Below are 227,781 nucleotides of genomic sequence, written 5' to 3'. Positions count from 1 at the left end.
GACGGCGAGGGGCCGGACCGCGGCGGCGGGATCGAGGAGCAGGCAGACCGCGGCGTGCTGGACGACGGCCTGGCGCAGGGCGGCGAGCCCGGGCTCGTCGGTGGGCCGGTGACGCGACAGGGCGGGGAGGCAGTCCGCGCCGGTCGCGAGCAGGCGTTGTGTGCCGGCCTCGACCGTCCACAGTGCACCCAACGCCGCGACGACGGGGGCGAGGGTGCCACGGTCGCCCAGGGCGCGGGCGAGGTGCAGCACGTGCAGCAGGTTCTCCTGCTCGGCCCGGATCCGCTCGAGCGCCGGCTGCGGCTCCGCCCCGAACACCCGCGCGTGCACGGCGAGCGAGGTGCGCCTCCCCCACTCCAGGACCCGTCCGGTGACGAGGACCTCCTCGCCCGCCTCGGCTCGCCGGGCCGCGCAGAACTCGCGGACGGTCTCCAGCATCCGGAACCGGCCCGCCGCGTCCGGCGGGCGCAGCAGCGACTGGTCGACGAGCGTCTCCAGCAGGTCGATCCGGTCCCCGCCGAGCAGCCCGGCCGCCGTCTCCTCGGTGAAGCCGCCGGGCAGCGCCGACAGCGTGCGCAGCGCCGCGCGGGCCTCGTCGTCGAGCAGGTTCCAGCTCCAGCCGACGACCGCCTCCAGGGTGCGGTGCCGCTCCGGGCGGTCCCGGCCGGCGCCGCGCAGCAGCGCGAACCGGTCGCCGAGCCGGCGAAGGATCTCCCCGACCGGCAGGACCCGGACCCGCGCCGCCGCCAGCTCCACGGCGAGCGGGAGCCCGTCCAGCCGGGCACACAGGGCCTCGACCTCCGCCTCCGGGAGGACGACGTCGGGCCGGGCCGCCCGCGCCCGCTCGGCGAACAGCGCCACCGTGACCGCCGGGTCCAGCTGCGGCAACGGGTACACCGACTCGGAGGAGAGGTTCAACGGCGCCCTGCTGGTCACCAGCACCCGCAGGTCACGGGCCCGGGCGACCACGGCGTGCACCAGGTCCGCGGCGGCGTCGAGGACGTGCTCGCAGTTGTCGAGGACCAGCAGGGCCGGACCGGATCCCAACGCCTCCGCCACCGCGCTCGCCGGGTCCGGCGCCGCCCCCGCCAGCGGGCCGTCCGGCCGGACGGCGGCGGCCACCTCCGCGGCGACGTCGACGCCCGACCTGATCCCGGCCAGCGACACCACCTGGACGGTCCGCGCGTCGGCCCGGGCCGCCACGGCGTGCGCGAGCCGGGTCTTGCCGAGCCCGCCGGGACCCGACACCGTCACCACGCGGGCGGCGCGCAGGAGGGCGAGCACCGCCGCGACGTCGGCGTCCCGCCCGAGCAGCGCGTTCGGCTCGGCGACGACCCCGCGGCGGCGGACCGGCGCGGACTCCGCCAGCAGCACCGCCTGCTGCGCCCGCAACGCGGCCCCGGGGTCCGTGCCGAGCTCCTCCGCCAGAGCCCGCCGATGGTCCTCGTACCGGGACAGCGCCACGGCCGGACCGCGCACCGCGGCCTCGCTGCGCAACAGCTCGAGCAGCAGCTCCTCGTCCCTCGGGGCGGCGGCCGCCTGCTCCTCCAGCGGCCCGAGGGCCTCGGTGGCCCGGCCGAGTCTCGACAACGCCAGCGCCCGCCGTCGTCGCAGCTCGGCGACGGTCCCGCGGCGCGCCGCACGCAGCGCCCCGAGCGGGCCGCGCTCCGCCGGGTCGCCGGCGCCCGACCACAGGGCCAGGCCCGCGTCCGCGGCAGCCAGCACCGCCGCCGCGTCCGTGGCCCGGGCGGCGGCCGCGTACCGGAGAAGCGCCGCCGCGTCGACGTCCGCGGCGTCGAGCGCGAGGCGGTAGCCCGTCGGGGTCGTCGCGATCAGCTCCGGCCCGATGCGGGCCCGGACCCGGGAGACGACGACCTGCAGCGCCTTGGCCGGATCCGCGGGCGGGTCGTCCGGCCAGAGCTCGGCGACCAGCCGCCCCGTCGAGCAGCCCGCCGGCAGGTCCGCGGCCAGCGCGGCGAGCAGCGCGGCCGGCCGGTCCCCGGGGACCGCGACACCGTCCACGGCGACCCGCGGGAGCAGGGTCAGCCGGGGCACCGGCCCACCGTAGCGAGCGGGGTCGCAGCGACGGGCGAGGTGGCCGGAGCGGCCGAGTCGTCCCGGGTCGGCTCAGCTCGTCCCCGCGTGCGCGATGAGGGCGAAGGCCTCCGCGAGCTGATGATCCGCCGCGCCCGCCACTCCCCGAGGGTGGCGACGGGCGCCGGGGCGACCACCAGTCCGCGGAAGGGTGAGGGCCGGATCGCCTCAGCCGCCCCGGTGCCAGTCGTTCGCGACGTCGAGGTCGTGCAGCAACCGGGCGAGGGTCTCGTCGTCGAACGGGCCCGTCGCCGGCGGCCGCCCAGCGGTCGCGGACGCCTCGCTCACGGGGGCGACGGGCTCCTGCGGCTGGGTCATCCGATGCTCCTCTCCGATCGCGTCGTCAGCCCGGGGTGGGGACGATGTTGTTGTTCAGCTGGAAGAAGTTGTCCGGGTCGAGGGCCGCCTTGATCCGGCCGAGGCGGCGCAGGTTGCGGCCGTAGGCGGTGTCCGTGCCGGCCTGCAGGGGCTCGTCCTGCCGGCCGGTGAAGTTCAGGAACACCCGGCCGTTGCCGTACTTGGTCATCTCCTCCCAGGCGGAGCGGCCCCAGGCGATCGCGGCCTCGTCCTGGGCCGGGTCGGTCCACATGGTGTCGAACGAGACCATGAACGGCGAGGTCCGCTCGGCGAACGCCGTCGCCTCCGGATCCACCGCGTTCACGGCGCCGCCGAGGTGGAAGGTGTTCACCAGGGTCAGCGGAGCGGGTCGGTCCAGGGCCCGGCCGACGAGGGCGTCGATCGCGTCGTCGGTGAGCTCGTCGAGGTACTGGGACTTCCAGTAGGCCCGCAGCCCGCCGCGGGGGAAGAACGGGTCGAACGAGGTCTGGACGGCCGCGTACGGCATCGGCTGGGACAGGTCGAACAGCGGGGTGCCCAGCTCGCGCAACGGCTGCAGCACCCGCATCCCCTCGTCCGGGTCGGGCCCGCAGTGCACCGCGGCGACGATCGCGACGGGCCGGTCGTGGATGACCTCGGGCATGCCGGGCGCAGCCGGGAACGTCATCGTCACGATCAAGGTGGTGACCTCGTCCGGCGCCCCGGTGGCGTACTCCCGCCAGCCGCGCTCGATCGCGCCCAGGTCCTCCAGCGGGTACAACGCGCCGGCGAAGCCGACCACCGGCCCGACCGGGTGGAGCCGGAAGGTGAAGGAGGTGACGACGCCGAAGTTCCCGCCCCCGCCCCGGATCGCCCAGAACAGGTCCGGGTCGTCGGTCTCCGACGCGGTCCGGACGCTGCCGTCGGCGCACACGACCTGGGCCTCCACGAGGTTGTCGCAGGACAGCCCGTACTTCGTGTTCAGGTGCCCGTAGCCGCCGCCCAGCGTCAGCCCGGCGACCCCGGTCTCCGACACGCGGCCCAGCGGGGTCGCCAGGCCGAACGCCTGGGTCTCCCGGTCCACGTCGCCGAGCACGGCCCCGCCCTGCACCCGGGCCAGCCGGCGCTCCGGGTCGACCAGGACGCCGCGCATCGCCGAGAGATCGATCAGAAGGCCGTCGGGGATGCTCGACAGGCCGGCGACGGAGTGGCCGCCGCCGCGGACGCCGACCAGCAGCCCCTGCGAGCGGGCGAACCGCACCGCCTCGACGACGTCGGCCGTCCCGGTGCACCGCGCCGTCAGCGCCGCCCGGTCGCCGTACATCGCGTTCCACTCCTGCCGCGGCTCGGGCTCGCCGGCGGGGCCGCCGGGCACCAGGGACCCGCGCAGGGCGGCGTCGAACTCGCCGAGGACCTCGTCGGACAGTCGTTCGCGGGAACCGTCGACCCGGGTCAGCGTCACGGTCATGGCGCACCTCTCAATACGGCCGCCGCGGTGGGCGGCCGTGTGGCGTGCCGATCGCGGTCGCGATCGGGTTGTGAGCAGGCACGGCCGTGAGCGGGCCAGCGTACCGGCGCCCGGATCCCCGGCAATCCGCTGATCGGCCCACCACGAGGGTGGTGGACCGGAGCGGAGGACGGCTCGCCCCGTGGGCCCGCGCGTCCTATTTCCGAACACTTCACCCCGGCCGAGCCGGGTTACCGTCGCCGCGAGCGTGGGCATCGAGGCTTGCGCCCGACGAGAGAGGTCCCGATGACGGGGATCGAACCGGCCACGCCGGGCGGCGAGCTGCGGCAGGCGTTCAGGAGCCTCCCCGAGGGGACGGCCGGCGACCTCGTCCGCCCCGACCCCGCCGAGCAGCGGGTCCGCGACGCCCTCGCGGCACTGGCCGCCGGTGACCCCGTGGTCGTCGTCGACGACGCCGACCGGGAGAACGAGGGCGACCTGATCTTCGCGGCGACGCTCGCCACGCCCGCGCTCGTGGCCTTCACCGTCCGGCACACCTCGGGGTTCGTGTGCGTGGCCCTGCCCGGCGAGGACTGCGACCGGCTCGGGCTGTCCCCGATGCACCGTGCGAACCAGGACCGCTACCGCACCGCCTACCAGGTGACCGTGGACCTGGCGGGCACCGGTACCGGGATCTCCGCCTCCGCCCGCGCCGCCACGATCGCCGCCCTCGGCTCGGCGGGCTCGTCCGCCGCGGACTTCGTCCGGCCCGGACACGTCGTCCCGCTCCGGGCCCGGCCCGGCGGCGTGCTGACCCGGCCCGGGCACACCGAGGCCGCCGTCGACCTGGCCCGGCTCGCGGGCCTGCCGCCCGCCGGCGCGTTGTGCGAGATCGTGTCCCGCGACCGGCCCGGCGAGATGGCCCGCGCCGCGGAGCTCGAGCGCTTTGCGACGGAGCACGACCTCGTGCTGATCTCCGTGGCCGACCTCATCCGCTACCGGCGGCGCACCGAGCCGCAGGTCCGGCGGGTCGTCGAGACGTCGTTGCCCACGGACCACGGGCGGTTCCGGGCGGTCGGGTACGCGAGCACCCACGACGACGCCGAGCACGTCGCGCTGATCGCCGGTCCGGTGGACGACACCGTCCCCGTGCACGTGCACACCGAATGCCTCACCGGCGACGTGCTGCGCTCCACCGTCTGCTCCTGCCGGCGGGGGCTCGACGCGGCCATGGCCCGCTTCGCCGCCGAGGGCCGCGGGATCGTCGTCTACCTCCGCCCCGCCGGCCGCGCCCGCGCCTGCGACCTGTTCGACCCACCCGGGATCGACCTCGCCGGCGGGACCGCGGCGGTGTGGATCCTCAGCGACCTCGGCGTCCGGGCGCTCCCCGGCACCGGCATTCCGGAGCCCGGCACGCGGGGAGCAGCTGCCTGATGTCCGCGCCGGCTCTGTATCGTGTTCGTCCATGACGTCCCGACCGCCGAGGGGGCCGCAGGCGCGCGTGACGGTGTCGCGTCGCGGCCACGGCGGGCAGGAGGCCGTCGTCGTCCGGATCGCGGGCGAGATCGCGGGCGAGACCAGCGGTCAGGTCCGGGCCGCCTACGCCGACGCGTTCGCCGCGGGTCTCCCGACGGTCGTCGTCGACCTGACCGAGGTCACCCTGCTCGCCTCCTACGGCATCGCGGACCTGCTGCTGGCCCGGCGCACGGCCACCGCCACCGGCACCGCGCTGCGCGTCGTCGTCGGCGAGAACACGCGGGTGCGGCGCCCGCTCCAGCTCACCGGCGTCGCCGACCACCTCGGTCTCTGCCGGGACCTCGACGAGGCCGTCACCGGCGACCCCGCGACCCGCGCGAGCTGACGCACCGCGCCCCGTCGGATTGGGGCGCGGCTCAGCGGGAACCTGCGGCTCTCGACCGGACGACCGGGAGGTGTCGCAATGTCGATCGGGATCGCCGTCCTGCGGGCCGTGATCGGGCTGCTGTTCCTGGGGCACGGGCTCCAGAAGCTGACCGGGAGGTTCGGCGGGCACGGGCTCGCGCAGACCGCCGCGGGCTTCGAGAGCATGGGGCTGCGGCCCGGGAAGCAGAACGCGCTGGCCGCGGGCGTGTCGGAGGCGGCGGGCGGCGCGCTGCACGCCGCCGGGCTCGCCACCCCGCTCGCCGCGAGCGTGATCACGGGGACGATGGGCTCCGCCGTGTACCACGTCCACGGGTCGAAGGGGCCCTGGGCGACGCAGGGCGGGTGGGAGTACAACGCGGTGGTCATGGCCGCGGTCTTCGGGATCGCCGCGACCGGGCCCGGCGTGTTCTCGCTCGACCATGCGCTGGGCATCGAGCGCAAGGGCGCCGGCGTCGCCGCCGCCCAGCTCGCGGCGGGGCTGCTCGGCTCGGCGGTCGTCGCGGCCCGCGCCACCACCCCCGCCCCGGAGCCCGGCACGCAGCCCGGCACCGAGATGCCGGCCGCGGAGCGGGCCGACACCTGAGCACCCAGCGGAACGGGCTCGACGTCCCCCGTGAGCGAACGTCGACGGCTCGACGCCTGTCGGGCGGCAGGATCGGGGTCGTGACGGCGTACTGGGTCAACACGTTCACCGCGATCCACGACGAGGAGCGGCTCCGGCGCTACGCCGAGCTCGCGGGCCCGGCCATGCGGGCGGCGGGCGGCCGGTTCCTCGCCCGGGGCAACCCCGTCGACCTGTTGGAGGGCGACTCGGCCCTCCGCACGACGATCATCGAGTTCCCGGACCCGGCGGCCGCCCGGGCCGCCTACGAGTCCGAGGCCTACCAGGAGGCGCTGCGGGTGCTCGGCGACTCCGCCACCCGGAGGATCACGGTCCTGCAGGGCGTCGAGGACGACTGAGGCGGCCGTCAGCTCCCGGCAGGGTCCGGTGCGGTGACCGTGAGCAGGCGGGTGCCGGAGAGGTCGAGCCGGATCCGCCCGCCGCCCGTGCCGAAGCGCAGCACGACGGCCGTGCAGGAGGGGCACCGCACCACGAGCGCCGGGGCGTCGGGGTAGAGGTCGTGGGCGTGCAGCTCCGTGCGCTCCCCGCACCCGCCGCAGGTGAGGACGGCGCCGGTGAGGTCGAGCGCGAACAGGTCGCGCAGGTCGTCGAGCGTGGTCGCCATTCGTCGTCTCCGCCTCAGTCCCCGGCGTAGCGCTGCTCGCGCCACGGGTCGCCGTAGTTGTGGTAGCCGAAGGTCTCCCAGAACCCGGGCTCGTCGAAGGAGGTGAGCGCCAGCCCGCGCACCCACTTCGCCGACTTCCAGAAGTACAGGTGCGGCACGAGCAGCCGGGCCGGCCCGCCGTGCTCCGGCGCGAGCGGCTCGTCCTCGTACGTGTCGACCACCCAGGCCTGCCCGCCGGTGAGGTCCTCGAGCGGGAGGTTCGTGGTGTACCCGCCGTCCGAGAAGGCGACGACGTACTCCGCCGCCGTCTCCACGTCCTCGAGCAGGGTGTCGATCGGGACCCCGGACCAGCGGGTGTCGAACTTCGACCAGCTGGTCACGCAGTGGATGTCGACGGTGACCGGCTCGTGGGGCAGGGCCCCGAACTCCTCCCACGTCCACCGGTGCAGCCCGTCGACCTGCCCCTGCACCACGAAGTCCCACTCGTCGAGCGGGGTGTGCGGCGTCGGCCCGGCGGTGAGCACCGGGAAGCCGTCGCCGATGTCCCGCTGCCCGGGGGGCAGCCGCTCGTCGCGCCGCCCGCGCCCGTGGAACCCCCGCGAGACCGCAGCCATGGCCCACCCCTCCCGTCCGGAGCCCCCGAGCATGCCGGGTGCGCGGGTCCGGCCACATCACGCGTTCGGACCATGCCGCTGCGACGGCCGGGTCCGCCGACGGCGGGAGGCGTGGATCGGGGCGGCCGGGTACAGGCGGGCCGTCGCACCGTGACCTGCGGCGCACCCACGGGCGCGACGTGCCGTGCGGCCCGTGCCGCCGGTCCGCTCCCCGAGAGGATGGGTCCGCCATGCCGCGCCCTCCGCGCCCTCCGCGCCTCCCGCGCGCGCTGCTCCGGCTCGTGCCCGCGGTCCTGCTCGCCGCCCTGGCCGGCACGGCCTGTGCCGCCCCGGGCTCCGCCCCCTCCGGCGACTCCGGGGGCGACGGTCGGACCGTCTCGATCGGGGTGGCCGACGCGAGCGAGAACTACTGGAACGTCTACAAGGCGAAGGCCGCCGCCCAGGGCATCACCGTCGACCTGGTGAACTTCACCGACTACAACCAGCCCAACCCGGCGCTGTCGCAGGGCCAGCTGCAGCTCAACGAGTTCCAGCACCTGCTGTACCTGGCCAACTACAACGTCAGGAACGACGACACGCTCGTGCCGATCGGCGCCACGGCCGTCTACCCGCTGCCCCTGTACTCGACCACCCACGCCTCGGTGGACGAGATCCCGCAGGGCGGCAAGGTCGCGATCCCGAACGACCCCACCAACCAGGCCCGGGCGCTGCTGGTGCTGCAGGCGGCGAAGCTGGTCTCGCTCAAGGGCGGCGGGAACTCGCTGTCCACCCCGAACGACGTCGACACCGCGGCCTCGAAGGTCACCGTGCTGCCCGTCGACGCCGCGCAGACCGCGGCGAACATCGACGGCGTCGACGCCGCCGTCGTGAACAACAACTACGCGAACGCCGCGAACCTGGGCGACGACCGGATCCTCTTCGCCGAGGACCCGAACAGCGAGGCGGCCAAGCCCTACATCAACGCCTTCGTCGCAAGGGCCGCCGACAAGGACGACCCGACCTACCTGAAGCTCGCGCAGCTCTACCACGACCCCGAGGTCATCGACGCGGCCCGCAAGGACCTCGGCACCGCCGGCGTCTTCAAGACCAACGACGCCGCGGACCTGCAGGCCACCACGGTGCAGATCGAGGACACCATCCGGAAGGCGGGCGGCTGACCCGTGACCCCGGTGATCTCCTTCCGCGGGGCCACCCGGACCTTCACCGGCCCGCGGGGCGGCGAGGTCCGGGCCGTCGACGGCGTCGACCTCGACGTCCGGGCCGGGGAGATCCTCGGCGTGATCGGCTACTCCGGGGCCGGCAAGAGCACGTTGGTGCGCATGGTCAACGCGCTCGAGCTGCCCACCGCCGGCACCGTGACGGTGGCCGGGCGGGAGACCGGCACGCTCGGCGAACGCGGGCTGCGCGCGCTCCGCGCGGACGTCGGGATGATCTTCCAGCAGTTCAGCCTGTTCTCCTCGCGCACCGTCGCCGGCAACGTCGGCTACCCCCTGCGGATCGCCGGCTGGTCGCGGGAGCGGCGCCGCGCCCGGGTGGCCGAGCTGCTGGAGTTCGTCGGGATCGCCGACAAGGCCCGCCAGTTCCCGGCGCAGCTGTCCGGCGGGCAGAAACAACGTGTCGGGATCGCCCGCGCGCTGGCCACCTCGCCGGGGATCCTGCTCGCCGACGAAGCCACCAGCGCGTTGGACCCCGAGACCACCCAGGACGTCCTCGCCCTGCTCAGGCGGGTGAACATCGAGCTCGGCACCACCATCGTCGTGATCACCACGAGATGGAGGTGGTCAGCTCGATCTGCCACACCGTGCGGTCATGGAGCAGGGCCGGGTCATCGAGCACGGCCCGGTCTACGACGTGTTCGCCGACCCCCGCGAGCCCGCCACCCGCCGGTTCGTGCACAGCGTCCTGCGCGACCGGCCGTCCGACGAGACGCTGGCCCGGCTGCGCGAACACTTCCCGGGCCGCATCGTGACCGTCCGGGTGCGGGCCGACCCGGGCACCCGCTCCGCACTCTCCGACGTCCTCGCCGCGCACTCCGCCGGCCACGCCGCCGGTCACCCGGTCGGTCACCCGGTCGGTCACGGGGTCCGCAGCACGATCGTCTACGGCGGCATCCGCGAGCTCGCGGACAAGCCCCTCGGCAGCATCACCTTCGAGCTCGCCGGCCCGGACCCCGCCGTCGACGCCCTGATCGCCGACCTGCGTCGGCACACCCTGGTGGAGGAGGCCGGCGACCCGACCGACCGGTTCACCGAGGAGGCCGGATGACCGACTGGGGCACGCTCGCGCCGATCCTGTGGCTGTCCTTCCAGCAGACCGTCTACATGGTCTTCTGGACCATGCTGGTGGCCGGGCTGCTCGGGCTCCTGCTCGGCGTGGCCCTCCACACCACCCGCCGCGGCGTGCTGCTGCAGAACGCGCCCGTCTTCCACCTGCTCAACGTGCTGGTCAACATCATCCGGCCGATCCCGTTCATCATCTTCATCACCGCCATCGGCCCGCTGACGCTGCTCGTGATGGGGACGACCATCGGCACCCGGTCCGTGCTGTTCCCGATGGCCGCCATGGCGACCTTCGTCATCGGCCGGATCGTCGAGCAGAACCTCGTCGCCGTGGACCCCGGGGTGGTCGAGGCCGCCCGCGTCATGGGCGCGGGCCGCTTCCGGATCATCTGGAGCGTCCTCGTCCCGGAGGCGCTCGCGCCGCTGATCCTCGGCTACACGTTCATCTTCGTCGCGGTCGTCGACATGTCCGCGATGGCCGGCTACGTCGGCGGCGGCGGGCTGGGCGACTTCGCCATCAGCTACGGCTACCAGCAGTTCGACTGGACCGTCACCCTCGTGACCGTCCTCATCATCATCGTGATCGTGCAGGCCGCGCAGCTGCTCGGGAACCGGTTGGCGCGCCTGGTCCTGCGGCGCTGAAGTGCGTCCGATACTGAGGTGTGGACGGCGTACCAGGGAGCGACGGCGTTCTGGTCGCCGACGGCGGCCTGGCAACGGCGCTGGAGGCGCGCGGCCACGACCTGGCGGACCCGCTGTGGTCGGCCCGGCTGCTGCTCGAGGCGCCCGGGGAGATCCTCGCCGTGCATCACGCCTTCTTCCGCGCCGGCGCGGACCTGGCGACGACCGCGACCGACGACCGCGACCTATCAGGCCTCCTTCGAGGGGTTCGCCGCCCGCGGGCTGGACCGTTCCGAGGCCGTCCGGCTGCTGCGGCTCGGGGTGCACCTGGCCCGGCAAGCGGCTGACGCGGTGCTGGAGGGCATGGACGGCGGGCTGGTGGCGGCGTCGGTCGGGCCGTACGGGGCGGCGCTGGCCGACGGGTCGGAGTACCGCGGGCGGTACGGGCTGTCCGTGCCGGCGCTGCGGGACTGGCACCGCCCGCGGCTGGAGGTCCTGGCCGACGCCTGCCCGGACCTGCTGGCGCTGGAGACGGTGCCCGACGCCGACGAGGGCGAGGCGCTCGCCGGCGCCGTCGCCGGGCTCGGCGTCCCGGCCTGGTTGAGCTACACCGTCGCCGGCGACCGCACCCGGGCCGGGCAGCCGCTGGCCGAGGCGTTCGCCGTGGCCGCGGCGGTCGACGAGATCGTGGCGGTCGGGGTGAACTGCTGCGCGCCGGAGGACGTCGGCCCGGCGGTGGCGCTTGCCCGCGAGGTCACCGGCAAGCCCGCGGTCGCGTATCCCAACAGCGGTGAGGGCTGGGACGGGCGGGGCTGGACCGGCGGCTCGCGGTTCCGGCCCGTCGACGCGGCCGGCTGGATCGCCGCCGGCGCCGGGATCGTCGCCGGCTGCTGCCGGGTGAGCCCGGCCGACATCGCCGCCCTCTCCCGCGCGATCCGCGGCTGACCGGCGCTGTCGGATCGCACAAAGCTCCGCGGCGAGGGCCCGGTGCGTTCGTGCTCGCGGTGCCTGTCGGACGCGGGACCGGCGACCGAAGGTATGAGCCGTCCCACACCACCCCCTGCGAGGTGCCCGTGCGCGCTACCGCCCGATCCCGTCCGCGCAGTCCCGGCCGCAGGCCGCACCCGGTCGACGAGGTGCTGCCCGCCGGCAAGCTGGCCGTCTACGGCGTCCAGCACGTGCTCGCCTTCTACGCCGGCGCGGTCATCGTGCCGATCCTGCTGGCCGGCGCGATCGGCCTGTCGGAGCGCGAGCTCATCCACCTGATCAACGCCGACCTGTTCACCTGCGGCATCGCGTCGATCATCCAGTCCGTCGGGTTCTGGAAGATCGGCGTGCGGCTGCCGCTGCTGCAGGGCGTCACGTTCACCGCGGTGTCGCCGATGATCGCCATCGGCCTCGCGGCGGGCGGCGGCACCGAGGGCCTGCTGGTGATCTACGGCGCCGTGATCGTCGCCGGCCTGTTCACCTTCCTCATCGCCCCCTGGTTCAGCAAGCTGATCCGCTTCTTCCCGCCGGTCGTCACCGGCACCGTGATCACGATCATCGGCCTCGCGCTGCTGCCGGTCGCCGCCCAGGACGCCGTCGGCGGCGGCTCCGCCCCCGACCCCACCAGCGCCCGGAACCTCGCGTACGCCCTCGGCACCCTCGCCGTCATCGTCGTCATCCAGCGCGTGTTCCGCGGGTTCACCGCCACGGTCGCCGTGCTGATCGGGCTGGTCCTGGGCACGGGCGTCGCCTGGCTGCTGGGCGACGCGACCTTCGCGGCCGTCGGCGAGTCCTCCTGGTTCGGCGTCACCACGCCCTTCTACTTCGGCTGGCCCAAGTTCGCCGGTGCCGCGATCGTCTCGATGATCGTCGTCATGCTGATCACCGCGGTCGAGACCACCGGCGACGTCTTCGCCACCGGCGAGATCGTGGACAAGCGGGTCGGCCGCGAGGACATCGCGCGGGCCCTGCGGGCCGACGGCCTGGCCACCACCATCGGCGGCGTCCTCAACTCCTTCCCCTACACCTGCTTCGCCGAGAACGTCGGGCTGGTCCGGCTGACCCGGGTGCAGAGCCGGTACGTCGTCGCCGCGGCGGGCGTGTTCATGATCCTGATCGGGCTGGTGCCCAAGGCCGGCGCGGTCGTCGCGGGCATCCCGCACCCGGTGCTCGGCGGCGCGGCCCTGGCGATGTTCGCGACCGTGGCCGTCGTCGGGATCCAGACGCTGGCCCGGGTCGACTTCCACGACCACCGCAACGTCGTGATCGTCGGGACGAGCCTGGGGCTGGCGATGTTCGTGACCGCGCAGCCCGACGTCGCCAAGGCCCTGCCGGGCTGGGCGCAGATCGTGTTCGGCTCCGGCATCACGCTCGGCAGCATCACCGCGATCGTGCTCAACCTGGTGTTCCACCACGTCGGCCGCGGGCCCGCGATCGCCGGCGCGCCCGGCACCCCCACCATCCGGCTCGGCGAGGTGAACCGGATGAGCCGGGAGGAGTTCGTCGCGGCCTTCGGCCGGCTGTTCCAGGGCCCGACGGACGTCGTCGGCCGGGCCTACGACCGCAAGCCGTTCGCCGACACGGCGGCCCTGCGCACCGCCTTCCAGGAGGCGCTGTTCGCGGCGCCGCGCGAGGAGCAGCGCGCGCTGATGGCCGCCTACCCGGACCTCGGCGGCGACCGCGTGGCCGACGGCGAGGAGGGCGACGACTCCCGCGAGGACCAGGCCTCGGCCGGTCTCACCCGGCTCTCGGACGACGACCGCGCCGAGTTCGCCGAGCTCGCCGCCGCCTACCGCGAGCGCTTCGGGATCCCGCTGATCGTCTGCGTGCGCGAGCACCCGGACCGCGCGGCGATCCTGCGGGAGGGCCGGCGCCGCCTGGGCAACTCCCCCGCCCAGGAGCACGCGGCCGCGCTAATCGAGATCGCCAAGGTGGCCAACCGCCGCTTCGAGGACCTCGTCGCCGAGGCCAACCCGATCGCGACCGCGCGGGCCGGGGCCTTCGGATCGGGCGCCCGATGACGGCCCTCGAGCCCCTGACGGTCCACGGCTTCGACGCCCTGCCCGCCCGCCGTGCCGAGGAGCTGCTCCGCGAGGTCTGCTCCGCCCCGCGGTGGGCGCGGCAGGTCGCCGCCGGGCGGCCCTACGGCGACCTCGCGGCGCTGCAGGCCGCGGCCGCGGCGGCGCTCACCGGGGACGACCTCGACGCCGCCCTGGCCGGGCACCCGCGCATCGGCGACCGCGCCGCGCGGGGCACGGCCCGGCGCGAGCAGGGCGCGGTCGCCGCGGCGCCGGCGCAGGTCCTGGACGCGCTGGCCGAGGGCAACCGGGCCTACGAGGAACGCTTCGGGCACGTCTACCTGGTGTGCGCCAGCGGACGCGACGCCGAGGACCTGCTCGCCACGCTGCGGTCCCGGCTGGGCAACGACCCGGCGACCGAGCGCCGCGTCGCCCTCGCGGAGCTGACCGCGATCAACCGGCTGCGGCTGGAGCGGGTGTTCGGGGCATGACGCTCTCCACCCACGTCCTCGACGCGGCGACGGGCGCACCCGCCGCCGGGATGACCGTCGTGCTGCGCACGGAGGGCCGCGAGCGCGACCGGCTGACCACGGACGCGGACGGCCGGGGCCGGTTCACCGAGCCCGGCCCCGGCGTCCACACCCTGACCTTCGCCACGGGCGACCGGTCGGACTTCTATCCCGAGGTCACCGTGACCTTCACCGTGACCGACCCGGGGCGGCACCATCACGTTCCGCTGCTGCTGTCCCCGTTCGCCTACTCGACCTACCGCGGGAGCTAGACATGGGAATCAGGCTGGGCGCCAACGACTACGGCAAGGCCGAGAACCGCGTGGTGCGGATCTACCGGGACTCGCCGCGGCACGAGATCCGCGACGTCACCGTGACGACCTCGCTGCGCGGCGACTTCGCCGCGGCGCACCTGGCGGGCGACCAGTCCCGGGTGCTGCCGACCGACACGCAGAAGAACACCTGCTACGCCTACGCCAAGGAGAAGGGCCTGCGCGAGATCGAGGACTACGCGCTCACGCTGGCCCGGCACTTCGTCGCGGACGTCGAGCCGGTCGAGGGGGCGCGGATCGCGGTCGACGAGCACACCTGGGAGCGGGTGCCGGTCGACGGGCGCGGGCACGACCACACCTGGGTGCGCCGCGAGTCGGAGATCCGGACGACGGTCGTGGAGGCATCCGCGGAGGGCGAGCGGGTCGTGTCGGGCCTGCGGGACCTCGTGCTGCTCAAGTCCACCGGCTCGGAGTTCGCCGGCTTCCTCACCGACCGCTACACGACCCTCGAGGAGACCCACGACCGGATCATGTCGACCTCGCTCGTCGCGGAGTGGGCCTACTCGGGAACCGAGGTGGACTGGGACAAGGCCTGGGCCGACGTCCGGCGCATCCTCCTGGAGCGCTTCGCCACGGTGCACTCCCTCGCCCTGCAGCAGACGTTGTGGGAGATGGGGAAGGCGGTGCTGGAGTCCCACCCGGAGATCACCGAGATCTCCCTCTCCGCGCCCAACAAGCACCACTTCGTCGTGGACCTGGCCCCGTTCGGGCTGTCCAACGACAACGAGGTGTTCTACGCCGCCGACCGCCCGTACGGCCTCATCCAGGCGACGGTCACCCGCGACTGACGCAAGTGGCAGATCTGCGTACTGGTCACCGGCCCGGGCGAGGACGAGGCTCCCCGCACCGGGCCGTGACGACGCGGAGGTGCCCCATGCCCGAGACGATGCGCGTGGCCCGTTTCCACGGGGCCGACCGTCCCCTCGGCCCGGAGCGGCTGCCACGGCCGGTGCCGAACGCCGGCGAGGTCCTCGTGCAGGTCCGGGCCGCAGGGGTCTGCGGCTCGGACGTGCACTTCGCGATCGAGGGCAGCCCGGTCGGGTTCCTCCCGATCACCCTGGGGCACGAGATCGCGGGCACGGTCGCGGAGCTCGGCCCGGAGGTCGACGGACCCGCCGTGGGCGAGCGGGTGGTCGTCAACGGGCTGCTCCCGGACGGCACCTGTCCGCAGTGCCTGGCCGGGCGCGCGTCGATCTGCGCGAACCGCAGCCTCGTCGGGGTCCACCGGGACGGCGGGCTGGCCGAGTTCGTCGCGGTCCCGGCGGGCGCCCTGCTGCCCCTGCCCGACGACGTCCCGTTCGACGTCGGCGCCATCGTCACGGACGCCGTCGCCACCCCGTTCCACGCGCTGACCGACGTCGCCCGGGTCCGGGCCGGCGAGGCCGTCGCGATCGTCGGGGCCGGTGGACTCGGCCTGCACGCGGTGCAGATCGCCCGGTTGCAGGGGGCGTCGCCGGTGATCGCCGTCGACCCGCGGGCGTCGCAGCGCACCCGGGCCGCCGAGGCCGGAGCGGACCTCGTGCTGGAGCCCGGGCCCGAGGCCACCGAGGCCGTGCTGGCGGCGACCGGCGGGGCCGGGGTGGACGTCGCCGCCGAGTTCGTGGGCCGGCAGGACAGCATCGCCGCGGCCGCGGAACTGCTCCGACCGGGCGGCCGCCTCGTGGTCTGCGGGATCGGACCGGAGTCGATCGTCCTGCCGCCGCCGACCGTGTTCGTCCGCCGTGAGCTGCAGGTGCTCGGCAGCTACGCGTTCACGACGGCGTCGATCCGGGCGGTACTCGGCCTGATCACCGCGGGGCGGCTCGACCTGAGCCGCTCGATCACCCACCGCTTCCCGCTCGAGGAGGCGGACAAGGCGCTGCAGACGTTGCACCAGAAGCTCGGCGAGCCGCAGCGCGTGGTGGTGCTGCCGTAGTCAGCGGGAGCGGAGCGCGAGGAAGAGGTCGACCCGGTCCGGGAAGTCGCCGAGGCTGCGTCCCGTCAGCTCCTCGACCCGCCCGATCCGGTAGCGCACCGTGTTGACGTGCAGGTGGAGCCGTTCCGCGGCGCGGCTCCAGGACCCGGAGCAGTCCAGGAACGCCTCCAGGGTCTCCAGCAGGCCGGCCGCGTTGCGCTCGTCGTAGGCGAGGACCGGGCGCAGCACCCGGTCGGCGAAGGTGCGGCGGACGTCGTCCGGCACCGCGGCGAGCAGGGCGACGTGCGAGGTCACCTCCGCGGCCGTGACGACGGCGACCGCGCCGGGCCGCTGCTGCGCCAGGGTCCGCGCGTGCACGGCCTCCTGCAGGGCCCCGGTCAGCGCGGCGAGCGCGGCGGGCCGGCTCACCCCGACCGCGAGCTTCTCCGCCCCGAACCCGGGTTCGAGGCGGGCCAGCGCGGCGTCGAGCACGGCCGTGTCGCCGGGCACCAGCGCGACGGCCAGCCCCTCGTGGGTCCCGACCACCGGCGGTCCGAGGTGGGCGGCCGCGTCGACCAGCACCGAGCGGGCCGTCTCCACCCGGCCCGGCCCGCTGAACCCCGCCACCGCGACGGCGAGCGGCAGCGACGGGTCGAGCCCCGCCTGCCGCAGCCGAACCGGCAGCTCCGGGCGCTCCCCCGCCCCCTCGGCGACCAGCGCGATCGCGTCGTCGGCGATGTCGCGGGCGAGCCGCAGCCCTTCGCTGCGCCGGGCCCGGTCCAGCGCGGCGATCGCCACCAGCTCCCCGACCGCCTCGACGGTCTCCTGGTCCCAGTCCGGCCGCGCGCCGTCGACCGCCACGAACCAGGACGTGGGCCGCAGCTCCGACGACGGCCCCACCGGGAGCACCGTGCGCGCCGGGCCGGGCGTGACCGCGGGCAGCCGGTCCGCGGTGAGGAAGGTCCGCACCGCGGCGTCGAGCTCGGGTGCGGGCAGCGGCTCCGGCCCTGCCGCGAGCGCCCGCCCGGTCGCGGTGAACACCCGGCAGGTCAGCCCGATCGCGGCCCCCACCTGCGCGGTCAGCTCGTCGAGGCCCAGCCCGCTGGCCACCGCGGCCAGCAGCTGCCGCTGCCGGCCCACCGTGACGGCCAGCCGGTCGCCCCGCGCCGCCGTGACCGAGCCGACGACGTACTCCGTGACCGCCGCGAACGAGATCTCCTCGGGCACCTCGACCAGCGGGACGTCGTGCCGGCGGCAGGCCTCGACGACGTCGTCCGGGATCCCGTGGAACACCGCCGCCCCGGCGGCCAGCGCCGCCACCTTCGCCCGCGCCAGCGCGCCCACGAACCGCTCGGTGTCCGCGCCGCTCGTCCGCCACACCAGCCCGCTGATCACCAGCTCGCCGCCGGACAGGTAGCGCCCGGGATCGGGCAGGTCCGTGGTGTAGACCCAGCGCACGGGGCGTTCGAGGGCCGCCTCGTCGCCGTGCAGCAGCCGCAGCCTCAGGTCGGGACGCCCGACCAGGTCGCGCAGCAGCATTGGAGGAACGTACAACCGCGCCGCCCCGGACCGCCACGGGTTCGTCGCGGCGGCGACTCGTGGCCGTCACGAGTGCGCGCTGTACTTCTCGGCATGGACTTCCTGGCGCCGACCTCCTGGGCGGAGGGCCTCGAGACCAAGGCGGCACACCCCGACGCCCTGCCCCTGGCGGGCGGCACGGACGTCATGGTCGAGCTCAACTTCGACCACCGGCGCCCGGCCGCCCTGCTCGACCTGAACCGGGTCCCCGAGCTGCAGGAGTGGTCGCACGACGACGGCCGGATCCGGCTCGGCGCCGGCGTCACCTACAGCCGGGTGATCACTGAGCTCGGCGGCACGCTGCCCGGGCTGGCGATGGCCGCCCGGACCGTCGGCTCGCCGCAGATCCGCAACCGGGGCACGGTCGGCGGGAACCTCGGCGCGGCCTCGCCCGCCGGGGACTCGCACCCGGCGCTGCTGGCCGCGTTCGCCGAGGTGGAGATCGCCTCCGTGCGTGGCACCCGCCGCGTGCCGGTGGCGGAGTTCTTCACCGGGGTGAAGCGCAGCGTGCTGGAGCCGGACGAGCTCATCGCCGCCGTGCTGATCGCCCCGCCCGCCGGGCCGCAGCAGTTCTGCAAGATCGGTACCCGCAACGCCATGGTGATCGCGGTGTCCGCCTTCGGGTTCGCCCTGCACCCGGACCGCCGGGTCGTCGGCACCGGGGTCGGGTCGGCCGCCCCCACCCCGCGCCCGGCCCCCGGGGCCGCCGCGTTCCTGGCCGGCGAGCTGGAGGCCGCCGGGCTGTGGGACTCCCGCGGCCCGCTGCCCGAGGGGCTCGCAGGAGAGTTCGGCCGCCGCGTCCGGGACGCCGCGGCCCCCATCGACGACGTGCGCGGCAGCGCCGCGTACCGCCTCCACGCCCTGTCCGTCATGGCGCGCCGCGCCGCGACCTGGGCCTGGGACTCCTACCGCGACGAGAACCGGAGCGCCGCATGAGGATCGAACTGACGGTCAACGGCAGCCGCCGCGAGGCCGACGACGTCTGGGAGGGCGAGAGCCTGCTCTACGCGCTGCGCGAGCGGCTCGGCCTGCCCGGGTCCAAGAACGCCTGCGAGCAGGGCGAGTGCGGCTCCTGCACCGTCTACCTCGACGGCACCCCGGTGTGCTCGTGCCTGGTCGCCGCCGGGCAGGCCCAGGGACGCGAGGTGACGACGGTCGAGGGCCTGGCGGGCGAGGAGCTCGATCCCGTGCAGCAGGCGTTCGTGGAGAAGGGCGCCGTGCAGTGCGGCTTCTGCACCCCCGGCTTCCTGATGTCGACGAAGGACCTGCTGGAGCGCAACCCGAACCCGAGCGACCCGGAGATCCGCGAGGCGCTCGCCGGGAATCTCTGCCGGTGCACCGGGTACGAGAAGATCCTGGACGCGGTGCGGGCGGCGGCGCAGCGATGATCATCGAGAACGCCCACGTCGTGCCGGTGACCGGCGCGGAGATCGCCGGCGGGCACGTCGTCGTCGAGGGGAACCGGATCACGGCCGTCGGCGCCGGACCGGCCCCGGACCGCGAGGACCACCAGGTCGTCGACGCCCGGGGCGGCCTGCTCACCCCCGGCTTCGTCAACACGCACAACCACCTCTACCAGTGGGTCACCCGCGGCCTCGCCGTCGACTCCACGCTCTTCGAGTGGCTCACCACGCTGTACCCGGTGTGGGCGGGCATCGACGAGCACGCCGTGCAGACCGGCGCCACCGGCGCGCTGGCCCAGCTGGCGTTGACCGGGTGCACGACGAGCACCGACCACCACTACGTCTTCCCGCGCGAGGGCGGCGACGTGTTCGCCGCCGAGATCCGCGCCGCCGCCGAGGTGGGCCTGCGGTTCCACCCCTGCCGCGGCTCGATGGACCTGGGGCGCAAGGACGGCGGCCTGCCGCCGGACCACGTCGTCGAGGACCGGGACGCCGTGCTGGCCGCGTCCGAGGCGGCGATCGACCGCTGGCACGACCCCTCGCCGGGGTCGATGCTGCAGGTGGCGCTGGCCCCGTGCTCGCCCTTCTCGGTGACCGGGGAGCTGATGCGCGAGTCCGCCGAGCTGGCCCGCCGCCGCGGCGTGCGGCTGCACACCCACCTCGCCGAGACCCTCGACGAGGAGGACTTCTGCCGCGAGCGCTTCGGCTGCTCGCCGCTGGAGTACGTCGAGGGCCTGGGCTGGACCGGCGCGGACGTCTGGTTCGCCCACGCCGTCCACCTCGACGACCCCGCGGTGAAGCGGATCGGCGCGACCCGCACCGGTGTGGCGCACTGCCCGTCGTCGAACGCCCGGCTGGGTGCGGGGATCGCCCGCACCCGGGACCTGCGGGACGCCGGCGCCCGCGTCGGCCTCGGCGTCGACGGCGCCGCGAGCAACGAGGCCGGCAGCCTGCTCGAGGAGGTCCGGCACGCGGTGCTGTTCGCCCGCGCCGTCGGCGGGCCCACCGCGCTGACCGTCCGGGACGCACTGGAGCTGGCCACGATGGGCGGCGCCCGGGTGCTCGGCCGGGAGGCCGAGATCGGCTCGATCGAGGTCGGCAAGCTCGCCGACCTGGCCCTCTGGGGGCTCGACGGGCTCGCGCACGCCGACGTCGCCGACCCGGTCGCCGCGCTCGTCCTCGGCGCCCCGCCGCCGCTGGACCTGCTGCTCGTGCACGGCCGCCCGGTCGTCGAGCACGACCGTGTGGTCACCGTCGACACGGACGCCGTGGCGCGCGAGTGCGCCCGCGTCCACCGCACCCTGCTGGAGAAGGCGTCATGACCTCCACCGAGACCCGCTCCACCGCCACCGGAGCCCCGACGGGAGCCGGCCGGCTCGGCGACTCGCCGCTCCGCCCCGACGGCACGCTCAAGGTCACCGGCGAGTTCGCCTACTCGTCCGACCTGTGGCACGACGACATGGTCTGGGGCGTCACGCTGCGCAGCCCGCACCCGCACGCCCGGATCCGCGCGATCGACGTCACCGAGGCGCTGCGCGTGCCCGGCGTGTCCGCGGTACTCACCGCGGCGGACGTCCCCGGGGAGAACGCCGTGGGCCTCGAGCACCTCGACACCCCCGCGCTGGCCGACGGCGTGGTCCGCTACCAGGGCGAACCCGTCGCGCTCGTCGCCGCGGACCACCCCGAGACCGCGCGCCGGGCGGCGAAGCGGATCGCCGTGGACTACGAGGTGCTGCCGGCCGTGACCGACCCGCGCCGCGCGCTCGACGCCGACGCCCCGCTCGTGCACGCCTCCCGCGAGGACAACCTGGTGCGCGCCATGAAGATCCGGCGCGGCGACCCGGACCCCACGGCCCCCGTCGTGGTGGCGCTGGACTTCGAGGTCGGCATGCAGGACCAGGCCTTCCTCGGCCCGGAGTCCGGGCTCGCGGTGCCGGACGGCGACGGCGGGGTCGACCTCTACGTCGCCACCCAGTGGCTGCACGTCGACCAGGGCCAGGTGTGCCGCGTCCTCGGGCTGCCGCCCGAGCAGGTCCGGCTGACCCTCGCCGGCGTCGGCGGCGCGTTCGGCGGCCGCGAGGACCTGTCCATGCACGTCCACGCCTGCCTGCTCGCGCTGCACACCGGCAAGCCGGTGAAGATGAGCTACGCCCGGGACGAGTCCTTCTTCGGGCACGTCCACCGGCACCCCGCCTGGCTGCGCTACGAGTTCGGCGCCTCCGAGGAGGGCGAGCTGATCTACGCGAAGGCGGACATCCTGTTCGACGGCGGCGCCTACGCGTCGTCGACCGGGGCGGTCGTCGGCAACGGCGGCACCCTCGGCCTGGGCCCGTACCGGATCCCGAGCGTCCGCGTCGACGCGCGCGGCGTCTACACGAACAACCCGCCCTGCGGCGCGATGCGCGGATTCGGGTGCGTGCAGGCCGCGTTCGCGCACGAGGCGCTGATGGACGAGCTCGCCGACCGCGTCGGCGTCGACCGGGTGGAGATCCGGGCGCGCAACGGGATGCGCGAGGGCGACCACAACATCACCGGCCAGGTGATCGACTCCGCGGCGCCCGTGGCCGAGCTGATCCGGACCGTGCGCGACCTGCCGCTCCCGCCGGAGCCCGAGGGCGAGCGCGACATCCGCGAGCTGCCCGGCGGGGTCTCCAACACCACGCACGGCGAGGGGGTCGTGCGCGGGATCGGCTACGCGGTGACCTACAAGAACGTCGGGTTCTCCGAGGGGTTCGACGACTACTCGACCGCCCGCGTGCGGCTCGAGGCGGTCGCCGGCGAGCCCGTCGCCACCGTGCACACCGCCGCCGCCGAGGTCGGGCAGGGCCTGATCACCATCGAGCAGCAGATCTGCCGCACCGAGCTGGGCGTGGAACAGGTCGTGGTGCATCCCAAGGACACCTCGGTCGGCTCCGGCGGCTCGACCTCGGCCTCCCGGCAGACCTACGTGACCGGCGGCGCGGTCAAGGCGGCGTGCGAGGCGGTGCGGACCTCCGTGCTGGCGCGCGCCGCGGAGCTGCTGCAGCGCAGCGACCTGCGGCTCGACGGCGACAAGATCGTCAGCGGGTCCGGGGAGGTCGTCGCCGGGCTGGTCGAGGTGCTCGACGAGCCCGTCGAGGAGACCGTCGAGTGGCGGCACCGCCCGACCTTCCCGATCGACGAGGAGACCGGGCAGGGGAACGCGCACGTCCAGTACGCCTTCTCCGCGCACCGCGCGGTGGTCGACGTCGACACCGAGCTCGGGCTGGTCAAGGTCGTCGCGCTGGACACGGCGCAGGACGTCGGGCGGGCGCTCAACCCGGACGCGGTCGTCGGGCAGATCCACGGCGGCAGTGCGCAGGGCATGGGCCTGGCACTGATGGAGGAGGTCGTCGTGCAGGACGGGCACGTGAAGAACCCGTCGTTCACGGACTACCTGATCCCCACGATCCTGGACATGCCGCCGATGCAGGTGAAGGTCCTGGAGTACGCGGACCCGCACGCGCCCTACGGCGTGCGCGGGGTGGGCGAGCCCCCGACGATCTCGTCCGGCCCGGCCGTGGCCGCGGCCGTCCGCGCCGCCACCGGCAAGGCCCTCCGCCGGGTCCCGATCCGCCCCGAGCACATCACCTTCTGACCCTGTGCGCGGCAACTGCCCTGGAAGGGCGGTTGCCGCTCACGAGAGGAGCCGGCATGCCCCGCATGTTCCTCAACGGCACCGCCATGTCCGGCGGCGCCGACCACCACCTCGTCGGCGACGCGCCCCTGGTCGCCCGCACCAGGACGGCCCCCCGCTACCGCTTCCACGCCGTCGACGGCCGCTACCCGGCCCTCGAGGAGGGCGGCGAGGCCGCCGTCGAGGGCGAGGTCTACGAGATGACGTACGCGCAGCTCCGCGAGGTGCTGCTGCCCGGCGAGCCCGACGGCCTGGAGCTCGGCGTGGTCGAGCTGGCGGACGGCTCCGGGTCCCTCGCCATGGTGCTGCGCGCCGGCCACCCCGCGCCCCGCACCGACATCTCGCGGTTGGCGAGCTGGCGGGCCTACCGGGAGGCGTCGTGAGGACGGTCTTCCGCGCGACCCGCGCGGTCGTCGACGGCGTCGAGCGGCCGGCCGCGGTGCTGGTCGAGGGCGAGCGGATCGCCGCGGTCCTCGACCGGGACGCCGCCGTCGACGCCGCCGAGATCGTCCTGGGCGGAGACGAGGTGCTGATCCCCGGCCTGGTCGACACGCACGTGCACGTCAACGAGCCCGGCCGCACCGAGTGGGAGGGCTTCGCCTCCGCCACCCGGGCGGCCGCGGCGGGCGGCGTCACCACGCTGGTCGACATGCCGCTCAACGCCCTGCCCCCGACCGTCGACGTGCCGTCGCTGGAGGTCAAGCGCAAGGCGGCCGACGGGCGGTGCGCGATCGACGTCGGGTTCTGGGGCGGCGCGATCCCGGGCAACGAGCGCGAGCTGCGCGCCCTGCACGAGGCCGGCGTGTTCGGGGTGAAGTGCTTCCTGCTCGACAGCGGCGTCCCCGAGTTCCCGGCCCTGCCCGACCCGCGCGAGGCGATGCGGGAGCTGGCGGCGTTCGGCGGCCTGCTGCTCGCCCACGCCGAGGACGGCGACCTGGTCGGCGAGGCCCACGGCCGTCGCTACCGGGACTTCCTCGCCTCCCGCCCGCGCGCGGCGGAGGACTCGGCGATCGCCGGGCTGGTCCGGATGGCCCGCGAGACGGGCGCGCGGGTTCACGTGGTGCACCTGTCCTCCGCCGACGCCCTGCCGCTGCTGGCGCAGGCCCGCGCCGAGGGCGTCCGGGTCACCGTGGAGACCTGCCCGCACTACCTCGCGCTGACCGCCGAGGAGGTGCCGGACGGCGACACCCGCTTCAAGTGCTGCCCGCCCGTCCGCGAGGAGGCCAACCGGGACCTGCTGTGGCAGGGCCTCGCGGACGGCGTGATCGACATGGTCGTCAGCGACCACTCCCCCGCCACGCCCGAGCTCAAGGGCACCGGCGACTTCGGCTCGGCGTGGGGCGGCATCGCGTCGCTCCAGATCGGGCTGCCGGTGGTGTGGACCGAGGCGCGCCGGCGCGGCTGGTCCTTCGCCGCCGTCGTCACCCGGATGGCGACGGCCCCGGCGGACCTGGTCGGGCTGCGCCGCAAGGGCCGCATCGCCCCGGGCGCCGACGCCGACCTCGCGGTGGTCGCGCCCGACGAGACCTTCGCGGTGGGCACGCTCGCCCACCGCCACCCCACCACCCCGTACGCCGGCCGCACGTTGCACGGCGTCGTCCGCGGCACCTGGCTGCGCGGCGAGCGGGTGGACCCGGACCGTCCCACGGGCCGGCTGATCTGCAGAGGAGACACCTGATGCACCCGGATCTCGCCCTGCGCACCCTGGGCGGGAGCGTGGTCTCCGCGACCGACGAGTCCTTCGCGGCCAAGGAGAATCTCATCGTCCCCGGCCCGCCGACCTTCGACCCGACCACCTTCGGGCACCGGGGCAAGGTCTACGACGGCTGGGAGACCCGCCGCCGGCGCACCCCCGGGCACGACGAGGCGGTGGTCCGGCTCGGTGCTCCCGGCGTCGTCCGGCGGATCGTGGTCGACACGACCTGGTTCACCGGCAACTTCCCGCCCGAGGCGGCGGTGGACGGGTCGGCCGACGGGAGCACCTGGTTCGCGCTGCTCCCCCTGTCGCCGCTGAAGGGGGACTCGGAGAACGCCTTCGACGTCCGCTGCGACCGTCGCGTCACACACGTCCGGCTGCGGATCGTGCCCGACGGCGGCGTGGCGCGGCTGCGCGTGCACGGCGAGGCCCTGCCGGACCCGGCGCTGCTCGACGCGCTCGGCACGGTGGACCTGGTCGCGATCGAGAACGGCGGACACGTGCGCGACGTGTCCAACCGCTTCTACAGCAGCCCGCACAATCTGCTGCTGCCCGGGCCCGCCCGCTCGATGGGCGAGGGGTGGGAGACCGCCCGCCGCCGCGACGCCGGCAACGACTGGGTCGAGCTCGGGCTCGGCACCGAGGGCCGGATCGCCCTCGCCGAGATCGACACCTCGTACTTCCTGTACAACGCCCCCGGTTCGGCCGTCCTGCGCGGACGCTGTGTCGATGCGAGCAGCGGCGACGGGAGGGGGGGCGACGAGAAGGGGGGCGAGGGTGCCTGGCAGGACCTGCTGGACACCCCGCTGCAGCCCGACACCCGGCACCGGTTCGTGCTCGCCGACCGGCCGGCCGTCAGCGAGGTACGGCTGGACATCTTCCCCGACGGCGGCCTCTCGCGAGTACGCCTGTGGGGCACCCCCACCGAGCGGGGTCGCGAGTCCCTGCAGACCCGCTGGCGGTCCGCCCGGTAGAAGGCGTCATGGCTCCATGACGCTTCCCGACCCGCCCTCGAGTCGCATCGTGCTTCCACAACGCGATTCAGAGGGGTTCGACATCGCATTATGAAAACATAATGCGAACGTCCCGGAGGACTTCTCGTGACGTTCCGTCATGCCCTCAACTGTTCGATCGTCCTTCCCGACCTGCCGCTGCTCGAGCGGCCGGCGGCGGCCGCGGCGGCCGGGTTCGACGCCGTCGAGTTCTGGTGGCCGTTCGACTCCGCCGCCCCGTCCGACCCCGAGGTGGACCGCTTCGCCCGGGCGGTCGAGGAGGCCGGCGTGCAGCTGGTCGGCCTCAACATCGCCGCCGGCGACATGCCCGCCGGCGACCGCGGGCTCGCCTCCTGGCCCGGCCGGGAGCAGGAGTTCCGGGACTCGGTCGCCGTGGCCGTCGGGCTGGGCGAGCGACTCGGCATCGGGATCTTCAACGCCCTGTACGGCAACCGGATCGACGGTGCCACCGGGCAGGACGAGCTCGCCGCCCAGAACCTCGCGCACGCCGCGAATGAGGCCGGGCGGATCGGCGCGACGATCGTCCTCGAACCCCTGAGCGGCGCCGACCGCTACCCGATCCGCACGGCCGCGCAGGCCGTCGCCGTCCTCGACCGGGTCGGCGCGCCCCACCTGGGCCTGCTCGCCGACCTCTACCACCTCGCGGTCAACGGCGAGGACCTCGACGCCGTGATCACCACGTACGCCGACCGCATCGCCCACGTCCAGCTCGCCGACGCGCCCGGGCGTCACGAACCCGGCACCGGCGAACTCGACCTCGCCCACCTGCTCGACGCGCTCGACGAGGCCGGATACACCGGCCGGACCGCGCTCGAATACGTGCCCACGCGACCCGACTTCGCGTGGCTGAAGGAGTCCGCATGACCACGCCCGGAAAGACCACGCCCGACAAGAGCACGCCCGGAGAAACCACATCCGGAAAGAACGGAAGGACGACGGTCGCCTTCATCGGCCTCGGCATCATGGGCGGCCCGATGGCGGCGCATCTCGTGCGGGCCGGCCACGACGTCGTCGGCCACAACCTGTCCCGGCTCGCCGTCGACGTCCTCGTCGAGCGCGGCGGGCGCGCCGCCGTCGACACCGCGGACGCGGTCCGCGAGGCCGACGTCGTGATCACCATGGTCCCGGACAGCCCGGACGTCGAGGGCCTGGTCCTCGGCGAGGACGGCATCCTCGCCCACGCCAAGCCCGGCACCCTGCACATCGACTGCTCCACCATCCGCCCGGACGTCACCCGCCGGATCGCGGACGCCGAGCGCGAGCGCGGGATCCGCCCGGTCGACGCCCCGGTCAGCGGCGGCGAGCCCGCTGCGGTGGACGGAACGCTGTCGATCATGGTCGGCGGGGAGCCCGACGACGTGGCCGCGGCCCGACCGTTCCTCGACGTCGTCGGGAAGACCGTGGTCCACGTCGGCCCGTCCGGTGCGGGCCAGACCGTGAAGGCCGCCAACCAGCTGATCGTCGCCGGCAACATCCAGCTGGTCGCCGAGGCGCTGGTGTTCCTGGAGGCGCACGGCGTCGACACCGAGTCCGCGCTCGCCGTGCTCGGCGGCGGGCTCGCCGGCAGCACCGTGCTCGAGCGGAAGGGCGCCACCATGCGCGCCCGCACCTTCGCCCCCGGCTTCCGGATCGACCTGCACCACAAGGACCTCGGCATCGTCACCGCCTCGGCGCGGGAGGCCGGGGTCGCGATCCCGCTGGGCGCGCACGTCGCCCAGCTCGTCGGGTCGCTGCGGGCGCAGGGGCACGGCGGGCTCGACCACAGCGCGCTGCTGCTGCAGGTCGAGGAGCTGAGCGGGCGGGGCCGGTCATGAGGATGCGCGCCGTCGACGCCGCCGTCGCGATCCTGCGGGCCGAGGGCGTCACGCACCTGTTCGGCCTGCCCGGGGCCGCGATCAACCCCTTCTACGACGCGGTGCGCGAGGACGGGACGCTCACCCACGTCCTCGCGCGGCACGTCGAGGGCGCCTCGCACATGGCCGAGGGCTACACCCGCGCGAAGGCCGGCAACATCGGGGTCTGCGTGGGCACCTCCGGCCCCGCCGGCACCGACATGATCACCGGGTTGTACTCGGCGATGGCCGACTCGATCCCGATCCTCGCGATCACGGGCCAGGCGCCGGTGGCGAAGCTGCACAAGGAGGACTTCCAGGCCGTCGACATCGCGGCGATCGCCGCACCCGTCACCAAGCTGGCGATGACGGTCCGCGAACCCGCACAGGTGCCCGGGGCCCTCGCCCAGGCCTTCCACCTGATGCGGTCCGGGCGGCCGGGGCCGGTGTTGCTGGACCTGCCGATCGACGTCCAGCAGGCCGAGATCGAGTTCGACCCGGACACCTACGCCCCGCTGCCGGTGCACCGGCCCGAGGCGACGCGTGCCCAGGTGGAACGCGTCCTCGACCTGCTCGCGACGGCGGAGCGGCCGGTGATCGTGGCCGGCGGCGGGATCGTCAACGCCGACGCCTGCACCGAGCTCGTCGAGCTCGCCGAGCTGCTCGACGTCCCGGTCATCCCGACGTTGATGGGCTGGGGTTCGATCCCGGACGACCATCCCCTGATGGCCGGCATGGCCGGGCTGCAGACCTCGCACCGCTACGGCAACGCGACGCTGCTCGCCTCGGACCTCGTCCTGGGTATCGGGAACCGGTGGGCGAACCGGCACACCGGCGGGCTGGACGTCTACCGGCGCGGGCGGCGGTTCGTGCACGTGGACGTCGAGCCCACGCAGATCGGGCGGGTCTTCGCCCCCGACTACGGCGTGGTGTCCGACGCCGGCGCCTTCCTGCGCCGCATGCTCGAGGCCGCCCGGAGGCGGGAGCTGCCGGGCCGCGCCGAATGGGTGCGGGAGTGCGTGGAGCGCAAGGGGACCCTGCAGCGCCGGACCCACTTCGACGACGTGCCGATCAAGCCGCACCGGGTCTACGAGGAGATGAACAGGGCGTTCGGCCCGGACACCCGCTACGTCAGCACGATCGGGCTCAGCCAGATCGCCGGCGCCCAGTTCCTGCACGTCCAGCGGCCGCGGCACTGGATCAACTGCGGGCAGGCGGGACCGCTCGGCTGGACCGTCCCGGCGGCACTGGGCGTGCGGGTGGCGGACCCCGACGCGACGGTGGTCGCCCTGTCGGGCGACTACGACTTCCAGTTCATGATCGAGGAGCTGGCGGTCGGGGCGCAGTTCGGCCTGCCGTACGTGCACGTGGTCGTGAACAACTCCTACCTCGGCCTGATCCGGCAGGCACAGCGCGGCTTCGACATGGACTACTGCGTGCAGCTCGGCTTCGACAACATCCACTCGCCGGAGCTGGACAAGTACGGCGTGGACCACGTCAAGGTCGCCGAGGGCCTGGGCTGCAACGCCCTGCGGGTCACCGACCCGGCCGATCTGCCGGGCGCGTTCGCCCGCGCCCGGGAGCTGGCCCGGCTGCACCGGGTGCCGGTGGTGGTCGAGGTCGTGCTGGAACGGGTCACGAACATCGCGATGGGGCAGGACATCGACGCGATCACCGAGTTCGAGGAGCTCGCCACCACCCGGGAGCACGCCCCGACCGCGACGATCCCGCTGCCGTGACCGCGCGCGTGACGGGACACGTGCTGGTCGCACCGGACAAGTTCAAGGGCACGCTCACGGCGGCGGAGGCCGCGGCGCACCTCGCCGCCGGCCTGCGGGCGGCCGGGCGCGAGGCCCGCGAGCTGCCGGTGGCCGACGGCGGCGAGGGCACGCTGGCGGCGGCCCTCGCCGCCGGCTTCACCCGCCTGCCGGTGACCGTGTCCGGGCCGACCGGCAAGCCGGTCGACGCCGCGATCGCGGTGCGGGACGGCGTCGCGGTCGTCGAGCTGGCCGCGGCGTCGGGGCTCGCGCTGCTGCCGGACGGGCCGGACCCGCTGGGCGCGAGCAGCCGCGGGACCGGCGAGCTGGTCGCGGCCGCCCTGGACGCCGGCGCCCGGACCGTCGTGCTCGGGATCGGCGGCAGCGCCTGCACGGACGGCGGGGCGGGTCTGCTCGCCGCCCTCGGTGCCCGGGTCCTCGACGACCGCGGCGGTCCGGTACCCGACGGCGGCGGCGGGCTCGCCCGCGCCGCGCGCGTGGATCTCACCGGGCTGGACCCCCGGCTGCGGTCGACGGACGTCGTGCTGGCCTGCGACGTCGACAACCCGCTCCTGGGCCCGCAGGGCGCCGCCACGGTCTACGGCCCGCAGAAGGGAGCGGGCCCGCGCGAGGTCGCCACGCTGGAGGCCGGGCTCACCCGTTGGGCCCGGCTGCTCGGCGACGAGAACGGCACGCCCGACGTCCCCGGTGCCGGCGCCGCGGGCGGGGTGGGTTCGCCGCGCTCACCACCCTGGGCGCCCGGCGGCGGCCCGGGATCGAGGTCGTGCTGGAGCTCGTGGGGTTCGCCGAGCAGCTCGCCGGCGCCGCACTCGTCGTCACCGGGGAGGGGGCGCTCGACGCGCAGACCCTGCACGGCAAGGCGCCCGCCGGCGTCGCCGCGGCGGCCCGGGCCGCGGGCGTGCCCGTGGTCGCCGTCTGCGGGCGCTGCGAGGTGTCGCGGGCGGAGCTCGCCGCCGCCGGGATCCGGGAGGTCCACGCCCTCGTCGACCTCGACCCGGAGCGGTGCCGCACAAAGGCGGGCGCGCTGCTGCGCCGGATCGGGGCCGGGCTCGGGTGAGATCCGGCCCGGACGGGGAACGCCCCGGACGGGAGGACGCCCGTGCAGAAGATCAGCGACAAGCTCTACAGCTGGGCCTCGATCCTCGAGCCCAGCACGCTCGCGCAGGCCGAGCGGACGGCGTCGATGCCGTTCGTGCAGCCGCACCTGGCCCTGATGCCCGACGCGCACCTCGGCGCCGGCGCCACCGTCGGCTCGGTCATCCCGACCGTCGAGGCGATCATGCCCGCCGCCGTGGGTGTGGACATCGGCTGCGGCATGATCGCCGTCCGCACCCAGTACACCCGCGACGACCTGGCCGGCCGGCCCCTCGCCGAGCTGCGGCGGTCCGTGGAGAAGCGCATCCCCCTCAGCGCGGGCCACTACAACCGGAAGATCAGCGACACCGCGGCCCCGCGCGTCGCGACCCTGGCCGAGGAGGCCGCCGACCGGCTGCCCTTCTACGAGGGGCTCACCCGGGTCGGCTGGGACCTCCAGCTGGGCAGCCTCGGCAGCGGCAACCACTTCATCGAGCTCACCGCGGACGAGGACGGCACGCTCTGGCTCTTCCTGCACTCCGGCTCGCGCGGGATCGGCAACACGATCGCGGGCCACCACATCCGGATCGCCCAGGAGCGGTGCCGCGAGCAGGGCGTCCGGCTACCGGACCGGGACCTCGCGTACCTGACCGAGGGCACGCCGGAGTTCGACGCCTACATCCGCGACCTGGAGTGGGCGCAGCACTTCGCGCTGGCCAACCGCGAGGAGATGATGGACCGCTTCCTCGAGATCCTCGGCCGGTTCCTGGGCGGCGAGGTGGAGGAGCGGGAGCGGATCAACTGCCACCACAACTTCACCGCCCGGGAGCACCACCTCGGCCGGGACGTCTGGCTCTCGCGCAAGGGTGCGATCCGGGCGGACGCGGGCCGGCCGGGGCTGATCCCCGGCTCGATGGGCACCGCGAGCTACGTCGTCGTCGGCAAGGGAGACCCGGACAGCTTCGAGAGCAGCCCGCACGGCGCCGGGCGCGCCTACGCCCGGCGGGCGGCGCGGCGGACCTTCACCCTCGCGGACATGGACCGGGCGATGACCGGGATCGAGTACCGCCGCGACGCCGCGTTCCTCGACGAGATCCCGGCCGCGTACAAGGACATCGACGTCGTGATGGCCGACGCCGCCGACCTCGTCGAGGTCCGGCACACCCTGCGCCAGCTGGTCAACGTGAAGGGCGAGTGACCGGCGGGCCGCCCCCTCCGCGGCCCGCCCGGCACCTCAGGGGACGATCTCGATCCAGCCGCGCACGACGTCCGGGGTGACGGACGGCGCGAGGTCGGGGTGGTCGACCGCCACGTGCTGCAGGACCGTGCTGACGATCTGGTCCTCGCTCTCGGACCGGGTGGAGTAGCCGCACTCGCAGCTGACCTGCTTCATTCCGGTTCCCTCCTCGTCGAGGGCCGGGCCGCTCCGGCCGGCCGTTCCCGAGTATCCGCGCCCGCCTCGCCGCGACCTTGCCGAATTCCTGCCGCCCGGCTGCGCCGGACGGCGCAACCGCCTGCTACCGCAGGATCTCCTCGTGCACCGCGCGGGTCTCCGGGCCGGGGCCGACCCCGAGCTCGTCGAGCAGCATGCGGCGCAGCCGCTCGTAGACCCGCAGCGCCTCGGCCCGGTCGCCGCGCGCGGCCAGGGCCCGCATCAGCAACCGGTGCCCCTTCTCGTCGAGCGGTGCGGCGCGGACCAGCTCGCGGGCGCTGCGCTCGGCGCTCGCCAGCTCGGTCGGCGTGGCCAGCGCCAGGCACGCCTCCGCGTAGGTGGTCAGCGCGCGCCGGTGCAACCGCCCGACCTCCTCGCGGTGCTCGCCGACCCACGGTTCCCGCAGGTCCGGCAGGAACGGCCGCTGGGTCACGAACAAGGTGCTCAACGCGTGCGTCCAGGCCTCCGGCCAGTCCCGCCGGGCGGCCGCGGCGTCCGCCCGGTGCGCCGCCTCGGCCGCGACCGCCGCGTCGACCAGCCCACCCTCGGGCAGCACGAGCTGCACGCTCTGCCGGCCGACGATCTCCACCGGCGCGAGGACCGCGCGGACCTTCGACAGCAGCGCGGTCAGCCCGGCGCCCGACGAGCAGAGCGCCTCCGCCAGCTCGCACCGGTCGACCGCAGCCCGCCGGCAGGCCAGGTACGCCACCAGCGCCCGGCCCCGCCGCCCGGGGAGGAGGTGCTCGACCGACCGGTCCTCGACGACCACCACGAACCGACCGTGCAGCTGGATCCGGACCACACGGACGAGCCTGGCACCACGGCGGTCCCCTGTCAGCGACACCGGATTGCCGGGGAGCCGGTGTGGGTACGCCCGAGAGCGGTTGAGGGACCAGCCGTTGCACTGGCGCGACGTTGGTCGGGAGGGGCCCGCGTCGCGAGACGACGGAGGGCGGACGGATGGCGCACCCGACGGAGACCTTCACCGCGACCGGGACCGTGCGGACCGAACCCCGCACGGTCGGCGTCGAGGAGGAGTTCCTGCTCGTCGACCCGGCGACCGGGCGGGCCCGCGCGGTCGCCACCAGCGTCCTGCGGTCGGCCCCCGACACCGGCGACCTGTGCGCCGAGCTCCAGCGCGAGCAGCTCGAGACCGGCACCGACCCCTGCCGCGACCTCGGCCACCTCGCGGAGGAGATCCGCCGCACGCGCGCCGCCGCGCAGTCGGCGGCCGAGGCGATCGGGGTCGGCGTGGTGCCGTTGGCCACCTACCCGCTCGACGTCGAGCCCACGACGTCACCGAACGAGCGGTACCGGCGGATGGTCGAGCGCTTCGGTCTCGTCGGCCGTGAGCAGCTGACCTGCGGCTGCCACGTGCACGTGGGCGTTGCCGACGACGAGGAGGCCGTCGGCGCGCTCGACCGGATCCGCCCCTGGCTGGCGCCGCTGCTGGCGCTGTCGACGAACTCGCCCTTCTGGGGCGGCGCCGACACCGGGTACGCCGGCTACCGGGCGCAGGTCTGGCCGCGCTGGCCCTCGGCGGGCCCGTACGGCCCCTTCGGCTCGGCGGCCGGGTACCGGGCCCTCGCCGACACCATGCTCGGCACCGGCACCCTGCTCGACCCGGCCATGCTCTACTTCGACGCCCGCGTCTCGACGCATCACCCCACCGTCGAGATCCGCGTGGCGGACGTCTGCCGGGAGCCCGACGACGCCGTGCTGATCGCGGCACTGGCCCGGGCCCTCGTCGAGACCGCGATCCGTGAGTGGCGGGCCGGGATCGACCCGGATCCCGTCCGCACCGAGGTGCTCCGGCTCGCGTCCTGGCGGGCGGCGCGGTCCGGCGTCGCCGCGGACCTCGTCGACCCCCTGACCTGGCGGCCCGCCCCGGCGCGGACGGTGCTCGACCGGCTCGTCACCCACGTCCGGGCGGCCCTCGACGACGCGGGTGACCTCCCGCTCGTCTCCGACCTCGTCGACGCCGTCCTGCGCCGCGGCACGGGCGCCGACCGGCAGCGGGCGGTCTTCCGCGCGACCGGCGACCTGCGGGCGGTCGTGCTCGACGCCCTGCTGGACGGGCCGCCCAGCGCGGCCGCGGGCTGACTACCGGTCGGCCGGTCCGGGACGGTTCCGGAGGCGTTCCTCCAGGCGGTCCAGGTCCGGCTGCTCGCCGGGCACGCGCGGCCGGCCCGCCTCGGTGCGCAGCCGCCGGGCCAGCGCGACGAAGTGGCGGGCCCGCTCGTCCGTGCGCGCGGCCAGCGCCCGGCCCTCGACGACGTACGCGACGGCCCGCGGGTCCCGGGTCGCCACGGCCGCGCGTTCCGCCTGGTCGAGCAGGACGGCCGCCCGGGCCGGCGCCGAGACCCGGGCCAGCGCGGCCGCGGTCAGGGCGACCCCGGCCACCGAGCCCGCGTACCGGTACCAGCCCAGGGCCTGCCGGTGCCCCCGCTCCGCCGCCGCGCGGTCGCCGGCCCGCGCGTCGACCAGCGCGAGGGTGTTGACGGCCCAGGCCAGCAGGGACGGCGACGCGACCCGCCGGGCGAGCGCCGTCGCCTCGGCCAGCCGCTGCCGGCCGCCGGGGTGGTCGCCGAGCAGGTCGGTCACGCTGCCGAGGCGTACCGAGAGATGGCACTGGGCGTGCGGCCAGCCGCCCTGCACGGCCAGCAGCAGCGCGTCGCCGTAGCGGCGCGCCGCGCGGCCGAGGTCGCCCGCCACCTCGTCGAGGTAGCCGAGCAGCTCCAGGGCGCGCATCCGCCCCGCCGCGTCGGGCAGCGACTCGAACACCGCCAGGGCGGCCGATGCCCGGGCCTGCGCCTCGTCCGCACGGCCGGCGGCGAGCCGCACGCGCGCGTGCACGAGGTCGTCGAGCGCGGTGCCCCACGGGTCGCCGACCGCCTCCACCGCGGGCCGCGCGGCCGCGAGCAGGGCCGTCGCCCGGTCGGGCTCGCCACGCTCGGCGTGCCGGTCGGCCAGCACCAGCAGGGCCAGGCCGTCGACCGAGCTCTCGATGCGACCGCCGGCGGCGAGGCGCCCGTCGAGCAGGGTGCGCACCTCGGCGAGCGCCGCGGGCTCGTCCCGGTCGTGTGCGGCGAGCGCCGCCGCCCAGAGCCGTGCGGTCGTCGAGTCGGGACGGTCGTCGAGCAGGTCGAGCAGCAGCCGCCGGCCGCGCCCCCGGTCACCGGCGAGCCACCAGCCCCACGCACAGCGCACGGCGAGGTCCAGGGCGGCCCGGCGGTGCCCGTGCCGGGCGAGCCAGCGGATCATGTCCGGCGGTTGCAGCACGCCCGGCCCGGCCGCCTCCGGCCTGGCCGACGACCGCTCGTCGGCGAGGATCCGGGCCTGCACGGCCCGCAGCTCCGGCGCGGGTTCGAGACCGGCGGCCTCGGCCAGGACCCGACGGGCCCGCTCGTAGCCGGCCAGCGCCTCCGCCCGGCGCCCGTCCCGGTCGAGCGCCTCGACCAGCACCGCCTGGGCGTGCTGGCGCAGCGGGTCCTCGGCGACCAGGGCGGCGGCGAGGTCGACGGCACCGCGGGCGTCGCCGGCCTCGAGGACCGCGCGGGCGTGCACCTCCCGGACCGCGACGAGCAGCTCCCGCAGCCGACCCGCGGCGGGGGCGACCGCGGCGCACGTGGCGGCACCCTCGTACGGCTCGCCGCGGACGAGGGCGAGCCCCTCCTCCAGCGCGGCCACGGCCTCCTTCGGCGCGCCCGCGCCGAGCTGGCCCCGCGCGCGGTCGAGGGCCTCGCGGAGCAGGTCGTCGTCGCCCTCGTCCGGGCCGGTCCGCAGCAGGTAGTGCCCGCCCTCGCGGACGATCCGGTCCGGCCCGACGAGCCGGCGCAGGTGCGAGATCCGGGCCTGCAGGGCGTTCGGGGTCCACCCGCCTTCAGCTCCCCACCCCGCCTCGGCGAGCACGTCGACGGGCACCGTGCGGTTCCGCCGGGCCAGCAGGGCCGCCAGGATCGTCCGGTCGCGCCGGCCGGTGAGCGTCACCGCCCGCCCGTCCACGGTGAGGACCGCGGGCGGGCCGAGGACGAGGAACCGCGGGGTCACCGGAGGGCCACCGGGGCCGCGGCGTCGTCCGTGCAGTGCTCGATCACCGCCCGCGCCTCGCGCCCGCGCGGGGTGACGGGGCCGTGCCCGTCGCCCCGGTACTCGCGCAGCACGGTCGCAGCGTGCCACAGCCGGGCGAGATCGTCGGCCGGTTCCGGCGCGAAGTGGGCGACGGCGTGCACCGCCTCGATCCCCCGCCACAGCTCGCGCTCCCGCGCCGCCCGGTCCATGTGCCACACGTAGATCGGGTGCGCAGCCTGCGGCAAGGGGCCGGACGGGCCGGCGTCAGCGCGACGTCAGCGGGGTCGCCGGCCGTCTGACGCCCGGCTGACGCGCTGGCCGGACGCCGTTGCCCGCGACCGGCCGCTGGTCCTGCCATGGGCAGGTCGGCCCCGCCCGAAGGGAGCTCCCGCCATGCCGGTCCTGCCACCCGGCGACCGCCCGGTCGCGCCGCTCGCCCCGCGCCGCCGAGCCGGGACCATGCTGCGCCGGCGCTGCGCCCAGCACTGGGCCCGGGTCCGGCTGCTCGATCCCACGTGGCTCCCGTGACCGCCGTGGACGTCCGGCCCCCGCAGGTCGGCCACCGGATCACCACGGCGAGCTGGCCGGACGTCGTCGCGGTCGTCGACCTCTGCAGCCCGGAGGCCCTCGCCGCACGGTTCCTCGGGGCCGTCGCGCCACCGCGGGCGGAGGTGCTGGCCCGGCTGGCGCGCACCCTCCGGGAGGGCCGGACCCTCGTGGCGTCGGCGGCGCACCCGGTGGGGCTCTTCGGGGTGCATCCGGACGGCGAGCGGCGGGCCGAGCTGTGCGCGCTCGTCGCGGACGCTCACCAGGCGCGGGGCGTCGGCGCGGCCCTGCTCGCCGCCGTGCTGGGTGCACCCCGCTACCGGGAGTGGACCCTGCACGCCCTGGTCGGGCACGGCAACGTCGCCGCCCACGGGCTCGTCCGCACCGCCGCGCGGCGGGTCCCCGTGACGCGCCACCGGGTCGCGGACGGCGTGGAGTACGTCCTGCACCCGCGGGGGCCGGCATGACCGCACCGCTCGGATTCCTCGGCCTCGGGCTCATGGGCCTGCCGATGGCGGTGCGGCTCGCCCGGGCCGGGCACGAGCTCGTCGTCTGGAACCGGACGCCGGCCCGGGCCGAGCCGGTGGTGGTCGCGGGTGCGCGCCTCGCCGCGACCCCGGCCGAGGTGCTCGCGCAGGCCGACACGGTGCTGGTGATGCTGGCCGACGAGGCCGCCGTCGACGCGGTCCTGGGCCGGGGCACGCCCGCCTTCCCCCGGCTCGTCGGCGGGCGCACGATCGTCCACACCGGAACGGCGTCGGCGGCCTGGTCCGCCGGGCTGGAGGCCGATCTCCGGACCGCCGGCGGCCGCTACGTCGAGGCGCCCGTGTCCGGCTCCCGCACCCCGGCCGAGGAGGGGACGCTCGTCGCGATGCTCGCCGGCGACCCGGCGGACGTCGCGCGGGTCGGCCCGGTGCTGGCGCCGCTCTGCGCGCGCACCGTGGAGTGCGGGCCGGTCCCCTCGGCGCTGCGCCTGAAGTTCGCGGTGAACACCGTGCTGATCACGCTGGTCACCGGGCTCGCGGAGGCCTGGCGGCTGGCCGCCGCGCACGGCCTGGACCCGCGGCTGTTCGCCGAGGTGCTCGACGCCGGCCCGATGGCGTCCGCGGTCTCCCGGGTCAAGCTCGGCAAGCTGCTGACCGGCGACTTCTCCGCCCAGGCCGCGATCGACGACGTCCTGAAGAACTGCCGGCTGGTCCGTGAGTCGGCGCGGGAGGCGGGTGCCGCCACCCCGCTGATGGACGCCTGCCTGCAACTCTTCGCGGCCGCCGTGGACCTCGGCCTCGGCGCCGAGGACATGATCGCCGTCCTGCACGCCCTGGACGGCCGGGACGGTCGGGACGGTGCCCCGTGACCGGGGACCGGTTCCGCTGCCTCCTTCCGGCGCTCGCCCTGCTCGTCCTCGCGGCCGCCGGGCCGGCCGGCACCTGGGCCACGGAACGGGCCGGACGGGATGCCGACCCGCTCGTCGTGCAGGACGCTCCGACCGCGGCGGGGCACCCCTACCCGGACGAGAACGGCTGGTCGATCCACCGGCCCCGACACCGCCGTCGGCGGCTGTCCGCTGTCAGCCGCGGGCCTCGCGGAGCTCGCGGCGCTCGAGCAGCCAGGTCACCCCGAACCCGGCGAGCAGGCCCCAGAAGGCGCTCCCGATGTTCAGCACGGTGACGTCCGAGACGGTCACGACGAAGGTCACCAGCGCCCCGAAGGTGCACCGCGACCCGAAGGCGGTGACGAACGCGGCCTGCAGCACCCGCAGCATCGCGAGCCCGCCGAGGGTGGCCACGAACGCCGGCGGCACGGCCAGCAGCAGCCGGGTGAACAGCGGCGCGAACAGGCCGAAGACCATCGCGAGCAGCCCGCAGGAGATCCCGGCGACGTAGTGCCGGTGCCGCTCGCCCGAGGCGGCGAGCAGCGCGTTGGTGGGTCCGGTGAGACAGGTCGACACGGCCCCGACGCCCGCGGTGAGCAGCGACCAGGCGCCGCACGCGATCGTCGCGACGTTGATCGGCGGCTCGTGCCCGGCGGTCCGCAGCACCGCGACGCCCTGGCCGTTCTGCACCACCAGCACCGTGATCGCCAGCGGCAGGACCAGCTCCAGCATCGCCTGCCAGGACCACTGCGGCGTGACCAGGACGGGCGCCGCCAGCCAGCCGACGGTGTCGCCGGCGGGGTGGAAGCGGCCGGACAGCGCGACCGCGACGACACCGACGACGAGCGCCCCGAGGATCGGCGGTACCTTCCGCCCGGCCGCACCCCAGGCGCTGAGCAGGAGGAACACCGCGACCATGGGGGCAGCGACCAGGACGTCCGCCGCGACGGACCGCACCAGCCCGGTGCCGAAGGTCAGGAAGACGCCCGCGACCATCCCCATCACGATCGGCATCGGCACGGCCGCCATCGCCCGCCGCACCCAGCCGGACAGTCCGAGCAGCAGCATCAGCAGCCCGGTCGCGAAGTAGGCGCCGACGACCTGCGGGAAGGTCAGGTGGCCGAGGGCCGGTCCGACGAGCACCGCGCCCGGGATCGTCCAGAAGAAGGCCAGCGGCTGGCGGTAGAGCCAGCACGCGAGCACGGTGAGGATGCCGTTGAGGAAGAAGACGCCGAACAGCCACGACGCCAGCTCGCGCTCGGAGAGCCCGCCCTGCACGCCCACCGCGAAGATGACCGCGACCGGGCCGGTCGCGGCGAAGATCATCCCCACCAGCCCGTTCGCGAGGTACTGCGGCCCGAGGTCGCGGACGAACCGCCGCGGGGTGGTCGGCGGCCGGGCCGGCCGCTCGAAACGCGGCGGTACGGGCGGGGTCGCCTCGGGCGACGGGTCCGACGACTGATCGGCCGACGCACCGGTCGACGGGTCGCCGGACGGGCCTCGGACGTGCGGCGTGGCCACGGTGCCTCCGTGCGGGTCGTACGGGTCGTGCTCCCCGGCGGGGCCGGCGCCCGGAACTGCGCGTCGGCCCCGCCGGAGCATGTCAGCAGGCGACGGTCTCGAGGGAGCGGTACGCGGCCGGTCCGGACGACACCGTCTCGCGTCGCACGGCGCTCAGCTCACCGCCGGATCGGGCAGGGCGTCGGAGTCGGCCGCACGGGCCGGGGCGGACCGCCGGGCCGCGCTCGGCACGACGACCGTGAGCAGCGTGCCGACGACCGCCAGCGCGGTGAGCACGTAGAAGATCGAGTTCAGGGCGAGGCCGGAGGAGATCAGCAGGCCGCCGATCAGCGGACCGCCGATGCCGCCGAGGCGCCCGAACCCGGCGCACCACGCCACCCCGGCACCCCGCACCGACGTGCGGTAGTAGGTCGCCACGAACCCGTAGATCAGGATCTGCGTGCCGCTGGTGCCCAGGCCGACCACCGCGATGAAGGCCAGCAGCAGGCCGACCGGGAAGCTCACGGTGAGCAGCGCGATGGACACGGCGCCGAGCAGGAAGGCCCCGGCGACGACCGGCTTGGGACCCACCCGGTCGGCCACCCGGGACGCGATCACCGCGCCGATCACCGCGCCGCCGTTGAGCACCAGGAGGAAGGCCAGCGACCCCTTGGTCGAGTAGCCGGCGCGGCCCATGAGCTCGGGCAGCCAGGTGTTGAGCGCGTAGACCAGGAGCAGACCGACGGCGCTGAGCAGCCCGAGCAGGATCGTCGGCACCAGGTAGGAGCGGCTGAGCAGGCCGGCGAAGCCCGCCCGCTCCCGCGCGGGGGCGTCGGCACCGATCGGCGCGGCGGGGGCGGTCTCGTCGAGCACCACCCCGGTCCGCTCGGCCACGGCACGCGCCTCGGCGACCCGGCCGCGGGACAGCAGCCACGCGGGCGACTCGGGCATCTTGACCAGGGCGAGCGGCAGCAGCGTCACCAGTGGCAGGGCGCCGATCAGGAACATCCCGCGCCAGCCGACGGACTCGAGCAGCAGGATGGCCAGGAGCGCGGCGAGCAGGCTGCCGAGCGGGACACCGGAGTAGGTGATCGCGTTGCAGAGGTTCTTGCGGCCCTTCGGCGCGAACTCGGCGACCAGTGCGCCGGTGGTGGCGACCAGGGCTCCCACGCCGATGCCGGTGCCGAAGCGCAGCAGGCCGAACAGCGAGGTCGTCGTGGTGAGGGCGGTCAGGCCCATGCCGACCGAGAACCAGGCGTAGGCGGTGAGCATGACCTTGCGGCGGCCGATGATGTCGCCCACCGAGCCGGCGAGCAGGGCACCGACCAGCACGCCGACGAGGGCGTAGCTGCCGAGCGCGCCGCCCATGGCCGGGGTGACCGCGCCGATCTGGCTCGGGTCGCGGAGGAACTGCGGCAGCACGGTGCCGTAGACGACGAGGTCGTACCCGTCGAAGACCAGGCCGACGGTGGCGAGTGCGACGATCCAGGTGACGGTCCTGCGGCGGAGCACGTCCCGGGGGACGTCCCGCTTCTCCCTGACCGAGGTCATCGTTGTCTCCCGAGGGGGAAGGGCGTGCAGGGGCACCGGCGCCGGTCGACGCCGGTGTCGTGCGGTCGTGCGGGCGCGCAGTCGTGCGGGCGCGCAGACGTGCGGAACGTGCCGTCGTGCGACGTGCGGAGTTCAAGGCGCGAGGTGCGCGAGAGCGGCGGCGGGGGCCGGCCGCCCCGGGAGTGGTCACCGGGGGGCCGGCCGCCGGATCAGCCGCCGGAACGGGCCCGTCGGGACGGGGGCCGCGGCGGGCCGGCCGGGAGGATCGGCCGGGAGGATCGACTCCGAGAAGTCGACCCGAGGGGCGACCTCGAGAAGTCGACCCGGGGTTCGGCCAGGTCAGCCGAGGTGGACGTCCGACGGGTGGCCGGCGAGCGGCGTGACCGTCATCGTCATGTACCGGAAGAGCGGGAGACCCCAGAGGATCTCGTGGAGCTGCGCGTTGCTCTCGACCTCGAAGATCGAGAGGTTGGCGTACTCACCCACGCAGCGCCAGATGTTGCGCCAGTGCCCGGAGCGCTGCCACTCCTGCGAGTAGGCCTTCTCCCGGGCGAGGAGGTCGGCGCGAGCCGCCGGGTCCATGTCCGGCGGCAGCGCGACGTCCATGCGGACGGCGAACAGCTGACGCGGCGCCGATCCGCTCGCGGGCGAGCTCATTCGGCCGGGTCCAGGGCGAAGTCGTAGGTGACCTGGTTGCCCTGGCCGGAGGCGGCCGGGGTCGGGCGCAGGATCAGCTCGGGCTTCACGGCCTGGGCCACGTCGTCGTCGACGTAGTCGCCGCCGTCGAAGTACAGCTGGGTGGTGACCAGCGCCTTGCCCGGGGCCGACACCTTCAGGTGCAGGTGCGCCGGGCGCCACGGGTGCCAGCCGGCGGCCTCGATCAGCTTGCCGCAGGAGCCGTCGGTCGGGATCTGGTACGGGGCGGGCTGGATGGTGTGGAAGGCGAAGTGCCCGTCCGCGCCGGTGCGGATCTGCCCGCGCAGGTTCCACTCCGGGATGCCCGGGGCGAACTGCGAGTAGTAGCCGTCGTCGTCGGCGTGCCACAGCTCCACCAGCGCCCCGTCCAGCGGCGCTCCGTCCAGGTCGGTCACCGTGCCCTGGAACAGCAGCGGGGTGCCCTTCTCGTCCTCCCGCATCGGCAGCGTGGCCTCCGACGCGGACTCCGGGGCGCCCGGGATGTAGTACGGGCCCTCGATGGTGCCCACCGCCCCCTTGCGGTCGGCGTTGGCGACCTCCTCGACCACGTGCTCGATCCACACGTCGAGGAACAGCGGCCACTCCCCGGTCTCGCCCACGCTGATCAGCCACGCCTTCAGCGCGTCGTACTCGGCGTAGCTGACCTGGTGGCGACGGATCACCTCGTGCAGCGCGGCGATGGCGTCGGTCGCGATCGCCGAGACCCGGGCGTGGTCGACCGGGCCCGCGGCCCGCTCCTTCTTGGCGAACGAGGCGGTGGCGTTGCGCCCCGACCCCGCCGCGGTCGGGTTGACCTCGGTGCCGGACTCGGCGCCGGGCTTCTCGGTGGTGGTCATGATGTGTCTCCTGACGCGTCGGTGCGGTTCGGAAAAGGTGTCGGTCAGTTCGTCGATCTTCAGGCTCGGTCGGTGCGGTAGTGCGCGAGCTTGTCCGGGTCGATCTCGATCCCCAGGCCCGGTCCGGGCCGCACGGCCAGCTCCCCGCCGCTGATCTCCAGCGGCTCGGTGAGCAGGTCGTCGCTCATGTCCAGGAAGTTCGACAGCTCCCCGGCCCGCCGCGAGCTGTGCCGGTGCGCGGCCCCGAAGGCGACGGTGCACGCGGTCCCGACCTGCCCGTCGACCTGGTTGCCCATCACCACCTCCGCACCCATCCCCGCGCACTGGTGCAGGATCGCCTGCGAGGTGTGGAACCCGGTCCGCGCGGTCTTGATGCTGATCATCGTCGCGGCGCCGCCGAGCAGCTCCCGGGTCACCTCGCCCGGGGTGGTGGCGCTCTCGTCGGCCACCGTCGGGATGGTGGTCTGCGCGGTCAGCCAGCGCCGGCCCAGCACGTCGTCGGCCGGGCAGAGCTCCTCGGACAGCGTCAGGTCCAGGTCGTCCATCGCGCGCAGCGCGCGGGCCGCCTCCGACGGCGTCCAGCCCCGGTTGCCGTCGACGTACAGCTCCACGTCCGGGCCCAGCGCGGTACGCAGCGCCCGGCAGGCGCCCACGTCCAGCGAGACCGGGCGGCGGCCCACCTTCACCTTGAACACGGTGATCCCGTAGGCCTCCCGGACCCGCTCGGCCTCGGCCACCATCGCCGCGTCCGAGGCGAACCCGACCATGTGCGAGACCCGCATCCGGTCGGTGTACCCGCCCAACATCTGGGTCACCGGCAGGTCCAGGGTCCTGCCCAGCGCGTCCCACACCGCCATGTCCAGGGCGGCCTTGGCGGCGGGGTTGCCGACGGTGCGCCCCAGCCGGGCGTGCATCACCTCGCGCTCGAGCAGCGAGAGCCCCACCACCTCCGGGGCGAAGATCCGGTCGATCACCGCGACGATCGACTGCTGGGTCTCCCCGTAGGTGAACGGGCGCGGCGGCGCCTCCGCCACCCCCACCACACCGTCGTCGGTGTGCACCCGCACCAGCACGTGCTCGGCGGTGTGCACCTCGCCCGAGGCGAAACGCAACGGCTTGCGGTACGGGATCGCGAAGGGGATCGCCTCGACGTGCGCGATCTTCATCGGGCCTCTCCGGGGTGTGCGGGCACGCGGCCGGCGTACGGGACGGCGGTCGGCTCGGGCGGCACGAAGCCGTTGGCCTCCAGCACCTCCACCAGCCGCGCGAGGGCGGGGTTCACCTCGTCGGCCCGCCAGGCGAGCGCGAGGTCGACATGGGGCGCCTCCGGGGCGCCGTGGTCATCGGGGGCACCGTCGGCGAGCGGGACGTACCGCACGCCGTCGACGCGCAGGGCGAGCGCGGACTCGGGCAGCAGCGCGACGCCGAGCCCGGCGGCGACCAGGGTGAGCATGACCGAGGTCTCGGCGACCTCGTGGGTACGCCGCGGCAGGAACCCGGCGCCGAGGCAGGCCTGGGTGACGGCCGCGTCGACGACCGAGTCCCGGGCGCCGTAGACGACGAAGTCCTCGTCCCGCAGCTCGTGCAAGCCGACCGGCTCGTCGCCGGCCAGGCGGTGCCCGGCCGGGACCGCGAGCGTCAACCGCTCGCGGGCGACGGGCCGGGACGCCAGGCCCGCGCGGCGCAGCGGCGGGCGCAGGACCGCGAGGTCGATGCGGTCCTCCGCGAGCGCCTCCTCCTGCGCGGGCGTGAGCAGGTCGGGGACGTACCGCAGGATCAGCCCGGGCAGCTCCCGGGCCGCGATCCGGGCGAGCTGCGGCAGCTGCTTGTAGGCCGCGAGGCCGGTGCAGCCGATGCGGAGCAGGCCGCTGTGCCCGTCGCCGATGCGCTGCACGCGCTCCCGGGCCGCCTCGACCGAGTCGAGGATGCGCAGGGCGTCCCGCAGGAAGGCCTCGCCGGCGGGGGTGAGGTCGACGCGGCGGGTCGTGCGGTTGAACAGGGTGGCGCCGACCTGCGCCTCGAGCTGGCGGATCGCCTGCGAGAGCGGCGACTGGGCCATGTGCAGGCGCTCGGCGGCCTGTCCGAAGTGCCGGGTCTCCGCGACCGTGACGAAGTAGCGCAGCTGACGGATCTCCATGCTGCTCCCTCCGTCGGGTGATCCACCGGGCTCTCCGGTGCCGGGCCTCCACGGTAGGACCCCGAACCTGCACACACAAAGACCTAGTACAGCTTCATTGAGACATCTGGCGTCTGGAAAAATGCTGGGTCAGAACTAGGCAGAGTGCTGACGCGAAGGCGGCCGGTCCGCCGGGATGGTCGGACGGCAGTCGCCCGACTGACCAGCTCGACTCACCGCCGACTCGACCGGGAGGCCCTGCCCATGACCGCCACCGCCGACGTGTCCCCCCGGGTGCGCGCGGTGCTCGACGATGCCGTCGTCGAGGACCGCGAGGCCGGTGTCTACCGCGCCAACCGCCGCATCTTCACCGACGAGGAGATCTTCGAGCTGGAGATGCGGCACATCTTCGAGGGGAACTGGATCTACCTCGCGCACGAGAGCCAGGTCCCGAACCCCGGTGACTACTTCACCACCTACATCGGCCGCCAGCCCGTGGTGATCACGCGCGGCAAGGACGGCGAGCTGCACTGCCTGATCAACGCCTGCGCGCACCGCGGCGCCATGCTCTGCCGCCGCAAGACCGACAACCGGATGACCCTGACCTGCCCGTTCCACGGCTGGACCTTCCGCAACGACGGCAAGCTCCTCAAGGTCAAGGACCCGGACGGCGCCGGCTACCCGGGCACCTTCGACGTCGACGGCTCGCACGACCTGGTCAGGGTCGCCCGCTTCGACTCCTACCGCGGCTTCCTGTTCGGCAGCCTCAACGCCGACGTCCTGCCCCTCGACGAGCACCTCGGCGACACCGTCAAGGTGATCGACATGCTCGTCGACCAGTCCCCGGAGGGCCTGGAGGTGCTGCGCGGCAGCTCCACCTACACCTACGACGGCAACTGGAAGGTCCAGGCGGAGAACGGCGCGGACGGCTACCACGTCTCGGCCACGCACTGGAACTACGCCGCCACCACCTCGCGGCGCAGCACCGGCGAGTCGAAGAACGCCACCAAGGCGCTCGACGCCGGAGGCTGGGGCAAGTCCGGCGGTGGCTACTGGTCCTACCCGAACGGCCACCTGTGCCTGTGGACGTGGGCGGCGAACCCGCAGGACCGCCCGCTGTGGAACCGGATGGAGGAGCTCAAGGAGGAGTTCGGGGCGGCCAAGGGCGAATTCATGGTCAAGGGCAGCCGCAACCTCTGCCTCTACCCGAACGTCTATCTGATGGACCAGTTCTCCACCCAGATCCGGCACTTCCGGCCGATCGCGCCGGACAAGACCGAGGTCACCATCTACTGCATCGCCCCCAAGGGCGAGAGCGCCGAGGCGCGCGCGCACCGGATCCGGCAGTACGAGGACTTCTTCAACGCCTCGGGCATGGCCACCCCGGACGACCTGGAGGAGTTCCGCTCCTGCCAGCTCACCTTCCGCGCCACCGCCGCCCCGTGGAACGACATGAGCCGCGGCGCGGAGCACTGGCTCACCGGCCCGGACGAGGTCGCCGAGTCCCTCGGCATGGACGGCGTGGTCTCCGCGGGCCTGCGCAACGAGGACGAGGGCCTCTACCCCGTCCAGCACGGCTACTGGCGGCAGACCCTGCTCGCCGCCCTCGAGAAGGAGGAGGCGCAGGCATGACCACCACCGAGCAGACCACCGGCCGGACCACCGGGCAGCCGGCGAAGCTGATCACCCAGAACATGATCGAGCAGTTCCTCTACCGCGAGGCGCGCCACCTCGACGACCGCGAGTTCGAGAAGTGGCTCGAGTGCTACGCCGACGACGTCGTCTACTGGATGCCCTCGTGGGGCGACGACGACCGGCTCACCGAGGACCCGCAGCGCGACATCTCGCTCGTCTACTACGACAACAAGGGCGGGCTCGAGGACCGGGTGTTCCGGATCCGCACCGAGCGCTCGAGCGCCACCTCGCTGCCCGAGCCGCGGACCAGCCACAACATCAGCAACGTCGAGGTCATCGAGCGCCGCGGCGACCTGGTGGACGTGCGGTTCAACTGGCACACCATGTACTTCCGGTACAAGACCGTGGACCCGTACTACGGCACGTCCTTCTACACGATCGACTTCTCCGGCGAGTCCCCGCTCATCCGCCGCAAGACCGTGGTGCTGAAGAACGACTACATCCACCACGTGGTCGACGTCTACCACTTCTGAGGAGGGGCACCATGAGTGCTCCCGCGAGCACCCACCGGGTCGCACTGGCCTTCGAGGACGGCGTCACCCGGTTCATCACGTGCGCCGAGGACCAGACCGTCGCCGACGCGTCGTACCGGTCCCGGATCAACATCCCGATGGACTGCCGCGACGGCGTCTGCGGCACCTGCAAGGCCCTCTGCGAGTCCGGCGAGTTCGACGGCGGGAGCTACCTCCCCGACGCCCTGTCGCCGGACGAGGAGGAGCAGGGCTACGTCCTGACCTGCCAGATGAAGCCGCGGTCGGAGGTGGTCCTGCAGATCGCGAGCACGTCCGCGGTCGCCAGGACCAGCGCCGCCACCCACCGCGGCACGGTCACCGGGCTGGAGCGGCTCTCGGCGACCACCGTCGCGCTGACGATCGAGATCACCGACCGGGAGAAGCTCGCCTTCCTCCCCGGCCAGTACGTCAACATCGCGGTGCCGGGAACGGACGAGTCACGCTCGTACTCCTTCAGCAACGCGCCCGACGACGAGGCGCTGACCTTCCTGGTCAAGCTCACGCCGGGCGGGGTCATGTCGACCTGGCTGACCGAGCGCGCGCAGGTCGGCGACGACATCTCGTTCACGGGCCCGCACGGCAGCTTCTTCCTGCGTGACTCCTCCCCTGGCAGCGAGGCCGCCGATCCGCTGCTGTTGCTCGCCGGCGGGACGGGGCTCGCGCCGATCCTGTCGATCCTGCGGACGCTCGAGGCGCTGCGCAGCACCCGGCCCGTGCACCTGCTGTACGGGGCGACCACGGACGACGACGTCGTCGAGCTGGCGACGATCGAGCGGCTGGCCGCGTCGATCGACAAGCTGACCTGGGACTACTGCGTCGCGGACAAGAACACGACGGCGAAGAACCAGGGCTACGTCACGTCGCTGATCGAGCCGGAGCACCTGCACGACGGCGCCACCGCGGTGTACCTGTGCGGGCCACCGGCGATGGTCGACGCCGTGCGCGGGCACTTCTCCGACCGGGGCATCACGCCGGGCGGGTTCTACTACGAGAAGTTCGCCCTCGCGGGCGCCGGGAAGGCCGCCGAGCCGGCGGCTGCCGAGAGCCCGACCGAGGACACCGGGATCACCGAGGAGAGCACCGAGGAGAGCACGGAGCACGCGCCCGTCCCGGTCGTCGCCCCGGTCGGGGACGGCGACGGGCTGCTCGTGCTCGCCGGCGGGGGCCGCGCCGTCGTCGGACAGGAGCTGGCCGGTCCGGCCGAGCTCGGGCCGCTCGCCGCGCGTCCGCAGGTGTCCGCCGACCACGCCCGCGGGATCTGCGGGCAGGAGCTGTTCCCCACCGATCTGCTCACGGGCGAGCCCCGGCCGCTCGACGTGGACGACTCGCTCGTCGTCGCGGGGGCCCGCGGAGTGACCGGCCAGGACGTCTTCCCGGCCGCGGACCTCGCACCCCTGCACGAACCCGCTCCGACTCCCGTTCCGCCCCGCGACCTCGCGCCCGGTGCGGTCGGCGAGGACGGGTACGAGATCGGCGAGGAGCACCCGTCCGTCCACGAGTCCGACGCGATCTTCGACGCCCGCCGCGCCCTCGAGCTGGGTGCGCTCGAGCTCGTCGTCGGGCGGCTGACCTCGCAGCAGGTCACCGGGTACCGGGTGCTCGCCGAGGCGACGGTCCCGTACGTCGAGGGCGACCGGTTCGTCGACGCCGCGGGCTACACCGAGGCCAACGCCGCCTTCCACGACTACCTGTTCACGCTCACCGGCAACGAGCACCTCTCGCAGGCCTACACCGCGCTCGGGGTCGAGGGGCACATGGAGCAGTCGCTGCGCACCGCCACCTGGTGCCACCCGCGCTGCACCCAGGACCACCTCGACATCGTCGACGCGATCGAGGCCGGCGACCGCGAGCGCGCCCGCCGCCTGATCGGCGAGCACGCCGACCGGTCCAAGGAGACGACGCGACGGGCCATGGCCGACAACGCCGCCGCCCGCCGGCCCCGCTTCGTGACGCCGGGCCGCTTCGACCGCAAGGTCGTCGTGGTCACCGGGGCCGCGCAGGGCATCGGGCGGGCGGTCGCCGAACGCGCCGCCGCCGAGGGCGGGCAGCTGGTCCTGCTCGACCGGTCGCCGCTGGTCCACGAGGTCGCCGAGGGCCTGCTCGCCGACGGCGCCAAGGCCCTCGCGATCGAGGCCGACCTGGAGGACTACGGGTCCGCCGAGGCCGCGCTGCGCGAGGCGGCGAGCTGGCAGGGTCAGGTCGACGTGCTGGTGAACAACGTCGGCGGCGCGATCAACTTCAAGCCGTTCACCGAGTTCACCGAGGCCGAGATCGCCGCGGAGATCCGGCGCTCGCTGATGCCGACGCTGTACTGCTGCCGAGCCGTGCTGCCCACGATGGTGCAGCGCGGCGGCGGGGTGATCGTCAACGTCTCGTCGGCGGCCACCCGGGGCATCCACCGCATCCCGTACTCCGCGGCCAAGGGCGGGATCAACGCGCTCACCGCGTCGCTCGCGTTCGAGTACGCGGACAAGGGCGTACGGGTCGTCGCGACGGCCCCGGGCGGCACCGAGGCGCCTCCGCGCCGAATTTCGCGGGGCACCCCGCAGGCCCGGACCGAGCAGGAGAAGGCCTGGTTCCAGGCGCACATCGACCAGACGGTCGGGTCGTCGTTGCTGGGCCGCTACGGCACGCTCGACGAGCAGGCCGCGGCGATCCTGTTCCTGGCGTCGGACGAGGCGTCGTACATCACCGGGTCCGTGCTGCCCGTGGCGGGCGGCGACCTGGGCTGAGGGCAGGGCGGGGAGCGCGCCTCCCCGCCCGGCGCCTTCTACGGTGACGACATGAGCAGGCTCGACGGCGGCGTCGACGGTGCCGGGGGTGCCGGCGGCGACCCCGCGCACGTCGTCGGGCAGGAGGCGGAGTCCGCGCAGCTCGAGGCGGCACTCGCCGGCGCCGCCGCGGGCAGCCCGGCCGTCGTGGTCCTGGAGGGCGTGCCGGGGGTCGGCAAGACCACGCTGCTGCGGCGGTTCCTGGCCCGCCACCCCGACCTCCCGACCGTGCAGGCCGAGGGACTGGCGTGGGAGGCGGGCCGGCCCGGTGCGCTGGTCCGGCGGCTCGACGCGCTGCGGTGCGCCGGACCCGTCGACCCCGGCGCCTGGGGCGAGGCGCTCGCCGCGTGCTGGCGGGCCCGGTCCGCCGAGGAGCCCCTCGCCGTCGTGATCGACGACGCGCACGCCGCCGACCCCGCCTCGCTGCAGGCGATCGCCTCGGCGGTGGCCCGGGCGGCCGACGCGCGCCTGCTGGTCGTGCTCACGGCCCGGACCGGCCCGGACGCCCGCGCCCATCCCGACACCCGGGACGTCCTCGACCGGCTGCCCGCGCACCGGATCCCCCTGGCGCCGCTGACGCCCGAGCAGACCCGGCTGCTGGCCGCCCGGGCCGCGACCATCGACCTGCCGATCCCGGTGGCGCGCCGGCTCCGCGAGCACACCGGCGGCGTCCCCCGCTACCTGCTGGAGATCCTGCGGGACAGCCCGCCGGCGCGGTGGTCGGACTGGCAGACGCGGCTGCCCGCGCCCACCTCGGTGCGGCAGCGGGTCGAGGCCGCCCTCGGCGCCGTCTCACCGGCCGCCCGCGCACTCGTCGAGGCCGCGGCCGTCCTCGGCAACACCCCGATCCTGGCCGAGGCCGCCGAGCTGGGCGGTGTGCCGGACCCCATCGGCGCGCTCGACGAGGCCTTCGCCGCCGGGCTCCTCTCCCCCGCCGCCGGGCACGGGCTGGACACGCTGACCTTTCCCGGGCGGTTCGTGCGCGGGGCCGTGCACGCCACCCTGGCCCCCGGACGCCGGCACGACCTGCACCAGCGCGCCGCCGAGGTCGTCCGCGACGAGACCGAACGGCTCCGGCACCGGGTCGAGGCCACCCCGCTGCCCGACGCCGCGCTGGCCGGCGAGCTGCTCGACCTGGCCCGGCGGAAGGCGGACGAGGGCGCCTGGGCGGTGGTCGCCGGGGCGCTGATCGACGCCAGCCGGATCAGCCCGCGCCGCGCCGACCGGGAGGACCGGCTGCTCCAGGCCGTCGACGCGCTCGCGGGGGCCGGACTGCTCGGGCAGGCGGTCGACGCGCTGCCGGACGTCGAGGCACTCCCGCCCGGCGCCCGGCGCGACGCCGTCCTCGCCTACGTCGCCATCCAGCGCGGACGGCGCGCCGAGGCGACCTCCTACCTCGACGGCGCCTGGCGGGGCCGGGGCGCCGACCGCGGCACCGCGGCCCAGGTCTGCCAGCGGCACGTGCTGCACGCCCTCGCCGACTGGGACGGCGAGCAGCTGGTCCGGTGGGCCGGGCGCGCGATCGAGCACGCCGAGCCCGGCGCCCCGGCGGCGGTGGAGACGCGCGCGATCGTCGGGCTCGGGCACGCCGCGCGCGGTGAGATCGAGGAGGCGTTCACCGCGTACCGGGCCGCGACCCGGGAGAGCCCGTCCGGGCCGCAGCACCAGCGGGCGCGGATGGGGCGGGGCTGGCTGCTGCTGGCGCAGGACGAACCCGAGGCCGCCCGGCGCGAGCTGGAGTACGCGGTGTCCGGGATCCGGCAGGGCGGCTCCAACCGCATCCTGCTGTGGGCGCTGTGCTGGCTGGCCCGAACCCGGTTCGCGCTCGGCGACTGGTCCGGCGCGCTGCAGAACGTCGACCAGGCCCGGCTGCTGCTGGGCGCCACGGACCTCGAGCTCCTCCGGCCGCTGGTGCACTGGACCGGCGCCCAGGTCCACGCACTGCGCGGCGAGCCCGAGGAGGCCGCCCGGCACGTCGAGCTCGGCACGGCCGCCGAGCACGACTACGTGGTCATGACCGTGCCGGCCCTGCTGGCCCGGGCGCACGTGGCCGAGGCGGCCTCGGACTACGACGCCGTCGTCCGGCACCTCGCGCCACTGGCCACCCGGACCCCGCGCGGCGGGCTCGACGAACCCGGCTTCTGGCCCTGGCACGACCTTTACGCCAACGCCCTGGTCGTGACCGACCGGCTCGGCGAGGCCGACGAGTTCCTGCGCCCGCTGGAGGAGATCGTCCGACGGCGGGGACACCGGTCCGCGGCGGCCCGGCTCGGCTACGTCCGGGGCCGGCTGCTCGGCGCGCGGGGCGACACCGCCGCGGCCGAGGCGGAGTTCGTCGCCGCCCGGGCCCGGCTCGAGGGCCTGCCGCTGCCCTACGAGAAGGCGCGCGTCGACTTCGCCCACGGCGTGACCCTGCGCCGGGCCGGCCGGCGGCGGGACGCGAGCGCGGTCCTCACCGCCGCCCGGCAGCGGTTCGCGGCACTCGGCGCGCGGGTCTACGTGGAGCGTTGCGACCGGGAGCTCAAGACCGGCCGGCCGGGATCCCGGCTGCACGACAAGGACCTCGACGCCCTCACCGAGCAGGAACGGACGGTCGCAGGACTGGTCGCGGGCGGCATGACCAACAAGGAGGTCGCCGCCGAGATGCTGCTGTCGGTCAAGACCGTGCAGTTCCACCTCACCCGCACGTACGCCAAGCTCGGGGTGCGGTCGCGCTCCGAGCTCGCCGCGCACTTCCCGCGGGCGACGGGCTGACCGAAGTCGAGGCCGGTCCACCGACCCCGCTCCGCCGTCCGGCCGGCGGGCCCGCTCACGGGTCCCCGCTCCGTCGCCGCGGTCAGCAGCGGCCCGTTCCGGGCTTCGCGGCGCTCCGTCGCCGGGCGCGGCGCTCCGTCGCCGGGCTCCGCGGCGCTCCGTTGCCGGGCTCCGTGGCGCGGCTCTACGGTGCGCGGATGGGGGCGCACGGGCACGGGCACGGCGTGGGCGCCGGCACCGACCGGCGCTGGCTCGGCGCCGCGCTGGGCCTGATCGTCACGTTCATGGTCGGCGAGTTCGTCGTCGGCCTGCTCGCCGGGTCGCTGGCGCTGATCTCGGACTCGGCCCACATGCTCACGGACGCCGCCTCCCTCGTGCTCGCGCTCGTCGCGATCCGGCTCGCGGCCCGTCCGGCCCGCGGCGGCTACACCTACGGGCTGCTGCGCGCGGAGATCCTCTCGGCGCAGGCCAACGGGATCACGTTGCTGCTGCTCGCGGTGTGGTTCGTCTACGAGGGCGTCGAGCGGCTGCTCTCGCCGCCGGAGGTCGCGGGTCTGCCGGTGCTGGTCACGGCGCTCGTCGGGATCGTCGTCAACCTGGCGGCGACCTGGTGCATCAGCCGCGCGGACCGGTCGAGCCTCAACGTCGAGGGCGCCTTCCAGCACATCCTCAACGACCTGTTCGCGTTCGTCGCGACGGCCGTGGCCGGGCTCGCCGTCCTCCTCACCGGGTTCGACCGGGCGGACGCGATCGCGGCGCTGGTCGTGGCCGCGCTGATGGTCAAGGCGGGCTGGGGCCTGGTGCGGGAGTCCGGCCGGATCTTCCTCGAGGCCGCGCCACGGGGCGTCGACCCCGACGCGCTCGGCACCCGCCTGGCCGGCCTCGCGGGCGTCGCCGAGGTGCACGACCTGCACGTCTGGGAGATCACCTCGGGCAGGCCGGCGTTGTCGGCGCACGTCCTCGTCCGCCCGGAGGCGGACTGCCACGAGGTGCAGAAGGCGATCGAGGCGGTGCTGCGCGGGGAGCACGGGCTGGAGCACACGACGCTGCAGGTCGACCACTGCGAGGACGGTGCCGACGGTGCCGCCCGTCCGGCGGACGGGGCCGACCACTGCGTCGACCCGCACGGGCCGGTGCATCTTCCCGGGCCGGTCGAGGAGCAGCGGGCGCCCTGAGGACGGTGTGTGCGGAACCGCTCTTCTCCCCGGGGCGCCGGATCGTTTAACGTTCGTTCGTTCAGGCCGCGAGGAGGACCGCATGCCGGTGGAGATCGACCGCCCGCGGGAGGGCGTCGTCCAGCTCACGCTCAACCGCCCCGACCAGCTCAACGCGCTCGACGCCGACACCGTCGCGAAGCTCACCGCCGTGCTCGCCGACATCGGCACGGACAGCACCTGCCGGGTGGTGATCCTGACCGGGGCGGGCCGAGGCTTCTGCGCCGGCCTCGACCTCAACCACTACGACGACGAGCCGCACCCGCCCGCCCGGCAGCGGCACCCCATCGACGGGCTGACCCGGCAGCGCCAGATCGCGCACCTCGCCGTCGCCCTGCACCAGCTCCCCCAGCCGGTCATCGCCGCGATCAACGGCCCCGCCGCGGGCGGTGGCCTGGCCCTCGCGCTGGCCAGCGACATCCGCATGGCCTCCACCTCGGCACTGTTCGCCGTCGGGTTCATCCGGGCCGGGTTCTCGGCGTGCGACATCGGGCTGTCGTGGCTGCTCCCCCGGATCGTCGGGACCGGGCGCGCCCACGAGCTGATGCTCACAGGCCGCCGCTGCAGCGCCGAGGAGGCCTACCGGATCGGCCTGGTCACGCACCTCGTCGACCCCGGCGAGCTGCTGGAGGCCGCCTACGCCGAGGCCGCCGAGATCATGCTCAACCCGCCCTTCTCGGTCGAGATGACCAAGCAGGGCATGTGGGCGTCGGTCGAGAACCCGAGCTTCGTCAACGCGGTGGAGTTCGAGAACCGCCAGCAGATCCTCACCGCCCTCACCGAGGACCGGGACGAGGCCACCCGCGCCTTCCTGGAGAAGCGGCCGCCGGTGTACCAGCGGCACTGACGGACGAGGTGGGGCGGTACGGCCACCGCGAGGCGTTGCGTCCGGGCGCTGCGACCCGCGCCGGGCCGGGTCGCCTTGGGCGGCGCGGACACCGAGCGCTCGACGCTGCGACGGCGCGGTCCGGTACGTCGACGGCTCGACCCGTTGCGCGGCGGTCGCTCTTCGCCCACCCAGGCCTGGAGCTCGGGCTCGTCGAGCCGGACCAGGTCGACTCCGGGAAGTCCCGGAACACCCGGGATTGTCGGTTGTCGAATGTATGTTCGAGCGGTGCAGCAGACCGAGTGCGTTCCGGGCGGGCTGGCGGACATGCCACCCGGCCCGGAACTCGCTGCTGCGCTGGCTCGGATCGACCTCTCGGCGGTGCCCGCGTCGGAGCGGCTGACGGCGCTGGAGGCGTGGCACCGCCAGGACAGCCACACCCGGGCCCACTTCCTGCGCGCGATGGTCGCCGTGGGGTTCGCCGACCCGGAGCGCCCGCACTCGGCAGCCGAGTTGCCGGACCCGCACCTGGACCGGGCCGACGAGATCCGGGCCGCCCTGGCCTGGACGCGCCGCGCCGCCGAGGGCTGGTCCGACCACGCGGTCGCACTGGTGACCGAGCTGCCGCACGTGTGGTCAGCGTTGGCGCAGGGACTCATCGACGCGCCGAAGGCCTCCGTCTTCCTGCGGCACCCGGTGGGGCTGCCGGCCGCCCCAGATCACCCACCTCTGCGCTCGTCCTGCCGCGCGCACCATGCTGGACCACGACGCAGATCTCCCGCCGGCTGCAGCGGCTGATCATGGAGATCGACCCGGACCACTACGAGCGGCTCTTCCGCCGGGCCCACGCCCGTCGGGCGGTGAGCGCGTACGTCACGGAGGACGGCACCGCCACCATCGCGGCGCCACCGCCGGCCACCGACCTCGACGAGCCGCCGCCGTTCTGAGGAGGGGCGCACGGCCACGGTCCGACGATCCCGCAGGGTCGGCGGGCGAGCCGTGCTGCGCCACCGGCCCCTCCGCCCCAGCCCGACCCCTCCGCCCCACCGGCCCCTCCGCCCCACGGCCCCTTGGACAACAGGCCCCGCCCGGCTCATCCAGCAGAGGTGGCGCGGGATCGCGCGCGGGTGCGGAGGATGCATCCATGAGCGTCCTGCAGCACGCGTCACTGTCCGCCGCGCTCGACCGCTGCCGGCACGAGCCGATCGCGAAACGCATCCGGGCCCGCATCGGCGGCGCGACGATCGTCGACTCCACGCGGGCGGTGTTGGTGTGGGAGCCGCGGAGGGTCGTGCCGAGCTATGCGGTGCCGGAGGAGGACATCGCCGCGCGCCTGACCCCGGCGACGGTGCCCGCCCCCGCGGAGCCCGAGGGCGTCCGCCTGGCGTCGATCTCGGACCGGCCGGTGCTGGACCCGTCCGTGCCCTTCGCGGTGCACACCGCCGAGGGGCAGCCGGTCGACCTCGTGACGGACGGCGAGAAGCGGGCCGCCGCGGGGCTGCGGCCGGTCGATCCCGACCTCGCGGGCCACGTGGTCCTCGACTTCGACGCGTTCGACGCCTGGTTCGAGGAGGACGAGCCCAGCGTGTCGCACCCGCGCGACCCGTTCCACCGCGTGGACGTCCTGGCCTCCTCACGGCACGTCCGCCTGGAGCTGGACGGCGTGCTGCTCGCCGAGTCGCGGCGACCGGTGCTGCTGTTCGAGACCATGCTGCCGACGCGGTACTACCTGCGGCGGGAGGACGTCGTCGCCCCGCTGGAGCCCACGACGACCCGGACCCGCTGCGCCTACAAGGGCGAGGCGTCCTACTGGGCGGTGACCGTGGGCGACCGGCAGGTGCCGGACCTGGCGTGGACGTACCCGGACCCCCTGCACGAGGCCGCCCACGTGCGCGGCCTCGTCGCCTTCTTCGACGAACGGATCGACGTCGTCCTCGACGGCCGGCGACTCGACCGGCCGGTCACGCCGTGGTCGTCGTCCGAGGGGTCGTGATCAGGCGGGGGCGTGCAGGTTCGGCCCGGTGGAGGGGTTGACCAACCGGCCGATCTCCTCGGCCGCCCAGCCGGACCCCAGGACGGCCGCCCAGAGCAGCTCGGGCAGCTGGCGCTCCCGGTCGACCCGCCCGGCCACCCACGACCTGGTGGCGGCCAGACGCTCGGCCTGCACGCACAGCTCCCAGGCCCGCGAGCCGCGGTCGGTGACGTCCATCGAGTACGGCGCGCCGCAGGTGCGGTTGCGGTAGCGGCGCTCGGGGTCGTCGATCGCGTGCACGATCGTCAGCCCGAGCCCGGCGAGCCCGGCGCCGACCACCACGCCTGCGACGAACCACAGCAGCGTGAAGAGCCAGCCGTCGCCGAGCAGGAGCCCGGACGCGCCCCCGACGGCGAGGACGGCCAGCGCCGTGGAGCCCGCGGGCAGCCGGGTCCACACGAGGGTGCCGGAGTCGTCGATCTGGTAGTGGGTGCCGGCGATCAGCGCCGGGTCGAACACGCGATAACCCGATCGGGTGCGGATCAGGGTGGGCAGACGGTCGGCCGGGGCCTGCTTGACGAAGTCGACGCTCGCGTCGCCGGGGAACGTGCTCATTGCCTCTTGCTCTTGCTGGTCGCACCGGGGAGGGAGTGTGCGTGGCCGCGCCGGGTGAGGGGGCCGCCACGCACATCATCGAAACTGACGAGGGGCGCGTTACGACGCTGCAACGTGACCGACCCCTCACCGGAACGTGCGCGTGCTGGATCACAGCGTGAGACGGCCGATCGGCCCGTTAAGGTCAGCCAACCCTTCCCGACCCGAGGAGTTGTGCGTGCGCCGCCTCATGTCCGTCCTGGCCGGGCTCGCCCTGGCCTGCTCGCTCGCCGCATGCGGATCGTCCGACGCCCCGTCGACCGGCTCCTCCGCGGCCCCCGCCACCCGGACCGTCGCCCACGCGATGGGCACCACGGAGGTGCCGGCGAACCCGCAGCGCGTGGTGGTGCTCGACACCGGGGAGCTGGACAGCGTGCTCGCCCTCGGCGTCACGCCGGTCGGGGCGACCTCGCCCGTGGCGAACGGCCCGCTGCCGACCTACCTCGCGGACCGGACCGCCGGTGTGACGAACCTCGGGACCCAGTCCGACCTCAACCTGGAGACCCTCGCGGGGCTGCGCCCCGACCTGATCCTCTCCAACAAGGTCCGGCACGAGGCCCTCTACCCGCAGCTCAGCGCGATCGCCCCGACCGTGTTCGCGGAGCGCGTGGGCGTGGCGTGGCGGGAGAACCTGCAGGTCGCGGGCCGGGCGCTCGGCCGGGAGGCCGAGGCGGAGCGGATCCTGGCCGACTACCGGGCCAAGGCGGCCGAGGTCGGCAAGCGGTTCGCGCCGGGCACCACGATCAGCATGGTCCGCTTCACCGGCGGCTCGGTCCGGCTCTACGGCGAGGGCTCCTTCATCGGCACGATCCTGGCCGACGCCGGCCTGGCACGGCCCGCCAGCCAGCGCGTGCCGACGACCTTCGCCGAGGTCTCCCCCGAGCAGATCGGACTGGCGGACGGCGACCGGCTCTTCTACGCGTCCTACGGCGAGGCCGGCGGCAAGGACAAGGCAGGTGTGCTCGGCGGGCCGCTGTGGCCGGCCATCCCGGCGGTCGCGCAGGGCAGGGCGCACGAGGTGTCCGACGACCTCTGGTACTCCGGCATCGGGCCGATCGCGGCCGATCGGGTGCTCGACGAGCTGGGCACGCACGCCACCGCGTAGCGGCCCGGGGACCGGCGGAGGGATCGGTCCGGGTCAGCCGGCCCGGAGCGGGACGGGCTCGCGGTCGGCCAGCGCGAGCCCGGCCCGCAGGACGCTGGCGGCGTCGACCGTGGCGTTGTGTGCGGCCCGGCTGATCACGGTGCAGCTCGCGTAGCCGTGGATCGGAGCGCCGCTCACGCCCCGAACGTGTAGCGCAGCACCGGCAGCATCGCGTCCGCGTCGGTGCGCGAGGAGTCGTCGGCCACGCACGCGGCCAGCTCGGCCTCGACGGCGGCCGTGTCGATCCCGGCGCCGATCAGCACGAGGCTCGTCCGGCGCGGCTCGCCCGGCCCCCACCGCGTGCGGCGGAACCGGACGTACCGGCCCACCGTGTGCAGCACGTACTTCTGCCGGTGCCCGGGCACGCCGAAGGCCACGAACCCCTTGATCCGGTAGACGCCGGCCGGCCTGCGGTCGAGCAGGTCCCGCAGCCGCTGCGGGTCCATCGGGGCGTCGGAGGTGAAGGAGACGCTGTCGTACGCGGCGTGGAGGTGACCGGAGTGGTCGACGTGATCGCCCACCTGCTCGCCGAGCAGCAGCTGCCGGCCGGGCACCACCTCGATGTCGAAGAGCAGCTGCGGGTCGACGACGCCGCGCTCGGCCGGGACGATCGGCGCCAGCGCGTTGGCCTCGCGCAGCAGCCGCCGGACCCGCCACACCTTCCCCGGGTCCACCCGGTCGACCTTGTTCAGCACGAGCAGGTCCGCCAGCCCGACGTGCGTGTCGACCTGCGGGTGCCGGCGCCGGGTCGCCTCGAACTCCACGGCGTCGATCACCTCGACGAGGCCGCCGAAGACCAGGTGCGGGTTGGCGGCCTCCAGGATCAGCCGGACCAGCGTGCCGGGCTCGGCGATCCCGCTGGCCTCGATCACGATGACGTCGAGCTCGTCCCGCCGGCGGGTCAGCCGGTCGAGCAGCGGGCCGACGCCGTCCTCGCCCACCGCGCAGCAGAGGCAGCCGTTGCCGAGCGAGACCATGGCGTCCGTCCCGCCGACCAGCATGGCGTCGATCCCGATGGCGCCGAAGTCGTTGACCACCACGCCGATCCGGGCGTCGAGCGAGTGCGCCAGCAGGTGGTTGAGCAGGGTGGTCTTGCCCGCGCCGAGGAACCCGGCGACGACCACGACCGGAATCCTCCGCACCCCGAACAGGTACCAGGCGCCCCTGCGGCGCCCGCCCGCGGGTCCGGGGCAGGATGGGCGCATGGCACAGGTGACCGCGACCGCGGAGCGAACCGTCCCCGCCCCCGTCGAGACCGTCCGGGCGGCCGTCGCCGACTACACGGAGACCCGGCCGGCGATCCTGACCGACCAGTTCACCGACTACGCCGTGCTCACCGGCGGCCGGGGCGACGGCACCTCGGCCACCTGGAAGCTGCACGCCACGAAGAAGCGCGTCCGGCACGTGAAGGCCGAGGTCAGCCAGCCGACGCCGGACACGGTGGTGGAGAAGGACGCGAACTCCTCGCTGGTCACGACCTGGCGGGTCGCGCCGGCGGGCGAGGGCGCCAGCCTCGTCACCATCACCACGACGTGGAACGGGGCCGGTGGCATCGGCGGGTTCTTCGAGCGGACCTTCGCCCCGAAGGGCCTGACCCGGATCTACGACGGCGTGCTGGCCAACCTGGCCTCCCGCGTCGGGAGCTGATCGGCGCCCTCCTCTGGCACGCTGTCCGCGTGGCTGACAAGGGTGTGATCGCGGTCGCGGGCGAGGCGCTGGTCGACGTCGTCCCCGCCCCGGCGGAGGGGTACTTCGAGTTCGCGCCGGGCGGCAGCCCCGCGAACGTCGCGGTCGGTCTCGCGCGGCTCGGCGTGCCCGCGCGGATGCTCGCGCGGCTCGGGTCGGACTTCCTCGGCCGCCGGCTGCGCGCGCACCTGGAGGGCAACGGCGTGGACCTGACCCACGTCGTCGACGCGCCCGAGCAGTCCTCCCTGGCCCTGGTGGAGGTCGGGCCGGACGGCGTCGCGGACTACGACTTCCGCATCACCGGCACCGCGGACTGGCAGTGGACGCCGGACGAGCTGGCCGGGGCGCTCGACGGGATCGTCGCGCTGCACTCGGGGTCGCTGGCGTTGACCGTCGAGCCCGGCGCCGCGGTGCTGCGCGAGCTGATGGCCAAGGCCGCGGCGTCGGCCACCGTGAGCTACGACCCGAACTGCCGGCCGCGGCTCATGGGCGATCCCGTCGAGGTGCTGCGCGGCGTGCAGGAGATGCTGGCGATCGCCGACGTCGTGAAGGTCAGCGACGAGGACCTCCGCTGGCTGCTGCCCGACGTCCCGCCCGGCGAGGTGCTCGACGACTGGGCGGCGCGCGGGCCGGCACTGGTCGCCGTGACCCTCGGCGGCGACGGGGTGCTCGCGGCGACGGCGGCGGGGCTCCGGACCTCCATGCCCGGCCGGGCCGTCGAGGTGGTCGACACCGTGGGCGCCGGCGACAGCTTCTCCGCGGCCCTGCTCGCCGCGCTGCACGCCCGGGACCTGCTCGGACCGGCCCGCCGGGCGACCCTGCGCGGGCTGCCCGCGCTCACGCTCGACGAGGTGCTCGAGGAGTGCGTGACCGCGGCCTCGATCACCTGCTCGCGCCGCGGGGCCCAGCCGCCGACGGCCGACGAGCTGCACGCCGCGCTGCACTGAGAGCCCCATCAGGGGACCGGGGTCCAGCGTGGACGGCGGCGAGGGCTCCCCAGCACCGCCGCCGTCCACGAGGCCGCAGGTGGCGGGACGGCCCCAGTTCCTTTCGCCCCGCCACCCACGAGTCAGGGGGTCAGCGACCCCGGGGCCGCTCCGGTTCGTCGGAGCCCGGCTGGTCCTGCTGCTGCGACACGGGCTGCGGGGTGCGGTCGGGGTGCAGGTCCGGCTGGCCCGTGGCAGGCGCGCCCGGCGCCAGCGACAGCTCGGCCGGCTCGCTCTCCGGGAGCGCCCACTGCCTGGCCCAGTCCAGGTGCATCGCGGTGCGGCCGAAGCTGGGTGGGAAGTGGTCGAGCTGCACCGTCATGTTCATCGCGGCGGGCGGGAAGTGGCTCGTCTCCGTGGTGGAGTACCACTCCTTGCCGTCGAGGTAGGCCGTCATCCGCTGCGGCGTCCACTCCAGGGCGTAGGCGCTCCACTCGGTGGCGTCGTGCCGCACCGAGCCGCTCTCCTGGGAGTTGTCGGCGCCGTAGTGCAGGAAGAAGTCCGTGCTCTGCCGGTCGTCCGCGCTGATCTCCATCCAGTCGATCTCGCCGCCGACCGGCCAGTCCTCCTTCACCGGCCAGAGCAGGATCACCGGGTGGTAGCCGCCGGTGCCCGGGTCGGACTTCACGCACACCTCCCAGCGGCCGTAGCGCTGCCCGGGGTGCCAGCTCATCGCCCCGGTGGTGCCCCGCTCGTCACCGGTGACCGTGACCTGGCCGTTCGCGACGGTGATCGCGTCGGGTGTCCGGATGCCCTTCTCGTCGTGGCCGGGCTCCGGGCCGTAGGGGTGCCAGTCCGGCGGCAGCGCGGTGCCGTCGAAGTCCGACTGCCGGGTCGGGGTGCCCCAGCCCAGGGTGTCGGCGGCCGTCCGCGGGCAGAGCGACGAGGGACCCTGCGACGAGAAATCCTGTGACGCGGGAGCCTGCGCCGACGCCCCCGCCGACGGCGTGCCCTGCTGCGGTCCCTGCGGTCCGACCTGCGACGCGTGGGCAGGACACGCGGTCAGCGCGAGCAACACCCCGCCGCTCAGCGCGACGGCCAGGGCCCGCACCAGACCGGACGTCCGCATCGCCAGCACCTCTCGTCACTCCTGCCTCAGAACTGCCCCCATTTCACCGCAGATCGTGAGCGACGCGAGTCCTGTCACCCGGTCGAGTACCCCCCGTTCGTGCACGCACCGCCACCGTCGCGCGACTTCGGTCACGACTCGTGACAAACGATGATCACCAGACGTGACGTGACCCGCGGCGACCGCGAGACTCGGGGTGTGCCGCCTCCCGCCCTCGCCACCGCCCTCGACCTGGCTCCGCACCCCGAGGGCGGCTGGTTCCGCCGCACCTGGACCTCGCCGGTGACCGTCGAGACCGAGCACGGTCCGCGACCGACGGCCACCGCGATCCTCTACCTGCTCGACGGGGAGTCACGGTGGCACCGGGTCCGCTCGAGCGAGCTCTGGCTGTGGCACTCGGGCTCCGCCGTCGACCTCCGGGTCGGGCCCGAACCCGGCGCAGGCGTCTCCCGGACCCTGCGGGCGGGCGATCCGCAACAGCTCGTCCCGGCGCACGCGTGGCAGTCCGCGCGGCTGCTCGGCGACGAGCCGGCGCTCGTCTCCTGCGTGGTCTCCCCCGGCTTCGACTTCGCCGACTTCGAGCTGGCCGACCCGGAGCCGAGCTGAGCGTACCCGGGCGTCAGGCGCGGGCCGCGAGCAGCTCCTCCAGCCCCCAGGTGTTGCGGATCCGCTCGGTCGGCACGCCGCACTGCACGGCGCGTGTGCAGCCGTAGTCCAGCCAGTCGAGCTGCCCCGGGGCGTGCGCGTCCGTGTCGATGGTGAACTCGCAGCCCGCCTCGACCGCCAGCCGCAGCAGCCGCTTCGGCGGGTCCAGCCGCTCGGGCCGCGAGTTGATCTCGACGGCGACGCCGTGCTCGGCGCAGGCCGCGAACACCGCGTCGGCGTCGAACTCGGACTCCGGCCGCTTGCGGTTCCCGGTGACCATCCGGCCGGTGCAGTGCCCCAGGACGTCCACGTGCGGGTTCGCCACCGCCGTGAGCATCCGCTCGGTCATCTCGTCCCGCGGCATCCGGAGCTTCGAGTGCACGCTCGCGACCACGACGTCGAGCCGGTCGAGCAGCTCCTCCTCCTGGTCGAGCGCACCGTCCTCGAGGATGTCGACCTCGATGCCGGTGAGCACGCGGAACCCGGACAGGCCCGCGTTGAGCTCGGCGATCTGGTCCAGCTGGCGCCGCAGCCGCTCCGGGGACAGTCCGTTGGCCACGGTCAGCCGCGGCGAGTGGTCGGTGACGACGAGGTAGTCGTGGCCGAGACCGATCGCCGTCTCGACCATCTCCCACAGCGGGGAGCCGCCGTCCGACTGGTCGGTGTGGCTGTGGCAGTCGCCCCGCAGGGCCTCGCGCAGGTCCGCGGCCGCCGTGTCCAGCTCGACGCCCTCGGTGGCCTCCAACCGGCGCAGGTAGACCGGTACCTCGCCGCGCAGGGACTCGGCGACGCACCGCGCGGTGACGTCGCCGACCCCCTTCAGCGTCCGCAGCTCACCCGAGCGTTCGAGGGCGGCGAGCTGCTCGGGGTCCTTGCCGCGCAGCGCCGCGGCGGCGGTGCGGAACGCACGGACCCGGTAGGTCGACTCGTGCGCACGTTCCAGCAGGAACGCGATCCGCCGGAGGTCGGCCACCGGGTCCCGTGCGTCGCTCACGACCGCGATACTGCCAGCTCGGGGCGGCAGGCTCACCGCTTCCGCAGCTCCGGCAGCTGCTCCTCGATCCGCTCGGCCGCGGCCTGGGCGCGCCCGTAGAGGATCCCGAAGGTGAAGCCGTTCTCGCCGTCGGCGTGCGCCTGGGCGCCCAGCTCGCGCAGCACCTGCCGCCCGACGACGACGTCCTGGTGCTCTCCCAGCGCCTTGGTGATCGCCTTGAGCCGCTTGGCCTGCTGCGGGGTGCCGGCCAGCTCGGTGGCGTAGCGCAGGCGCTTGCCGGCCTTGCGGGCGTCGTGGATCGCGGTGTCGGAGTCGGCGCCCGTGTCCTCGCCGGCCGCCAGGGCGTCGAGCGCGACGGCCACCCGGCGGTCGAAGCGCTTGTCCGCCTTCTTCAGCGCGGCCTTCAGCGCCTTCTTCGACCCGGCCCCCTTCGCCAGCGGCGGATCCTGGAGGAACCGCTCGATCGCGCCACGCAGCGCCGCGTAGCGCTCGCCGTCGAGGGCCGCGATCGCCGCCGCCTTGCCCTCCGCACGCACTCTCGCGAAGTGCCGGGTGATCTGCGCCTGCACCGGCCCCAGGACCAGCTCCGGCGGCAGGGCGCGCACCGCGGCGGTGATCTGTTCCTCCTGGACCTCGCCGTCCCGGGCGGGCGCGAGGGCCCGGCCGAGCCAGCGCAGCTCCTCGATCAGCGCGTCGACGCGGGGGCCGTCGAAGACCGAGGAGAAGGCCTGCAGCGCGCTGCGCATCCGGCGGGCGGCCACGCGCATCTGGTGGACGGCGTCCTCCTCGTCCCGGCGGGCCCGCAGGTCCTCGGCGGCGAGCCGGTCCGCGTGCTCCGCGAGGTAGGCCAGCACACCGGCCCCGGCCGTGCCCTTCTTGCCGGTCCAGCGGGCCGGGGGCGGCGGGGCGGCCTCGCGCAGGAGCCGGTCGAGCTCGGCCTCGGCGGTCGCCTCGGCCGGGGCCGCGCCGGTCGCGGCCAGCCGCTCGGCCAGCACGTCGAGGAGGCCGGTCGGGCCGCCCGACACCGTCACCGCGTCCTCGGTCCAGTTCTCCAGTGTCGTCGCCGACCCGAACGTCGCGAGCTGGACCTCGTCCCGCCGGATCTCGGCGATCTCGCGGCGCCGGCCGTCCCGCAGCGACTGGACGGTGCGGACCCGGCGGATCCGGCCGACGGGGGCGATGTCCGCACCGCGGAGCACGCCCTGCACCAGCTCGCGCAGCTCGGCGGGCACGTCGGGGTCCACACCCTCGACGTCCGGCGGGGCCACCGGGATGCGCAGCTGCTCGCCCTCCACCGCGTCGGGCAGGTCGAGGCGCCAGAACGCCTCGGGGTGCGCCGGGTCGTCCGTGCGGTGGATCGCCAGCACGATCCCGGAGGTCGCCAGGCGCAGGTCCGGCGAGTCGTACCGCTCGAACTCCAGCACGACCGGGTCCCCGGCGACGGTCGACCGCACCCCCTCGACACCCGCCAGGTTCGGCGCCCCCGCGGCGGCCGGGCCGCGGTAGGTCGCCGTCGGGCGATCTGCGTCGGTCATCGGGGTGCTCTTCGTCGTCGGGGTGCCGGTAGCCATGGAACGAGAATGCCCGAACCGGCTGATCACTCAAACGTGTCCGGGGACCACCGTTCGGCCCGTGCTCACAGCAGTTTCTTCTGCACCTTGCCCATGGCGTTGCGCGGCAGCGACTCCACGAACCGGACCTCGCGCGGCCGCTTGTGCGGGGCGAGCAGGGCGGCGACGTGGTCGACGAGCTCGCGCGCCAGCGTCCCCTCCACGGTGGGGGCCTCGCCGACCGGCACCACGTGCGCGACGATCCGCTCCCCCAGGTCCGGGTCCGGCACCCCGACGACGGCGACCTCGGCCACCGCGGGGTGCTCCAGCAGCGCGTTCTCGATCTCTCCTGCGCCGATCTTGTAACCACCGGACTTGATGAGGTCCGTGGCCTGCCGGCCGACCAGGGCGAGCAGCCCGGACTCCGTCCAGCGCCCGATGTCGCCGGTGCGGAACCAGCCGTCGGCCGTCCGGGAGGCGGCCGTCGCCTCCGGCAGGTCGAGGTAGCCGGAGAAGAGCTGCGGGCCGCGGACCTCGACGGCCCCCAACCCCTCATCGGGCTGCTCGCCGTCCATGGCGGGCAGTGGCGCGAGCCGCACCTCGGTGTTCGCGAGCGGCCGCCCGACCGTGCCGACCTCGGGTTCCTCGTCGGCGCGCGCGGCGGTGAGGATGAGCGTCTCGGTGAGCCCGTAGCGCTCCCGGACCGCGAGCCCGGTCGCCTTCTCGATCCGCGCGTGGTCGACGGCGGTGAGCGCGGCCGAGCCGGAGATCAGCAGCCGGGCCCGGCCGACCGTGCGGCCCGCGTCGGGATCGGCCTCGAAGTCCGCGGCGAGCCGGTGGTAGTGCGTCGGGACGCCGAAGACCATGGTGGCGCCCTCGTCGACGGCGGCGGCGAGCCGCTTCCCGTCGATCGTGCCGAGGTGGTGCAGCGAGCCGCCGCGGCGCAGCGGGCCGAGGGTGCCGAGCACGAGACCGTGCACGTGGAAGATCGGCAGCGCGTGGGCGAGCCGGTCCGCCCCGGTCCACGCCCAGGCGTCCGCGAGGGCGTCGAGGTCGGCGGCGACGGCCCCGCGGGACAGCACCGCACCCTTGGGCGGGCCGGTGGTGCCGGAGGTGTAGACGACGAGCCCCGGCGCGTCCGCGGGCGGCTCGGCGGGCAGCGGCTGCGGGTCGGGCCGCGCGGTGACGTCCACGTCGATCCTCGGCAGCCCGGTGATCGCCGCGGGCAGTTCCACGCCGGGGGCGGTCAGCACGACCTCGGGGGCGGAGTTGGCGACGATGTGCGCGAGCTCCCGTTCCCCCGCCTTCGGGTTGACCGGCACCACCGGCACACCGGCGAGCAGCCCGGCCGTGATGCCGGTGGCGGCCGCGAGCGTGGACGTGGCCCAGACGGCGACGCGCGAGCGGCCGGCGACCCGCGCGCCCAGGTCGGAGGCCAGGGCGGCGAGCTCGCGGTAGGTCACCGCGCCGTCCGGGAAGCGCAACGCGGGCGCGTCCGTCGGGTCGGCGAGGGCGGGGAGCAACCGGTTCATGATCTACAGCACCTTGCCGGGGTTGAGGATCCCGTGCGGATCCAGCGCCTTCTTGATCGCCTCCTGCATGGCGAGCGAGCCGGGGTCGAGCTCGCGGCGCATGCCCGCGCGCTTGAGCAGGCCCACGCCGTGCTCGCCGGTCACCGTGCCGCCCAGCGCGATCGCGGCGTCGACGATCTCGTCGAACGCCCGCTGCGCCCGCGCCTTCGCCTCCGGGTCGCCCGGCGGCACCATGATCAGCGGGTGCAGGTTGCCGTCGCCGGCGTGGGCCACGGTCCCGATGAAGGTGTCGTTGCGCGCGGAGATCTCCTCGATCCGCTCCAGCATCGCGGCCAGCCGGTTGCGCGGCAGGCAGACGTCCTCGGTGAGCTGGGCGTCCCCGCGCTGCTCGAAGGCCGGGTAGGCGAGCCGGCGGGCGGCGAAGAGGGCGTCGGCCTCGACGGGGTCGGTGGAGACGAGGGCGTCCCGGGCCCCGTTGGCCTCGAACGCGGCGAGGATGCCCTCGGCCTCGGCCGTGGCGGCCGGCTCGGGGAGATCCGTCTGCGCGAGCAGCAGCGCGGCGGCGTCCTCGGGCAGGCCCATGTGCTTCCAGTCGTTGACCGCCTTGAGGCAGTGCCGGTCGACCAGCTCGAAGATCGCGGGCTGCAGCCCGGCGGCGGTCACCGCGGCCACGGCGGCGCCGCAGTCCGCGAGGGTGTCGAAGAACCCGACGACGGTGCGCGGCGGGGTGGTCCGCACCGGCCGCAGCCGCACGGTGATCTCGGTGATCACGCCGAGGGTGCCCTCGGAGCCCACCAGCAGGCCGGCGAGGTCGTAGCCGGCCACGCCCTTCGCGGTGCGCCGGCCGACCCGCACGATCTCGCCCGCGGCGGTGACGATCTCCAGCGCGAGCACGTAGTCCCGGGTCACCCCGTACTTCACGCAGCACAGCCCGCCGGCGTTGGTCGCGACGTTGCCGCCGATCGTCGACCAGGGCGCGCTGGCCGGGTCCGGCGGGTACCAGAGGCCCTCCTTCGCGGCGGCGGCGCGCAGGTCGTCGTTCACCACCCCGGGCTGGACGACGGCGAGCCGCTCCCCCGCGTCGATCTCCAGGATGTCCCGCATCCGCTCCAGGGACAGGACCAGCCCGCCGTCGACGGCGTTGGCCCCGCCGGACAGGCCCGTGCCGGCCCCGCGCGGGACGACCGGGACGCCGTGCCGGGCCGCGGCCCGCACGGTCTCGGCGACCTCGGCGGTGGACCGCGGCCGGACGACGGCCAGCGGCGCGCCGTAGTCGGCCCACTCCGCCTCGTCGTGCACGTAGGGCCGGGCGGTGTCGGGATCGGTGAGCACCCGGTCCGCGGGCAGGGCCGCGGCGAGCTCGGCGAGCACCGCGCGACCGGCCTCGCCCGGCTCGGCCATCCGAGCCGCGCCGCTGCCCCGGTCCCAGCCGAAGGGCCGTTCGGGGGTCGGGGTCTGCGGCGTCGCGGTCCGGGCCTCGCTCATGCGGGAGACGCTACGTCGTGCCGCGCCGCGATCGCCAACCAGCGCGGCGGCTCCCCTACCGCTGCAGGCGCTTCACGATCTCCCGGCCGAGCAGGGTGCCGGAGCGCCAGGCAGTCTCGATACGGGAGCTGCCCCAGCCGTCGCCGGCGAGCCCGATGCCGTCCTCGCCGAGGTGGAAGGGCTCGGCGCGGTCGAGCTCCGGGGCGGCGAACCGCCAGCGGTGCGCGTCCGTCCACACCGGCTGCTCGGACAGCCCGAGCAGCGCGCGCACCGCCTCGACCACCATCGGGATCGCGCCGACCGGGTCAGCGTCGTGGGCCCGTGCGACCTCGGAGGTGGTGTGCGCCACCAGGACCGGGACGCCGTCGCCGCGCCGGGCGCCGTCGTCGGCGACGAGGGTGAGCACCGGGTGGTCGTTGACGAAGGCGGCCGAGAGCTCCGGCCACTCGCGCGTGGGGAAGCCGGCCGCGACCGTGAGCACCGGCCGCCAGGGCCGGTTCGAGGTGAGGGCGACGGCGCCGAGGCCCGGGGCGAGCACGCGCAGCGCCTGCGGGTCCGGCATGGCCAGGACGACCACGTCGGCGGGTTCGCCGTCGACCCGCGGCCCCTCCTCGACCCGCTTGACCTCGTGGTCCAGCTCGACGTCGAGGTCCTCGGCGAGGGCGGCCACCAGGCTGCGCAGGCCCCGCGGCGCCGCCCAGCGCATCGGGCCCGCCGACCGCGAGCGGTCCCCGTGCGCGAGCACGGCCATCTCGGCCGTCCACGGCCGCGCGAGCCCGGCGCTGCGCCACTCGGCGACGACCTCGGCGAACTCCGGGTCCCGCACGGTGAAGTACGCCGCGCCCATGTCGACCGGGCGTCCGTCGTGCGGGGAGCTGGCCATGCGGCCGCCGACGGTGTGCGCGCGGTCGAGGACCTTCACCGGCAGCCCGGCGCGCGCCACCTCGCGGGCGCACGCCACCCCCGAGAGTCCGGCCCCGACCACGACGACGCTCATGACGCGGTCAGCGTAGAGCGCGGCCGACCGGCCGTCGCCTCGGCTGCGCGGACACGTCCGGGTACGACCCTCCTCACAAGAGCGCGAGCCGCTCGGCGCGGGCCCGCCACCACGCCTCCCGCTCCGGATCGGCCGCGACCTCGCCGCGGCGCACGGGCTCGGGGGCGGTGCGCAGCACCGGCAGCACCCCGTTCCGCGGGATCAGCCGGTCCTCCTCCGCCACGACGTCCGTGGTGAACAGCCGGCCGGTGCCGAGCCCACAGGCGAACTCCAGCTCGGGCAGCGCCGCGGCGAGCGCGATCTCGGCGGCGAGCCCGACGCTCGACTCCAGCGCCGACGACACCACGCACGGCAGCCCGCACGCCTCAGCCACCCGCAGCGCGCGGCGCACCCCGCCGAGCGGCAGGCACTTGAGCACCGCGACGTCCGCAGCCCCGGCCACGGCCACCCGCAGCGGGTCCTCGGCGCGGCGGATCGACTCGTCGGCGGCGATCCGGACGTCGACGCGCCGGCGCACCGCCGCCAGCTCCTCGACGGTCGGGCACGGCTGCTCGACGTACTGCAGCCCGCCCACGGCCGCATCGAGCGCACGGATCTCGCGGACGGCGGTGTCGACGTCCCAGCGCGCGTTGGCGTCGACGCGGACGTGCCCGGCGGGCCCCAGCGCGTCCCGCACCGCGGCGACCCGCTCGAGGTCCTCGCGGGCCGAGTCCGGGTGGTCGGCCACCTTGACCTTGGCCGTGTCGCACCCCGACGCACGCACCATCTCCGCCGCCCGCTCCGGCCCGACGGCCGGGACGATGCAGTTGACCGGCACGGTGTCGCGCACCGGCTCCGGCCAGCCCTCCTCCGCCGCCTCGCGGGCGGCGGCGAACCACGCCGCGGCCTCGGCGTCCGCGTACTCGGGGAAGGCGCAGAACTCGCCCCAGCCGGCCGCCCCGGACAGGAGCATCCCCTCCCGCACCGTGATCCCGCGGAACCGGGTGGTCATCGGGATCGCGTAGACCGCGGCGGGCTCCATGCGGGCGGACGCTACGCGACGAGCTCGTGGTGCCCCGGGTCGAGCTTCCGGGTGCGGCGGCGGAAGTCGAAGGTGTATCCGGGCCACAGGGTGCGGTTGCGGCCGTGCTCGTCGAGGTACCAGCTCGCGCAGCCGCCCCTCGCCCACACGGCCTTCCCCAGCCTCCGCCGGATCTCGGCGTTGAACTCGGCCTGGGACTCGCTGCGGGTGTCGATGGCGACGGCGCGGTGGCGGTCCACGGTCCGCATGGCGTCGAGCACGTAGTTCAGCTGCGACTCGACCATGAACACCATCGAGCTGTGCCCCAGCCCGGTGTTGGGCCCGACGATCGTGAACAGGTTCGGGAAGCCCGCCACCATGGTGCCGAGCAGGGCCTCGGGGCCCTCGGCCCAGGCGTCGGCCAGCTTGACCCCGTCCCGCCCGGTGACGTTCATCCGGGCCAGGCCGTCGGCGACCTTGAAGCCCGTGCCGAAGATGATGGTGTCGACCTCGTGCTCGGTCTCGCGGCCTGCGGCGTCGACGGTCACCACGCCGGTCTCGGTGACGCGGGCGATCCGGTCCGTCTCCACGGCGACGTTCTCCCGGCGCAGGGCCGGGTAGTAGTCGTTGCTCATCAGGATCCGCTTGCAGCCCATCGTGAAGGTCGGCGTGACCTTCTTCCGCAGCTCGGGGTCGCCGGCGAAGACCCTGTGCAGGTAGGCGAGGCCGAGCCGCTGCACCACCTTCATGACCGCCGGGTGCAGGAAGCCGAGCACCAGCGCCTCGTGCCGCCAGTACAGCGAGAGCCGCTGGAGCCGCTGCAGCAGCGGGAACCGGCGGAAGGCGCGGCGGGTGCGCTCCGGAATGGGGCGGTCCGGCTTGGGCAGCACCCACGGCGCGGTGCGCTGGAAGAGCGTGAGGTGCCCGACCTGCGAGGCGATCTCCGGCACGAACTGGATCGCGCTCGCGCCGGTGCCGATCACCGCGACGCGCCTGCCGGTGAGGTCGTGCCCGTGGTCCCACTGCGCGGAGTGGAAGGCGGTGCCGCGGAAGCGGTCCAGGCCCTCGATCTCCGGGACCGCGGGGTCGTGCAGGGCGCCGGTGCCGAAGAGCACGTACCGGGCGCGCAGGGTCCCGCCGTCGTCGGTGCGCACGTCCCAGGCGCTGCCGTCCCACTCCGCGCCGGTGACGTGCACGCCGAACCGGATGCGGTCGCGCAGGCGGTACCGGTCCGCGGTGGCCTCGAGGTACGCGCGGATCTCGGGCTGCCGGGCGAAGGTGCGGGTCCACTCGGGGTTCGGGAAGAACGAGAAGGAGTACAGGTGCGACTCCACGTCGCAGGCGCAGCCCGGGTAGACGTTGTCCCGCCAGGTGCCGCCGACGGTCTCGCCCTTCTCCAGGATCAGGAAGTCCCGGCGACCCGCCTCGTCCAGCTTCACGGCGGCGCCCAGGCCGGCGAAACCGCTGCCGACGATCAGCGTGTCCAGCATCTCCGCTCCCCTCCGGTGGGTGTTACCGCCGGTAACTTACCATGGGTAACTTAGCGGCGGGTAGGGTCTGCGGCATGGAGAGGAGCGCGGCGTCCACGCCTGCCTCGTCCTCCTCCGCACCGTCCCCCCGCAGGCGGGTCGCCCGGGCCGAGCGGGAGCGGCAGATCCTCGACGCCGCGGTCGCGGTCTTCGCCGAGCGCGGCTATGCCAACGCGTCGATGGACGCGGTGGCCGAGCGGGTCGGCGTCACGAAACCGGTGCTGTACACGCACTTCGGGTCGAAGGAGGGCCTGCTGCTGGCGTGCGTCTCGCGGGCCCGCACCGAGCTGCTCGAGGTGACCTCCGAGGCCGCGTTCGCCGCGGAGGGCCCCGAGGACATGCTGCGCCGCGGCACGCTGGCGTTCTTCCGGTTCCTCGACGAGCGCGCCCCGGCCTTCACGCTGCTGTACTCCGAGGCGAGTATCGCGGCGGAGGCGGTCGAGGCCATCCGCGCGCAGCAGACGGACTTCATCGCCGGGCTGCTCGGGGTCGCCGCGCCGGCGGCCGACCCACTGCGGCTGCAGGGCTGGGCGCAGGTGATCGTCGGGGCCTGCGAACGGCTCGCGGTCTGGCGCAAGCGGGATCCGCGGGTCACCGCCGAGCAGGCCACCGAGTACCTGATGGACCTGGCGTGGAGCGGGCTGGCGGGCCGGACCGACCGCAGTAGGGATCCGTAACGCGTCGGCGGCGGGCGGGCGCCCGTGCGCGTTGTGGTTCCATGGTGCGCCGTGACCACGACCGCCCCTCGGCTGCTGCAGGTCAGCCGCAGCACCCGGGTGACCCCGAAGATGATCCGCGTGACCCTGACCGGCGAGGAGCTGGCGGGGTTCCCGGGCGAGGGGCCGGACCGGCGGATCAAGATGTTCTTCCCGGTCGAGGGGCAGGAACGACCGGCCGTGCCGCGGGCGAGCACCGGCGGCCCGGTCTGGCCGGCGGGTGAGCCGCGGCCCACGATCCGGACCTACACCGTGCGCCGGTTCGACCCGGCCGCCGCGGAGCTCGACGTCGACTTCGTGCTGCACGACGGGTACGGCCCGGCCGCGGCGTGGGCGCAGGCCGCCGAGCCGGGCGCCTGGGTCGGGGTGTCGGAGCCGGGCGGGCGCTGGGTCCCGGACCCGGCGTCGGACTTCCACGTGGTGATCGGCGACGAGTCCGCGCTGCCCGCGGTCGCCACCGTGCTGGAGGCCCTCCCCGCCGACGTGCCCGCGCTGGCGGTCCTCGAGATCGCCGACGCCGGCGAGGAGCAGGAGCTGCCGGGCCGCGCCGCGGTCACCTGGGTGCACCGCGGCGCCGCGCCCGCCGGGGAGCCGCTGGTCGCGGCGGTGAAGGCCGCGGCCTTCCCCGCGGGCGAGGGGCAGGCCTGGCTCGCCGGGGAGTCCGCGGCGGTCAAGGAGATCCGCGCGCACCTGCTCGGCGACCGGAAGCTGAACCGCCGCGCCGTCTACGCCACCGGGTACTGGCGAGCCCGCTAGGCGGGGTCCACCTGGATCCGGTCCCCCACCGCCCGCACCCGCACCTCGCGCCCGACGACGGCCGGGCCCGCCGGGTGCACCGGCCCCTCGGGGAACACCGTGAGCGCCCGGGCGCTGGCCGCGTCGCCCTCGGCGGTGCAGCCCGCGAGGCGGCGGCCGTCGGCGGTCCGGGCGACCAGGAACCCCTGCGCGGGGTGGCCGTCCCGGTCGTACTCGACGGTCGCGGCCTCGACCCGCACCGGCTCCTCCGGCACCTCCGCGAGGCGGCACGGCGACGGGCCGGCCTCGGCCGTGTCGTGCGGCTCCGGATCGCCGATGTACCCGTCGACGTGCGGCCCCCGCCCGAGGACGACGGCGTGTTGGCGGGTCAGGTACCCGCCGTTGGCGTGCACGAGCGCGGTGCGCGCCCCGGCCCGGACGCGCTCGGCGCAGGCGGCCAGGGAGTGCAGCGTGTAGGTCGAGAGCGGGCCGCCGAAGGACGAGTGCCCGCCGGTCGCGCCGGCGAGCGCGGTCGGCGGCAGCCCGAGGTAGCGGCTCGCGAGCCGGGGCACCACGGGGAAGCACGAGTAGACGTCGACGACGTCGACCGCGTCGGCGGTGAGCCCGGCCGAGGCGAGCGCGCGGTCCAGCACCGAGCACAGCGCCGGCGACCCGGTCAGCGCGGGCCGGGCGAGGACGTCCGCCGCGTCCTCGGCCCCGGCGCCACCCCAGACGTGCACGAGCCGCTCCTCCGGCACGCCGTGCTCCAGGGCGACCCCGCGCGAGGTGAGCAACAGCGCCGCGGCCTGGTCGACCAGCGGCATCGCGTTGACCGCGAGCGGGTAGGGCTCGCAGATCATCCGGTTGTCCGGCCCGACGCGCAGGATGTCGGCCGGGTCCCTGGCCGTCGGGTTCCACGCGACCGGGTTCTTCGCGGCGACCTCGCTCAACGCGGCGAACACCGCCGCGCCGGAGGCCATCGTCTCCGCCGGCGTCTCGCCGACCGAGTGCCCGAAGGCGGTGTCGACCATCGGGTAGACCCGGGTCGGCAGCACCAGGCCGGCGGCCTGCATCGCCGGGCTGCCCAGGTCGTCCGCCCCGATCGGGGCGAGCCCGCCGGGATCGGTGGTCCAGCCGAGGTCCGTGTCCGGGTCGACGCCGGCGCGCTGCAGTACGCCGAGCGACGCCGAGGCCTCGCCCCCGGCGACCAGCTCGACCCGGGACTCCCCCGCCGCGATCCGCGCGGCCGCCGCGTCGACGAGCAGGGCCGGCCACTGCCCGCCGACGGGGGCCGAGAAGGTGTGCGCCGGGTCCGCCGCGATCCGTTCGGCGAGCCGGGCGGGCAGGTCCGCGTACGCCCAGCTGGCGACGTGCGGGACCGTGATGGCGTCGACCTCGCGGAGCAGGCGGGTGCCGGGGCCGCACGCGTCGGCGGCGGCCGCGTGCACGGCGTCGGCGATCAGCCGCAGGGGCTCGCGGGCCCCGGCCACGGTCCGGTCCCGGTTCGCCAGGACCTGCCCGACGCCGACCAGGACCGGCGATCTCTCCGCGTGCACCGGCGAAAACTAGTACAGGGCGGCTCGGCCGGTCGGGCCGGGACCGCCCCGTGATCGAACCGTGCCCGGGTCAGCCGGTCGTCGCCGCGGCGCCCGGGGTCGGCGCGAGGTCGGCGCAGGCCTGCATCGCCGGCCGCACAGGGAACGCACAGGGAGCGCCCACCGGCGCCACAGCCGCGGGAGCGAGGCTCTCCTACCATGACCGAGGTGACCGAACAGTCCGCACCACTCCGCCGCGCGGACGGCAGCCCCGTCCGTGTCCTCGTGGTCGACGACGAGGCCACCCTTTCCGACCTGCTCTCCATGGCACTGCGCTACGAGGGCTGGGAGGTGCGCAGCGCGGGCGACGGGCTCACCGCGGTCCGGACCGCGCGGGACTTCAAGCCCGACGCCGTCGTCCTCGACATCATGCTGCCGGACCTGGACGGCCTCGAGGTGCTGCGCCGGCTGCGTGCGGACAACCCCGAGGTGCCCGTCCTGTTCCTCACCGCGAAGGACGCCGTCGAGGACCGGGTCGCCGGCCTGACCGCGGGCGGCGACGACTACGTCACGAAGCCGTTCAGCCTGGAGGAACTGGTCGCGCGGCTGCGCGGGCTGCTGCGCCGGGCCGGGATGACGGCGGCGCGGCAGGGCTCCGAGCTCGTCGTCGGCGACCTGGTGCTCGACGAGGACAGCCACGAGGTGCGCCGCGGCGACACCGACGTCGAGCTCACCGCCACCGAGTTCGAGCTGCTGCGCTTCCTCATGCGCAATCCCAGGCGGGTGCTCTCCAAGGCGCAGATCCTCGACCGCGTGTGGCACTACGACTTCGGCGGCCAGTCCAACGTGGTGGAGCTGTACGTCTCCTACCTGCGCAAGAAGATCGATGCCGGACGCGCGCCGATGATCCACACCGTGCGCGGGGCCGGGTACGTGCTCAAGCCCGCCGCGGGGTGAGGATGGGCGCATGGCCGCACGGGTGACCGACCGCGTCGTGGCGCGGAGCCGGACGCTGCGCGCCCGGCTCGTCGTCACCGTGCTGCTGCTGATCGCCCTGGCCTGCGCGGTGATCGGGGTCGCGACGGCGATCGCGCTGCGCAGCTTCCTCTACCACCGGCTCGACGAGGACGTGCTCGGCGCCGCCGGTCGCTTCCAGTTCTCCCGGTCCGAGCCCGCGCCGCCGAACCTCCCGCGGGGCGACTCCTTCCTCGGACCCGCGCAGAAGCCCGGGACCCTGGGCGCGGTCGTCCGCGACGGCGTCGTCCAGGGGGCGGCGGTCACCGACCGGCGGGGCTCGTCCAGCCCCGTGCCGGCGGCGGACGTCACGCTGCTCGCGTCGTCGCTGCGGCCCGGCGACCACCCGCGCACGGTGTCGCTCTCGATCGGCGAGTACCGCGCCGTCGCCGTGCCCGCGCCGGACGGCGCCGTCCTCGTGCTGGGCCAGCCGGCGCAGGAGGTCGCGGACATCGTCGACGGGCTGGTCGTGATCGAGCTGATCGTGATCGGCGCGGCGCTCGGCGGCGCGGCGGTCGCGGCCACGGTGCTGGTCCGGCGCGAGCTGCGGCCGCTGGAGGAGGTCGCGGGCATCGCCGCCAAGGTGTCCGCGATGCCGCTGGACCGCGGCGAGGTCGAGCTGGCCACGCGGGTGCCCGAACCCGACGAGCGGACCGAGGTCGGGCAGGTCGGCGCCGCGCTCAACCGCATGCTGGACAACGTCGAGGGCGCCCTCGGGGCCCGCCAGGACAGCGAGACCCGGCTGCGCCGGTTCGTCGCCGACGCCAGCCACGAGCTGCGCACCCCGCTCGCCGCGATCCGCGGCTACGCCGAGCTGACCCGCCGGGACGGCGCGGCGCTGCCCGAGGGCACCGCCCACGCGCTGACCCGCATCTCGTCGCAGGCCGAGCGGATGTCCACGCTGGTCGAGGACCTGCTGCTGCTCGCCCGCCTCGACGCCGGCCGCCCGCTGGAGCGCGCCCCCGTCGACCTCACCCGGCTGGTGCTCGACGCCGTCTCGGACGCCCACGCCGCCGGCCCCGACCACCGCTGGCAGCTGGACCTGCCCGAGGAGCCGGTCACGGTGCCCGGCGACGTTTCGCGGCTGACCCAGGTCCTCACCAACCTGCTGGCCAACGCCCGCACCCACACCCCGGCGGGCACGCTGGTCACCGTCGGCCTCCGGGTGCGCGACGACGTCGCCGTGCTCAGCGTGGTCGACACCGGCCCGGGCATCCCGGCGGACCTGCAGCCGCACGTGTTCGAGCGGTTCGCCCGCGGCTCCACCGGCCGCGCCCGGGCGGTCAACGACACCGCCAGCACCGGGCTGGGCCTGGCGATCGTCGACGCGGTCGTCGTCGCCCACGGCGGCCGGGTCGGGCTGGAGAGCGCGCCGGGCCGCACGGAGTTCCGGGTCACCCTCCCGCTCGCCCCCGTCCCCGTTCCGGCCGTGGCGCCGGCACGGGTCTGAGGGTTCGCGCGAAGATCGTTCCGAGGGACACACTGCTGCGGCGCGCACAGCCTGGCGTGACGCTCGCGGGGCCGGATGACCGAAGATCGTTCCGAGTGGCACGTGACTGCGGCCGACACCGCGCCCCCGTGACGTTCGCCGTGATCATGAGGGAGGGGGCCGGCTCCGCGCCCGCGGCACCGACCGGCCCGTGATCACGTCGAGGGCGCGCTCACAGGCGGCGCACAGCCGCGGCCACCGAGGCGGTACAGCGGGCCCGACCAGCCTCGGGCAGCGTGACGAGCACCCTGACCGCGCGCCCCGCCGATCCCCCGTGGCCGAGCAGCCGCCACCACGACGCCGGCGGATCCTGGAACGCGCGTCCGTGCTGGTCCCCCCTGGTCGGCACTGGGTTCCTCTACCTGTGGAACCTCTCGGCCGACGGCTGGGCCAACGCCTTCTACTCGGCCGCCGCACAGGCCGGCGGCGCCAGCTGGGAGGCCTGGTTCTTCGGCCCAGCACCCACCAGCCCGCGCTGACCATCATCGCGAGGCCCGCGAGCAGCAGGTCCCGGGTCGAGCGGCACCGGCTGGGGCACGGCGCCCGGGTCGAGCGGCACCGGCGGCACGGGCTTTGGGGGGGTTCGGCGGTATGCGCGGCACAGGCGGCGGCTTCGGCTCCCTCCTCGGCACCACCACCCCGCCCGCGGCGGTGACCACGCTGCTGCAGGAGGACGCGTCGAGCTACACGTGGGTCGCCGCGGCCGCCGGCTCCAACGCCGCCGCGGGGTACCAGCTCGCGGCCGGCGCGCCGGTGATGGCGGTCGGCGGCTTCAACGGCACCGACCCGGCCCCCACGCTCGCCCGATTCCAGCAGTTCGTGGCCGAGGGGAGGGTCCACTGGTTCGTCGGCGGCGCCGGCGACGCCTGGTTCCACACCGGCGACGCCCTGCGGCAGGAGCCCTCCGGCGAGTACTTCTACGTCGACCGGGTCAAGGACTCGATCCGCCGGCGCGGCGAGAACATCTCCTCCTACGAGGTCGAGGTGGAGGTCCAGGCGTACCCGGGCGTCGACGAGGCCGCCGCGATCGCGGTGCCGAGCGAGCTGGGCGAGGACGACGTCATGGTCGTCGTGGTCCCGCGCGCGGGCGCCGAGATCGACCCGGCCGAGCTGCTGGCCTTCCTCGTCGACCGGATGCCGCACTACATGGTGCCGCGGTACGTCCGGGTGGTGGACGCCCTGCCCCGGACGCCCACGATGAAGGTGCAGAAGGCACGCCTGCGGGCCGAGGGCCCGGCCGCCGCCTGGGACCGCGAGGCGGCCGGTATCCGGGTGCGGCGCGAGGCCGTCCGGTAGCGCACACAGCTCGCGCACAGGTCCGGCACACGATCACGACAGCCGGCGGCGCGATCGTCGGGGCCCATGAGGCCTGCTCCCCGCCCCGACCGCGACCGCGTGACGGGCGCGACACCGGATCGGGCACCCTCCACAGCGGAGCCACAGGTCGACCACAATTCCGCGACAGGCCCGGCCCCGATCGTCGTCGACATGAGCCCCGTAGTCGCCGACACCAGGACCGACCACGCGCCCGGGAACGCCGTACGCGGCGGCCGGCGCGACCGAACCGTGCTGGACATCGTCGTCCCCGTCCACAACGAGGAGCGCGACGTCGAGCCGTCGGTCCGGCGGCTGCGCGAGCACCTCCTGCGCAGCTTCCCGTACTCCTTCCGGATCACCGTCGCCGACAACGCCAGCGTCGACGCGACCCCGATGATCGCGGCCCGCCTGGCGGCCGAGCTCCCCGAGGTCCGGCTCGTCCGGCTCGAGCAGAAGGGCCGCGGCCGGGCCCTGCACACCGTGTGGTCGGCGTCGGACGCGGACGTCCTCGCCTACTGCGACGTCGACCTGTCCACCGACCTCGACGCCGTCCTCCCGCTCGTCGCCCCGCTGATCTCGGGGCACTCCGACCTCGCCATCGGCACCCGGCTCGGCCGCGGCTCCCGGGTGGTGCGCGGGGCCAAGCGCGAGTTCATCTCGCGCTGCTACAACCTGATCCTCCGCAGCACCCTGCAGGCCGGGTTCTCCGACGCGCAGTGCGGGTTCAAGGCCATCCGCGGCGACGTCGCGCAGCGACTGCTCCCGCTCGTCCAGGACACCGGGTGGTTCTTCGACACCGAGCTGCTGGTGCTGGCCGAGCGCGCCGGCCTGCGGATCCACGAGGTACCGGTCGACTGGGTGGACGACCCGAACTCCACGGTGGACATCGTCGCCACGGCCACGGCCGACCTCAAGGGCGTCTGGCGGGTCGGCCGCGCGCTGGCCACCGGCGCCCTCCCGATCGCCGAGCTGCGGGCCCAGCTGGGTCGCGCACCCCTGCAGGCGTCCGTCGAGGGCGTGCCGCGCGGGCTGCCGACCCAGCTGGTGCGGTTCGCGGCGATCGGCGTGGCGAGCACGCTCGTGAACCTCGTGCTGTTCCTGCTGTTCCGGACGGTCATGAGCCCGATCTGGGGGAACGTCACGGCGCTGCTGCTCACCACGATCGCCAACACCGCCGCGAACCGGCGGCTGACCTTCGGCGTCCGCGGGCGGCAGGACGCCGCCAAGCACCAGTTCCAGGGTCTGGTCGTGTTCGGCCTCGGGCTCGGCCTGACGACGGGTGCGCTCGCCCTGCTCGGCGCGCTGGTGCCGGGCGCCCACCAGAGCCTCGAGGTGGTGACGATCGTCGTCGCCAACCTCGTCGCGACGGTCCTGCGCTTCGTCCTCTTCCGGGCCTGGGTGTTCCGCAGCCGCACCCGCACCGCGGCCGCCGCGCCGGCCGAGGTGCCCTCCGAGATCGCCGCCTGACCCAGCCGCACGAGACACAGCCGCACGAGACAGCCGCACGAGACACAGCCGCACGAGACAGCCGCACGAGACACAGCCGCACGAGACAGCCGCACGAGACACAGCCGCACGAGAGGCAGCCGTGACCACCACGCTCCACACCGACACCGGAGCCGCCCGTCCCTCCGCGGGCGGCTCCGGCCCCCGGCACACCGCCGCTGCTCCCCGGCGGCGGTGGCACCGCCCGGCCTACGCGCTCCTGCTCGTCGGCACCGCGGTGCTGTACCTGCAGAACATCGCGATCTCGGGCTGGGGGAACTCCTTCTACGCCGCGGCCGTGCAGGCCGGGACCCAGAACTGGACCGCGTTCTTCTTCGGCTCGCTGGACCCCGGCAACGCGATCACGGTGGACAAGCCGCCGGCGTCGCTGTGGATCATGGCGCTGTCCGGGCGGCTGTTCGGGTTCAGCTCATGGAGCATGCTGGCGCCGCAGGCGCTGATGGCGGTCGCGTCCGTCGCGCTGCTGTACGCGGCGGTGAGGCGGGTCGCCGGACCCGGAGCCGGGCTGCTCGCCGGGCTGGTCCTGGCGCTCACGCCCGTCGCGGTGATGATGTTCCGCTTCAACAACCCCGACGCGTTCCTCGTCCTGCTGCTGGTCCTCGCCGGGTACGGCACGATCCGGGCGCTGGAGAAGGCCTCGTGGCGGTGGCTGCTGGTCACCGGCCTGGTGCTCGGGTTCGCCTTCCTGGCGAAGATGCTGCAGGCCTTCCTCGTCGTGCCCGGCTTCGCGGTCGCCTACCTGTGGGCGGCCCCGACGACGGTCGGCAGGCGGATCCGGGACGTCGTGGTGGCCGGGGTCGGAATCGTGGTCGGCGCCGGCTGGTGGCTGCTCGCGGTGGCGCTGTGGCCGGTGGACGCCCGGCCGTACATCGGCGGGTCCACGGACAACACCCCGCTCGAGCTGGCCTTCGGCTACAACGGCCTCGGCCGGATCTTCGGCGGCGAGGGCAACGGCGGGGGCGGCGGCCGCGGGTTCGAGGCGGGCGGGGCCGGGTTCCCCGGGGGCGCCGAGGCGGCAGGCGGCGTCCCCGGGGCACCCGCCGGGGACGTGCCGGGCGGGATGCCCGGCGGCGGGATCTTCGGCGGCGAGACGGGGATCGACCGGCTCTTCGGCACCTCCTTCGGCACGCAGATCTCCTGGCTGCTCCCCGCGGCGCTGATCCTGCTGGTCGCGGCCCTGTGGTTCACCCGGCGGGCGCCGCGGACGGACCGGATGCGCGCGTCGCTGCTGGTGTGGGGCGGCTGGACCGTCGTCACCGGGCTGGTGTTCAGCTTCATGAGCGGGACCATCCACCCGTACTACTCGGTGGCGCTGGCGCCGGGCATCGCGGCGCTGGTGGCGCTGGGCGGGCGCGAGGCCTGGCGGGCCCGCGACACCTGGACCGGCCGGGCGGTGCTGGCCGCGACCTCGGCGGTCACCGCGGCGTGGGCCTTCGTCATGCTGGGCTGGTCGCCGACCTTCCTGCCGTGGCTGCGGTGGGTGATTCTCGTCGTCGGGCTCGTCGCGGCCGTGGCCTTCCTGGTCCCGGCCGGGCGTCGGCGGTGGATCACGGCGGTCGCGGGCGCGGCCGTCCTGGCCGGCATCGCGGCGCCGACCGCGTCCGCGGCGGTCACCGCGGGTACGGCACACACCGGCTCCATCCCGAGCGCGGGTCCCGCGGTGGCGGGCGCCGAGAGCGGCGTCGGCGGGATGCGCGGCGGGTTCGGCCGCGGCCCCGGTGCGGAGTCGGTCGACGCCGAGCTCGTCACGCTGCTGCAGACGGCCGGCACCCGCTGGGCCGCGGCGACCACCGGCTCCCAGGGCGCCGCGTCGATGGAGCTGGCCTCGGGCGCGTCGGTGATGGCCATGGGGGGCTTCGTCGGCTCCGACCCCTACCCCACGCTGCAGCAGTTCCGGCAGTACGTCGCGAACGGCGAGATCCACTACTTCGTCACCGGCGGCACGGGCGGCGGTCCCGGCGGCCGCGGCGGGGTGACGTCGGAGATCGCCACCTGGGTCGAGCAGCACTACACCGCCACGACCGTCGGCGGCCGCACGGTCTACGACCTCACCGCCCCGACCAGCTGATCCGCCTCTCCGCCGCCTGCGCGGTGAGTGGTGCTCCGGCACCACTCACCGCGCCCGGGCAGCGGAGCTGCGGACACGGTTGAATGGCGGCCGTGAGCGACCGCCGGACCTCCACCGCCCTCTCCTCCTCCCTCGGCCCGGCCGCCGCCGGCCTCCGCCACGCGGCCACCACCGCCCTCGGTACGGGCCGGGCGCTCGTCGCGCTGGCCCGCTCCGGCGTCGTCCGGCCGATGCGACCGGACCGGCTCGCCGGGACCCTGGTGGGCCTGGTCCGCTACCGGTTCACCCTCGCCGGCGGGTACGCCGTCGGCGCCGCCCGGCACCCCGACCGGCCCGCGATCGTCGACGAGTCCGGCACGCTCACCTACGCCGAGGTCCACGCCCGCACGGACGGCCTCGCCCGGGCGCTCAAGGACCGCGGCGCCGTCGAACGGACCCGCGTCGGTGTGCTGTGCCGCAACCATCGCGGCGCGATCGAGGCGATGGTGGCGTGCGCGAAGCTGGGCGCGGACGTCGTGCTGCTCAACACCGGCCTGCCGGCCGGGCAGCTCGCGGAGATCGCCGAGGAGCTGCGGCTGCGGATCGTCGTGGTCGACGACGAGTTCCGGGATCGGCTCCCCGGCGGCCTCACGGTCATCGGCGAGGACGAGCTCGACGCCCTCACCGCGACCCCCGGCCCGCCGCCCGGCCGCCCGTCGGAGGAGGGCCGGGTGATCGTGCTGACCTCCGGCACCACCGGTACGCCGAAGGGCGCGCAGCGCCCGCCGATCTCGAACCTCGCCCCGGCGGCGTCGATCCTCTCGGCGATCCCGCTGCGGGCGGGCGAGCCCGTCCTGCTCGCCGCGCCGCTCTTCCACACCTGGGGCAACGCCGGGCTGCTGCTCGCCCTGCTGCACGGCGACACGGTCGTGCTGCGCCGGCGGTTCGACCCCGAGGACCTCCTCGACACCGTCGCGGCCGAGAAGATCCAGGTCGTCATCGCCGTGCCGGTGATGGTGCAGCGGGTGTTCGAGACGGAGCAGCCGTGGCGGGACGGGCACCGGCCGCGGATCGTCGCGGTGTCCGGCTCGGCGCTGCCCACCGGGCTCGCCCAGGACTTCATGGACCGCTACGGCGACTGCCTCTACAACCTCTACGGCTCCACCGAGGTCTCGTGGGTCAGTATCGCCTCGCCCCGGGACCTGCGGGAAGCGCCGGGCACCGCGGGCCGCGCGCCGGTCGGCACGATCCTGCGCATCCTCGACGACGCGGGCCGCTCGGTCCCGCCGGACACGGACAGCCGGGTCTTCGTCGGCAACGACCTGCCCTTCGAGGGCTACACCCGCGAGGGCCAGGACATCGAGCGGCACGACGGGCTGATCGGCACCGGCGACGTCGGGCACCTCGATCATGCCGGCCGGCTCTTCCTCACCGGCCGGGCGGACGACATGATCGTCTCGGGCGGGGAGAACGTCCATCCCGGACCGGTGGAGGACCTCATCGCGGCCGCGGACGGGGTGCGGGAGGTCGCCGTCGTCGGGGTGCCGGACGAGAAGTTCGGCCAGCGGCTCGCCGCCTACGTCGTGCTGCGCGACGGGGCGACCCTCGACGAGGACGGCGTGCGCGATCTGGTGAAGCAGAAGGCCGCGCGGTTCGCCGTTCCCCGTGACGTGGTGTTCCTGGACGAGCTTCCGCGCAACCAGACCGGCAAGGTGGTCACCAGAGAGTTACCGGGCGTGGACTGAACGCGTCGGCCGAGGTCACCCGTGCGATTTAGGGTGACCTAAGGTAGGGTCCCGGAATGGCCGGGAAGACCGACACGCGCTGCTCCACACTCGCGCGTGCGCTCGCCGAGCCGCTCCCCGGGACCGCCCCCGTGGGCGACCGGCTGGTGTGCGTCGAGCACCTCGGCGCGTGGCCGCGGACCGTCGACCGGCACCCCGATCCCGCCGTCGCCGGGCTCGCCGAGCGGGCCCGCGCGGCCGGCCGGAAGCTGCTGCTGATCCGGCGCCCCGGTCGTCGCCCGCCGCCGGACTCGCCGCGCACCGTGCTGCTCGCCGACACCGGCCCCGGCGCCGTCCGCGTCGGACGGCTGGTGGTCGACGGGCCGTCGGAGCTCGCCTCGGTCCCCCTGGACGACGCGCGCGCGGGCGATCCCGTCACGCGCCCGCTGGTGCTGGTGTGCACGCACGGTACCCGCGACCTGTGCTGCGCCGTCGACGGGCTGGCGCTGGCCCGCGGGTTGGCCGAGACCGAGGCCGACGGGGTGTGGGAGTGTTCGCACCTCGGCGGGCACCGATTCGCCCCGACCGCGCTGGTCCTGCCGTCCGGCTACCTCTACGGCCGCCTCGACCTCGCCTCCGCGATCGCGGCGCGCAAGGCCGCCGGGCAGGGCGAGGTGGAGCACGCGCACTGCCGCGGCCGCGCCGCCTGGAAGCCCGCCGGGCAGGTCGCGGAGCTGGCGGTGCGCGCGCGGACCGGCCTGCGGGACGTCGACGCCCTCCTCGTCACCCGGATCGACGGGCCCGAGGTGGGTCCGGACGGTGCGGAGGTGGGCGGCTCGGCGGTGGTCGTCACCGGCCCCGGCGGCGCGGCGTGGGAGGTGCGGGTCGAGCCCACCCCGGGCCCCGCCCGCCCCACCTCCTGCGGCGGCGCGTTGGAACGCATGGCCCCACTGGTCGCCACCGAGGTCCGGGAGCTGGCCCGAGCGCGGTGAGGTGAGCGGGGCGACCGCATCCCGAGCGGTCCTGGTCGTGGCGGGTCTGCGAGGCCCGCTCGCGCTCGGCGTGGTGGGTCTGCGGGCAGCCCGGGCTCGCGCTCGGCGTGGCGCCCCGGTGCTCTGCTCCTCGTCGAGTTCCCGCGGGAGGGAGCGTGGGCCACCGCGCCGAGCAGGTCGGGCAACGCCCGGCCCCGCCGCCGGAACCGCACGCCGCCGGCACACCTGAAGCGACACGACACACCCGCCCTGCAACCGCGGTACACCTCGATGCGGCGCCGCACACCCGGTCGACAGCCTGTGCCGCGACCGAACGGGTGTGTCGGGGCGAGGGGTGCCGGTGAGCTCGAGTCATGATCACGATGCGGGCGGCGGCCTCACTTCTCCGGGGCTGCACCCACCGAAGCGGTACCGACGGCTGTCGGGATCCACGATCGGGCAGCAGAACCCTCGCTCCCGGAACGCCCCGCTTCCCGGACGTGGATCTCGTGGATCTCGACATGGATCCGGCTCTCCCCCGTGGCCGACGACCGCGACACGAGTCCGACCTGAGACGGAGCTGCACACCCCGAGGGGCGCCGCACACGCCGTCGACGGGCTGTGCAGGCGATCTCGCGGGTGTCCACCGAGCCGCAGCGGGTGTGCCGGTGATCCCGTGGGTGTGGCAACCGGGACGCAGCGGGTGTGCGAGCAGTCGGTGTGCCACTGGGCCGCAGCGGTGTGCCGATGATCCGGTCGGTGTTCCACCGAGCCGGACCGGTGTGCCGACGATCCAGTGGGTGTGGCACCGGGCCGCAGCGGGTGTGCGAGCTGTCGGTGTGCCACGCCCTCCCCCACCACCTACCGTTCCGGGCGTGATCGCTCCCGCCCCCGAGCCGGCCGAGGATCCCGTCGAGCGGGCCCGCCGGATCGCCGTCGAGCTGCTCGAACCGCACGCCGCGGCGGCGGACGACCCGGCGCGCGGGGTGCGCCGGGAGCACACCCGGGCGCTGGCGGAGGCCGGTCTGCTGAGCGTGCGGATTCCCGAGGGCGAGGGCGGGCTCGGGGCCGGCGCGGTCACGGACGTCGAGGTCACCGAGGTCCTCGCCGGAGCGTGCGCGGCGACGTGGTTCGTGGTCAACCAGCACCGCACGCCGCAGATGCTCGCCCGCGGCGGCGTGGCCGGACTCGATCCGGCGCACTTCACGCCCGGTGCCGCCGGTCCGGAGCACCGCGCGGCACTGTCCACGGCGGACCAGCAGGCGGGGCTCGCGATCGCCCACCTGCGCCGCCCCGGCCCGCCCGCCGTCCGCGCGGAACCCGACGGCGCGGGCTGGCGCCTGCACGGACGCGCCGACTGGTGCACGGGCTGGGGGCTGATCGACCACGTGATGATCGCCGCCGCCGCACCCGGCGACCGGTACCTGTTCACGCTGGTCCCGGCCCGCGAGACCGCCGGCCTGCGGGCGGGTTCCCCACTGCCGCTGGCCGTGATGGGCGGGACCCGGACCGTCGCGCTGGAGATCGACGGGCTCGCCGTCGGCCCGGACGCCGTGCTCGGGCTCGCCGACGGCGCCTCCTATCGCGAGCTGGACGCCGCCCGCACCGCCAACCCCACCGCCGCGACGACCGGCCTGCTCCGCCGGGTCCTGCGCGCACTGGCCGAGCTCGACCGGCCCGGGGCCGCGGAGCTCGCCGCCACGCTGTCCCGGCGGGCGGAGGAGCTGCGCACCGAGGCGCTCGCACTGCTCACCGAGGTCCCGCTCCGCGAGCGGATCCCGGAACGGCTGGCCCTGCGCGGCGAGCTGGGCGCACTGGCCGTCCGCGCCGCGAACGCCCTGGTCGCGGCCCGCTCGGGCGCGGCCATGCTGCGCACCAGCCCGGAGCAGCGGTGGGCGCGGGAGGCGAGCTTCCACCTCGTCCAGGCGCAGACGCCCCCGGTGCGCGAGGCCCAGCTCGCCGCCCTGGGCCGCCTGCCGGACCGTCAGAGGTAGCGCTCGAGCACGGCGGCGAGGCCGTCCTCCTCCACCGAGCCGGTGACCTCGTCCGCGTCCGCCTTCACCTCGGGCGGCGCCTGCCCCATGGCCACACCGAGTCCGGCCCACCGGAGCATGGCGCGGTCGTTGTCGCCGTCGCCGACCGCGAGGACGTCCGTCCGCGGCACCCCGAGCACGCGTGCGACCTCGGCCAGCGCCGACGCCTTGGACACCCCCTCCGGCACCATCGACACCCACGGCAGCTCGTGGTCCAGGGTCACCTCGGCGCCGGGGACCTCGACACCGGCCATCCGTTCGGCGACGTCGTCCGGCGTGCCGTGCGGCCAGTACGCGACGACCTTCGGCGTCGGCTCGCCGAGCAGCTCGGCCTCGTCGACGAGCCGGACCCGGCCCGCGAGGATGCCGTCCGGGAAGGGCGCGCCGATCCGCTGCCCGACGCCGACCTCCTCGCACCCGAAGACGGCCCCGGGCAGCGCCTCGCGCACCGCCTCGACGACCGGGCCGGGCTCGAACCGGATCGCGTACCGCACCTGCCGCGTCCCGGTGTCGAGCACGACCGCACCGTTCGAGCAGACGGTCGTGTGCTCGACGTCGGTGTACCGGTCGTCCGTCCGCCCACCCAGCCCGAGCTGGTCCAGCACGTGCCCGACGCCCACCACGGTCCGCCCGGTGCACAGCGTGACGACGGCGTGGCGGCCGATCTCCCGGACCGCCGCCAGGACCCGCGGGCTGGGCGGCCGGCGCTCGTGGACGGTGGTGCCGTCGATGTCGAGGGCGATCAGTCGCGGCTGCCATCCCGGGGGTCGCACCCGCCCGACACTACGGGGCGCGCCCGTCACCCGAGGCGCGACGGCGGGCCGCCGGAGGGTCCCGCGACAGGCCGCGGGAGGTTTCGGCAGCATGAACCCATGCAGACCGGGTCCACCGTGCCGACCGCGCTCCCGCTCCGCCCGCCCGCCCACCGGGTGGACCCGCGCGCGCGGAGCTGGTGGCGGCTGCGCGGGCTCGGCGGTGCCGCGACCGTCGCACTCCCCCAGCTCGTGGTGGCGCTCGTGCTCGGCGGACCGGGCTGGCTGTGGGGCACGCTCGTGGCGACGGTCGCGGCGGGGCTGGTCTACGCCGCCGTCGTCCCCGGGATCCTGTTCCGCATCCACCGCTGGGAGGTCACCGAGGAGGCGGTCTACACGCTCTCCGGCTGGCTGGTCCGCGAGTGGCGGATCGCGCCGATCTCGCGCGTGCAGACGGTGGACACCGAGCACGGGCCGCTGCAACAGCTGCTCGGGCTGGCCAGCGTGACCGTGACGACGGCGTCGGCGCGCGGCCCCGTCACCATCCGCGGCCTGGCCACGGCGCACGCCCAGGAGCTCGCCCGCCAGCTCACGGAGACCACCCAGGCGACGCCCGGCGACGCGACATGACGGTCTCGGCGGACCCGGCCGTCGAGGTCCCGTGGCGCCGGCTGGATCCGCGCATGGTCGTGGTCGAGCCGGTCCGGACGCTGGTCAAGCTCCTGCCGGTGCTGATCGTCGTGCTGATCACCGGCAGCAACAACGACCCGGTCCGGCCGTGGGTCACGCTCGGGATCGGCGTGCTGGTCGTGGCCGCGGGGGTGGTCCGCTGGCGCACGACCCGCTACCGCATCACCGCCGAGCGGGTGGAGCTGCACAGCGGCTGGCTGCGCCGGCAGCGCCGGTCCGTGCCGCGGGACCGGATCCGGACCGTCGACCTCACGGCCTCGCCACTGCACCGCGCCTTCCGGCTCAGCGTGGTGGCGGTGCGGGCGGCCGACTCGGGCGGGGAGCACCGGCACGGCGGCCTCACGCTCGACGCCGTCAGCACGGCGGAGGCGGAGACGCTGCGGCGCGAGCTGCTCGACCGCCGGGCGCCACAGCCGGGGGAGGCACCGATCGCCGGGTCGGACGCCGCCCGGGCGACGGAACCCACGACCGGGTCCGGCACCGGGCCCGTCGCCGAGTCCCCCGCGGAGGAGCTGGCCCGGCTGCACTGGTCCTGGCTGCGCTTCGCGCCCCTGACCTTCTCCTCGCTCGCCGGTGTCGGCGCGATCGCCGCGGCCGCGTTCAACGTGCTCAACGAGCTGGGCGTCAGCCCCACCGAGGTCGACGGCGTCGACGCCGCGGCCGAGCGGCTCGCCGCGGCCCCGCTGTGGCTCGCCGTCGGGCTGGTGGGGCTGGCGCTGCTGGTGGTCGCCGTCGTCGGGTCGGTGCTGCTGTTCACCGAGCGCTGGTGGGGCTACCGGCTGACCCGCGAGGCCGACGGCACCCTGCGTGTCCGGCGCGGACTGCTGACCACCCGCTCGCTGTCGGTCGCGGAGGAGCGGCTGCGCGGGGTGGGGGTGCACGAGCCACTGCTGCTGCGCGCCGGCGGAGGTGCCCAGACGCGCGCGCTGTCCACCGGCCTGGGGCGCGAGGCGCAGGGCGGGGTGCTGCAGCCGCCCGCGCCGCGGGCCGAGGCGCACCGGGTGGCGGGAGCGGCCCTGCGACGGCTCCATCCCGGGACCGAGGCGGACCCGACGCGGACCCCGCTGCGCCCCCACCCCCCGGCCGCCCGGCGGCGCCGGTACACCCGTGCCCTCGTCCCGGTACTCGTGCTGGTCGCGGCGGCCGCGCTCGTCGGACGGGTCTGGCCGGGGCTGGCGTGGATCTGGCCCGGCACGCTCGTGCTCGTGCCGCTCGCGGCGCTGCTGGCCGCGGATCGGTACCGGGCGCTCGGGCACGCCCTCACGCCGCGGTACCTGGTCAGCCGGCTCGGCGGGCTCTCCCGCCGGACCGTCGCGCTGCAGCGGTCGGGGGTGATCGGCTGGACGATCCGGCAGAGCCCCTTCCAGCGCCGCGCCGGGCTGGTCACGCTGCAGGCCGTGACGGCCGCGGGCGAGGGCGGCTACCGCGTCCTCGACCTCGGCGCCGCGGACGCCGTCGCCCTGGTCGACGCGACCACGCCCGGACTGCTCCCCCCGACGCGGGACTAGCGCGTCTCCGCCGTCTCCTCGGCCGTGTCCTCCGCGGGGACCCACTCGAGCAGGTCCCCGGGCTGGCAGCCGAGCACCTTGCACATGGCGTCCAGCGTGCTGAACCGCACGGCCTTGGCCCGCCCGTTCTTGAGGACCGCCACGTTCGCCGGGGTGAGCCCGACCTTCTCGGCGAACTCGCCGACGCTCATCTTGCGCCGGGCCAGCTCGACGTCGATACGCACGACGATCGGCATCAGATGACCGCCTCCAGATCGGTCCGCAGGGTGGTGGCCTGCCGCAACAGCGCCCGCATCACCACCATGAGCAGCCCCAGCACGGCGAGGCCGACGACCAGCAGGAACAGCAGCAGCGGCATGCCCGGGTCGTCGGCGTTGAACCCGACGTAGAGGAACACGCCCACCAGCACCACCCAGGCGGCGGCGACGGCCCACACGATCGCGTCCACCCACACGAGGGAGTCCGGCGTGAAGATGCGGTCCCTCCTGACCCGGGTGAGCAGCTTCCAGGTGGCCACGATCACCACCTGGACGCACAGCACCCAGAACACCGACACGGCGGTCAGCGGCCACCGGAGGTAGGCCAGCTCCGGGTTCTCCCGCGCCATGTGGGCGAACTGCCCGGGCAGCGAGAAGGTCTGGAACAGGACCAGCACCCCGAACAGCACCACGAGGAACACCCGGAGCGGGAACACCGCTCGATGCTCAGCAATCATGCATCGAGTATCGAGTGCTACCTATCGAATGTCAATCGATCACCTGCGGCGCGTCCCGAACAACCCACGCGTGATCTCCCGGCCGAGCTGGGTGGCCATGGACCGCATGAAGGACTTCGCGGCCGGCGAGTTGAGGATCTGCGCCACCATGCCCGGCTCCTCCCGCTCCTCCCGGCGCGGCTCGGGGGCGGGTGCGGCGTCGGGTGCGGCCTCGGGCGGCGGGGCGGCCTCGGCGATCCGCGCCGTCAGCTTCTCGTAGGCCGACTCCCGGTCGACGGTCTGGCCGTACTTCTCGAAGAGCGGTGACGCCTTCGCCGCCTCCGTCACGGCCGACCCGCCGATCGCGGCCATCAACGACCGCGGCGCCCGCATGCGCGCCCAGGCCACCGGCGTGGGCGCGCCCCGCTCGGACAGCACAGTGACGACGGCCTCGCCCGTGCCGAGCGTGGTCAGCGCCTCCTCCAGGTCGTAGACCTTCGACACCGGGTAGGTCTTGACGGTCTTCGCCAGCGCCTTCTGGTCCTCGGGGGTGAAGGCCCGCAGCGCGTGCTGGATCCGCGCGCCGAGCTGCGACAGCACGGCGTTGGGCACGTCCGTGGGCAGCTGCGTGCAGAAGAACACGCCGACGCCCTTCGACCGGATCAGCTTCACGGTCTGCTCGATCCGCTCGAGGAAGGCCTTCGACGCGTCCGAGAACAGCAGGTGCGCCTCGTCGAAGAAGAACACCAGCTTGGGTTTGTCGAGGTCGCCCGCCTCGGGCAGCTCCTCGAACAGCTCGGCCAGCAGCCACATCAGGAAGGTGGAGAAGAGCTTCGGGTTCGCGGCCTGCTCGGCGAGCTCGACCAGCGTGACGACGCCCTTCCCGTCGACCTGGCGCAACAGGTCGGCCGGCTCGAACTCGGGCTCGCCGAAGAAGTCCTCGCCGCCCTGGGCCTCGAGGTTCACCAGCGCCCGCAGGATCACGCCCGCCGTGGCGGGCGAGACGCCGCCGATCCCCTTCAGGTCGGCCTTGCCCTCGTCGCTGGTGAGGTGCTGGATGACCGCGCGCAGGTCCTTGGTGTCGAGCAGCGGCAGGTTGCGCTGGTCGGCCCAGTGGAAGATCAGCCCGAGCGTCGATTCCTGCGTGTCGTTGAGGTCGAGGACCTTGGACAGCAGGATGGGGCCGAACTGGGTGAGCGTGGCGCGGATCGGGATCGCCGAGGAGCTGCCGCCCAGGGACAGGAACTCGACGGGGAAGCCGGTGCCCACCCAGTCGTCCCCGGTGTCCTTCGCCCGGGCCTGGATCTTCGGCCCGTCCTCCCCCGGCCGGGCGAGCCCGGAGAGGTCGCCCTTGACGTCCGCCAGGAGCACGGGGACCCCGGCGGCGGAGAGCTGCTCGGCGATCCCCTGCAGGGTCTTGGTCTTGCCGGTGCCGGTGGCCCCCGCGACCAACCCGTGCCGGTTCAGCGTGGCGAACGGGATCCGGACGCGCGCCGACGGGTCCACCTGCCCGTCGACGACGACGGTGCCCAGCTCGAGGGCGGCGCCCTCGGTGGCGTACCCCGCGGCGATCTCCCGGGCGGCGCTCTGCGTGTTCTCCCCCACGTCGGCGGAGCCTAGACCAGCGGTGCGACAACCGGCGGGCCAGCGCATACGCTGCGGGTCATGAACGACCGGTTGGTGTGGATCGACTGCGAGATGACCGGTCTCGACCTGCGGCGCGACGCGCTCATCGAGATCGCCGTGCTGGTCACGGACGGGGACCTGAACGTGCTCGGCGAGGGTGTCGACGTCGTCATCCACGCCGACGACGCCGCCCTGGCGGGGATGCCCGAGGTCGTCCGGGAGATGCACGCGCGGTCCGGGCTGACCGAGGAGGTCCGGGCGTCGAAGACCACCCTGCGGGAGGCGGAGGAGGCGGTGCTCGCCTACATCCGCGCGCACGTGCCCGAGCCCGGCACCGCCCCGCTGGCCGGCAACTCCATCGCCACCGACCGGGGCTACCTGGCCCGGGACATGCCGGAGCTCGACGCCCACCTGCACTACCGGATGATCGACGTCAGCTCGGTCAAGGAGCTGGCCCGCCGCTGGTTCCCGCGGGTGTTCTACGCCAAGCCGGAGAAGGGCCTCGCGCACCGCGCCCTTGCGGACATCAAGGAGTCGATCCGCGAGCTCGAGTACTACCGGCGGACGCTGTTCGTGCAGCCCCCGGGCCCGACGTCGGACGAGGCCAGGGCCGCGGCGGCCGCGCTGGCACCCCCCGCGGTGAACCGGCTCGACACGACCTTGTAGAGTTCACGTCAGAACGCCGGGGCGGCCCGGAGGTTCGATGGTGGGTGTAGCTCAGTTGGTAGAGCACCTGGTTGTGGTCCAGGAAGTCGCGGGTTCAAGTCCCGTCACTCACCCGGGGTCGCGGACCCCCTCGCACGGCCCGGAGGACGCACCTGATAGCGTTTCCCCTGTCGCGCAAGGGACACCGCAGGACCCGGCAGGACAACTGAACACATGCGCCGCTAGCTCAATCGGCAGAGCAGCTGACTCTTAATCAGCGGGTTGGGGGTTCGATTCCCTCGCGGCGCACAGAAGCAGCAGGTCAGAGCGTTGTCGCTCTGACCTGCTTCGCGTTTTCAAGGTCAAACTCGACGTTTACTTACCGCGAACCCCGAGAAGGGAGTCAGCTGTTCACGCGCGGCGACTCGGTCACTGCGTCGAGAACCGCAGCTCAGTGGCCCTCCGCCCCGACATGCCGCCGATCTTCGTGCCCTGCACTCAACCCAGGAGTCAGCTGTTCACCGGTGTTCGGAGACGGCACCGTCAGCCTGACTACCGGCTCGGTCCACCCCATTCGGGTCCAAGGCCGTGTTCCCGTTTTGCTGGGCCGAGGAGCACTCCCTTCGGAGGCGCGCCTAATCCTGCTGTTCCAGCAGCGCACGACGGGTAAGCTCGACCCGCGTGTTGATGCCGAGCTTGGCGAAGACGTGCCGCAGGTGGGTGCCCACCGTGTGGACGGACACGTGCAGCCTCTCCGCGATGGCGCGGTTGGTATGACCTTCCACAACCAGCCCGGCGACCCGTAGCTCGGAGGCCGTGAGGCTGCTCCAGCCGGAGGTCGCCGGATCCGGGGCCGCCGTGGCCGCCGCACCACCCGTGCGCGCGACCTCGATCGCGCGCCGCACCGCTGCCACGATGACCCGCTGGTCCGCGGCGACAAGGGCGATTTCCTCGAGCGCCGCCGCCACCGGCCCGCCGGCTCGCCCCGGGCGGATGAGGCCCGTCCATGCCTTGGGTGGCAGCATCATCATCCGGGCCGGGTTCGCGTGCCGGTCGAGCCAGTCCCATGCCCGGGGCTCGTCTCCCGCCCCCACCCGCACCGCCGCGGCCGCCGTCCAGACGTCGTACGGGCGCGGGCGTAGCCCGGGCATCGCGGTGCCGAGCGCGCGCACCCCCTGCTCAGGACGCCCCCGGTCGGCCTCCACCACCGCGAGCACGGCGCTGCTGAGCTGGCGGGTCCTGGTGATGTCGAGCCGGGCGGCGGCGTCGAGCGCGGTCTCCGCCTCTGCGGCAGCGTCGTCGAGGTCGTCCCGCAGCCATCGTTCGATCGCCCGGATGCTGTGCCAGTACGGCGCCGACCAGCCCAATCCGCGCCGTTCGTAACGTCGCTGGCCGTCCAGCAACAGCTCGGCGGCCTCGTCGAGCCGGTCGGTCGACAACAGCACGGTGGCGAGCCACAGCTCCGGGATGCGCGGAGCGTGCAACGGCCGGGTGGACGAGACCTCCACCCCGGACGCCGCCTGTTCCGCCAGTTCTACAGCCTCGGTGACCCGCGCCCGGCTGAAGGCCAGCTGCGAGGCGAAGACCTCGGCGCTGACTCGGGTGGCCGGGTCGGGGCTGGACCGTGCGGACCGCAGGATCGGCGCGGACACCCGAACGGCTGCGTCGATCTCGCCGAGGTTCACGTGCCCGGCTGCTCGGATCTTGAGCAGCGCGATCTCGACGTGCGGCTCGACGGCGGGCAGCGCCAGCGCCCGGGTGACGTGCTCCATCGCGTCGTGGTCGTCCCCCGCTGCCTGGTGGACGGTGGCGGCGACGAGCCGTAGCCGCGATTCGTCCTGTGTGGACAGTCCGCGGATGTCCACACGGTCCAAGATCGACAGGGCTTCGGCCACCCGGCTGGTCCGGCCGAGATACGAGGCGGCGGTGATCATGAAGTCGACGCGACGGTGGTCCAGCGGGGCGAACAGCTCACCGACGCGTAGCGCGAGCTCGGCCGCGTCCTCGGGCGAGACCGCCGCGAGGCGGCTCACCGCGGCCCGGGCCACGGCGAGATCGTCCGCCGAGAACCCACCTGCAGACTGCGCCAGGTGCCACACCGCCTCGGTCTCCCGGCCGGGCCACTGCATCAGCCGACGGGCCACGTCATGGTGCAGCGCTCGACGCACCGCGTTGGGCAGGGCGTCGAGGAGACCGTCCCTGACCCGCAGGTCCGTGAAGCGCAGCGCCGTCCCGTCATCGACGAGTGCGCCTGCGGTGACGGCCTCGTCGATCTCGTCGAGCAGACCGCCGATGGGCCTGCCGAGCAGGTCCGCTGCTATCTCGGGCTCGAACCGGACCCCGATGACGGCACCGACCTGCATCAGGGCCCGTGGCGTCGGCTGCGACGGCACCTCCGCGGGAGGGGCGACCGCCGCGGACACCGTGATCGTGCCGCTCCCCCGGAGGACGGCCAGCGCCCGCTCGCCGCGGCCCTCGCCGGCGAGGACTCCGACGACCCAGAGCACGGGCAGGTGGCCCAGAACCTCCGGGAGTGTTCGCAACGCCAGCACGGTGGCCGGATCGCTCCAGCTCAGGTCCTCGACGAGGACCACGACCGGCCTGTTTAGGGTCAGTTGTTCGAGCAGTTCGGCCGAGCGCTGAGCGAGGGAGGCCCCGTCCCCTGCGATACCGGCATCTCCCCCGAGGGCGGTCCACAAGCGCGACCCGGCGGCGAAGCGGTCGTGTTCGACCGCGGGCACCGTGACGACCCGGCAGCCCGCCGCTGCCGCCACCTCGGGCAGCTCGCGCAGGAGGGGCGATCGCCTGCTGCCCGGATCCAGCTCGACCAGCAGGGAGGCGGGCGTTCCAGCACAAAGCCGCTCGAGCGCCTCCTCGATCGCGGGATGCACCTGGCCCATGAGTCAAGCATGGTGGCTCAAGGCCCGTCGTCGCCACCGACCGCAGCGGACCTTTCACCCGGGTGAAACAGACGGCTCTCACCCCCTTCGCCCGGACACTTCCGCCATTCCCACACCGGCAACTCCGAAGGACGTTCATGCGCACCGGAAAGCAGTACCTGGAGTCGCTCGACGACGGCCGTCGGGTCTGGGTCGGCGACGAGTTGATCGACAACGTCGCGACCCATCCGAAGACCCGCGCGTTCGCGAAGCTGACCGCGGACTTCTACGACCTTCACCACCGCCCCGAACTCGCAGACGTGATGACGTACGTCGACGAGGACGGCGTCCGCCGCTCGATGATGTGGTTCAAGAACACCGACGAGGCGGGGCTCAAGCGCAAGCGCCGCTACCACGAGACCGTCATCCGGCTGCTCGGCGCCGGATCCGCTCCGCGCTCACCGGACGTCAACAACTCGGTGTTGCGCACCTACGTCGACGACCCGACCCCGTGGAGCGAGCAGTCCATCGGAACTGAGGGTCGCGACCTCACGGTGGGAATCCTCGACTTCGTGGAGCAGGTGAAGGAGGGCGATCTCAACGCTGCGATCGCCTTCGTCGACCCGCAGACCGATCGCTCCCGCGAGTCCGCACAGGCCGAATCCCCGGCACTGCGCGTGGTGTCGAAGAACAACGACGGCATCGTGGTGACCGGGGTGAAGGCGATCGCGACCGGTGCGGTGTTCTGCGACGTCCTCAACGTCGGTGTGTTCTACCGCCCGGGCATCCCGGAGGAGCAGATCATCTTCGCCGGGGTGCCCGCGAATGCACCGGGCGTCACCATGGTCTCCCGGGAGAGCAACGTACGCGACGGCGAGACCGTTGAGCACCCGATGGCTGCCCAGGGCGACGAGCTGGACACCACGGTGATCTTCGAGGAGGTGTTCATCCCCTGGAACCGGGTGTTCCACCTCGGCAACCCGGAGCACGCCTCGTACTACCCGCAGCGGGTCTTCGACTGGGTGCACTACCAAGGACTGGTCCGGGAGATGGTGCGCGCGGAGCTGATGCTCGGGCTCGCGCTGCTGATCACCGAGCACACCGGCGTCGGCGCGCTGCCGCCGGTCACGGCGCGGGTCTCGCAGTTCGCCGGCTTCCACCAGACCCTCAAGGCCCACGTGCTCGCCTGCGAGGCCGAGGGCTTCCTCACCCCCGGCGGCACCTACAAGCCCAACGTGCTCATGTTCGACTTCGGGCGGGCCTACTACCTGGAGAACATCGCGCGGCTCAGCGCCGAGCTCGTCGACCTCGCCGGGCGGGCGGCCCTGGTGTTCCCGACCGAAGGCCAGTGGCAGCAGGAGAGCCTGCGCCCGTGGCTGGAGGCCCTGCACACCGGGCCGGTGGGCCGTCCCTACGACCGGCTGAAGATCAGCCGGGTCATCCGTGATCTGTTCCAGTCCGACTGGGGTGCCCGGATGGCAACGTTCGAGAACTTCAACGGGACGCCGCTGCTGGCGATCCGCACGTTCACGATGCGCCGCGCCGAGCTGTCGGCTTCCGGCCCGATCGCGGACCTGGCGCGGCAGATCTGCGGGATCGAGACCGTCCGCGACGAGGCGACGGGCTCGGCCTACCTCACCCAGGCCGAGTACGCCCGCCGGCAGGACAGTGCTGCAGCGGTCTGACCCGGTACCCGGGTCAGCTGCGCTGCTCGGAGACTCCCGACCGGGCCGCCGTGACGGCGGCGGCCCGGTCGTGGACCCCGAGCTTGCGGAAGATCGAGCGAACCTGGCTCTTGACCGTGTTGTGGGAGACGTAGAGCTCGTCGGCGATCTCACGCAGGGTCAGTGGGCCACACAGCGCACGCAGGACGCGACGCTCGCGGGCCGTGAGCTCCCTGAAGTTGCACGGGCTCGTTCGGTCCCACTCGGCGATCAGCTCGCGCGCCCGGGTGCGAGTTCGGTACTCCACGAGGGTGTCGACGCTGTCGAGCGCTCGAAGGACCTCCCTGACGGCGGCGCGCGCGGCCTCGTTTGCGCCTGCCGACCGATGTACCGTCGCGAGGGCGAGGTGCGCATTGGCCACCACCCACCGGCAGCTCGGCGCGAGCCGGTCGGCCAGACCGATCGCTTCGGCGGCGTAGCGGAACGTCGTGGTGGGATTACCGTCGGAGTCCATCGCGGCCGACAGAGCGAGACCCGCGAGAGTGTGCGCCAGGGCGAGCTGGTCTCCGGACACCCGTGCCGCGACCTCGGCACCGTGGAGGCGCCGCCGAGCAGAGCCCCACTCTCCCGACCAGACCTTGGCCAGCCCGTCCGCGACCTCGCTGATTGCGCCCCACAACCCGGGCGGTACCGCGCCGTCGGGACGGGCGGGCACCGTTCCGGTCGTGATCGACTCCGCGAACCGGCGGGCCGCAGCCAGGGCGGCACTCAGCGACAGCCCGGGCTCGACGTCGCAGTGCTCGGCCGCACCCGGGTGCCTCGCGGCGACCTCCATCCAGCGCTGCCAGATTCGGTGGTCGCCGACGGCGAGATGTGTCATCGCGGTCAGCACGCAGAGCCGCGGGTCCCGGGCAGTCTCCCCGAGCGGCAGGTGGCCCAACGCACGGAGCACCACATCGGGGTCTCCGCCGAGAACCAGGCCCTGCCAGCGGGCGAGCAGGGTGTCCCGAGCGAGGTCCACCCGGCCGAGCCGGACGAATTCGAGGACGGCCCGGTCGAGCGCTCCCCGGTCGGCGAGCCACTCGGCGTGCCGCGTGCGCAGGGCCACCCACGAGGCCCAGTGCTCGGTCGTGAGCTCTTCGCGCAGGCGTCGCAACAAGACCGGATGCAGGGCGAACAGCGGCGCCCCGGACGCTGTGGTGGTCACCGTGGCGAACTGCGTCGTCCCCGCGAACCGGGACAGCAGCCGCCCGGCGGCCGGGATCCCGCTCAAATACGCGGCGAGCTCGGCGCACGCTGCGCCCGGGACCGCCACCGCGTGGAGCAGATGCCGAACCTCGGTGGTGACGCGGTCGGTCACCTCGGTACGGAGGAAGTCGCGGATCGTCTCGACGCCGGCGGCACCCGCCGATGCGGTGAGCCGCACCCCGAGCGCCCAGCCGTCCAGCTCCGGCAACGCACGCCCCGCGAGTGCGTGGACCTCGTCCGCCGTCAGCCGCAGGTCCGCAGCGCCGATGCTCTCCGCGGTGTCGCAGGCGCGCCCCCGAACGAGCCAGCTAGGGCTGCGGTGTCGCGTCGTGACGACCAGCCGCAGGCCTTCGGGACGGTGGTCGAGCAGGTCCTGCAGGAGCAGCTCGGCCTGCGGATCAGTAACGGCCTCGGCGCCGTCTATCACCAAGAACCGGGTGGACCGGGCGACCACCGTGCGAATCGCGCCGATCCAGGTGGGCACGTCATCGGGATCGGATCGGACGGCAGGGACGCCGAGCGCGTCCAGGAGCGTCCTCAGCAGGGGTCCGGCGGCGTCGTGGTGCCGCGTCAGATACACGACCCGCGCATCGGGTTCGTCCAGCAGCCAGGTCTCCACGAGCCTGGTCTTGCCCGCCCCGGCGGGCCCGCTGACCACGACCAACCCCTTGTCGCTGCGCCGGAGGCGATCGAGGAGACGGTGGTGGGCGCCCCCCACCGCTACACGATCCTGCCGAACTCGCCCCGACAGTGGACGAGCGGTCGACCCTCGTCGACGTGCCCGAAGCGGCGTGCGGTGCCGACGAAGATCGTGTGGTCGCCGCCGGGCAGCGCGGCTGCCACGTCGCACACGACGTTCGCGATCGCGGCCCGGAGCATGGGGACTCCGTCCTCCTCGTCCACCTCGACCCCGGCGAATCGATCGCCCTTCGTGGCGAACTGCCGCGCCAGGGCCTGGTGGTCCTCTCCGAGGATGTTGACCCCGAAGCTGCCGTGCTCAGAAATCGCTTTCCGCGTGAACAAATGGTTGGCCACGCAGACCAGCAGCTGGACCGGATCGAGCGAAAGGGCGGTTACCGAGCTCGCCGTCATTCCGATCGGTGCATCCCCCGCTCGGGTCGTGATCACCGAGACCCCGGAGGGGAGCCTCGACATGGTGGTCCGGAAGGCGAGGGCGGAATCGGTCACAGCTGAAGCGGTCACTGGCGGCCTCCGGCAGGTCAGGCGGGTCCGTGCCAGCGGCATCGACCCGTTCGTGCAGCGTGGTGCCAGAGACCATGCCGCGCTCGGTCGGGGCACACATCACGCGTTCACGCGATATTCGACCAGCTCCTCCTTCGCCGATGATCGAGGGAGCAGGAGGAGACGCGCTGGGACAGAGACGCGACATTGCAGCCACGCACGTTCATGATCCTCCGCTGAATGCGCGCGGTGCCGGAGATCGAGAAACGCCGGTGATCGGATCACCGGAACGGGGATTGGAGAATGATGAAGACAGAGTCAGTAGTGACAGCTTCCGAGGAGACCCTCGCTCGGCCGGACGAGCGCCACTCGGGTGCACAAAAGGTCGTGTTCCTCTGCTTCACCGAGCCTGCCGAAGGCACATCCGCGGAGGACATCAGGCCACATCTGGACGAGCACAAGGCCTGGCTGTCCGCCATCGAGGCCTCCGGTGCGCTGATGTTCGCCGGGCCGATGCTCGGTGCGGACTACCGCTACTCCGGATCGGGTCTGCTCGTACTGCGCGCCGACTCGGCCGCAGCCGTCCGTCGGATCGCCGATCGCGATCCCTTCCACGCCAGGGGGCTCCGTGTCTTCCGCCTCGTGCCCTGGCAGATCAACGAGGGCCGGATCGAGGTCCACCTGACGTTGTCCGACTCCTCGGCCACGCTCGCCTGAACGACAGGAGACCACCATGTCGATCGATGTCGGGCTCCTCGTCGTCCGTCTGGCGCTGGGCTTCGTCCTGTTCGTCCACGGCACCCAGAAGCTCTTCGCCTGGTTCCATGGTCCGGGGATGGTCAAGGCGCCGATGATCTTCGAAGGCCTCGGACAGCGACCGGGGCCGGCCATGGCCCGGCTCGCAGCGACCTGCGAGCTGGCCGCCGCGGTCCTGCTCGCCCTCGGTGCGGCTGTCCCGCTCGGGGTCGCGATCGCCGTCGGCACGATGCTGGTCGCAGGCTTCGCAGCCACCCTCAAGGCCGGCCGTGTGTGGGCCGCGGCGGGTGGCGGGGAGCTCCCCTTCGTGCTTGCCGTCATGGCCGCCACCCTCGCCTTCACCGGTCCGGGGGGCTGGTCGCTCGACGCCGCGACGGGCGCCCCGTGGCATCCCGCGGACATCGGGACGGGGATCGCGGCTCTCGTCGTGGCGGTGCTCGCCGCGGCAGGACCGATGGTGCGCACGACACGCGCTCTACGGCCCGCGCGCACCTGACCATGTCCGGGACTGTAAAGGAGACAACGATGGACCACCGCCGTTCCCGCACGTCGGCCACCAGAAGGCTGTTCGAGGAGGAGCGTTCCGCGGAGATCGTCGCGGACAGCTTCGCCGACACCCCGGACCCGCGGCTGCAGCACGTCATGACCTCGCTGACGCAGCACCTCCACGACTTCGTCAAGGATGTCGGGCTGACGGTGGAGGAATGGGAGGCGGCGATCCGCTACCTCACCGCCACCGGCCAGAAGTGCAGCGACACACGTCAGGAGTTCATCCTGCTCTCCGACGTGTTGGGGGTCTCGATGCTGGTCGAGACGATCAACAACCGCTCGGACGGCACGGCCACCGAGGCCACGGTGGAGGGACCCTTCCATGTGGTGGACTCCCGACCTCGCGAGCTCGGTGACACCATCGCCGAGCCCGGGTCGGGCGAGCCGTGCTTGGTCACCGGCCGGGTACTCGACCGTACCGGGACGCCGGTCCCGGGCGCCGTCGTCGACGTGTGGCAGGCGGACGCGGACGGGTACTACGACGTGCAGCACGAGACCCGCCCCGAGTACGACCTGCGCGGGCTGTTCACCACCGACGGGAACGGCACGTTCTGGTTCCGGACGATCATGCCCCGCTACTACCCGATCCCGGACGACGGCCCGGTCGGCGAGCTACTGGAGAAGACCGCTCGGCACCCGAACCGGCCCGCTCACATCCACTTCGAGGTGTCCGCCCCGGGCTTCCGCACACTCACCACGCACGTGTTCGTCGCGGACTCGCCCTACATCGACGACGACACAGTGTTCGGCGTCAAGGCATCCCTCGTGCGGGAGTTCACGCAGGTAGACGATCCGCGACGAGCCGCAGCGGCCGGCCTGGACAACCCCTTCCGGACCGTGGACTTCGAGGTGGTCCTGGGTGCCTGAGAGCAGGACGAACGACTTCCGGCACGTGTCCCTGCCCGGAGTCGTCCGGTTCGGCGCGGGCTCTGTCGCGAGCCTGCCCGCCGAGCTCGACGGACTGGGCCTCTCACAGGTCCTCGTCCTGTGCACACCGGGTCGGGCCGCCGCCGCAGACGCAATCGTGGCGGCGGCCGGGGAGCGGGTCGCGGGCGTGTTCGCCGAGGCCCGCGAGCACGTCCCCGCGGAGCTCGCGGAGCGCGCTGCCACCCGCGCTGTCGAGCTCGGCGCGGACGGGTGCGTGGCTGTCGGCGGCGGCAGCGCCGTGGGGCTGGGCAAGGCCGTCGCGCTGCGGCACGGGCTGCCGGTCGTGGCGGTGCCCACCACCTTCGCGGGCTCCGAGATGACCCCCGTATGGGGGCTCACGGAGGCCGGGCACAAAAGGACCGGACGTGATCCGCGGGTCTTGCCGCGGCTCGTCATCTACGACGTCGACCTCGTGGCCGGGCTGCCGCACGCGACGGCGGTGACGAGTGCACTCAATGCCATGGCCCATGCCGCGGAGGCGCTCTACGCGCCGGACGGCTCGCCCGTCGTCTCGCTGCTGGCGGAGGAAGGGATCCGGTTGCTGGCCGCCGCGCTGGACGCACTCGGCCGGGACGCGGCGGACCTGCCTGCGCGGGAGCTGGCCCTACGCGGTGCATGGCTTTCCGGCTCGTGCCTCGGAGCCACCACGATGTCGTTGCACCACAAGATCTGTCACGTCCTCGGCGGGACGCTGGGGCTGCCGCACGCGGCAGCCCACGCGGCGGTGCTGCCCGCCGTGCTCGCCTTCAACCTGCCCGCCGCTCCGCGGGCGGCAGAGGCCCTCGAACGGGCGCTCGACGACGCCGATCCAGCGCGACGGGTCTGGGAGCTCGGCCGCACCACGACCATCTCTCCCGGACTCGCTGGGCTCGGGATGCGGTGGGAGGACTGCGCCACGGTAGCGGCCGAGGTGTGCGCCGCTCCCTACGCCAATCCACGGCCGGTCGGTCTCGCTGCGGTGACCCGGATCGTCGAGGAGGCCTGGGCGGGATCGCACCAACGGGAGGGCGCCGGCTCGAGGCCGGGCGACACCGCTGACATCGAACGCGGCTCGGGGGCTGCCAGCGGGGATCGGCCCCGATCATCAACCGTGACTTCGCTCGTCGATGTCCGCCAGTATCCACGGCTCGATGTGGCCGCCGCGGACGATGCTGATCTGGCCGCAACGTTCGAGGACGGCGAGGCGGACATCCTCGCGGTCGACGACGCCGGCCAGACGCAGCCGCTGACGGAGGTCGTCGTCGCTGATTCGCGCACGCCGCATCGCGTCGGGCAGAATCCGGCCGTCGCGGAGGAGAACGACAGGCTGCCGGGAGAGAAGTCGACGTCCCACCGCTCGATGTTCCACACCGGACAGGATGTGCCGCAGTAGGAATAGCACAACGAGGGCGATCAGACCCGTCGCGAGGCTGGGTACGGCGAGGAGTGTGGTGCGCCCTGCCACCGCGCCCACCGCGACGACGCAGGCGATGTCTACCGCCGACATCGTCGCGAGGCTGCGCTGACCGCTGATCCGGACGAGGAGGACAACCGTCAGCACGACGCCCACCGTGGCGACGACGACCTCGGCGGCCGTGATCGCGTCCGTGCCCAGATTCGTCACCTCACACGGACTCGACGGCGAGGGCCCGGTAGAAGTCGAGGGACTCCGGATTGCGCAGCGCCTCTCGGCTGACGGCCTGCTCCGGATCGACCCCCGTCAAGATCCGCTTGACCGGGACCTCGCACTTCTTGCCGCTCAGCGTCCGCGGCACCTCGTCGACGGCGATGAACCGGTCGGGGACGTGGCGCGGGGATAAACCGCTCCGAAGATTGGCTCGCAGTGCAGGCTCGAGAGCCTCCAGCTTCGTTCCCGGCGCCAGGACCAGGAAGCAGAGCAACGTGCCGTCCTCCCCCGACCCGAGTTGAGTCGTGTCGATGACCAGCGAGTCCTCGACCTCCTCGAATCGCTCGACCACCGCATAGAAGTCCGCGGTACCCATTCGGACGCCGCCCCGGTTGAGAGTGGAGTCCGACCGGCCGTAGACGACGAAGGCACCGTCGAGCGTCCGACTCGCCCAGTCGCCATGACGCCACAGCCCCGGATAATCCTCGAAGTACGCGGCACGCAACCGAGCACCGTCGTGGTCGGCCCAGAATGCAACTGGCATGGACGGCATCGGCTGAGTCACCACGAGCTCGCCGACCTCGCCATGGAGCTCCTCGCCATCGGGCCCGAGCACACGGGCGTCGACGCCCAACATCGCTGCCGACAGCTCTCCCGCTCGGACGGGCAGCGTAGGGGCAGACCCGAGGAATGCGGTGCAGACGTCCGTCCCGCCCGAGATCGACCTGATCTGGGCAGCCGCGCTGACCTCCCGGGCCAGCCAGCGATAGTCATCGACGGAGAGCGGGGACCCCGTGGAGCCGATCGCACGGAGCCTGGACAGATCGGCCACGTCGCGGGGGTGGACCCCCGCCTTGCGGCAGACCTCGATGAACCCGGCCGAGGTCCCCAGGACGGTGACTCCGAGCCGGCCGGCGAGCTCCCAGAACGAGGTGGTGCCGGGGCGACCGTCGTAGAGGACGACAGTGGCTCCGACCAGCAGGCCGCCGAGGAGCAGGTTCCACATCATCCAGCCGGTTGTTGTGTACCAGAGGAACTTGTCGCCCGGCCCGAGGTCCTGATGTAGCCGAAGCATCTTGAGGTGCTCCAGCACGACCCCGCCGTGGGAGTGCACGATCCCCTTGGGCAAGCCGGTGGTTCCCGAGGAGTAGAGCACCCAGAGCGGATGGTCGAACGGCACCGCTTCGAACTCCAGCGGCCCGACCTCTGCGACGAAGTCCGCCCACGAGACCGTCCCGTCGAGCTGCGCGGCGGGGTCGACGTCGGGCACCAGGACGACGCGGCGCAGCGAGGGGAGCCTGCCGCGGAGCGCATCGACGGTGTCTCGGACGTCGAAGACCTTGCCTCCGTAGCGGTAGCCGTCCACGGCGAGAAGCACGGTGGGCTCGATCTGGGCGAAGCGGTCCTCGACGGCCTGCGCGCCGAAGTCCGGCGAGCACGAGGACCAGATCGCGCCGAGCGACGCCGCCGCCAGGAACAGCGCGGCGGTCTCGACCGTGTTCGACGCCAACGCGACGACCCGGTCATCTCGGCCCACCCCGGCGGCCGCCAGGCCCGCCCTGGCACGGGCGACGAGTTCACGGAGCTCGGCATGGGTGACGTTGCGCCGGAGCCCGTCCTCCCGGACGAACTCCAAGGCGACGTCGTCGTCGAGCCGACCGGGCCCGGGCGTCAGGGCGTGTTCGGCGTAGTTGAGCGTGGCCCCCGGGAACCACTCCGCGCCAGGCATGGCCCGGGAGCCGAGCACAGCACTGGCCGGTTCGCGGAACATCACCCCGAGGTACTCGGCCGCAGCAGCCCAGAAGATCGCCGGGTCCTCGACCGACCACCGGTGCAACTCGGTGTAGTCCGTCTCGGACCGGAGCGGCACACCGCGAGCCTCGCGCAGCCACCGGGCGAACGCCGCGATCGCGGTCGCCTCGGGGTGCGGCGGGCTCCACAACACCTCGTTCACGCGCGGACCTCGCTCAGCGCCTCACGCGCGGCGGTGGCCGCCGCGCGCGCCGCGGAGAGCAGCAATGTCGAATCGGAGTCGACGGCCAGCATCGAGAAGCCTGCCCGTCGCCACTTCTCGACGCCGCTCCCCGCGAAGACAGCGGGCACGATCCCGACGCGGGCGCACGCCGCCGCGATTCGACCCGCAACCTCTAGGGTGGCGTCGGCGTTCGCCCCGTACGGGTCTCCGTCCAACGACAACGCCAGGTCTGCAGGACCGACGAAGATGCCGGTCAAACCCGGGACGGTGGTGATGGCGTCCAGCGCGTCCAGCCCAGCGCGATCCTCGATCATCACGAAACAGTCCGCCGCACCGTCCAGCGCGCCCGGCTCGGGTCGAACCGGAGCGAGCTTGGCTCTAACCGGCCCCCAGCTGCGCTGTCCCGACGGCGGGTAGCGGCAGGCGGCGATCGCGGCACGCGCCTGCTCTGGCGAGGACACCTGCGGAACGATGACGCCGCGAGCGCCGGCGTCGAGTGCCCGGGCGATGTCCTCGTGCCGGTTCGCCCCCACCCGGACGTACCCCGCACACCCCGCCGCGGCGAGTGCCTGCATGCCGGCGAGGAGACCGCCGACGGTGTGCAGGCCGTGCTGCATGTCCAGGCAGCACCAGTCAAAGCCTGCCCGGGCCATGATCTCGACCGTGTAGGTCGAGTCGACGTGGCACCAGCCACCGATGGAGTCACGCACGTGTCGCTCCCCTGCGTTCGACGATCGCGGCCACGGCGAGGGCGACGGCCATCGCACCGGCCTGGACCAGGAGTTGGGTCGCCGGGCCGGCGCCGAAGCTCAGGACGACCTGGCCGAGCTGGGTGAGGAACAGCGCGGCCACCGCGCTCGCAAGGACGCTGCCCTTCCCACCGGCCACGCTGGTGCCGCCGATGACGACCGCCATGACCGTCTGGAACAGGTACGGGTTGCCGAGCGTCGGCGAAGGGTTCTGGGTGTATCCCACCAGCAGGAACGCAGCGAAGGCGAACAGGAGCCCCGCCGCCATGTAAGCCCCGACGACGTACCGCTCGGCCGGGAGGCCGAGCGCGCGGGCCGCGGCCGGGTTGGCTCCGACCGCGACGAAGCGTCGACCGAGGACTGTGCGTCCCGCCACGAAGGCCACCGCCAGCACCACGACGAGGGCGACCCACGCCAGCGTCGAGACCCCGAGTGGGGCCGAGCCCGAGAACCCCTGGAGGCCCGCGGGCGCGGCTGTGGGGACACCGCCGGTGTAGCTGAACATCGCCCCGAGCAGGAGTGCGTTCACCGCAAGGGTGGTGATCAGCGGGGTGACGTGGATGCGGGTGGTGACGAACCCGTTGAGCAACCCGACGAGTGCCCCGATCACGAGGGCAAACAGCAACCCGACGAGGACGGGAGCCGCGCTGCGGTCGAGGAACGTCGTGACCGACATCGCCACGAGCGTGACGGTCCCCGGTACGGAGAGGTCGATCCCGCGCTGCTGGATGACCAGCGTCTGGCCGGCCGCCATGATCGCCAGGACGGCCCACGCCGGCAGCATCGCGCCCAGCGACTGGGCTGTCATCGACTGTGGCACCAGGATGGCGCTCAGCACGAACAGGAGCACTGTCGCGATGAGGATGCCGGCGTACGGACCTGCGGCGAGGCGGGGACGGGCCGGGGCGGCGGCCTCCTGAGCAGCGATCATCGCGAGCCTCCTGCCACTGCGTGCCTGCTGATCGCATACACCGCGACCGCAGCCAGAGTCATGGCGCCGGGCAGGTAGTTGGCCCAGGCCGGTTCGAGGCCGAGGAACGGCACGGCCGCGATGGCCTGCGTGACCAGCAGGGCTCCCGCGACGGTCGCGACGAACGACCCGCGGCCGCCGAAGATGCTGGCTCCACCGATGACGGCCGCGGAGATGCTGATCAGTGTGTACTCGCCACCCGCGGTCGCGTCCCCGGACCCGACCTGCGCCATGAGGAGCACCCCGCCGAGACCGGCCAACAGACTGCAGGCCACGAAGGCGAGCAGCCTAAGTCGTCGCGGGACGAGACCGTTGAGCCCGGCCGCGGACGCATCTGAGCCAGCGGCACGCAGGGCGACTCCGATCCTGCTTCGGCGCAGCGCGAACTGGAGCAGAACCGCGACCAGCACGACGAGGATGAAGCCGAACGGGACGAGCCCGAGTGCCCCGCCGAGAATGTCGGTGACGCGGCTGTCGAAAAGACCGCCGGGCTCCGGGCGGAGCACCAGCGACAGTGCCTGGAGGGCGATGAAGGTGATCAATGTGGCCACGATGGAGTTCATCCGGGCCAGGTCCACCAGGGCCCAGTTGGCCACGCCTACCACCGCTGGCACTGCGATGAGCAGGACGAGCCCGAGGACGCGCGCGCCGCTGCTCGACTCCGCGGTGAGGAAGAAGGACTCCACGACCACCACGAACCCCATGAGCGGTCCGACCGACAGGTCGACCACGCCGACCATCAGAGCGATGGTCTGCCCGAGGGCGACCATCGCCAGGACGGAGATCAGCGCCAGCGTGCCGGTGACGTTCGCGGGGGCGGCGTAGAACGGGTTGACGACGAGCGCGACCACGGCGAGCGCCACGACCGTCACTCCCACGACGGCCAGGGGTGCGGCGTCGCCGGCGAGCCATCGGGTGAACCGGCCGACCGATCGCGCGGGCCCGGTTTCTCGCTCGGAGGTCGAGGTCAGGGCGGCCGCGGTGATGCGGTCCTCCCGGACCGCGTCTCCCTGCAGTTCCTCGACCACGTGTCCGCGGGAGAAGACCAGCACTCGGTCGCAGAGCCCCTCGAGCTCGATCCCGTCGGACGAGACGACGATGACCGTCATACCCCGCTCACGGGCCGCCGCACGCAGCAGCTCGTAGATCTCGGACTTGGCCCCGACGTCCACGCCCTGGGTGGGCTCGTCGACCAGGAGCACCCGAGGCTCACGGCGCAGGACACCGGCGAGCAGCACCTTCTGCTGGTTGCCGCCGGACAGCGAGGTCGTGGGAGTCTCGGCACCCGGCGTCTTGACGCCGAGCTCCTCGACCGCGGACTCGGCGAGCTCCCGTTCCCGTCCGGCGCGCACCACACCGCCCTGCGACACCGCAGGCAGCACGCGCAGCCCGATGGTCTCCCGGACCGAGAGGCCGGGGAACAGTCCCTCCCGGTGCCGGTCCCCACTCAGGTAAGCGATCGTCGACGTCCGAGCGGCGACCCGCGCATCGTCGACCCGGACGTCGCCGGACCGTGAGGATAGACCAGCCAGCGCACGCAGTGCGTCGCGCTGACCATTGCCCTCGATTCCGGCAAAGCCGATGATCTCCCCGGGTCGCGCGGCGAGGGTGAGGTCCGAGAACCCCTCGCCACAGAGGCCGCGCGTCTGCAGGACGGGGTTGCCACCAGACCCGGCATGCTTGGCCGGGAACACCGCGTCCAGCTTGCGACCGACGATGAGCCGGACGATCTCCGCCTCGTCGAGACTCGAGGCCTCGAAGGTGCCGCGGTGGGCACCGTCGCGCAGAACGCTGATTCGGTCGGCGATCCGCTTGACCTCGCGGATGCGGTGGGAGATGTAGACGACCGCGCCGCCCGCCTCGACCCGTCGTCGGACGGCGCGGAACAGCCGCTCGACGTCCTCTCGCGCGAGGTGCTCGGTCGGCTCGTCGAGGACGAGCACGGCAGGCTCCTGGGCGACTGCGCGGACGATGTCGACGATGAACCGGTGTTCGGCGGACAGTTCCTCGACTCGGGCCGCCGGGTCGATCCCCACGTCCGGGCTCCAGTCGGCGAGCAGCCCCGCCGCCCAGGCGATGAGACCTGCCAAGGCGGGCCTGCGGTCCGCCGAGAGCCCGAGGTAGAGGTTCTCGGCGACCGAGAGGTCCGGCAGGAGCGCCGGCTCCTGCCGGACGATGGCGATCCCGCGCTCCCGCGCTGTAGCGGTCGAACCCGCCTGGAGGGATTGGCCGGCGAGCGTGACAGTGCCCGACTCGGGCACGAGGGCCCCGGAGGCCACCGCCATGAGCGTGGACTTGCCGGCACCGTTCTCGCCCACGACACCGTGGACCTCACCTGCTCGAACATCGAGACTGACGTCGTCCAGGGCAGTCACCCCGGGGAACACCTTGGTGACCCCGCGCAGCTCGAGCGCGACGTCGACCTGCTCCTCAGGTCCGACGGCAGCCAGGGCCGCCGCCGGCCCCTCACGTCCCACCGAGCACCGCCTTCAACGCCTCGACCGAGAGGCTCGACGAGAGATCGGCGTCCGGCGTCACGCTCGGGTCGCAGGTCGGTGTCTTCCCGGCGGCGGTGTCCGCGTAGACCATCAGCTCGTAGGGCACCGGTTCCGGGCTGGGCTTCCCGGCGAGGGCCGCGAGGCCGATCCGCAGGGAGGCCGCGGAGAGACGGGTGGTCCCGTCCTGCCCCAGCCACGGGATGTTGTGCTGCTGCACCAGGCACACGAAGGCCTGCGACGAACCGATGTTGAGGAACGCCGGCATGGGTGCCTTCGCGTCGAGGATCGCCTGCACCGCGCCGACGTCCGACGCCCCGTAGTCGCTCACGAAGGCCGCGTAGTCACCGTTCTGGGCGAGCAGACCCGCGACCGCGCGACGCTTCTGCCCGGCGTCCCAGTTGGTGGCGACCCAGGTGTCGGGTACGAGCTGGATCTGCGGTGCCAGCCGACCCAACGCCTCCTTGAAGGCGTCGAAGGTCTTCTGCGTGGACGGAGCGCCCGGCTGCCCGCCGAGGAACGCGACCTTGCCGGTCTTGACGTTCGTCGCTAGCCACTCGGCCTGCTTCTCACCGATGGCCTTGGTGTCCCACACGAGGGACTCGACGTAGTCGACGCCCTTCTGGCCGTTGACGTCGTTCACGGTGGAGACGACCTGGACGCCGGCCTGCATCGCCTTGCGCATGGAAGGCAACTGGGAGTCGCCGAAGTCCGGGCTGATGACCATCACCTTGGCGCCCTGGGCGACGGCAGCGTTGGTCGCGGCGATCGCACCCTGCTGACCGGATGTGCCGTTGTACCAGGACTCTTCGACGGTCGGGCACTTCGCGGCGTCGGCGGCGAACTCGGCGTGCGAAATCGCCTCCCACACGTGCCCGCCCGCGGACTTCACGTACATGACCTTCGTGGGCTCGGCCGGACAGAAGGGCGTGATGTCGCCGGGAGCGGTGTCGGCGACTTCGAGCGCGGCGGATCCCGAGGCACCACCGGCCTGGGGTGCGGCGGGAGCACACCCGGCTGCGGCGAGGATCAGCGCGGTGACACCGCCGAGCACTGCGGCGAGGCGGCGAGTCGTTCTGGGGACGGCAGTCATCGTCGCCCCTCTCTGGGAAGGAGGTACGGGGGAACCGCTCAGGTCGTGCGGAGCGGGCGGAAGAACTCCCGGACGTCCTCGACGAGGGCGTCCGGCTCCTCGGCGGGCGCGAAGTGCCCGCCGGACTTCATGTACGTCAGTCGGCGCAGGTCGTAGTAGCGCTCCATGAACGACCTGGGCATGACCACGAGCTCGTTGGGGAAGACCGCGATCCCGGTCGGGCTCTCCACGACCGGCGTCCGATCGTGCACCGGCTTCCACAGGTCGTGGGCGGCCTCCCAGTAGAAGCGGGCGGTGCCCACGAACCCGCCGACCCAGTAGAGGGTGGCGAGGGTCAGCAGGTCGTCCTTGGTGAAGGACTCCTCGACGTCCCCGGTGTTGTCGCTCCACCAGCGGCGCCGGTCGACCAGCCACGCCAGCAGCGCGACGGGTGAGTCGTGCATGGCGTAGGCGAGGTTCTGCGGATCGGTGCTCTGCACGGCGATGTGGCTCGTCGCGTGCTCCATCCGGCGCTGGGTGTGGTGGTACCAGTGCCGCTCGTCCTCGGCGTACTCGGTCTCGCCGGGGAGCTGGGCCTCGAAGAAGTTCAGCGGCAGCGAGAGGCTGAGGTGGGTGCCGACGAGGTGCTGCGGGTACTTGTGGCCGAGCTGCGAGGTGATCAGCTGGCCCCAGTCGCCGCCCTGCGCACCGAACCGGTCGTAGCCCAGCTCGTCCCGCATCAGCCGGACCCACAGGTCGGCGGTGCGATGGAAGTTGATCCCGGTGCGGCGCAGCGGCGTCGAGAACGCGAATCCCGGCAGCGACGGCACCACCACGTCGAAGGCATCAGCGGGATCGCCACCGAACGCCGCCGGGTCGGCGAGCGGCCGGATGACCTTCTCGAAGTCCCAGAAGGACCACGGCCAGCCGTGCGACAGGATCAGGGGGACAGGCGCCGGGCCGCGGCCGCGCTCGTGGACGAAGTGGATCGGGACCTCGTCGAGGGTCGTGCGGAAGTGCGCGTAGATGTTCATCCGCGCTTCCTGCGCTCGCCAGTCGAACCCGTTGCGCCAGTGCGCGACGAGCTCCTCGAGGTACGCCCGGTTTGCGCCGTAGCGCCAGTCCGCGTTGCCCACGTCGTCCGGCCAGCGCACGTGGCTCAGCCTGTGCTGGAGATCGTCCAGGACCTCGCCGGGAACGGCGACGGTGAACGGTTCGGGGGCCATGACGGCTACTTGGCCAGTGCGCCGCCGTCGACCGGCAGGGTGGTGCCGGTGACGTAGCGCGCCTCGTCGGAGCTGATCCAGCGCACGGCTGCACTGATGTCCTCGGGCTGCACCCAGCCGATGTCGAGCAGGTGCATGTGCTTGGTGACCTCGCGCCAATCCTCGCGCGGCGGGTTATCCAGGTGCGGGGCGAACAGCTTCTTGATCAGCGGGTTCATGAACATCTGGGTGTCGACGTTGGTCGGCGACACGACGTTGGCCCGGATGCCGTAGGGCGCGAGCTCGATCGCCATGACCCGCATAAGCCCGATGAGGCCGAACTTGGTGGAGCAGTAGTGGGCCATGTTGGCCCAGCCCTTGCCGCCCGAGATCGAGCCGATCAGCACCATCGCACCGCCGTTCCCGGCCTCGATCATCGCCGGTGCCGCAGCCTTCGCGGTGTGGAACAGGCCGGTCAGGTTGACGTCGACGGTCTCTCGCCAGCTGAGCTCTCCAAGCTCCCAGAAGGGCTTGAGGTCCCCGGGGGTGATGCCGGCGTTGCCGACCACCACGTCGAGCCTGCCGAATGCCTCGACGCCGGCGGCGACGGTCGCCTGGACGGCGTCGAAGTCCCGGACGTCCCCCTTCAGCGCGACGATCTTGCCGCCGGCCTCCTCGACCAGCCGGATGGTCTCGTCGAGGTCTGCCCGGGTGGAGGAGGGCTGGTTGGACGACTCGATGTCCTCGAGCACGTCGAGCCCGATGATGTTGGCGCCCTCGCGGGCGAAGTCGATCGCGTGGCGCCGGCCCTGGCCGCGCCCGAGCCCGGTGATGAATGCGACCTTGCCGTCGAAGCGGCGCGGCCAGGAGCCGGTCATGGGGGTCAGACCTCCGCTGGGGTTCCGTTGTAGCCGGGCAGGATCAGGTGCCCGGCGTCGATGGGCAGGGCGACGCCGGTGACGTCGGCGGCGTCGTCGGACGCCAGCCACAGCACCGCGTTGCTGATGGACTGCGGGTTGAGGAGTTTGCGTCCCTTGAGCGCGGTCCAGTTCTTGGTCACGTCGAACAGATCAGCGGCCGACGCGCCCGGCCACAGGAGCTGATCGCGCAGGTTCTGCCAGTCGATGATCTTGGTGTTCGTGGCGCCGGGACACACACAGTTCGCGCGGACCCCGTACCCGCCCAGCTCGATCGCGACGTTCTTCATGAGGCTGAACACGCCTGCCTTGGAGGCGTTGTAGTGGGCGTAGCCGGCCTGGGTCTCGAAGGCGTTGATGGAGGCGGTCATGACGATCGACCCGGACTGCTGGGCGATCATCTGCGGGGCGACGGCCTTACAGGCCCGCCAGACCCCGGTGAGGTTGACGTCGAGCATCTCGGTCCAGCGCTGTTCACTCATCTCCCAGAACGGGTCGATGGAGAGCACGCCGTGGTTGGCGACCAGGACGTCGATCCGGCCGAACTCGTCGACGCCCGCGGCGACCGCGTCGTCGAGGGCCTGCTGGGACCTGGCGTCCCCCTCGAACGCCAGCACACGACGGTCGAGCTCCTCGATGCCCTTGACCGTCTCGCGCAGGTCCTCTGCGCTCGCGGTCTCGTACTCGATCGTCTCGATGGCCTTCGGAACGTCGAGCGCGATGATGTCCGCTCCCTCGCGGGCAAGAGTCAACGCGTGTGACCGACCCTGACCACGACCGGCTCCGGTGACCAGAGCGACCTTCCCGCTCATCCGCCCCATGTCAGATCTCCCACGGGGTGGTCACCTGCAGCACGGCCTCCTCGAGACTGTCGCCGCGCAGGTGGAAACCGGACTTGAAGTCCGCGTCGTGGAGCAGCGCGAAAAAGGCCTTGGCGTTCGGGTAGCGCACGATCCACACGGCGTCCCAGGACTGCCCGTCCTCGGCGACCATCACGTGTCCGCCCTTGCCCAGGTACACGAACTCGACACCGAAGCGCGGGCCGTGGACCTTGCAGTGCTTGACGTAGCGCTCGTAGACCTCCTCGCCGCCTTCGGCGAACCGAAGGAGGTTCATGAGGATGATCGGCTCGTTCTCGGGGAGGGTGAGCAGGTGGTCGATCTTGTCCTGGGTGGGGTCGACAGCCATTGTCGTCTCCTTGTCCTCAGATTGTCCGCGCGGTTTCGGTCAGTTCTCGGCGTAGAGCGCTGCAACCCCGGCGGGGTCCTTGTAGAACGAGTCGAGATGGGCGATCCGGCCGTTCTTCACGGTGTAGAGCTCGGTGACCCGCGTCGGCAGCTTTCGACCGGTCGCACGGGATGAGAACGTCAGCGCCATCTTGGTGATGATCACGCCGTCGTCGCCGACGACGTAGTCGCAGCCGTCGACCGTGGCCTCCAGGCGGGATCCCATGGTGGTCAAGAGCTTCTGGAAGCCGTCCGGGCCGTGGTACTTGCCGGAGAACTCCAGCCCGTCCGCCTCGTCGACCAGGGAGTCGGGAGCTAGGTAGCCCAGCGCGGTGTCGATGTCACCCCTCGCGAAAGCATCCACGAAGGCCTTGACGACGTCCTTGTCGGAAGTGCTCATCAAATTCCTTTCGACAGCTCCTGATCGGATGACGGTGATGACGTTACTGACGCTGCTGAACAGTAAGTTGTCCCAATTCTGGGACTCACTTGTTGATGGCACCCGCATCGACGAACATCGTCGAGCCGGTGATGTACCGGCCCTCGTCGGAGGCGAGGAAGGCGATCATGTTGGAGACGTCGCGGGCGTCGACCCACGGCATCGGGAGCATGTGCAGCGTCGTGGTCGCCTCGGCGAACTGCTCCCGGCTGACGTTCCCGTTCAGGTCGGGCCGGAACAGGTCGTAGTGCGTGGGGTGGTGCAGCATGTCGGTGTCGCACTCGGTGGGGTGGATCGTGTTCACCCGGATTCCCCGGGGACCGAGCTCGTTCGCGAGAGTCTTCATGAGTCCCACCACGCCGTGCTTGGCCGCGACGTAGTGGCCGGCGTTGGCGAAGCCCTTGAAGCCGGCGACCGAGCTGGTCAGGGTGATCGAGGCGCCGTCTCGCACGTAGGGCATCGCAGCCTTGACGGTGTGCCAGACCCCGGTAAGGCACACGTCGATCATGTCCTGCCAGGTCTGCTCCGGCATCTCCGCCATCGTGCCGAAGGAGACGATCCCCGCATTGCCCAGCACGATGTCGATCCCGCCGCCCAACTGCGCCGCGCCGTCGGAGGCGGCCGCGGCCAGGGCGTCGAAGTCCCGGACGTCGGCCCGGCGAGCGACGATCCGCCGGTCGAGCGCCTCGACGAGCTTCACCGTCTGGTCCAGATCGGCGGTGGTGGCCATGGCGTAGGGCGCCGTGGCGATGTCGGCGCAGGCGTCCACCGCGATGATGTCCGCACCCTCCTCGGCGAGCCGGACTGCGTGGCTGCGGCCCTGTCCGCGTGCGGCTCCGCTGATGAAGGCGACCTTGCCCTCGAGCTTGCCCATGTCAGACCTGTCCTTCCCGGCTGATCCAGCCGACGATGCGTTCGGGGGTGGCGGGCAGCTCGGTGACGCGGACGTCGAAGTCGCGCAACGCGTCGTCGATCGCCGCGGAGAGCGCGCCCGGCGCCATGAGCCGACCGGCCTCTCCCCCGCCCTTGATGCCGTGCGCGGTCAACGGGGAGGGGGTCTCCTCGTGGCCGATGTTCACCTCCGGCACGTCGAGTGCCGTCGGCATGAGGTAGTCCCAGAACGTCAGTGGCAACGGCATGCCGTGCGCGTCGAAGGACAGCTCCTCCGACAGCGCCGTCGCGACTCCCTGGGCTGTGCCGCCGACGATCTGGCCGTCGTAGGAGCGCGGGTTGACCAGCGTCCCGGAGTCGTGAACGGCGGCGTAGTCGAGGATCTCGACACTGCCGGTCTCCGGGTCGACCTCCACCGCGACCAGATGGCAGGCGTTGCCGACGCACGGGTACCAGACGCCGAGGTCGGACCGGTCGTCCTTGGGCATGGTCAGGTAGGGGTGGTCGTAGACGAAGTTCTCGTCCAGGCCGCTCTCCATGCCCTCCGGCAGCGAGGTCTTGACCAGGTGGGCCGCCAGGGCCAGTTCGGCGACTGTGCGCCTGCGCTCGGGGACGCCGCGGACCTGGTACCCGCCGTCGACCCACTCGAGGTCGTCCTCGTCGACCTCGAGGGTGTTCGCGGTGATCTTGCGCAGCTTGTCCTTGATCTTGCCCGAGGCGCCGCGGATGGCACCGGCGAGCATCACGGTTAGCCGGCTGCCGCCGGGCCCAGCGGCGGGCAGACCGCCCTTGGTCCCGTGATGGACGACGGCGACGTCCGCCGGGTCGACGTCGAACTCCTCGGCGACCAGCATGGACGCGACGGTGTCCGAGCTGTTCCCCCAGAACGGCGTCGAGTACAGGGTCACCGTCAGGTTTCCGGCGGCGTCGACGTTGAGGTTCACGCCCTCGGGCGTGCTGGTGGTCTTCACGGCCACGTCGGCGTTGTCGAACCAGAACCAGAACTCGGTCGCGCCGTAGACGCTGCGCTCGTTGGCCGTGACCACGCCGATGCCGACGTGGCGCCCTTCCGCCCGCATCGCCTCGCGCTTCTCACACCAGCCGGCGTAGTCGAAGCGCTCCAGCGCGTGGTCCAGGACGGCCTGGTAGTTGCCCGAGTCGTAGAGGTTTCCGGCCGGGATCGTGTAGGGGAACGCGTCGGCCGGGATGAGGTTGCGCCGGCGGATCTCGACCCGGTCCATGCCCAGCTCGAGGGCCGCTTTGTCGACGATCCGCTCCAACGCCCAGTTCCCGGCGTCGGCGCCGAACCCGCGGTAGGCGCCTTGTTGGGTCTTGTTCGTCAGGACCGCCTGCACGTGGTACTCGGTGCTGGTGATCGCGTAGGGACCGGTGACCTGGGCGATGGCGTTGCCGTGCGAGCCCAGGCCGAACTGGCAGTAGGCGCCGTAGTCCTCTACGACGTCCAGGCGCAGGCTGCGGAAGGTGCCGTCCCGCATGACGGCGAGCTCCACGTCGTAGTACCGGTCGGAGCCGTGCTGGTCGCCGTTGAGCTGGTGATCCAGCCGGTCCTCGACGTACTTCACCGGCCTGCCGGTCAGCTTCGCCATCATCGCCGCGGTCACGGTGGAGCGCCAGCAGAATTGCTTCGAGCCGAAGCTCCCACCGGCGATGCAGGGCACCAGGTTCAGCCGGTTGCTGGGGATACCCAGCGAGGCGGCGGCGCCGAACGCGGCGGAGGTCGCCGAGATGCTGTTGGTGTGCACCGTCATCTCACCGGTGCCGACGTCGAACTCCGCGACGGCACCCGTCGTGTCCAGGGGGTGGGCGGTCTGTCGCCGGTAACGCAGTCGGTCCCGGACGATCAGGTCGGCCTCGGCGAAGTCCTGCGCGACCGGCCCGAAGGTGAAGGTCCGCTCGTAGACGATGTTGGTGCCCATCGCCTCGTGCACCAGCCCGGGGGGGTTCTGGACGGCCTCGACGGGGTCGACGATCGGGTCGAGCACGTCATAGGTGACCTGGATCAGCTCGCAGGCGTCCTCGGCCTGATAGCGGGTCTCCGCCACGACGACCGCGACGCCCTCTCCGACGAACCGCACCTTATCCGCGGCCAGCACCCGCCAGACGTGCTTGTCGGGCGCTGGCCCGTTGTCGGGTAGCGGTCCGACCAGGTCGGCGGCCTCGGGCCCGGTGACGACGGCGACAACGCCGGGCGCCCGCCGCGCGGCGGACGCGTCGACCGCCACGATCCGCGCGTGCGGATGTGGGCTACGCAGCACCGCCGCGTGCAACATGTCGGGGAGGACGATGTCGTCGATGTAGCGCCCCAGTCCGCGCAGCAGGCGGGCGTCCTCGACGCGGGGGATGGACCGCCCGATCCACTTGAGATCCTTGTGCGGGGCGGTGGGCGTGGGCACGGTCACTGGTCCTGCTCCCCGGAGAGCCGGTCGGCGGCGTCCATGACGGCGTCGACGATGAACTGGTAGCCGGTGCAGCGGCATAGACTGCTGGAGATTCCTTCGCGCACCTCGTCCCTGGTCGGCCGTGGGTTCTGAGCAAGGAACTCCTGGGTCCGCAGCACCATCCCGGGGGTGCAGAAGCCGCACTGCATACCCTGCTGGGCGCGGAACGCCTCCTGGATCGGGTGCAGGGTGTCCGTATCGGGCGCGACGCCCTCGATCGTCGCGACCTCGCGCCCGTCCGCCTGCACGGCGAGCGTCAGGCACGAGCGGACGGTGCGCCCGTCCAGCTGGACGGTGCAGGCTCCGCAGACCCCCTGCTCGCATCCGATGTGGGTGCCGGTGAGCCGCAGGTCCTGGCGCAGGGCGTCGGCGAGTGACTTGCGCGCCTCGCAGGAGATGCGGCGCGACCGACCATTCACGGTGACGACGACCTCGTGGACGGTGCCGGGAGCGGTGTCGAGTTCGGGGTCCAGGAGCTCCGTCTCCGGGGCCCTGCTGTCGAGCTGGGTCATCGGGTTCCTCCTGCACGGGCGAGAGCGGTGGTGAGGGCGCGGCGGACCTGCGAGCGCGCGACCCGGGCCCGGTAGTCGAACCCGGGAACCGGGGCGACCGGGACCGGGAGGATGTGTGCGGCGGGGTCCGCCGCCGGCCGCGGCTCGAGGTCCTCGGTGGCCGCTGCCGCGGCCCTCGTGATCAGTTCGTCGTCCGGTACCGCCCCGAGCAGGATCCGCTCGGCGGACGGGACGCGGACCGGGCGGTCCGCCACACCGGACAGGCCGATGGCCACGGCGGCGACCCGTCCGTGGTGCAGGGTCAGCGAGACGCCTGCGCCCGCCACGGGAAAATTCCCTCGGCGCAGGCTGAACTCCGACCACGCCTGGCCGGTCCCCGGCGCCGCGATCGGCAGCGCGACCTCGGCGACCAGCTCGCCGGGCCCGACCGCGGTGCGAAATGGTCCGAGGAAGAAGTCCCCGGCCGCCACGGTGCGCACACCGTCGGCGCCGAGCACCGTGAACCGTGCGTCGAGCACGAGGGCGACGCACGGCAGCTCGGCGACGGCCGCGGCGTGGGCCATGCTCCCCACCACGGTGCCGCGATGACGGATGGGTGGATGGGCGACGTACCCGACGGCCTCGGCCAACAGCGGTACCGCCGCGGTGAGGGACGAGTACTCGACCTCGCTCTGCGTCGTCGCCGCCCCGATCACGAGGCGGTCGCCTGCGCGGCGCAGGATCCGGAGATCCTCCGCGCGGCCGATGTCGACCAGGTGCGGCGGGTCGGCGAGCCGCAGGTTGAGCATCGGCAGCAGGCTTTGCCCGCCCGCCAGCACCTTGGCCCGCGGGCCGAGGGCGGAGAGCAGCGCGACGGCGTGCTCACCGGAGCCGGCGCGGTGGTAGGAGAACGGTGGGGGCTTCACACCGGTGACGCTAGGAGCACCGTCACACGGCGGGGTTGTCCCAGATTGGGACGCCGCAGGTCAGCGGCCTCGGTCGGCCTCCTCCAGGGTTGCAACCAACCGAGACGTGACACCGCGGAGATGACCGTCGACCGCCGCGCGCAGCGACGCGGTGTCGCCCGCCTCGATGGCGGCGAGGATCACCTCGTGCTCGCGCAGCGACGCCTCGGTGTGGCCGGGGAACTGCCCGGCGTAGGTCATGATCCGCCGAATGTTTCCGCGGAGCCGGTGCAGGTGTCCGATGAGCAGTCGGTTACCGCAGTGGCCGACGAACAGGTCGTGGAAGTCGAAGTCGCCCTCGGTGAACGGCGTGAGATTGCCCTTCCGGATCTCCGCGGCCTGCTCGGTGAGCCGGGCACGCATCGCGGCGACCTCGCCCGCGGGGATGTCGGTGGCGGACTCGGCCGCCGCCGTCTCCAGCGCCCGGCGAACCCCGTAGACGTCCCTGACCAGCTGGACACCGAGCGGAGGCACGCTGAACCCTCGCGGGCCGGACGGTTCCAGCAGCTTCTCGTCCTGCAGCCGCCGGATCGCCTCGCGCAGCGGCGAGCGGCTGATCGCGAAGCGACGAGCCAGGTCGTTCTCGCTGAGCGGGGTGGCCGGGGCAAGGTCACCGGCCACGATCCACTCCCGCAGCGTCTCGTAGGCCTGCTCGGCCAGCGACGGCGCCCGTCTGGGTGCGCGCTCGTCGATGCCCATGACGTCCCACCGGGGCTCGGACACGGTCATCGACCCTCCCACGCCGCACCCTCGGGCGCGATTGACACCGCCAGCAAGCCGAACCTAGCATCCGGTCGACAGACGACCGTCGCCCACTGGCCGGTCTGTCTCCTCTCCCCGGGACACCGCAGGCTCTTACGCACTCTCGTTCCGTGGGACCGACGAATCGAGGACCCGTGCCCACGTCCATGCGCGCCGTCAGCCAGCTCACCCCCGGAGGCCCCGAGGTGCTCCGGCTCGTCGAGACCACCGTCCCCGAGCCGGGCCCGGTCGAGGTCCTCGTCCGCGTCCAGGCGGCAGGGATCAACCCGACCGACTGGAAGACCCGCACCCGCGGTTACTTCTACGGGGACGAGACGCCCCCGTTCATCCTGGGGTTCGACGTGGCGGGGGTCGTCGAGACGGTCGGCCCGGGCGTCACCCTGCACTCCCCCGGCGATCCGGTGATCGGCATGCCGCGCTTCCCCAAGCCTGCGGGCGCCTACGCGGAGTTCGTCACCGGGCCCGCACGCCACTTCGTCCCCGCGCCCGTCGGCGTCGACCCGATCCAGGCGGCGGGCGTTCCGCTCGCAGGCCTCACCGCCTGGCAGGCGCTGGTCGACACCGCCGGACTCCGTGCCGGGCAGCGGGTGCTCGTGCAGGCCGCCGCGGGTGGGGTTGGACACCTCGCCGTGCAGATCGCCAAGGCCCTCGGCGCCCATGTAGTGGGCACCGCGAGCGCGGCGAAGCACGACTTCCTGCGGTCGATCGGGGTCGATGAGCCCGTGGACTACACGATCGGCCCCATCGACGAGCTCGTCGGGGACGTCGACGTCATCCTCGACACCCTCGGGGGTGAGGCGCGCGAGCGGTCGCTGCGCTGCCTACGCCCGGGCGGGACACTCGTGTCGATCATCCCGCCCGTGGGCTTCGACTCGGCCCTGATGCCCCGCCGTGAGGACGTCACGGTGCGCTGGATGCTCGTCGAGCCGGATGCAGGCGGACTCCGCGGGCTGGTCGAGCTCATTGAGAAGGGGGCGCTCGCCGTGCATGTGGACCGCACGTTCCCGCTGGCCGAGGCCGCCGCGGCGCACCGCGTCGGCGAGGCGGGACGCACCACCGGAAAGCTGGTGCTCACGATGTGACACTGAGGGCAGGGACGAGGGGGCAGGGCGAGTGGCCCCTGCCCCCTCTCAGCTGCGCATCCGCATCTCGACCTGACCGGAGTCGGCGAGCCCGTAGCGGTCGATCTTGCGATACAGGCTCGATCGCGAGATCCCGAGCTCCTCGGCGGCGATCGCCTTGTTTCCTGCCGACGCGGCGAGTGCCGCGACGATCGCGTCTCGCTCGGCCTGTTCCATCCGGGTCAGCCGCTTGCGGCCGGCCTCCTGCCGCACGTCGAGGGGCAGGTCCGCCACGCGGATGAGCCCCGAGCTGTTGATCAGTGTCCGGGTCACGACGCTCTCGAGCTCGCGGAGGTTGCCCGCCCAGCGACGACGCGCCAGCGCGTCGAGCGCCTCGCCGCTCCAGCGGGCCGGTCGACCCAGGCGCGCCGTCAGCTCCGCCACCAGGGCCGGTAGCTCAGCGAGCCGTTCCCGCAGCGGCGGGACCGTGACCGTCGCGAGGTCGAACAACTCGAGGAGTTCCGGTGCGACGAGTCCGACATTCCGGGTGGTGGCCACGACCCTGAGCCCGTCGTCCACCGCCCGGCGGATCACCTCGGTCTTGTCGGGCGTCAGCGCATCGAGGTGGGAGACAGCGAGCGTGCCTTCACCCCAGGGCTTCAGCAGCTCTGCCGCCAGCGTCGCCTTGCCGGTGCCCGGCTCGCCGACGAGGAGGACCGGGACACCGGCCGCCACCGCCTCACCGGCCTGCGCGGTGGCCGCCACGTACACCGGGCTCGCGGGCCGGCCTGCCGCCGACCTCCGCAGCGGCGCCCGAGTGCCTCGGCACACTTCGACCAGGACACCGTCCTCGGCGAGCGGGCTGACCCGGACGGGAAGGACGACCCCGTCGGGGAGCTCCAGGTCCACACTCCGCGAGGCACCGGCACCACCGACCTGCTCCCACAGGTCCGCGGCGTCGAGCTCCGGGAAGAGCTGAGCGGCGGCGGGGTCGGCGACCACGATCCGTCTGCTGAGCACCATCGAGGGACGGTCGCTGCGCCCGCGATGGGCCAGGAACTGTTCGAACAGCCGCCGCTCCGCCGCCCCGGAGCGCTCCAGCATCGCCTCGCGGAGTTCCGCCACGGACCACCTGACGAGCGCCGTGAGGGCCGGGTGGACGGTCTGCTCCATCATCGTCACGTTGATGACCGCGGCCGGGCGACGGCTCACCGGGTCCAGGACCGGCGCCGCGACACAGGTCATGTCCAGGTGCAGCTCGCCCCAGTGCTCCGCACCACCGATGATCTTGGGCTGGAGGTCGGCCAGCGCCGTCCCGATCCCGTTGGTGCCGACGTGCTTCTCACTGCAGCTCGCGCCCGGATCGGCCATGATCCGCCGCAAGGAGCCTCGCACCATGGTGTCCGGGATCCAGCTGCGGACCAGCCTGCCCTGTCCGTCCGCCAGGGACAGGGCACAGCCGAGGCCCTCGAGCTCGTCGGCCATCTTGGCGAGGATCGGCTTCGCGAGAGCGTCCAGGGGCGCCCTGACCTCGTGTTCGGGGAGATTCGGCAGGTGCGCCTCGAGCGGGGACACCCCTGCGCGCTGCGAGCGCGACCAGGACGCGGCGATCTCCGGGCGCACCACCGTGCGGAACCGCTCCGCGATCCGGCCGCTGGAGAGGAAGTCGTCACGCGCACTGCGTAGTGCACGAACGTCGGTCGTGGACATCGTTGGCCTCCACAGACGAGTCGAGCGATGCTAGCGGTCAGACGCCGGCGGCGGTCCAGTCCCGAGCGCCGTCTCCGAACGCGCGGTGGCCGTCAGCGGTGACGACGACCGTGTCCTCGAGCTTGATGAAGCCCCGTCGAGGGTGCTGCAGGGTCGTCTCGATCGAGAGGACCATCCCCTCCTCGAGCGGGCGGTCGGCGTCGTCCGCGGGGTAGGGCACCGGCCCCGTGCAGGTCAGCCGGGGCGCCTCGTGGCTGACCAGACCCATGCCGTGGGCGACGAAGAACATCGACCGACCATGAGGGGTGGCGCCCATCGCGGCCTCTGCCGCCGCGTAGACCTCACCCCCGCGGACACCTGGCCGTACCGGGAGGCGAGTCGCCTGCTGGATCTCTTCGATCTCCCCGAGCAGGTCGATCAGCTCGCCGTCCGGCGGACCGAGTACCGCCATACGAGCGAGGTCGCCGATGTAGCCGCCGAGGTTGCCCCCGGAGTCGAGACACAGCACCTCACCCGCTTGCCATGCCTGGTCGGACTCACCGCGGTTGAAGCTCGAGCCCATGCTGACCAGGCAGTACTCGTAGGTGAGGCCGCGGCGCACCTGCTCGGTGCGCAGCGCCGCGACCAGCTCGCGCTTGGTCGCACCCGCGCCGTGGGAGGCGAATACCGCGGTCATCGAGTCGACGATGGCGTCCGACGCCCGCTCGACGATCGCCAGCTCCGCCGGGCTCTTGCGGGCACGCAGCCGCTCCAGCACACCGAACGCCTCGATGAGGGTGACGTCCTGCTCCTGGGAGAGCCGGACGAACGAGTCCGCGGGAAGGAACGACTGCTCAACCCCGACGGTCGCACCGGCAGAGCACACCTTGCGCAGGTGGGCCAATGCGGACTCGACCGCGTCGACCGATCCCCAGCTGGTCAGCTCGACGGTAGGCACCCACAACGGTGCGTTGTCGAGCTGCCAACCCTCGGTCTCGTTGCCGACGTACGCCGCCGCCCCGACGTCTCCCCTGACGTACAGCACGACCGGCAGGTAGCGGCCGACTCCGATGGCGTCCATGTAGTCGAAGAAGAAGTAGCGATGGCCGCCGAGCAGGTACTGCACGTTGTGCTTCGAGGTCGCCAGGATCGCGTCGAGCCCGGCTTCCTCCATCAGCCGGTCCAGCAGACCGGTGTCGAAGGGCGGACTCGTCGCCTCGGTCCGGGTCGGAGCCTCCACGGCACTCTCCTCGATCGTCGTCGATCGCGACACGCCTCGGGCGACGGTCGCCTGTCGACAGAACTTTGCGTCAGCGGCGCGCCACTGTCAACGACGGCTCTTGTCCCAACGTGGGACAACAGCCGCACGTCCCGCCGCCGCGACGATCGACCCGTCCCATCCGTACGGGCCTCGTGCCCCCACCGACCGCGGAGGCTCGATGAAGATCGGGATCGGCGCGTTCCTCACCGACCAGAGCATCCGGCCCGAAGTACTGGCCCGGGCCGTCGAGGAGCGAGGGTTCGAGAGCCTGCTGCTCCCCGAGCACTCGCACATCCCGACGAGCCGGGAGTCGCCCTACCCGGCCGGGGGCGACATGCCGGACTACTACGCCCGCATCGTCTCGCCCTTCCCCTCCCTGGCGGCGGCTGCCGCGGTCACCGACCGGATCACCCTCGGCACCGCCGTGACCCTGCTCCCCCAACGGGACGTGGTCCACACGGCGAAGGAGGTCGCCACGCTGGACCTGCTCGCCGATGGCCGGGCACTCATCGCTGTGGCCCCCGGCTGGAACCGGGAGCAGATGCGTACCCACGGGACGGACCCCCGGACACGGGGCGCGCTCCTGGAGGAACAGATTCGCGCGCTCAAGACGATCTGGACGTCCGACGTCGCCGAGTTCCACGGCGATCACGTCGACTTCCCGCCTCTGTGGTCGTGGCCGAAGCCCGTCCAGTCCCCGCACGTCCCCATCTACGTCGGCGGCTGGGGACCCGCCGCGATCCGACGCGCCCGCACGATCGGGGACGGCTGGATGGCGGGCAACGCCCCCGATCCGGCGGCGGTCAAGGAGCAGATGGCGCTGCTCGACGGGGGGCCCTCTGTGCCGACGACGGTGTTCGGCGTCGGCGGGCACGAGGTCGACGTCCTCGATGCCTACCGGGACAGCGGCGCCGAGCGGGTGGCGCTGCTTCTCGAACCCGTAAGCGAAGCCCGCGCCCTCCAGCTTCTCGACGACTGGGCCCCACTCGTCGCACGGCTGGCCTGATCTTCGGAAGGGAATGTCCCGATGAACAGATACCCTCTCGTCGCCACGTCCTGGACTGTGCTGGGCGACGTGACACCCGTGGACCCGGTGTGGGTGAGCCCGCACTCCCATGCGGACCGCATCGAGATCCTCGCCGAGCTCGGCTGGACGGGGATGGGGTTCACTCAGGATGAGCTTTCCGCGGCGCGAGACGCCGGAACCCTCAAGGACCTTCGCAGACTGCTGGAGGCGGGCGGCATCACCCACGTAGAGGTCGAGTTCCTTACCGACTGGTGGTGCGACGGGGAGGCGGGCGAGGCCTCGCGTCGCACGCTGGACGTCCTGCTCGACGCGGCGGACGAGCTCGGTGCCGCCTTCATCAAGATCGGCACAGCATTCCAGGAGCCGATCCCCGATCTTGCTCCGCTCGTCGAACCCTTGCGCCGGCTCGGCGAGACCACGGCGCAGCGCGGTCACCGGATCGTCCTCGAGCCGGCGGCGGTGTCGATGGTCGAGTCGATCCCGAGGGGATCCGAGCTGGTCACCCGGGCCGACGTCGAGAACGTAGGCCTGCTCGTCGACTTCTGGCACGTCCTGCGAGCCGGGACCTCGACGTCGGAGCTGCTGCGGACGGTGCCGAAGGGCCAGGTCTGGGCGGTGGAGATCACCGACGCCGACGCGGAGCCCACGGGAGGTGACCTGTTCACCGATACCGTCCACAACCGCCGGTACCCAGGCGACGGCGCGGTCGACGTCGCAGGCCTGGTGGAGGCCATGCGGACCCTCGGCTTCGACGGCCCCTGGGGGGTCGAGATACTGTCGGACGAACACCGTCGCCTCCCTCTGCCCGAGGGCATGCGTCGCGCTCGGGACACCACCCTGCCGTTCCTCAGCCGATGAACCTCGACCATGTCGGGCTCACGGTCCCCGACATCGACAGGGCGACTGAGTTCTTCGCGCGGGCCTTCGGCGCCCGGGTCGCCACCGACATCGTCACCGAGCCGCTCGCAGGACCCGAGGTCGAGGCCGGGCTCGGCCTCGCACCCGGAACCGTCGTCCAACGGGTACGGACGCTGAGGCTCGGCGATGGCGCCGCTCTCGAGCTGTTCGAGATGGCTGGCGTCGAGCAGTCCGCGCCACCGAGCCTGGCCGATCTCGGAGTCCACCATCTCGCCATCGCCGTCGAGGACATGTCCGAGGCCCTGCGTCTCGTCGGGCTCGCGGGAGGCCGTCCGCTGGCCGACCCCGCCCCGGTCCCGGGGAGCGAGTCCTCACTCTGGGTCTACTTCTCGCCACCCTGGGGTGGCCTCATTGAGCTGGTCCAGCGAGCCGGCTGACACCGACCGCCGCGCCGACACCCCGGCGCGGCGGTCGGTGTCATCGGGCGAGTGCCCGCCGGATCGCTCCGGCGAACGCCTCCGGGGCCTCGACAGGGACGAAATGACCCACTCCCGGCAGGTCCGACACCTCGGCATCGGCGAACCACTCCCCGGCCCGGTCCGCCCAGGCCCGGGGGAAGAGCGGATCGTGCTCGGGCCAAAGCACCGCCGTCGGCGCCACGATCCGTCGCTCGGGCGCCGTCTCCGCGAGGGAGCGAACGACCGTGGCCGCCCCGGCGCGGTACCACCCGATCGACGCCGTGAACGCGCCCGGTGCCGAGTAGCGGACAGCCAGATGGTCGAGCCGGTCGGCCGAGACCTCGAAGCCCGGTCCCGACCAGTGGTTCCAGAAGTGGCGAAGGTTGGCCCGAACCGCCTCCAGGCGGCCGTCGACCAGCTCGTCGGCGAGTCCGAGCCGGTGGAAGCTCTGATACCAGAACTCCTGAACCGCATCGGGCTCCAGGACCCGCCGTCCGATCCCGGGCAGCGGCGGCGCAAGGACCATGGCGGAAACCCGTTCGGGGTGACGCGTGGCCAGTAGCTGGGCTACACGACTGCCCACGTCGTACCCGCAGAGGACCGCATGCTCGATCTCAAGCTCGTCCAGAAGCCCGAGGACGCTGCGGACCTGCCCATCCGCCGAGTAGTCACCGCCCGTGAGCTTGTGCGACTCACCGAACCCTCGAAGATCGGGGCGGATTAAGTCGCTGCCGTCCGCTCCCATCGCCTTGACAACGTCGTTGAAGTCCGTGCGATCGCCTGGCCATCCATGAAGCAGCACCACGGGCGGGCCGGTGCCCGAGCGGTCGTAGGCAAGGGCGAATCCGTCGATCAGAGCCTCGGTACGCATGAGTGGACGGTAAGACTGACGGATTGGACAGAGTTGACCCGTTCCGACACAACCGCCCGCTCGCACTGACGGACCGGACGAACGATGCCGACCGGATGTCTGATACTGAAGCGGCCGGCCGGGAACTCCGGCCGGCCCGCACTGCAGCCGCAGCGCGACAGCTCGACGCCGTTCAGGTCTCAGACGCGCACTGCCCGGCCGGCCAGCCATGTCCCGAAGTCTGTCGAACCGATCAACGCCTCCCCGACCGGAACCAGAGCTGACTTCTCGAGCACAGCGCCGAAGTAGGTCGTCTCGTCACTGGCTACCACCGGTCGGGGATCGCCCTGGGCGACGAGCACAGGTCGCACGAACTCCGCGAACGAGCCTCGCTCCGGCCCGGCCACGTCTACGCGACCGTTTCGCGGCCCCGCCACCGCGATCTCCGCCAGTCTTGCGGAAACGTCCGCAGCCGCGACAGGCTGCAAGTCGGCCGTCGAAAGCCTGACCACCCCGTCCACCGTCGACCCTGTGGTGATCGGTCCCAGGAACTCGAAGAACTGAGTCGCCCTGACCACGGAGTAGGGCAGTCCTCCAGCGACGACGAGCGCCTCCTGCGCGGCCTTCGCCCGCAGGTACCCGCTGTCCGGCACGCCATCGGTGCCCACGATCGACAGCGCGACGTAGTGCTGGATTTCGGCATGCCGACCAGCGGCCAGGAGCCGCTCGGTCGAGCGGGTGAAGAACTCCATGACCGGCCCGTCCTCGAATGACGGCGAGTTCGTCACGTCGACCAGCACCGACGCGCCTGCGAGCACCTCCGCGAGCCCAGCCCCAGTGACCGTGTCCACACCGGTCGACGGCGACGCCGGTACCGCCTCATGCCCCTGGGCCCGCAATGACTCCACGAGAGCCGTCCCGATCAAGCCTGTCCCACCCGCGACGACGATTCGCATGGCCACTCCTCAACTCGGATATCTTGTGTCCGCGAATCTACTCGGACATAGGATGTCCGAGTCAAGTAGCATCGGGGTGGTGAAGCTGTCCGGTGGAGTCGAGTGGGCCCTGCATTGCTGCGTCGTCCTGAGCGCCGCCACCGAGCCCACCCCGGCCACGAAGCTGGCCGAGTTGCACGACGTCTCTCCCAGCTACCTCGCAAAACACCTACAAAGCCTGTCCGGCGCCGGACTGATCCACTCGACACAGGGCAAGTCGGGCGGCTACCTCCTGACCCGCTCTGCCGCCGATATCACTGTGCTCCAGATCGTCGAGGCGATCGACGGCGCCACACCGGCCTTCCGCTGCACCGAGGTGCGACAGCGTGGCCCCCTCGCGGCCTCGGCCGAGAGCTGCACGATCCCGTGCGGAATTGCACGCGTGATGGGGGACGCCGACCGCGCATGGCGGGAGTCCCTGGGTGCAGTCACCGTCGCGGACTTGGCGGACGAGCTGAGCTCCACTGCCGGCCCCGCAACCCTGCCTCGCGTCAACAGATGGCTACAGACGGGCACTTAAGAGAGTGTTGTGGAACCTCGATGCTTAGTTGTCGAGATCTTCTGCTAGCCGGCGAGCTGCGCCGATGTCAACCGAGCTGGTCGGTGCGGGGAGTGCCTCACCGGCCAGCCGGGCGGCCATCAGCCGGATCATCGCGACCTGGATCATCGCCTCGGCGTGGGCAGTCTTGCGTTCGTAGTCGCGTGCCAACCGTCTGCACCTCGTCAACCAGCCGAAAGTTCTCTCGACCACCCACCGGCGGGGCAGCACCTGGAAGCCTTTCACGTCGGCGTTGCGGGGCACCGCGACGACCTTGATCCCCTCGTGCCGGGCGGCCCAGTCGACCAGGCCGGCATCGACGGAGTTGACGTAACCGCCGTCGACCCGGACCAGCCCCATGCGGGAACCGCTCCCGCACACCGTCGAGCGCGAGTTTCGCCCCGGCCCGGTCCTGCATCGACGCCGAATGCACCACCACCCGCAGCAACAGCCCGAGGGTGTCCACGAGCAGATGCCGTTTGCGGCCGCGGACGCGTTTGCCCGCGTCGTAGCCGATGGCTTCACCGCCTTCGGCGCTCTTGGCCGACTGGGAGTCCAACACCGCCGCCGACGGCTGGTCGCGCCCGTCGGCCAGACGCACCTGCACACGCAGCACGTCGTGGATCCGCGCCCAGGTGCCATCGGCAGTCCAGGCCGCGAACCAGCGGTAGGCCGTACTCCACGGAGCGAGATCCTGCGGGACCAGCCGCCATGCGCACCCGGTGGCCAGCACAGAGCTGATCGTGTCGATCACCAGCCGAAGCGAGTAGACCTTCGGCCGCGCTCCCAGCACCCGCGGCGGGCAGGGTGGCCGCGCCCGCCTGTGCCCGGAGGTCACGGATCTCGAGGTCGGAGGCGCCGAGTTGGCGGTGCAGCGCGGCGAGCTGGCGGGCGTGCGCGGTGGCCTGCTGCTGGGCGGCCGTGGCGAGCGCGGTCCGCTGCTGCTCGAGGGCGGCGCGACGAAGCGCTGATCGCAGCGCGCGCGGAACACGCCGCCGAGCTGGAGTCGCGGTCCTCGATGGGGACCGTGACGATCGGCGCCGGGGCGCACACGACAACCGGTGCATGATCGGATACAGCGGCTACTAGCTGGATCCGACGCCGGCTACGCGCGATCCAGCACGAACGAGTGGCGCAGGGCCTCGCCCTGCTCGTGGGTCTCGTAGCGGGCGACGAGCGATCCCTTCACCCCGAACACCGGATCGTTCTCGAGGTACGGATCGTCCTCCCGGAACAGCATGGTCGTCAGCGTCGAGAACCCGGGGGCCTCGATCCGCACGTGGAGGTGCCCGGGCCGCATCACCGACCGGCCGCTCGCGCGCATCAGGGAGCCCACCGGCCCATCGTCCGGAATGGGATACGGCGCCGGGCTGATCGTGGTGAAGGACGTCCGGCCGTCCGCAGAGGTGTGGAACAGGCCCCGCATCGCCGCACCCTCGAGGCCGACGACGTCGGAGTCGTAGTGCCCCGCGGAGTCGGCGTGCCAAACGTCGACGGCGGCGCCCGGTACCGGTGCGCCGTCGGTGTCCACGACGGTGAGCTGCACGGACAGCGGGGTTCCGGGCAGGCCGCCGGAGATGTCGGCGCCGGCCTCGAAGGAGGGGCGGTGCTCGCGGAAGAACGGTCCGAGGACGCTGTTCTCGGTCGCGGTCGGGCTGCGCCGGTGGGCCACAGCGTCGACCAGCATGGTCACCCCCAGCACGTCGGAGAGCAGGATGAACTCCTGCCGGTCCGGCGTGCAGAGCTGTCCGGTCCGGGTGAGGAACCCGATCGCCGCCGCCCACTCCGCCTCGGTCAGCGAGACCTCGCGGACGAAGTCGTGCAGGTGGCGAACCAGCGCCCCGAGCACCGTGCCCAGCCGCTCGTCGGACCCGTGGGACCCGGCCCGCAGCACAGCCTCGGTGATCGTCTTCTCGTCCAGATCCGGCATGCCGGCGAGCGTAGGGACGGGGCCGTGACCCGCAGGGAAATCGACCGTCACTCGCGATGTCACCCCGGGTGACCTCGGTCGGCTCACCCCGTCGGGCGCGACTCTGCGCAGGTCGGCGCCCCGTCGGGGCGGCGCCGCGGAAGCGAAGGGACAGCCGTGCTGCGCACCGGAAAGCAGTATCTCGAGGCCCTCGATGACGGCCGGGTCATCTGGGTCGGCGACGAGCTGATCGACAACGTCGCGACACACCCGAAGACCCGGGACTACGCCCAGCGCATCGCCGAGTTCTACGATCTGCACCATCGGCCCGACCTCCAGGACGTCATGACGTTCGTCGACGAGGACGGCGAGCGGCGCTCGATGATGTGGTTCCAGCACCGGAGCAAGGATGATCTGCGCCGCAAGCGCCGCTACCTCGAGACGGTGATCCGCGAACTCGACGCCGGGGCGGCGCCGCGGACGCCCGACGTCAACAACTACGTCTTCCTGACCTACATGGACGACCCGACTCCGTGGAGCGAGCAGTCCGTCGGCACGGGCGGGCGGGACCTCACAGCCGGGATCACGGCCTTCTGGGAGCACATCCGCGAGGGCGACCTCAACGCCGCACCGGCGTTCGTCGACCCGCAGACTGACCGCTCCCGCGAGACCGCCCAGGCCGAGTCGCCGGCCCTGCGGGTCGTGGAGACCCGCGACGACGGGATCGTCGTGCGGGGGGTGAAGGCGATCGGCACGGGGACGCCGTTCGCCGACTACATCCACATCGGTGTGTTCTTCCGCCCGGGTATCGTGACCGAGCAGATCATCTACGCGGCCGTGCCGGTCAACGAGCGCGGCGTCACTCTCATCTGCCGTGAGAGCACGGTGAAGGAGGGGCAGGCCGACGAGCATCCGCTGGCGTCGCGCGGCGACGAGCTCGACACGGTGATGCTGTTCGACGACGTGTTCATCCCCTGGGAGCGCGTGTTCCACATCGGCAATCCCGCCCACGCGGCGCTGTACCCGCAGCGGGTCTTCGACTGGCTGCACTACCAGGCGCTGATCCGCCAGGCGGTGCGCGCGGAGCTCATGGTCGGGCTCGGGATGCTGATCACCGAGCACATCGGGACCTACCAGCTGCCGCCGGTGCAGACCAGGCTCGCGCAGCTCGTCGGCTTCCACCAGACGATGCGTGCCCACCTGATCGCCTGCGAGGAGGAGGGGTTCCTCACGCCGGGCGGGCTGTACAAGCCGAACGTGCTGCTGTTCGACTTCGGGCGGGCCCACTACCTCGAGCACGTCCCGCGGATGGTGAACGAGGTCGTGGACCTGGCCGGCCGGTCGGCGCTGATCTTCCCCACGGAGAAGCAGTGGGAGCGGCCCGAGCTGCGCAAGTGGCTGGAGCCCCTCCAGACGGGGCCGGTGGGGCGCCCCCACGACCGGCTCAAGATCAGCCGCGTGATCCGCGACATGTTCCTGTCGGACTGGGGTGACCGAATCAGCGTCTTCGAGAACTTCAACGGCACGCCACTGCTGGCCGTGCGCATGCTGACGATGCACCGCGCGGAGATGGCGCCGTCCGGACCGCTGACCGACCTCGCCCGGAAGGTCTGCGGGATCGCTCCGCCCGAGCCCAGCGGGGACACCGCGTACTCGGAGCAGGCCGCCTACGCGCGGCGCCAGGACGCCCGCGCCGCGGCGAGCTGAACCCCTGTCGTGGGCTCCCGCGTGCCCGGGAGCCCACGACGGCTCAGCTCGCCCCGCGCGCGACCGGCGACGACCGCCGCGTGCCGTTCGTGCACCTGCAGCTTGCGGAACACCGACCGCACGTGGGTCTTCACCGTGTTGTGGGACACGTGCAGCTCGGCGGCGATCTCGCGCAGGCTGAGGGGGCCGGCGAGCGCGCGGAGCACGGCCTGCTCTCGCGGCGAGAGCGGTTCCCCGGCCGCATGCGCCTCGGCCCGGGCGGACACGTGCCCCACGAGCGCGGGAACCCGGTCGGGCTCCTCGCGGACCAGCACGCTGTGCAGCACGGGCTGCAGGGCTGGATGGAACCGGAAACCGTGCGGCGTCCGCCGGAGGAAGAGGGTGGACGCGGCCAGCACGAGGAGTTCCTCGCCGGCGCGGGGTGACCCGGTCAGGTCCCGGGCACGGTCCGGCGTCACCTCATCGAGCACGCTGCAGCGGAGCAGGAGCCGGCGCTGCACCGACGTGACGCGTTCCAGCAGCTCGGCGGAGAAGTACTCCTCCACCTCCGCGAGGGACTCCGGGAGTGGTGCGCACCGCCCGAGGGTCCGCAACGCGGCGCCGGCCAGGCGGATGCCGGTGGCCCAGCCGTCGAACCGGGCGTTGACGTCGTCCACCTCGGACGGGGCCACGGGGAACCCCGCGACGGCGGACAGCAGCGCGGCCGTCTCGGCACGGCCGAAGCGGAGGTCGTCCTCGGTGATCTCGGTGAGCCTGCCGGCCGCCCGCAGCATCGCGACGGGCCCACCCGGCGGTCGCGCCGTGGCGAGGACCACCCGGACGTGCGCCGGGAGCCGCTCGACGAGCTCGTAGAGCGAGTGCCTGGTCAGCGGATCGTTGATGACGTCGAGCCCGTCGAGGACAAGGGTCAGGTCGCGCACCGCGCCGAGCGCGTTCACGACGGCGGGCAGGAGCTCGCCGAACACGACGGACCTGGTCTCGGCCAGGCGGGGATCGGGCTGATCGAGGCCGCAGAAGGGCCGTAGCGCCTCGAGCAGCGCCTGCCACACGCCCGGCGCGGAGTCGTCGTGGCGACTGAAGGTGATCCAGGCCGTGCGGTCCCGACCCGCGGCCCACTGTGCGAGCAGCACGGACTTGCCCGATCCCCGCGGCGACGCGACGAGGGTGACCTGCTCGCCGGCGTCGAGGACATCCAGCAGGCGGGTGCGGCACAGCGTGTGCGGGGGCGCGACCGGCGGGCGCAGGCGGGTGCGGACGACGGCCGGTCGAGGGCTGCCGCTCACGTCGGCGCTCGCTCGCGCCTACAGGACCGACGCCAGCTGCCAGTGGAAGGCCTCGCGGGCGTGCCCGCGAGGGTCGCACAGGCTGCCGAACGTGCTCGCGAAGTAGACCAGCGGGCTCGTTCCGGGACGGAACTCGCAGGTCTTGACGTCGCCGACGACGATCGTGTGGTCACCGCCGGGCAGCGCCGCCCCGACGGAGCAGACGAAGTGCGCGATCGCGTCGGCGAGGACCGGGACATCGTGGTCGGCCCGCAGCGCCACGTCGGCGAACTTGTCGTCGCGGCGCGAGGCGAAGCGCCGCGCGAGCTGCTCCTGGCCCTGACCGAGGACGTTGACCGCGAAGCGCCCCGACTCCTCGATCGCCCGCCGGGTGGCGAGCGTGTTCCCGATGCACACGAGCAGCTGCACCGGATCCAGTGACAGCGACGCCACGGCACTCGCGGTCATCCCGGCCGGACCCTCGGGGGTGAGGGTGGTGATGACCGCGACCCCGGTGCTGAAGTGGGAGATCGCCTGCCGGAAGTGGGGCGCCGACGGACGCGGGTCCAGCGCGTCTGAGGGAAGGGTCATCGCTGCCTCCGTGGGAGCTCGAACGTCGTCCCACGACGGTGCCATCCGGGTCGTTAGCGGTCGGGAAACCAGCCGCTGGACGGTCAGGCGCGCAGCCGGGTGACCAGCCGACGGATCTCGGCCGAGGGCGGGACGGAGAGCTCCCGCATCGCGGCGACGTAACGGCGGTAGAACGCCAGCACCTGGTCGTCCTGGCCGCTGGCCTGGGCCAGCGAGATGCGCAGCATCCATGCCTGCTCGCTGAAGGGGTCCGCGCGCAGCACCGCATCGGTGTTCGCCACGGCCTCGCGGTAGCGGCCCAGCCGGAACGCCACGCGCGCCAGGTCGAGCCGCGCGGCCCGGATCCGTGCGCTGATCTCGGCGCGGCGCGTCTCGGCCCAGCCCCCGGGGAAGCCGTCGAGGTACGGGCCGCGCTCGGCGCGCTCGATCGCCTGCGCCAACGTGGCGAGCCGGGTCTCGCCGTCCTGGTGGTCGGCCTGGGCCAGGGTCGCCAGGGTCGCCGCGGTGGCGCTGGTCACCAGGTCGGGTCCGGCGAGCCGGAAGCGGTCGCCATCGAGCGTCGGGACGACCTCGTCGGGGAGGACCTCGCGCAGGCGGTAGAGCGCCTGGCGGAGGTAGCTGCGGCCGGCGGCCTCGTTGCGGGACTCGAACAGGGCGTCGAGGAGCTCCTTGCGGGTGGCGACCCGCTCGTCGGAGGCCAGGAGGTAGGCGAGCAGCTCCACGCTCTTGCGCAGCCGCGGGATCACCGGGGAGCCGTCGAGGCGCAGCTCCGGGTCGCCGAACTCGTCGAGCACCAGGCGGGGATCGCGGCCGGTGAGGGTGAGGTGGCGGCCCCCGGTGAGGCGCGCGGTGAGGTCGTGCCACCGGGACGTCCGACTCGGCTCGGTGTCGGCGCCGCGGACGGCGACGGCGGGGACGTCGGCGAGCGCCGTGAGCAGCAGGTGCATCGACCCGCGCTCCCCTGCCACGGTGATGGCCAGCTCCGCCGCCGCGTCCGACCCGTCCTCGTCGCCGAGGTGCCAGCGCGCCTCGGCGAGATAGCAGGCCGCCGTCGGGACGTCGAGCATCCGGTCGCTGCGCTGCATGCTCTCCAGGGCCCGGGCCAGCAGCTCCGCGGCTGCGGAGTGCCGCTCCTGGAGCAGGAGCGCGAGCCCGCGCCACAGGTGCGCGAGCTCGCGGGTGAACCCGTGGCGGCCGGCGCCCCGGGCCTCGGCCTCGTCGAGGGCACGGATGGCCGCTTCCGGGTCCTTGTGCAGCCGGAGGCACACCTTCGCCTCCATCAGCAGCACCAGGCTGGCGTAGATCTCCGAACTCGTGGCTGCGGCCAGTTCCCCGCCACGCTGCAGCGCATCCCACGCGTCCGCCCCGCGCCCGAGGTCGAGCATCAGCTCCGTGGCGTCGAGAGCGTGCAGCCACAGCGGCTGCGACTGCTGGCGGTGCGCCTCGTAGACCACCATGGCCTGCTCGATCCGCCCCGTGGCGCGCAGCCCGGCGATCACCCAGGGCGCGCCGAGCACGCTGCGCCACGGCCCGTGCATCCCCGGCGAGTCGAGGCCGTCGAGCCGGCCCCGGATGTACGCGAGCCGCATAAGCAGGCTGTCCAGCGGGCCCGACGGCGTGGTGGCGAATGCCGGGAAGGGGGGCGGCGGCCGATCGAGGCTCAGGGCGAGCACCGTCGCAGCTATGTCGCGGGCCCTGCCCGGCGCGAGATGGTGGGCGACGCGGACGGCGTCGTCGACCCGGCCCGCATGCCAGAGACACCACGTGAGCAGGACCAACGCCTCGTCCCTCGACGGCTGGTCGCACCCGCCCAGCGCCGTCACCCATTCCCAGCCGTGCCGGTCGAGGAGCTCGACCGCGCGGCCGGGCTGTTCCAGCGCGAACGCGACCCGCAGCACGATTGCGGCGATCGCCGGGGTCGGGGGGCGGCTCGACGCTCCGAGCAGATCCAGCCAGCGCGCCGCCGGCCGGAAGTCCATCCGCTCGACCAGCCCCGGGAGCAGCTCCGCCGCCTGGGCCCAGGCCTCGTCGACGGCGCCGATGTGGAGCAGGGCGTGCACCCCCTCCTCCCGCTCACCGCGCTGCACCAGGAGCCGAGCGTGGCGCAGCCGGATCTCGCGGAGCTCGGCGGCCTCCTCGTACGAGAGCATCTCCCGGAGGTGATCGCGCAGCTGTGGGCTCACGATCATGGTGCGGTCCGACGTCCAGGTCACGGGCAGGTGCCGGTCGCGCAGCCGGGCGAGCAGCTGGGCGCAGTCGTCGAGCCCGAGCGCCTGCGCGGCGTCGACCGTGACCTCGTCGAGCAGACTGGTCCGGACGAGGAACCGCCGCTCGTCCGGCGGGAGGTCGGCCAGGACGTGGGCCGTGAGGTAGTTGCGCATGTGGTCGGGGGCGGCCCCAGCGGCGGTGCCCTGGCTGAACAGCACGCCGGCGACCCAGCCCCCGGTGAGCCGGAGGGTGTCCGCGGCGGCGTCCGGCCCCCGCCCGGTCAGCTCCAGCGCCGCGACCACCTCGTCGAGGTCGAAGGCGAGTTCGGCACCGCTCAGCTGGGACACCCGCGCCAGCTCGCTGGTGGACCCGAGGTCCAGGGGCAGCAGGGTCCGTGAGATCAGCACGATGCTCACGTCGGCCGGTGCGTAGCGGGCGAGCGCGGAGAGCACGGCGAGTGCCTCGCCGCTGCCCGCCACCCGCTCGGCGTTGTCGCACACGAGCACCAGCCCGGACCCGTGCAGGCTCTCGGCGAGCAGCCCGGCTGCCTCGCCGGCCGGGATGCGGGCCGCGAGCGCATCGGTGGCTACGCCCTGGGCGTCGGGCGCGTGCGTCTCGACGGCCGCCTCGAGGTAGAGGAGCAGGCGGCCCGCGGCGGCCTCGCTGCCGTCGAGCGAGAGCCACGCGGTCGGCCGGTCCAGGGTCTGCAGGGCGGCGGCCACGGCCGTCGTCTTGCCCGATCCGGCCGCGGCGTAGACGGTGAGCGTGCCGCCGCGGTCGACGAGGTTCGTGATCCGCCGCGACAGCCGGGGCCGGGCGACGAGGTCCCGGGCCAGGGCGGGCGGGGTGATCTTGCGGCGGATGATGGCGCGACGCGGGGCCGGGGCGACGGGATCGTGCTCTGCCACCGGATCTGCACCCCCTGCGGCGCCGCCTCGGCGCGGAGCCGTCCCACAGCTTCGGCGGTGCGCCGGGGACCGTGCAACCCTCGATTTCGCCCCGATTAACAGCCGTCCCGCTGGAGGAGGACGAGCTCGACCTGGCCGCTCAGCCGGTCGTCGACGGTGAGGCAGCCGGCGCCGTCAATCACCGCGCCCGTCGGGCGGTCGTTCGCCATCACCCGGTAGCGCCCGGCGGGCGGCACCACGAGACCGGGATCGACGACCACGGTGCCGCCGGGACCGGCCCGGCCGGTGAGCGTGTGCCGGCGCCCCAGCAGTCGGGTCACCTGCTCGAGGTCGCCCGCCGACAGGGAGGCCCGGATCCGGGTGGACGAGACCACGCCCGCGGCCGACCTCACCAGCGGCGCGATGCGCGTCCGGAACCGGGTGTCGCCGCGCAGGGTGTGCCCCCCGCCCTGACCGCCGGCACCGAACCGGAAATTCGCGCCCACCGAGACGGTGTGGGCGCCGAGCCGGTCCACGAGGAGATCGTCGACGAAGGCCGGCGCGGCCACCGCCGCCCACCGCGAGTCGAACGGCAGGACGACGACCTCGCGGACACCGAGCGCAGCAAGCCTGCGCACCTTCGCCGGCACCGTGGTGAGCAGGGCCGGAGCGGCGCCGGGCCGCAGGACCGCCAACGGGTGCGGGTCGAAGGTCAGCACGGTGTCGCAGTCGGCGATCACCTGCCGGTGTCCGATATGGACGCCGTCGAACACGCCGATGGCGACGGCCCGGGCCCGGCGGCGGACCGCCCCGACGTCGGTGACCTCGACCGTGGGCTGCTCCACGTTCCGCTCCCGTCCTCGCGATCGCGGTGATCCTCGTGGTCCGCCCGTGAACGCCGGGGAAGCCGCCGGGCGGGCCCGCGGGCGTGCTGTGACCCCGGCTGTTAGCCGGCGTTGCCGGGCTCGGCCCTGCCGGATGGAGTGTCCGGGACCCGCGGCACGTGGCCGCCACCCGTGATCGGAGATGACATGAGCACCGGCGCTGACCTGACCGGACGAACCGCGCTCGTCACCGGAGCGAGCCGGGGTATCGGCTTCGCCGTGGCCCGAGCCCTGGGGGAGCAGGGGGCGGGGGTCGTCCTGCTGGCCCGCGACGACGCGTCCGTGAAGGACGCCGCCACGCGCATCCCCGGTGACACCCTCGCGCTTGCGGGCGACGTCACCGACGAGCAGTCCGTGGCCGACGTCGTCGGGGCGGCCCACCGCTGGCGGGGACGGCTCGACATCGTGGTCAACTGCGCCGGTCCCCAGCTGGCGTCGGCGCCGATCGCCGCCCTCGAGGACCAGGCCCTCGGGTCGGCCCTCGACGTGAAGCTGCGCGGCTTCACCCGGGTGGCCAAGGCCGCGCTGCCCCTGATGGAGGACGGCGGAACCGGCGCGATCGTCAACGTCGCCGGCGCGACCGCGCACACCCCGATCGCCGGCGCCGCGATTACCGGCATGACCAACGCCGCCGTCGTCGCGCTGACCGGCTTCCTGGCCGCGGAGGCCGCGGCGCGCCGGGTCCGGGTCAACGCGGTGTCGCCCGGGATGACGGCGACGGAGGGCTGGCTCGCCCGGCATGACGCGATGGCCGAGCAGCAGGGCCGGTCCTCCGACGAGGTCCGGGCCGGGATGGTGGCGGCCCTGGGCATCGCGCTCGGGCGCTGGGCGCGCCCGGAGGAGATCGCGGCGGCCGTCGAGTTCCTGGTGTCGGATCGCGCCTCGTACATCACCGGACAGGTCCTGCGCGTCGACGGCGGCCTGACGAAGCCGGTGGCCTGATGCCGTTCATCCAGATCACGATCGGCAAGGGGCACGACGAGGCGTGCAAGCGGGAGCTGCTGACCCGCGTCTCGCGGGTGGCGTCCGAGGTCACCGGCACGCCGGAGACCGCGTTCCGGGTGTGGATCGTCGAGGTCCCCGCGACGGAGGTCAACGTGGGCGGGACGATCCTCGCCGACGCCCGGGCGCAGGCGTCCCGATGACCGGGAGCAGCGACACGGCGGCGGCGATCCCCTCCTTCGAGTTCACCGCGCTGCCCTACCGGGTCCTGTTCGGCGCCGGCATGGCCGACCGCGTCGCCGCCGAGGTCGACCGGCTCGGCCGGTCCCGGGTCCTGCTCCTGGCGAGCCGGGAGATCGCCGAGCTCGGCGACCGGGTGGCCGCGGAGCTCGGGCCGCTCTGCGTGGGCCGCTTCGACGGCGCCGCCATGCACACCCCCGTCGATGTCACCGAGAAGGCGCTGGCGGTCCTCGAGGAGAGCCGAGCCGACGCCGTCGTCGCGGTCGGCGGCGGATCGACGACCGGCCTGGCCAAGGCGCTCGCCCTGCGGACCGGGGTCGACCAGGTCGTCCTGCCGACCACCTACGCCGGGTCCGAGGTGACCCCGGTGCTCGGCGAGACCGTCGACGGACGCAAGCAAACCCGCTCTGATCCTGCCGTGCTCCCCGAGACGGTCGTCTACGACGTGGAGCTCTCGCGGCACCTCCCCGTGCCGATGTCGGTCACGAGCGGGATGAACGCGCTGGCCCACGCCGTGGAGGCGCTCTACTCACCGCAGGCCAACCCGGTCGTCGACGGGTGGGCGACGGACGCGATCCGGCACCTGAGCCGGGGCATCCGACAGGTGCCGGGCGCGCCGGCGGACCTCGCCGTCCGCGCCGACCTGCTGCGGGGCGCGTGGCTGGCCGGGACCTGCCTCGGGGCGGTCGGGATGGGCCTGCACCACAAGCTCTGCCACGTGCTGGGCGGCACGTTCGACCTTCCCCACGCCGCCACGCACACCGTCGTGCTCGCCCACGTCGTCGCCTACAACGCGCCGGCGGTCCCGGCGGTGATGGACGCGGTCGCGGCCGCCCTCGGCGTGTCCGACGCCGCAGCGGGGGTGTTTGCGCTGGTGGCGGACGCCGGGGCGCCCAGCTCGCTGCGGCAGCTCGGAATGCGGGAGGCCGATCTCGCCGAGGCGGCGGACATCGTCGTCGCCACGCCGTACCCGAACCCCCGGCCGATCGACCGGCCGGCGGCGCTCGAGCTGCTCCGCGCGGCCTGGGAGGGTGGCGCGCCGGCGGCTCGCCGCTAGGCCGCCTGATGCCCACCGAGCTGGGAGTGGACGCCCCGACGCTGCTGACCGTCGCCGCCGTGACGGTGGGTGTCTGCCTCCTGCTCGTCCTGCTGATCCGGGTCAGCGGTCAGCGGAGCCTGGTCCCGACCTCGGCGCTCGACACGGCCTGCCTGATCGGGGTCGGCGCCGTCGCCGGCCGGACGGTGCTGCCGGTGGAGCCGACCGCGGCCGCCGGAGCCGTCGCGCTCGTCGTGCTCTTCGCGCTCCAGCGGATCGGCCGGGGCATCCTCCGCCGACGCCTGGTGTCGGCGGTCCTGTCCCCCCGCCCGGTCGTGCTGGTCCGGGACGGGGAGTGGAACCGCGAGGCATGCCGCCGCAGTGGCGTGACCGCGGACGACCTGCGGCAGCGGCTGCGCCAGGCGGGCGTCGCGCACCGCGGTGAGGTTCGCTGCGCCGTGCTCGAACGCAACGGGTCCATCAGCGTGATTCGCGGGCCTCACGAGATAGAGCCCTGGCTGGCGGAGGACCTGCTCCCACCGGCACGGGAGCGGGCTTGCGGACACCCCCGCGCAGGACGCGCACGGCGATGGCCGGGGAAATCAGGCTCGGCGGCGGAGACATCAGGTTGACCACGCGCAGGAACGCCGCGGCGACGACAGGATCGCGACGCGCCGCATGCTGCACCCAGCGATGTAGCCCGAGATCAGCCCGTGGCCGGGGGAGGGGCCGGCCTGCCGATGCCGCTGGTGGCGACACTGCCGGAGCACCGGCAGGCGACCCTGCGCCCCGGCGACCTCATGTCTACCCGCACACGACTCCGACCTTCACGTGTTAACTGCCCCCCAGCATGGGGTCGGCGCGTCCTACAGGGAAGTTCGGGAACGCTGGGGTCACGCGGTGCCCCTCGACGACCCGCAACCGGCGCGGCCGCCCCGACGACGCCTCCTCAGGGCGGTCGCACCCCGAAGGGCCATCGCCGCCGCACTCCCGCCACAAACTGCTGCTCGACGTCGCGCGTTAGAGACGCAGGGTGGTGGCATCAACATGCCGAAGCAGCAGAGCAATGGCCAACAGCTGTCTCTCGATCTCGCACACATCCGAGCGAACCGCCGCAACCACCTCCGGCGCCGCGCCCCCGAGCTCACAGAGAAGATCTTTCACGCCCCCCTCCGACGGCCCCTGGAGGAGCGACCGGCGCACACCGCATACACCCGCCGCATGATCCGCAATCGTCAGCGGCGTCATGCGCCAGGCCGTGCTCAACCAGGCCGCCTCCTCGAGTTCACCGACACCGACCAGGCCGCCGTCCGCACGACATGCCCGACCTCATCCGCTTCGCCTTCGGCTCCGGCCTCCGAGTCGGCGAGATCCGCCTGGCTGCCCGAATTCAAGCGGCTGTGGACCCGCTACGAACGCCGTGCCGACGTCCACACTCGGCTGCTCCACCTCGCCTGCGCCCTGATCTGCCACGCCGGCTGGCGAGGTCATCGTGAAATGATTGCTGAGCCGAGGAGGTCCGGGCGAAGCTCTGCGAGTAGCTCGGCTCCGCCCGGAGCAGCCGCCGCCTCGGCGAGGATTCGGATGTCTCCTCGGTCCTGAAGGACGGTCTCGGCCCACAGCGAAGTAGAGCCGAGGGCGAGATGACGACGGCCCTCACGCCACCGGATCCCGGTTTACGAACGAACTCAGCAGTGGCGCAGCACTGCGACGCAGCTTCAGTCACCGCGACCACGGTTCTCGGAGGTCGGAGTGGGCGTCCAGGTTCCGCTGATCGGCGCGCGCCAGGTCCGCCTGCGCGTCCGCCAGGCCCTTCTTGGATCACCGAGGGGTGCGCCCGCGAGTCCGTGTCGCCGGGCACCGTGGGCAGCGCGATCTGGGAGGCCGCCGATGCCGGCGAGCTCACCCCCACCAGGCCGCCAACCTTGTGCGGTCGCTGTTGGGCGCCGGGATCGACACGACGATCCACAGCATCGCGCAGACCCTGCACGCCCTCGCCACTCACCCCGCCGAGTACGCCGAGCTCGTCGCCGACCCGCGCCGGGCCAAGTTCGCCTACGAGGAGGCGCTGCGCTTCGAGAGCGTGGTGCGGCAGAACTACCGCACCCCTTCGCGGGACAGCGAGATCGGCGGCATCCCGATCCGGGAGGGGCAGAAGGTGATGCTGCTCGTGGGGTCGGCCAACCAGGCCCCGAGCGCTGGGGTCCGACCGTGGACACCTTCGACATCGACCGGCAGTCCAGCGGAGGCCACCTGACCTTCGGCCGCGGCATCCACCAGTGCATCGGCCAGCCCATCGCTCGGCTGGAGGCCGAGTCGCTGATCAGTGCCCTGGCGCGCAAGGTCTTCGCGATCGAGCGTGCGGGCGAGCCCGTGCCGATGCTCAACAACACGCTGCGGGGCTTCACCAGCATCCCCGTCCGGCCTGAAGGCGGCCTGAGATGGGCGGCAGGATGAAGGTCAAGGTCGTCCTCGTGGCGGGCGGCGGTTCCGGCCTCGGCCGCTCCGCCGCCGTCCGGCTCGCGGGCGCGGGGGCCCGGGTGGTCGTCGGCGACCTCAGCGGTCCCGGGGTCGACGGCACGCTCGCCGAGATCCGCGAGGTCGGCGGCGAGGGCGTCGGCGCGGTCTTCGACATCAGCGACGACTCCTCCTGCGCCGAGCTCGTCACTGTGGCGACCAAGGCCTACGGCGCGATCCACGGCCTGTTCAACGTCGCCGCCGACACCTCGCAGCAGACCCTCGGCCGCGACATCAACGTCGTCACCGTGCCCCTGGAGGTGTGGCGGCGCAGCCTCGAGGTCAACCTCACCGGCTACTTCCTCATGGCCCGCCACACCATCCCGGCACTGCTGGAGAGCGGCGGCGGCGCGATCGTCAACACCATCTCCGGCTCGTCCTCTACGGCGACGCCAACCGCCTCTCCTACGGGGCCTCCAAGTCGGGCATTCTCGCGCTGAGCAAGCACATCGCGATCGGGTGGGGCAAGCAGGGCATCCGCTGCAACACGGTCGCGCCGGGGCTCGTGCTGACCGAACAGTCCGCCGCCCTGAACTCCGATTCCTACAAGGAGGAGGTCCTCAGCCGCGTGCAGTCGAACCGCCTCGGCGTGCGCGACGACGTCTCGTCAGCCGTCGCCTTCCTGCTCTCCGACGAGGCGTCATGGATCAACGGCCAGGTTCTCCCGGTCAACGGCGGCCGGGGGCTCGGGTGAGTGTCGAGGCCTGACGACGCGTCGGCACCGGCCTGCTCCAGCGACCAAGACGAGAGGCGCCCGGCGGAGATGGCCGCTCAATCCTGCTTCTCGCTTAGTGGCGGTAACCGTTTTGGTCACCGCTTACTGCCGATCACGACCCCACCTGCTGAACATCAGCCAAGATCGTCAGCGCGGGAATGCGGCTCTCACCAGCATGAATGAGGATCGAGGCAGGTGATGGAACACCCGACTCCCCTCCAGCGGGTTGGGGGTTCGATTCCCTCGCGGCGCACAGAAAGCTGCAGGCCAGAGCGTTGTCGCTCTGGCCTGCTTCGCGTTCACAAGATCACTGCGAGTGCCATTCTGCCCCGAAGTGGAGAGAGGAGTCAGCTGATCACGGCTGGCAGTCCGGTCCTACCGGCCCGATCCGAGAATCCGCCGCCCACGAGTTCCGACCCGGGTCGAGTTGCGCAGGGTTCGGCACGGCGGCTGACCGCGACGACTGCTGCTTGTGCGAGAACCCGTACGTGTCGAGGTGCCGACGCAAGGCGCGCTCGGCGGAGCAACCAACCCTGTCGCAGACGATCGAGTGCCCCGTGAGCCGCGGCGTCCGGCGAGGCGAGTGGGGACACCAGCCCGACGAAGATCACCGAGCAGCACTACAAGCGGATCTTCGGCGCCAACATGCGGGGCACGTGTTCACCGTGCAGAAGGCGCTCCCGCTGCTCAACGACGGGGCGTCGGTCATCCTCAACTCCTCGGTCCGCGCGGACGACGGGGTCGAGGCGTTCGGCACCTATGCCACGTCCAACGCTGCCCTGCGCTCCTAGGTCGAGGCATCCGGGTCGACACGATCTCGGTCGGCACGATCGAGACCCCTGCCATACCCGCGATGGTCGACGCCGATGACGCCGAGGTCGTGAAAGCCGGGTTCGCCGCGCTGGTCCCTCCGGCCGCATGGGTACGGCCGAGGAGGTGATCTCCGTGGTCGCCTTCCTCGCGTCCAAGCAGAGCAGCTTCGTTCTCGCCACGACGACCTTCATCGACGGCGGCGGGCAGCAGTTCTGATCAGCCGGTCACGGCGCACAGGCGGTCCGTCGACCGAGCCGGTGAGCAGCCGTGCCGTCCGCGTCGCGGGCACGCTGCCTCCCTGCGTTGATGGCGCACTACTCGCCGGCCAGACGGCAGCGGCGTGATCGCCGACCCGCCGGTCACCGCTCACGGGCGACCACCGTGACGAACGACCATCTCCGCTGATGATCGAGAAGCCCAGATAAGTCTTCGACCAGCCAAAACACTCCCGCGACCCCAAGATTCTCCGGGGGAACCACCGGTTCGGCGTAGCGGACCGCAGAGGCATCCAGTTCTGTCTGCGCCGCCCGGTACCGCCTTCTGGCCGCTGACGGAGAGGCCCAGACCCGCCGCAACACCTCACTCGACCCGCCGTCGGATCGCCCTTCGCCTTCATCGAGACCGGTCCCGATCGTGAAGAAGCCCCGAGGTCAGCTACGAGACCTGATTGCGGAGAGGACGAGTTCGATGCCACCTCCCGCCACGGCCTGCAGCGTCTCCGATGCCTCCTGGTCGCGGACCCAGCGGAAGACCGCGCCGAGGTAGACGTCGCTGAGGGTGCGGGCAGCTTCGGCGACATCCACGGTCGGCGCGATGCACCCCTGCTCCCTGCCCTGTTCGAGCAGGGGCGTCAGATCGGTGAGGAGTTGGGACTCGTAGCGGATCGGGCCGGTCGCCGCGGTCCACCCGAGCAGCATCTGACGGGACAGTTCGGGTTCAGCGGTGATCATGTCGCCCAGGAGGCGGAAGTAGGAGCGGATCCGCTCGAGCGCGTCAGCGCTCGCGGACTCGGCGATCTTCTCCACGGCACGGTCTGCACGCAGGCGCGTCCACAGCATCGGAATGTCACCTTTGCTGGGGAAATGATTGAAGGCCGTCCGACGAGAGGTGCCCGCGCGCTCGGCGATGTCCGACATGGTGGTGTTCTCGTAGCCACGCTCGACGAAGAGCTCTGCCGCGGCCTCGTACAGGAGATTTCGCGTGGCGAGCGCACGCTGCGTCATGGCGCCCGCTTCCGTCGCAGTCGCCATCGATCTACCCCCTACCCGACACTTGACAGGTCTTGCACTGAAGTGCAACCTACCTCACACGTCGATGCTGCACCACAGTGCAACTGCGCGCCGGTCACAAGGGAGTGACATGCCGATGTCGAACGGCGCGAACTCCAGTTCATTCAACATTCTCCAACGGCATCAGCTTCCCGGAGCCCGTCCGTGTGACCGGAGAACACCTCAACCGACAGCCGCCACGCGTGAGCGTTCGCCCTGACAGACGACGATGTCGCACCCCGCCGCGGTCCCGTCCGGACACGTGAGTCCGCGGATCGAGGTCGGGGAGACGACACCCGCCGCCACCACGACCAGGAGTTCCCATGACGTCAGTCCCCTCAGCTGATTCACGCCCACCTCGGGAAGCGCCGGTGCGCAGATCGGCGCGCGTCGTCACCGCGGCCGCGGCAGGCACGTTCATCGAGTGGTACGAGTACGCGCTCTACGCCTTCGCGGCCGGGCTCGTCATCGCGCCTCTGTTCTTCGCCGAAGCCGGCTCGTTCGCCGTACTCGCCACCTTCGCGACGTTCGCCGTGGGCTTCGCCGCCCGCCCCCTGGGCGGCATCGTCCTCGGTGCCGCAGGCGACCGCTGGGGGCGGCGACCGGTGCTGGTCTTCTCGATCCTGCTGATGGGTGTCGCGACCACAGCGATCGGACTGCTGCCGTCCTACGCGACGATCGGCGTGTGGGCGCCGATCCTGCTGGTCCTGCTCCGCCTCGTCCAAGGCTTCGGCGCCGGCGCCGAGCTGGGCGCCGCGATGATCTTCGTCAACGAGTCGACGCCCCGGAGGAACAAGGCGTTCAAGGGCTCGTTCCTCAACGTGGGCGCGATCCTCGGCTCGACCTCCGCGCTCCTGGTGCTGACGATCCTGAGCTCGACCCTCACTCCCACGCAGTTCCTGAGCTGGGGCTGGCGACTGCCGTTCCTGTTCGCCGCAGTGCTCACCGTCGTCTGCGTGCTACTGCGCCGGAAGCTGGACGAGACCCCGGAGTTCCGACGGGTCGAGCAGGAGCGCCGTGACGGACGCGCCGACCGCGCCCACCTCAACCCCTTCCGTCAACTCGCCGTGGCCTTCCGCGACGACCCCCGCAACTTCGCCGCGGCGTTCCTGATGCCCTGCGCCCTGTCCATCGGCGGATACATCGCCCAGGTGTTCGGGATCAACTACCTCAAGACCGCGGTAGGCCTGTCCGCCACCCAGGCCCTGACGGCAACGCTGATCATGATGCTGGTCGGGGTCCCCGCACTGATCTTCTGGGGCTGGCTGTCCGATCGCATCGGCGCGAAGAAGGTCCTCTACATCGGGTCGATCCTCGGGATCCCGATCGCGTTCGGCTACTTCCTCCTGGCCCAGACCGGGAACTTCGGGCTGGTGGTCCTCGCCTCCTGCCTGCTGTGGTGCTTCACCTACAGCTGCTGCAGCTCCACGCAGATGGTCCTCATGCCTCCGCTGTTCCGGCCGCAGTACCGCGGGTCCGGCATGATCTCCGCACGCGAGCTGCAGGGCGGCGTCGTCGCCGGGCCCGCACCCCTGATCGCGGGCGCTCTCGCGTTGGCCCTGGACGGCGCGCCGTGGCTGGTCGCGGGTTTCATCGCCCTCGGCCAGGTCCTGACGATCGCGGGCATGATCCTCGCACGACCGGTCCTGTCCCAGCGCGAGATCGACGAGACGTCCGCATTGCGCGGCCTGCACCCGACCGTCGACGCCAGCGTCCTCGACCTCGAGGGCGGCGTCACCGAGCAGGTGCCGGACCCGTCGAGGCCTTGACATCATCTGCACTCAAGTGCAATCTCTACGCAGATCTGCACTTGAGTGCAACTCTTCGTCACAAGGGAGTGGCATGACCACCACAGCGTCATCACTGCGGCCCACGGATCCTGACCTCTACGCCGGGCCCGCCCTGCTCGATCCGTACCCGCACTACTCCTGGCTGCGTGAGCAGGGTCCGGCGGTGTTCCACCCGGCGCGCGGTGTCTGGCTCGTGCCCGGCTACGCCGAGGCGGTCCGGGTGTTGCGCAGCCACGGCGAGTTCGTCTCGGGGGACGGTGTCGCCTACGCCGACGCGACAGGTCGGGAGCGTTATCCACTCCTGGAGAGCGACCCCCCGATCCACACCCGCATCCGCCGGGCGATGCAGCCGTCGTTCGCGAAGGGGAAGATCGAGCAGCTGCGCGGCGGGGTCGAAGCCGCAGCCGTCGCGATCGCCGACGAAGCTCTCACCCTCGGCGAGATCGATGCCGTGAAGGTGATCGCCCAGCCGATGCCCGACCGGGCAATCGAACTGCTGACCGGCCTGACGCCGCCGAGCGCCGAGACCCTGGTCGCCTGGAGCGATGCGACTGTGCGGGCGCAGGAGCCCGAGGCGTCGCCCCAACACGCGGCGCGCCTCCACGAGGCCCTGAACTGGCTGGTGTCGGACGGAGTTGCCGGTCTGCCGGAGGCCAGCCTCGGCCACGTCATCCTGCAGCTCGGAGGTGAGCGGGGCGGCCTCGAGGAGGGCACCGAGCGCCTGATGACCCTCGCGTCGATCTGGTTGGCGGGCATCGACTCCACCGGTGCGCTACTGGGCAACGCGATCGACGCGTTCATCGAGCACCCGGACCAGTGGGAGCTGCTGCGCCGGCGTCCGGACCTGATCCCGAACGCAGTCGAGGAGCTGTTGCGCTACGAGGCGCCGTTCCGAATCTTCTACCGCCGCACGCGAGCGGAGACCGAGCTCGCCGGCGTCCGGATCCCGGCGGGGGCGACCGTTGGCGCCATGCTCGGGTCGGCCGGGCGGGATCCCCGGCAGTTCCCCGACCCGGATCGGCTCGACCTCACCCGGGACAACGCCCGCACCCACCTCGCATTCGGGGCCTCGATCCACCTCTGCCTCGGCCAGCCACTGGCGCGGATGGAGGTCACGTCGATGCTGACCGAGCTCACCCGGCGCGTGCAACGGTTCGAGCGTGCAGGCGAACCGGTGCGCAGCCCCAGCAAGACCATGCGCAAGTTCGACTCGCTGCCCGTGCGGGTCGTCCCGACCGAAGGAGCCCGGGGATGACCGACTACCCGAAGGGCCCCCACGACCTGGGCGGCGACTGCCACGCGTGGCTGCTCCCCTCCGGCGGCTGGGGCGAGAGCAACACCGGGCTCGTCCGCGGCGCGGGAACGTCGCTGCTGGTGGACACGCTCTACGACCTGCCGCTCACCGCGGAGATGCTCGCGGGCTACGCGCCGCTGACCGCGCAGCACCCGATCCGGACGCTGGTCAACACCCACTCCGATGGCGACCACTGGTTCGGCAACCAGCTCGTCGCCGGTCCTGAGGTGGAGATCCTCGCCACCGAGGCTGCGGCCGAGCTGATGACTTCCGCTGCAGTGGACGAGCTGCGCGGCCTGCGCACCCGCGAGGACGAGATCGGCGAGTTCTTCCGCCGCAACCCTCGGCAGTTCGACCTGTCCGGGATCGTCGCCACCCCGCCCACCCGGACGTTCACGGGCGAGCTGAGCATCGACGTCGGCGGCCGCGAAGTGCAGCTCATCCAGGTCGGCCCCGCCCACACCCCCGGCGACCTGCTGACTTACGTGCCGGACGCGAAGATCATCTACACCGGGGACATCCTGTTCATCGGCGGTGCCCCGCTCGTGTGGACCGGCCCGGTCGCACGCTGCATCGCCGCCTGCGAGCGGATCCTCGACCTCGAGCTCACGACCATCGTGCCCGGGCACGGCCCGCTCACCGACAAGGACGGTGTCCGCGTGGTCCGGGACTACCTCCAGTTCGTGGAGGTTGAGGCCATCAAGCGCTTCGAGGCCGGGCTCAGCGTGGAGGAGGCCGTCGCGTCCATCGACCTCGGCCGCTTCGCCGCGATGACCGAGCGGGGCCGCATCGCCGCCAACGTGCTCAACGTCTACGAGGAGCTCGACCCGAGCCGTCGGCGTGAGAACCGGCTCGAGCAGTTCGGCCGGATCGCCGCCTACGAGCTGGCGAGGGAACAGGAATGAAGATCGCCCGGATCGACATCGAGGGAACGGCCCGGGTCGGCATCGTCGACGCCGATCGCGTCCAGCCGCTCACGGGCGGGACGGACGTGGTCGACGTCCTCGCCGCGACCCCGGCCGATCGCGTGCAGCTCGTCGAGGAGGCTCGCGACGGCGCCCCACTGCTCCTGAGCGAGACCCGGCTCCTCGCGCCGGTCCAGCCGCGCACGCTGCGCGACTTCCTCACCTTCGAAGAACACCTCGAGGGCAGCCTACCGCTGCTCGGCGCGAAGGAACCGCACCCGGCCTGGTACGAGGCGCCGCACTTCTACTTCACCAATACCAACGCGGTCGTCGGGCCGGACGACCCGGTCGCCGTGCCACCCGGGTGTCGGATGCTCGACTTCGAGCTCGAGCTGGCGGCCGTGATCGGCAGGCCGGGGAGAGACCTCACCCCGGAGCGGGCGGCGGACCACATCGCCGGCTACACCATGTTCAACGACTGGTCGGCGCGGGACCTCCAGGGCGCCGCTCGCCCGGCCGGGCTGGGGCCGGTGAAGGGCAAGGACTTCGCCAACGGACTCGGGCCCTGGATCGTCACCGCCGACGAGCTCGCCGACCGGCGGCGGGGCGGTCTGCTGGCGCTGGACATGCACGCCGAGATCAACGGCGTGCCCGTGCCCGGCGGCGGGGACACCTCGGCCAACATGGCATGGTCGTTCGAGGAGATGGTCGCGTTCGCCTCCCGCGGGGCCGACCTCCTGCCCGGCGACGTGCTCGGCTCGGGGACGTGCGGGGCGGGTTGCCTGCTCGAACACTGGGCCCGTACCGGCATCGAAGAGCCCCCGCCGCTGCGGCCCGGGGACGTGGTCACCCTGGTCGTGGAGGGCATCGGGTCGATGTCCACCCGGATCGTCCCCGGCGTCGAACCGGTCGCCCTGGGTAAGGCCCGCGTCGGGCAGCGCCGGCGGGCGCGACCGTGGTGAGCGAGCTCTGGGCCCCGCCGGCCGGCGCCACCGAACCGGTCGTCTCCGCCTTCGCCCGAGCCGCCGGCCTCCCGGGAGCCTCCTACGACGCGCTCTGGCGCTGGTCGGTCGAGGACACCACCGGCTTCTGGGGCGCCGTGGCGGACTTCTGCGCGATCGCGTGGGACACGCCGCCGGACGCGGTCACCGACGGCGCCCCGATGCCAGGGACCCGCTGGTTCCCCGGCGGGCGGCTGAACTACGCGGCGCAGGTGTTCCGAACCCCGCGGACCGGGCTCGCCGTCGTCGGGCACGACGAAACCGGCGCAGCAGGCTCCCTCACCTGGGCCGAGCTGGAGGCACAGGTCACCGCCCTGGCCGCCACCCTCGCCCGGCTGGGTGTCGGGAAGGGCGACCGGGTCGTCGGCTACCTTCCCGACCGTCCCGAGGCGATCGTGGCGTTCCTCGCCGCGGTCTCGCTCGGCGCGGTCTGGGCGGGCTGCGGCACCGACCTCTCGGCCGACGCCGCAGGGGCCCGGCTCGGGCAGCTCAGCCCGACCTGCCTGATCGCGGCGTCGGGACACCACCACCGCGGCCGCTGGATCGACCGCACCGCGGACGCGGCAGCGCTGCGCAAGAGCCTGCCGGAGCTGCGGGCGACCGTGCTCGTCGGCGACGGCCACGTCACCGACGAGACCACGCTGGGGTGGGCGCAGGCGATCGCCGGCACCGAGCGGACGCAGCCGCTGCCGGTCGCCGCCGACCATCCCCTGTGGGTGCTGTTCACCTCCGGCACCACCGGGCCGTCCAAGGGCGTGGTGCACGGCCACGCCGGAGTCGTCGTCGAGCACTGCAAGAACCTCGGTCTCCACCAGGACGTCCGACCCGGTGACCAGTACTTCTGCTACACCACGCTCAACTGGATGATGTGGAACCTGCGGGTCGGGGCCCTGCTCCGCGGGGCCACGGTGCACTGTTACGACGGCGCCCCCACCCCCCGCGCCCTCTGGCAGGTCGCCGAGCAGGGGCAGCTCACCCACCTGGTGGTGAGTCCCGGCTACCTGGGCGCCACCAGGGCTGCGGGGCTGCATCCGGCGGCGGACTTCGCCCTCGGCGCGCTGCGGGTCGTCACGTGCACCGGGTCCGTGCTCACCGCCGAGCTGCACAGCTGGGCGGCCGAGCAGCTCGGCCCGGAGGTCCTGGTGGGCTCCTCCACCGGCGGGACGGACGTCGTCAGCGCATTCGCGGGCTCCGTCCCCACCGTCCCGATCCGGGCCGGTGAGATCGCCGTGCGCTGCCTGGGCGTGAACCTGCAGGCCTGGTCGCCAGCAGCCGAACCGCTGGTGGACGAGGTGGGCGAGCTCGTCGTCGTCGCGTCGCTGCCTACGATGCCCCTCGGCTTCTGGAACGACCCGGACGGCAGCCGCTACCGCGCCGCCTACTTCGAGGATTTCCCCGGGGTATGGCGACACGGGGACTGGATCACGGTCTCGGACCGCGGGTCGGTCGTCGTCCACGGTCGCTCCGACGCGACCCTCAACCGCAACGGCATCCGCATGGGCAGCGCCGACATCTGCCAGGCCGCCGAGGACCTCCCCGAGGTCGCCGAGGCACTGGTGGTCGGGATCGAGGAACCCGGGGGCGGCTACTGGATGCCGATGTTCGTGACCCTCGCCGGTGGCCGGGACCTCGACAACGACCTCGCCGCCACCGTGCAGGCAGCCGTGCGGGACCGGGTGTCCCCGCGCCACGTCCCCGACGAGGTCATCCAGGCGCCGGGGATCCCCCACACCCGCACCGGGAAGAAGCTCGAGGTCCCGGTCAAGAACATCCTGATCGGCCGAACCGGCGCGGTGCAGCGGGACGCGGTCGACGAACCCGAGCTCCTGTCGTTCTACCAGCGGGTCGGCGAGGACCGACGCCGCACGAGAGGGGGAAGCCGATGACTCTCGACACCATCGACCTGGTCGTGCGCGACAAGGAGGCCGTGGCCGACGGCGTCGTCCTGCTCACCCTGGGCAGGGCGGAGGGCGGTGGCCTCCCCGCCTGGGAGCCCGGGGCACACATCGACCTCCGTCTCGGCGAGGTGACCAGGCAGTACTCCCTCTGCTCCTCCCCCACCGCCACCGAGCACTACCAGGTCGCCGTACTCCGCGAGCCCGCGAGCCGCGGCGGATCGTCCTACGTCCACGACCGGCTCGCCCCAGGTGACCGGCTCGTCGCCAGCGGTCCACGCAACCACTTCGCGCTGGTCGAGGCGAAGCGCTACGTGTTCATCGCAGGTGGCATCGGCATCACCCCGATCCTCCCCATGGTCGAGGTCGCCGAGCAGGCAGGTGCGGAGTGGACGCTGCTCTACGGCGGGCGGAGTGCTTCCACCATGGCGTTCACGCAGCGGCTGACCCGGTTCGGGGCCGATCGGGTCCGGCTGCACCCGCAGGACCAGCACGGTCTGCTCGACCTCTCCGAGCTGCTCGCCGCACCGCAGCCGGACACCGCCGTCTACTGCTGCGGCCCCGAGCCCCTGCTGAAGGCAGTCGAGACACACTGCGCCTCGTGGGCTGCGGGCGCGCTGCACCTCGAGCGCTTCGCCCCCGCCGACGGAGCGACGGACGGACCGACCACCTCCTTCGACGTCGAGTTCGCCCAGTCCGGCGTCACCCTCACCATCCCGGCGAATCGCTCGATCGTCGCCGTCGCCGAGGACGCCGGCGTCCCCGTCGTCTACTCGTGCGAAGAAGGCACCTGCGGGGTCTGCGAGACCCCGGTGCTCGAGGGCGAGCCGGACCACCGCGACTCCGTCCTCACCGAACAGGAACGCCGGAAAAAGACATGCATGATGATCTGCGTCTCGCGCGCCCGAACGGCCCGACTCGTCCTCGACGCATGACTGCGGTGTCCAGCCAGGTCGCCCACGCAACCGCGAACACCAAAGGCGGTGTCAAGATCGGCAAGGTCCAACTCGTCCGAGCCATGCTCGCCGACCGACGTCCGCGTCCGCCAGGGCGGCCTCGAGGATGCCGCGCAGGTCCTTCTCGCGAGTACGCCGGCGTCCGGGCCGGCCACACCATTGTCCGCGGGACCGCCCGCGCCTTCGTCTCCGGCGGGGACCGTCGGTCGCACCTCGGCCACGAAGCTGTTCTGCACCGAACGCTCTACGACGACGTCCGGCTGCTGCGCCTCTACGAGGGCACCAGCGAGATCCAGCGCCGCCTGATCGTGGGCAGCGGGCTCGTCCGCGGAAATTGAGGACCGTCTCGGATCTCAGAACGTCCAGGGCTGTCAGTCACCGTCCTGGTCACCGCTTACGGCCGATCACCGTGTCGAACAGGCATCACCGCTGATGATCTACAAGCTCGGTAGGCGGCGTCTGACCAGCAGGAACCAGTTTCGGAGACCTTGGGCGAGTACACGACTCCCCTCCAGCGGGTTGGGGGTTCGATTCCCTCCCGGCGCACCATTGTTGCAGGTCAGACCGCCTGTCGGTCTGGCCTGCTACCTTTTCCCGGAGATCCACTCAACGGAAACTCCGTCCGGGAGGGGTACGCGATGGTTCGTCCTCCGCTCGCGCTCGGCTCTCACGGTGAGCTTCAGGTCACCCGCGACGGCGGTTGATGGCTGGCCCGCTGTCGGTAGCGCGATCTTGACGGCAAGACGCGCCGGATCGAGCGCTGGGCCTCGACCAAGAACGCTGCCGCGAAGGCTCTCCAGGACGAGCTCCACGATCGCGTGGGCGGCTCCGAGGCCGCCGCTCGGACCCACCCTCGCGCTTCAGCGAAGCCGCCGATCTGTGGTTCGCCAAGATCAAGGAGCGCCCCGCTGACTCGGCCGCCGACACATACTCGAGCTGCCTCCACAAGCAGGTCTCCCGAAGCTCGGTGAGCTTCGGCTCGCCGAGTGCAACGTCGCTCGCCTCGACGCCTACTTCGCGGCGCTCGACCAGGCCAGGAAGACGGTCGTCCTCTCCCGATGAATTTCTCGAGGAGCGAACGCCACGCGCCAACGGCCGCCGCATGATCCGAGCCATCGTCAGCGGCGTCATGCAGCAGGCAGTGCTCACCCAGGTCATCCCCGACGAACCCGGTCCGGGAGCTGGAGCGTATTGAGACGCCCCGGGGCCATGAACCACTCCCCCGCGAGGCCTTACCGTCGAGGAACGTCGCCGGCTTCTCGAGTTCACCGACAACGACGAGGTCGCAGTCCGGGCGGATATGCCCGACCTCATCCGCTTCGCCCTCGGGTCCGGCCTCCGCGTCGGCGAGATCTGCGCCGCCGGCTGGATGCGGTGGCGTACGTACGCACTGCGATCATGACGCAGCGGACGGCCTTCCAGTCGATGTCCTCGAACGCGAAGTCCGCGGGAGTCCCCGTCCTCGTGCTCCACGCACTCGCCCGGACGGCCTCGACGTCGAGTCCGACGACGTCTCGGCTGCCTTCACCGAGGCGTCGAGCCATTCACCACCGATGCCACCGAGCCCGACCACCACGATCCGAGCTCGGTCAGGGCCATGATCGTCCGTCAGCGCGCACTTCCTGTTTCCGCCTCCACGTCGAGGCGCTGCCTGCGGATTCATGTAGTCCTGCAGATGCGTGACCTTGCCGTTGCGCCGGGTGATGAACCAGATGTAATGGAGAACCAAAGGTGTTCCATCGGGGCGTCGGTGGTGGCCGGTTGCCCGCACGACGGTGTCGTCGCCGGCCTGAATGGTCCGCACATCACGGAACGTCCCGATCTCCAGGCGTTCGACCAGTCGACTCATGTGGGCGCGCATCGCCGCGTGGCCTTCCAGCCTGCGAACTCGATTCTCGGGCGCCCACGGCAGTTCGTGGACGCCGTCGGCGGCGAACATGGCGAGCCAGCCGTCGAGATCGCCGTCCGCAAGGGCGTCGATCGCCGTGGCGAGCCACTTCGGGAGTGTCGTGTCCGTGCTCACGGCATCATCGCGAGAGACCGGCCGCTATTCAGCGGCAAGCGCCTCGATGCGCTCACTGTGGAAGCGGATGGCCCGCGAGTGATAGCGGATGAGCTCGTCCCGGGTGCGACCCCCTGGACCTTCGACCGGTTCGTCGTCCCGCGAGGCGAGGCCGTACAGGACGAGATCGGTGAATCTGTCGGCGATCTCATCCGGACTCAGCGACCCGGATGAGCGGTACCATTTCCACAGCCAGTTGCACATACCGTCGATCGCGAAGACCGTGATGTTCTCGTCGCTGCTGACGAATTCGCCATTGCGCATGCCCTCGCGAATGATCTCCTGGACCACGAGATCGCTTTCCCGCTTGAACTGGCGGAACTCCGCACGCACCTCATCGGGCAGCTCGGACTCGGCGCTGAAGGACAAGCCGTAGAGCTCGATGTTCTCGGTGATGCAGGAGATGTGGTGCCGGACGTAGAGCCGCAGCCTCTCCCGCGTCGTTCCCGGCGCCGAGGTGACGGCGTCGAGCTTCTCGATGTCGCGTTTGAGCCAGTCACCGAACACGTGCCGCAGGAGATCGTCCCGGTTGGTGAAGTAGTGATAGAGGGCCGCCTTCGTCAGGCCGACCTCGTCGGCGATCTCCTGCAGGGTGACCGCCCGGATACCTCGCGCCTGGAACAGCCTCGTCGCAGCCTTGGTCAGCTCTTCCTGCATCACGGCGCCCTTGGGCATGACGTCCCCCTCCGGTGGAGTCGCGGCGTGGAATCAGCGCGGAACTTCGATGAACTCGAGCTGTACCCCGGCCATGTCCCGGGGGTGGGTGAAGTTCACCGCGGCGTGGCCCTCGCCGCGGGCGGGCTCCTCCAGAACGGGTGTCAGTCCGCTCTCCCGCAGTTCCCGAGTCGCCACATCGACATCCTGCACTCCGACCGACACGAGGAAGACACCCTCCCCGCGCCGCTCCACGAAGCGGCTCACCGACGTGCCCTCGTCCACGCTCGCGATGAGGTTCAGGTGGAAGCCGTCGAGGTCGAACGACGAGCCCCGCAGGCCGGGGAAGGCGAAGCCCGACTCGTCCACCGGCTTCGCCTCCACTCCGAAGATCTCCTGGTACCGCCGCGTCCACTGCTCGAGGTCCTTGACGGCGATGTTGATGCCGTGAATACCGTTGACCTGCATGTGCTACTCCGAGATCGATGGTGGTGCCGACAGCGTGGTGCCGGTCAGGTGATGGCCATGCCGCCGTCGACGACGATCGTCTGGCCGGTGACGAAGCCGCCTGCGGGCGACGCCAGCCACACGCCGACCCCCGCGATCTCCGCGGGGGATCCGAACCGGCCCAACAGCAGACGGGGCGTGATGACCGTGTCGATGTAGTCGGCGCTGTACTGCTCGGTCATCTCGGTCTCGAAGAACCCGGGCGCGACGGCGTTCACCCGGATGCCCTTCCGCGGGCCCCACTGCTGGGCGAGGTCGCGCGTGAGCCCGATCAGCCCGGCCTTGCTCGCGGTGTACGCGGCCTGCGGAAGCCCGGCGGTGGTGAGGGCGAGGACGCTGGAGACGTTGACGATGGAACTGCCGGGCGGCATGACCGCGGCGCAGGCCTGGGCCATCCAGTACGCGCCGTGCAGGTTGACGTCGACGACCGCGCGGAACTGTTCCGGCGTCTCGCGCGTGGCGGGCACCGCCGTCCCGATGCCCGCGTTGTTCACGAGGACGTCGACGCCGCCGAACCGATCACACGCATGGCCGACGGCGGCCCGGCACTGCTCGGGGTCGCTGATGTCGGCCTTGATCGCGAGCGCCTCGCCGCCCGCACTCTCGATGTCGGCGACCGTGCGGTCGAGCAGTGCGGTCCGCCGGGCCGCGACGACGACCCGGGCACCGGCCGCCGCGAGCGCCCGGGCGAACGCGACCCCGAGCCCGGACGACGCGCCGGTCACGAGGGCCACCCGACCATCGAGCCGGAACAGTGCCTCCGGGGACAAGTCCCTCATCGCAGGTCCAGCAGCCGCTTGACCTTGCCCTCGCCGCCCAGCCCGGTCAGTGAGGCCAGCGACCCCGAGGGGACGACCTCGACGTCCACCCCGACTCCGAAGGCGGTGTGCAGCTTCTCCGTCATATCGGCCTGGATCTCGGACTCGTGCCCGCCGCGGGTCTCGATCTGCACGCGCATCCGCTCCCGGGACGCCAGCCCCTCCCCCACCGTCTCGACGATGCAGAGGAACTCGCCGGTCGTGCGGGCGTCGCCCTGGATGACGTCCTGCGCCGAGCGCGGGTACACACTGGTCGCGCGGAGCTTGACCATCTCGTCCGACCGGCCGAGGAAACCGGACAGCTTCGTGGTGCGCAGGCCACAGCCGCAGCCCTCCCGCGCGCTCACCCGCATGAGGTCCTTGAGGTCGTAGCGGATGATCGGCGGGACCGACCGGTGCAGGCTCGTGACGACGAGGTTGCCGGGCTCGCCGACGACGGTGATGTCCCCCGTGTCGCGGTCGGCGATCTCCAGGACCGCGGTGTCGTCGTTGACGTGCAGGCCGTCGTGGGCCCGGCACTCGAACCCGACCAGGCCCACCTCGTGGGTCCCGTAGTTGTCGAACACCTCGCAGGCCCAGGCGTCGGCAAGGAGCTTCCGAAGGTGGCCCTCGACGTCCACGCCCAGGTAGGTGTGGATGAACGTCGTGCGCAAGTCCTTCTGCAGGTCCACGCCCTCGCGCACGGCCGTCTCGGCCAGGATCTTCATGTACTCGCCGAACGCGACCCAGCCCGCCGTGCCCCACTCGCGGGCGAGCTCGAGCTGCCGTTTCGACGGGGTCACCACGCCCGACCCCGTCGTGAGCGGGACCATCCCGCACCAGTTCATCGCCGCCGTGGACGAGCACCAGGCCGTGTTCGCCAGGCTGTTCGTCAGCGTGATCTGCAGGATGTCTCCCACCTGGCCGCCCTGGGCGTGGAAGGCGCGCGCGAACTGGATCGCCTGGGCCTCCCACGCCACCGGGTCGAACAGCGTCGGCCGCGGCAGCCCGGAAGTCCCACCGCTCGACTGGATCTTGAGCGGGGTGGCCATTGCCTTGAGGGCGAAGTTCTGGTGCGAGCCGAAGGGTGGCTCGTCCTCGATGCTCTGCTTGAGGTCATCGCTGGTGAACGTGGGGATCTTCGTGATGTCGTCGAGCCCGCGGATGTCCCCGGGCTCCAGGCCGGCTGCCCGCCACCGCTTGTCGTAGAACGGCACGGCCCAGGCGTCGGCGATCCGCGCGCGGAACCGGTGGTCCTGCAGCTCGCGGAGACCCTCGTCCGAGAGGGAGGCCATCGCGCCGGTGAACGCGGGCGGTGGGGGGTAGTCCTCGACGAACCGCGGCCAGTCGACGCTCGACCAGTAGTAGGGCATGGTCATGTCTTCTCCGGAGGTCACAGGGAGCGCGTTCACAGGCTCTGGGGGTCGAGGTCGAGGGTGGTCCGGTCGTGGCCGGCCAGCAGGTCGAGCTTCGCGTGCGCCGCAGGTAGTTCGTAGCGGTAGAAGTAGCGGGCGGCGGCACGTTTGCCGTCGTAGAAGGGGCCGTCCTTGCCGTGCGCGGCGATCACCAGGTCGAGCCAGGTCCAGGCGAGGACGACGTGCCCGAAAGCCTCCAGGTATGCCGTGGCGTTCGCCCGGCCGACCGCGGCGTGCTCCGGCTCGGTGATCAGAGCCGTGACACGCTCCAGCCTCTCAAGCAGGCGGCCGAGTGGTGCGGCGAACTCGTCCAGCTCGGCGGCCCGCGCGAGCGTCTGGCGGGCGGCGGCGGTGAACGCACGGAACGCGGCCCCGTCCCGCATGACAACCTTGCGCCCCAGCAGGTCCAGCGCCTGGATGCCGTGCGTGCCCTCGTGGATGGGGTTGAGCCGATTGTCCCGGTAATGTTGCTCGACGTCGAACTCGCGGCTGTACCCGTAGCCGCCGTGCACCTGGATGGCCAGCGAGTTCGCCTCAAGGCACCACTGCGATGGCCAGCTCTTCGCGACGGGCGTGAGGATGTCGAGCAGCAGGCTCGTGTCCTCCCCGGTGCGCTGCCGGTCGACGAGGTGGGCGCAGCGGAGCACGAGGGCCGATGAACCCTCCACGTAGGACTTCTGCGCCAGCAGCATCCGGCGGACGTCCGGGTGCTCGACGAGGGTGGCCCCGCCCTGCATGCGCACCGTGGCGTACTCGAGGGACTTCCGGTACCCGGCCTGCCCCAGCGCCGCGGCGACGAGGCCGACACCGATACGGGCCTCGTTCATCATGTGGAACATGTACTGCAGGCCGCGGTTCTCCTCCCCGATCAGGTGACCGACCGCGCCGTCGAAGGCGAGCAGGGTGTTCGTGGTCCCCCGGGCGCCCATCTTGTGGTTGAGCCCCACGAGCGCGAGCTCGTTGCGCCGCCCGTCCGTGAGGACCTTGGGTACCGCGACCAGCGAGAGGCCCTTGACGCCTGGCCCTCCGGTCCTCGCCAGCACGAGGTGCAGGATGTTCCCGAGCTCGTGGTCGCCGGCCGAGATCCACATCTTGGTGCCGGTGACCCGATAGGTGCCGTCCTCCGCCCGCACGGCCCGCGTCGAGACGTCCGCGAGCGAGGAGCCGGCGTCGGGCTCGGACAGGCACATCGTCCCGAAGAGCTCGCCGGCGAGCATCGGCCGCACCCATTCACCGACCTGCTTCGGGCTGCCGTGCGCCTGCAACAGGTTGGCCGCGGCGATGGTGAGGAAGAGGTAGCCGGTCGTCGCAGTGTTGGCCGCCTGGAACCAGGCCATGCAGGCCTGGAACACCGACAGCGGCAGCTGCATCCCGCCCAGGGACTCGTCGAACTGCGCCGCGATCAGGTCGGCCTTCGCGAACGCCGCCACCGCCGCCGCGACCTCGTCGGGCAGGACGACCTTCCCGTCCTCCCCGATCCGGGGCTCGTGCTCGTCGCTGAGCCGGTTGTGCGGGGCGAAGTAGTCGGCGGCCAGGCTCTCGCAGACCTCCAGGAGGCCGTTGAAGGTCTCCGCCGAGTGCTCGGCGAAGTACGGGTGCCCGGTGAGCGAGACGACGTCGAGCCACTCGAACAACAGGAACTGCAGATCGCGACGCGACATCACCGCGGCGGACATTGGGCCTCCTCTCTTCGGAGTGACGGGTGCTCGTCAGAGTCGCTCGATGACCATGGCCATGCCCTGGCCGCCGCCGACGCACATGGTCTCGAGGCCGATCTGCTTGTCGTGGCGCTCGAGGTTGTTGAGCAGCGAGGCGGTGATCCGGGCGCCGGTCATGCCGAACGGATGTCCCAGGGCGATGGCGCCACCGGACACGTTGAGCGTGTCCTCGTCGATGCCGAGCTCACGCGCGGATCCCAGCACCTGGACGGCGAAGGCCTCGTTGATCTCTACCAGGTCGACGTCCTCGATCGTCATCCCGGCCAGAGCCAGCGCCCGCCGCGATGCCTCGATCGGGCCGAGGCCCATGATCTCCGGCGAGAGCCCGGACACCCCGGTCGAGACGATCCGGGCCAGCGGGCGGACGCCGAGCTCCCGGGCCCGCGCCTCGGACATGATCACCAGGGCCGCGGCGCCGTCATTGAGCGGGCAGGCGTTGCCCGCGGTCACGGTGCCGTCGACGCGGAAGACCGGCTTGAGGGCGGCGACCTTCTCCAGGGTGGTCCCCGCCCGGGGGCCGTCGTCTGTGGAGACAACGGTACCGACCGGGAGTGTGACCGGGGTGATCTCGCGGGCGAAGTGCCCGTCGGCGATCGCTGCCTCGGCCCGGTTCTGCGAGCGGACCGCCCAGCGGTCCTGCTCCTCGCGGGTGATCCCGGTGGCGGTCGCGACGTTCTCGGCGGTCTGTCCCATGGCGATGTAGGCGTCCGGCAGCAGGCCGGTCTGGCGCGGGTCGCCCCACGGGTCGTTGGTCTCCGCGAGCTGCGCCGTCCGCTTCTGCGCGTCGTCGAACAGCGGATTCTGCGTGTCCGGCAGCGAGTCCGACATGCCCTTCACGTAGCGGGAGACGGTCTCGACTCCGGCCGAGACGAAGGCGTGTCCCTCCCCCGCCTTGATCGCGTGGAACGCCATCCGGGTCGTCTGCAGCGACGACGCGCAGTAGCGCGTCACCGTGGTGCCCGGCAGCGTGTCGTAGCCGAGTTGGACGGCGACGATGCGGGCCATGTTGAAGCCCTGTTCGCCCCCGGGGTTGCCGCAGCCGAGGATGAGGTCGTCGAGCTGGGTGGGGTTGAGCTCGGGCACGGCGTCCAGCGCCGCGCGCACCATCTGCGCGGCCAGGTCGTCCGGGCGCATGCCGGCCAAGGAGCCCTTGCCGGCTCGCCCGATCGGCGAGCGCGCGGCGGAGACGATGACTGCGTCCGTCATGAGGTCAGCCTTCTGTGGGGAGGAACCGGTACCCGTCGCCGTCGGACAGGATGTGCCCGCCGCTGCGACCGCTGAAGTGCGTGCCGAGGACCAGGAGGTCCGTGTCGGCGACGGAGCGGAGGAAGGCGGTGCGGGTCTCGGCGGACCGGGCCCGGTCGGTGTCACCGCGCGAGCTCCAGGCGGGGTGCGCGATTTGGATCGGGTGATGGATGAAGTCGCCGGTGACCAGCGCCGAGGCCCCGCTGGACTCCAGCGTGACGCTGTGGTGCCCGGTGGTGTGCCCCGGCGTGGCGGTGTACCGCACACCGGGGCTGACCTCGTGGTTTGAGTCGACGAGGTCGACAAGTCCGGCGTCCACACAGGGCTGGATCGACTCGGCGAACACGAGCCGGGTCTGCGAGTGGATATCCGGGTTCGCGCCCTGGTAGACGACGGCGTGGGCCAGGTCGTCCGTCGCCGCCACGCCCTCCCGCAGCCCGGAGTGGTACTCGAACTCGTCCCGGACGTAGGTGTAGCGGGCGTTCGGAAAGGTCGGGCGCCACTTGTCCCCGTCGAGGACGGTGTTCCAGCCGACGTGGTCGAGATGCAGGTGGGTGGCGAGGACGAAGTCGATGTCCTCCGGCTGGTAGCCGGCCGCCGCGAGGCGCTCCAGGAACGGGGTGTCCAGGCCGCCCCAGTTCGGGATCAGCGGGAGGTTCTTGTGGTTGCCGCAGCACGCGTCGACCAGTACCCGGTGTGTCGGGGTCTCGACGACGTAGGCGTGCAGGCTCCAGAGGGTCTGTCCGGCGTCGTTGGCGTAGTCCGGGTACAGCCACTCGACTGACCGCACCGCCTCGGGCGTGGCCTCCTCGATCAGCCCGTCGAGCTCGCCGGGCTCTACCGGCATCTCGACGATCTGGCTGACCTTGATGTCTCCCACCTGCCAACTGGTCATCATCGACTCCTCTCGGCTCATCAGACGGTCCGTCCCGCCATCTCGCCCTCGTAGATCGCCTCGTCGACCCTGCGCGGGGCCACGCAGTCGCCGATCTCGGTCACGGGGAAGCGCCCTGCCAGCGCCGTGGCCAGCGCACCCTCGGGCGCTCGCATCGCCACGGTCACGATCGAGTCGATCGGGACCACCTTCGTCCGCCCGTCCCAGATCCGGCCGACGACCGCCCCCTCGGGGGTGACCTGGAAGACCGCGTGCTGAGGTGTCAGCTCCACACCCGCCGCGTGCAGCCGCGGGAAGAGGTGCGCGGTGTCGAGATACAGGACCGTGTTGTCCCCCAAAGACATCCGGGTGGTGACGACCTCCACCTGCTTGCCGCCGGCGGCCAGCTTCTCGGCGAGCCCGAGCGCGAGGTAGTCGCCGGTGTCGTCGATGACCAGCACCCGCTCCCCCGCCCGCTGCGGCTCCGTGATCGCGGTGATCGGGTCCAGGACGGTCGTGTGCTCCAGCCCTGGGATGCCGCCGTGGTTGCCGACGGCGGCCAGGTAGCCGTCCGTCTTCCAGGAGGAGCCGGTCGCGACGACGACGTGATGCGGGTCCTCCGCCGCGATTGTGTCCACGGTCGCGGCCGTGCCCAGCCGGATGTCGACCTTGAACTTGTCGAGCGTGCGCTCCATGTCCGAGACCATCGCCGCCCACCGGCCTCGGGTGGGGAGCTGGGCGGCGTAGCGGATCTGGCCGCCCAGCACGTCGTCCCGCTCGAAGAGGACGACGCGGTGGCCGCGCGTGGCGGCGGTCTCCGCCGCGCGCATGCCGGCGGGTCCACCCCCGACGACGACGATCGTCCTCGGCTCGGCGACGTGGTCCAGGGTGCCCAGCCCCAGCTCGGCCTCGCGGCCCGCTGACGGGTTCTGCGTGCAGGTCAGCGACCAGCCCTTGGCCATGCGGGAGAAGCAGCCCTGGTTGCCCGCCACGCAGTGCCGGATCTCGTCCTCGCGCCCGGTCTGCGCCTTGGTGATCAGGTGGGGGTCGGCGATGTGGGCGCGGGTCATCGCCACCAGGTCGGCGTCGCCCCGCTCGATGATCCCGTTCGCGGTGTCCAAGTCAGCGATCCCGTTGGCGGTGAGCACCGGCTTGTCGGTGATCCGCTTGGCGCGCATCGCCAGGTCGACCAGCGGGGTCCCGGGGATGCTCATCGGGGACACGGTCTGGTGGAACGTCAGGGCGGCTCCGCCGCTGACGCTGAAGTAGTCGAACAGACCCGTCTCGTCGAGCGTACGCAGGATGCGCTCGCCCTCGTCCGGCTCGATCCCGCCGGCCACGAACTCATTCAGCGACAAACGGACACCCACCGCGAACTCCTCCGCCGGCATCGCCTTCCGCACGGCCTGCGCGCACTCGACGACGATCCGGCACCTGTTCTCGGTCGACCCGCCGTAGGCGTCGGTACGACGGTTGGTCAGCGGAGAGAGGAAGCTGCACAGCAGGTAGCCGTGGGCGGCGTGGACCTCGGCGCCGTCCAGGCCCGCGACGGCGGCGTTGCGCGCGCTGCGGCCGAACCCCGCGACCAGCTTGGCGATGTCCTCCTCCGTCATCGGCCGCGGGATCTCACCGTAGGTCGGCGACGGCAGGCCGGACGCACTCCACAGCGACCGCCAGTTGTCCAGGTGCATCGTGTTGTTGTCCTCGGCACCGAAGTGCGAGAGGTCGACGAACACCTTGGCGCCGTGCCTGTGCACGGCCTTCGCGAGCCGCTCGTAGACCGGGATCACCTCGGTCGGCCAGCTCTGCAGGGTGCGGAGCATCATCCCGCGGCTCGACGGGTGCACGACCTGCGCCTCGGTCAGGATCAGCCCGGCACCGCCCTTCGCCCGCTCCTCGTAGTAGTCGACGCTCTGCTGGGTCATGAGGTTGTCGCGGCCGTAGGCCAGCGCGTGCGGGGTCACCACGACCCGGTTCTTGAGCGTGAGGGGGCCGACCTGCAAGGGCTGCCAGAGGGAGTCGTACTCGCGCATCGTCGCGCTCCTCAGTGTCGAAGTGGTGGCTGAGGCACCGCCCGCCAACCTGTAAGTTGAAAATTTGAACGAGCAGTAACTCGTGGCAGATTAGGAGCGCTCGCCGGGCATGTCAAGGACGGACTCGGCGAACCGGCTGACCTGCACGGCGACGCAGACCGGCTTCTGCCCGGCGTCGCTCTCGAAGATCGTCTCTGTGAGCACGTGGGCGGTGTCGGCACCGACGCGATCGACGGACTGGATCACCGCCCGCATCCTGACGCGCGACCCGACCGGTGACGGCGCGGGGAAGCGCACCTTCTCGTAGCCGTAGTTGAGAGTGGGGGCGAACCCGTCGAAGGACATCAGCTCGCCCAGCAGGGCCGGGCCGAGCGAGAGCGTGTAGAGACCGTGCGCGATCGTCGAACCGAACCGGCTCGCGGCTGCGCGCGCGGGGTCGACGTGGATCCACTGGTGGTCGTCGGTCACCCTCGCGAAGGCGTCGATTGCTCCCTGGGAGACCGTTCGCCACGGGGTCGGGCCGAGCTCGACGCCGACCAGGGCTCTCAGCTCCTCGACGGTGGTGGGTCGGAGCGGGCCCATCAGATGGCGATGCCTCCGTCGACTGGGAGGACGACGCCAGTGATGTAGGCGGCCTCGTCCGAGGCCAGGAAGGCGACGGCGGCCGCCATCTCCGACGGGGCCCCGAAGCGGCGAAGGGGGATGGCCTCCTCGATGTCCCTGCGCCGCTCCGGCGGAATCGAGTCGATCATCCGGGTCTCCGCGTTCGGCGAGATCGCGTTCACGGTGACCCCGAATCGGGCGAGTTCCTTCGCCGCAGTCTTGGTGAACCCGATGATCCCCGCCTTGGCGGCGGCGTAGTTGGCCTGTCCAAGGTTCCCCCGGAGTCCGCTGTAGGAGGTGACGTTGACGATCCGTCCTCCGCCCTGGCGACGAAAGTGGGGCACCGCCGCCCGAGTCATGCGGAAGGTCCCACCAGCGTGCACCGCGAGGACCGCCTCCCATTCGTCGTCGGTGAGTTTCCACAGCATCCCGTCGCGCAGGATCCCGGCGTTGTTGACCACGACGTCCACCCGTCCGGTCTCGGTCACGACCCGCTCGTAAAGCTCCTCGACTCGAGCGGTGTCGGAGATGTCGGCGGCGACGCCGGTCGCGCCGATCTCCTTGGCGGTCTCGGTCACCGCGTCGGCGTCCGCGTCGACACAGAACACCTCACCACCCGCCTCTCGGAAGCGTTCGGCGACGGCCCGGCCCACGCCGCGGGCTGCGCCGGTGACGACGATCGTCCGGGCGATGTAGTCGAACGTCAGGTTGGCCATGAAGTACTCCTGTTCGTGGTGCGGCGGTCACGCGGTGTTGTTCGCGATGAGGCCCGCGGACACGTGCAGGACCTCGCCGGAAACCATGCGCGCGTCGTCCGAGAGCAGGTAGAGGTAGGCATTCGAGACGTCCTGCGCGGCGACGTGGGGGACGCCGAGCGGGTGCATCGCTGCCATCCGCTCGAGCATCTGCCCACGGGTCGGGTTCTCGAGGTCGGGACAGAACAGCTTGTACGCCTGCTGGTTGTTGTTCATCGAGGGCAGGTCACCCGGGTCGACGTTCGTCGGCGCAACGCAGTTCGCCCGGATCCCGTAGGCGCCGTACTCGGCCGCCACGGTCTTCATCAGCCCGATCACACCCCACTTCGACGCGCCGTAGTCCGCGATGTGCTGATAGGCGAACCGGCCCGCGGTCGAGGCCGTGATGACGATCGCCCCCTTGCGTTGCGCGACCATGTGGGGCAGGACCGCACGACAGGCGTGGAAGGCCCCGGTCAGGTTCGTGTCGATCACCGCTCGCCAATGTTCGGGATCGAGATCGGCCACTTTGCCGAAGCCGAGGATGAGTCCGGCGTTGCACAGCAGATGGTCGATCCGGCCGAGCTCATCGACCGTCTGCTCCGCGGCCTTCACCATCGCGTCGGCGTCGCGGACGTCGGCGACGATGCTCACGCACCTACGACCGAGGTCGGACACCATCCGGTGAGTCTCCTCGAGGTCCTCCCGGGACCCACCCGGGTAGAACTGGCCCTCGACGTCGACGACGCAGTTGTCCAGGAGCGCGACGTCCGCACCCTCGCGCGCCACGGCGACGGCGTGCGAACGTCCCTGCCCCTTCGCCCCGCCGGTGATGAGTGCGACGGTGCCGTCCAACCTACCCACGGTGTTCCTCCTTCTGATGCTCGGTCAGCGACGCCTGGGCGCGCAGCGGGTGGAGCACATGGATCTCCAGGTCCCCGACGAGCAGGGATGCGCTGTCCTCGAAGAACCGCCGCATGTAGGGCTGCTCGAGGTGCTCGCGAACGGCATGGCCGTCTCGGTAGAGCTCGTAGAAGGCCACGCTGCCGGGCCGGGCGGGATTGACGAACGCCTCGTACGCCAGGACCCCGGGCTCGGCGCGACTGGGGTCGCCCAGGGCGAGCATCCGCTCGCGCAGATCCTGCTCCCGGCCGGGTCGGGAGTCGGCGTAGCCGACGAAGGCGACGGGCTCGTCGCTCGTCAGGAGCTCGGCCGATATTGGTTCAGACATTGGACATCTCCGTCCGATGCGAGGCGCGGATGAAGGGCGCGGTGTCGTTACAGCAACGGGTAGCCGGCCGTGACCTCGAGCTCGGTCCCGGTGATGTACCTGCCGCTTTCACCGGCGAGGTAGAGGACGGCCTGCGAGATGTCCTCCGGTGACACCCAGGGCGTGTCCAGCGCCGTCATCGACCGGAACGCCGGCTCGACCGCCTCGCGGCTGGGGTTCTCGACGTCCGGGGCGAACAGCCCGTAGATCGCCGGGTTCTGGATCATCGCGGTGTCGCAGTTCGTCGGGTGGACCACGTTCACCCGGATCCGGTGCCGGGCCAGATCCTTCGCGAACGACTTGCTCAGACCGACGACGCCGTGCTTCGAGGCGATGTAGGCCGCCATGTTGAAGGTCGGCGTGAGCGTGCTGGCCGATCCGACGAAGGTCATCGAACCGCCCCGGCCCCCCGCCACGATGTGCTTCGCTGCCGCCTGCGCGGAGAAGAACGCGCCGGAGAGGTTCGTCCCGATCACCGCGTTCCACGCCTCCGCCGAGACCAGAGGGGTCTCCGTCACCTCGCAGATGCCCGCGTTGAGCACCGCGACGTCCAGACGTCCCAGTTCGGCCACCGCCCGTTCCAGGGCTGCGGCGAGCGCGGCCGGATCCCGGACATCGCACTCCAGGCGCACGGCACGGCGGTCGACCTTCTCGACGAGCGCCACCGTCTCGTCGAAATCCCCCGGCGTGGACATCGCGTAGGGGACGGTCGGGATCTGCTGACAGATGTCGAGCAGGATCACATCCGCGCCGGCCTGCGCGAGGTGGACTGCGTGCGAGCGACCCTGCCCACGAGCCGCGCCCGTGACGAAGGCGACCTTGCCCTCGAGACTCGCCATCTCAACGACCTCCATACGGACACCGCAACGTGTCCTCGTCGGGGTGCGCGCGCCGGGACTACGCGAAGCTGTTCGGGCCCGGGGACGCGGCCGAGCGTCACGCTCAGCGGGTGTAACCAGTGAGTTGGCAATCCAACTGAGTGGTCAAACTAGGTCGCGGCTCGCGCCTCTGTCAACAGCCGGAAGCGGACGACGAGCAGCGTCTTGACACCCCGCGCGCACTCGGCTCACGATGTTCGACCACGCGTTCTGTAAATCGACCATGTGGTCACTCCTGCCTGGCGCGACTGCACGCGTTCGGTCCCGCTACGCCGAAGAGTGAGGGGGAGGGTGCCGGTGCCAGGTCGCCTGGAAGGCAAAGTCGTGGTCAACACCGGAACCGGAATCGGGATGGCGAGGGAGGTCGCACTCCGCCGCGCGGCGGTAGGCGCGTCCATCATCGGATGGGACATCCTGGGGGAGGACGCCCAAGAGACTCTCGACATCGTGTGGACTACAGGCGGACGGATGGAGTCGCTTCATCCGATCGTCCTGACGGACGAGCAGCACGCCCATGACCTACTCGAGTTCGCCGCCGACAAGTTCGGTGGCGTGGACGTCGTGCATCACAACGCGATGCGTCAGCGGCGTCATGCAGCAGGCAGTGCTCACCCAGGTCATCCCGACGAACCGGTCGGGGGCTGGAGTGCATCGAGACACCGTGCGGCTTCAGCACCACCACCCCACGGCCTCACGTTGAGGGACGCCACCGGCTCCTCGAATTCATCGACACCGACCGGACCGCGGTCCGGGCCGACATGCCCGACCTCATCCGCCTCGCACTCGGCTCCGACCTGCTCTTCGACTCGTAGAGGTTCGCTCCACGGGGCCTGTTTGAGAAGCACACCCCCGTCGACGGGGAAGGTCGCTCCCGTCACGTACCTCGCCTCGTCAGAGCAGAGGTAGGCGACGGCGTTCGAGACGTCCCGGGGTTCGACCTGGTCGACGGGCATCAGGTTGGCCCAGTTGACCGAGAGGTCGGGGTGGGCGCCCAGGAACTCGTCCACGTAGTCGTTGACGATCATCGGCGAGCTGACACCCGTCGGAAGCACCGTGTTGACCCGTATCGAGTGCGGAGCCAGGTCGACGGCGAGCGTGCGCATGAGCCCGACGATGCCGTGCTTGGCGGTGGTGTAGGGCCCGATGTTCGTCATGCCCTTGATCCCGGCCGTGGAGCTCGTCAGCACGATCGACCCGCCGTGGCCCGAGGCGATCATGGCTGGAACGGCCGCCCGGATCGTCTTCCAGGCCCCCGTGGGGCATACCCCGATCATCTCGTCCCATTCGGCGTCGGTCACCGACCAGACGTTCTCGACGAACCGCAGGATCCCGGCGTTCGCGCACACGATGTCCAGCCGCTCGAACGTGTACAGCCCGGCGTCGACGACCGCCTGCACGGCCGCGGAGTCCCGGACGTCCGCCTCCATGGCGACGATCCGGCGGTCGAGCTCCTCGACCTGACGCACCGTCTCCGCCAGGTCGTCGGGGGTCGACATCGGGTAGGGCACGGTGTCGAGCTGGCGGCAGACGTCGAACGCGATGATGTCCGCGCCCTCCTCCGCCAGTCGGACGGCGTGCGACCGCCCCTGCCCCCGCGCCGCACCGGAGATCAGCGCCACCTTGCCCTCGAGGCGTCCTGCCATGTCACACATCCCTTTCCTCTTCGCCGCCACGACCATCGCCGCCGCTCCTCGTCGCGCCAGTTCTCGACGCCGCGGTGTGCTCAGCGGTAGCAGGGTCCGTCGACGGCACACAGCAGGTGCACCGTCGCGGCCATGTTCAGCGCGGACATCGAGGTGTGCGGGTGGATCGGGATCCGCCACGCCGACGCGAGCGACGCGACGCGCATGACCTCGGTGACGCCGCCGGCCTTCGGGAGGTCCGGTTGAAGGACCGACACGGCGCCGTCGGCCAGGACCCGCTCGAACTCGAAGCGCGTGTACACGTTCTCGCCGCACGCCAAGGGCACCGATGTCCCCGCCGCGGCCACGCGATAGGAGCGGTGGTCGTGCGCCGGGAAGGGCTCCTCGAGCCACCCGACCCCCATTCGCTCCAGCACGGGCAGTACCCGCCGCGCGCGTCCTGCAGCGTGTAAGCGGTGTTGGCGTCGACGAGGACGCTGATGTCGTCGCCGATCGCTTCGCGGGCCGCCGCCACCCTCAGCAGGTCTGCCTCGACGGAGCCCACGCGCAGCTTCAGGGCTCGGAACCCCGCCCCGACCAGCGCCTGCGCCTCCTCGACCAACGCTGCGACCGGCCCGAAACCGAGCGCGATCCCACCGGCGTACGCGGGCACGGCGCGAGGCCCCGCCGAGCAGGCGGTAGAGCGGCAGCCCACGGCCTTACCACGGATGTCCCACAAAGCCATGTCCATCCCGCTGTGCGCGAGGGCCGCGGCGGCGCCGGTCCCGTGGCTCGCGAGCTGCCCGCGGTACACCGCGTCCCACGCACCGAGGACGTCGAGCGGGTCCCGCCCGAGGACGAGCTCGCGCAGCGTGCTGTTCACCAGGTGGGCGACCGCACCCGGCGCACGGCCGTGGTGGGCCTCCCCGAACCCGACGATCCCTTCGTCGGTGATCACCTCCACGAGGACGGTGTCCCGCTTGACGGCCGTGCCGACCCCCAGGCTGACCTGCTGTTCAGGCGGGACCCGGAAGCTGAGCGGGTGTGCGGTCACATCGAGACGCGCATCAGCGCCCTCTCCCGGGTGATGCGACCACCAGGGCCCCATCCCGAACCCGAGGGCGCCATGGCGACCGCCTGTTCTGCGCGACGTCGACCAGCACGATGACGACGAGGAGCCCACCGAGGCCGACACTCGTCAGGTACGGCGGCACGGACAAGGCGGTCATCCCCGTGCTCAGGGTCTGGACGATGAGGGTTCCGGTGACGATGCCCGCCACACTGCCGATGCCGCCGGACAGGGCGACCCCGCCGACCAGCGCCGCGGTGACGGCCTGGATGAGCACGGAATGGTATGCGGTCGGATCACCGCTGCCGGACGCCAGCGCCTGCAGCCCACCCGCGAGCGCCGCCAGGGCTCCCGAGCACGCGAAGACTGCGGTGATCACGAGGACGTGCGGGATGCCGGCGGCCGTTGCCTCCGCCCGGGCTCCCCCGACGGCGTAGACCTGCCGCCCGAAGCGGGTGCGGGCCAGGACGACGCCGGCGCGATCGCGACGACGATCGCGATCACCGAGGAGGGCTGCAGGACGAACGCGATCCCCTGGCCCAACAGGTCGGACACTCGCAGGTCGGACACGAGGACGGTGCGGTCGCCCGCCAACGTCTGGGCCGCCCCCTGCACGGCGATCAGCGAACCGATCGTCACCACCAACGAGTTCATGCCGGTCCGGCCGATGAGCCAGCCCTGCAGCAGCCCGAGCACGCCGCCCACGGCGATGCAGGTCAGCAGCGCCGCGATGAGCCCTTGGCCCGAGGTCTGCGCCCCGAGCACCGCCCCGAGCGCCACCATGGACCCGACCGAGAGGTCGAGTTCGCCGCGATCATCGTCAGGCCCACGCCGAGGGCGACGAGGCCGACGAAACCGAGCCCGATGAGCACGCCGTAGAGGCCGGGCGCCCCGCGGGACCCGGGCGCCAGCACGGCGAACACGGCGTACAGCGCGACCAGGATCGCCAGTCGCACTCCCAGGGTGCGGGAGAGCCGAAACGTCACGACCGGGTCCTCCTCGGAACAAGGGTGGTCGCGACGACGACCACCAGGACGCAGAGCCCCACGAGCAGGGTGCGCAAGCCGGGGCTGAACCCGCGGACGATCATGACGTTCTCCAGGAAGGCGATCACGACCGTGCCCGCCATGCTGCGGGCGACGGAGCCCTGACCGCCCGCCACGGCCGTGCCGCCCACGATCACCGCCGCGATCACGTCGACGTCGAGCCTTTCGAACCCGACCACGCCTGCCTCGCGGGTCTGCGCCGTGGTGCACACGCCGACGAAGGCGGCTGCGACCGAAGCGATCACGAACACCGCGAGCCCGATTCGCACGCGGGAGATCCCGATCTCCGCCGCGGTCCGCGGGTTCGTGCCGAGCAGCCCGACCTGCCTGCCGAAGCGGGTCCGGCGCAGCACGAGGGTCGTGAGGAGGCCGAACGCGAGGAAGAAGTAGACCTGGATCGGGACACCCAGCGGGCGTGCCGAGCCGAGTGCCGCCCCGACGTCCGTGGTCAGGTAGAGGTTGCTGTTGTTCCCGGCCAGTACCGCGGTCCCGGACAGGACGAGGCCGCCCGCCAGCGTGACGACGATCGGGTTGCCGCGACCCCGGCCACCCACCCCTGCAGGGCCCCCGCGACGAGGCCGACGCCCAGCGCGGCGAGCAGGGCGATCACGAGCCCCTGCGAGTCCGCCAGCAGGGCGAACACGATGCCGGACAACACCGTGGTCCCGGCCGAGGCGAGCGAGAAGAACATCCCGGCGAGGGTCACGAACGTCATGCCGATCGCGACGATCCCCGTCAGCGCGGCCGCCCGCAGGATCACGATCGCGTTCTCCACGGTGCGCAGCGGCGGCGTGGCGACCACCAGGACGGCAACCACCGCCACCGCGGCCGGCACGACGAACGTGGACGGACGCAGGCGCCGGGCCCGGTGCGGCTCAGGAGCGCCCGTGTCCTCGGCGGACGACGGGGCGATCGTCGCCCTGTCGGCGTTCACGACGCCTCCCGCACGGTGGCGGTGTTCGGGTGCGTGACCTCGGCCAGCAGCTCGGCTGCGGTGACCTGGCCCGCGGTGTCGCCCGACGACCCGGCCTCGGTAGAAGGTCAGTACCCGGTCCCCGATCCCGAGCGCCTCCTGGATGTCCGAGCACGCCACGATCACCACGGTTCCGTCCTCGGTCAGCCTGCGGAGCACCCGGTAGATCTCCGATCTCGCGCCGACGTCCATCCCACGGGTCGGCTCATCGACCAGGAGCAGCCGCGGCGCCGTCGCAGCCCGCGAGCCCCTCGGGCCCACGTTCCCGACCGATCCCGCTGTCCTTCATCCCGCCGAAGGGCGCCCGAGGATCGATGGCGTAGTAGTTCACCCCGATGGTGCCGGTCCGCACGTGCCTGGCGACCTCGACCCCGCGGGCCTCGTCGGCCGTCCACACCGAACCGGCGAGGCCGTACGCGCTGTCGTTGGCCATCCGGATCGCCGCGTCGTCGCCCCCGTCGTACGGAATGACGGTCAGCACAGGGCCGAAGACCTCCTCGACGGCGATGGGGTCGTGGTTGTCCACGTCGGCGAAGACAGTGGGCTGCACGAACCAGCCACGGTCGAGGTCGGCGGGGCGTTGACCGCCGATGGTCAAGCGGGCCTGTGTCTCGCGGGCCCGGTCGATGAAGCCGAGTAGGCGGTTCAGGTGCGCCTCCGACGCCATCGGTCCGCAGGTCGTGGCCTCGTCGAGCGGGTTGCCGACGACCTGGGCGCGGGCGAACTCGGTGACCGCCTCCACCACCTCGCCGTAGCGATGCCGCGGGGCGAGGATGCGGCCTGGGTCGTGCATGTCTGCGCGTTGTTGCGGAACGCGGCGCCGGTGAGGCCACCGACGAGGACGTCGAGGTCGGCGTCGTCGAGCACGATGGCCGCCGACCTGCCACCCAGCTCGAGGGTGCAGCGCCGGATGAGCCTGCCGCACTCGGCACCGATAACCCGGCCGGCGGCCGTCGACCCGGTGAACGCGATCTTGTCGACGTCCGGGCTCGACACCAGGGCCGCGCTCGCCTCGCGGCTTGCCAGCACGACGTTGAGCACGCCGGGTGGGAGCTCCGCCTCCATCGCGGCCTCGGCGAAGATGTAGGAGTCCAGGGCGGTCTCCGGCGACGGCTTGAGCACCACGGTGCAGCCCGCCGCCAGCGCAGGGGCGATCTTGTCCATGGCGAGCGCCTGGGGGTAGTTCCACGGTGTGATCGCCCCGACCACCCCCACCGGCTCCCGGCGGACGAGCGTGGCCCCGTTCGCGCTCGGCCGGACCTCTTCGAGCGGGAGTGCCTCGGTCAGGTCGGCGTAGTAGCGCAACGCGTTCACCGGGAGCCCGACGTCCGTCAGGCGCGACAGTCCGATCGGCATGCCGTTCTCGCGACTGACAAGCTCGGCCGTCGCGGCGCCGCGAGCCTCCAGGGCGGCGGCGACCCGCCGCATCGCCGCAGCCCGCTCGGCGCCCGTCGTCCGGCTCCACGGCCCGTCGTCGAGTGCCGCGCGGGCGGCTCGGGCCGCCGCGGCGATGTCTGCCGGGGAGCCCAGGGCTGCCGTGCCGATGACCTCCTCGGTCGCAGCGTCGAGGGCGACGTGCCGCTCGGTGCCCTCGGGTTCGCACCAGCCGCCGTCGATGAAGAACCGCGGGCGGTCGAGCAGGGTCGTTTCGCTCATCGCCGGCCCCTCATGCGTAGTGGTAGAAGCCGCGGCCCGACTTGCGGCCCAGCAGACCTGCCTCGACCATCCGCGCCAGTAGCGGGGGCGCGGCGTGCGTCGGTTCCTTGAACTCCTGGTACAGCGAGTCCGCGACGGCGAGCACGGTGTCCAGGCCGATGAGATCGCTGAGGGCCAGTGGGCCCTGGGGGTGCGCGCACCCCGCGACCATCCCGGTGTCGATGTCCTCGGCGGTGGCGAATCCCGACTCGAGCATCCGGACCGCGGACAGCAGGTACGGAATGAGCAGGGCGTTCACCACGAAGCCGGCTGGATCCTGGCAGTCGATCGGCCGCTTGCCGAGCACATCGACGACGAAGGTCCGTACCTCCTGGTGCACGGCCGGGTCGGTGAGCAGACTGGGCACCAGCTCCACCAGCTCCAGCACGGGGACCGGGTTGAAGAAGTGGACGCCAAGGACACGGGCCGGTCGGGAGGTCGCGACACCCAGCTTCATGATCGGGATCGACGACGTGTTGGAGGCGAGGATCGCTGTGGGGGAGCTGACGACGGCGTCCAGCCGTCCGAACAGCTCTACCTTCGCGCCCTCGTCCTCGGCGATCGCCTCGACGACGAAGCTCCGGTCGTGCAATGCCTCGAGGTCACTCTCGATCACGATCCGGTTGAGGATGCACGCGGCGTCGGCGACCAGCCCCCGCTTCTCCGCCTTGGCCAGGGACCGCTCGAGACGGTCCCGGCCCGCGCTCACCGCGAAGTCGTCCGACTCGACCACCACGAAGGACCGCCCGGCCCGCGCGATGACCTCGGCGATCCCGGCGCCCATCAAGCCGCAGCCGACCACACCGATGTCACGCATGACTCACTCTCCCTGCTCCTGCACTCGTCGGTCCTGTTCGCGACGTCCTCGGGCCCGCACCCCGTGCGGTCACCGGTCAGGTTCGCGCAGCGTCAGGGCGACGTCGACGGCGACCACCCCCTGGCCCCGCGGCAGCACCAGGACCGGGTTCAGGTCGAGCTCGGCAACCCGGCCCTCCCGCACGGCCGTGGTCCCGGCGAGGTCGACGACCAGCCGGACGAGGGCCTCGACGTCGCCCGGCGGGCGGCCGCGGTAGCCGTCGATCAAGGGGTGAAGCGCCAACGACTCGATGGCGGACCGGGTCGCCGCCTCGGTGACGGGCGGGACGAGCAGGCGGACGTCCTTCAACAGCTCGGCCTGCACGCCCCCGGCCCCGACCATGACCACCGGCCCGACGGCGGCGTCGTGGACGACCCCCACCGTCATCTCGGCGACGCCGGCCACCATGGGCTCGACGAGCAGCCCGTCGACTGCGCCGGACACCGACCCGCCCGGTGCCGCCGCGTCGAGCATCCGGCGGGCGGCCACCCGCAGCGCGTCGTCGTCCGTGATGCCGACCTGCACGAGGCCGAGCTCGGTCTTGTGCGCGATCGTCGGGCCGGACAGCTTGAGAACCACCGGGTAGCCGATCTCCCCCGCCACTGCCACCGCGCCGTCGACGTCGGTGGCCAGCCGGGAATCTACGACTGGGAGCCCCCAGCCTGCGAGGATCTGCTTGCCACGGTGCTCGGACTGCAGGCCGGTGCCGTCTGGTGCGTCGGTCGGCCGCCCGAGCGGGACATGGTCCTCCTCGGCGAGGCGGCGGCCGTGGCGGGCCAGAGCGCCGATCGCTCGCATGCACGCCGTGGTGTCGTCGAACGCGGGCACGCCGTGTGCGGCGAACCGCTCGACCATGCCCGCGTGGCCCGCCACCCAGCACACGACGACCAGCTTCGCGGTCCGCCGCTGGAGGTCCACGACGTCGGCCAGGATCTGGTCGAGGTCGTAGTACTCACCCAGGATCCCGAGCGCGACGACCACGACGTCGGTGCCCTCGTCCTGTTCCACGGCGTCCAGCGCTGTCCGGACCAGCTCCGGCGTGCTGAGCAGCTGCGCGGTCACGTCGATGGGGTTCTCCACCGCCGCGAACGACGGCAGTCCCGCCCGCAGCTCGGCGAGCGTGCGGGGGGAGAACTCCGCGAGCCGCAGGCCGTGCGCCTCCGCCTCGTCGGTGAGCAGCACCCCGAGGCCACCGGAGTTCGTCACGAGCGCGACGCGCCCCTCGCCCGCAGTACGGGGCTGAGCGAACAGGCGGACGAGCTCACTCATCTCGCGCGGGTCGCGCGCCCGCACCACGCCGTGCCGGGCGAGGAACGCGTCGACGACCGAGTCCTCCTGGGCGAGCGCGCCCGTGTGGGAGCCCGCCGCTCGACTGCCCGACGCGGTCGTGCCCGACTTGAGGGCCAGGACCGTCTTGCCGGAGCGGGCCGCCTCCGCCGCCGCAGCGGCGAGGACGGGCGCCGAGCCAAGGTGTTCGAGGTAGAGCTGCACGGTCCTGATCGCGGGGTCCGCGACGACGCCGCGCAGCAGGTCCGCGACGCCGAGGTCCAACTCGTTCCCGGTGGCCGCCCAGTAGCGGACGCCGTCGACGAACGGCTGGGCCAGCTGCGTGAGCACGGCGGCCATCGCGCCGCTCTGGCTCAGGACCGCGACACCGCCGTCGGTGAGACCCGTGGACTTGCTGAACGTCGACGAGAAGGAGGCGACGAGCCCCGCTCCCAGGTTGGCCACGCCCTGGCAGTTGGGCCCGAGTACGCGGATCCCGGTCGTCCGGCACGCGGCGCGGAGCTCCTCCTCGAGCCGGGCTCCCTCGAGGGTGCCGGTCTCGCCGAACCCCGAGCTGACGACGACCGCGGCCCGCACTCCCCGGTGGCCGAGCGCGGCCACCGTCTCGGGCACGGCAGCCGCCGGGGTGGCGACCACCGCGAGATCGATCGTGGCGTCGACTGGAAGCTCCGCCACGGATGTCACGGAGGGCAACCCCCGGATCGGCAGCCCCGCCTTGCTGACCAGATGGATCTCACCCGGGTAGCCGCCGTCGCGCAGATGGGCCAGCAGCTTGCCGCCGATCTTGGCCGGGTCACCCGACGCCCCGACCAGCACGATCGACTTCGGCCGGAAGAGGACGTCGGTGACGTCAGTGCTGTCCGTGCTGCCGCTGGCGGGCTCGCGCTCAGTACTCATGCCTTCTCGATGGTTGTCGGAGGTGGGCGGGGTCGGATCAGGCCGCGACGCGGGCGACCCCGGTGAGGACGACGCCGTCCGCGGTCGTCGCCTCGATCGTCAGCTCGTCGGCACCCGTGGGGAGGATCTCCACGCGGAACGCGTCGCCGACCGTCACCGGCGCCCGATATCGGACTTCCACGTCCCCAGCGCCGGCCCACTCGGGCCGCGCCCGGCAGACGGCCTCCTCGACCACCGCGAGCAGGAGGAGACCCTGGACCAGCGGGCGGCCGAACTCGGTGCGGGCGGCGAAGCCGGGGTCGGTGTGGATCAGTCCCGTGCCGCCGCTGACGAAGCCGAAGTCGTCCAGGTCCTGCTGCGCGAACGTTCGCGTCACCACGGTCGGTTCGTCGGTCCCGCTCATCGCCTCGCGTACCCCCAGAAGTAGGTGCTGGTCGAGACGCAGGTGACCACGTCGCGGTCGGAGAACACCGTCTCGACGACGACCTGCCTCCGCCCGTGGACCTCGACGGCCTCGCGCACGGTCACCTCGGCGGCCAGCACGGTTCCGACCGTGACCGCGCGACGAACCCGGATCCGTTGACCCACCTGCAGGGTGCCCTGTTCCATCCGACCCCCCATCGCCTGGAACATCGGCAGGAAGGTGCAGTAGAGAGACGGAGGCACCGTGTCCTGGGGTTGCCGTGTACGCACCCCGGCCAGACGGATGTACTCCCGTACGAGCTCCTCGGTCAGGTGCAGCTCCGCATGGAACCGGCTCCCCGGGGAGAGCTCCGCGAAGGGGATGTCCGGGAACTGCTGGGTTATCCGCGCCGCCATGACCTGTCCTCCCGATGCACTCGTCGATCGTCCCCGGACCGCCGCCCCGGCGGGTGTTCAGTCTCATGACACCCCCTCTGGCTTGCGCCATCAGAGGCCGAACAGCCGGACGACCCGTCCCAGCTCGCCGCGGCCGGCGCTCAGCACGACGGCGATGAGCACGATCACCCCGCTCGCAATGCCCTGCGCGTAGGAGCTGAGGTCGAGCAGCACCATCCCGTTACCCAGGATCCCGAGGAACACGATGCCGAGGAAGGTGCCGGGAACGGAGCCCCGCCCACCCGCCAGGCTCGCCCCGCCGATGATGACCGCAGAGATCGCGGTGAACTCGGCACCGGACCCGATCGTCGAGTCGCCGGAACTGAGCTGCGCGGAGACCAGCACGCCGGCCAACGCCGCTGCCACACCCGTCGTGACGAACGTCGTGATCCTGATCCGGGCCACGTTGATGCCGGCCAGCCGCGCGGCCTCGGCGTTGCCGCCGACAGCGAACACGCTGCGGCCGAAGGACGTCCGGCTCAGGACGAACCAGCAGACGAGCAGGAACCCGATCATGATCAGAGCTGGGATCGGAATGCCTGCGACCGTACCGTTGCCCCAATGCGTGAACGACTCGCTCGCGATTCGAACCGGGACGGCGTCGGTGAGCATCTGCGCCAGTCCGCGCAGGATGCCGAACAGAGCAAGGGTGACGATGAACGAGGGCACGTCGAACCACACGCGCACGGCACCGATCAGCAGCCCGATCATCGCGCCGACGACCAGCACCACGAGGACCGCCGCAGGCAGCGTCCAACCGTGATCCACGACGAGGACCCCGAGCAGCGCCGAGGCGAAGGCCATCGCCGAGCCCACGCTGATGTCGATCTCCCCGGCGACGATCACGAACGTCATCGCCAGCGCGATGATCCCGACGAACGATGCCTGTTGCAGCACGTTCAGCAGGTTCCGCGAGGTGAGGAAGTAGGGAGCGATCGACGCCAGGACGACCATCAGCACGATCGTGGCCCCGGCCAGGCCCCCGTGTTCCAGGTGGCGGAAGCGGCCGAGGACGCCGGCTGCGCCGCGATGCTCGCCTGCCGGCTCGCTCGGCGGGTCCTGCAGGGTCACGCCGGTCCCCGTCGGGGTGTCAGACATTGTCGCCCTCTCCCATTGCGACGAGCATGAGCTGCTGCTCGTCGATCTCGGTCAGATCCGCATCCGCCACCAGTCGACCGCGCCGCAGCACGAGCGCACGGGACGCGACGTGGTAGAGCTCGTCGAACTCCGACGTACAGAAGATGGTGCTGACCCGTCGGCGGCCAGCTCGGAGAGCAGGCCGTAGATCTCGCGTTTCGCCCGGACGTCGACCCCGCGGGTCGGCTCGTCGAGCAGGAGGACGCGGGCGCCGTTCGCCAGCCAGCGGCCGAGCACGACGCGCTGCTGGTTTCCCGCCGCTGAGCGTGGTGGGCGGGGCGTCGACCCGCCAGTGGACCCCGAGGCGGCTCATGACCTCGGTGAGGACGGCGCGCTCCCGACCGCGGGACACCACACCACCCCGGCTGATCCGTGACAGACAGCCGACGGCGACGTTCTCCCGGATCGACAGCCCCAGGGCGAGCCCCTCGGACTTCCGGTCCTCCGGGGCCAACCCGACGCCGCGGCGCCGCATGGTACGCAGGCCACCGCGCCGGACCGCCTGGCCCCGCACCGTGACCGTACCGCTGTACGGATCGGCACCCGCGAGTGCGCGCAGCAAGGAGGTGCGGCCCGCCCCGAGGACGCCGGCGACGCCGAGGACCTCTCCCCGCCTCAGGTCGAAGCCGATCCCGTGCAGATGAGCGGTCGACAGGTCTCGCACCGAGAGGGCGGCGTGGTCGGGGGGCGTGGCAGCGGCGGAGACAGGCGCGGGGGCGACCGTCGCAGGACGCCGCAGGCTCGGGCCGGTCGGCCGGTCCCCCGTCATCATCGCCACGATCTCGCGGGTCGACGCAGTGCCGACGGCGACGGTCTCGATGAGGCTGCCGTCCCGCATCACCGACACGGAGTCCGCTACCCGCCGGATCTCGTCCATCCGGTGCGAGATGTAGATGATCGCCACCCCCGACTCGGCGAGCCGCCGGACGAGCGCGATCAGCCGATCGGCTTCGGGGACCGACAGCGAGCTCGTGGGTTCGTCGAGCAGGAGCACGTGCGGTCGCGTCCCGACCGCGCGCGCGATCTCCACGAGCTGCTGGTCACCGATGGGCAGGTCGCCCGCCATGCCCTGGGGCGATGCCCTGGCGCCGACACGGTCCAGCAGACCGGCGGCCTCCTTCACCATCCGTCGCCGGTCGAGGCCCGCGCCACGCCGGGTCGGCCACCGCCCCAGATAGATGTTCTCGGCGACCGAGAGCCCGGGCACGATCGTCAGCTCCTGGTGGACGGTGGACAGTCCGGCGGCCATGGCGTCAGCGGGCGTCCGGAACCGGACGGGGTTTCCGGCGATCGAGATCGCCCCGGCGTCGGGTTCGACCACCCCGCTCAGCATCTTCACCAGGGTCGACTTCCCGGCCCCGTTCAGGCCGAGGACCGCTCTGATCTCACCGGCGCGCAACCGCAGGTCGACCGCGCGCACCGCGCGGACGGCGCCGAAGCTCTTGGTGAGACCCTCGACCTCGAGGGCGACCCGCTCCGTCGGCTCTGCCGTGTCGGCCCCTGCCGAGTCAACCTCGGCCATGTCAGTTGTGGGTCGACAGGTAGGCGGCCAGGCCGGCCTGGTCGCTCGCCGAGTACGGGAGCAGGCCCGCGTACTGGGTCTCCGCCTGGGGTCTGCCCTCGAGGGCGTCGACCGCGAGTCCGATCGCCTTCTGGCCGAGCTCCTCGGCCCCCTGACCCGCCGTGAACACCAGTGCCGGATCCGGCTCCGTCATCAGTTGCGCGATCACGGGGGTGATGTCGATGCCCACCACGTGCGTCCCGGTGCGGCCCGCGGACTTCACCGCGAGCGCGGCGCCGATGGTGCTGCCCTCGTTCTGGCCGAAGATCAGTCCGAGGTCGGGGTTGGCGGTCAGCATGTCGGTGGCGAGCGGACGTGCCTTGTCCACCACGTATCCCTCCTGCTTGGCCACGATCTCGTAGGACCCCGGTGCGAGTGCGCTGAGGAACCCGTCCCGGCGCTGGGCGCAGATGGCGTAGGACTGGTCGCAGGTGAGCATCCCGATCTTCGCCTTGCCGCCCAGGTCCTCTGCGATGTACTTCGCCGCGGCCTCACCCGCCTCCCGACCGAGCGCGGTCTGGTCGGAGGTGACGTAGCCCTTGATCATGGACGCCTTCGCGTCCTCCTGGATGCAGGTGTCGTAGCACAGCACGGTGATGCCTGCGGCGACCGCGCGCTGGACGGCGGGGATGGACCCACTGTCGGAGATCGGGTCGATGAGGATCGCGTCGACCTGCTGGGTGATGTACGTGTCGATGATCGATGCTTCTTTGCCGACGTTGCTGTCCGCCGTGTTCACCTTGAGGGTGATCCCGCGCTTGTCGGCCTCGGCCTGCATCCCGGCCGTGTACCCGTTGATGATCGGCGAGGAGAACAGGGTGGTCACGCCGATCGTGTACTGCCGGTCGCCGTCGACGGTGCCGCTCGGGCCGCACCCGGCGACCAGAGCACCGAGCGCTACCCCGACTGCTGCGGCGGCGGTGCGTCGCCACTTCGTGGACATGGGGGACCTCTCTCCGTTGAAAAGCCGCTTGAACCGGACGAGCGGAACGCGCTCAGGACCGACCGGCGACGAACCCCTGGTAGCCCTGGGCGGCCTCGTTCGCCAGGATGTCGCGGTAGGCCCCCAGGCCGCCCAGGTAGAAGCGGGACCGGGTCGACTTGCCCTCGATGTTGTTGCCGAAGATCCAGGACTCCACCTCGGGGAACAGGGTGCCGTCCGAGATCTCGTTGCAGAGCGTCGTCCAGGACTCCTCGGCCTCGACGGTGGGCTCCAGGACCGCCTCCTCCTTCGCCGCGTGGCGGATGGCCTCGGCGATCCACTCGGCCTGGATTGACAGCACGGGCGGGTTGTTGCTGAAACTCGAGTTCGGGCCGAAGACCGTGAAGAGGTTCGGGAAGCCAGCGACGGCCACTCCGAGATACCCACGCGGCATGTCGCGCCAGTGGTCGACGAGCGCGTGGCCGCCCCGGCCGCGGACGTCGATCCGGTTGTAGCTGCCCTCCACCGCGTCGAAGCCGGTCGCGTAGATCAGGACGTCGAGCTCGTGCAACGCTCCGTCCGAGGTCCGCAGCCCGCGAGCGGCCGCGTCGACGATGGGGGTGTCCCTGACGTCGACCAGGTGGACGTTCGGACGGTTGAAGGTCGCGTAGTAGCCGGAGTCGCAGAGCGGGCGCCGCGCATAGAGGTCGGTCGGGGTGAGCTTGCGAGCGGTCTCGGGGTCCTCGACGATCTCGGCGATCTTCCCCCGGATGAACGAGGCCGCGGCCTCGTTCGCCTCGGGGTCCACGCCGATGTCGCCGAAGGTCCCGAACATGAAGTAGAAGCCACCGCCGTGCTGCCAGGCCTTCTCGAAGACCTCGCGGCGTTCCTCCGCGGACACGCTCATCGCCGGGACGGTCGACTCGTCGAAGCCCATGCCGACCGAGGAGGAGTAGACGTCCTCCCAGATCTTCCCGTAGTTCGCCTTGACCTCGCGGACGTACTCGTCGCTGAGCTCACGGTTGCCCAGCGGGACGCTGTACTGGGGGGTGCGCTGGAAAACGGTCAGCTCGCCGACCTCGCCGGCCAGCGCGGTGATCACCTGGACGCCCGTCGACCCGGTGCCGATGACGCCCACCCGCTTGCCTCGGAGGTCGTACTCCGCGGGCCAGTTGCTCGTGTGGTAGACCTCGCCACGGAACTTCTCGATGCCCGGGATCGTGGGGATGTTCGCCGCGGACAGCGGGCCGAGCGCGCCCACGACGTAACGAGCGGTGTACGACCGGCCGTCCTCGGTCTCGACCGACCACAGCGCTGTCGCGTCGTCGAAGTGCACCCTCACCACCGTGGCGTTGAGCTCGACGTGCTCGACGAGCCCCTTGCGTTCGGCGAAGGAGCGCAGGTACGCGAGCACCTCGGGCTGGGCGAGGTACCGGGTGCTCAGGTCCCAGTCCTGCAGCAGCTCGTCGTCGAAGGAGTAGCAGTAGACGAAGGACTCGCTGTCCGACAGGGCACCCGGGTAGCGGTTCCAGAACCAGGTGCCGCCGATCCCGTCGCCCTTCTCCAGGGCTACCGCGTCGAGCCCCAGCTCGTTGCGCAGCTTGTGCAGCGACAGCAGGCCGCTGAAGCCCGCACCGATGACCACGGCGTCGACGGGCTTCTTCTCGTTCTCGCTCACGGTGTTCCTCTCCGGCTGCAGATCGGTCTACTTGGTCGGGGACGGGTTGTAGCCGTCCATGGCGAGGTGCCCCGCATCAACCGGGAAAGCGATCCCGGTGACGTGCTCCGCCGCGTCGGAGGACAGGAAGGCGATGGCCTCGCTCACCGCGGTCGGTGGAAGCATCGAGCGGCCGTGCAGGAGGTGGAAGTGGCGCACACTCTCGATCGCCTCCTCGCGGGTGCCCCCCGGCTTGCCTGCGAACCGCTCGTAGGTGTGCGGGTTGTTCAGCATCAGCGTGTCGATGGCGCCAGGACAGACGGCGTTGCACCGGACACCGTAGGGCGCGAGCTCGTTCGCGAAGTTGCGCATCAGGCCGATCACCCCGTGCTTGGCCGCCACGTAGTGCGCGATCTGCCAACCCGGCTGGAACCCGTTGACCGAGGACGTCAGGACGATCGAGCCCTGCCGTCGTTCGATGAGGTGCGGGGCGACGGCCTTCGCGGTGCGCCACACCCCGGTCAAGTTGACGTCGATCATGTCCTGCCACATCTCGTCGGTCATCTCCCAGAAGTTGGCCTGGGAGTAGATGCCGGCATTGGCGCAGACGACGTCGATGTGGCCGAACTGGTCGAGCGCTGCGGCGACGACCTCGTCGAGCTGTGCCGAACTGCGGACATCAGCCTTGGCGGTGAGGACTCGGCGGTCCTGGTCCTCGACCGCCGTGGCCGTGGCTTTGAGATCGTCAGCGGTGCCGAGGCCATAGGGGACGGTCGTCAGGTCCTCGGCCATGTCGAGGGCGACGATGTCCGCACCTGCCTTGGCCAGTGTGACCGCGTGCGCTCGGCCTTGTTCCGCGGGCGGCACCCGTCACCAATGCGACCTTGCCGCTCAGGTTCGTCATCTGGAAACTCCTCCGCCTCGTCGCGGTGTGCTGAGTTGCCGACGCGAGGTGCCGGCGCCGAGAAGTAGACGGCAACGAGGGAGGGGGGTGGCGTCAAGAAAGTTTGCACGACCACGGCGCAGCATCCCGTGGACCCGCGCGACATGGGACGCCGTGTAAGACTTCCTTACAGGCCTCGCCGGAGAGCGTGGCTACATTCGTTGCCCGTGCCGACGGCGGCGGAGGAGGTCACAGCCATGCAGGGACGCGTAGCTTGGGAGCGCTTCCAGCTCGGCGAGGAGCTGATCGGGGTGCGCAGCGAGATTCTCACCTCCTGGCGCCGGTCCCGGCTCTCCGGGGTAGACCCGACCGAGCCCAATCTGCCGCACACGGATGCGGACTTCGACAGCCGCTTCGCGCGCATGGCGATACCTGTGATGTCGGCGACCGCGGAGCTCCTCGGGACCACCGATACCTGCCTCGCGATCACGAACAGTGCAGGAGTGGTGCTGTGGCGTTGGACCTCGGACTCCGCGCTGCGCAGCGCACTGGACGACTCGGGCCTGCTCGAGGGATCGGCGTTCGGCGAGGAGCACGCCGGGACGAACGGTCTCGGCACCGCCCTGGAACTCGGGCGCGTCGCCGCCGTACACGGTGAGGAACACTTCAAGGAGCACTTCCACCGCTTCGCCTGTGTCGCGGCGCCGGTCGCTCATCCGCTCACCCGCCGGACGGTCGGCGCCGTCAACATCACGTGTCCGGTCGAGGACGCGAACCAGATGCTCGAGCCGACGATCGTCAAACTGGTCCGCGAGATCCGCCACGCGCTCCTCGAGGCCGCCGGGGTGCGGGAACGGAAGCTGTTCGACGAGTTCCTCTCCGAGCGGGCCAAGGGGGCCAACCCGGTCATCACGTTGAGTCCGGACGTCATCATCAAGAACCACGCGGCCTCGGAGCTCCAGCTCGAACACCAGCTGCTGTGGAGCCAGGTGCTCGACTCGCTCGAGACCGGGAGCCGGATCGACTTCCCCGACGGCCGCAGCGCGACTCTCCGTCCGCTGTCGGAGGGGCAGCAGCTCACGGGAGCCGTCCTCATCCTCGGCGAGCCGCCGCACACCCCTGTCGCAGCCGAGCCCGAGCACGAGATCCTCGACACGGACGAGCGGATGCTGCGGCTCGCCGAGCGGGCATGGGCGGAGAACCGCTGCGTCGTTCTGCGGGGCGAGCAGGGCGCGGGCAAGACGTACCTGACGCGGCGACTTCTCGCCCGGTTCCCCGACTCCAGGCTGGTCGAGGCGAGGGAGCTGCTGAGCGCGGACGGACTCGCCTCACTCTCCGCCGAGATCGAGACCACGCAGCCCGCCCTTGCGGTCGAGGGTCTCGACCGTGTTCCCCTCGAACAGCTTCGAGACGAGCTCCTGCCGCTGCTGCGGAGCTGGGGGGACGTCCTCCCGGTCGCGATGACGTGGACGAGCAGCCAACACGACATGCCGGGCAGCCTCGCCGTGGTCGCCGACGAGCTCGAGCCGGCCATCGTGGACGTTCCGGCGCTCCGACTCCGGCGGGAGGAGCTGAAGAGCCTGGTAGCGGGTGTTCTCGGCAAGCCCGGCTGGGTGACCTCCGCGGCGATGGCCGTCCTGTACGACCACACCTGGCCCGGCAACATGACCGAGCTGAGGTTCGCGATGTCCCGGGCGATCGAGGAGTCCGGGGGCGCCCGTATCGAGGTGGCCCATCTCCCCCGCTACCTCTGGCACCAGACCAGCAGCAGGCGGCTGACCCCCCTCGAACGCGCGGAGGCGTCGGTGATCGCCGAGGCGATCGCCGCGAACGGGGGGAACAAGAGCGCGGCGGCGAAGGAGCTCGGGGTCTCCCGCCCCACGCTCTACAGCAAGATCAGATCGTACCGGCTGTAGACGGCCCCCGGACGAACGACGCCGAGGCCCGGCTCCGCGAGGGAGCCGGGCCTCCTCTGCGCCGGGCGGTCAGCCGAAGACCGAACCCGGGTTGAGGATGCCCCACGGGTCGAGGGCGTCCTTGACCCGTCGATCCAGGGACATGACATCCGGCCCGAGGTAGTCCTCCAACCAGGGCTTCTTGAGCCGCCCGACACCGTGCTCCCCCGTGATCGTCCCGCCGAGGCCCATGGCGAGCTCCATGATCTCGCCGTAGGCGGTCAGCGACAGACCCGCGACGTCCTTGAGCCGCGGTCCGCCCAGCTCGACCGCCGAGCCGTCCGCCAGCACGACGGTCATCCCCATCACGTAGTCGGTGGTCACGCTGGGCATTCCTAGTGACTACCCGACTCCCCTCCAGCGGGTTGGGGGTTCGATTCCCTCGCGGCGCACCATCGTTGCAGGTCAGACCACGTGTCGGTCTGGCCTATAACCCGGCGATCCACTCAACGAAACCCCATCCAGATCACCAGTGGCGTACGTCCTGTGCCCGTGGGGAGCTCACCGACCGTGCGAACGAGATCGGCTCCCGACGCAACCGCTCCGCGGTCGCCGCGCACGCCTGGCCGGCCTCGCCTCGACGGGAAAGGTCTACCGCGGCTCGTGGAGCGACATGCCGCGGCGCCGCCCCGGTCCGGCGATCTGGTCGGCCGACAACAGTGAGGAATGGTTCTGCGGATGTCCTTCGCTGGCCAGTCCCCGCGCCTTGACCGTGCAGGCGATGATGACGGTGGGTCGGGTGTCGTCGATCGCGCCGGACACGTCGCCCAGGCTTGCATGTCGTGACCGCCGAAGTTGCGGACCGCCCACGTGCAGCGTGTCCCCGGGATGTCGGGCGAGGATCACCGAGCCCCTGGAAGCGGGGGAAGGTCGGACAAGTACGCCGCCGTTGTTCAGGTCTGCACGGCGGACGAGCTGCCCAGCGTGGCGTTCTCGGTGTCCTCGCTCCCGAGGGTGTCTCGGGAGGTCTCGCGGGTGATCGCGACGAACGCGAGGCCGACGAGGGCGGCGAAGATCAAGTAGAACGCGGGCGCCAACGTGTTGCCGGTCAACGTGACCAGGGCGGTCGCGATCACCGAGACCAGGCCCGAGCCCAGCACTCCGCCGATGTTGAAGCCGATCGAGACGCCGGTGTAGCGAACGCGTGTCGGGAACAGCTCGGGGAGCAGGGTGTAGAGCACACCCTGCTGCACGGCGAAGGGGATGTTCAGGATGATCGCCGCCACCATGGCCCAGACCAGGGAGCCCTGCTGCATCACCCAGTAACAGGGCACTGCCAGGACGATGAACCCGAGCGCCGCCGCTGCCAGCACAGCTCGACGCCCGAACCGGTCGCTCAGCGCGCCGGCCAACGGCACCAACCCGACCGGCAGCAGCACGATCAACACGATCAACCACAGTGAACCCGTCAGTGAGTACCCGAGCACCGCTGAAAGGTGTACCAGGATGTACACCGAGGCGAGGCTGCCGGTCGTCAACGTGGCATAGACGATGCCAACGGTCCGCAGCACGGCACTGCCGTGTTTGCGGAGAACCTCGGTCACGGGGGCCTTCACCGGCTCAGAGTCCTGAACCAGCTCCTTGAACACCGGCGAGTCCTCCACCCGCATCCGGTAGAGCACCGCGCCGAGCAGCAGAGGGCCCGCGACGAGGAACGGGATGCGCCAGCCCCACGAGGCGAGCTGCTCGGGAGTCGTGACCGCGGTGACGGTCCCGACAGCGGCCGCAGCACCCGCCAAGCCGAACGCGACACCGACGGACGTTGCAGAGCCGAACAGGCCGCGGCGTCGCGACGGGGCGGACTCGGTCGCCAACGAGGCGGCCCCGCCGATCTCGCCGCCGGCAGAGATGCCCTGCACGATCCGGAGCACGGCGAGCAGGATCGGTGCGGCGACGCCGATGGTGGCGAAGGTCGGCAGGAGTCCCGTCAGCACGGTCGAGACGCCCATCAGGCTCACCGTCGCCATGAGCACGATGCGCCGGCCACGTCGATCACCGATCCGCCCGAAGATCACTCCACCGAGCGGGCGGGCGGCGAACCCGCCGGCCACGACGACCAGCGTCGACAGGACGCCGACGAGCCCGTCCTGGCTCGGGAAGAACAACGGCGCGAGGACGACGGCGAGGTAGCCGTAGATCGCGAAGTCGTAGTACTCGATGGCGGTACCGACGGCGGCGGCGATGCTCGCCCGCCGGCCGGTTCGGGCCGCCTCCTCGGGGGTGACCTGGGACATCGGCGCTCCTTCGCGCTGCGTCGACCCGGGCCGTGGCCCTGAGGTCGTGGATGGTGACTGCTAGGTGGCGTGGTACCCGCCGTCGACAGGCACGGTGAGGCCGGTGATCCACGCGGCCTCGGCGGAGAGCAGGAACGCCACCACCCCGGCGACGTCCGCGGGCGTGGGCAGCCCGGGGATCGGTGTCTGGGAGGTGACCAGGCGTTCCATCGCGGACGGGTCGGGCGCGTTCTGGATGTGCTGCTCCACCAGCGGTGTACGGACGGCGGTCGGGGCAACGGCATTGACCCGCACCCCGCAGGCCGCGTACTCGATGGCCGCGGAGCGGGTCAGCCCGACGATCCCGGCCTTGGAGAAGCTGTACGGCGCCATATTGGGCTTGCCAGACAACCCGGACGAGGAGGCCATGTTCACCACGGCACCGCCCTCGCCCGCGACCATGGCCCGCAGGGTCGCGCGCAGCACGTGGAACGCGCCGTCGGCGTTGACCCGCATGACGGTCGACCAGATCGCGTCGGTCGTCTCGTGGACCGGCACCTGCGGGCCGACCACGCCGGCGTTGTTGACCAGGGCGTCGATCCGATCGTGCCGGGCGGCCACCGTGTCGATCACGGTGTCGACGGCGGCTGCGTCGGTCACGTCGACCTCGTGCGCGGTGGCGTGGGGGAGCTCGTCGGCCAGCTCGGCCACGGCCCGCAGGTCGCGGTCCAGCAGTGCGACGGTGGCCCCCTCGGCGGCCAGCCGCTCTGCCGCGGCGGTCCCGAGGCCGGAGCCGGCCCCGGTGACGACGGCGACCGAGCCCTCGAACCGGCGGGCCGCCGTCGTCACGCCGGGGCCCCGTCCCGCAGCTCGCGGGCCAGCCGGGACGCGTCGGCGCGGGAGAGCTTGCCCACCCGGTTCTGCGGCAGCGCCTCCACCCGGAACACGAACTCCGGCCACTTGCCCTTCGTCAGGCCGAGCTCGCCGAGGTGACGCTGCAGCTCGGAGAGGTCGAGATCGGCCCGCTCGGTGACCAGCAGGACCGCGATCCGCTCCCCCAGCACCTCGTCCGGCACCGGGACGACACAGACCTGGTCGACCTGCGGATGGCGGGCCACCGCGGTCTCGACCTCGGTGATGTCGATGTTGCGCCCGCCGCGGATGATGATGTCCTTCTCCCGGCCCTTGATCGAGACCGTGCCGTCCGAAGCGGTCTCGACGAGGTCGCCGGTCGGGAAGAATCCGTCCGCGGTCAGCTCGGGCGAGACAACGGCCCCGGCCCGCGCGTAGCCCTCGAACAGCGAGGGGCCGCGCACCTGGGCCCGTCCGGTCGCCCCGGCCGGGAGCGGCGCGCCGCCCTCGTCGACAGCCCGCAGCTCGGTGCCCGGGAAGGGGACGCCGTCGGTGCCGAGCCGCTTCTCGGGGGTGTCGCCGGGGAGCGAGGTGGTGTGGCCCAGGCATTCCGACATCCCGAAGACCCGCAGGAAGCGCGTCCCGAGGTGTTGCTCGGCCCGGCCCAGCGCGCCCGCGTCCATCGGACCCCCGCCGACGGTCATCGCGGTCATCGCGGTCAGCAGGCCCGGCTCGCGGGCGGCCCCGCCCATCTGCAGCGCCATCGTGGGCACGCACATCGTCCAGCGGGCCTCGTGCTCGGCCATCAGGTCGACCGCGGCGGCCGGGTCCCAGCGGTCCGCCAGCAGCACGCGCCCGCCGAGCATGAGCGGCAGGTACAGGCCGAAGCAGACGGCGGCGGCGGACGACAGCGGGACGAGTGCGGCGACCGTGTCCCCGGGCCGTAGCCCGACCGCGTCGATCGTGGCCTGCCCGGCGTAGCGCAGCGACGCCTCGGACTGCACCACACCCTTGGCGCGGCCGGTCGAGCCCGAGGTCAGGCCGATGACGACCCCACCCCGCCACCGGTCGCCGTCGCGGGCGGGCCGGGCCGCGAGCCGCCAGCCGTCCAGGACCTCGGCCGCCGCAGGGAGCCCGACCGCCCAGTCCTGGGTGATGCCGGGGGCGGCGACGACGGCGTCCGGGTCGATGTCCTCGCACGCCGCGGCGAACTCCTGCCGAGTCGCGTGCCTGCTGATCAGGGCGAGCGTGCCCGCGAGCCTGCCCACTGCCACGGCGGCGACGACGGTGCGCCACGAGTTGTCCGCCTGCACCAGCAGCGTGGGGCGGGGGCCGGTCGACTCGCGCAGCGCCGCGGCCAGCGCGGCGCCCTGCTCCAGGATCGCGGCGAGCCGGTGCGGGCCGTCGGCGTCGATCGCGACGACGTCGTCCGGCGCTGCCGCGGCGCGCCGGTCCAGGTCCAGAACGAGCTGTCGCATCGTCAGGCCCGGAACATCTCGCGCTCGTCGCCGAGCAGGGCGATCCGCTTGCCCCGCATGGCGCCCACGTGCCGGACCGCGGCGGCCCACTCGTCGCTCGCGAGGGCGGCGCGGGCGGCTGCCTCGTCGTCGAAGCTCAGGACGGACAGGCCGTCCCAGCCCTCCGACCGCGGCTCGAGCGCGCTCGACACGGCGGTGTGGCGCCAGGCCCGCAGCCCCGGCAGGGGATAGGTCACCTCGGCGTGCTCGCCGCGCCACCAGGTGATGAACTGCTCGTGGGTCCAGTCCGAGGGACGGGCGGCGAGCAGGGCGAGGTTGAACATCTCCGGTCTCCTCTTGAGTCTCAGGCCTCGATGTCGAACTCCGGGGAGCGGCCGATCATCAGACCGACCACCTGCCCCGAGTCGTCCAGCCGAGCCGCGGCGACGAACGTCGACTCGAACTTCCCGCCGCGCCGCGCCTGACCCAGCACCAGCTCGTCGGATCCGACGGTCGAGGCGGACAGCACGTGATGGGTCAGCACGCCCTTCTCCCGCTGGCGGAGGTACCCCTCCATCGCCTCCCGGCCGCCCGCGAAGTCCCGGGCCGCCTCGCCGCCGGTGCCGAACACGATCGAGAAGCGGAAGTCCGGCGCGATCATGTCGAGGATGTCGTCCGGGGAACCGCCGTCGAGGGTGTCGAACCACTTCGCCAGGAACGGGGCGCTCACGCGGCACCGCCCGTGGGCAGCGGGAACATGCCGAACGTGGGGTGGAAGAAGGCCTGGTAGCGGACCAGGCGCTTGTCGGGCGACACCAGCGCCACCGAGGAGAACGAGCCGGTCCCCCGGCCGTCGCCCTCGGTGATGATCCCGTAGACCATCTCCAGGTCGCCGTCGGTCCCACGGGAGACGATCCGGTGGCGCCGTCCGACGGCGGGCCGCCCGGCGATGTACGCCTCGAGATCGGCGCGGCCGGAACCTCTGATCTCCCGGCCCGGCAGCGCGATCAGGAACTCGACGTCCGGTTCCACCAGGTCGAGCCCGGCCAGCGGCGTCGCGCCGTCGAGCTGCGCGTAGTAGTCCTCGATGATCATGTCGACCGTCCTCCCTGACGGTGGGCCCCGTGTGGAGGGTCCAATACCGACCGGCTCCAGAAAACTGAGCTGAGTTCAGTTTGATTGAGTTCAGAGTAGGCAGGCCCGGGCCCGGAGGCAAGGGGTTCAGCCGGCGTCCGGCTCCCGGCCCGCCACCATCCGCACGCAGCACCCGGTGATGAAGTCCGAGATGGTCCGCAGCTCGAGCGGGCCGCCGGGCCGGTACCAGCGCCAGACGCCGACAACGAGGCCGAGCAGGCTGCGGGCCATCATCTGCGGGTCACGGCGGGGGAACTCCCCCGCGGCCATCCCGCGTTCGAGCAGCTCCGCCCAGTTGTGCTCGACCTGCGCCACGAGCTCGCGGCACGCCTGCCGTTCGGTCTCCTCGCGGCGCGAGGCCCGCTCGTTGGCCAGCAGGGCGATGTTGCTCTGCAGGATGCGGTTCTGCTGCACCTCCTGCGGCGAGAGCGCGTACGCGGCCTCGACCGCGGCCCGCAGGGCCTCCGACGAGCTGGACGCCCCCGCCGTGGCCTCGCGGAACGCGGCGTCGGAGTTGCGCAGCCCGAGCCGCATGATCGTGAGCAGGCAGTGCGCCTTGGACTCGAAGTAGTGGTAGAGCGCGGTCTGCCCGATGCCGACCCGGTCCGCCACCTCGGACCACTTGGTGGCCTCGTAGCCGACCTCGCCGAAGCACTCCACGGCCGCGGCCAGGATCGCGGGCCGCTTCGACCGCGGCCCGTCGTCCGCCTCGGTCAGAGCCTCGATGCTCACGTCACCACTCCCTCATCCGGTGGCTCAGCCTAGCCGCGTCCCCGAACCGGGTTCACTTCGCGCTCACCACGTCGTCCGCCGCGGCGAGGCCGGTCGCGGCGGCGGCGGCGATGCCGCCCGCGTAGGCGCCGGCGTAGATCCCGCCGACGTCCGATCCCGCCGCGTACAGCCCGGGCACCACGTCCCCCGACGCGCCGAGGACCCGTCCCCGCGCGTCGATCCGGATCCCGGCGAAAGGGAAGGTGAGCGCGGTCGCGACCTCGACGACGTAGTAGGGCGCCTCGGCGAGCGGCCGCGGGTCGATCGTGCGCGGCGGGCTCGGCGGCGCCCCGCCGGCGAGCCGGGCCACCTCGTCGGCGATCCGCTCCCCGTCGTAGCCCCAGTCCTCCGGCATGGCGCGGAAGTCGTCCGCGTCGTCGGCGACGACGCACCGGCCGCCCTTCCGCCGGGCCAGCGCGAACTTGTCGGTGGCGGGCGCACCCTCCACATAGGACCCGGTGATGTACTCGCGGTAGCCGCGGGCGTCCGTCACCAGCAGGCCTCGGCCCTCCGGCTGGTCGAGCAGCGCCATGGTGGTCAGGTGGTCGCCCACGGTCTCGTCGACGAAGCGCTCGCCGGCGAGGTTGAACAGCAGCGCGTGCTCGCTGTAGTAGAGGGCGAGGTCCACGAAGTGCTCGGGCTCCAGGTCCACGTGGGCCGGGATCAGGTGCCCGTAGAAGCCGCTCCCCTCACCGGTCACGGCCCCGCCCGCCTCGGTGGCCAGCCGCAGCCCGTCGCCGCTGCTCCAGGGGTTGGAGCGCAGGGCCACGTCCCGGGCCTGCGCGTGCACGTACCGCGCACGCAGCTCCGCATCCGCCTGGAACCCGCCGGTCGCCAGCAGGGTCGCGCCGGCCCGCACGGTGCGGGCCGAGCCGTCTGCGAGGAGCAGCTCCGCGCCGGAGACCCGGCCCTCGGCGTCGATCGTGAGCTTCGTGGTTCGCGCTCCGGTGGTGACCGACCCCTGGGCGAGCACGGCTCGCCGACACGTGTCGATGTAGAGGCTGGTGTCGAACGCGTGGCCGCGGCCGAACCGCAGGATCGTGACCGCGTCCGCGACGGGGACCTCCAGGTCCCGGAGGAACGCGACGGCGTCGGCGAACCGGCCGACCACGGCGGCCTTGAGCTCCGGATCCCCGTGCGGGTTGATCTCGTCCATCGTCGCGATGTCCGGGGCGGTCCAGAGGTAGCCGGCGAACTGCGCCGATCCCCCCAGCTCCGGGGCCCGCTCCACGACGGCCACCCGCAGCCCGGACCGGGCGGCGCGGGCGGCGGCGGTCATGCCCGCCATGCCGCCGCCGAGGACGAGGAGGTCGACCGGGTCGGTCGAGGTCTGTGCGTCGGGCATGCGTCGTCGCCTCTCCGCGTCGAAGTGTTCTCAGATGCCGAGCCGTGCGAGCAGGGTCTCCCGGTGCGCGGCGTGCTCGGCCACCAGGACGGCCGTCGTCGCCGCCCGCCGGACGTGCAGGTGCGCGGGGTGCTCCCAGGTGAAGCCGATACCGCCGTGGACCTGCACGGTCTCGGCCGCGACCCAACGGTAGGCGTCGCCGCACACGAGGGCGGCGGTGGCCACGGCGATCGGCAGCTCCGCGGGATCGTCCGCGGCGGTGGCCGCGGCCCAGAGCGACGCCGAGCGGGCCGCCTCCACCCGCACGGCCATGTCGGCGCACCGGTGCTTGATCGCCTGGAAGCTGCCGATCGGGCGGCCGAACTGCAGCCGTTGTGCCGCGTAGGTCGCGGAGAGCTCCAGGGCCGCCGCTGCTCCCCCGGTCTGCTCGCAGGCCAACGCCGCGACCGCGCGGTCGTGCACGCGGTCGAGCACCGCCTGCGCGTCCGCGGCGAGCAGCGTCGCCGGGGTCCGGTCGAACACCACGTCCGCCAGCTGCCGGTTGGGGTCCAGCGCCCGCATCGGCGCGCGGGTGAGGCCGTCGGCCTCCGCGTCGACGACGAAGAGCGCGGACTGCCCGTCGACCGCGGCGACGGCGAACAGCAGGTCCGCCGTGGCGCCCTCCACGACGAGCGTCTTGCCCCCGGTCAGCCGCCACCCGCCGGCATCCTCCTCCGCCCGGGTGGCCTGCCCGCTCGGCGCCTCGCACTCGGCGAGGGTCGCGGTCGTCGATCCCGCAGCCAGCTCGGCGAGCAGCTCGTCGTTCCCCCCCGTGTGGAGCAGCACGCCCACGCCGAGGACCGCCGTGGAGAACCATGGCAGTCGGGCCAGGGACCGGCCCAGCTCCTCGGCGACCACGCCGACCTCGCGGAAGGTCGCTCCCGCACCGCCCGCCGCCTCCGGGACGTCGAGGGCCACGACGCCGAGCTCGCCTGCCAACCGCTTCCACACCGTCGGGTCCCATGGCTGGTCGGGCTCTCGCGCGGGTTCGCTGTGCCGTGCCAGGAAGTCGCGGACCGCCGCGCGCAGGTCCTCGGCGTCGGCGTCCGGGGTGAGCCGGGGGATCATGCGTGCTCACCATCGTCCACGGCAGCCAGCACGTCGGCGAACCGCTCGCGGGCCTCCGCCTGACGGATGGGGATGATGTAGGGCGGGAACAGGCCGTCGTCCGGCTCGGTGCCGCGCAGCAGGGCCTGGGCGAGGTTGACCTTGTGGACCTCGGTGGCCCCGTCGGCGAGTCCCATGTGGAAGGACTCCATGACCCACTTGCCGAACGGCAACTCCTTGCTGATGCCCAACGAGCCGTGGACCTGGATGGCCCGCCCGGCGACGTCCGCGAGGACCTTCGGCATGGCCGCCTTGACCGCGGAGATGTCCGCGCGGACCTTGCGGTAGTCGTTGTACTGATCGATCCGCCAGGCCGTGCGCAGCACCAGCAGCCGGAACTGCTCGAGCTGGATCCAGGAGTCCGCGATCATCTCCTGCACCAGCTGCTTGTCCGCGAGCCGCTCCCCCTTGCTGGTCCGGGACACCGCGCGGCGCTTCATCATCTCGAAGGCCGTCTGGACCAGCCCGACCGTGCGCATCGCGTGGTGGATGCGGCCGCCGCCGAGGCGGGTCTGGGCCACCGCGAAGGCCTGGCCGCGCTCGCCGAGGATGTTCTCCGCCGGCACCCGGACGTCGGTGTAGCGCAGGTAGTTGTGGCTGCCGACCGGCTCGTCGTGCCCCCACACGGACACGTCGCGGACGCGCTCGATCCCCGGGGTGTCCGCGGGCACGACGAACATCGACATCGACTTGTGTGCCGGAGCGTCCGGCTCGGTCACCGCCATCACGATCAGGAACTCCGCCCACAGGGCGTGGGAGGAGAACCACTTCTCCCCGTTGATGACCCACTCGTCGCCCTCGAGGCGGGCGGTGGTGCGGAACCCCGTCGGGTCCGACCCGCCGTGCGGCTCGGTCATCGAGAAGCACGACACGATGTCGCCCTCGATCAGCGGCTCGAGGTAGGTCGTCTTGAGGTGGTCGGTGCCGTAGTGGGCCAGGATCTCCGCGTTGCCGGAGTCCGGGGCCTGACAGCCGAACACCACAGGCCCGGAGTGGGTGCGGCCCAGCTTCTCGTTCAGCAGCGCCAGCCGCAGCTGCCCGTAGCCGGGCCCACCCAGCTCCGGGCCCAGGTGACAGGCCCACAGCTTCTTCTCACGGACCCGCTGCTGCAGGGGCTTGATCAGCGCGTTGCGCACCGGGTCCCGCGGGTTCCAGGCGTGCTCGATCACCTGGTCGACGGGCTCGACCTCGGTGCGGACGAACTCCTCGACCCAGTCGAGCTCCTCCTGGACTTCGGGGTCGTTCTCGAATCCCCAGCTCATCGACTCGCTCCTACCGGGTCAGGACGGTGCAGGCGGAGATGCCCGGCGCCCCGTAGACGTGGGTGAACCCGACGCGCGGGTCCCCCGGGACCTGGTGCTCCCCCGCGCCCCCGCGCAGCTGGAGCACGTTCTCGTAGACCTGCCGCAGGCCGGAGGCGCCGATCGGCTCGCCGTTGGCCAGGCAGCCACCGTCGGTGTTGACCGGCAACCTGCCCTCGATCGCGGTCGCCCCGGAGGCGATCAGCTCCTCCTGCTCGCCGTGCGCGCACAGCCCGGTCTCGGCCATGTGCATCAGCTCGGCGCCGGACTCGGTGTCCTGGATCTGCGCCACGTCGACCTCCGACGGGGCGATCCCCGCCGCCGCGAACGCCGCCGCGGCCGCCTCGACCGTGGGCGAGTCCGCCCGCTCCGCGGCCGTCCAGGGCGAGAACACCTCGAACGACCCGTACCGGCGGGAGCGGAACGCCGCGCCCTGCAGGAACACCGGGTGCTCGGTGTACTCCCGGGCCTTGTCCGCCCGGCACAGGACCAACGCGACCGCACCCTCGGCGGGCGAGCAGTACATGTACTGGGTCAGCGGGTGGGAGATCATCGGTGCCGCCGCGATCTCCGCGGCGTCGATCTCCTTGCGCCGCCACGCCATCGGGTTGCGGGCGCCGTTGCGGAAGGCCTTCTCGGCGATCGTGGCCAGCACGCCCGGCGCGATGCCGTGCTCGTGCAGGTAGCGCTGGATCTTCAGGCCGAAGAACTGCGTGGTGACCATCAGCCCGGTCTCGCCGTACCAGGCCCCGATGCCGTGCTCGGCCGGGTCGGTGTTGAAGGCCCCGCGCGGGTGCTTGTCGAACCCGATCACGATGCCGACGTCGTGCTGCCCGGAGCGGATCGCGGCGTCTGCGGCGATCAGCGCCGATCCGCCCGTCGCGCAGCCGTTGGCCACGTTGATGAACGGCAGCCCGGTCAGCCCGAGCTCGGAGACCAGGGTGTCCGCGTCGCCCGCAGAGTGCGAGCCGCCGAAGCCGAACTGCATGTCGGAGAAGCGCAGTCCGCAGTCGCGCAACGCCTGCCGCGCCGCGTGGACCGCCTGCGCCCGGCCCGAGACGCCCTCGGTGCGCCCGAACCGGTGCATCCCGATCCCGACGATCGCGACCCCGCTCATGCCGTCACCGCCACGAACGCGAACGTGTGCACCGGCCAGCCGAACTCGTCGTCCCGGAAGGGGGCGAGGACCAGCTCCACGGCCATGCCGATCTCCAGCTTCACCGGGTCGGTCTCCACCAGCCGGGTCTCCACGATCAGCTGCCCGGGCAGCTCGACGTACCCGACGCCGTAGGGTTCGTAGTTCTCGGTGCCGGTGTAGGGCGGCTTGGGCCGGAACCCCTGCACCGTCCAGGACCACAGCGTGCCCGTCCGGGACAGCGGCACGTCCTCCATCGCCGACCCCGTGCAGCGCGGGCAGCCGCCCTGGCGCGGGAAGGTGTGGGCGGCGCAGTCCGTGCACCGGCTGCCGAGCAGCGCCGGGCCCTCCGCGGTCTCGACGAACAGGGCGTCGTCGACGGTCGTCTTCCCGGCGATCACGGCGCGGCCAGCCGTCCGCCGTCGACGGCGAGCAAGGCGCCGGTCGTGTACGTGGCGTGCGGCCCGCAGAGGTACAGCGCCGCACCGACGATCTCGTGCGGCTCGCCGACCCGCTTCGCCGGCCAGTCCTGCGCCATGCGCGCCACCGCCTCCGGGTCCCAGGCCTTGCTGATGTCGGTGGCGAACGGACCCGCCAGGATCGTGTTCACCCGCACCGACGGCCCGTACTCCTGCGCGAACCCGGCCGTCAGCGTGTTCAACGCCGACTTCGCCGCCGTGTAGGGCAGGTCGCCCGCCGTCGGGCGCTGCGACCCCATCGACGAGATGTTGAGGATCGTGCCGCCACCCCGGGCCACCATCCGCTTCCCCGCCGCGGCCATCAGCCGGAACGGGCCGCGGACGTTCACCGCGAAGACCTTGTCGAACAACGCTTCCGACACCTCCTCGAGGGAGGAGTACAGCGGCGCCATGCCCGCGTTGTTCACCAGCACGTCCAGCGGGCCGAGCTCCTGCTCGACCTCGTCGAGCAGCGGGTCGAGCCGGTCCCAGTCGCCGACGTGCGCCGCGTGCGCGGTCACCCGGCGCCCGGTCGCCGCCGCCAGCTCCTCGGCCAGTTCCTCGCAGGCGTCCTTCTTGCGCGAGGCCACCGCCACGTCCGCGCCCGCCGCGGCGAACGCGATGGCGATCTCGCGGCCCAGGCCGCGCGATCCGCCGGTGACCAGCGCCCGTCGACCGGCCAGCGGCTGGTCGACGACCCGGGCGGCCGCGACCGCCGCGTCGAGAGAGCTCATCTCGGGATGTCCTTCCACGCCACGCCCCGATCGCCTCGGGGCTCCGCGGGCAGCCCCAGCAGGCGCTCCGCGATGATCGTCCGCTGCACCTCGTCGGAACCCCCGGCGATCCGGTAGCCCGGCGCGCCCAGGTAGTGCTCGGTCCAGCGGTAGGTCCCGTCCCCGGCGTCCGCGACCAGCCGCGGGCCGAGCACCAGCGCCGCCGCCTCGGAGACGAGCTTGAGTCGTTGGGCCCAGTCGAGCTTGCGCAGCGAGCCCATGGGACCCGGTTCGCCGCCGGCCAGCCGGGTCTCCCGATCGCGCTGGGCCGACAGCGCCGCGACCTTCTCCGCCGTCCAGACGTCCGCCAGCACCCGCCGGACGTCCGGGTCCCCGGTCCGACCGAGCCGGCGGGCGTCGTCCGCGAGCTGGGCGAACCCGCCGCCCAGGTCCATGTTCGCCCCGGACGACCCCCGTTCGAAGCCGAGCGTGGCGAGCGTGACGCCCCAGCCCCCGCCGACCTCGCCCAGGCGCAGCGAGTCCGGGATCCGGACGTCGTCGAGGAAGACCTCGCAGAACGACGAACCCCCGGACATCTGCCGCAGCGGCCGCACGTCCACTCCGGGGGTGTCCATCGGCAGCAGGAAGGCGGTGAGCCCCTTGTGCTTCGGCACGTCCGGGTCGGTGCGGCAGATCAGCTCGCCCCAGCCCGCGAACTGTGCGCCGGAGCTCCACACCTTCTGCCCGTTGACGATCCACTCGTCGCCGTCCCGGACCGCCCGGGTCGCGAGCCCCGCGAGGTCCGACCCCGCCGACGGCTCGGAGAACAGCTGGCACGCCAGGGCGTCCCCACGGAGCAACGGCCGAACCAGCATCTCCTTCTGCGACGGCGTGCCGAACAGCTGCACCGTCGGCGCGATCAGCTCGGTCGACACCGAGGTCAGCTCGTGCTGCCCGGGCGTCTCGAACTCGCGCTCGACCTCCGCGAAGGCCTCCTCGTGCAACGCCGACAGCCCAGCGCCACCGTGCTCGACCGGCCACGAGATCGCGCCGTAGCCGGCGTCGTACCGCGCGCGCAGCCAGTCCTGGATGCGTCCCAACAGGGCACGCTCGTCGTCGAAGGGGAGATCGTGGAACACCGCCACCGACTCGCGCGGCGCGTCGCCCCGCGGGGTGAGCCGCTCGGCCAGCCAGGTCCGAGCGGTCGCGGCGTAGTCCGCGAGGGCGCTCTCGGTCACCGCGGTCATCGGGCCGTCCACCCGCCGTCGACCGCCAGGACCTGCCCGGTGCAGTAGGTGGAGGCGGCCGAGGCGAGGAACAGCAGCGCCCCGTCCAGCTCGCCCGGGTCACCACCCCGACGCAGCAGGGTGTTGCGCTCGATCCAGCGCACCGACGCGTCGTCGGCGAACATCGCGTCGTTCATCTCGGTCCGGAACCATCCGGGGGCCAGCGCGTTGGCGCGCACGCCGTCGCGGCCCCAGTGGCCGGCGAGCTGTCGGGTCAGGCCGATCAGGCCTGCCTTGCTCGCCGCGTAGCTCGCGCCGCCGCGCGGCGCCGTGGAGACCAGCCCGACGATCGAGCTGACGTTCACGATCGACAACGGGCGTCCGCTCGCCGAGGCCGCAGCGAGCTGCGCCAGGTGGAAGGGGCCGGTGAGATTGAGCCCCAGGACGTCCGCGAACTCGGCGCTCGTCTCACGGTGCGGTTTGGCCGGGCTGCCGGATCCCGCGTTGTTGACCAGCACCTCGATCGGGCCGGACTCCGCCACCACCCGCTCGACGAGCGCGACGCGGTCCGCCTCCGACGACACGTCCGCGGCCGCCGTGCGGAGCCCGGGGACCTCGGCGGCCAGCGCGTCGAGGCGCTCCTTGCGCCGCGCCGCCGCCCAGACCGTGGCGCCCGCGGCGGCGAGCACGCGCACGAACCGTTCCCCCAGCCCGGACGACGCCCCGGTCACCAGCGCGGTGCGGCCGGTCAGGTCGAACAGCGCGGCCGGGGTGGGAACGCTCATCGGGACCCCTCCAGCAGCCGCAGGCCGTCCGTGATCAACGCCGTGATGGTCCGTGGGAGCTGTTCCTGGACGGGATCGTGGTGGGCGCCGGTGCGGTGGCGCACCAGGTTGTGCCCCATGATCGCCGCCATCTTCATCCGGCCGAGCGCGCTGAACCAGACGGCGTCCGCCGAGGTGCCACCATCTCCACCGCGGGTCGCGCGGTACGCCTCGGCGAGCTCGGCCTCGCTCGGGAGCCCCTCGACGACCCTGCCGGACCCGGGGAACAGCGCCCCGTCGGTGAACACCCCGAACCAGCCGAGGTCCACCCGCGGGTCGCCGACGCTCCAGATCTCCCAGTCGACCAGGGCGGTCGCCGTCGCGTCCGTGAACAGCAGGTTCCCGAGACGGAAGTCGCCGTGCACGATCACCGGCGCCACGGGGGCAGGCACCGAGGCGGCCAGCCGCTCGACCAGCTCCGCACCGCCCGGGCGCAGGTCCTCCGGCACGGCGTACATCGTCTTCGCCCAGCGGGCCACCTCGCCGTCGGCGGTGACCGCCTCGGGCAGGGTCCCGCCGGTGTCGGCCAGGCTCCGCTCCACGACGTCGAGCGGCACGGCGTGCAGCGCGCCGAGGATCCGCGCCGCCTCGAGCATCCGGGCCCGCGCCAGCGCGGGCTCGACCGCAGCGTCGACCTCGAGGACCGGCTCCGCGGCCTGCCCCGCGGCGAACTCCATCGCGAACCAGGCGGGCTGCTCGGTGTCGCGGGCGAGTACCGCGGGCGCCGGGACCGCGGTGTCGGCCAGCGCCTCCAGGATCGCGGCCTGGTGGAGGACGTCGTTGCGTCCCACCGCCCTGCGGCCCGGGGGTACCGCCTTGACCACGGCCCGGTCCGAGCCTGCCCCGATCGTGTAGGTCAGGCCCGACCGGCCGCCCTCGAGGACGGCCAGCGCGTGGGTCTCGCCGAGGCCGAGCCGCGCGCGCACGCGGTTCGCGAGGACCGGGTCCGCATCGACCGCCGTGTCGACTGTCTCCGTCATCTCATCCCTCCACAGGCCCTGGCCGGTCGTGGCGCCGGCGGCCCGCGCCACGCGCGGGACCGCCGACGCGATCACGATGCGGTCAGCGCCCGGTCCACTTGGCGTCGCGCTTCTCCAGGAAGGCCGCGACGCCCTCGGCGGCGTCCTCCGAGTTCAGCGTGACGCCCACGGCCAGGTGCTCCAGCACCATCAGCGAGGCGATGTCGGCGTCGAGGCCGCGGTCGATCGCCATCTTGGTGAGCTTCATCTGGAACGGGCTCTTGTCGGTGAGGTGGCTGATGAACTCCTCCACCGTCTCGTCGAGCTTCTCGGCGGGCGCACTGGCGTTGACCAGGTCGAACTCGTCCGCCTCCTTGCCCGAGAGCAGCTTGCCGGTGAGCATGAGCTCCTTGGTCTTGCGGATGCCCAGCATGCGCGGCAGGCGGTAGATCGGGCCGGCGCCGCCGAACAGGGCACGGCGGATGTGGAAGTCGCCGATCTGCGCGGTCTCGTCCGCGATCGCGAAGTCGCAGGAGATCATCACCTCGAAGCCGCCCGCGGTCACGTAGCCCTCGAGCACCGCCACCGACGGCTTGGTCATGTTGTAGAGCCGGTCGCAGACCTTCGCCGACACGACCGCGACGTCCATCGCGGTGCTGGTACCGATGAAGTCCGACTGCAGGCTGTCGAGGTCGAAGCCCGAGGAGAAGGTGTTCTCCCGGCCACGCACCACCACGACGCGGAGCTCGGAGTCCGCCTCGATCTCGGTGATGTACTCGTCGAGCTTGTGCAGCATCGGGACGGTGATGCAGTTGCGCTTGTGCGGTCGGTTCAGCCAGATCCGCGCCACGTGACCGTCACGCTCGAACTGGATGTCGTCCTCGACTGCCATGGTTCCTCCTGAAACTGAACTGAATTCATCTTAGATCGTGCGGGCCGCCGCCGCCCCTGTCAAGGGGCGATCAGCCGGCGCGGACGCCGCCGCCGACCGGGGACCCGAAATAGGCCTGTTCGGCCCGCGTGGCGAAGCCCGGATCATCGGGCGAGCCGGTCGCCCGGACCACGCCCTCGTGCAGCACGACCACCTCGTGCGCCACGGCGAGCGCCCGGGTGAGGAGCTGCTCCAGGACCACCACCGTCACCCCGTCCTCGGCGAGGCCGGTGATCCGTCCGTACACCTCGTCGACGAGGGCCGGGGCGAGACCCAGCGCCGGTTCGTCGACGACGAGGAGGCGTGGGTCCGCGATCAACGCGCGAGCGATGGCGAGGAGCTGTTGCTCGCCCCCGGACAGCGCCGCGGCCGGGATGGACAGCCGGGTCCGGACGCGTTCGGGCAGCCACTCGACGGCCTGGTCGATCCGGGACCGCAGGTCCCGCCCCGAGATGCCGGCGGCGTAGCCGGCGACCTCCAGGTTCTCCCGCACCGACAGCGTCCGGAAGAGGGCCCGACCCTCCGGGACCAGGCTGCTGCGCACCGCGCCGTCGGTGGTCCGCGTCCCCGCGGAGGGACTGAGTGTGCCGTGCAGGACCTGGCCCAACGTGCTCTTGCCCGCACCGTTCGCCCCGACCACCGCGAGGACAACGCCGGGGTGAACGGCCAGCTCGACGCCGTCGAGCGCGGTCACCCCGCCGTACCGATGGGTCACCCCGGACAGCGCGATCGCGGGCGGCCCCTCGGCGCGGGTGGACGTGCGGGCCTGCCGCGCGGACGTCGTCCCGAGGTAGGAGCTGCGGACGCGGTCGTCGGCCAGGATCTCGTCCGGCGCGCCGGAGCCGATCGGGCGGCCGAAGTCGAACGCCACCACCCGATCCGCGACGCCGAACAGGTCCTCCAGGACGTGGTCGATCACGACGACCGACGTCCCCGCCGCGCGCAGGCCCTGGATCTGGCCGGCGAGCAGCCTGCGCTCCTCGGCGTCCAGCCCGCCGAACGGCTCGTCCATGATCAGCAGGCCGGGCTGCTCGGCGACGGCGCGCCCGAGGTCGAGCCGCTTCTGGGGGCCGAAGGGCAGCTGGTCGGGATACACGTCCCCCTGGCCCGCGAGGCCGATCCTTCCGAGCAGGGCGTCGACCGCCCGTCGGCGCGTCGGAGTGGTCCACCGCGTGGTGCAGAGCAGGTTCTCGGAGACCGTCAGCTCGGTGAAGACCTCGGCGTGCTGGAAGGTGCGGCCGATGCCGAGCCGCCGGCGACGGGTCGCGCGCGCCCGCAGCAGGTCGACGCCGCCGAAGGTCGCCGAGCCCGTCGTCCGGCCGCCGGAGACGAGGCCGCACAGGGCGTTGACCAGCGTCGTCTTGCCGGCACCGTTCGGCCCGATGATCGCGAGGACCTCACCCGGGGGTACCGAGAGCGACACCCCCTCGAGCGCCTGCAGTCCGCCGAAGGCCACGCCGAGGTCCGCGACCTCGAGCGTCCGTCGCTCCGCGGCCGGCGCGGGGGCCGGCTCGTCCGGGATCTCGACGACCGACGGCCCGCCCGGACGCCGCACCCGCCGCAGGAGCGTGCGCAGCACGCTCCCGAGCGCGGGCACCACCCCGGCGGGCAGGAGCAGCAACGCGAGGATCAACAGTGCCCCCTGCAGGATCAGCTGGTCGACGCCCAGCAGCCCGGCCAGGCTCGGCGCGAACGCCAGGAAGATCCCGCCGAACACCCCTCCGCCGACCGCACCGACGCCCCCGAGCACCGCCGCGGCGACGGTGTTGATCCCCAGGGTCAGCGAGAACGTCTCCGGACTGACGAAGCCGGTGATCAACCCGAGCAGGGCGCCGGCCAGCCCGGTCGCGGCGCCGCTCACACCGAACGCGAGGGCGCTCTGCGCCTCCGGTGCGATCCCGACCGAACGGGCCACCACCGGGTGCGACTTCGCCGCGACCATCCGCATCCGCAGGCTCGTCGAGCGGGCCAGCACGGCGATCCCGACGACGATCCCGGCGGTCAGGATGGCCGCCACGACGGCTTCCGAGCCGCCGGCGCCGAGCGAGCCCGCGCCCGTCACGCTGGGTAGGTCGGTGACCGGGACGCCCTGGTCCCCGCCGGTCACGTCTACCCAGCGGTTGATGACCTCGAGCGCGACGAGGCTGAAGGCCAGGGTGAGCAGGGCGATGTAGAGCACCGAGAAGCGCGCCCCGGCGAACCCGAGGAACGCACCGCAGCCGCCGGCGAGCAGCATCGCCACGAGCACCGTCGGCTCCGACGCCCAGCCGTGCGCCGAGCCGTAGGCGACCGTGTAGGCGCCGATGGCGAACAGCGCGGGATGGCCCACGGACCAGATGCCCGCCCAGCCCGCCAGCAGCCCGACGCTCAGCACCAGGATCGTGTAGGTCGCGGCCAGGGCCACCGAGTACGCCTGGTACCCGGGCAGGAGCCCGCTCTCGACGAGCAGCACGAGCAGCACCGCGGCCACCGGGCCGAGGACCGCTCGCACCGCCACCTTCCAGGTCAGGATCATGGCGCTCAGACCCTCTCGAAGCTGCGGGTGCCGAAGAGGCCTTGCGGCCGCAACAGCAGGATGAGGATCGTCAGCGCGAAGACGAAGGTGTCACGGAAGTTCGCCGAGACGTAGGAGGCGGCGAGGTTCTCCAGCACCCCGATCGTCACGCCGCCGATCACCGCGCCGTGCATGCTGGTCAGCCCGCCGAGGAAGATGCCGGCGAACGCCCGGAACAGCGGGGCGGCCAGCACCGTCGGCGCGAGTCCGACCCGGGGGACGTAGAGGACCGCCGCGAGCGCGGCGAGCCCCAGGCCGAGCGCCCACGCGATGCGCGCGACCCGCTGAGCGGGCACGCCGACGATCTGCGCGGTGGTCGCCGACTCGGCCGCCGCGCGCATCGCCGAGCCCAGGGTGGTGCGGGTGAAGAGGTAGCCCACGGCGAGCATCGCGACGGCGGACACTCCGATCACCACCAGGTCCTGGGTGGCGAGCGTGGCCGAGCCGAGCGTCACGGTGCCCCCCACCAGCGGCGGGAAGGCGTGCGGCTCGGTCCCCCAGACGTCGCTGATCACCGCCTCGGCGATCAGCGACACCCCCATCGTCATCACCAGCGCGGCGAACAGCCGCCCCGTGCCGAGCGGGCGGATCACCAGCTCGCGGACGACGAGCCCGAGAACGACGGCCACGAGGACCGCGGCGATCACGGCGGACCCCACCCCGAGCCCGCGCTGCACGACCATGAGCGCGACGTACACGGCGAGCGTGGCCATGCTCGCCAGCGCGAAGTTCACCACGTCGGTGGCCCGGTAGATGATCACGAGACCCAGCCCGAGCAGGCCGTAGACGGCACCGCTGGCGATCCCGCTCACCACGACGAGGAACAGCTCGCTCATCGGGTGATCAGTCCCGTGACGGCCGGCGGGCGCGACGCCGAGGCGTCCCACCGGTCCCAGAACAGGACGTCGTCGGCCGTCGGGCGGCGGGCGGGCCGGAAGTCGGTGCCCACCGTGTAGGCCAGCGGCGTGAGGCAGACCTGCTGGACCGTGTCGAAGGGGATGTCGAGCAGCTCGGCGACCTCCTTCTCCCGCGCGAGGTGCATCGTCGTCCAGCAGGTGCCCAGGCCCCGGGCCCGCGCGGCGAGCATCATGCTCCAGACCGCGGGCAGGACCCCGCCCAGCAGCGACGCGCAGGCGAACCCGGCGGCACCGTCGAGCCGGGCACCGTCGAGACAAGCGATGACGATCGTGTCGACCTCGTGCAGCGCGCGTTCCAGTGCGTCGGCCGAGCGGCCGGTGCGCTCCTGCGCGGCCGCCCCCTCGGCGTCCGCGACCTGCACGCGCCCGATGTACCCCTCGGAGTCCTTGTAGGAGTTCAGGTACACGTCGGAGTAGAGGTCGGCGACGGCGCCGCGCAACGCGGGATCGCGCACCACGACGAACCGGGTCCGCGCGACGTTCGACCCCGCCGGGGCCTGCATCGCGAGGGTCACGCACTCGCGGACCAGGTCCGCCGGCACCGGGCGGGAGGGGTCGAGGCGCCGTCGGACGGCGCGGGTGGTGGCGAGTGCCTCGTCGAGGTCCACGGCCTACCCCCGCTCCGGCGCGCTGACGAAGTCGCCCTCGGAGACCCACTGACCGTTCCGGACGGTGACCCGCTGGACGTCCCGGGTGCCGAGGTGCGACTGCGCCGAGAACGACATGTCCGGCGCGACCCCGGTCTTCACGTCCGACGCCTTGCCGTACGCGGCCGCGATCGACTCCGAGGTCACCGGTCCCTGGATGGTCTTGGCGATCTCCACGAAGACCGCCGCGTTGGCGTAGCCGAGCAGGGTGGAGAAGTCGGCGGGCTGTCCCGGCGAGTACTTCGCGATCGCGTCCCGGAACTGCTGCATCTCCGGCGTCTGCTCGGTGGGCGAGCGGACCAGCGACACCGAGTGGTAGCCCTCGGCGGCGGGGCCGGCCAGCGTCACCGTGGTGCCCGACGCGGTCGGTGCGTAGCCGTAGGTCGGTAGCGACACGCCCTGCAGGGCGGCGGCCTTGAGGTATGCCGCAGCCTCCGGAGCCGGGAGGACCAGCATCACCGCGTCACCACCCGCGGCCTTCACCTGACTGACCGCCGGCGCGAAGTCCGTGGTCCCCAGCTTGACCGGTACCGCGGTCGTCGTGACGCCGGGCTGCTCCCGCTCCGCCGCGGGCCCGATCTGCCCGGCCACGTCGGCGAACGCCTTCGGGTCGTCGTGCACCACGACGAGCTTGCGGGCCCCGGACTGGACCGCCCACTGGGCCATCGCCGCGGCCTGGTCCTCGTAGAGCGTCTGCGTCCCGAACAGCAGCGGTCGGGGCGGGGCGTACCAGCTCGCGATGCCACCGTAGTGGTCGACGATCGGGACCTGGGACTGCTCGAGGACGAACGGGAACGCGGCCTCGGACGGGGCGACGCCGTTCGCGTTGACGATGGCGACGACGTTCTCCTGCCCGACGAGCTGCCGTGCGGCCTGCACGGTCTGCTGCGGGTCGTAGGCGTTGTCCTTCACGATCCAGTCGACCTGACGGCCGTTGATCCCGCCGTGGTCGTTGACCCAGCTGAAGTAGGCCTTCGCCCCCTCCATCTGGGGCACACCCGATGCGGCCTGCGGGCCGGACAGCGGGATCCACGCGCCGATCTTGATGGGGCCGGACCCGTCGTCGGCGGCCCCGCCGCCGGACGAGGATCCGCCGCAGGCGGTCAGCACGATGGCGAGCACCGCCGCCAGCGCGGCCAGCGCGCTCGTCGGTCGAGGACGCATCTCCACTCCTTCGTGAAATGCAACTGAGGTGAGTTCAGTTCGAGTCGGGGCCGAAGAGTAGACCGGCGGCGGTGCCGCGACAAGAGCGCTGGCTTACCGAGTTGAGTTCAATTAAGTTCCTGTCGTTCTTGCCGTCACCGACACGACGAGGAGGCGCGATGACGCTGCCGACCACGGATTCCGCGCTGCGGGGGCGGCGGATCGCCGTCACCGGAGCGTCGAGCGGGATCGGACGGGCGACCGTCGACCTGCTCGCGGCGCACGGCGCTTCCGTTGCAGCTCTGGACATCCGGCCCCTGACCGACGGCGGCGCGGCGGTCCGCGAGCTTCCCTGCGACGTCGCAGACCCCGACTCAGTGGACGCCGCCCTGGCCACCGCGGTCGACGCACTGGGCGGCCTCGACGGCCTCGTGACCTGCGCGGGGGTCACCGACGGCACCCCGACCGACGAGATGCCACTCGCCGTGTGGCGGCGCCTGGTCGACGTCAACCTCACCGGGACCTTCCTCTGCGTCCGCGGTGCCCTCCCCCACCTCCTGCGCGCCGATGCCGGGGCGATCGTCACCATCGGCTCCGTCGGATCCCTGGTGGCGGCCGGACGGTCCAGCGCCTACGACGCGTCGAAGGGGGCGGTGCTCGCCCTGACCCGCAGCCTCGCCGCGGAGTACGCGGACCGTGGGCTGCGTGCGAACTGCGTCTGCCCGGGGCCGGTCGCCACGGAACTGGCCCGGTCCAGCGTCGACGACCCGCACGGCCTGCGGCCCGAGACGCGCACCGCCATCGCCGGCCGGGTCACCCCGCCGATCGCCCGGACGGCGGCGCCCGCGGAGATCGCGACCGCCGTCGCGTTCCTGCTCTCGGCGCAGGCGTCGTTCATCACGGGCACCGCCGTCCCCGTCGACGGCGGCTACACCGCCGTCTGACCCGACCCTTCTGGAGACCCTGTGCGACGACTCGACGACACCCGCGTGATCCTGACCGGCGCCGCCGGCGGCCTCGGCATCGCGATCGCGGCGCGACTGAGCGCCGAGGGCGCTCGCGTCGCCCTGACCGATGTGGACCCCACAGCCTGCGAGAAGCTCGGCGCCGAGCTCGACGGGCCGACCCTCGCACTGGGTCTCGATGTGGCGGACGAGCAGGCCTGGGCCGAGGTCGTCGCCGCCGTCGCGGACCACTGGGGCGGCGTGGACGTGCTGGTCAACAACGCCGGCATCGGCAGCACCGGGACCGTGGAGTCCGAGAGCCGCGGGCGGTGGGACCAGGTCGTCGACGTCGACCAGCTCGGAACCTGGCTCGGCATGAAGCACGCCGGACCCGTCATCGAACGCAGCGGCGGCGGGGCGATCGTCAACATCGCCTCGATCCTCGGCGCGACGGGCGGCCTGGCCAACAGCTTCTCCTACGCCGCCGCCAAGGGCGCCGTCCGCTCGATGACCATGAACGCCGCCCTGCACTGGGCCACGCGCGGGGTCCGGGTGAACGCCGTCGTCCCCGCCTTCATCGGGACCGCACCGCTGCTGGAGCGGTTCGCCGGCACGGAACGGCACGCCGCGATGCTGGCGAACACGCCGATGCGCCGGCTGGGCCGCCCCGAGGAGGTCGCGGCGGCCGTCGCCTTCCTCGCGAGCACGGACGCCGGGTACACGACCGGGTCCGAGATCTTCGTCGACGGCGGGTGGGCGGCCCGCTAGTCGGGGACCAGGACCGCTCGGCCGGTCAGCCTGCCGCCGCGCACCTCGTCGAAGGCCCGGTCGGCGTCGGCGAGCGGGAACACGGTGGTGTGCGGGGCGAGGCTCCCCTGGCGCGCCAGGTCCACCACGGCCGCGAGTTCGGTCCGCGAGCCCCAGAACGGCAGCTGCAGGCGGAATCCCGTGCGCAGCACCCCGGGCTTGGCGACCCGCAGCACTCCCCCGCCGCTCCCGACGAGGACGAGCACCCCCGCCGTCCGCAGCAGCGACGCCGCCAGGTCGATGCTCGTCTGCGCGCCCGCAAAGTCGAGGACGACGTCGGCGCCCCGCTCGGCCACCGCGGCCACCGCGGCGGCGGCCTCGTCCGGCGCCACGGCGACATCCGCGCCACAGTCCCGCGCCAGCTGCCGGGCCGCCTCCCGGGTCTCGACCGCGACGACCCGGGCGGGACGCAGCGCGTGCAGCAGCCCGATGGCGAGGTGCCCCAGCCCGCCGACCCCGATCACGACGGCGACCGAACCCGGATCCGCCAAATCCGCAGCGCAGCCCTCGATCGCGTGGAAGGACGTGAGCCCGGCGTCGGTGAGGGTCGCCGCCGCCACCGGATCGAGGCCGTCGGCGGGCACCAGCCGCTCCGGGGAGACGACGACGGCGTCGGCCATACCGCCGTCGACCCCGAGGCCGACGCCGGCGAGGGACAGCCGGTCCCGCTCGTCGCAGTAGTTCGTCCGTCCCTGGACGCAGCGGTCGCAGCGTCCGCAGCCGAGCGGGGCGTGCACGAGGACCTGGGAGCCGATCTCGAGCCCCTCCACCCCGGCGCCCAGCGCCGCCACCCGCCCGCAGATCTCGTGCCCGAGCGTCATCGGCAGCGGCCAGCCCGCGCCGACGCCGTGATCGAGCACGTTCAGGTCGGAGTGGCAGATCCCGGCCGCCAGGACGTCGAGCCGCACCTCGCCGGGCCCCGGTTCCGCGTCGGGCACCGACACCAGAGCGGCCCGGCCGGGTCCGGTCATCCTGTACGCACGCACCTGTGCCTCCCGTCGTCGACACAGGACTCTAGCTGACTGAGCTGAGTTCAGTTAGGTTATCGCCGCGGATTCCCGCCCGACTCACCGAGGAGCCACGATGTCGTTCGTCCTCGTCCACGGCGCCGGCTACGGCGCATCCTGCTGGGACGAGCTCGTCCCACTGCTGGAGCACGACGCCCTCGCGGTCGACCTTCCCGGTCGCGGATCGCGCGCTGGCACCGACCTCACCAGGGTCACGTTGCAGGACTGCGCCGACGCCGTGGTCGCCGACGTCGAGTCCCGCGACCTGACCGACGTCGTGCTGGTCGGCCACTCGTTCGCCGGGGTGACCGTGCCGCGCGTCATGACCGCGCTCGGCGGGCGGATCCGCCGCGTCGTCCTGCTCTCCGCGGTCGTCCCGCCCGACGGCACCCGGGTGCTGGACCAGATCGACCCGGGCGTCCGCGGACTCGTGGAGCAGTCGCTCGCCGGCGGGATCTACCACCAGGAAAGGGCCGCCGCACACACCATGCTGTGCAACGACATGGACGAGGCCACCGCCACCGCCGCCCTCGACCGCCTCGTCGACGACTCCGCCGCCCTGCTGTCCGAGCCCGTCGACCTGGCCGGGTACGCGAGCCCCGTCCCCCGCACCTACATCCGGCTGACTGCCGACCAGTGCTACACCCCGGACCTGCAGGAACGCTCGGTCGCCCTGACCTCCGCCGATATCGAGTGGCTGCACGCAGGCCACCTCGCGATGATCAGCGCCCCGACCGAACTGGCCACGCTGCTCAACCGCCTGCACGGATAGCCCGCGCAGCTGAGGCGTCGTTCATGTTGGTCGGATCGCTCCGCCGCGGACGTCGACGAGGTGGTGTCCGGGCTGCGGCCGGCCACCGACCATGCCAGCGCCGACGCCGTCGCAGCCCGTCACTACTGACATCCAGCCGGCCACGGCCCGGCCGTCGGCCGGTCACCGTTCTGGTCATCGCCTACCCCAGATCATCGCGTCGTCGACCGACCACGGCAGAAGATCGTCAGCGGAGCGACGACCGTGTGACCAGCAGGATCGCCGTTCGTGGACACTGGGCGACCACCCGACTCCCCTCCAGCGGGTTGGGGTTCGATTCCCTCGCGGCGCACACACGCTGCAGGCCAGAGCGTTCCCGCTCTGGCCTGCAGCGTTCTCCGCAAGATCAACACACCGCTTGTTCGCCCGTTCAGCGGAGAAGGGCGTGAGCTGATCACGGCTGGCAGTCCGGTGCAGGAGCACCGGACAGGCATCTCCGCTGACGATCGGTACGCCTTGAGCGGGGACGGCTCGTCCCCTGCCCGGAGACCGACCCTCGCATCGAGGTAGCTCGTCGCCGAGGCCGCCACCAGTCGCGGACTGCCCGGAGTTCGGTTGCCGGCTGATCTTGGAGGACACACTCCTCGCTGGCAGGATGCCCAGCGAGGAGCCCAGAAGGCATCTCGCCGACCGAGGGGAGGCCGTGTCATGACCTACACCGTGGACTTCCACACCGTGTCGACCGTCGGCCTGGAGTCGTCGCCGGCCGCGGAAGCGCTCGCAGGCCTCCGGGCGAACGAGGCCCGCTATTTCAAGAACAAGTACGACCACGAGTTCACGGTGGAGCCCGCAGCCGACGCCGAGGACACCATCGAGTGGGTCCACCGGATCCTGCAGGAAGAACGCGGCATCGTCATCTCCTCCCCACCCCTTCAGGCCACGGCCTTCCAGGTCGAGAACATCCGGATGGCCTACGTCTTCTACGAGAGCGGCCTGTCGGTCAACGTCATGTACTCGCTCGACGAGGGCGGCAAGCGGGCGGTCGGGTTCAAGCTGGCCGACGGGATGGAGGTCCCCGACGAGCTCGCCACGCGCTTCAAGTTCGCGCGCCAGAAGTCGAAGCTGGCCGGGACCATCCGCGGTTCGTACTTCACCATCAAGAAGGAGTACTGAGCCCCGGGACCGGTCCCGCTGTCCGGGGCGACCGACCCGGCTACGCGTCTACGGTGCGGGCCACCATGGACCCGCCGGACAAGTCCGCGAGACCTGGGAAGAGCACGGACACCGTCAGGCGAGGCTCGACCCTCGATCCCGTCCAGAGCGCCCGACCTCATTGCCCGCTTACACCCCGACCTCCAGCCGCTGTGCGGAATCGGAGGAGATCGCCACCAACTGCGGCGCCGGCCGACGAGTGTCGTCACGTCCGACCGGCCGTACCTCAGCGCTCTGCACGGCGCGCCACCCGGCGCCGATGGCGGCGCAGGACGCCCAGTCCGAACCACACCAGCGCCCCCAGCAGCGCGGTGACCAGGGTGAACAACCACAGCGGCCAGGACCAGCTCCAGAACAGGAAGCGCAGGGTGACCGGCGCCGTGTTCTGGATCATGAAGACGAGGAGCAGCCCTGCGCCGACGAGCGTCGCGATCACTCCGCCGCTGAGCTGTCCACCCCCGTGCCCGCTCCCGGCACCGGTCGTGCTGCCAGGACTCGTCTGTCCGACCATCGCTCTCTCCCCTCCGCGCAGTGACCGCGTGTCCTGGCGGCAGGGTCGGGTCCGGCGCAGGCGGACGTTAGGGCCATAGGTCTCCCGTGCGGCAGGGCGAGCCGACCGGTGACGACACCTGCGGCCGGGGAGAGCGGTCACCCGCGCGAGGCGAGGTGGTCCGCCCGCGATGCGACCAGCCTCGACCGAGGTGGACGGCGAGTCGATCCGGGTCTCCCACTGCTCGGACCGACACCCCCGCCTGAACCGCCCGCCGGGCGACGCACCGGCCCCGATGCGACGGGACCCACGCTCCGACGGGCGGCGAGCGCCCGTCGAACCCGACGCAGAGGAGCGACGCGATGTTCATGAACATCCAGCGCCTGATCAACGAGATCGTGCCCGACGAACCGGACCCGGCCGCCGCGAACGCACTCCAGGAGGGCCTGGGTGGTCAGTTCGGCGAGATGCGGACGATGATGCAGTACCTCTTCCAGAGCTTCAACTTCCGCGGGGCGGCCGCGAAACCCTACCGCGACCTGCTCTACGGCATCGGCACCGAGGAGATCAGCCACGTCGAGCTGATCGCGACGACGATCGCGCGGCTGACCGACGGCTCGCCCCGCTACAACGGCTCGCCCGAGGCGCCGCTCGACGAGGCCGCCGCGGGCGGGGCGACGCCGCTGTCCACCGCGCTCAGCGCCGGCAACATCCACCACTTCCTCGTCGGCGGGCAGGGAGCGCTGCCCGTCGACGCGGTCGGCAATCCCTGGTCCGGCTCGTACGTCTACAACAGCGGCAACCTCGTGCTCGATCTGCTCTACAACCTCATGCTCGAGTCGACGGGGCGCCTCCAGAAGTGCCGCATCTACGAGATGAGCAGCAACAAGACCCTGCGTTCCACGGTCGCGTACCTGATCGTCCGCGACCAGGCCCACGAGAACGCCTACGCGAAGGCGCTGGAGACCCTCGGGGTGGACTGGGGCAGGACGCTGCCGATCCCGAAGACGGCCGCCGAGCGTTTCCCCGAGGTCAAGACCCTGCTCGATCAGGGGCTGGCCGAGAAGCAGTACACCTTCAGCCTCGACAACCTCTCCGAGGCCGGCAAGATCTTCCAGGGCTCGGCCCCGGCCGCCATGAACGGCGCGACGCTGCGCACCGAGCAGAGCCCCGAGGGGTACCCGATGGAGATCGCGGTCGAGCGGCCGGAGGAGTTCGCCCCCGGTCTCGATCCCGCGCTGCTCGAACTCGTCCAGCAGACCGCGGAGATGGAGGTCGCGCAGGCCAGCGACCCGACGGACTGACACCATCCATCCGCAGGCGGCTCCCCCGGGAGCCGCCTTCGTTCGTCGTTCAGCGACGTATCTCCGTCTCCCCGGCAAGCTGTTGTGACACAGGTCACTCAGAGGCGGCGCCGGTCGGGGGGAGAAGATCATGGACAGTCGTCGGTTCCTCAGGGGGTCGGGCTCGCGCTCGCGGCCTGCACCGCCACGGCCGCCCTCGCGGCGTGCGGAGGAGGGAGCGCCAGGCGGGTGCCGCGGGGAGCGGCGGCACCTTCTTCGGCCCGGCCCAGAACCTCGGCAACGGCACCGCCCGCACCTACGCCGTGCTCGACGGGGGCGGCAACCCCACCGAGATCGGGGTGCGGCTCAGCAGCGGCGCCCTCGACGGGCTGCCGACGACGACCACCCCGGCGGGCACGCTCATGCTCGACCTCCCGGACCAGGCGTCGGCGACGGCGTACGACCACGTCATGCTCAACTGGAACCCGCAGGGCCACGACCCGGTGGTGCTCTTCGGCAAGCCGCACTTCGACATCCACTTCGACATGGTCGACATGGCCTCGATTCCAGGCCGTCGATCCCGCGGACCCGAACTACGCGGCCGCGGCCGACCGCCTGCCGGAGCCGCGGTACGTCCCGCAGGGGTACGCCCTCCCGCCGGGCGGGACGGCCGCCCAGCAGGCGGTGCCCGGCATGGGCGTCCACCTCGTCGACTCCACCGGTGCCCGGCATGGGCGTCCACCTCGTCGACTCCACCGACAGCAGCCTGGTCCCCGGCTCCTACGACTTCACCCAGATCATCATCAACGGGACCTGGGACGGCCGGCACACGTTCACCGAGCCGATGGTGACGCGGGACTGGCTGCTCACGAAGCCGAACCTGGAGCAGCCGCTCAAGCTGCCGCAGGCCTACCAGAAGAGCGGCTACCACCCGACCGGCTACGCCGTCCGCGTGGACGGGCAGAGCGGCGACTACGTCGTCGCGCTCACCGGGATGACGATGCGCCAGGCGTCGTAGCCCCTGGCTGCTCGGCGCCTGCTCGCGCCTGCTCCGCGTCGGCTCCGCCCCGCTCCGCCGGGTTCACGCCGACGAGTACCGGGTACCGTTCCGACCTTCCCGGCGGCACGGGGACGAGGAGCGACGGGGTGAGCGCGAGGAGCAGGACCCGCACGCTGGCCACCGCGGCCCGGGTGGCCGGACTGGTCACGCTCGTGGCCGCGGCCGTCTCGGCGGCCGGCGGCACGGGGATGTGGCTCGCCGAGCGCGGTGCCGCGGGCGGCACGGTGCGGACCTGGGGCGACGGGCTGTGGTGGGCGCTGACCACCCTGACGACCGTCGGCTACGGCGACCACGTCCCCGTCACCGTCGCGGGCCGGGCCGTCGGGGTGGCGGTGATGGTGGCGGGTGTCGCGATCATCGGCGGGGTCGCGGCGGGCGTGGCACTGCTGGTGACCTACGCCGTCGCCGTCACCGAGGAGCAGGCCCTGGAAGCCGAGGCCGAGAGCCTGGAGCGCAGGCTCGAGCGCCGGCTGGACGCCCTGGACCGACGGTTGGCCCTCATCGAGGAGCGCCTGACCGCCCTCGGGGAGGACGGCCGGGGCCGCCGGTAGGGCCGCCGTCGGACCCCTGCACGCTCCTCAGTGCTCGGCGTGGCTCCCGTGCCGTACCGCGTGCCGGAGCTCGCGGAAACGGTGCGTCTCGTAGGCGACGAGACCGCAGAGGACCACGGCCAGGACGAGCAGCGCCACGACGGCCGGGACCATCGCGACCAGGGGCGTGATCGCGAGGAGCAGCACGCCGACCGCGATCCGTTCCACGTTGACCGTGCCCATCAGGTAGCGCTTGAACCAGACGTGCGCGAAGAGGTAGACGGCGGCGCCGCCGTAGAGCGCGGCCAGCGGGATGCCGTAGAGCGGGTCGGCGAGGTCGTGTCCGTCGCCGCCGCCGATGTAGGTCAGCGCCTTCTTGAGCCCGAGCGCCATCAGGATGATCCCGATGATCATGGGCAGGTGCAGGAAGGTGTAGCCGCCGCGGGCCAGCCTGATCTGCCGTTCGCCGGTCGCCTCGGCGAGGGCGCGCTCGGTGAGGATCGAGGTGACGTCGAAGTAGGCCCACCACATCGCGCCGGCGACGGCGAGCCCGAGCACGCTGCCGGCGATGATCGGCCAGGAGACCGGCAGCGCGGCCACGCCGATGCCGATGGACACGATCGACTCGCCGAGCGCCACGATGATGATCAGCCCGTGCCGCTCGGCGAAGTGCCGCGCCGAGTTCAGCCGCCAGGACGCGCCGGCCAGGGCGGTGCCCACGTAGTCGCCGAGCAGCGCCCCGGCCCACAGCACGGTCTGCAGCCAGCCCTCGGCCTGCGAGGCGAGGAGCAGCAGCACGGTGCCCAGCACGACCGACGGGATCCAGCGCACGACCTGGCCCCGCAGCTGCGGGTCGTCCCGGCTGCAGATCCAGAACATGCCGAGGTGCACGATCCGCACCACGAAGTACGCGACCGCGAACACCACGGGCCCGGACAGGCCGCCGGGCAGGTCGTCGAAGGCCTCGGGGATGGTGATCGAGGCGACGAACACCCCGGCCATCGCGACCAGCATGCCGACCCGGATCACGCCCTCGTCGGCCTTGGCGACGTTGCCCAGCCACGAGTAGCCGACCCACGACCACCACATGACGACGAGGATCAGCATGCCGCGGAGCACGACCTCGGCCGTCGGGTCGTCGGCCATCCAGTCCGTGACGCGGGTGAGCGCGAATACGAACACGAGGTCGAAGAAGAGCTCCAGGGTGGTGACGGCCGCGCCCTCGCCGACCGCCTCGACCCTCGCCCGCCGGGGGGTGACCATGGCGGGCATCGTGCCAGGCCGAGGACACGCCCGACAGACTCCGTAGATCTCTCGACTGCCGAGACGGTCGGCCATCGAGAGGGTAGTGTCGAGACCGTGAGCGCGTTCCGGCCGGCCCCCCGGTGACACCCGTCCGCGTGGTCGGGGGCGGCCCCGGCGGGATGCTGCTGGCGTACCTGCTGGCCCGGGCCGGCGTCCCCGTGACCCTGCTGGAGGCGCACCGCGACTTCGACCGGCGGTTCCGGGGCGACTCGCTGCACCCGTGGACGCTCGAGCTGCTCGACGAGCTGGGGCTGGCCGACGAGCTGCTGGCCCTGCCCCACTTCCCCGCCCGGTACTTCCGCTTCCACACGCCCGCGGGCACACTCACCCCGGCCGACTACGGCGCGCTCGACAGCCGGTTCCCGTACGTCGCGCTCATGCCGCAGGCCCGCTTCCTCGACTTCCTCGCGGCGAAGGCCGCCCAGCTGCCGGGGTTCGAACTGCGGACCTCGGCGCGGGTGTCGGGCCTGGTCGAGGAGCACGGCGTGGTCACGGGCGTGCGCGTCGGGGACGAGGAGCTCCCGGCGAGCCTGGTCGTCGGCGCCGACGGCCGGTTCTCCAAGGTGCGGGCCCTGGCCGGGCTGCCGGCGCGTTCGCTCGGCGCGCAGACGGACATCCTGTGGTTCAGCCTGCCGCGGCGCCCGGACGACCCGCCGGAGGCGGACGTCGACCTGTACTTCGGCGCGGGCCACTACGTCGGGCTGCTCGGCGGGCCGGAGGAGTGGCAGGTCGGCTGGTCGCTGCCCAAGGGTGGGTTCCCGGCGGCCCGCAGGGCCGGCGTCGAGCCGATCCGCGCCTTCCTGCGCACGCACGTGCCGTGGCTGGCCGACCGCACCGAGCTGCTCACCGACATGCGGCAGACGACGCTGCTGTCGGTCGACATCGCGCGGGTGGACCGCTGGTGGCGGCCCGGCCTGCTGCTGCTCGGCGACGCCGCGCACGTCATCTCCCCGGTCGGCGGCAACGGCATCCTGATGGCCCTGCAGGACGCCGTCGTCACGGCGAACCGGCTGGTCCCGGCCCTGCGCGCGGGCGGTGTGCACGAGAGCGACCTGATCGCGGTGCAGGCCGACCGGGAGCCCGCGATCCGGACGGTGCAGGCGCAGCAGGTCCGCACCGAGCGGCGGGTGGCCAGAGCGCGGGAGCGGGACCGCGCGATCGCCCCGCCGGCCGCGCTGCGCTGGGTCTTCGCGCTGCCGGGCGTGCGGGCCCGGGCCGCGCGGGGCAACGCCTACGGGCCCATTCCCCCGGTGCTGGACCGGCGGGTCCTGGCGGCGTGATCCCGGCCGCGGGCGGCGGCACACCGCGCCGGCGGCGGCTACCGTCGCCGACCGTGGAGGAGAGCGTCGCGACGGGGGCCGGGGTCCTGGCCACCGTCGTCCGGTCCGGGGTGGTCGAGTCGGTGCACCACGGGCACCTGGCGAGTGTCGGCGCCGACGGGTCCGGCCCACGGGTCGGCCGGCCGGGCACCACGTTCTTCCCGCGCTCGGCGCTCAAGCCGGTGCAGGCGGCGGCGATGCTGCGGGCCGGGCTGGACCTCGACGGCGAACTCCTCGCGCTCGCGGCCGCCAGCCACGCCGGCCTGCCGGGTCACCGCGAGGGCGCGGCCCGGATCCTCGCCCGCGCCGGGCTGGACACGGGCGCGCTGCGCAACACCCCCGACCTCCCGCTCGACGCCGAGGCCGCCGCCTCGTGGCGCGCAGCCGGGTCGCCGCCGGCGCCGGTCGCGCAGAACTGCTCGGGCAAGCACGCCGCCATGCTCGCCACCTGTGTGGCCGCCGGGTGGGACACGGCGTCGTACCTCGATCCCGGGCACCCGCTGCAGCGGGCGATCCGCCGGCACGTCGAGGCGCTGACCGGCGACGACGTGCGGCACGTCGCCGTCGACGGGTGCGGCGCCCCGCTGTTCTCCTGCACCGTCGCGGGCCTGGCCCGCGCCTTCTCCGCGATCGCGACGGCCGGACCGGACACTCCGGAGGGCCGGGTCGCCGCGGCGATCCGGGCGCACCCGGAGTGGCTCGGCGGGCCGGTCCGCCCGGTGACCCGGATCCTGCGGGCCGTGCCCGGGCTCGTCGCCAAGGACGGGGCCGAGGGCGTGTTCGCCGCCGCGCTGCCGGACGGGCGGGCGCTGGCCCTCACCGTGCTCGACGGGGCCGCGCGGCCGGTCCCGGCCGTGGTCGCGGCCGCACTCCGGGCGCTCGGGGTGCGCTCCGCGGAGCTCGACGCCGTGGGACACGTGCCGGTGCTCGGCCACGGCGCCGAGGTCGGGGCCGTGCAACCCGCCGTACCGGCGGTGCTCACGGAGCCGGCCGTGCCCACGGAGCCGGCCGTGCCCACGGAGCTGCCTTCGCCCGTCGCCGGCGGCGCGGCCTGACCGGCGATCTCCGGTCCGCCGGGTTCGGCGCGCCCCCGTCGACCGGCCCGGATAGGTTCACGGTCGTGCGCCCCCTCACCTCCCTCCCCTTCCGGACCGGCGCCGCCCTGCTGCTCGCGGGCGTACTGGCCGTCACCACGGCCTGTGCCGGGGCCGCCCCGGCCTCAGCACCGGGAGCCACCGCGTCCACCGGTCCGTCCGCCGTGCCGCAGAGCGCACCGGCCGCCGGTCAGCCGCGCGTGCTGGCGTCCGGCCTCGAGGTGCCGTGGGGCATCGCCTTCCTGCCGGACGGCGCCGCGCTGGTCACCGAGCGGATCTCGGCCACGATCTCCCGGGTCGCCGCGGACGGCACGGTGACCCGGTTGGGCACGGTCGAGGGCGTCACGCCGACCGGCGAGGGCGGGCTGCTCGGGATCGCGCTCCCGCCGGACCACCCGACCGACCGCGGCGTCTACGTCATGTACACGACCTCGGACGACAACCGGGTCGTCCGGCTGACGGCGAACCCGGACGGCACGATCGACGGCTCCCGGCAGCAGGAGATCGTCACCGGCATCCCCAAGGGCGGCAACCACGACGGCGGCCGGCTGCAGTTCGGGCCGGACGGATTCCTCTACGTCGCCACCGGCGAGGCGGGCCGGGGCGAGCCGGCGCAGGACCGGGACGACCTGGGCGGGAAGATCCTGCGGCTCACCGAGGACGGGCAGCCGGCCCCTGGCAACCCGTTCGGCACCGCCGTCTACACCCTCGGCCACCGCAACCCGCAGGGCCTGGCCTGGGACCCGGCCGGGCGGCTGTGGTCCGCGGAGTTCGGCCAGAACACGTGGGACGAGATCAACCTCGTTATGCCGGGCGCGAACTACGGCTGGCCCGAGGTGGAGGGCCGGGAGGGCCGCGACGGGTTCGTCGACCCGGTCGCGCAGCAGGGCACGGACGACGCCTCGTGGAGCGGCCTGGCCTACGCCGACGGCGCCCTGTACGCGGGTGCACTGCAGGGGGAACGCCTCTTCCGGTACCCGGTGAACCCCGACGGCTCGCTCGGCGAACCGCAGGCGCTGTTCACCGGCACGTACGGCCGGATCCGCACCGTCGTGGCCGCCCCGGACGGGAGGTCGCTGTGGTTCACCACCAGCAACCGCGACGGCCGCGGCGACCCCGGGCCGGACGACGATCGCATCCTCGTGCTTCCGCTCGTGTGATCGGGTAGACCGGTCCGCATGGAGGCACACACCACCGCGGGCCGGGTCAGGGGCCTGGAGAAGGACGGGATCACCCGGTTCCTCGGCGTCCCCTACGCGGCGCCGCCCGTCGGCGCGCTCCGGTTCGCCCCGCCCGCCCCGGCGCCCGGCTGGGACGGGGTGCGGGACTGCACCGCGCCCGGCCCGTCCGCGCCACAGCCGCCGCGCACCTTCGGCCCGCTGGACCTCTCCCCCATCATCGGGCAGGGGTGGCGGCCGGGCGACGACTACCTGACCGTCGACGTCTGGACGCCGGACCCCGGCGGCTCCGGGCTGCCCGTGATGGTGTTCGTGCACGGCGGCGCGTTCGTCGCCGGCGAGCCCGGCGCCCCGGTCTACGACGGCACCGCGCTGGCCCGGGCCGGGGTGGTGCTGGTGTCGGTGACCTACCGGCTGGGGATCGAGGGCTTCCTCCCGCTCGCCGGCGGCGCCACGAACATCGGGCTGCGCGACCAGCTCGCCGCGCTGACCTGGGTGCAGGAGAACGCCGCCGCGTTCGGCGGCGACCCCGGCAACGTCACGGTGTTCGGCGAGTCCGCGGGCGCGATGAGCGTCGGCTGCCTGCTCGGCGCCCCGCTCGCGGGCGGGCTGTTCCGGCGCGCGATCGTGCAGAGCGGCGGCGCGGAGATGGTGCACACCGAGGGGCCGCTGCGCGGGTTCGCCGCACGGGTGGCCGCCGAGCTGGGCGTCGAGCCCACCGCGGACGCCTTCCGTGGGCGGCCGCTCGCCGACACCCTGGCCGCCCAGGACCGGATGTCCGATCCGCTCCGGCGCGGCGACCTGCGCGAACCCGACGGCGTCGATCCCGGCTTCGGGCTCGGCGGGTTCTGCCCCGTGCTGGGCGACGACGTCCTGCCCCGCTCTCCGCTCGCGGCCGTCGCCGAGGGATCGGCCGCCGGCATCGACATGATCAGCGGGTACAACGCCGAGGAGATGAACCTCTACCTGGTGCCGACCGGCCTGCTGGGTGCGCTGACGGACGTGCAGGCCCTGGCCGGGCTCGGCGCGGTGCACCCGCGGGCCGCGGAGCTGCTGGCGGCGCGCCCCGAGACGACGCCCGGCGAGCGGTACGCCGGGCTCCTCACCGACCTCGTGTTCCGCGGCCCCGCGCTGCGCCTCGCCCTGGCGCACGCACGCACCGGGACCGGCTCGACGCACGTCTACGAGTTCGGCTGGCGCTCCCCGGCCTTCGGCGGCGGGCTGGGCGCCTGCCACGCCGTCGACCTGCCGTTCGTGTTCGGCACCCCGGAGCGCGCGGCCGGGCCGGACGCGCTGGCCGGGGAGGCCCCGCCCCGCGCGCTCGCCGACGAGATGGTGGCCGCGTGGGCGGGGTTCGCCCGGACCGGCGACCCGGGCTGGCCCGCCTTCACCGCCGAGGGCCGGGCGCTGCGCCGCTTCGGCACGCCCTCGGCCGACGCGACCGCGGACCCGGTCACGGCCGGCTGACCCGCGCGCGGCTACCGTCGCCGCATGAGCGCCCGCGTCGGCAGGTACGTCCGGATGATCGCGACCCCGGGGGACGGGGCCACCCTGGCCGAGGGGATGCTCCGCGTCGCCGAGGGCATGCGCGCGGCGCCGGGGTGCGAGCTGTACATCGTGAACCGCACCCCGGACGAGGAGGACGCCGTCTGGGTCACCGAGGTGTGGTCGGACGAGGCGGCGTCGGAGGCCGCGCTGGAGCGGGACCTCGGCGAGGCCGGCCTCGGCGCGGTGCTGCCGCTGCTCGCGGGCCCGCCCGAGTACATCGAGCTCACCCCGGTGGGCGGGCCCGGCCTGACCTGACGCGCCCGTCGGACCACCTCAGGTCAGGGTGGCCCGCAGCACGGCGGGCAGCCGGTGCAGGCGCGCGACCAGCAGCTCGGCCTCCTCGACCGTGAGCGGCAGGGTCAGCCCGAGGGTGCCCGTGTCGTCGTCGAGGTCGGCGGTGAGCCCGCGGACCGGGTAGCCGCGGCCGCGCAGCAGGGTCACGACGCGCTGGACGCCGTCGAGGCCACCGGTCACGGCGACGGTGAGGGACACGGGATCGGGGGCCTGCGCGGAGGTGGCGGGCGCAGGGAGCAGGGCGGCGGTCATCGGATCTCCTTCACGAGGTGGGGATCCGGGCCAGGTCCCGGCCGGGCGCACGTGAGCGGCGCGCCGGCGACCTGGCTCAGCCGGCGCGCCGGGTAATGATCTCCCGCGGGGAGCTCACCGCGTGGCGCACGCCGCCATCCTAGCGGTCCCGCTCCTGCTCGGACGCGCCGACCGCACCCGGCGCCTTCCTGCTGGCCCGCAGCGAGCCCGCGTGCGCCTTCTGGCTCGGGTCGTTGCGCGTCTTGATCAGGCTCGCCACCGTGACGATCGCCAGGATGCCGACGATCACGCCGAGGCTCAGGGTGGTCGGGATCTCCGGGACGGACGGGCTGATGTCGACGTGCAGCCAGTGCAGGATCAGCTTCACGCCGATGAACGCGAGGATGATCGACAGCCCGGTCGAGAGATAGACCAGCCGGTCGAGCAGGCCCTTGACCAGGAAGAACAGGGCGCGCAGGCCGAGCAGGGCGAAGGCGTTGGCCGCGAAGACGATGTAGGCCTCGCTCGTCACGCCGAACACCGCGGGGATGGAGTCGAGCGCGAACAGCAGGTCGATGCCGCCGATCGCGACCAGCACGATGAACAGCGGGGTGGCCAGGCGCTTGCCGTCGACCTTCGCGAACAGCTTGCCGCCGTGGTACTCGTCGCTGATCGGGAACAGCCGGCGCGCGCCCTTGACCACGGCGTTGTCCTCGACGTCCGGGTCCTCGTCGCGGTGCCGGAAGAGCTGGACCGCCGTGTAGAGCAGCAGCAGGCCGAACACCAGGAACATGAACGAGAAGGCGTTGAGCAGCGTGGCGCCGACCGCGATGAAGATGCCGCGCATGATCAGCGCGAGCACGATCCCGAAGGTCAGGACCTTGTGCTGGTGCTCCTCGGGGACCGCGAACGTCGTCATGATGATCACGAAGACGAACAGGTTGTCGACCGAGAGGCTCTTCTCGACGATGTAGCCGCTGAAGTACTCGATGCCGAACTGGCTGCCGGCGTAGGACCAGAAGACCACACCGAACAGCACGGCCACGGCGATGTAGAAGACCGACCAGAGCACGGCCTCGCGGAACCCGACCCGGTGAGGCTTCAGCGCCGCCACGATCAGGTCCAGCGCGAGCAGCAGTACGACCGCTCCGATCGTCACGCCCCACGCCAGCCCACTGACCTCGAGCACCCGTCCTCCTCGCAGTCGTCCTGCACGGTCCTGCACAGTCTTGGTCGCCCGGCGCCCGCCCGTGGGCGGGCGCCACCTCAGGCAGGCTACCGATACCCGGGACCGTTCGCCCCAATCGGGACGAAAACGACAAGCGACGCGGGTCCGGTTCCCGCTACCGGGTGCGCTCCACGCGGCAGGTGTTCGAGACGGTCCTGGTGCCCGGCGGGAGCGCGCCGCGCTTCTGCGCCCAGCTGCCGTCGCCGTCGTGCTCGACGCTCTCCTGCAGCCAGGACCCGGCACCGGCATCCGCCTCGACCACGAACAGGTCCCGCACGGAGCCGATCGGCGAGTCGAAGGTCAGCACGTAGGAGGCGGCGCCGGTGTCGGCGCGCACCGGGGCCTTCGCGAAGAGCGGCAGACCCTCGGTGAACACGCGCAGCATCAGCCAGTAGGCGTGGTCCGGGGGCGCGGGCCGGACCACCTCGAGATCGACCCGGATCCGGACCGGGATGCCGGGCCGGCCGTCGTCCCCGGCGACCGACAGGAAGCGGACGTCCCCGCCCTCCCCGCCGACGTCGCAGTTCACGCCCGTCGGTCCGGCCGGCACGGCGAAGGCGGCCGCGCCGGGCAGGGCGAGCGGGGAGACGGGCACGACGTCGTCCGGCCCGCCGCTCCCGAGCACGCCCCCGCCGAGCACACCGCCGCCGAGGAGCAGGCCGAAGCCGGTGCCCGCGCCGAACAGTGCGAGCCCGGCCAGGACGAGCGCCGCGACGCGGACCCTTCGGCCGGACCGCCGCGGCGCGACCGCGGGTCCGGCCGGGGAGGGCCGGTCCACCGGTGAGTCCGCCGGCTCCTCCGACTCCTCGCCGGCCGCCCAGGCCTCCCGGGCCGCCGTCCAGCGGTCCTCGAACGGCTCCGGGTCCACGCCGTGCACGACCAGGAAGGCCTTCACCGACGGCCACCGCGGCAGTGCGCTGCGCCCCTCGGGCGTCCGGCGCGGGCCGAGCATCCGGGAGCAGGTGGCGGAGGAGACGGTGACCAGCCCGGGATGCCCGGCGCGGGCGCGCACGATCGCCTCCTCGACCTGGCGCAGCCGGTCGAAGGGCCCGTCGGTGTAGATCCCGCGCAGCGCCGTGACGACGGCGCGCACCGGCTCCGGGAGGTCCTCCTGCAGGGGGTCCAGCCCCTTCTGCGGCATCGCCGCCGCCTCCTTCCCGCCGGTGGTGTCCCCCCGATCGCCCCGATCAGCTCTGGTCGACTCGCTGCAATGTTGCCGTTGGTTACACCTGTCCGCGGGACGACCACGGAACGGCACCGGGTCCCGGAGCATCGGACGATCGACGACACTTGTTCCCCTACCCGGCAGGAGGTGATCAGGACGGTGGGCGGACCCAGCCGTCAGACGCTGCGTCTCGACGCCCCGGTCGGCACCGCCGTCCAGATCGGCACGCTGGCCGTCCCGCTCGGCCCGGCCGCCGTCCCGGCCGGCCTCCCGCCGCGCCCGTCCGGCTTCGTCGGGCGCCGGCGCGAGCTCGCGGAGATCACCCGGGCGGTCCGCGGCCCGGTGCGCGCCGTGCTGCTCACCGGCCGTCCCGGCGCGGGGGCCACCGCGCTCGCGGTCGAGTCCGCGCACCGCCTGGCCCCCCTCTTCCCCGACGGCGTCCTCGCCGAGGACCTGCGCGACCGCCTCCCCGGACCGGACACGGCCGCCGCCCGGCTGCTCGCCGGGCTGGGCCTGCCCGTCCCCGCCCGGGCCGTCGACGCCCGCCCGGCGCTGCGTGCCGCCCTGGCCGAGCGGCGCGTCCTGCTCCTGCTCGACGACGTCGGCGACGCCGGCGTGGTCGCCGGGCTCCTGCCCGCGCGGACCGGCTCCTTCGCGCTGCTCACCGCGGCCGGCCCGCTCGCGCTGCCGGACGGCGCCGCGGTGCGCGTCGAGCTGGGCGACCTGGGCCTCGACGACGCCCGCGCCCTGCTCGGCGGCCCGGGCCCGGGGGTCGACGACCTCGCCGCAGCCTGCGGCGGCCTCCCGCTCGCGCTGCGGATCGCCGCCGCCCGGCTGGCCGCGGAGCCGGACCTCACCCCGGACCGGCTCGCCGCCGCCCTGCTCGACCGGCACCGCACCCTCGCCGAGCTGCGGATCGGCGACCGGACGCTGCGGGCGTCGTTCGCGGCGGCGTACGCGCACCTCGGGCCGACCGAGCGCCGGGTGCTGCACGGGCTCGGGGCGATGCCCCTCGCGGACGTCACGCCCGCGACGGCGGCGGCCCTGGCCGGGCTGGACACCGAGGACGTCGAGCCGGCTCTCGCCGTGCTGGCAGCGGCGCACCTCGTCGAGCAGCGGCCGGGCACGCCCCCGCGGTACGCGCTGCACGGCCCGGCCCGGCGCTTCGCCGAGGAGGCGCTGCGCGACACCGGTGGCGAGCGGCTGTCCACCGCCGGCCGCCAACGGGTCGCGCACACCTACGCCCTGGCGCTCGACCGCGTGCGGCCCACCCCCGGCCGTCCGGTCGACCAGGGCTGGTTCGCGGCCGAGTGGGACAACCTCGTCGTGGTGGCCGAGGACCTCGAGCGGTACGACCGGGCCCAGCTGGACCATCTCGCCGACGTCCTGGCGGACCGTGGCGCGCTGCGAGCGCCGTGGCCGCACTGGTCCCGCGTGCAGGCGGCGGCGCTGCGACGCGCGGAGGCGGAGGGCCCGCCGGAGCGGCGCGCCGAGCTGCAGGTGCGGATCGCGGTCGCGCAGCGCGTGCGGGGCCGCGCGGACCTGGCGCTCGCCGCGCTCGACGGGGCCGAGCAGCGGTTCCTCGCCGCCGGCGATCCGGTCGGGGCGGCCGGGGCGCTACGGGCGCGCGCCGAGGTGCACAGGGATCTCGGCGACCCGGCGCGGGCCGAGGAGCTCTACCTGCGCGTGGTCGCGATGCTGCGCACCCACCGCGGCGCCGAGGCGGTGGAGACCGCGGCCTGGGCGCTGCACGGGCTCGCGGCGGTGTCGTGCGCCCGCGGGCGCACCGAGCGGGCGCTGCAGTGCGCGGCCGGGGCGCTCGAGCGCTTCCGGGTGCTGGACCACGCGGCCGGCCAGGCCGTCGTCTGGCAGGGCATCGGCGACGCGCGCCGGACAGCCGGCGACCCCGCCGGTGCCGTCGACGCCTACCGCCGCAGCTGCGCGCTGCACGCGGACCTGGGCGGACCGGAGCCGGCGGCCCCGCGGCAGGGGCTCGGCGAGGCGCTGCTGGTG

215 protein-coding genes, 2 tRNA genes and 10 pseudogenes (1 of these 227 only partly in view) are annotated in these 227,781 nt (G+C 72.9%); 103 read left to right on the top strand and 124 right to left on the bottom strand.

The genetic code is table 11. The features are described from left to right. From ABD990_RS15705 to ABD990_RS15695, 3 genes are all read right to left on the bottom strand, one after another. On the bottom strand, positions 1-2,055 hold the 5' portion of the coding sequence (locus tag ABD990_RS15705; protein ID WP_345381238.1) for an AfsR/SARP family transcriptional regulator. The gene continues 999 nt to the left of window position 1, outside the view; 2,055 of the gene's 3,054 nt are visible here — the first part of the coding sequence; the start codon lies at positions 2,053-2,055; its stop codon lies beyond the left edge, outside the window. 207 nt (positions 2,056-2,262) lie between these two features. Further along, positions 2,263-2,412 (bottom strand): hypothetical protein, encoded by a 150-nt coding sequence (locus ABD990_RS15700; protein ID WP_345381237.1) that lies wholly within the window; start codon positions 2,410-2,412, stop codon positions 2,263-2,265. Between the two features lie 25 nt (positions 2,413-2,437). Continuing rightward, positions 2,438-3,877, bottom strand: coding sequence for an FAD-binding oxidoreductase (locus ABD990_RS15695; protein WP_345381236.1), 1,440 nt, complete (start codon positions 3,875-3,877; stop codon positions 2,438-2,440). 285 nt (positions 3,878-4,162) lie between these two features. Between ABD990_RS15695 and ribB the strand changes: the two genes are divergently transcribed. The 4 genes from ribB (at position 4,163) to ABD990_RS15675 (ending at position 6,718) form a co-directional block, all read left to right on the top strand. Then, entirely contained in the window at positions 4,163-5,290 is a 1,128-nt protein-coding gene (ribB, locus tag ABD990_RS15690) for a 3,4-dihydroxy-2-butanone-4-phosphate synthase (protein WP_345381235.1), read from the top strand. Between the two features lie 31 nt (positions 5,291-5,321). Beyond that, entirely contained in the window at positions 5,322-5,717 is a 396-nt protein-coding gene (locus ABD990_RS15685) for an STAS domain-containing protein (protein ID WP_345381234.1), read from the top strand. Positions 5,718-5,795: 78 nt separating this feature from the next. Next, on the top strand, positions 5,796-6,341 hold the full coding sequence (locus ABD990_RS15680; protein ID WP_345381233.1) for a DoxX family protein: 546 nt from the start codon (positions 5,796-5,798) through the stop codon (positions 6,339-6,341). 80 nt (positions 6,342-6,421) lie between these two features. Continuing rightward, complete coding sequence (locus tag ABD990_RS15675; RefSeq protein ID WP_345381232.1) at positions 6,422-6,718, top strand: DUF1330 domain-containing protein; 297 nt, start codon at positions 6,422-6,424, stop codon at positions 6,716-6,718. Positions 6,719-6,726: 8 nt separating this feature from the next. Here ABD990_RS15675 and ABD990_RS15670 read toward each other — a convergent pair whose 3' ends face one another. Next, positions 6,727-6,984, bottom strand: a complete 258-nt coding sequence (locus tag ABD990_RS15670) for a DUF6510 family protein (RefSeq protein WP_345381231.1) — start codon at positions 6,982-6,984, stop codon at positions 6,727-6,729. A gap of 14 nt (positions 6,985-6,998) precedes the next feature. Further along, positions 6,999-7,598 (bottom strand): molybdopterin-dependent oxidoreductase, encoded by a 600-nt coding sequence (locus ABD990_RS15665; protein ID WP_345381230.1) that lies wholly within the window; start codon positions 7,596-7,598, stop codon positions 6,999-7,001. Positions 7,599-7,828: 230 nt separating this feature from the next. Between ABD990_RS15665 and ABD990_RS15660 the strand changes: the two genes are divergently transcribed. From ABD990_RS15660 to ABD990_RS15615, 10 genes and pseudogenes are all read left to right on the top strand, one after another. Next, on the top strand, positions 7,829-8,755 hold the full coding sequence (locus ABD990_RS15660) for a MetQ/NlpA family ABC transporter substrate-binding protein (RefSeq protein WP_345381229.1): 927 nt from the start codon (positions 7,829-7,831) through the stop codon (positions 8,753-8,755). A gap of 3 nt (positions 8,756-8,758) precedes the next feature. Continuing rightward, positions 8,759-9,217 (top strand): annotated as a pseudogene (locus tag ABD990_RS15655) (ATP-binding cassette domain-containing protein); the annotation flags it as partial. A 190-nt stretch (positions 9,218-9,407) separates the two neighbouring features. Further along, positions 9,408-9,863: an NIL domain-containing protein gene (locus tag ABD990_RS15650; protein WP_345381274.1), complete on the top strand. Its 456-nt coding sequence runs from the start codon at positions 9,408-9,410 to the stop codon at positions 9,861-9,863. Then, a complete protein-coding gene (locus tag ABD990_RS15645; protein WP_345381273.1) occupies positions 9,860-10,519 on the top strand; it encodes a methionine ABC transporter permease in 660 nt (219 codons plus the stop codon). Before ABD990_RS15650 ends, ABD990_RS15645 begins: the two co-directional genes overlap by 4 nt. A 20-nt stretch (positions 10,520-10,539) precedes the next feature. Beyond that, positions 10,540-11,443, top strand: a pseudogene (gene mmuM / locus ABD990_RS15640) (homocysteine S-methyltransferase). A gap of 128 nt (positions 11,444-11,571) precedes the next feature. Continuing rightward, the gene (uraD, locus tag ABD990_RS15635) at positions 11,572-13,506 is read left to right on the top strand and encodes a 2-oxo-4-hydroxy-4-carboxy-5-ureidoimidazoline decarboxylase (RefSeq protein ID WP_345381228.1); all 1,935 of its coding nucleotides are present in this window, start codon (positions 11,572-11,574) and stop codon (positions 13,504-13,506) included. Continuing rightward, on the top strand, positions 13,503-13,994 hold the full coding sequence (gene uraD, locus ABD990_RS15630) for a 2-oxo-4-hydroxy-4-carboxy-5-ureidoimidazoline decarboxylase (protein WP_345381227.1): 492 nt from the start codon (positions 13,503-13,505) through the stop codon (positions 13,992-13,994). The genes uraD (ABD990_RS15635) and uraD (ABD990_RS15630) overlap by 4 nt, the downstream gene beginning before the upstream one ends. Next, the gene (locus ABD990_RS15625; protein ID WP_345381226.1) at positions 13,991-14,284 is read left to right on the top strand and encodes a hydroxyisourate hydrolase; all 294 of its coding nucleotides are present in this window, start codon (positions 13,991-13,993) and stop codon (positions 14,282-14,284) included. Before uraD (ABD990_RS15630) ends, ABD990_RS15625 begins: the two co-directional genes overlap by 4 nt. Before the next feature lie 2 nt (positions 14,285-14,286). After that, positions 14,287-15,132 carry a factor-independent urate hydroxylase gene (pucL, locus tag ABD990_RS15620; protein WP_345381225.1) on the top strand — a complete coding sequence of 282 codons (846 nt, stop codon included), beginning with the start codon at positions 14,287-14,289 and terminating at the stop codon, positions 15,130-15,132. Between the two features lie 86 nt (positions 15,133-15,218). Then, complete coding sequence (locus ABD990_RS15615) at positions 15,219-16,259, top strand: zinc-dependent alcohol dehydrogenase (protein WP_345381224.1); 1,041 nt, start codon at positions 15,219-15,221, stop codon at positions 16,257-16,259. Here ABD990_RS15615 and ABD990_RS15610 read toward each other — a convergent pair whose 3' ends face one another. Continuing rightward, positions 16,260-17,777: a PucR family transcriptional regulator gene (locus ABD990_RS15610; RefSeq protein ID WP_345381223.1), complete on the bottom strand. Its 1,518-nt coding sequence runs from the start codon at positions 17,775-17,777 to the stop codon at positions 16,260-16,262. A gap of 93 nt (positions 17,778-17,870) precedes the next feature. Between ABD990_RS15610 and ABD990_RS15605 the strand changes: the two genes are divergently transcribed. From ABD990_RS15605 to ABD990_RS15545, 12 genes and pseudogenes are all read left to right on the top strand, one after another. Then, entirely contained in the window at positions 17,871-18,752 is an 882-nt protein-coding gene (locus ABD990_RS15605) for an FAD binding domain-containing protein (RefSeq protein WP_345381222.1), read from the top strand. Then, positions 18,749-19,204: a (2Fe-2S)-binding protein gene (locus ABD990_RS15600; protein WP_345381221.1), complete on the top strand. Its 456-nt coding sequence runs from the start codon at positions 18,749-18,751 to the stop codon at positions 19,202-19,204. The genes ABD990_RS15605 and ABD990_RS15600 overlap by 4 nt, the downstream gene beginning before the upstream one ends. Next, positions 19,201-20,541 (top strand): 8-oxoguanine deaminase, encoded by a 1,341-nt coding sequence (locus tag ABD990_RS15595; protein ID WP_345381220.1) that lies wholly within the window; start codon positions 19,201-19,203, stop codon positions 20,539-20,541. Before ABD990_RS15600 ends, ABD990_RS15595 begins: the two co-directional genes overlap by 4 nt. Then, positions 20,538-22,835 (top strand): xanthine dehydrogenase subunit D, encoded by a 2,298-nt coding sequence (gene pucD / locus ABD990_RS15590; RefSeq protein ID WP_345381219.1) that lies wholly within the window; start codon positions 20,538-20,540, stop codon positions 22,833-22,835. The genes ABD990_RS15595 and pucD overlap by 4 nt, the downstream gene beginning before the upstream one ends. A gap of 56 nt (positions 22,836-22,891) precedes the next feature. After that, complete coding sequence (locus ABD990_RS15585) at positions 22,892-23,257, top strand: allophanate hydrolase-related protein (protein WP_345381218.1); 366 nt, start codon at positions 22,892-22,894, stop codon at positions 23,255-23,257. Then, entirely contained in the window at positions 23,254-24,552 is a 1,299-nt protein-coding gene (allB, locus tag ABD990_RS15580) for an allantoinase AllB (protein ID WP_345381217.1), read from the top strand. Before ABD990_RS15585 ends, allB begins: the two co-directional genes overlap by 4 nt. Further along, on the top strand, positions 24,552-25,544 hold the full coding sequence (gene alc, locus ABD990_RS15575; protein WP_345381216.1) for an allantoicase: 993 nt from the start codon (positions 24,552-24,554) through the stop codon (positions 25,542-25,544). Before allB ends, alc begins: the two co-directional genes overlap by 1 nt. Positions 25,545-25,670: 126 nt before the next feature. Beyond that, positions 25,671-26,447, top strand: a complete 777-nt coding sequence (locus tag ABD990_RS15570; protein WP_345381215.1) for a hydroxypyruvate isomerase family protein — start codon at positions 25,671-25,673, stop codon at positions 26,445-26,447. Continuing rightward, a complete protein-coding gene (locus tag ABD990_RS15565; protein ID WP_345381214.1) occupies positions 26,444-27,397 on the top strand; it encodes a 2-hydroxy-3-oxopropionate reductase in 954 nt (317 codons plus the stop codon). The genes ABD990_RS15570 and ABD990_RS15565 overlap by 4 nt, the downstream gene beginning before the upstream one ends. A 2-nt stretch (positions 27,398-27,399) precedes the next feature. Beyond that, positions 27,400-29,154, top strand: a complete 1,755-nt coding sequence (gene gcl, locus ABD990_RS15560; protein ID WP_425569610.1) for a glyoxylate carboligase — start codon at positions 27,400-27,402, stop codon at positions 29,152-29,154. A gap of 8 nt (positions 29,155-29,162) precedes the next feature. Further along, positions 29,163-30,250: pseudogene (locus tag ABD990_RS34420) on the top strand (glycerate kinase). 42 nt (positions 30,251-30,292) lie between these two features. Beyond that, on the top strand, positions 30,293-31,465 hold the full coding sequence (locus ABD990_RS15545) for an RtcB family protein (RefSeq protein ID WP_345381211.1): 1,173 nt from the start codon (positions 30,293-30,295) through the stop codon (positions 31,463-31,465). 36 nt (positions 31,466-31,501) lie between these two features. Here the strand turns inward: ABD990_RS15545 and ABD990_RS15540 are convergent, their stop codons facing one another. Together ABD990_RS15540 and ABD990_RS15535 are read right to left on the bottom strand one after the other, a co-directional pair. Continuing rightward, the gene (locus ABD990_RS15540) at positions 31,502-31,660 is read right to left on the bottom strand and encodes a DUF1059 domain-containing protein (protein ID WP_345381210.1); all 159 of its coding nucleotides are present in this window, start codon (positions 31,658-31,660) and stop codon (positions 31,502-31,504) included. Positions 31,661-31,784: 124 nt separating this feature from the next. Further along, positions 31,785-32,501, bottom strand: a complete 717-nt coding sequence (locus ABD990_RS15535; RefSeq protein ID WP_345381209.1) for an AfsR/SARP family transcriptional regulator — start codon at positions 32,499-32,501, stop codon at positions 31,785-31,787. A gap of 158 nt (positions 32,502-32,659) precedes the next feature. Between ABD990_RS15535 and ABD990_RS15530 the strand changes: the two genes are divergently transcribed. After that, positions 32,660-33,802 carry a carboxylate-amine ligase gene (locus ABD990_RS15530; RefSeq protein ID WP_345381208.1) on the top strand — a complete coding sequence of 381 codons (1,143 nt, stop codon included), beginning with the start codon at positions 32,660-32,662 and terminating at the stop codon, positions 33,800-33,802. Here the strand turns inward: ABD990_RS15530 and ABD990_RS15525 are convergent, their stop codons facing one another. Continuing rightward, complete coding sequence (locus ABD990_RS15525) at positions 33,803-35,749, bottom strand: AfsR/SARP family transcriptional regulator (RefSeq protein ID WP_345381206.1); 1,947 nt, start codon at positions 35,747-35,749, stop codon at positions 33,803-33,805. It abuts the gene before it with no gap. Beyond that, positions 35,746-35,979, bottom strand: coding sequence for a helix-turn-helix domain-containing protein (locus ABD990_RS15520; RefSeq protein WP_345381205.1), 234 nt, complete (start codon positions 35,977-35,979; stop codon positions 35,746-35,748). The genes ABD990_RS15525 and ABD990_RS15520 overlap by 4 nt, the downstream gene beginning before the upstream one ends. Positions 35,980-36,163: 184 nt before the next feature. Between ABD990_RS15520 and ABD990_RS15515 the strand changes: the two genes are divergently transcribed. The 3 genes from ABD990_RS15515 to ABD990_RS15505 are packed head-to-tail and all read left to right on the top strand — an operon-like array spanning position 36,164 to position 37,670. Next, on the top strand, positions 36,164-36,298 hold the full coding sequence (locus tag ABD990_RS15515) for a hypothetical protein (RefSeq protein ID WP_345381204.1): 135 nt from the start codon (positions 36,164-36,166) through the stop codon (positions 36,296-36,298). After that, the gene (locus ABD990_RS15510; RefSeq protein WP_345381203.1) at positions 36,295-36,783 is read left to right on the top strand and encodes a hypothetical protein; all 489 of its coding nucleotides are present in this window, start codon (positions 36,295-36,297) and stop codon (positions 36,781-36,783) included. The genes ABD990_RS15515 and ABD990_RS15510 overlap by 4 nt, the downstream gene beginning before the upstream one ends. Continuing rightward, positions 36,780-37,670, top strand: a complete 891-nt coding sequence (locus ABD990_RS15505; protein ID WP_345381202.1) for an NAD(P)-dependent oxidoreductase — start codon at positions 36,780-36,782, stop codon at positions 37,668-37,670. The genes ABD990_RS15510 and ABD990_RS15505 overlap by 4 nt, the downstream gene beginning before the upstream one ends. A gap of 213 nt (positions 37,671-37,883) precedes the next feature. Here ABD990_RS15505 and ABD990_RS15500 read toward each other — a convergent pair whose 3' ends face one another. From ABD990_RS15500 to ABD990_RS15475, 6 genes are all read right to left on the bottom strand, one after another. Continuing rightward, positions 37,884-39,209 (bottom strand): benzoate/H(+) symporter BenE family transporter, encoded by a 1,326-nt coding sequence (locus tag ABD990_RS15500; protein WP_345381201.1) that lies wholly within the window; start codon positions 39,207-39,209, stop codon positions 37,884-37,886. 153 nt (positions 39,210-39,362) lie between these two features. Further along, entirely contained in the window at positions 39,363-40,739 is a 1,377-nt protein-coding gene (locus ABD990_RS15495; RefSeq protein WP_345381200.1) for an MFS transporter, read from the bottom strand. Positions 40,740-41,078: 339 nt separating this feature from the next. Beyond that, positions 41,079-41,396 carry a muconolactone Delta-isomerase gene (gene catC / locus ABD990_RS15490; RefSeq protein ID WP_345381199.1) on the bottom strand — a complete coding sequence of 106 codons (318 nt, stop codon included), beginning with the start codon at positions 41,394-41,396 and terminating at the stop codon, positions 41,079-41,081. Next, a complete protein-coding gene (catA, locus tag ABD990_RS15485) occupies positions 41,393-42,271 on the bottom strand; it encodes a catechol 1,2-dioxygenase (RefSeq protein ID WP_345381198.1) in 879 nt (292 codons plus the stop codon). Before catA ends, catC begins: the two co-directional genes overlap by 4 nt. A gap of 59 nt (positions 42,272-42,330) precedes the next feature. Next, positions 42,331-43,437 carry a mandelate racemase/muconate lactonizing enzyme family protein gene (locus ABD990_RS15480; protein ID WP_345381197.1) on the bottom strand — a complete coding sequence of 369 codons (1,107 nt, stop codon included), beginning with the start codon at positions 43,435-43,437 and terminating at the stop codon, positions 42,331-42,333. Beyond that, complete coding sequence (locus ABD990_RS15475) at positions 43,434-44,408, bottom strand: LysR substrate-binding domain-containing protein (RefSeq protein WP_345381196.1); 975 nt, start codon at positions 44,406-44,408, stop codon at positions 43,434-43,436. The genes ABD990_RS15480 and ABD990_RS15475 overlap by 4 nt, the downstream gene beginning before the upstream one ends. 243 nt (positions 44,409-44,651) lie before the next feature. Here ABD990_RS15475 and benA point away from each other — a divergent pair, with 243 nt between their 5' ends. The 9 genes from benA to ABD990_RS15430 all read left to right on the top strand — a co-directional run bounded on the left by benA (position 44,652) and on the right by ABD990_RS15430 (position 56,152). Further along, a complete protein-coding gene (benA, locus tag ABD990_RS15470) occupies positions 44,652-46,019 on the top strand; it encodes a benzoate 1,2-dioxygenase large subunit (protein ID WP_345381195.1) in 1,368 nt (455 codons plus the stop codon). Then, entirely contained in the window at positions 46,016-46,555 is a 540-nt protein-coding gene (gene benB, locus ABD990_RS15465; protein ID WP_425569606.1) for a benzoate 1,2-dioxygenase small subunit, read from the top strand. Before benA ends, benB begins: the two co-directional genes overlap by 4 nt. A gap of 11 nt (positions 46,556-46,566) precedes the next feature. Next, the gene (benC, locus tag ABD990_RS15460) at positions 46,567-49,326 is read left to right on the top strand and encodes a benzoate 1,2-dioxygenase electron transfer component BenC (protein ID WP_345381194.1); all 2,760 of its coding nucleotides are present in this window, start codon (positions 46,567-46,569) and stop codon (positions 49,324-49,326) included. A gap of 51 nt (positions 49,327-49,377) precedes the next feature. Next, positions 49,378-52,119 (top strand): ATP-binding protein, encoded by a 2,742-nt coding sequence (locus ABD990_RS15455; protein WP_345381193.1) that lies wholly within the window; start codon positions 49,378-49,380, stop codon positions 52,117-52,119. 197 nt (positions 52,120-52,316) lie between these two features. Next, the gene (locus ABD990_RS15450) at positions 52,317-53,294 is read left to right on the top strand and encodes a cation diffusion facilitator family transporter (protein ID WP_345381192.1); all 978 of its coding nucleotides are present in this window, start codon (positions 52,317-52,319) and stop codon (positions 53,292-53,294) included. 82 nt (positions 53,295-53,376) lie between these two features. Beyond that, positions 53,377-54,180 (top strand): enoyl-CoA hydratase/isomerase family protein, encoded by an 804-nt coding sequence (locus ABD990_RS15445; protein ID WP_345381191.1) that lies wholly within the window; start codon positions 53,377-53,379, stop codon positions 54,178-54,180. Positions 54,181-54,447: 267 nt separating this feature from the next. Continuing rightward, complete coding sequence (locus ABD990_RS15440; RefSeq protein WP_345381190.1) at positions 54,448-54,957, top strand: hypothetical protein; 510 nt, start codon at positions 54,448-54,450, stop codon at positions 54,955-54,957. Between the two features lie 2 nt (positions 54,958-54,959). Beyond that, entirely contained in the window at positions 54,960-55,106 is a 147-nt protein-coding gene (locus ABD990_RS15435; protein WP_345381189.1) for a hypothetical protein, read from the top strand. Between the two features lie 197 nt (positions 55,107-55,303). Beyond that, positions 55,304-56,152, top strand: a complete 849-nt coding sequence (locus ABD990_RS15430; RefSeq protein ID WP_345381188.1) for a DUF427 domain-containing protein — start codon at positions 55,304-55,306, stop codon at positions 56,150-56,152. On the opposite strand, the gene ABD990_RS15425 is transcribed toward ABD990_RS15430, so the two are convergent. Then, positions 56,153-56,746, bottom strand: coding sequence for a hypothetical protein (locus ABD990_RS15425; protein WP_345381186.1), 594 nt, complete (start codon positions 56,744-56,746; stop codon positions 56,153-56,155). Between the two features lie 217 nt (positions 56,747-56,963). Between ABD990_RS15425 and ABD990_RS15420 the strand changes: the two genes are divergently transcribed. After that, positions 56,964-57,890: an ABC transporter substrate-binding protein gene (locus ABD990_RS15420; protein ID WP_345381185.1), complete on the top strand. Its 927-nt coding sequence runs from the start codon at positions 56,964-56,966 to the stop codon at positions 57,888-57,890. 33 nt (positions 57,891-57,923) lie between these two features. Here the strand turns inward: ABD990_RS15420 and ABD990_RS15415 are convergent, their stop codons facing one another. Beyond that, the gene (locus tag ABD990_RS15415) at positions 57,924-58,067 is read right to left on the bottom strand and encodes a hypothetical protein (RefSeq protein ID WP_345381184.1); all 144 of its coding nucleotides are present in this window, start codon (positions 58,065-58,067) and stop codon (positions 57,924-57,926) included. Continuing rightward, positions 58,064-59,053, bottom strand: coding sequence for a CobW family GTP-binding protein (locus tag ABD990_RS15410; protein WP_345381183.1), 990 nt, complete (start codon positions 59,051-59,053; stop codon positions 58,064-58,066). The genes ABD990_RS15415 and ABD990_RS15410 overlap by 4 nt, the downstream gene beginning before the upstream one ends. Before the next feature lie 79 nt (positions 59,054-59,132). Here ABD990_RS15410 and ABD990_RS15405 point away from each other — a divergent pair, with 79 nt between their 5' ends. Together ABD990_RS15405 and ABD990_RS15400 are read left to right on the top strand one after the other, a co-directional pair. After that, on the top strand, positions 59,133-59,576 hold the full coding sequence (locus ABD990_RS15405) for an SRPBCC family protein (RefSeq protein ID WP_345381182.1): 444 nt from the start codon (positions 59,133-59,135) through the stop codon (positions 59,574-59,576). Positions 59,577-59,605: 29 nt separating this feature from the next. Further along, entirely contained in the window at positions 59,606-60,562 is a 957-nt protein-coding gene (locus ABD990_RS15400) for a carbohydrate kinase family protein (protein ID WP_345381181.1), read from the top strand. Between the two features lie 130 nt (positions 60,563-60,692). On the opposite strand, the gene ABD990_RS15395 is transcribed toward ABD990_RS15400, so the two are convergent. Further along, positions 60,693-61,670 (bottom strand): glycoside hydrolase family 16 protein, encoded by a 978-nt coding sequence (locus tag ABD990_RS15395; protein ID WP_345381180.1) that lies wholly within the window; start codon positions 61,668-61,670, stop codon positions 60,693-60,695. A 198-nt stretch (positions 61,671-61,868) separates the two neighbouring features. Between ABD990_RS15395 and ABD990_RS15390 the strand changes: the two genes are divergently transcribed. Then, a complete protein-coding gene (locus ABD990_RS15390) occupies positions 61,869-62,276 on the top strand; it encodes a cupin domain-containing protein (protein ID WP_345381179.1) in 408 nt (135 codons plus the stop codon). Positions 62,277-62,289: 13 nt separating this feature from the next. On the opposite strand, the gene ABD990_RS15385 is transcribed toward ABD990_RS15390, so the two are convergent. The 7 genes from ABD990_RS15385 to ABD990_RS15355 all read right to left on the bottom strand — a co-directional run bounded on the left by ABD990_RS15385 (position 62,290) and on the right by ABD990_RS15355 (position 71,363). Beyond that, complete coding sequence (locus tag ABD990_RS15385; protein WP_345381178.1) at positions 62,290-63,309, bottom strand: PHP domain-containing protein; 1,020 nt, start codon at positions 63,307-63,309, stop codon at positions 62,290-62,292. A 32-nt stretch (positions 63,310-63,341) separates the two neighbouring features. Continuing rightward, positions 63,342-64,844 (bottom strand): CYTH and CHAD domain-containing protein, encoded by a 1,503-nt coding sequence (locus ABD990_RS15380; RefSeq protein WP_345381177.1) that lies wholly within the window; start codon positions 64,842-64,844, stop codon positions 63,342-63,344. Positions 64,845-64,945: 101 nt separating this feature from the next. Further along, positions 64,946-66,391, bottom strand: a complete 1,446-nt coding sequence (locus ABD990_RS15375) for an AMP-binding protein (RefSeq protein ID WP_345381176.1) — start codon at positions 66,389-66,391, stop codon at positions 64,946-64,948. A 3-nt stretch (positions 66,392-66,394) separates the two neighbouring features. Beyond that, positions 66,395-67,792: an FAD-binding oxidoreductase gene (locus tag ABD990_RS15370; RefSeq protein WP_345381271.1), complete on the bottom strand. Its 1,398-nt coding sequence runs from the start codon at positions 67,790-67,792 to the stop codon at positions 66,395-66,397. A gap of 139 nt (positions 67,793-67,931) precedes the next feature. After that, on the bottom strand, positions 67,932-68,873 hold the full coding sequence (locus tag ABD990_RS15365; RefSeq protein WP_345381175.1) for an NAD(P)/FAD-dependent oxidoreductase: 942 nt from the start codon (positions 68,871-68,873) through the stop codon (positions 67,932-67,934). Between the two features lie 73 nt (positions 68,874-68,946). Then, positions 68,947-69,894: an o-succinylbenzoate synthase gene (locus ABD990_RS15360; RefSeq protein ID WP_345381174.1), complete on the bottom strand. Its 948-nt coding sequence runs from the start codon at positions 69,892-69,894 to the stop codon at positions 68,947-68,949. A gap of 11 nt (positions 69,895-69,905) precedes the next feature. Continuing rightward, entirely contained in the window at positions 69,906-71,363 is a 1,458-nt protein-coding gene (locus ABD990_RS15355) for a flavin-containing monooxygenase (protein WP_345381172.1), read from the bottom strand. A 74-nt stretch (positions 71,364-71,437) separates the two neighbouring features. On the opposite strand from ABD990_RS15355, the gene ABD990_RS15350 reads away from it, so the two are divergent. Next, positions 71,438-72,079: a TetR/AcrR family transcriptional regulator gene (locus ABD990_RS15350; protein ID WP_345381171.1), complete on the top strand. Its 642-nt coding sequence runs from the start codon at positions 71,438-71,440 to the stop codon at positions 72,077-72,079. A 51-nt stretch (positions 72,080-72,130) separates the two neighbouring features. Next, complete coding sequence (locus ABD990_RS15345; RefSeq protein ID WP_345381170.1) at positions 72,131-72,874, top strand: siderophore-interacting protein; 744 nt, start codon at positions 72,131-72,133, stop codon at positions 72,872-72,874. On the opposite strand, the gene ABD990_RS15340 is transcribed toward ABD990_RS15345, so the two are convergent. Further along, entirely contained in the window at positions 72,871-74,409 is a 1,539-nt protein-coding gene (locus tag ABD990_RS15340; RefSeq protein ID WP_345381169.1) for an acetyl-CoA acetyltransferase, read from the bottom strand. The genes ABD990_RS15345 and ABD990_RS15340 overlap by 4 nt on opposite strands. A 198-nt stretch (positions 74,410-74,607) precedes the next feature. Between ABD990_RS15340 and ABD990_RS15335 the strand changes: the two genes are divergently transcribed. The 9 genes from ABD990_RS15335 (at position 74,608) to ABD990_RS15290 (ending at position 86,450) form a co-directional block, all read left to right on the top strand. Continuing rightward, positions 74,608-75,345: a response regulator transcription factor gene (locus tag ABD990_RS15335; RefSeq protein ID WP_345381168.1), complete on the top strand. Its 738-nt coding sequence runs from the start codon at positions 74,608-74,610 to the stop codon at positions 75,343-75,345. A 10-nt stretch (positions 75,346-75,355) separates the two neighbouring features. Beyond that, entirely contained in the window at positions 75,356-76,852 is a 1,497-nt protein-coding gene (locus tag ABD990_RS15330; protein ID WP_345381167.1) for a sensor histidine kinase, read from the top strand. 275 nt (positions 76,853-77,127) lie between these two features. Beyond that, positions 77,128-77,370 (top strand): hypothetical protein, encoded by a 243-nt coding sequence (locus tag ABD990_RS15325; protein WP_345381166.1) that lies wholly within the window; start codon positions 77,128-77,130, stop codon positions 77,368-77,370. 112 nt (positions 77,371-77,482) lie between these two features. Beyond that, on the top strand, positions 77,483-78,187 hold the full coding sequence (locus ABD990_RS34415) for a mannosyltransferase YkcB-related protein (RefSeq protein ID WP_425569605.1): 705 nt from the start codon (positions 77,483-77,485) through the stop codon (positions 78,185-78,187). 192 nt (positions 78,188-78,379) lie between these two features. Next, the gene (locus tag ABD990_RS15310; protein ID WP_345381165.1) at positions 78,380-79,675 is read left to right on the top strand and encodes a bifunctional glycosyltransferase family 2/GtrA family protein; all 1,296 of its coding nucleotides are present in this window, start codon (positions 78,380-78,382) and stop codon (positions 79,673-79,675) included. A gap of 121 nt (positions 79,676-79,796) precedes the next feature. Beyond that, a complete protein-coding gene (locus tag ABD990_RS15305; protein ID WP_425569604.1) occupies positions 79,797-81,782 on the top strand; it encodes a glycosyltransferase family 39 protein in 1,986 nt (661 codons plus the stop codon). A gap of 92 nt (positions 81,783-81,874) precedes the next feature. Next, a complete protein-coding gene (locus tag ABD990_RS15300) occupies positions 81,875-83,506 on the top strand; it encodes an AMP-binding protein (protein WP_345381164.1) in 1,632 nt (543 codons plus the stop codon). A gap of 56 nt (positions 83,507-83,562) precedes the next feature. Then, positions 83,563-84,477, top strand: a complete 915-nt coding sequence (locus ABD990_RS15295) for a ferredoxin family protein (RefSeq protein ID WP_345381163.1) — start codon at positions 83,563-83,565, stop codon at positions 84,475-84,477. An 854-nt stretch (positions 84,478-85,331) separates the two neighbouring features. Next, the gene (locus tag ABD990_RS15290) at positions 85,332-86,450 is read left to right on the top strand and encodes an acyl-CoA dehydrogenase family protein (RefSeq protein ID WP_345381162.1); all 1,119 of its coding nucleotides are present in this window, start codon (positions 85,332-85,334) and stop codon (positions 86,448-86,450) included. On the opposite strand, the gene ABD990_RS15285 is transcribed toward ABD990_RS15290, so the two are convergent. Further along, positions 86,441-87,262, bottom strand: coding sequence for an HAD family hydrolase (locus ABD990_RS15285; protein ID WP_345381161.1), 822 nt, complete (start codon positions 87,260-87,262; stop codon positions 86,441-86,443). The two genes, ABD990_RS15290 and ABD990_RS15285, sit on opposite strands and share 10 nt — an antisense overlap. A gap of 99 nt (positions 87,263-87,361) precedes the next feature. On the opposite strand from ABD990_RS15285, the gene ABD990_RS15280 reads away from it, so the two are divergent. Both ABD990_RS15280 and ABD990_RS15275 read left to right on the top strand, forming a co-directional pair. After that, a complete protein-coding gene (locus ABD990_RS15280; protein WP_345381160.1) occupies positions 87,362-87,871 on the top strand; it encodes a PH domain-containing protein in 510 nt (169 codons plus the stop codon). Continuing rightward, complete coding sequence (locus ABD990_RS15275; RefSeq protein WP_345381159.1) at positions 87,868-89,439, top strand: PH domain-containing protein; 1,572 nt, start codon at positions 87,868-87,870, stop codon at positions 89,437-89,439. Before ABD990_RS15280 ends, ABD990_RS15275 begins: the two co-directional genes overlap by 4 nt. Here ABD990_RS15275 and ABD990_RS15270 read toward each other — a convergent pair. Genes ABD990_RS15270 through ABD990_RS15260 form a run of 3 tightly spaced genes read right to left on the bottom strand, consistent with a single transcriptional unit; the run spans position 89,436 to position 91,738 of the window. Next, positions 89,436-89,675, bottom strand: a complete 240-nt coding sequence (locus ABD990_RS15270) for a helix-turn-helix domain-containing protein (protein WP_345381158.1) — start codon at positions 89,673-89,675, stop codon at positions 89,436-89,438. The genes ABD990_RS15275 and ABD990_RS15270 overlap by 4 nt on opposite strands. Beyond that, positions 89,675-90,154 (bottom strand): DUF2975 domain-containing protein, encoded by a 480-nt coding sequence (locus ABD990_RS15265; RefSeq protein ID WP_345381157.1) that lies wholly within the window; start codon positions 90,152-90,154, stop codon positions 89,675-89,677. Before ABD990_RS15265 ends, ABD990_RS15270 begins: the two co-directional genes overlap by 1 nt. Before the next feature lie 39 nt (positions 90,155-90,193). Continuing rightward, positions 90,194-91,738: a helicase HerA-like domain-containing protein gene (locus tag ABD990_RS15260; protein ID WP_345381156.1), complete on the bottom strand. Its 1,545-nt coding sequence runs from the start codon at positions 91,736-91,738 to the stop codon at positions 90,194-90,196. A 60-nt stretch (positions 91,739-91,798) separates the two neighbouring features. Here ABD990_RS15260 and orn point away from each other — a divergent pair, with 60 nt between their 5' ends. From orn to ABD990_RS15245, 3 genes are all read left to right on the top strand, one after another. Then, on the top strand, positions 91,799-92,425 hold the full coding sequence (gene orn / locus ABD990_RS15255; RefSeq protein ID WP_345381155.1) for an oligoribonuclease: 627 nt from the start codon (positions 91,799-91,801) through the stop codon (positions 92,423-92,425). Positions 92,426-92,465: 40 nt separating this feature from the next. Continuing rightward, a tRNA-His gene (locus tag ABD990_RS15250) sits at positions 92,466-92,538 on the top strand. 102 nt (positions 92,539-92,640) lie between these two features. After that, positions 92,641-92,713, top strand: a tRNA-Lys gene (locus ABD990_RS15245). Between the two features lie 326 nt (positions 92,714-93,039). On the opposite strand, the gene ABD990_RS15240 is transcribed toward ABD990_RS15245, so the two are convergent. Then, positions 93,040-95,304: a helix-turn-helix transcriptional regulator gene (locus ABD990_RS15240; protein ID WP_345381154.1), complete on the bottom strand. Its 2,265-nt coding sequence runs from the start codon at positions 95,302-95,304 to the stop codon at positions 93,040-93,042. Positions 95,305-95,441: 137 nt separating this feature from the next. Between ABD990_RS15240 and ABD990_RS15235 the strand changes: the two genes are divergently transcribed. Continuing rightward, on the top strand, positions 95,442-96,968 hold the full coding sequence (locus tag ABD990_RS15235) for a 4-hydroxyphenylacetate 3-hydroxylase N-terminal domain-containing protein (RefSeq protein WP_345381153.1): 1,527 nt from the start codon (positions 95,442-95,444) through the stop codon (positions 96,966-96,968). Between the two features lie 13 nt (positions 96,969-96,981). Here ABD990_RS15235 and ABD990_RS15230 read toward each other — a convergent pair whose 3' ends face one another. Both ABD990_RS15230 and ABD990_RS15225 read right to left on the bottom strand, forming a co-directional pair. After that, positions 96,982-98,913, bottom strand: a complete 1,932-nt coding sequence (locus ABD990_RS15230) for a LuxR C-terminal-related transcriptional regulator (RefSeq protein ID WP_345381152.1) — start codon at positions 98,911-98,913, stop codon at positions 96,982-96,984. Positions 98,914-98,915: 2 nt separating this feature from the next. After that, positions 98,916-99,350: a flavin reductase family protein gene (locus ABD990_RS15225; RefSeq protein ID WP_345381268.1), complete on the bottom strand. Its 435-nt coding sequence runs from the start codon at positions 99,348-99,350 to the stop codon at positions 98,916-98,918. Between the two features lie 351 nt (positions 99,351-99,701). Between ABD990_RS15225 and ABD990_RS15220 the strand changes: the two genes are divergently transcribed. The 4 genes and pseudogenes from ABD990_RS15220 to ABD990_RS34615 form a co-directional block, all read left to right on the top strand. Further along, entirely contained in the window at positions 99,702-100,094 is a 393-nt protein-coding gene (locus ABD990_RS15220) for a YciI family protein (RefSeq protein ID WP_345381151.1), read from the top strand. Between the two features lie 16 nt (positions 100,095-100,110). Further along, positions 100,111-100,629, top strand: a complete 519-nt coding sequence (locus ABD990_RS15215) for a DoxX family protein (RefSeq protein WP_345381150.1) — start codon at positions 100,111-100,113, stop codon at positions 100,627-100,629. A gap of 29 nt (positions 100,630-100,658) precedes the next feature. Beyond that, entirely contained in the window at positions 100,659-101,549 is an 891-nt protein-coding gene (locus ABD990_RS15210) for an intradiol ring-cleavage dioxygenase (RefSeq protein WP_345381149.1), read from the top strand. Further along, positions 101,542-102,582: pseudogene (locus ABD990_RS34615) on the top strand (maleylacetate reductase); the annotation flags it as partial. The gene ABD990_RS15210 and the pseudogene ABD990_RS34615, both read left to right, overlap by 8 nt. A 111-nt stretch (positions 102,583-102,693) precedes the next feature. On the opposite strand, the gene ABD990_RS34405 reads toward ABD990_RS34615, so the two are convergent. The 16 genes from ABD990_RS34405 to ABD990_RS15130 all read right to left on the bottom strand — a co-directional run bounded on the left by ABD990_RS34405 (position 102,694) and on the right by ABD990_RS15130 (position 119,798). After that, a complete protein-coding gene (locus tag ABD990_RS34405) occupies positions 102,694-103,095 on the bottom strand; it encodes a DUF421 domain-containing protein (protein WP_425569609.1) in 402 nt (133 codons plus the stop codon). Between the two features lie 118 nt (positions 103,096-103,213). Continuing rightward, complete coding sequence (locus tag ABD990_RS15200) at positions 103,214-105,160, bottom strand: acetoacetate--CoA ligase (RefSeq protein ID WP_345381267.1); 1,947 nt, start codon at positions 105,158-105,160, stop codon at positions 103,214-103,216. A 5-nt stretch (positions 105,161-105,165) separates the two neighbouring features. Next, positions 105,166-105,900, bottom strand: a complete 735-nt coding sequence (locus ABD990_RS15195; RefSeq protein WP_345381147.1) for an HpcH/HpaI aldolase family protein — start codon at positions 105,898-105,900, stop codon at positions 105,166-105,168. Next, positions 105,893-106,870, bottom strand: coding sequence for an ABC transporter permease (locus ABD990_RS15190; RefSeq protein WP_345381146.1), 978 nt, complete (start codon positions 106,868-106,870; stop codon positions 105,893-105,895). The genes ABD990_RS15195 and ABD990_RS15190 overlap by 8 nt, the downstream gene beginning before the upstream one ends. Further along, complete coding sequence (locus ABD990_RS15185; RefSeq protein WP_345381145.1) at positions 106,867-109,386, bottom strand: ATP-binding cassette domain-containing protein; 2,520 nt, start codon at positions 109,384-109,386, stop codon at positions 106,867-106,869. Before ABD990_RS15185 ends, ABD990_RS15190 begins: the two co-directional genes overlap by 4 nt. Further along, positions 109,376-110,497 (bottom strand): substrate-binding domain-containing protein, encoded by a 1,122-nt coding sequence (locus ABD990_RS15180; RefSeq protein ID WP_345381144.1) that lies wholly within the window; start codon positions 110,495-110,497, stop codon positions 109,376-109,378. The genes ABD990_RS15185 and ABD990_RS15180 overlap by 11 nt, the downstream gene beginning before the upstream one ends. Before the next feature lie 38 nt (positions 110,498-110,535). Further along, positions 110,536-111,702 carry an epoxide hydrolase family protein gene (locus ABD990_RS15175; RefSeq protein WP_345381143.1) on the bottom strand — a complete coding sequence of 389 codons (1,167 nt, stop codon included), beginning with the start codon at positions 111,700-111,702 and terminating at the stop codon, positions 110,536-110,538. A 5-nt stretch (positions 111,703-111,707) separates the two neighbouring features. After that, positions 111,708-112,559 carry a mycofactocin-coupled SDR family oxidoreductase gene (locus ABD990_RS15170; protein ID WP_345381142.1) on the bottom strand — a complete coding sequence of 284 codons (852 nt, stop codon included), beginning with the start codon at positions 112,557-112,559 and terminating at the stop codon, positions 111,708-111,710. 5 nt (positions 112,560-112,564) lie between these two features. Further along, positions 112,565-113,410: a mycofactocin-coupled SDR family oxidoreductase gene (locus tag ABD990_RS15165; RefSeq protein ID WP_345381141.1), complete on the bottom strand. Its 846-nt coding sequence runs from the start codon at positions 113,408-113,410 to the stop codon at positions 112,565-112,567. 10 nt (positions 113,411-113,420) lie between these two features. After that, on the bottom strand, positions 113,421-113,786 hold the full coding sequence (locus ABD990_RS15160) for a hypothetical protein (protein ID WP_345381140.1): 366 nt from the start codon (positions 113,784-113,786) through the stop codon (positions 113,421-113,423). 39 nt (positions 113,787-113,825) lie between these two features. Beyond that, positions 113,826-114,224 (bottom strand): nuclear transport factor 2 family protein, encoded by a 399-nt coding sequence (locus ABD990_RS15155; RefSeq protein ID WP_345381139.1) that lies wholly within the window; start codon positions 114,222-114,224, stop codon positions 113,826-113,828. Between the two features lie 85 nt (positions 114,225-114,309). After that, the gene (locus tag ABD990_RS15150; protein WP_345381138.1) at positions 114,310-115,137 is read right to left on the bottom strand and encodes a mycofactocin-coupled SDR family oxidoreductase; all 828 of its coding nucleotides are present in this window, start codon (positions 115,135-115,137) and stop codon (positions 114,310-114,312) included. Position 115,138: 1 nt separating this feature from the next. Beyond that, on the bottom strand, positions 115,139-117,568 hold the full coding sequence (locus tag ABD990_RS15145) for a xanthine dehydrogenase family protein molybdopterin-binding subunit (RefSeq protein ID WP_345381137.1): 2,430 nt from the start codon (positions 117,566-117,568) through the stop codon (positions 115,139-115,141). Between the two features lie 2 nt (positions 117,569-117,570). Then, positions 117,571-118,125 (bottom strand): (2Fe-2S)-binding protein, encoded by a 555-nt coding sequence (locus ABD990_RS15140; RefSeq protein WP_345381136.1) that lies wholly within the window; start codon positions 118,123-118,125, stop codon positions 117,571-117,573. Further along, complete coding sequence (locus tag ABD990_RS15135) at positions 118,122-119,030, bottom strand: FAD binding domain-containing protein (RefSeq protein WP_345381135.1); 909 nt, start codon at positions 119,028-119,030, stop codon at positions 118,122-118,124. The genes ABD990_RS15140 and ABD990_RS15135 overlap by 4 nt, the downstream gene beginning before the upstream one ends. 60 nt (positions 119,031-119,090) lie before the next feature. Further along, positions 119,091-119,798: a GntR family transcriptional regulator gene (locus ABD990_RS15130; RefSeq protein ID WP_345381134.1), complete on the bottom strand. Its 708-nt coding sequence runs from the start codon at positions 119,796-119,798 to the stop codon at positions 119,091-119,093. Between the two features lie 179 nt (positions 119,799-119,977). On the opposite strand from ABD990_RS15130, the gene ABD990_RS15125 reads away from it, so the two are divergent. Continuing rightward, on the top strand, positions 119,978-120,913 hold the full coding sequence (locus ABD990_RS15125) for an NADP-dependent oxidoreductase (protein WP_345381266.1): 936 nt from the start codon (positions 119,978-119,980) through the stop codon (positions 120,911-120,913). Positions 120,914-120,961: 48 nt separating this feature from the next. Here the strand turns inward: ABD990_RS15125 and ABD990_RS15120 are convergent, their stop codons facing one another. Continuing rightward, positions 120,962-122,602, bottom strand: coding sequence for a sigma-54-dependent Fis family transcriptional regulator (locus ABD990_RS15120; protein ID WP_345381133.1), 1,641 nt, complete (start codon positions 122,600-122,602; stop codon positions 120,962-120,964). A 37-nt stretch (positions 122,603-122,639) separates the two neighbouring features. Then, complete coding sequence (locus ABD990_RS15115) at positions 122,640-123,821, bottom strand: M24 family metallopeptidase (RefSeq protein ID WP_345381132.1); 1,182 nt, start codon at positions 123,819-123,821, stop codon at positions 122,640-122,642. A gap of 199 nt (positions 123,822-124,020) precedes the next feature. Here ABD990_RS15115 and ABD990_RS15110 point away from each other — a divergent pair, with 199 nt between their 5' ends. The 3 genes from ABD990_RS15110 (at position 124,021) to ABD990_RS15100 (ending at position 126,164) form a co-directional block, all read left to right on the top strand. After that, positions 124,021-124,848, top strand: a complete 828-nt coding sequence (locus tag ABD990_RS15110; protein WP_345381131.1) for an LLM class F420-dependent oxidoreductase — start codon at positions 124,021-124,023, stop codon at positions 124,846-124,848. A 78-nt stretch (positions 124,849-124,926) separates the two neighbouring features. Next, on the top strand, positions 124,927-125,727 hold the full coding sequence (locus tag ABD990_RS15105; RefSeq protein WP_345381130.1) for a sugar phosphate isomerase/epimerase family protein: 801 nt from the start codon (positions 124,927-124,929) through the stop codon (positions 125,725-125,727). Next, positions 125,724-126,164: a VOC family protein gene (locus tag ABD990_RS15100; protein ID WP_345381129.1), complete on the top strand. Its 441-nt coding sequence runs from the start codon at positions 125,724-125,726 to the stop codon at positions 126,162-126,164. Before ABD990_RS15105 ends, ABD990_RS15100 begins: the two co-directional genes overlap by 4 nt. A gap of 40 nt (positions 126,165-126,204) precedes the next feature. Here ABD990_RS15100 and ABD990_RS15095 read toward each other — a convergent pair whose 3' ends face one another. Next, complete coding sequence (locus tag ABD990_RS15095; RefSeq protein WP_345381128.1) at positions 126,205-127,056, bottom strand: alpha/beta fold hydrolase; 852 nt, start codon at positions 127,054-127,056, stop codon at positions 126,205-126,207. Positions 127,057-127,235: 179 nt separating this feature from the next. After that, a complete protein-coding gene (locus ABD990_RS15090; protein ID WP_345381127.1) occupies positions 127,236-127,991 on the bottom strand; it encodes an SDR family oxidoreductase in 756 nt (251 codons plus the stop codon). A gap of 79 nt (positions 127,992-128,070) precedes the next feature. Between ABD990_RS15090 and ABD990_RS15085 the strand changes: the two genes are divergently transcribed. Next, positions 128,071-128,550, top strand: coding sequence for an RrF2 family transcriptional regulator (locus ABD990_RS15085; protein WP_345381126.1), 480 nt, complete (start codon positions 128,071-128,073; stop codon positions 128,548-128,550). A 24-nt stretch (positions 128,551-128,574) separates the two neighbouring features. Here ABD990_RS15085 and ABD990_RS15080 read toward each other — a convergent pair. Together ABD990_RS15080 and ABD990_RS15075 are read right to left on the bottom strand one after the other, a co-directional pair. Further along, positions 128,575-129,406, bottom strand: a protein-coding gene (locus tag ABD990_RS15080) for an IS5 family transposase (protein ID WP_425569603.1) whose coding sequence is annotated in 2 segments (ribosomal slippage) — positions 128,575-128,929 and positions 128,928-129,406 — 834 coding nt in all. Because the reading frame shifts where the segments join, the coding sequence is not laid out codon by codon here. A 267-nt stretch (positions 129,407-129,673) separates the two neighbouring features. Continuing rightward, positions 129,674-130,498 carry a dioxygenase family protein gene (locus tag ABD990_RS15075; RefSeq protein WP_345381125.1) on the bottom strand — a complete coding sequence of 275 codons (825 nt, stop codon included), beginning with the start codon at positions 130,496-130,498 and terminating at the stop codon, positions 129,674-129,676. Positions 130,499-130,654: 156 nt separating this feature from the next. Between ABD990_RS15075 and ABD990_RS15070 the strand changes: the two genes are divergently transcribed. Continuing rightward, positions 130,655-132,184 (top strand): 4-hydroxyphenylacetate 3-hydroxylase family protein, encoded by a 1,530-nt coding sequence (locus ABD990_RS15070; protein ID WP_345381124.1) that lies wholly within the window; start codon positions 130,655-130,657, stop codon positions 132,182-132,184. On the opposite strand, the gene ABD990_RS15065 is transcribed toward ABD990_RS15070, so the two are convergent. From ABD990_RS15065 to ABD990_RS15050, 4 genes are all read right to left on the bottom strand, one after another. Next, positions 132,145-133,467, bottom strand: a complete 1,323-nt coding sequence (locus ABD990_RS15065) for a LuxR C-terminal-related transcriptional regulator (RefSeq protein ID WP_345381123.1) — start codon at positions 133,465-133,467, stop codon at positions 132,145-132,147. The genes ABD990_RS15070 and ABD990_RS15065 overlap by 40 nt on opposite strands. Positions 133,468-133,485: 18 nt before the next feature. Continuing rightward, a complete protein-coding gene (locus ABD990_RS15060) occupies positions 133,486-134,037 on the bottom strand; it encodes a flavin reductase family protein (RefSeq protein WP_345381122.1) in 552 nt (183 codons plus the stop codon). An 83-nt stretch (positions 134,038-134,120) separates the two neighbouring features. Beyond that, positions 134,121-137,153 (bottom strand): AfsR/SARP family transcriptional regulator, encoded by a 3,033-nt coding sequence (locus ABD990_RS15055; RefSeq protein WP_345381121.1) that lies wholly within the window; start codon positions 137,151-137,153, stop codon positions 134,121-134,123. A gap of 95 nt (positions 137,154-137,248) precedes the next feature. After that, complete coding sequence (locus tag ABD990_RS15050; protein ID WP_345381120.1) at positions 137,249-137,977, bottom strand: FAD synthetase family protein; 729 nt, start codon at positions 137,975-137,977, stop codon at positions 137,249-137,251. A 186-nt stretch (positions 137,978-138,163) separates the two neighbouring features. Here ABD990_RS15050 and ABD990_RS15045 point away from each other — a divergent pair, with 186 nt between their 5' ends. From ABD990_RS15045 to ABD990_RS14995, 10 genes and pseudogenes are all read left to right on the top strand, one after another. Then, complete coding sequence (locus tag ABD990_RS15045) at positions 138,164-138,958, top strand: SDR family NAD(P)-dependent oxidoreductase (RefSeq protein ID WP_345381119.1); 795 nt, start codon at positions 138,164-138,166, stop codon at positions 138,956-138,958. Next, entirely contained in the window at positions 138,958-139,161 is a 204-nt protein-coding gene (locus ABD990_RS15040; protein WP_345381118.1) for a tautomerase family protein, read from the top strand. The genes ABD990_RS15045 and ABD990_RS15040 overlap by 1 nt, the downstream gene beginning before the upstream one ends. After that, entirely contained in the window at positions 139,158-140,255 is a 1,098-nt protein-coding gene (locus ABD990_RS15035) for a maleylacetate reductase (protein ID WP_345381117.1), read from the top strand. Before ABD990_RS15040 ends, ABD990_RS15035 begins: the two co-directional genes overlap by 4 nt. Positions 140,256-140,263: 8 nt before the next feature. Next, a complete protein-coding gene (locus ABD990_RS15030; RefSeq protein WP_345381116.1) occupies positions 140,264-140,866 on the top strand; it encodes a DUF421 domain-containing protein in 603 nt (200 codons plus the stop codon). Positions 140,867-141,608: 742 nt separating this feature from the next. Then, positions 141,609-141,710, top strand: a pseudogene (locus tag ABD990_RS15025) (IS5/IS1182 family transposase); the annotation flags it as partial. A 463-nt stretch (positions 141,711-142,173) separates the two neighbouring features. Then, positions 142,174-142,491, top strand: a complete 318-nt coding sequence (locus tag ABD990_RS15020; protein WP_345381115.1) for a cytochrome P450 family protein — start codon at positions 142,174-142,176, stop codon at positions 142,489-142,491. Then, positions 142,446-142,691 (top strand): cytochrome P450, encoded by a 246-nt coding sequence (locus ABD990_RS15015; protein WP_345381114.1) that lies wholly within the window; start codon positions 142,446-142,448, stop codon positions 142,689-142,691. Before ABD990_RS15020 ends, ABD990_RS15015 begins: the two co-directional genes overlap by 46 nt. Further along, a pseudogene (locus ABD990_RS15010) lies at positions 142,676-143,445 on the top strand (SDR family NAD(P)-dependent oxidoreductase). The gene ABD990_RS15015 and the pseudogene ABD990_RS15010 overlap by 16 nt, the downstream one beginning before the upstream one ends. Before the next feature lie 677 nt (positions 143,446-144,122). Continuing rightward, positions 144,123-144,257, top strand: coding sequence for a hypothetical protein (locus tag ABD990_RS15000; RefSeq protein WP_345381112.1), 135 nt, complete (start codon positions 144,123-144,125; stop codon positions 144,255-144,257). A 106-nt stretch (positions 144,258-144,363) separates the two neighbouring features. Next, positions 144,364-144,495: pseudogene (locus tag ABD990_RS14995) on the top strand (SDR family oxidoreductase); the annotation flags it as partial. 434 nt (positions 144,496-144,929) lie between these two features. Here the strand turns inward: ABD990_RS14995 and ABD990_RS14990 are convergent. Next, positions 144,930-145,529, bottom strand: coding sequence for a TetR/AcrR family transcriptional regulator (locus tag ABD990_RS14990; RefSeq protein WP_345381110.1), 600 nt, complete (start codon positions 145,527-145,529; stop codon positions 144,930-144,932). A 389-nt stretch (positions 145,530-145,918) separates the two neighbouring features. Here ABD990_RS14990 and ABD990_RS14985 point away from each other — a divergent pair, with 389 nt between their 5' ends. The 7 genes from ABD990_RS14985 (at position 145,919) to ABD990_RS14955 (ending at position 153,726) form a co-directional block, all read left to right on the top strand. After that, positions 145,919-147,316, top strand: a complete 1,398-nt coding sequence (locus ABD990_RS14985; RefSeq protein WP_345381109.1) for an MFS transporter — start codon at positions 145,919-145,921, stop codon at positions 147,314-147,316. Positions 147,317-147,389: 73 nt separating this feature from the next. Beyond that, positions 147,390-148,592, top strand: a complete 1,203-nt coding sequence (locus ABD990_RS14980; protein WP_345381108.1) for a cytochrome P450 — start codon at positions 147,390-147,392, stop codon at positions 148,590-148,592. Then, positions 148,589-149,536 carry an MBL fold metallo-hydrolase gene (locus ABD990_RS14975; RefSeq protein ID WP_345381107.1) on the top strand — a complete coding sequence of 316 codons (948 nt, stop codon included), beginning with the start codon at positions 148,589-148,591 and terminating at the stop codon, positions 149,534-149,536. The genes ABD990_RS14980 and ABD990_RS14975 overlap by 4 nt, the downstream gene beginning before the upstream one ends. Continuing rightward, positions 149,533-150,498, top strand: a complete 966-nt coding sequence (locus tag ABD990_RS14970; RefSeq protein ID WP_345381106.1) for a fumarylacetoacetate hydrolase family protein — start codon at positions 149,533-149,535, stop codon at positions 150,496-150,498. The genes ABD990_RS14975 and ABD990_RS14970 overlap by 4 nt, the downstream gene beginning before the upstream one ends. Further along, entirely contained in the window at positions 150,495-152,423 is a 1,929-nt protein-coding gene (locus tag ABD990_RS14965) for an acetoacetate--CoA ligase (RefSeq protein WP_345381105.1), read from the top strand. Before ABD990_RS14970 ends, ABD990_RS14965 begins: the two co-directional genes overlap by 4 nt. Continuing rightward, a complete protein-coding gene (locus ABD990_RS14960) occupies positions 152,420-153,367 on the top strand; it encodes a PDR/VanB family oxidoreductase (RefSeq protein WP_345381104.1) in 948 nt (315 codons plus the stop codon). Before ABD990_RS14965 ends, ABD990_RS14960 begins: the two co-directional genes overlap by 4 nt. Continuing rightward, positions 153,364-153,726, top strand: coding sequence for a hypothetical protein (locus ABD990_RS14955; protein WP_345381102.1), 363 nt, complete (start codon positions 153,364-153,366; stop codon positions 153,724-153,726). The genes ABD990_RS14960 and ABD990_RS14955 overlap by 4 nt, the downstream gene beginning before the upstream one ends. 1,058 nt (positions 153,727-154,784) lie before the next feature. On the opposite strand, the gene ABD990_RS14950 is transcribed toward ABD990_RS14955, so the two are convergent. The 14 genes from ABD990_RS14950 to ABD990_RS14885 all read right to left on the bottom strand — a co-directional run bounded on the left by ABD990_RS14950 (position 154,785) and on the right by ABD990_RS14885 (position 168,139). Further along, on the bottom strand, positions 154,785-155,411 hold the full coding sequence (locus ABD990_RS14950) for a nuclear transport factor 2 family protein (RefSeq protein WP_345381101.1): 627 nt from the start codon (positions 155,409-155,411) through the stop codon (positions 154,785-154,787). Positions 155,412-155,435: 24 nt separating this feature from the next. Continuing rightward, positions 155,436-156,125, bottom strand: coding sequence for a TetR/AcrR family transcriptional regulator (locus ABD990_RS14945; RefSeq protein WP_345381100.1), 690 nt, complete (start codon positions 156,123-156,125; stop codon positions 155,436-155,438). A gap of 33 nt (positions 156,126-156,158) precedes the next feature. Continuing rightward, positions 156,159-156,572: a VOC family protein gene (locus tag ABD990_RS14940; RefSeq protein WP_345381099.1), complete on the bottom strand. Its 414-nt coding sequence runs from the start codon at positions 156,570-156,572 to the stop codon at positions 156,159-156,161. A gap of 44 nt (positions 156,573-156,616) precedes the next feature. Continuing rightward, positions 156,617-157,390, bottom strand: a complete 774-nt coding sequence (locus ABD990_RS14935) for an SDR family NAD(P)-dependent oxidoreductase (protein WP_345381098.1) — start codon at positions 157,388-157,390, stop codon at positions 156,617-156,619. Then, positions 157,387-158,787, bottom strand: a complete 1,401-nt coding sequence (locus ABD990_RS14930; protein ID WP_345381097.1) for a phenylacetate--CoA ligase family protein — start codon at positions 158,785-158,787, stop codon at positions 157,387-157,389. The genes ABD990_RS14935 and ABD990_RS14930 overlap by 4 nt, the downstream gene beginning before the upstream one ends. A gap of 29 nt (positions 158,788-158,816) precedes the next feature. Next, on the bottom strand, positions 158,817-160,499 hold the full coding sequence (locus ABD990_RS14925; RefSeq protein ID WP_345381096.1) for an acyl-CoA dehydrogenase: 1,683 nt from the start codon (positions 160,497-160,499) through the stop codon (positions 158,817-158,819). 33 nt (positions 160,500-160,532) lie between these two features. Next, positions 160,533-161,747, bottom strand: coding sequence for an acetyl-CoA C-acetyltransferase (locus ABD990_RS14920; protein ID WP_345381095.1), 1,215 nt, complete (start codon positions 161,745-161,747; stop codon positions 160,533-160,535). Between the two features lie 4 nt (positions 161,748-161,751). Continuing rightward, entirely contained in the window at positions 161,752-162,681 is a 930-nt protein-coding gene (locus tag ABD990_RS14915) for an MBL fold metallo-hydrolase (protein ID WP_345381094.1), read from the bottom strand. A gap of 20 nt (positions 162,682-162,701) precedes the next feature. Then, positions 162,702-164,693, bottom strand: coding sequence for an oxidoreductase (locus ABD990_RS14910; RefSeq protein WP_345381093.1), 1,992 nt, complete (start codon positions 164,691-164,693; stop codon positions 162,702-162,704). A 90-nt stretch (positions 164,694-164,783) separates the two neighbouring features. Continuing rightward, positions 164,784-165,275, bottom strand: coding sequence for a MaoC family dehydratase (locus ABD990_RS14905; RefSeq protein WP_345381092.1), 492 nt, complete (start codon positions 165,273-165,275; stop codon positions 164,784-164,786). After that, positions 165,275-166,012 carry a 3-oxoacyl-ACP reductase FabG gene (gene fabG / locus ABD990_RS14900; RefSeq protein WP_345381091.1) on the bottom strand — a complete coding sequence of 246 codons (738 nt, stop codon included), beginning with the start codon at positions 166,010-166,012 and terminating at the stop codon, positions 165,275-165,277. The genes ABD990_RS14905 and fabG overlap by 1 nt, the downstream gene beginning before the upstream one ends. Positions 166,013-166,039: 27 nt before the next feature. Beyond that, entirely contained in the window at positions 166,040-166,894 is an 855-nt protein-coding gene (locus ABD990_RS14895; RefSeq protein WP_345381090.1) for a mycofactocin-coupled SDR family oxidoreductase, read from the bottom strand. After that, on the bottom strand, positions 166,887-167,261 hold the full coding sequence (locus ABD990_RS14890) for a putative quinol monooxygenase (protein WP_345381089.1): 375 nt from the start codon (positions 167,259-167,261) through the stop codon (positions 166,887-166,889). Before ABD990_RS14890 ends, ABD990_RS14895 begins: the two co-directional genes overlap by 8 nt. A gap of 47 nt (positions 167,262-167,308) precedes the next feature. Next, complete coding sequence (locus tag ABD990_RS14885; RefSeq protein ID WP_345381088.1) at positions 167,309-168,139, bottom strand: mycofactocin-coupled SDR family oxidoreductase; 831 nt, start codon at positions 168,137-168,139, stop codon at positions 167,309-167,311. A 264-nt stretch (positions 168,140-168,403) separates the two neighbouring features. Between ABD990_RS14885 and ABD990_RS34400 the strand changes: the two are divergent. After that, positions 168,404-168,757 (top strand): annotated as a pseudogene (locus ABD990_RS34400) (SDR family NAD(P)-dependent oxidoreductase); the annotation flags it as partial. 38 nt (positions 168,758-168,795) lie between these two features. Here ABD990_RS34400 and ABD990_RS14880 read toward each other — a convergent pair. From ABD990_RS14880 to ABD990_RS14795, 19 genes and pseudogenes are all read right to left on the bottom strand, one after another. Beyond that, on the bottom strand, positions 168,796-169,821 hold the full coding sequence (locus ABD990_RS14880) for a mycofactocin-coupled SDR family oxidoreductase (RefSeq protein WP_345381087.1): 1,026 nt from the start codon (positions 169,819-169,821) through the stop codon (positions 168,796-168,798). An 80-nt stretch (positions 169,822-169,901) separates the two neighbouring features. Beyond that, positions 169,902-170,249 (bottom strand): annotated as a pseudogene (locus tag ABD990_RS34395) (enolase C-terminal domain-like protein); the annotation flags it as partial. Between the two features lie 26 nt (positions 170,250-170,275). Further along, positions 170,276-170,908, bottom strand: a pseudogene (locus tag ABD990_RS34390) (enolase C-terminal domain-like protein); the annotation flags it as partial. Next, positions 170,868-171,335 carry an ABC transporter permease subunit gene (locus tag ABD990_RS14870; RefSeq protein ID WP_345381263.1) on the bottom strand — a complete coding sequence of 156 codons (468 nt, stop codon included), beginning with the start codon at positions 171,333-171,335 and terminating at the stop codon, positions 170,868-170,870. The gene ABD990_RS14870 and the pseudogene ABD990_RS34390, both read right to left, overlap by 41 nt. Next, positions 171,245-171,652 carry an ABC transporter permease gene (locus ABD990_RS14865; RefSeq protein WP_345381086.1) on the bottom strand — a complete coding sequence of 136 codons (408 nt, stop codon included), beginning with the start codon at positions 171,650-171,652 and terminating at the stop codon, positions 171,245-171,247. Before ABD990_RS14865 ends, ABD990_RS14870 begins: the two co-directional genes overlap by 91 nt. Then, a complete protein-coding gene (locus ABD990_RS14860) occupies positions 171,586-171,855 on the bottom strand; it encodes a hypothetical protein (protein ID WP_345381085.1) in 270 nt (89 codons plus the stop codon). The genes ABD990_RS14865 and ABD990_RS14860 overlap by 67 nt, the downstream gene beginning before the upstream one ends. Continuing rightward, a complete protein-coding gene (locus tag ABD990_RS14855; protein ID WP_345381084.1) occupies positions 171,852-172,469 on the bottom strand; it encodes an ABC transporter permease in 618 nt (205 codons plus the stop codon). The genes ABD990_RS14860 and ABD990_RS14855 overlap by 4 nt, the downstream gene beginning before the upstream one ends. Further along, on the bottom strand, positions 172,364-172,849 hold the full coding sequence (locus ABD990_RS14850) for a hypothetical protein (RefSeq protein ID WP_345381083.1): 486 nt from the start codon (positions 172,847-172,849) through the stop codon (positions 172,364-172,366). The genes ABD990_RS14855 and ABD990_RS14850 overlap by 106 nt, the downstream gene beginning before the upstream one ends. Positions 172,850-173,093: 244 nt before the next feature. After that, positions 173,094-173,630, bottom strand: a complete 537-nt coding sequence (locus ABD990_RS14845) for an aldehyde dehydrogenase family protein (protein WP_345381082.1) — start codon at positions 173,628-173,630, stop codon at positions 173,094-173,096. Beyond that, positions 173,534-174,544 (bottom strand): aldehyde dehydrogenase family protein, encoded by a 1,011-nt coding sequence (locus ABD990_RS14840; protein WP_345381081.1) that lies wholly within the window; start codon positions 174,542-174,544, stop codon positions 173,534-173,536. Before ABD990_RS14840 ends, ABD990_RS14845 begins: the two co-directional genes overlap by 97 nt. A gap of 10 nt (positions 174,545-174,554) precedes the next feature. Continuing rightward, a complete protein-coding gene (locus tag ABD990_RS14835) occupies positions 174,555-175,400 on the bottom strand; it encodes a 3-hydroxybutyryl-CoA dehydrogenase (protein WP_345381080.1) in 846 nt (281 codons plus the stop codon). Positions 175,401-175,469: 69 nt separating this feature from the next. Further along, entirely contained in the window at positions 175,470-177,623 is a 2,154-nt protein-coding gene (locus ABD990_RS14830; RefSeq protein ID WP_345381079.1) for an acetate--CoA ligase family protein, read from the bottom strand. Between the two features lie 37 nt (positions 177,624-177,660). Next, positions 177,661-178,026: a MaoC family dehydratase gene (locus ABD990_RS14825; protein ID WP_345381078.1), complete on the bottom strand. Its 366-nt coding sequence runs from the start codon at positions 178,024-178,026 to the stop codon at positions 177,661-177,663. Next, positions 178,023-178,442: a hypothetical protein gene (locus ABD990_RS14820; protein ID WP_345381077.1), complete on the bottom strand. Its 420-nt coding sequence runs from the start codon at positions 178,440-178,442 to the stop codon at positions 178,023-178,025. Before ABD990_RS14820 ends, ABD990_RS14825 begins: the two co-directional genes overlap by 4 nt. 90 nt (positions 178,443-178,532) lie before the next feature. Beyond that, positions 178,533-179,579 (bottom strand): ABC transporter permease, encoded by a 1,047-nt coding sequence (locus ABD990_RS14815; RefSeq protein WP_345381076.1) that lies wholly within the window; start codon positions 179,577-179,579, stop codon positions 178,533-178,535. Next, positions 179,572-181,140: a sugar ABC transporter ATP-binding protein gene (locus ABD990_RS14810; protein WP_345381075.1), complete on the bottom strand. Its 1,569-nt coding sequence runs from the start codon at positions 181,138-181,140 to the stop codon at positions 179,572-179,574. The genes ABD990_RS14815 and ABD990_RS14810 overlap by 8 nt, the downstream gene beginning before the upstream one ends. A 1-nt stretch (position 181,141) precedes the next feature. Further along, the gene (locus tag ABD990_RS14805; RefSeq protein WP_345381074.1) at positions 181,142-182,122 is read right to left on the bottom strand and encodes a substrate-binding domain-containing protein; all 981 of its coding nucleotides are present in this window, start codon (positions 182,120-182,122) and stop codon (positions 181,142-181,144) included. A gap of 52 nt (positions 182,123-182,174) precedes the next feature. Then, a complete protein-coding gene (locus ABD990_RS14800) occupies positions 182,175-183,779 on the bottom strand; it encodes a flavin-containing monooxygenase (RefSeq protein WP_345381073.1) in 1,605 nt (534 codons plus the stop codon). A gap of 27 nt (positions 183,780-183,806) precedes the next feature. After that, positions 183,807-184,550, bottom strand: coding sequence for a mycofactocin-coupled SDR family oxidoreductase (locus ABD990_RS14795; RefSeq protein ID WP_345381072.1), 744 nt, complete (start codon positions 184,548-184,550; stop codon positions 183,807-183,809). 318 nt (positions 184,551-184,868) lie between these two features. On the opposite strand from ABD990_RS14795, the gene ABD990_RS14790 reads away from it, so the two are divergent. Continuing rightward, entirely contained in the window at positions 184,869-186,557 is a 1,689-nt protein-coding gene (locus ABD990_RS14790; protein WP_345381071.1) for a sigma-54-dependent Fis family transcriptional regulator, read from the top strand. 69 nt (positions 186,558-186,626) lie between these two features. On the opposite strand, the gene ABD990_RS14785 is transcribed toward ABD990_RS14790, so the two are convergent. The 23 genes from ABD990_RS14785 to ABD990_RS14675 form a co-directional block, all read right to left on the bottom strand. Beyond that, a complete protein-coding gene (locus ABD990_RS14785; RefSeq protein WP_345381070.1) occupies positions 186,627-186,920 on the bottom strand; it encodes an FAD-linked oxidase C-terminal domain-containing protein in 294 nt (97 codons plus the stop codon). Between the two features lie 267 nt (positions 186,921-187,187). Beyond that, entirely contained in the window at positions 187,188-187,358 is a 171-nt protein-coding gene (locus tag ABD990_RS14780; RefSeq protein ID WP_345381069.1) for a hypothetical protein, read from the bottom strand. Positions 187,359-187,489: 131 nt separating this feature from the next. Then, on the bottom strand, positions 187,490-188,830 hold the full coding sequence (locus ABD990_RS14775; RefSeq protein WP_345381068.1) for an MFS transporter: 1,341 nt from the start codon (positions 188,828-188,830) through the stop codon (positions 187,490-187,492). Positions 188,831-188,890: 60 nt separating this feature from the next. Then, positions 188,891-189,658, bottom strand: a complete 768-nt coding sequence (locus tag ABD990_RS14770; RefSeq protein ID WP_345381067.1) for an SDR family NAD(P)-dependent oxidoreductase — start codon at positions 189,656-189,658, stop codon at positions 188,891-188,893. Next, a complete protein-coding gene (locus ABD990_RS14765; RefSeq protein WP_345381066.1) occupies positions 189,655-191,139 on the bottom strand; it encodes a class I adenylate-forming enzyme family protein in 1,485 nt (494 codons plus the stop codon). Before ABD990_RS14765 ends, ABD990_RS14770 begins: the two co-directional genes overlap by 4 nt. 2 nt (positions 191,140-191,141) lie before the next feature. Continuing rightward, complete coding sequence (locus ABD990_RS14760) at positions 191,142-191,462, bottom strand: EthD family reductase (protein WP_232872612.1); 321 nt, start codon at positions 191,460-191,462, stop codon at positions 191,142-191,144. Positions 191,463-191,482: 20 nt separating this feature from the next. After that, the gene (locus ABD990_RS14755; protein ID WP_232872613.1) at positions 191,483-191,848 is read right to left on the bottom strand and encodes a hypothetical protein; all 366 of its coding nucleotides are present in this window, start codon (positions 191,846-191,848) and stop codon (positions 191,483-191,485) included. Continuing rightward, positions 191,845-192,213 (bottom strand): nuclear transport factor 2 family protein, encoded by a 369-nt coding sequence (locus ABD990_RS14750; RefSeq protein ID WP_345381063.1) that lies wholly within the window; start codon positions 192,211-192,213, stop codon positions 191,845-191,847. Before ABD990_RS14750 ends, ABD990_RS14755 begins: the two co-directional genes overlap by 4 nt. 126 nt (positions 192,214-192,339) lie before the next feature. After that, positions 192,340-192,984 carry a TetR/AcrR family transcriptional regulator gene (locus tag ABD990_RS14745; RefSeq protein WP_345381062.1) on the bottom strand — a complete coding sequence of 215 codons (645 nt, stop codon included), beginning with the start codon at positions 192,982-192,984 and terminating at the stop codon, positions 192,340-192,342. A gap of 52 nt (positions 192,985-193,036) precedes the next feature. Beyond that, positions 193,037-194,368, bottom strand: a complete 1,332-nt coding sequence (locus ABD990_RS14740; RefSeq protein WP_345381061.1) for an FAD-dependent oxidoreductase — start codon at positions 194,366-194,368, stop codon at positions 193,037-193,039. 30 nt (positions 194,369-194,398) lie between these two features. Beyond that, positions 194,399-195,475: an acyl-CoA dehydrogenase family protein gene (locus ABD990_RS14735; RefSeq protein ID WP_345381060.1), complete on the bottom strand. Its 1,077-nt coding sequence runs from the start codon at positions 195,473-195,475 to the stop codon at positions 194,399-194,401. Next, on the bottom strand, positions 195,472-196,776 hold the full coding sequence (locus ABD990_RS14730) for an acyl-CoA dehydrogenase family protein (protein ID WP_345381059.1): 1,305 nt from the start codon (positions 196,774-196,776) through the stop codon (positions 195,472-195,474). Before ABD990_RS14730 ends, ABD990_RS14735 begins: the two co-directional genes overlap by 4 nt. Positions 196,777-196,786: 10 nt before the next feature. Then, entirely contained in the window at positions 196,787-197,932 is a 1,146-nt protein-coding gene (locus tag ABD990_RS14725; RefSeq protein ID WP_345381058.1) for a thiolase family protein, read from the bottom strand. Next, the gene (locus ABD990_RS14720) at positions 197,929-198,351 is read right to left on the bottom strand and encodes a Zn-ribbon domain-containing OB-fold protein (RefSeq protein WP_345381057.1); all 423 of its coding nucleotides are present in this window, start codon (positions 198,349-198,351) and stop codon (positions 197,929-197,931) included. The genes ABD990_RS14725 and ABD990_RS14720 overlap by 4 nt, the downstream gene beginning before the upstream one ends. Beyond that, a complete protein-coding gene (locus tag ABD990_RS14715; protein ID WP_345381056.1) occupies positions 198,348-199,142 on the bottom strand; it encodes an SDR family NAD(P)-dependent oxidoreductase in 795 nt (264 codons plus the stop codon). Before ABD990_RS14715 ends, ABD990_RS14720 begins: the two co-directional genes overlap by 4 nt. After that, entirely contained in the window at positions 199,139-200,368 is a 1,230-nt protein-coding gene (locus ABD990_RS14710; protein WP_345381055.1) for an acyl-CoA dehydrogenase family protein, read from the bottom strand. The genes ABD990_RS14715 and ABD990_RS14710 overlap by 4 nt, the downstream gene beginning before the upstream one ends. Beyond that, positions 200,365-201,132 (bottom strand): SDR family NAD(P)-dependent oxidoreductase, encoded by a 768-nt coding sequence (locus ABD990_RS14705; RefSeq protein WP_345381054.1) that lies wholly within the window; start codon positions 201,130-201,132, stop codon positions 200,365-200,367. The genes ABD990_RS14710 and ABD990_RS14705 overlap by 4 nt, the downstream gene beginning before the upstream one ends. Continuing rightward, positions 201,129-202,151 (bottom strand): phosphotransferase family protein, encoded by a 1,023-nt coding sequence (locus ABD990_RS14700; RefSeq protein WP_345381053.1) that lies wholly within the window; start codon positions 202,149-202,151, stop codon positions 201,129-201,131. Before ABD990_RS14700 ends, ABD990_RS14705 begins: the two co-directional genes overlap by 4 nt. A gap of 82 nt (positions 202,152-202,233) precedes the next feature. Further along, positions 202,234-203,022 (bottom strand): enoyl-CoA hydratase/isomerase family protein, encoded by a 789-nt coding sequence (locus ABD990_RS14695; RefSeq protein WP_037048955.1) that lies wholly within the window; start codon positions 203,020-203,022, stop codon positions 202,234-202,236. A gap of 70 nt (positions 203,023-203,092) precedes the next feature. Beyond that, positions 203,093-205,576, bottom strand: coding sequence for an ATP-binding cassette domain-containing protein (locus tag ABD990_RS14690; protein ID WP_345381052.1), 2,484 nt, complete (start codon positions 205,574-205,576; stop codon positions 203,093-203,095). A 5-nt stretch (positions 205,577-205,581) separates the two neighbouring features. After that, positions 205,582-206,451, bottom strand: coding sequence for a branched-chain amino acid ABC transporter permease (locus ABD990_RS14685; RefSeq protein ID WP_345381051.1), 870 nt, complete (start codon positions 206,449-206,451; stop codon positions 205,582-205,584). Beyond that, positions 206,448-207,140, bottom strand: coding sequence for a nitroreductase family protein (locus ABD990_RS14680; protein WP_345381050.1), 693 nt, complete (start codon positions 207,138-207,140; stop codon positions 206,448-206,450). Before ABD990_RS14680 ends, ABD990_RS14685 begins: the two co-directional genes overlap by 4 nt. Positions 207,141-207,143: 3 nt before the next feature. Then, on the bottom strand, positions 207,144-208,343 hold the full coding sequence (locus ABD990_RS14675; RefSeq protein WP_345381048.1) for an ABC transporter substrate-binding protein: 1,200 nt from the start codon (positions 208,341-208,343) through the stop codon (positions 207,144-207,146). Positions 208,344-208,501: 158 nt separating this feature from the next. On the opposite strand from ABD990_RS14675, the gene ABD990_RS14670 reads away from it, so the two are divergent. Both ABD990_RS14670 and ABD990_RS14665 read left to right on the top strand, forming a co-directional pair. Next, positions 208,502-209,266: an SDR family NAD(P)-dependent oxidoreductase gene (locus ABD990_RS14670; RefSeq protein ID WP_345381047.1), complete on the top strand. Its 765-nt coding sequence runs from the start codon at positions 208,502-208,504 to the stop codon at positions 209,264-209,266. 21 nt (positions 209,267-209,287) lie between these two features. Beyond that, on the top strand, positions 209,288-210,034 hold the full coding sequence (locus tag ABD990_RS14665) for an SDR family NAD(P)-dependent oxidoreductase (RefSeq protein WP_345381046.1): 747 nt from the start codon (positions 209,288-209,290) through the stop codon (positions 210,032-210,034). On the opposite strand, the gene ABD990_RS14660 is transcribed toward ABD990_RS14665, so the two are convergent. Then, complete coding sequence (locus ABD990_RS14660) at positions 210,031-211,059, bottom strand: alcohol dehydrogenase catalytic domain-containing protein (protein WP_345381045.1); 1,029 nt, start codon at positions 211,057-211,059, stop codon at positions 210,031-210,033. The two genes, ABD990_RS14665 and ABD990_RS14660, sit on opposite strands and share 4 nt — an antisense overlap. Positions 211,060-211,156: 97 nt before the next feature. On the opposite strand from ABD990_RS14660, the gene ABD990_RS14655 reads away from it, so the two are divergent. Together ABD990_RS14655 and ABD990_RS14650 are read left to right on the top strand one after the other, a co-directional pair. Continuing rightward, positions 211,157-211,852, top strand: a complete 696-nt coding sequence (locus ABD990_RS14655; RefSeq protein ID WP_345381044.1) for an alpha/beta fold hydrolase — start codon at positions 211,157-211,159, stop codon at positions 211,850-211,852. A gap of 687 nt (positions 211,853-212,539) precedes the next feature. After that, positions 212,540-213,004 carry a phage tail protein gene (locus ABD990_RS14650; RefSeq protein ID WP_345381043.1) on the top strand — a complete coding sequence of 155 codons (465 nt, stop codon included), beginning with the start codon at positions 212,540-212,542 and terminating at the stop codon, positions 213,002-213,004. A gap of 265 nt (positions 213,005-213,269) precedes the next feature. Here the strand turns inward: ABD990_RS14650 and ABD990_RS14645 are convergent, their stop codons facing one another. Then, positions 213,270-213,554, bottom strand: coding sequence for a lipopolysaccharide assembly protein LapA domain-containing protein (locus tag ABD990_RS14645; RefSeq protein WP_345381042.1), 285 nt, complete (start codon positions 213,552-213,554; stop codon positions 213,270-213,272). A gap of 341 nt (positions 213,555-213,895) precedes the next feature. Between ABD990_RS14645 and ABD990_RS14640 the strand changes: the two genes are divergently transcribed. From ABD990_RS14640 to ABD990_RS14630, 4 genes are all read left to right on the top strand, one after another. Further along, on the top strand, positions 213,896-214,837 hold the full coding sequence (locus tag ABD990_RS14640; protein ID WP_345381041.1) for a manganese catalase family protein: 942 nt from the start codon (positions 213,896-213,898) through the stop codon (positions 214,835-214,837). 368 nt (positions 214,838-215,205) lie between these two features. Continuing rightward, positions 215,206-215,667 (top strand): hypothetical protein, encoded by a 462-nt coding sequence (locus ABD990_RS34385; RefSeq protein WP_425569608.1) that lies wholly within the window; start codon positions 215,206-215,208, stop codon positions 215,665-215,667. Next, entirely contained in the window at positions 215,661-215,834 is a 174-nt protein-coding gene (locus ABD990_RS34380) for a hypothetical protein (RefSeq protein WP_425569602.1), read from the top strand. Before ABD990_RS34385 ends, ABD990_RS34380 begins: the two co-directional genes overlap by 7 nt. A 128-nt stretch (positions 215,835-215,962) precedes the next feature. After that, positions 215,963-216,427 carry a potassium channel family protein gene (locus ABD990_RS14630; RefSeq protein ID WP_345381038.1) on the top strand — a complete coding sequence of 155 codons (465 nt, stop codon included), beginning with the start codon at positions 215,963-215,965 and terminating at the stop codon, positions 216,425-216,427. Positions 216,428-216,454: 27 nt separating this feature from the next. On the opposite strand, the gene ABD990_RS14625 is transcribed toward ABD990_RS14630, so the two are convergent. Further along, positions 216,455-217,669 carry a low temperature requirement protein A gene (locus tag ABD990_RS14625; protein WP_345381037.1) on the bottom strand — a complete coding sequence of 405 codons (1,215 nt, stop codon included), beginning with the start codon at positions 217,667-217,669 and terminating at the stop codon, positions 216,455-216,457. Positions 217,670-217,806: 137 nt separating this feature from the next. On the opposite strand from ABD990_RS14625, the gene ABD990_RS14620 reads away from it, so the two are divergent. From ABD990_RS14620 to ABD990_RS14600, 5 genes are all read left to right on the top strand, one after another. Continuing rightward, positions 217,807-218,991, top strand: coding sequence for an FAD-dependent oxidoreductase (locus tag ABD990_RS14620; protein ID WP_345381036.1), 1,185 nt, complete (start codon positions 217,807-217,809; stop codon positions 218,989-218,991). 53 nt (positions 218,992-219,044) lie between these two features. Continuing rightward, positions 219,045-220,085, top strand: coding sequence for an asparaginase (locus ABD990_RS14615; RefSeq protein ID WP_345381035.1), 1,041 nt, complete (start codon positions 219,045-219,047; stop codon positions 220,083-220,085). 65 nt (positions 220,086-220,150) lie between these two features. Beyond that, positions 220,151-221,284, top strand: a complete 1,134-nt coding sequence (locus ABD990_RS14610) for a PQQ-dependent sugar dehydrogenase (protein ID WP_345381034.1) — start codon at positions 220,151-220,153, stop codon at positions 221,282-221,284. 18 nt (positions 221,285-221,302) lie between these two features. Continuing rightward, positions 221,303-222,769: a carboxylesterase/lipase family protein gene (locus tag ABD990_RS14605; protein ID WP_345381033.1), complete on the top strand. Its 1,467-nt coding sequence runs from the start codon at positions 221,303-221,305 to the stop codon at positions 222,767-222,769. Positions 222,770-222,793: 24 nt separating this feature from the next. Further along, positions 222,794-223,105: a putative quinol monooxygenase gene (locus tag ABD990_RS14600; RefSeq protein ID WP_345381032.1), complete on the top strand. Its 312-nt coding sequence runs from the start codon at positions 222,794-222,796 to the stop codon at positions 223,103-223,105. An 18-nt stretch (positions 223,106-223,123) separates the two neighbouring features. Here the strand turns inward: ABD990_RS14600 and ABD990_RS14595 are convergent, their stop codons facing one another. The 3 genes from ABD990_RS14595 to ABD990_RS14585 all read right to left on the bottom strand — a co-directional run bounded on the left by ABD990_RS14595 (position 223,124) and on the right by ABD990_RS14585 (position 225,744). Further along, positions 223,124-223,396: a hypothetical protein gene (locus ABD990_RS14595; RefSeq protein ID WP_345381031.1), complete on the bottom strand. Its 273-nt coding sequence runs from the start codon at positions 223,394-223,396 to the stop codon at positions 223,124-223,126. A gap of 139 nt (positions 223,397-223,535) precedes the next feature. Beyond that, positions 223,536-224,564 carry a TerC family protein gene (locus ABD990_RS14590; protein WP_345381030.1) on the bottom strand — a complete coding sequence of 343 codons (1,029 nt, stop codon included), beginning with the start codon at positions 224,562-224,564 and terminating at the stop codon, positions 223,536-223,538. Between the two features lie 154 nt (positions 224,565-224,718). Beyond that, a complete protein-coding gene (locus tag ABD990_RS14585; RefSeq protein WP_345381029.1) occupies positions 224,719-225,744 on the bottom strand; it encodes a hypothetical protein in 1,026 nt (341 codons plus the stop codon). 183 nt (positions 225,745-225,927) lie between these two features. Here ABD990_RS14585 and ABD990_RS14580 point away from each other — a divergent pair. After that, positions 225,928-227,781, top strand: a 1,854-nt coding sequence (locus ABD990_RS14580; protein WP_345381028.1) for a tetratricopeptide repeat protein, incomplete at its 3' end; no start/stop codon positions are given.

Origin of the sequence: Pseudonocardia yuanmonensis, assembly GCF_039542425.1 — a bacterium.
Lineage (GTDB): Bacteria > Actinomycetota > Actinomycetes > Mycobacteriales > Pseudonocardiaceae > Pseudonocardia > Pseudonocardia yuanmonensis.
This window is presented reverse-complemented; position numbering and strand designations above follow the sequence as displayed.

Coding starts and splice junctions, on each gene's coding strand:
- ABD990_RS15120 (WP_345381133.1), bottom strand. CDS start 122,602: ATGTCCACGACCGACGTTCGTGCACTACGCAGTGCGCGTGACGACTTC.
- ABD990_RS14715 (WP_345381056.1), bottom strand. CDS start 199,142: ATGAGCTCTCTCGACGCGGCGGTCGCGGCCGCCCGGGTCGTCGACCAG.
- ABD990_RS14690 (WP_345381052.1), bottom strand. CDS start 205,576: ATGATCCTGACCTGGAAGGTGGCGGTGCGAGCGGTCCTCGGCCCGGTG.
- ABD990_RS14890 (WP_345381089.1), bottom strand. CDS start 167,261: ATGTCTGAACCAATATCGGCCGAGCTCCTGACGAGCGACGAGCCCGTC.
- benC (WP_345381194.1), top strand. CDS start 46,567: ATGAGTGCTCCCGCGAGCACCCACCGGGTCGCACTGGCCTTCGAGGAC.
- ABD990_RS14945 (WP_345381100.1), bottom strand. CDS start 156,125: ATGCCCAAGGGCGCCGTGATGCAGGAAGAGCTGACCAAGGCTGCGACG.
- ABD990_RS15240 (WP_345381154.1), bottom strand. CDS start 95,304: ATGGGCCAGGTGCATCCCGCGATCGAGGAGGCGCTCGAGCGGCTTTGT.
- ABD990_RS15495 (WP_345381200.1), bottom strand. CDS start 40,739: ATGACCTCGGTCAGGGAGAAGCGGGACGTCCCCCGGGACGTGCTCCGC.
- ABD990_RS14710 (WP_345381055.1), bottom strand. CDS start 200,368: ATGACCGCGGTGACCGAGAGCGCCCTCGCGGACTACGCCGCGACCGCT.
- ABD990_RS14840 (WP_345381081.1), bottom strand. CDS start 174,544: ATGAGCGAAACGACCCTGCTCGACCGCCCGCGGTTCTTCATCGACGGC.
- ABD990_RS15650 (WP_345381274.1), top strand. CDS start 9,408: ATGGAGCAGGGCCGGGTCATCGAGCACGGCCCGGTCTACGACGTGTTC.
- uraD (WP_345381227.1), top strand. CDS start 13,503: ATGACGGCCCTCGAGCCCCTGACGGTCCACGGCTTCGACGCCCTGCCC.
- ABD990_RS15160 (WP_345381140.1), bottom strand. CDS start 113,786: ATGGCTGTCGACCCCACCCAGGACAAGATCGACCACCTGCTCACCCTC.
- ABD990_RS14725 (WP_345381058.1), bottom strand. CDS start 197,932: ATGAGCGGGGTCGCGATCGTCGGGATCGGGATGCACCGGTTCGGGCGC.
- benB (WP_425569606.1), top strand. CDS start 46,016: ATGACCACCACCGAGCAGACCACCGGCCGGACCACCGGGCAGCCGGCG.
- ABD990_RS14960 (WP_345381104.1), top strand. CDS start 152,420: ATGACTCTCGACACCATCGACCTGGTCGTGCGCGACAAGGAGGCCGTG.
- ABD990_RS15670 (WP_345381231.1), bottom strand. CDS start 6,984: ATGGCGACCACGCTCGACGACCTGCGCGACCTGTTCGCGCTCGACCTC.
- ABD990_RS14595 (WP_345381031.1), bottom strand. CDS start 223,396: ATGACCGCCGCCCTGCTCCCTGCGCCCGCCACCTCCGCGCAGGCCCCC.
- ABD990_RS15540 (WP_345381210.1), bottom strand. CDS start 31,660: ATGAAGCAGGTCAGCTGCGAGTGCGGCTACTCCACCCGGTCCGAGAGC.
- ABD990_RS15210 (WP_345381149.1), top strand. CDS start 100,659: ATGGACCACCGCCGTTCCCGCACGTCGGCCACCAGAAGGCTGTTCGAG.
- ABD990_RS15265 (WP_345381157.1), bottom strand. CDS start 90,154: ATGATTGCTGAGCATCGAGCGGTGTTCCCGCTCCGGGTGTTCCTCGTG.
- ABD990_RS15270 (WP_345381158.1), bottom strand. CDS start 89,675: ATGCCGATCGTCGTGCGTATCGACGTCGAGCTGGCCCGGCGCAAGATG.
- ABD990_RS15355 (WP_345381172.1), bottom strand. CDS start 71,363: ATGCTGGACACGCTGATCGTCGGCAGCGGTTTCGCCGGCCTGGGCGCC.
- ABD990_RS14685 (WP_345381051.1), bottom strand. CDS start 206,451: ATGAGCGAGCTGTTCCTCGTCGTGGTGAGCGGGATCGCCAGCGGTGCC.
- ABD990_RS15330 (WP_345381167.1), top strand. CDS start 75,356: ATGGCCGCACGGGTGACCGACCGCGTCGTGGCGCGGAGCCGGACGCTG.
- ABD990_RS14625 (WP_345381037.1), bottom strand. CDS start 217,669: ATGGTCACCCCCCGGCGGGCGAGGGTCGAGGCGGTCGGCGAGGGCGCG.
- ABD990_RS14905 (WP_345381092.1), bottom strand. CDS start 165,275: ATGGGCCCGCTCCGACCCACCACCGTCGAGGAGCTGAGAGCCCTGGTC.
- ABD990_RS14805 (WP_345381074.1), bottom strand. CDS start 182,122: ATGTCCACGAAGTGGCGACGCACCGCCGCCGCAGCAGTCGGGGTAGCG.
- ABD990_RS15140 (WP_345381136.1), bottom strand. CDS start 118,125: ATGACCCAGCTCGACAGCAGGGCCCCGGAGACGGAGCTCCTGGACCCC.
- ABD990_RS34405 (WP_425569609.1), bottom strand. CDS start 103,095: ATGTCGGCGGTAGACATCGCCTGCGTCGTCGCGGTGGGCGCGGTGGCA.
- ABD990_RS15030 (WP_345381116.1), top strand. CDS start 140,264: ATGCCCACCGAGCTGGGAGTGGACGCCCCGACGCTGCTGACCGTCGCC.
- ABD990_RS15625 (WP_345381226.1), top strand. CDS start 13,991: ATGACGCTCTCCACCCACGTCCTCGACGCGGCGACGGGCGCACCCGCC.
- ABD990_RS14740 (WP_345381061.1), bottom strand. CDS start 194,368: ATGCCCGACGCACAGACCTCGACCGACCCGGTCGACCTCCTCGTCCTC.
- ABD990_RS14825 (WP_345381078.1), bottom strand. CDS start 178,026: ATGAGCGGGACCGACGAACCGACCGTGGTGACGCGAACGTTCGCGCAG.
- ABD990_RS15095 (WP_345381128.1), bottom strand. CDS start 127,056: ATGCGTACCGAGGCTCTGATCGACGGATTCGCCCTTGCCTACGACCGC.
- ABD990_RS14990 (WP_345381110.1), bottom strand. CDS start 145,529: ATGGCGACTGCGACGGAAGCGGGCGCCATGACGCAGCGTGCGCTCGCC.
- benA (WP_345381195.1), top strand. CDS start 44,652: ATGACCGCCACCGCCGACGTGTCCCCCCGGGTGCGCGCGGTGCTCGAC.
- ABD990_RS15475 (WP_345381196.1), bottom strand. CDS start 44,408: ATGGAGATCCGTCAGCTGCGCTACTTCGTCACGGTCGCGGAGACCCGG.
- ABD990_RS15130 (WP_345381134.1), bottom strand. CDS start 119,798: ATGACCGTGTCCGAGCCCCGGTGGGACGTCATGGGCATCGACGAGCGC.
- ABD990_RS15335 (WP_345381168.1), top strand. CDS start 74,608: ATGACCGAGGTGACCGAACAGTCCGCACCACTCCGCCGCGCGGACGGC.
- ABD990_RS15275 (WP_345381159.1), top strand. CDS start 87,868: ATGACGGTCTCGGCGGACCCGGCCGTCGAGGTCCCGTGGCGCCGGCTG.
- ABD990_RS14930 (WP_345381097.1), bottom strand. CDS start 158,787: ATGACCATGCCCTACTACTGGTCGAGCGTCGACTGGCCGCGGTTCGTC.
- ABD990_RS15520 (WP_345381205.1), bottom strand. CDS start 35,979: ATGGACCGGGCGGCGCGGGAGCGCGAGCTGTGGCGGGGGATCGAGGCG.
- catA (WP_345381198.1), bottom strand. CDS start 42,271: ATGACCACCACCGAGAAGCCCGGCGCCGAGTCCGGCACCGAGGTCAAC.
- ABD990_RS15700 (WP_345381237.1), bottom strand. CDS start 2,412: ATGACCCAGCCGCAGGAGCCCGTCGCCCCCGTGAGCGAGGCGTCCGCG.
- ABD990_RS15565 (WP_345381214.1), top strand. CDS start 26,444: ATGACCACGCCCGGAAAGACCACGCCCGACAAGAGCACGCCCGGAGAA.
- ABD990_RS15180 (WP_345381144.1), bottom strand. CDS start 110,497: ATGACTGCCGTCCCCAGAACGACTCGCCGCCTCGCCGCAGTGCTCGGC.
- ABD990_RS14940 (WP_345381099.1), bottom strand. CDS start 156,572: ATGCAGGTCAACGGTATTCACGGCATCAACATCGCCGTCAAGGACCTC.
- pucD (WP_345381219.1), top strand. CDS start 20,538: ATGACCTCCACCGAGACCCGCTCCACCGCCACCGGAGCCCCGACGGGA.
- ABD990_RS14775 (WP_345381068.1), bottom strand. CDS start 188,830: ATGTCCCAGGTCACCCCCGAGGAGGCGGCCCGAACCGGCCGGCGGGCG.
- ABD990_RS15405 (WP_345381182.1), top strand. CDS start 59,133: ATGGCACAGGTGACCGCGACCGCGGAGCGAACCGTCCCCGCCCCCGTC.
- ABD990_RS15530 (WP_345381208.1), top strand. CDS start 32,660: ATGGCGCACCCGACGGAGACCTTCACCGCGACCGGGACCGTGCGGACC.
- ABD990_RS14655 (WP_345381044.1), top strand. CDS start 211,157: ATGTCGTTCGTCCTCGTCCACGGCGCCGGCTACGGCGCATCCTGCTGG.
- ABD990_RS15215 (WP_345381150.1), top strand. CDS start 100,111: ATGTCGATCGATGTCGGGCTCCTCGTCGTCCGTCTGGCGCTGGGCTTC.
- ribB (WP_345381235.1), top strand. CDS start 4,163: ATGACGGGGATCGAACCGGCCACGCCGGGCGGCGAGCTGCGGCAGGCG.
- ABD990_RS34415 (WP_425569605.1), top strand. CDS start 77,483: ATGCGCGGCACAGGCGGCGGCTTCGGCTCCCTCCTCGGCACCACCACC.
- ABD990_RS14975 (WP_345381107.1), top strand. CDS start 148,589: ATGACCGACTACCCGAAGGGCCCCCACGACCTGGGCGGCGACTGCCAC.
- ABD990_RS15645 (WP_345381273.1), top strand. CDS start 9,860: ATGACCGACTGGGGCACGCTCGCGCCGATCCTGTGGCTGTCCTTCCAG.
- ABD990_RS14970 (WP_345381106.1), top strand. CDS start 149,533: ATGAAGATCGCCCGGATCGACATCGAGGGAACGGCCCGGGTCGGCATC.
- ABD990_RS15660 (WP_345381229.1), top strand. CDS start 7,829: ATGCCGCGCCCTCCGCGCCCTCCGCGCCTCCCGCGCGCGCTGCTCCGG.
- ABD990_RS14885 (WP_345381088.1), bottom strand. CDS start 168,139: ATGGCGAGTCTCGAGGGCAAGGTCGCCTTCGTCACGGGCGCGGCTCGT.
- ABD990_RS14730 (WP_345381059.1), bottom strand. CDS start 196,776: ATGAGCTGGGGATTCGAGAACGACCCCGAAGTCCAGGAGGAGCTCGAC.
- ABD990_RS15360 (WP_345381174.1), bottom strand. CDS start 69,894: ATGGAGCCCGCCGCGGTCTACGCGATCCCGATGACCACCCGGTTCCGC.
- ABD990_RS14705 (WP_345381054.1), bottom strand. CDS start 201,132: ATGAGCGTTCCCACCCCGGCCGCGCTGTTCGACCTGACCGGCCGCACC.
- ABD990_RS15445 (WP_345381191.1), top strand. CDS start 53,377: ATGCCGGTGGAGATCGACCGCCCGCGGGAGGGCGTCGTCCAGCTCACG.
- ABD990_RS15605 (WP_345381222.1), top strand. CDS start 17,871: ATGGACTTCCTGGCGCCGACCTCCTGGGCGGAGGGCCTCGAGACCAAG.
- ABD990_RS15035 (WP_345381117.1), top strand. CDS start 139,158: ATGACCGGGAGCAGCGACACGGCGGCGGCGATCCCCTCCTTCGAGTTC.
- ABD990_RS14980 (WP_345381108.1), top strand. CDS start 147,390: ATGACCACCACAGCGTCATCACTGCGGCCCACGGATCCTGACCTCTAC.
- ABD990_RS15450 (WP_345381192.1), top strand. CDS start 52,317: ATGGGGGCGCACGGGCACGGGCACGGCGTGGGCGCCGGCACCGACCGG.
- ABD990_RS15235 (WP_345381153.1), top strand. CDS start 95,442: ATGCGCACCGGAAAGCAGTACCTGGAGTCGCTCGACGACGGCCGTCGG.
- ABD990_RS15455 (WP_345381193.1), top strand. CDS start 49,378: ATGAGCAGGCTCGACGGCGGCGTCGACGGTGCCGGGGGTGCCGGCGGC.
- ABD990_RS15225 (WP_345381268.1), bottom strand. CDS start 99,350: ATGTCGAGGCTCCCCTCCGGGGTCTCGGTGATCACGACCCGAGCGGGG.
- ABD990_RS15365 (WP_345381175.1), bottom strand. CDS start 68,873: ATGAGCGTCGTCGTGGTCGGGGCCGGACTCTCGGGGGTGGCGTGCGCC.
- ABD990_RS15610 (WP_345381223.1), bottom strand. CDS start 17,777: ATGCTGCTGCGCGACCTGGTCGGGCGTCCCGACCTGAGGCTGCGGCTG.
- ABD990_RS15150 (WP_345381138.1), bottom strand. CDS start 115,137: ATGGGCAAGCTCGAGGGCAAGGTCGCCTTCATCAGCGGAGCCGCACGC.
- ABD990_RS15350 (WP_345381171.1), top strand. CDS start 71,438: ATGGAGAGGAGCGCGGCGTCCACGCCTGCCTCGTCCTCCTCCGCACCG.
- ABD990_RS15110 (WP_345381131.1), top strand. CDS start 124,021: ATGAAGATCGGGATCGGCGCGTTCCTCACCGACCAGAGCATCCGGCCC.
- ABD990_RS15125 (WP_345381266.1), top strand. CDS start 119,978: ATGCGCGCCGTCAGCCAGCTCACCCCCGGAGGCCCCGAGGTGCTCCGG.
- ABD990_RS15505 (WP_345381202.1), top strand. CDS start 36,780: ATGACCGCACCGCTCGGATTCCTCGGCCTCGGGCTCATGGGCCTGCCG.
- ABD990_RS15695 (WP_345381236.1), bottom strand. CDS start 3,877: ATGACCGTGACGCTGACCCGGGTCGACGGTTCCCGCGAACGACTGTCC.
- ABD990_RS34380 (WP_425569602.1), top strand. CDS start 215,661: ATGGTGACGCGGGACTGGCTGCTCACGAAGCCGAACCTGGAGCAGCCG.
- ABD990_RS14925 (WP_345381096.1), bottom strand. CDS start 160,499: ATGTCCGCCGCGGTGATGTCGCGTCGCGATCTGCAGTTCCTGTTGTTC.
- ABD990_RS15375 (WP_345381176.1), bottom strand. CDS start 66,391: ATGAACCGGTTGCTCCCCGCCCTCGCCGACCCGACGGACGCGCCCGCG.
- ABD990_RS14600 (WP_345381032.1), top strand. CDS start 222,794: ATGAGCGCCCGCGTCGGCAGGTACGTCCGGATGATCGCGACCCCGGGG.
- ABD990_RS14920 (WP_345381095.1), bottom strand. CDS start 161,747: ATGACGGACGCAGTCATCGTCTCCGCCGCGCGCTCGCCGATCGGGCGA.
- pucL (WP_345381225.1), top strand. CDS start 14,287: ATGGGAATCAGGCTGGGCGCCAACGACTACGGCAAGGCCGAGAACCGC.
- ABD990_RS14605 (WP_345381033.1), top strand. CDS start 221,303: ATGGAGGCACACACCACCGCGGGCCGGGTCAGGGGCCTGGAGAAGGAC.
- ABD990_RS15595 (WP_345381220.1), top strand. CDS start 19,201: ATGATCATCGAGAACGCCCACGTCGTGCCGGTGACCGGCGCGGAGATC.
- ABD990_RS14820 (WP_345381077.1), bottom strand. CDS start 178,442: ATGGCGGCGCGGATAACCCAGCAGTTCCCGGACATCCCCTTCGCGGAG.
- gcl (WP_425569610.1), top strand. CDS start 27,400: ATGCGCGCCGTCGACGCCGCCGTCGCGATCCTGCGGGCCGAGGGCGTC.
- ABD990_RS14880 (WP_345381087.1), bottom strand. CDS start 169,821: ATGGCAGGACGCCTCGAGGGCAAGGTGGCGCTGATCTCCGGTGCGGCG.
- ABD990_RS14910 (WP_345381093.1), bottom strand. CDS start 164,693: ATGCGCGAGTACGACTCCCTCTGGCAGCCCTTGCAGGTCGGCCCCCTC.
- ABD990_RS15370 (WP_345381271.1), bottom strand. CDS start 67,792: ATGGCCGAGCCGGGCGAGGCCGGTCGCGCGGTGCTCGCCGAGCTCGCC.
- catC (WP_345381199.1), bottom strand. CDS start 41,396: ATGAGCTCGCCCGCGAGCGGATCGGCGCCGCGTCAGCTGTTCGCCGTC.
- ABD990_RS15615 (WP_345381224.1), top strand. CDS start 15,219: ATGCCCGAGACGATGCGCGTGGCCCGTTTCCACGGGGCCGACCGTCCC.
- ABD990_RS14765 (WP_345381066.1), bottom strand. CDS start 191,139: ATGCGACAGCTCGTTCTGGACCTGGACCGGCGCGCCGCGGCAGCGCCG.
- ABD990_RS15295 (WP_345381163.1), top strand. CDS start 83,563: ATGGCCGGGAAGACCGACACGCGCTGCTCCACACTCGCGCGTGCGCTC.
- ABD990_RS14670 (WP_345381047.1), top strand. CDS start 208,502: ATGACGCTGCCGACCACGGATTCCGCGCTGCGGGGGCGGCGGATCGCC.
- ABD990_RS14650 (WP_345381043.1), top strand. CDS start 212,540: ATGACCTACACCGTGGACTTCCACACCGTGTCGACCGTCGGCCTGGAG.
- fabG (WP_345381091.1), bottom strand. CDS start 166,012: ATGGCCAACCTGACGTTCGACTACATCGCCCGGACGATCGTCGTCACC.
- ABD990_RS14815 (WP_345381076.1), bottom strand. CDS start 179,579: ATGTCTGACACCCCGACGGGGACCGGCGTGACCCTGCAGGACCCGCCG.
- ABD990_RS14810 (WP_345381075.1), bottom strand. CDS start 181,140: ATGGCCGAGGTTGACTCGGCAGGGGCCGACACGGCAGAGCCGACGGAG.
- ABD990_RS15170 (WP_345381142.1), bottom strand. CDS start 112,559: ATGACCGGCTCCTGGCCGCGCCGCTTCGACGGCAAGGTCGCATTCATC.
- ABD990_RS14865 (WP_345381086.1), bottom strand. CDS start 171,652: ATGGTGGCGCTCGGGGCGGTGCTCGGGGCGCAGACCTCGGGCCAAGGG.
- ABD990_RS14955 (WP_345381102.1), top strand. CDS start 153,364: ATGACTGCGGTGTCCAGCCAGGTCGCCCACGCAACCGCGAACACCAAA.
- ABD990_RS15430 (WP_345381188.1), top strand. CDS start 55,304: ATGAGCGTCCTGCAGCACGCGTCACTGTCCGCCGCGCTCGACCGCTGC.
- ABD990_RS14645 (WP_345381042.1), bottom strand. CDS start 213,554: ATGGTCGGACAGACGAGTCCTGGCAGCACGACCGGTGCCGGGAGCGGG.
- orn (WP_345381155.1), top strand. CDS start 91,799: ATGAACGACCGGTTGGTGTGGATCGACTGCGAGATGACCGGTCTCGAC.
- ABD990_RS15685 (WP_345381234.1), top strand. CDS start 5,322: ATGACGTCCCGACCGCCGAGGGGGCCGCAGGCGCGCGTGACGGTGTCG.
- ABD990_RS15060 (WP_345381122.1), bottom strand. CDS start 134,037: ATGACCCTTCCCTCAGACGCGCTGGACCCGCGTCCGTCGGCGCCCCAC.
- ABD990_RS15190 (WP_345381146.1), bottom strand. CDS start 106,870: ATGATCGCTGCTCAGGAGGCCGCCGCCCCGGCCCGTCCCCGCCTCGCC.
- ABD990_RS15380 (WP_345381177.1), bottom strand. CDS start 64,844: ATGACCGACGCAGATCGCCCGACGGCGACCTACCGCGGCCCGGCCGCC.
- ABD990_RS15425 (WP_345381186.1), bottom strand. CDS start 56,746: ATGAGCACGTTCCCCGGCGACGCGAGCGTCGACTTCGTCAAGCAGGCC.
- ABD990_RS14795 (WP_345381072.1), bottom strand. CDS start 184,550: ATGGCCGAGGACCTGACGACCGTCCCCTATGGCCTCGGCACCGCTGAC.
- ABD990_RS15100 (WP_345381129.1), top strand. CDS start 125,724: ATGAACCTCGACCATGTCGGGCTCACGGTCCCCGACATCGACAGGGCG.
- ABD990_RS15395 (WP_345381180.1), bottom strand. CDS start 61,670: ATGCGGACGTCCGGTCTGGTGCGGGCCCTGGCCGTCGCGCTGAGCGGC.
- ABD990_RS15600 (WP_345381221.1), top strand. CDS start 18,749: ATGAGGATCGAACTGACGGTCAACGGCAGCCGCCGCGAGGCCGACGAC.
- ABD990_RS15155 (WP_345381139.1), bottom strand. CDS start 114,224: ATGAGCACTTCCGACAAGGACGTCGTCAAGGCCTTCGTGGATGCTTTC.
- ABD990_RS15075 (WP_345381125.1), bottom strand. CDS start 130,498: ATGCCGGATCTGGACGAGAAGACGATCACCGAGGCTGTGCTGCGGGCC.
- ABD990_RS15175 (WP_345381143.1), bottom strand. CDS start 111,702: ATGGCCCCCGAACCGTTCACCGTCGCCGTTCCCGGCGAGGTCCTGGAC.
- ABD990_RS14915 (WP_345381094.1), bottom strand. CDS start 162,681: ATGACCAGTTGGCAGGTGGGAGACATCAAGGTCAGCCAGATCGTCGAG.
- ABD990_RS14835 (WP_345381080.1), bottom strand. CDS start 175,400: ATGCGTGACATCGGTGTGGTCGGCTGCGGCTTGATGGGCGCCGGGATC.
- ABD990_RS15045 (WP_345381119.1), top strand. CDS start 138,164: ATGAGCACCGGCGCTGACCTGACCGGACGAACCGCGCTCGTCACCGGA.
- alc (WP_345381216.1), top strand. CDS start 24,552: ATGCACCCGGATCTCGCCCTGCGCACCCTGGGCGGGAGCGTGGTCTCC.
- ABD990_RS14700 (WP_345381053.1), bottom strand. CDS start 202,151: ATGACGGAGACAGTCGACACGGCGGTCGATGCGGACCCGGTCCTCGCG.
- ABD990_RS15515 (WP_345381204.1), top strand. CDS start 36,164: ATGCCGGTCCTGCCACCCGGCGACCGCCCGGTCGCGCCGCTCGCCCCG.
- ABD990_RS15310 (WP_345381165.1), top strand. CDS start 78,380: ATGAGCCCCGTAGTCGCCGACACCAGGACCGACCACGCGCCCGGGAAC.
- ABD990_RS15665 (WP_345381230.1), bottom strand. CDS start 7,598: ATGGCTGCGGTCTCGCGGGGGTTCCACGGGCGCGGGCGGCGCGACGAG.
- ABD990_RS14830 (WP_345381079.1), bottom strand. CDS start 177,623: ATGAGTACTGAGCGCGAGCCCGCCAGCGGCAGCACGGACAGCACTGAC.
- ABD990_RS15585 (WP_345381218.1), top strand. CDS start 22,892: ATGCCCCGCATGTTCCTCAACGGCACCGCCATGTCCGGCGGCGCCGAC.
- ABD990_RS14675 (WP_345381048.1), bottom strand. CDS start 208,343: ATGCGTCCTCGACCGACGAGCGCGCTGGCCGCGCTGGCGGCGGTGCTC.
- ABD990_RS15040 (WP_345381118.1), top strand. CDS start 138,958: ATGCCGTTCATCCAGATCACGATCGGCAAGGGGCACGACGAGGCGTGC.
- ABD990_RS15165 (WP_345381141.1), bottom strand. CDS start 113,410: ATGAGCGGGAAGGTCGCTCTGGTCACCGGAGCCGGTCGTGGTCAGGGT.
- ABD990_RS15680 (WP_345381233.1), top strand. CDS start 5,796: ATGTCGATCGGGATCGCCGTCCTGCGGGCCGTGATCGGGCTGCTGTTC.
- ABD990_RS14640 (WP_345381041.1), top strand. CDS start 213,896: ATGTTCATGAACATCCAGCGCCTGATCAACGAGATCGTGCCCGACGAA.
- ABD990_RS14750 (WP_345381063.1), bottom strand. CDS start 192,213: ATGATCATCGAGGACTACTACGCGCAGCTCGACGGCGCGACGCCGCTG.
- ABD990_RS14735 (WP_345381060.1), bottom strand. CDS start 195,475: ATGATCCCCCGGCTCACCCCGGACGCCGACGCCGAGGACCTGCGCGCG.
- ABD990_RS15280 (WP_345381160.1), top strand. CDS start 87,362: ATGCAGACCGGGTCCACCGTGCCGACCGCGCTCCCGCTCCGCCCGCCC.
- ABD990_RS15090 (WP_345381127.1), bottom strand. CDS start 127,991: ATGCGAATCGTCGTCGCGGGTGGGACAGGCTTGATCGGGACGGCTCTC.
- ABD990_RS14760 (WP_232872612.1), bottom strand. CDS start 191,462: ATGTTCAACCTCGCCCTGCTCGCCGCCCGTCCCTCGGACTGGACCCAC.
- ABD990_RS14585 (WP_345381029.1), bottom strand. CDS start 225,744: ATGCCGCAGAAGGGGCTGGACCCCCTGCAGGAGGACCTCCCGGAGCCG.
- ABD990_RS14695 (WP_037048955.1), bottom strand. CDS start 203,022: ATGGCAGTCGAGGACGACATCCAGTTCGAGCGTGACGGTCACGTGGCG.
- ABD990_RS14935 (WP_345381098.1), bottom strand. CDS start 157,390: ATGAGGGACTTGTCCCCGGAGGCACTGTTCCGGCTCGATGGTCGGGTG.
- ABD990_RS15435 (WP_345381189.1), top strand. CDS start 54,960: ATGGAGATCGACCCGGACCACTACGAGCGGCTCTTCCGCCGGGCCCAC.
- ABD990_RS15480 (WP_345381197.1), bottom strand. CDS start 43,437: ATGAAGATCGCGCACGTCGAGGCGATCCCCTTCGCGATCCCGTACCGC.